The sequence below is a fragment of the Sphingomonas sp. SP1 genome (assembly GCF_058313395.1).
Genome location: NZ_JBZFLC010000001.1, coordinates 1,427,485 through 1,651,454, shown reverse-complemented (window position 1 = coordinate 1,651,454; position 223,970 = coordinate 1,427,485). Strand labels below are relative to the sequence as shown.

Sequence of the window (223,970 nt, the reverse complement as noted above, 5' to 3'; positions counted from 1 at the left end):
GAGAAGGAGCCGATCACCGTGATCCTGTCCCAGCGCGGCTGGATCCGGGCCATGCGCGGGCACGTCGCGCTGGACGACGCGGAGACGCTGAAGTTCCGCGAGGGCGATGGGCTGCACCTCATCATGCACGCGCAGACGACCGACAAGCTGCTGCTCGCCGGCGAGAATGGGCGGGTCTACACGCTGGGCGGCGACAAGCTGCCGGGCGGGCGCGGGTTCGGGGAGCCGGTGCGGCTTTCGATCGACCTGCCTGCGGAGGTGGAGATTGTGGCCCTGTTCGTGGTCCGGCCGGAGATGAAGCTGCTGGTCGCGTCGAGCGACGGGCGCGGGTTCGTCACCTCGGGCGAGGCGGTGCTGGCCGAGACGCGCAAGGGCAAGCAGCTGATGAACCTGCGCCCCGGGGCGAAGCTGGCGGCGTTGAAGCCGATCGGTGTCGAGGCGGACGCGGTGGCGGTGCTGGGCGAGAACCGCAAACTGCTGCTGTTCAACTTGTCCGAGCTGCCGGAAATGGGTCGCGGAGCGGGCGTGCAGCTGCAACGCTACCGCGACGGCGGGCTGGCCGATGTCACCGTGCTGAAGATGGCGGACGGCCTCAGCTGGAGCATGGGCGGCGAGAGCGGACGAACCCGGACGGAGGCGGACCTGACCCCCTGGCGTGCGATCCGCGGGGCGAGCGGGCGGATGGCGCCGATGGGCTTTCCCCGGAGCAATCGCTTCAGCTGACTTACTTGCATAAGACAGTTAACCGGTTAATCTCCCTGTGCGACTCGCTGGAGTCGAATGGGGAGACAATTTCATGCGCACCGCTGTTCTGCTCGGCGCCGCTGCCGCCGTCCTGTTGACTGGAACCGCCTTGGCCCAAACCGCTGCACCCGCCGTCCCGTTGATCCCGCGCGAGGCCCTGTTCGGCAACCCGAGCAAGACCGCCGGCCGAATCTCGCCGGACGGCAAGTGGCTCAGCTGGATCGCCCCGCGCGATGGCGTGCTCAACGTCTGGGTCGCCCCCGCCACCAACCCCTCCGCGGCGCGGCCGCTGACTACGGAAAAGGTGCGGCCGATCCGCAGCTATTTCTGGACACCCGACAGCAGCCAGCTGCTCTACATCAACGACAAGGGCGGGGATGAAAACTTCCTGCTGTACGGCGTGGACGTGGCAACCGGCCGTGAGCGGTTGCTGACACCGTTCGAAAAGGTGCGGGTGCAGGTGGTGGGCGTGTCACCCCTGGTAACGGACCGCATCCTGATCGGTCTCAATAACCGCGATCCCAAATGGCACGATCTTCACAGCCTCGACCTCAGGACCGGCAAGTTGACCCCCGTGCTGATGAACACTGCGAATGTGTCGAGCTTCCTGACGGACGCCCGGCTGGTCGTCCGGGGTGCGACCAAATCGCAGCCGGACGGAAGCTCGACCTTTCACCGGGTGGTGAACAATAAGGTCGAGGACGCGGCGTTGGAGACGATCGGGCTCGACGATGCGCTCAGCACCGCGCCCGCCGGCTACACGACCGATGGCAAGACGCTGTATTGGGTGGATAGCCGCGGACGGAATACGGCGGCGCTGGTCGCCCAGGATGTGGAGAGCGGGCGCAAGACGGTGTTGGCCCAGAACGCTCGCGCCGACATCGGTAGTGCGCTCAGCAATCCGCGCACGGGCGTGGTCGAAGCCTATGCGGTCAATTATCTCAAGAACGAATGGACTCCGCTGGGCGATGCGGTGGCGGCAGACCTCAGCTTTCTCAAAGGCCGCCTGCCGGGCGAATTGGCGGTAACCAGCCGGACGCTTGCGGACGACAAGTGGACGGTGGCGGTGACGAGTTCGACGCAGCCGACTTCGACCTACCTGTACGACCGCAAGGCGCGGACCGTGACGAAGCTGTTCGACAGCCGACCGGAACTGGCAGGGGCGCCGCTGGCGGCGATGCTGCCGGTCGAGATCAAGTCCCGCGACGGACTGACCCTCCCCTCCTACCTCACCCTCCCGCCCGGGTCGGATGCCGACGGCGACGGACGCCCCACCCGCCCGGCCCCGCTGGTGCTTCTGGTCCATGGGGGTCCGTGGTCGCGCGATGGCTATGGCTTCAACGGAATGCATCAATGGCTCGCCAACCGCGGCTATGCGGTGCTGTCCGTCAACTTCCGCGCCTCCACCGGCTTCGGCAAGCAGTTCCTGGCCGCCGGCAACCGGCAATGGGGACTGAAGATGCACGATGATCTGCTCGACGCCGCTGACTGGGCGGTGCGACAGGGCGTCACCACGGCGGACAAGGTCGCGATCATGGGCGGCAGCTATGGCGGCTACGCGACGCTGGCCGGCATGACTTTCACGCCCGACAAGTTCGCCTGCGGCGTCTCGATCGTCGGGCCGTCGAACCTTCAGACCTTGCTGAAAACGATCCCGGCCTATTGGGAGTCGATCAAGACGCAATTTTACCAGCGGATGGGCGATCCCACCACCGAGGAAGGCCGCAAGTTTCTCGACTCGATTTCGCCGCTCTACAAGGCCGGAGACATCAAAAAGCCGCTGTTGATCGGTCAGGGCGCCAACGACCCGCGAGTCAACAAGGCGGAAAGCGAGCAGATCGTCGATGCCATGCGGGGCAAGAATATCCCGGTCACCTACGTCGTCTTCCCGGACGAGGGCCACGGCTTCGCGCGGCCGGTGAACAGCATCGCGTTCAATGCCGTCGCCGAAAACTTCCTCGCCAAATGCCTCGGCGGACGAGCCGAACCGATCGGCGACACGGTCGCGCGGTCGACCGCCGAGGTGCCGCACGGCGCGGAATATGCACCCGGGTTGCAGGCGGCGCTGCAATCCAGACCGAGCGCAGGGGGCAAATAAGAATCAGGCTTCCGCGACTTTGGCGAGCAGCCATTCGCGGAAGCGCTTGATCTTGGGCAGATTGCGGCGCTCGGGCGGTATGACGAGAAAATAATGCCAGCCCGCCGTCGCCGTCAGCCCGAACGGCTGGATCAGGCGGCCGTCACGAAGGTCGTTGCGCCAGAATGCGGGGGTCAGCAGCACGAAGCCCAACCCGCCCATCGCCGCGTGTCCTTCGTCGGCCTGGCTGTCCAGCCGCAGTCCGGCCGTCCGGGCCCGGGAGGTGGCTTCGACCCCGGCAGCGTCGAACCAGATGTCCCACCATTCGTCCGACGGACTGACCAGCGGGAGGTCGGGCAGGTCGGCCGGCTCGAGCTTACGGCCGAGCCGTTCTTGCGTGCGTTGCAGGAACGACGGCGTGCACATCGGCGTGAAGTTCACCGGCAGCAACGGGGTCGCTTCGAGGCCCTCCCAAGGGCCGGTGCCTGCACGAATGCCGACATCAGCCTCGCCGCTGCGCAGGTCCACCAATCGATAATCGGTGACCAGCCGAACCGCGAGGCCGGGGTGCTCGATCTGAAAGGAGCCGAGCCGCCACGTGAGCCAGGTGTTGGCGAAGGTAAAGGTCGTGCTGATGGTCAACAGGCTCTCGTCTTCCTGGCGGGTGACGGCAAAGACCTGGGCGATACTGTCAAGCGCCCGGGTCAGGACCGGCTGCAACTGTTCTCCAAGGGGCGTCAGGCGGGCGCGGCCCCGCTCGCGCACGAACAAGGGTGCTCCGACCCGGTCCTCGAGGGACTTAACCTGATAGCTGACCGCCGCCTGGGTCATGCCGAGTTCGCTGGCAGCGGCCGTGAAATTCTGGTGGCGGGCGGCGGCTTCGAATACGCGCACGGCGCTTAACGGTGGCAGATTTCTCACCCGTCTTACTATAAGCCTGACTTATCGACTATGTCGAGCGTTCGATTGGCGTAACGATTTCGGGCAGCATAGATATTCGTCAGCGCCGGTGCCCCGCTCCCTCCTCAACCCTAAGGGGAACCGGCGCGTCAGACAGGGAAGGAACATCGTTATGGCTTATGGCCTCAGTCCCCGCTTGTTCATCGAAAACGGTCCCGAATTCATGTCGCGCCAGGCCCAGGCGCAGTCGAGCTCCCATGCCCATGGCGTCGTGTGGGGCAAGCTCAAGCCCGCCGAGCGGATCGATTTGATCAATCGCTTTCTGAAAGCGGCGTGAAGCCCCGTCGACAAGGAGAAGAACGATGCGTGATGAACTTTTCGATCGCGATTATCAGAACGGCCGGGCGGAACTGCACAACGGCGTCGACCGATTGATCCAATCGCTGGCCGACGGATTCAGCTTGCTTCACCGCCGCGCCTGGTCCGCTCCCTGGAGGAATGAGCGCGACTGCGCGATCCATTGATCGACCCGCTTCAATTGCGCGTCCAGCCGCCCTCGCTTATAGCGGCCCCGAACGCCCCGGCCCTTGCGTCGATTTGTCGACCCTTGCGGCCGGGGCGCCGTCTTTTTGAGCGCAAGGGAACATCGATCCATGGCTCGCCGCCGCCAAATCTACGAGGGCAAGGCTAAGATCCTCTATGAGGGTCCGGAGCCGGGCACGCTGATCCAGTATTTCAAGGACGACGCCACCGCATTCAACGCGCAGAAGCGTGGCACCATCAGCGGCAAGGGCGTCATCAATAATCGCATCAGCGAGCACATCTTCACCTCGCTGGCGACCATCGGGGTCCCGACCCACTTCATCCGTCGCCTGAACATGCGCGAGCAGTTGATCCGGCAATGCGAGATCATCCCGATCGAGGTGGTGGTGCGCAACGTTGCCGCGGGGAGCCTCAGCAAGCGGCTCGGGATCGAGGAAGGCACGCAGCTGCCGCGCACGATCATCGAATATTATTACAAGGATGACGCGCTAGGCGACCCAATGGTGGCCGACGAGCATATCGCCTGCTTCGGCTGGGCCAGCCAGGACGAGATGAACGACATCGCCGACATGGCGATCCGGGTGAACGACTTCATGGCCGGCCTGTTCGCTGCCATCGGCATCCGTCTGATCGACTTCAAGCTGGAATTCGGGCGGGTCTGGGAAAATGACTTCCCACGCGTCATCCTGGCCGATGAGATCAGCCCCGACGGCTGCCGCCTGTGGGACATGAAGTCGGGCGAGAAGCTGGACAAGGACCGGTTCCGCCAGTCTCTCGGTGGCGAAGCGGAGGCCTATCAGGAGGTCGCGCGCCGGCTCGGCCTGCTGCAGAGCGAGGAATTCGCGGTGCTCGACCTCGACAGCCACCGTAAGAAAAAAGGCCTGTAGAACCTTGGGCCACGCTTGAGCGTATGATGAGTGTGGCTCGAATTCTGAATATCGCATCCTGGGTGGCCCCGCTGCTGGGCTGGCTCGTTCTGGCGGCCGGCGCAGGTCCGCTGCTGACCGGCATCGTGCTGACCGGGGTCGTGCTTGCGGCCGTCCATCACGCGGAAACGGTAGCCCACAAGGTCGGCGAACCATTCGGTACCCTGATCCTGGCGGTCGCGGTCACGGTGATCGAGGTCGGGCTGATCCTGTCGCTGATGCTCGCCAATCCGGAGACGGCCTCGACCCTTGCGAGAGATACCGTCTTCGCGGCGGCGATGATCATCCTCAATTTCCTGCTGGGCCTATGCCTGCTGGTGGCCGGCCTGCGTCATTCGGACCAGCGCTTCACGCGGAGCGGCGTGACTGCGGCGCTTAGCACGCTTGCTACTCTCATCGTCTTGACGCTGATTTTGCCCAATTTCACCCTCGCGGTGCCGGGCCCGATCTATTCCGCGCTTCAGCTGAGCTTTGTAGCGACCTGTTCGCTGGTGCTCTACCTGACCTTCGTCTTCGTGCAGACCATCCGTCATCGGGCGTATTTCCTGCCGACCGGACCGGCGCGCGAGATGCCCGATGAGGAGGCCCCGCCGCCGAGCAAAGCCCGGACCTGGCTGGCGCTGGTGCTTCTGCTCGTCAGCCTTGGCGCCGTGGTGCTGCTGGCCAAATCGCTGTCCGCCCCGCTGGAGGAAGCGGTGCGTGCCGCCGGCCTCCCGCTCGCAGTGGTAGGTGTCGCCATCGCCGGTATCGTGCTGCTGCCGGAAAGCGTCGCGGCGGTGAGGGCGGCACGGGCCAAGCGGCTGCAAACCAGCCTCAACCTGGCGCTCGGGTCGGCACTGGCCACCATTGGCCTCACCATCCCGGCGGTGACTGTGGCCTCCTTCATGCTCGACCTGCCCTTGTCGCTGGGGCTCGGACCGTCGTCGATGACGCTGCTGGGCCTGACGCTCTTCATTTCCTCGCTGTCGCTGGCACGTGGGCGAACGACCGTGCTCCACGGTGCGGTTCACCTGGTGATCTTTGGCGCGTTCCTGCTCACCACCTTCGTTCCTTGAGCGGAATAGGACTGTCCTACACCGGCGTTGTTGTGCTGAAAGCCGCCCGGTGAACGACTGTTCTGCCCGCGCCCAATACCCAAGCTGTACCCTGCGCAAGGCGACGGGCGGGATGCCGTTCGAGACCCACCTACCTGTTACCTTTGTCACCTTATCTCGGTCATGAGCCTTCCTCGCGTCCGCGTCGTCACCCTGAACGCGGCCCTCGGCCCGCTCGATTACCGTGTGCCCGACGGTGCCGCCGTGGGACCGGGCAGCGTGGTGGTGGCGCCGCTGGGTCCACGGCAACTGATCGGAGTGGTATGGGAACCGGAACGGCTTCCAACCGAGGAGGTCGGCGATAACCGGCTGCGTCCGCTGCTTGGGGTTCTCCCGTCACCTCCGATCAAGCCCGAGCTCAGGCGGCTGGTCGAGTGGACCGCCGACTATTACCTTGCCCCTCTTCCCGCCGTGTTGCGGATGGTCCTGCCTTCTTCGTCCGCGTTGGAAGGATCGCGGCAGCTGACCGAGTATCGGCCGACCGGCGTGGTTCCGGACCGCCTGACTCCGCAGCGGCGTCAGGCGCTTGAGCGGCTGACGGACCGGCAGGGGACCATCCGCGAACTGGCCGACCTTGCCGAAGTCAGCGACACGGTCCTGCGAGGGCTGGTGAACGCCGGAGCGCTGGAGGCGGTGCAGGTGGAGGCTGACAGGCCGCTGCCCTGCCCAGACCCAGGCTTCGCGCCGCCCGATCTCAACGAGGAACAGCGGGCGGCGGCCGAAAGCCTGTGCGCGGCAGTGGGTCAGGGATTCGATCCGGTACTGCTCGACGGAGTGACTGGCTCGGGTAAGACCGAAGTCTATTTCGAAGCGATCGCCGAATGCGTACGGGCGGGCAAGCAGGCGCTGGTCCTGCTACCCGAGATCGCACTGACGGAACCGTTCCTGAAGCGGTTCGAGGCAAGGTTCGGCTGCGCTCCGGTTGCATGGCATTCGGGGCTGCGTTCGTCGCAGCGACGGCGGTCCTATCGGGCGATCGCGTCCGGGGAAGCCCAGGTGATCGTGGGCGCGCGATCGGCGCTGTTCCTGCCCTACGCGGCTCTCGGCCTGATCGTGGTGGACGAGGCGCATGAGCCCAGTTTCAAGCAGGAAGACGGGGTCCAGTATCACGCCCGCGACGTGGCAGTGATGCGGGGAAAGTTCGAGGATATTCCGGTTGTGCTGTCCTCCGCGACTCCCGCGATCGAAACCCGGCACATGGTGGAGATCGGCCGCTATCGCGAATTGAAGCTGACCGGCCGCTATGCCGGCGCGCAGTTGCCGGCGATGGACGCGATCGACCTCACCAAGGATCCTCCGCCGCGGGGCCGCTGGCTGGCGCCGACGCTCGTGCGGGAACTCGAAGCCAATCTGCAGGCGGGCGAACAAAGCCTGCTCTTCCTGAACCGCCGTGGCTTTGCACCGCTGACATTGTGCCGCACCTGCGGACACCGCTTCCAATGTCCCAATTGCACCGCCTGGATGGTCGAACACCGGCTGATGCATCGCCTCGCCTGCCACCATTGCGGCCATGTCATGCCGCCGCCGCGCCTTTGTCCCGAGTGTGGGGACGAAGACAGTCTCGTCGCCTGCGGACCAGGCGTGGAGCGGATCGCGGACGAGGTTGCGGCGCTATTCCCTGAGGCGCGAACGGCAATCGTCACCAGCGATACCATCTGGTCGCCGGCGAAAGCGGCGGAGTTCGTCGGGCAGATGGAGGAAGGCGCGATTGATATTGTCGTTGGAACGCAATTGGTCACGAAGGGCTACCACTTCCCCAACCTGACGTTGGTCGGAGTAGTGGACGCCGATCTCGGGTTGCAGGGCGGCGACCTGCGCGCGGCGGAACGAAGCTTCCAGCAGATCGCGCAGGTGGCGGGCCGGGCGGGCCGGGGCGGAAAGCCGGGCCGCGTATATGTCCAGACGCACGAACCGACGGCGCCGGTCATCGCGGCGCTGGTCAGCGGCGATGCGGAAGGCTTTGTCGCAGCCGAAACGGACGCCCGGCGCGAGGCGGCGATGCCTCCGTTCGGCCGCCTGGCTGCGCTCATAATATCGAGCGAGGACGGGGAGGAGGCGCTCGCGGTGGCACGGCGGATCGGCGACAAGGCGCCCCAGGTGGAAGGTATGGCGGTATTCGGCCCCGCCCCTGCCCCGCTCGCCATGCTGCGCGGACGGCATCGCCAGCGGTTGCTGGTCCATGCCGCGCGGAGCCTGGACGTTCAGGACGTCATCCGCGACTGGCTTGCCAGCGTGGATTGGAGCGCAAAAGTGCGGGTCGCAGTGGACGTCGACCCGTATAGCTTTCTTTAGGCGACGTTCCTCAGGCGACCACCCGCCCGTCGATATTTCCGGCGGGCGAGTAGTGGCAGACGAGATAATCGTTGTGCCGGGACGAGCGGATCGCGCAGCCGACCCGGGTCGTGGTCCGCCAGATCAGCTGACTATAATGACCGACATCGGCCCAGTTGCCGTTGCGGCTGACATAGGGGAAGACGCCGCGACGGAAGTGCCGGCGCTCGCTCAGCCAGCCGCCCACCATCTGCTCGGGCGAGAACGCGTTACGCGTGCCCATCCACAGGTTCTCACCCGCGCCGCCCCGCGCCGCGCGGTTGCTGTGGCCCCATCGCCCCGTCGCGGCCAACTGCGCTGCGTAACGGTCGGCCGACGCGGCCAGCCCTCGGTCCCATGCCAGCGGCGCAACGCCCCACGCTGCCCTCTCCCGGTTATGGGAGATCAGGATACGAACGTGATCCGGTACGATCAGGCGCGAGGTCGAATTGATCGGATAGGAATTGGCGCTGCCGGCCCCGGCTGTAGCAAGCAGGACGGCGCCTGCAGCCCAGATATTGCTCAATTTCATCAGCCCACCCCGGCTTTAAAGACAAACGCCCCCGCGCTCGCCAATCCACAAATAGCTATACGATGCCTGAAGTGCATGCACCTCCCGGGTTAACCGATTATCGATGAAACGAGCAGTGTTGCACCTTTGCAAGACTGGAGAATGCTCGATTTAATGACTGTTATAGCTGCTGGACACGCTCCACAGCGTCACTACCTTTGCCGTCGCTCGGCCTGCGTCGAAGGGATCCTGCGATGTTCATCAGGAAGTTAACTGTGGTCGCCGCATTGTCCGGGGCGGCCCTGACCAGCGCCGCGAACGCAGCCTGGACGGAGGCCCGATCGCGCCATTTCATCGTCTATTCCGAACAGAAGCCGGCCGAGCTGCAGCGCTATGCCGAGCAGCTGGAGCGGTTCGACGCTGCGGTCAGGAAGCTGCGCGGAATGTCCGACCCGGTGTTGAGTGATTCCGGCAAGATCACGATCTATGTCCTGCGCAATCAACGACAGGTCGCCGCCATGTCCGGCAAGGCCGGCAGCACCATTGCCGGCTTTTACATCGGACGGGTGTCGGGTCCCCTGGCCTTCGTGCATCGCGAAAGTAGCCGCGAGGATTGGGACCTGGATGGTCAGACCGTCTTTTTCCATGAGTATCTCCACCATCTGATGCTCAGCGAAACGGACGCAGCGCTGCCCGGCTGGTTCGTGGAAGGGTCCGCCGAGTTGTTTGCGACGGCGCAATTCCGCAAGGACGGCTCGATGGTGTTCGGCTATGCTCCGCAATACCGGAGCTACGGCCTGTTCAACCTCGACAGCCTGAGCACGCAGGACATGGTCGGCGCCACCAAGGCTCGCCTGACAGCCGAGCAAGTCGAGCAAGTCTATGGCCGCGGGTGGTTGCTGGCCCATTACCTGACCTTCGGTGCCAATGAGCGCCGAGGGCAGTTAAGTCGCTATATCGCGGGCATTCAGCAGGGCCGGACGGCCCTCGACAGCGCTCGCACTGCATTCGGCGATCTCGACCAGCTGGACAAGGAGCTGAAGCGTTATCTGACGGCCAGGCGACTTTCCGGGATCGAGGTCTCGGCAGCTCAGTTGGCCATCTCGCCGATCCGATTACGACCGCTAAATGCGGCTGAGGCCGCGATCCTTCCCGTCCGGATGCGGTCGGAACGGGGGGTGGGCCCGAAGGAGGCTAAAGCGCTTGTGGTCGAAGCCCGGCGGGTTGCCGAGCGCTTCGCCGCCGACCCCGAAGTGATGGCGTCTCTGGCGGAAGCCGAGCACGACTCCGGCAACAATGATGCGGCCGTTGCGGCCGCCGACCGTGCCCTTGCCGCGGCGCCCAGCCACCAGCGCGCCATGATCATGAAAAGCCGCGCCCTGCTGACTATTGGTGAGGCCAATCCGGAAAAGGCCGACTGGAAAGCGCTCAGAGCCCTTATCGGTCGCGCGAACCGGCTCGATCCCGACGACGCCGAGCCCCTCATGCTGTTCTATCGTACCTATCTGGCGCAGGGCGGGTCACCGACGAAGAATTCGGTGGATGGCCTGTTGTACGCCCAGGCGCTTGTGCCGCAGGACCGGACGCTGCGCATGATGGCGGTCCATCAGCTGGTGAGCGATAACAAGCTTCCGCAGGCCCGCAGAATGTTCGGCCCAATTGCCTATGACCCGCACGCCGGCAAAAACCGCGAGCAATTGATCAGCATCATGGAGGCACTCGGCAACGGCGATCCGAGGAAGGCCCGGGACATCCTCACCAAGGTCGAACAGGACGACGAGAAGGAGAACGGTGAAAAAAGCTAAAGAGTTGCTTCATCCAAAGCAGCGCCGGCCTGCATGATCAACTTGTCGGAATACCCTTTCGCCACGGCGTCGGCGGTCAGCCCGAATTGGTGAAGCGAATAGCGATGGCCCCGGTGAGCTTTGGCCGACGCCAGGTAGCGCTCCATTCGTCGGAGTAGCCCGGATGGGAGATCCCACCCTAGGAAGGCGTACACCTTTGCCATCGCCGCACGCCAATCCCGGCTGACTTCATCGTAATGAAGGTCCAATTGCGGCACCTCCGGGTGGGCATCGCGAAAGGCCGCGGTACGCTGCTCGCGCAGGACGGTCTTGCGCAGCCATTCCCGGCCGATCGCATGAGGGTCGACATGGTCGCTGTGGACACGCCGCTGCTGCCAGACCAGCGAGGCGGATGAACCGACGACCGCGACGGGATCGCGCTGCAGGAAGAGCATCCGCGCATCCGGAAAAGCATTCAGCACGCCTTCCGGGTCGGCGGTGAACTGCGGGCATTTCAGCAGCCAGCCCCGATCGGGGTTTGCTCGCTGGGCCCAGCTGTTAAGCTGGAGGAGGATGCGGAATTCCCGATAAACCGGACTGACATCGCGCGTTTCGGCCCAGGCGGCGAAGCGAGGCACGTTCCATTGCGCCTCCATCTGCGCGCCATGGAAGGAAAAGCTCAGGTGCCCGAATTCCTCCTCGGCTGCCGTCGGCGAGCTGGGATGGATGGCTTGCAGCGCCGGATTGGCGCGGCTCAGGAACGCTAACAGAGCTACCGATGCCGGAACCCGGCGATCAGGAGACCTGCCGAACGGCACCGGCTCCAAGGTCTCGAACAGGCGAGTATGAAGAAAACGGGGGTCGCAGGCGAGCAAGCGCTGCAGGCGCGTCGTGCCCGATCGCATCGGCCCCATGATAATCAGCGGCCTCGGCAGCCGTACCTGCCCGATTTCCGGATGGGAAGCGACCAGGCGCGCCGCCCTAGCGCGGGCGCGCAGCAGCTTGACGAGTTGCCCGTTGGCCATGACTCGCCCGAGCGGGCTGAGGCGCGCCGTCTGTTCAAGTTCCGCCACCAGCAGGCGGAACGGCTCTCGCCAATGCCGGCCCGGAATGCTGTCCACCTTTTCCTTGCGGGCCGCATATTCTTCGATGCGGTCGGGATGCAGCGTCGGCGGCTCCCACCGACCGTTTTCCCAAGCGGCGGCAATGGCGCGGTTGGCGGTAGCGAGGAGGGGCAGCGGCTCGGTCAAGTCGCGAATGACAAGGTCCCCTGCTCTGCCTGTATCTCCGATGCCAGGAGCTGGCGCTTGCGGTCGAGGCCGCCGGCATAGCCGCCAAGGCTGCCGTCGGAGCGAACCACGCGGTGGCACGGCACCAGCACTGCCACCGGGTTAGCACCGTTGGCACTGCCAACCGCCCTGACGGCGCCGGGCTGGCCGACCGCGGCGGCAATCTGTGCATAGCTGCGCGTTTCGCCCGCCGGGATTTTGCGAAGTTCCGCCCAGACCCGCTCCTGGAAAGCGGTCCCGGCCACATCGAGCGGCAGGTCCGGCATGGCGACTGGATTACGGATTGCCCCCACCACTTGCTGGACCAGCACTGCCATCGCTTCGCCACCCGCCTCGACAATTGCATTGGGGAAGCGGGTGCGCAGGGCATCGGCGCCCTCATCGAAGGTCAGGCGGCAGATGCCCCGCTCCGTGGCCGCAACGAGCATCGGACCGAGCGGCGTGTCGATTTCCGCATAACGGATGGTGACCCCGCGACCGCCGTCGCGCCATGCCGAGGGCGTCATCCCCAACCGCGCACCAGTCTCCGCATAGAAGCGGCTCGGCGCCTGGAAGCCGGCTTCGTAGATGGCATCCGTCACGGTATCGCTGATCTCCAGTCCTGCTTCCGCCCGGCGGGCACGGACCCCGCGGGCATAGGCGGCAGGCGAAACTCCGACCAGCCTTGTAAACAATCTTTGGAAATGGGTCGGCGTATAACCCACGGTCGCAGCAAGCGCCTCCAGTGCGATCGGCTTCTCAGTCTGCTCGATGATCGTCAAGGCACGCTCCACGGCCTCCGCATCCCGCGCCACCGCGTCGGGACGGCATCGCAAGCAGGGCCGGAAACCGGCCTCGCGGGCACCGGCTTCTTGCCAGTAGATCGCGACGTTTCCGCGCTTGGGCCTGCGTGCTGGACAGGACGGCCGGCAATAGATCCGTGTCGTAGTGACGGCCACGAAGAAGCGGCCGTCGAACGAGCGGTCGCGAGCCTCGAATGCTTGCCAGGCCTGTTGTTCGCTAATCATCAGCCGCGCCCTACCACAGCCGCGAAGCAGCGGTGCGTGACATTGCCGAACAGAGGCCCAAAGGATGATGCGTTAAGCCCGAGCTTTTTATGAGTCATGGACGCCACTTGCCATGCCCGAACGCCTGCTTCATCCCGAACCTTGCTTTCAAAGCGATCGTGTCGCGATCAAGCAGATAAATAAACGCCGCGGCTCGATTTTGCACCAAGCCTTAAACATGGTTAAGGCCGCACGATGCTGGATGGTGGTCAGACGAATGAATCGCTTCGCACCCCCGCCCTCCCTGCTGAAGCCCAGCACTTCGCGGCCGCATCGTCCGACATGCTGGCGGCGATCCTTGACCAGAGCCTCGATTGCATAAAGTTGATCGGACCTGGCGGGCAACTTGATTTCATGAACCGGAACGGTCTCTGCGCAATGGAGATCGAGGATTTCGCTCTCATTGCCGGGCGCAACTGGTGGGATATGTGGCCCGAAGACTCCTCCCATCTCGTCCGGGACGCTGTCGAACGTGCAAGGCGTGGCCACAGCCACAGATTCGAAGCCTATTGCCCGACGGCCAAGGGAACGCCGCGCTGGTGGGAAGTGTCCGTGTCGCCCCTGATGGGAGACGAGGACGAGCTTAGGGGCATCATTTCCGTGTCGCGCGATGTCACCGATCGGGTGCGTGCCCGCGAACTTCGGGAGACGGCGGCGGCCGAAATGCGTCACCGGTTGCAGAACGCCTATGCGCTGGTGAGCGCGATGGTCCATGCTACCGCCAAGGGCTCGCCGGAACGGGTTGCCTTCGGACAGGAGATCGCGATACGCCTCGAACGCCTCGGGGCCGCCCAGGCTTTGTTGATGAAGAGCGACGAAGTCGCAAGCCTTGATAGTCTTATCAAACGGCTGACCGAGCCCTTCAGTGCGCAGTGCGAGCTTCGCATCGGGCACCTGCCCGACGTGCTCCTGCGGGAAGACGATGTGCGAATGGTGGCTTTGGCGCTCGGCGAACTGAGCACCAACAGCAACAAATATGGGGCTCTTGGCCACGGCGGTAGCGTGTCGGTTGACGCGGTGATCAGCGATGGCGTGCTCGAATTGCGGTGGGTGGAGCGCTTTTCGGCGATGCCCGAGGCTCTCAATTCGGGAGGCAGCGGGTCAGGCCATCGGCTGGTGCAACGCGCACTCGCGGGGCAGGGTGGAGCCTTCGAACTTCAATGGGTCGACGGCGGCCTGGATGTTCGCATCCGACTGCCATACCGAATGTTTGAGGACGGTCCTCAGCACCCCAAAGGCTTGCGCGTCTGAACACCCCCTGCTAACGGCCCGGCAACTCGGCGGGGGCGAGCGGTCCGAAAGGCTGTTTTCGCCCCGCTTTGCATATCTTTGATGGAGCTTTGGGCGCGTGGAGACATCCGGCGGCATTCGGGCCAGCCTAGCGGGGCGTTATGCGTCTGCGCTATTCGATCTCGCTCGCGACGAGCGCCAGATCGAGGCCGTCGCGGCGAGCTTGGAGACCTTGAAGCGCGCCCTGGCTGAATCGAACGATCTCAAGGCGGTGATCGCCTCTCCCTTGATCGGCCGCGAAAATGCGGGAAAAGCGATCGCCGCTACCGCCGGCGCGCTGCAGCTTGATCGGACCACGGCGAATTTTCTGGGCGTAGTGGCCCGCAACGGCCGCCTTGGGCAGCTGCCGGAGATCGTCCGGCTGTTCGGGCGTCTGGCCGCCGACCATCGGGGCGAGACCAGCGCAGAAGTCATCAGCGCCCGGCCGCTCGACGATGACCAGATCGCCGCGCTGCGCAGCCGCCTTGGCGAGCGCGCAGGCAACAGCATCAACATCGACACCCGCGTCGATCCTTCCATTCTCGGCGGCATAGTCGTCCGGCTCGGCAGCCAGATGATCGATGCTTCCATCCGCACCAAACTCAACACGCTCGCCCAGGCGATGAAAGGCTAGTTCATGGACATCCGCGCCGCTGAAATCTCCCGCGTCATCCGCGACCAGATCGCGAATTTCGACGCCGACGCGCAGGTCTCCGAAGTCGGCCAGGTGCTGTCGGTCGGCGATGGCATCGCGCGCATCCACGGTCTCGATAACGTCCAGGCCGGCGAAATGGTCGAGTTCGAGAACGGCACCAAGGGCATGGCCCTGAACCTCGAGAGCGACAACGTCGGCGTCGTGATCTTCGGCTCGGACGCGGAGATCAAGGAAGGCGCGACGGCCAAGCGCACCGGCACCATCGTGGACGTGCCCGTCGGCAAGGGTCTGCTCGGCCGCGTCGTCGACGCGCTTGGCAATCCGATCGACGGCAAGGGCCCGATCGTGGCCGAGAAGCGCAGCCGCGTCGAGGTCAAGGCACCCGGCATCATCCCGCGCAAGTCTGTGCACGAGCCGGTGCAGACCGGTCTCAAGGCGCTCGACGCGCTGGTACCTGTCGGTCGCGGACAACGCGAGCTGATCATTGGCGATCGCCAGACGGGCAAGACGGCCGTAGCGCTCGACACCTTCATCAATCAGAAGGCCGCCAACCAGGGCGACGATGAGAGCCAGAAGCTTTATTGCATCTACGTTGCCGTCGGTCAGAAGCGCTCGACGGTTGCGCAGATTGTGCGCGCTCTCGAAGAAAATGGCGCGATGGAATATTCCATTGTCGTCGCCGCGACCGCCTCGGAGCCGGCCCCTCTCCAGTTTCTCGCGCCGTACACCGGCTGCGCAATGGGCGAATATTTCCGCGACAACGGCATGCACGCCGTGATCGTCTATGACGACCTGTCGAAGCAGGCTGTCGCCTACCGCCAGATGTCGCTGCTCCTGCGCCGTCCGCCGGGCCGTGAAGCTTATCCGGGCGACGTCTTCTATCTCCACAGCCGCCTGCTCGAGCGTGCGGCCAAGATGAACGACGCGAATGGCAATGGCTCGCTGACCGCGCTGCCGGTCATTGAGACGCAGGCGGGCGACGTGTCGGCCTACATCCCGACCAACGTCATCTCGATCACCGACGGCCAGATCTTCCTCGAGACAGATTTGTTCTACCAAGGCATTCGTCCGGCTATCAACGTCGGCCTTTCGGTCAGCCGCGTCGGCTCGGCCGCGCAGACCAAGGCGATGAAGAAGGTCGCCGGTTCGATCAAGCTGGAGCTGGCGCAGTATCGCGAGATGGCCGCGTTCGCGCAGTTCGGGTCGGACCTCGATGCCTCGACCCAGAAGCTGCTGGCCCGCGGCGCGCGGCTGACCGAACTGCTAAAGCAGCCGCAGTATCAGCCGATGCCGATCGAGGAGCAAGTCGCCTCCATCTATGCGGGGACGCAGGGCTTTCTCGACAGCGTCGAGACGCGCGACGTAACTCGGTACGAAGCTGCGATGCTGAGCTTCCTGCGCTCTGAGAAGCCGGACGTGTTGGCCAAGATCCGTGACACCAAGGCGCTCGATGACGAGACCGCCGCTGCGCTGAAGTCCGCCCTGACCGACTTCGGCAAGCAGTTCGCGTAAGCTCAAAGGCGACTAACCGACCATGGCGAGCCTCAAGGCCCTCAAGATCCGCATCGGCTCGGTGAAGTCGACGCAGAAGATCACCAAGGCGATGAAGATGGTCGCCGCAGCGAAGCTGCGCCGTGCGCAATCGAACGCCGAGTCCGGCCGCCCCTACTCGCAACGGCTGAGCGATGTCGTGGCCAGTCTCGCTTCGCGCGTCACCGTCGGTCCCCAGTCGCCGAAATTGATTGCCGGCACCGGTAGCGATCAGCGGCACCTTATCGTGGTCGCGTCGAGCGATCGTGGTCTGGCGGGCGCGTTCAACACCAATATCGTTCGGGCCGTACGCCGCCGGGCTGACGAACTGATCGGGCAGGGCAAGGAAGTCCGCTTCCTGATCGTCGGGCGCAAGAGCCGTCCTGTCCTCAACCGGTTCTTCCCCGGCCTGATCGCCGGGCAACACGACACGTCCGAAATGAAGAACCCGGCCTACAGCGACGCACAAGCGATCGCCGCCGAGGTTATGCGTCGGTTCGACGCGGGCGATTTCGACGTTGCCCATCTCGCATACTCGAACTTCAAGTCGGTCCTGGCGCAGGAGCCGACGGTCGAGCAGATCATTCCGGTCAAGCCCGCCGCTGCCAACGACGCGGGTTCGCCGGTCTCCGCCGCAGCAGTGGAATATGAGCCGGACGAGGAGGCGATCCTCGCCGAACTGCTACCCAAGAATGTGACGATCCAAATCTATCGCGCGCTGCTGGAGAATCAGGCTGGATTTTACGGCTCGCAAATGACCGCCATGGACAACGCCACCCGCAACGCGGGTGACATGATCAACCGGCTGTCAATCCAGTACAATCGCCAACGCCAGGCGGCGATCACCACCGAACTCGTTGAAATCATCTCGGGCGCCGAAGCGCTCTAAGAAACCAAGCAAGGCAAGGACAAGAACATGGCCACCGCCGCTGACACCATCGACCGCCCGGCCACGGGCACGACCAGCAACCTGACCGGCCGCGTCGCGCAGGTCATCGGCGCCGTCGTCGACGTTTCTTTCGACGGCGAGCTGCCTGCCATCCTCTCCGCGCTGGAGACGGACAATGGCGGCAACCGCCTGGTCCTGGAGGTTGCGCAGCATCTGGGCGAGAACGTGGTCCGCACGATCGCCATGGATTCAACGGACGGCCTGACCCGCGGCCAGTCGGTGCGTGCCACCGGATCGCAAATCCAGGTCCCGGTCGGACCCAAGACGCTCGGCCGGATCATGAACGTCATCGGTGAACCGATCGACGAGCGTGGCCCGATCGGCAGCGACATGATGGCGCCGATCCACGCCGAGGCTCCGGCCTTTGTCGACCAGTCGACCGAAGCGAGCATCCTCGTCACCGGCATCAAGGTCATCGACCTCCTCGCGCCCTACGCCAAGGGCGGCAAGATCGGCCTGTTCGGCGGCGCCGGCGTCGGCAAGACCGTGCTGATCCAGGAGTTGATCAACAACATCGCGAAGGGCCACGGCGGCGTGTCCGTCTTCGCCGGCGTCGGCGAGCGGACCCGTGAAGGCAACGACCTTTACCACGAGTTCCTTGACGCGGGCGTCATCGCCAAGGACGCCGACGGCAACCCGACCCCGGAAGGCTCCAAGGTGGCGCTGGTGTTCGGCCAGATGAACGAGCCGCCGGGAGCCCGCGCCCGCGTCGCCCTGTCCGGCCTGACCCAGGCCGAGTATTTCCGCGACCAGGAGGGCCAGGACGTGCTCTTCTTCGTCGACAACATCTTCCGCTTCACCCAGGCGGGTTCGGAAGTGTCCGCGCTGCTAGGCCGTATTCCTTCGGCCGTGGGTTACCAGCCGACGCTGTCGACCGACATGGGCCAGCTGCAGGAGCGGATCACCTCCACCAACAAGGGGTCGATCACTTCGGTGCAGGCGATCTACGTGCCGGCCGACGACTTGACCGACCCGGCTCCGGCAACCTCGTTCGCGCACCTTGACGCGACGACCACGCTGAGCCGCGCGATCTCCGAACTGGGCATCTACCCGGCGGTCGACCCGCTCGACTCCGTCAGCCGTGTTCTGACCCCGGCCGTCGTTGGCCAGGAGCACTACGAGACCGCCCGCGCGGTCCAGGAAGTGCTGCAGAAGTACAAGTCGCTGCAGGACATCATCGCCATCCTGGGCATGGACGAGCTGTCGGAAGAGGATAAGCTGGTCGTCTCGCGCGCTCGCAAGATCCAGCGTTTTTTGTCGCAGCCCTTCCACGTCGCCGAGGTCTTCACCGGCATTCCGGGCAAGTTCGTCCAGGTCGAGGACACGGTTCGCTCGTTCAAGGCGGTCGTCAGCGGCGAGTACGACCATCTGCCGGAATCGGCCTTCTACATGGTCGGCGGCATCGAGGAAGCGGTGGCCAAGGCCGAGAAGATGGCGGCCGACGCGGCCTGATCCTGCAATGGCGGACCATCCGCGCCGGGAAGATGCGATCAACGAGAGTTGCCCCTGGTCGGGCGAGCCGGTCAGTCCGGACTCGTTGATGATCTACAAGGGCGCGGTGGTCGGTTTCTGCAATCCCGGCTGCCGGGACAAGTTCGAGACGGCGACGCGAGCATTCGACGCCGCCCTGGAGATGAAGAATGGCTGAGCTGCGCTTTGAACTGGTCACGCCCGAACGGCAGGTCCTGTCCGCCGACGTCCACATGGTCGTCGTGCCCGGCGTCGAAGGCGAGTTCGGCGTCATGGCCGGCCACGCGCCCTTCATGACCACCCTGCGCGACGGCTATTTGTCGGTGTATCGCACGGCCGGTGCCCAGCCGGAGCGTATCCGGGTCAGCGGCGGGTTCGCGGAAGTCGGCGACAAGGGTCTGACTGTGCTGGCAGAAAGCGCCGAGGCGTAGGCCCTGGCTATTTCGCAGCGGGCCGGAAGGTCCAGCTCTGCTTCTGGGTGCCGTCTGCGAGACTGACTTCCGCCCGCAGTTCCGCTCCTTCACGCCAATAACGGATGCGCTGCGGATAATCGTGGGCGCGGTTTTCGAAGGTGATGCTGCGCTCGCCCTGCGCAGCAGCGACAAAGCAGCCACCTGCCTGCCCCTTGGGCAAGGCACATAGACGCAGCCCGGCCGTCGTGCGTTCGATCCGCATATGTTCAAAGAAGCCGAGCGTATCGCCCTTTCCGCGCCGGCCGGCGCCAAGCATAAGACCGGCGCGCGGTGGGCTCCACCACTCCTCGGTCCAGCCGTTCGCCGATGATTGAGTCCAAAAGCCGCTCAGCCAGTCGGGCATCACGATCGGATGAACCTGAAGCGTGGCCGTTGCCAGCAAGCTGATGATCACCAGAGACTCTCCCGTGTCAGTGGGCCCGCCCAAAGCTGGTTATCTTTTCAGTAAAGTTTGAGCCGTATTCACCATTGCCTGAAAACCGCGGGAACGGGTGGAAAAAGTCTGATGAACGCATTCGGCAAGCGCAGTGGCATGGGTGGCGGACAGCGTCCCGCCTTCGGCGTCGCGCGTCCGATGAAGGGCAGTGGTGCGCCGGAAACCAAGGAGCCCGAAGCACCGCCAGCCCTCGACGCGGCGACGCCAACCGACGCCCCCGCCGACGCCGTTAGCGCCATGGGCGCGATGGATCGGCTAAACCACCGCCAGAACCAGAGCGGCGATGCGGCCTCGTCCAAGGGCGAAGGCTTCGAAGCGTCCGTTCACCGTATCAAGGAACAGGTGCTGCCGCGGCTGCTGGAGCGGGTCGATCCCGAAGCCGCGGCAACGCTTGGCAAGGATGAATTGGCCGAGGAGTTCCGGCCAATCATCGGAGAAGTGCTGGCCGAACTGAAGATAACGCTAAACCGCCGTGAGCAGTTCGCGCTGGAAAAGGTGCTCGTCGACGAGCTTCTGGGTCTTGGGCCGCTGGAGGAGCTGCTGGCAGATCCGGCCGTGAGCGACATCATGGTGAACGGCCCCGAGCAGACCTTCATCGAACGCAAGGGCAAGCTGGAGCTGGCGCAGATCCAGTTCCGCGACGAAGAGCATCTGTTCCAGATCGCGCAGCGGATCGTGAACAAGGTCGGCCGCCGGGTCGATCAGACCACGCCGCTCGCCGACGCCCGATTGCAGGACGGCAGCCGCGTCAACGTCATCATCCCGCCGCTGTCGCTGCGCGGCACCGCCATCTCCATTCGTAAGTTCTCCGAAAAGCCGATCACGCTCGACATGATGCGCGGGTTCGGATCGATGTCGGAAAAGATGGCGACCGTACTGAAGATTGCCGGCGCCGCCCGAATGAACGTCATCATTTCCGGCGGTACGGGATCGGGCAAGACGACCATGCTCAACGCCCTGTCGAAGATGATCGACCCGGGCGAGCGCGTCATCACGATCGAGGACGCGGCCGAGCTTCGGCTGCAGCAGCCGCACTGGCTGCCGCTGGAAACCCGCCCGCCGAACCTGGAGGGCCAGGGCGCGATCACAATCCGCGACCTCGTCATCAACGCCCTGCGTATGCGTCCCGACCGGATCATCCTGGGCGAAATCCGTGGTCAGGAGTGTTTCGACCTCCTGGCCGCGATGAACACCGGCCACGACGGATCGATGGCGACGCTCCACTCTAACTCCCCGCGCGAATGCCTGGCGCGTATGGAGAACATGGTGATGATGGGCGACATCAAGATCCCGAAGGAGGCGATCAGTCGTCAGATCGCGGATTCGGTCGACCTGATCGTCCAGGTCAAGCGCCTCCGCGACGGTTCGCGCCGCACGACCAATATCACCGAAGTGATCGGCATGGAGGGCGAGGTCATCGTCACCCAGGAACTGTTCAAGTTCGAATATCTGGACGAAAGCAGCGACGGCAAGATCATCGGCGAATACCGCTCGATGGGCCTCAGGCCCTACACGCTGGAAAAGGCCAAGCAGTTCGGCTTCGATCAGCCGTACCTAGAGGCTTGCCTCTAGGTACCACGAGGGCGCCTGGAGGCTTGCCTCTAGGGATTTACTCCCATGACGGCCTGCGCCATGCAGCTTCGCAACACCCAGGGGAGCTTCATATGCCGATCCGCCGCCTTGCCGTCCTGCTCGCCTTCGCCGCCCTTCCCGCTTGTGCTGCGACCTCTGCCGACCAGACGCTGATCCCGTCACACGCAGCCGCTCTGCAGGCCGCGGTCGCCGCGCCAACCCGTACGCCGGCCAATGTCGCCCGCGACCGCTATCGCAACCCCGTTGCCACCCTTTCCTTCTTCGGCGTGAAGCCCAGCGACACGGTGGTCGAGATCTTTCCGGGACGCGGCTGGTACAGTGAAATCCTGGTCCCCTATGTCAGTCGGGGCGGTGGGACCTATTATGCAGCGGCGCCCGCCCGGGGCCTGGAAGCGTTCCGGACCTTCACGCAAACCAATTCGGCGCTTTACGGATCGGCACGAACCGGGGTCTTTCCCGTTCGCGCGGCCGGCGAGCAAGGCGTGCCGGCGGGCAGCGCCGACGTGGTGCTGACCTTCCGCAACGTCCATAACTGGGCGATGGGGGATGAGCCCTATGCCGATCTGGCGTTCAAGCAGATGTACGACATGCTGAAACCCGGCGGCACGCTGGGCATTGTCGATCATCGCCTGCCGGAGAATGCCGACGCCGCGCGTGAGAAGACCAGCGGCTATCTCAAGGTTTCGACCGTCCGCCGCCTGGCCGAGGCAGCCGGCTTCCGCTTTGTCGGTTCGAGCGAGATCAATGCCAACCCGCGCGACACGGCAGACCATCCAGAAGGCGTGTGGACCCTGCCGCCAACCCTTCGGCTGGGCGACACGGATCGCGCGAAATATCTGGCGATCGGCGAGAGCGATCGCATGACGCTGAAATTCGAGAAGCCACGGCGGTAAACGGATCCGTCGACCAACGTATCTTCATTCGGACCCTATTCTGAATTATCCCCTGGGATCTGACGAGCGGCGGGCGTGGACGCTGCTGCGTTTGAGATGGGAAATCGGTGGCCGACGTTTCCAGTATCCCTGGCGGAGTGCTGCACGAACTGCCGGTGGATTTCGCGGCGGCACTGGTCGCGCAACCCGCCGCGCTTGAAACCTGGCAGGATATCACCCCTCTCGCGCGGAATGAGTGGATCTGCTGGATTTGCTCAGCAAAGCAGACCGCGACCCGATCGAAGAGGATCGCATGGGGGATCGAAAGCCTGAGCGAAGGCAAGCGTCGTCCGTGCTGCTGGCCGGGGTGTCCGCATCGAACGAAGGGAAAAAGCGAGGGGTAGGCGGGACATGGTCACCGTCGTCGCTTTGACCGCTCAGTCTCTCCCGCCGCCGCCAGCCCGGTCCCGCCGGTAGAAACCGGGCGGCGGAAGAAACTGCTTGCGGATGCTGATGGAGACAGTCCGGCCCAGCGGGTCGAGCAGGTCGGGCTGATAATTCACCGGCACGTCGCGATCGATGTCGCGGACCCGCTGCTTGGCGTCGAAGATGTTCTGCACGCCGAGCCGCAACTGCGTCCCGCGGAGCCACGGGTGCTTGGCGACGAGTTCCCATCGTTCGCCCAGATTGGCGAACAGATTGAGATTAAATTTGGCTAGTGGCGCGAAGTCGAGCGTGCCCTCGCCGCTGCCAACCTCGCCGCCGTTCTGCCAATTCCCGGACAGCCGCGCGCCCAGGCCGTTGTTGAACCAGCCAAGGTCCCCTTCCAGCTTGTGACGCGGACGAAAACCGCCTTCGATCACATCGCCGCCCAGATAGTCGAGCGTCGGCAGATCGGGCGCGATGCGGACTTCGTCCTTGAGCGTCCATGTATGATAGAGCGAAAAGGTCAGTCGGCCGCCCTGCCGCCAATTGCCGCGGCCACCGCCGCGACGGCCGCCGAAGCCACCTGGCGGCGGTCCACCGGCACCGGGACGTGGACCGCCCTCACCCGCCTGCCCACCTGCCCCAGGCCTGCGCTGTCCGCCGAACTGGCCCCGCAGCTGGGCGAGCACCGATTGCGGCGGCCGGGCGGAGGTCAGCGGCTTGGTATAGTTGAAGCCCCAGCGCAGCTCATCGCGAGCTGAGCTGTCGAAATTGACCGGGCGGAGGTCGACACGGGTGAGGTTTCCGTCCGCATCGCGCCGGAAGCGGTCCGGGAAAGCGTCGGCGATCGCTTCCGTTATGGCCGGAAAGCCGCTGATCGGATTGGCGATGCGGGTGCGGACGTAATCCGCGCGAAGATTGAGGTCGACTTCCTCCAGCGGCTGCCATGAACCCCCAAGCTTCAGGACCCGGCGGCGATCGGCGAGCAGGTCTTCGTTGCCCCCGGTCCGGGCCTCCACCGATACCGTCTCACCACGGATGAAGTCGAAGACGCGGCTGCCCCGCGTCACCAGAACCGGATCGCCGAGCTGGTTGAGGCTGGGTGAGCCTTCCTCGCGGGTCCAGCTGGCAATGAGGTTGAGCCGTTCGACGGGAGACCAGAACAAGCCTGCGCCGACCGTGGTGAGGGTGCCGAAATCGCTGAGCTGTTCAACCTCGGCATTGGCGTTGAGGGTGAGATTGCCGATCGCGCCCAGGGGGCCATTGCGCTTGGCAACCGGCAGATCGACGTTCAGCGCAGCGCTGCCGCGATCCCGGCCGAGATCGGTTTCACGCACTCTCCCGTCGCGGCGAACGCGGCTGTCGAGATCGCGCATCTCCGCCCCAAGCCGCACAGTCGCGGTCGCCCGGCCCGCTGGCAGATCGAGCAACAGACCATTGAGAACCAGATCGAGATTGCCGTTCGACGAGACCGTGAGCGCCCGATCCTCGTACGCTGTCAGCAGCAGAACGTCCTCGCGATCAGTTTCCGTGATGGAACGCGCGAGATCGTAGCCGCCCGTAAGCGACCAGCGCCAACGTGCCTTCTGTCCGTTCAAGGCGATACCCAGCCGACCGGACAGGGTGTCGGTATCGCGCTGGAGTGGGTCGCGCGAGACCAGCAGGGACGGATCGAGCAAAGACCGGCCCACCGTCCGTTCTATCTGGGCATCGAAGGTCGAACTGACGTCACCGAACAAGGTGCGATTGTGGTTCGCGCCGAAGCGCGCAAGCCGGCGGGAGCCTTCCAGGGTCCGGAATGGCCGCGGGTCCGACCCACCAGCTGTGGCGTCGAACCGAATATCGCGCTCGTCCTCCGTCAGTGCAGTAGACCCTTCGGCGCGAGCGTTGAGCGTCGTCCGGCTGTTTTCGCCGATCGCCAGAACCGTATAGTCATATTCACCGCGCACGCTGCCGCCCGCTGTCGGAACGCGGCCCTCGACCCGGATGGTGGTGGAGCGGAAGCGCGGGCGCAGGACGATGTTCACCACCCGCTGGTCGGCCCGGTAGCCGTACTTCAGCGCCACTTCCTCCGGCAGGATGTCGAGCCGGAGAATGGCTTCCGGCGGCAAGTCGCGCACCTCTCGGAAGCCGGAGATACGGCGCCCGTTCAAAAGGACGACCGGCTGGCCACCCCCTCCCCGACCGCGACTGCTGCCAAGCTGGGGCGCCAGCGCATCCAGCAGTTCGGCCACCGAACTGGAGCCATAGGCCCGGATATCCCGTGAGCTGAGCTGGTTTTCCGGCGGAATGTCGCCGATTACGGCGGTGGGATCCCGCCGGGCGACCACCGTGATCTCCTCGATATCCTCCTCATCGACCCCTTCCGCAGGATCGGATGAAGCGCCTTCCGTCGGCTCGGGCGTGCCGCCTGGCTGCTGTTCCTGCGCGGAAGCTGGGGTAGCGAAGAAAAATGCGGCTGCGGAAAGGAGGTACGCGGTGCGACGGGTCATTCGGCGGCTGTTACCCCATCCGCCAGTGAACAGAAGATGAGCCGTCAGCGGATGGCCGGCGGAGTGGAGTCGGCCGGCGCATCGAGCACCGCGCGGATCTTGGTCGCCAACTGTGAGATAGTGAACGGCTTGGCGATGAGATCCACTCCGGCTGGCAGCCGCCCGTCGCGGCCGATCGCCCCGCGAGCGTAGCCGGTGGTGAACAGCAGGCGGATGTCCGGATAGCGTTCACGAATGACCGAGGCGAGTTCGGCCCCATCCATCTCGGGCATGACGATATCGGTGAAGACAAGCCGTACGCCCGAGTTGGCCTCTAGGTAGCGGAGGGCCGCCGCGCCATCGGACGCATGGACTACCGTGTATCCCAGATCGCGCAACGCGTCGACGCTCATCAAACGAACGTCCTCTTCGTCTTCCACGGCTAGGATCAGTTCGTCCGGGCGGCCCTTGGGCAGCGCCGCCGGCGTTTGCACCGACGGCTCCTGGTCGATGCCAGCGACACCTTCATGGCGCGGCAGATACAGCTTGATGGTCGTGCCGCGCCCCGGTTCCGAATAGATCGACAGGTGGCCACCCGACTGCTTCACGAAGCCGAAGACCTGACTGAGGCCAAGGCCGGTGCCCTTGCCGACTTCCTTGGTGGTGAAGAACGGCTCCAGCACCCGGGCGCGGACCTCGGGGCTCATGCCGACGCCCGTATCCGACACCGCGATCAGAACATAATCGCCGGGCGTCACGTCCTGGCGGGATCGGGCGTAAACCTCATCGAGTTCGCAATTGGCGGTTTCGATGGTCAGCCTGCCGCCGTCTTCCATCGCGTCGCGAGCGTTGACCGCGAGGTTGAGGATCGCGCTTTCCACCTGGGATGCGTCCGCGAAGATCGGCCACGCGTCGTCGACGAGCTCGGTATCGAAGCGGATTGCTCCGCCGATCGTGCGCCGGATCAGTTCCGACATGTCGGCGACCAGCGCGTTGGGGTCGATCACGGACGGAACGAGGTTCTGCCGTCGAGAAAAGGCGAGCAAACGATGGGTCAGCTCGGCCGCCTTGGTCGCGCCCTTCAGCGCCTGTTCGACCAGCCGCTTGATGCGCCCTGGATCGTCGACATGTCGAGCAAAGTCGAGGCTGCCGATCACGATCGCCAGCATGTTGTTGAAATCATGCGCGATGCCGCCTGTCAGCTGGCCAACCGCTTCCATCTTCTGAGCCTGATGCAATTGCGCTTCCGCCTCGCCACGGGCGGTGATTTCGTTACGAAGCCGGGCATTGGTGGCGGTCAGTTCCGCGGTCGCGCTGCGAACCCTATCCTCGATCTCCGCCACCTTGCGCTGCTGCTGCAATGCCAGAGCCGCCAGCAGGCATGTGATCAATGCGCCCAGCACGCCCACCAGCAGCGGCAGCGTCAAGGGCGACCCGCGCTCGAATGTGTCCGTGCTTGCCAGGCGTAGCGCCAATTGGCGCCCACCAACGGGCACCAGGATTTGCTTGGCATGGCGCGGCTCGGTCGGTGCCGGGCCATTGGCGTAAAGCTGGTTCCCACCGGCGTTTGGCCGATCGAAAACGGAAATGTACAAACCTGCGAATTCTGGCCGGTTGAAGATCGTTCCGAACAGATCGTAACCGCGCAACGGGCTGTAGACCCAACCGCGAAGCTCACCGTCCGCACCGCGCATCGGCATGTACAGCAGCACGCCGGGTTGTTTGTTGCGGTCGATTTCCTGGACCAGTCGGACCATCGCGGAAAGGGCCGGCTCGCCGCTATTCCATGCCCGAAGCATCGCTTCGCGGCGGGTCTGCTCGCTCAGCATGTCCACGCCCAATGCCGCGCGGTTTCGGGCATCCAGCGGATAAAGAAGGCGGATCGACGACGTTAGCCCGGCCGTCGTGGGTTGCTGACCGGCGATCGGTCTGCCCTCAACGCCAGCTTCGGCAAAGCCGACTCCGAGCACCCCCTCCTGCACCGTGGAGAGTCGAAGGCGCTCGCCATAGCGGCGAAACTCGTCCTCCGTCACTTCGCCCGATGCGGCGATCAGCCCTTCCAGCCCGCGCAAGGTCGCCAATTGCATCGCGACCTTGTTGGCGACAGCCGACTCCGCGCCCGCCGCGGCATTGTCGAAACGCAGCGCACTGCGCCGCTCCTCGGTCCGCGCCAGTTGCCAGGCGATCAGGATGGACGCGATGAGACCGACAGCCAGGATCAGGGCCGGCAAAAGGTAGCGGCGAGAATTCACTTGGCGAGTCAACCGAACAATGAGGGGAAAGGTTCAACGGAGATTGCGGCTCCCCTAGCGACTGCCGTGATTTTCGAAAGCCATGATTGCTGCGACCAGTTGCCTGCCCCGCCATTCCAAGGCGGTCGAACGGTCCTGGCGCCTATTTGAGCGGCCGCTTCTCCAGCTTCCGCGCCAGCGTCCGCCGATGGAGGCCGAGGCGGCGGGCGGTTTCGGAAATGTTGAAATTAGTGTCAGCCAACGTCTGGTTGATCCGTTCCCATTCCCAGGTCTTGAGCGAACTCGGCTGCCGGCTCACCGGCACGGCCGCGTCGCCTTCCGCGCGGCCAAACGCCGCCTCGATGTCGTCGGTATTGGAGGGCTTGGGAAGATAGTGCGAGGCACCCAATTTGATCGCCTCGATTGCGGTTGAAATGCTGGCATAGCCCGTCAGGACGACGATCCGCATATTCGGATTCTCTGCGTGGAGGCGCTGAACGCAGGGCAGGCCGGACTGAGTTTCCAGCTTGAGATCGACGACTGCGTAATCGGCATCGTCCTCGGCGAGCAGTCGGTCCAATTCAGCCGGATTGTGCGCGACCCGCACATCGTATCCGCGCCGCTCGAATGAACGCGCCAGGGTGCGGGCGAAGGACTGGTCGTCCTCCACAATCAGCAAGCGCTTGAGCTCGTCTTCAGCCATTGTTTCTCCGATTGGCGACGGACGTCAGGGGGAGCAGCAGGCGAACGACCGCTCCCCCACCAACGCGATTGCTGGCCTCCAGGGTGCCGCCGAGACGCCGCGCCACATTCGCGGCCAGGAACAGGCCAACGCCGTGGCCCGCGCCCTTGCTCGATTGATAGATGCGACCAACGTCCCGCAGTTGCTCAGGGGGAAAACCGGGTCCCCAATCGAGAACGGCAACCGCCAGGCGGTCGTCCTCGACTTCCGCACGCAGCTTACTTCCCACGGGTGAGACCTCGGCCGCGTTGTCGAGCATGTTGAAGATCGCCTGCCGCAAGGCCGGTTCCGCCGCGATCCGAATGCCGTCGATGGATATCGGTTCGTAGGCGAAGGCGACGGAGGGCTGCGACGACTGCCATTCTTCCGTGATTGCGCGCAGCAGTTGATCGGCGGGAGCGGAGGCCATCGCCTCGCCGCGATCGGTGCCGGCGGAGTGGAGGATGTTCGAGACGATGTCCTTGCATCGCGCAAGCTCCGCCTGCGCGTCGCGGAGTTCCTCCCGCATGGCCGGGTCGGCGGCGAACGCCGGATTCTTCATCCAGTCAGCGACCAGCACCGACAGGGTCGAAAGCGGCGTGCCGAGTTCATGCGCCGCGCCGCTGGCGAAAAGCCCCATCCTCACGATGCCGTCTTCCTCCAGCGTGCGCTGGCGGAGTTCCGTCACATAATCATCGCGGGCGCGAAGGTTGCGGCTGATGCGGCCCATGAACAAGGCCAGCAAAGTCGCCACCATCGCGAAGCTGATACCCTCGCCGATCAGCCTGAGATCGGCGGGCAGCGAGCCGATGCGGGGCGGAAGCCGCAGCGGGAGGTGGTTCTGCGAGATGAAGGCAAAGCAGGCGACCGCCACTGCGATCAGGATCCAGGCCATGCGCTGCGGCAGCAAGATCGCCCCCAGCACGACCTGCAATAGATAAAGCGAATAGAAGGGGTTGCCTGCGCCCCCACTGAGATAAAGCTGCGCAGTCAGCGCCGCCATGTCGAGCAGCAGCGCGAGGAAAAGCTCGCCCGGGACCACCCAATAACGCAGCGTGAGCGTGAAGAGCAGGTTGGCAAGCGCGAGCAGCGCAACCACCAGCATCATCGCACCCACGGGCAGCACGACGTTCAGACCGTAGCTGGCGAGCAGGATGGCGACCAGCTGGCCAGCGACCGCCAGCCAGCGCAGCTGGATCAGCTGCCGCATGTTCTCCGCCGCGGCTTCCTTTGGCGAGCGACCGGGAAGCCCCGCGGGCTGTCCGCGGGTCAAGGCAAGCAGCGGAGTATCCATTACGTCCGCTTATGAGGATTTTTCAGCAGCAGGACCAGACCGCCTAAAGACAGGGCGGCGAGCCCAAACCAGGTCAGCGCATAGATGAGGTGCGTATTGCGAAAGCGGATCACGGTCAGCCCGCCCACTGGGAAGCCGCCAGGATTCTGAGTGGCATCTGCATCGACGAAAAATGGTGCGACGTCTTCCAACCCCCGTCTGCGGGCGATCGCGCCGACATCACGCGAGAACCAGCGATCCATCGCCGGCTGGTTCGGGCGCAGGAACCGACCGTCCGGCTCCGACAGGCGCAAAAGCCCGATCACCTGACTTACGCGATTGCCTTGGGCAGCAGCACGGCTGGCGGCAGACCGGCGGTCGGTCGGTACGAAGCCCCGGTTAACGAGGACAGTGCCCCCGGGCGTCACCAGCGGGGTAATTACCCACGAACCCGCCCCGAGTTCGGTGAGCGCATCGACCAGCGTCTCACGATCATGGAGAAAACGGCCGCTCAGCCGAACGCGGCGATATTCGACATCCCTGGGATCGAGCGCTGCCCAGCTGCTTCGGGGCGGAACAGGCTGGGGCGGCGCGGTGACGCGGGCGTTCACCCGATCGATCAGATCGAGCTTCCACGCGCGCCGCTCGACCTGCCAGACCCCAAGCCCGGTAAAGAGGATCAGCCCCAGGCTGCACAGGGCGAGGAGGAAGAACCGCTTCCCCCTGCCCGTTCGCTCGCTCACGGAGTGGTGCTGACCGTGCCGGTCATCATGCCCGGCATCATGTTGGTGTTGAGGTGATACATGATCCACAGCGAGCCGGCGATGGTGATGAACAAAATTACCGCAGTGAAGACATAAGCCACCAGCGTCCAGCCGCCTTCACCCTGCGTGTTGACGTGCAGGAAGCAGACGGTGTGCACCAGGATTTGGGCCACCGCGAAGGCAACAATCAATGCGACCGTCCAGCCTGGACTGGCCAAGGGGGTCGCCATAACCAGCCAGAACGGGATGGCGGTCAGCACCACCGACAGCGCGAAGCCGACCAGATAGCTGCGCTTCGATCCATGCCCCATGGTGTCCCCGTGGCTGTGCAGTTCCGGATCGACATTGACGTCCGAGGAAGAGCTCATCGCACCATTCCCATAAGGTAGACAAAGGTGAAGACGCCGATCCAGATCACGTCGAGGAAGTGCCAGAACATCGACAGGCACATCAGGCGCCGCTTGTTTTCCAGGATCAGACCGCGCTTGGCGACCTGGATCATGGAAATAACGATCCACATCACGCCCACCGTGACGTGCAGTCCGTGGGTGCCGACCAGGGTCCACATCCCCGACCAATAGCCGCTGCGCTGCGGCACGGCACCCTCGTGGAAGAAGTGATTGAACTCGTAGAGCTCCACCCCGACGAAGGCCGCGCCGAGCAGGCCCGTGACGGCCAGCCACATCTGCACGGCTTTCTGCCGGCCCTCCTCCATCGCGATCATGCCCATCCCGTAGGTGATCGACGACACCAGCAGGATCGCGGTGTTCAGCGCCACCAGCTTCAGGTCGAACACGTCCCGCGGCGTGGGCCCGCCGGCGAAGCTGGTGCTCAGCACGCCAAAGGTCGCGAACAGGCTGGCGAAGATCAGCGCGTCGCTCATCAGGTAGATCCAGAAGCCCAGCATGGTCGGGCTTCCGCCGTGACCATGATGATCGTCCTGCTCGCCCAGATAGAAGGTTGGATTGGCGGCGGCTTCTTCGGCCATCTTCTTCTCGAACTTGTCGGCCACGTTACGCTCCCGCCGGCGTCGGCTGCGGCGTGAAGCGATCCGAGCGGAGCTCGAACCGTTCAACTTCGTCGGCCGGGATGTAATAGTCGCGATTGTAATCGAACGTGTGCCAGATGCTGTAGGCGACGAGCCCGAGGAAGCTCAAGGCAGCCAGCCACCACATGTACCAGATCATCCCGAAGCCAAGCGTCATGGCGAAGGCCGATATGATGATCCCGCTGGCGGTGTTCTTGGGCATGTGGATGGGTCGGAACCCGCCCTCAGGCCGCTGGAAACCCCGCTTCTTCATGTCGTACCAGGCGTCCAGATCGTGGACCACCGGCGTGAAGGCGAAGTTGTACGGTGGCGGAGGCGAGGTCGTCGACCATTCCAGCGTGCGTCCATCCCACGGATCGTTGCCGACCTTCAGCTGCTCGCGGTCCCTGATGCTGACGTAGATCTGCATCAGGAAGCCGGCGATGCCGATGGCAATGATCACCGCGCCGATCGCCGCAATGACGAACCATGGCTGCAGCGTCGGATCTTCGAGGTAGCGCGTCCGCCGCGTGGTGCCCATCAGCCCAACGATGTAGATCGGCGTCCAGGCCACCCAATAGCCGAGCACCCAGCCCCAGAAGTGCACCAGTCCCCACTTGTGGTTGAGCTTGAAGCCGAACGCCTTGGGCCACCAATATTCGATTCCTGCGAACAGGCCGAACACGACTCCGCCGATGATGACGTTATGAAAGTGCGCCACCAGGAACAGCGAGTTGTGGAGCACGAAGTCGGCCGGCGGGACTGCGAGGAGCACACCCGTCATGCCGCCGACCACGAAGGTCAGCATGAACGCGACCACCCACATCATCGGTAGCTCGAACCGGATCGAGCCTCGGTACATGGTGAATAGCCAGTTGAATATCTTCGCCCCGGTTGGGATGGAGATGACCATCGTGGCAATACCGAAGAAGCTGTTGACGCTGGCGCCGGACCCCATGGTGAAGAAGTGGTGGAGCCACACCAGGTAGGACAGGATGGTGATGACCACCGTCGCGTAGACCATCGACGAATAGCCGAACAGACGCTTGCCGGTGAAGGTGGAGGTGATCTCGGAATAGATGCCGAACACCGGCAGGATCAGGACGTAAACCTCCGGATGACCCCAGATCCAGACGAGGTTCCAGTACATCATCGGATTTCCACCAAGGTCGTTGGTAAAGAAATTCATGCCGAGATATCGGTCGAGCATCAGCATCGCAAAGGCGCCGGTGAGGACCGGGAAGATGGCGATCGCCAGCACCTGGCTGCATAGCGCCGTCCAGCAGAAGACCGGCATCTTCATCATGGTCATGCCAGGAGCGCGCATCTTGATGATGGTCGCCACCAGGTTGATCGCCGACAATGTCGTCCCGACCCCGGCTATCTGTAGGGCCCACAGATAATAGTCCGGCCCGACACCCGGACTGTTTTCCAGATTGGTGACCGGCACATAGTTGAGCCAGCCGCCGGTCGAAAATTCACCGATGAACAGCGAGGCCATGATCAGCATGGCGCCCGCCGCGGTCAGCCAGAAACTCAGCGAATTAAGGAACGGAAAGGCAACGTCCCGGGCGCCGATCTGCAGCGGCATCACGTAATTGATGACGCCAGCGATCAGCGGAATCGCGACGAAAAAGATCATGATCGTCCCGTGCGCGGTGAAGACCTGATCGAAGTGGTGCGCGTTGAGGTAACCCTCGTTCGCACCGAAAGCGATTGCCTGTTGAAGGCGCATCATGATCGCATCGGCGAAGCCGCGAACCAGCATCACCACCGCCAGGATGAAATACATGATGCCGATCTTCTTGTGATCGACGGTGGTGAACCACTCGCGCCACAGATAGCCCCACAGTTTGTACTTGGTGACGGCCGCCAGCGCGACCGCGCCAAGGAGGACAGTGCCAATGAACGCCCCGAGGACGATCGGGTCGTACAGCGGGAAGGACTCCCAGGTCAGCCGGCCGAAGATGATCTTGGCGATGGTCTCGATGGTCACGGGCAGTGCGCTCCGATCAGGCCCGGGCCGCCGCCGGCTTGAGCGGCGTTGGCAAGGGGCTGAGTTCAGTCATGTTGCGGTTTGCGGGGTCGCCGGGCTCGGTCGTGCCTTTGGCCTGGTTGGGATCGGTCGGCGCAGTGAAATGAGGTTGCGAGCCCTTCTCCTCCGGCGACTTGAAGACCGCGCCCTCCGGCTTGTCACCCGCCGGCGGGACCGAGCCGCGTCCCGGCGGCATTCCGGCCCCCGGACGAACGTCGTGCGGGTGACCTCCGCCATGTCCCATGTCGCGGCGCATCACGTCGCCCATGCAGGGGGTACCAGGCTTGACGCAGCGTTCGAGGACGCGGCGGAACAGGTCCGGACTGGCCGAGGCAAAGTGCATCGGCGGGACTTTCTCGCTCGGCTTCACCAGCGCCATGTAGGTCGGCAGGTCGAGATTGCGCGGAGAAGAGCGGACCTGGTTGACCCACTGATCGAAGCGGCCTTGCTCGACCCCGTACAGCTTGAACCGGTGGTTGGCGAAACCGGCGCCGGTGTACATGCCGGACAGGCCCTCGTCCGCAACCGGACGGTTGAGGATGCCGTGCAGCGTGCTTTGCATGCCGGGCATCGCGTAGATCATGCCCGCCATCGTCGGCGCGTAAAACGTGCTCATCATGTTGGTGGACGTGATGTCGAACCGCACCTGCCGACCGACCGGAAGCACCAGTTCGTTTACGGTCGCGATGCCCTGTTCGGGATAGATGAACAGCCACTTCCAGTCCATCGACACCACCTGAATCCGCATCGGCGGCTCACGCGGAGCATCAGCATCCTGCGCGAGCGCCGACGCGTCGAGCGGTCGAAAGGGATCGAGGAGGTGGGTGCTGGACCATGTCAGCGCGCCCAGCATGATGATGATCAGCAGCGGCGCCGACCAGATCACCAGTTCGAGGCTGGTCGAATGATCGAAGTCGGGATCGTAGGTGCCGCCGTTCCCCTTGCGATAGCGCCAGGCAAACAGGACGATCAGGATCATCACAGGGATGATGATCAGCAGCATCAGGCCCGTGGAGATGTAGATGATGTCCCGTTGCTGCCGCGCGACGTCGCCGGCCGGATTGAGCACGGCGCGGTCGCAAGCGGCGAGCGCCAGGACCGAGACGGTAAGGACCGCCGCCTTGAGGCCGTTTGCCGATAAAGGGAATCGCTGCAGCATGTGGGTCCACCTAGTGCGGGCGCAGTGTCGGTAACATTGGACATTTTGTCCAATGCACAGCAACCCAAATTTGCGGCAAAGGCGGAAAAATTGGCCCTTGCGCGCGTATCGCGAGCGGGGGAAGATAGCCCCTGTCCACCGGAGACAACCGCCGATGACCGCTCCTGCTTCCGCCTCCAGCTCGACCCCGCTCGAGCGTGATGCCCGGCTGGTCAACGCCCGCCACGGGCAGATCCGTCCGGGCGAGATCGCGATCGGGGTGATCATCGGCCGGACCAGCGAATTCTTCGACTTCTTCGTCTATGCGCTCGCCTCGGTGTTGGTGTTTCCGTCGCTGATCTTCCCGTTCGTCGATCCGCTGACGGGCACGCTTTATTCCTTCGCGCTGTTTTCGCTGGCCTTTATCGGACGGCCGATCGGCACCCTGATCTTCACTTGGGTCGACCAGAATTACGGGCGCGGCGTAAAGCTGACCATCGCGCTGTTCCTGCTGGGCGGGTCGACCATGGCGATCGCCCTGCTGCCAAGTTACGATCAGGTCGGCGCGGTCGTGATCTGGATCCTGGGCTTTTTCCGGCTTCTGCAGGGCGTGGCGCTGGGCGGGGCATGGGACGGCCTGCCATCGCTGCTGGCATTGAATGCACCGGAGGATCGCCGCGGCTGGTATTCGATGATCCCACAGCTGGGCGCGCCGCTTGGACTGCTCGTCGCCAGTGCGCTGTTTGCCTATTTCGTGTTCCTGCTGACGCCCGAGGACTTCATCCGCTGGGGCTGGCGCTATCCGTTCTTCGTCGCGCTGGCCATCAACGTCGTGGCGCTGTTCGCCCGCCTGCGATTGGTCGCGACGCCGGAATTTCTACGGTTGTTCGAAAGCCGCGAGCTGCAGCCTTCGCCGCCGTTCGAGACGCTGCGAGCACAGTGGCGAACGATCGCGCTTGGCGCCTTCGCCCCGCTGGCGAGCTTTGCGCTGTTTCACCTGGTGACGGTCTTTCCCCTGTCCTACGTCGAGTTGTTCACCGACGCCGACCCCGTCCGCTTCCTGCTGCTGACCGCCTTTGGATCGGCGATCTGCGTCGGCGCCATCGCTGCGTCGGGTATCGTCGCCGACAAGGTCGGCCGCCGGTCGGTGCTGGGTGTGTCCGCCGCGCTCATCGGCGCCTATAGTGGGTTCGCGCCGCAGCTGCTTTCGGCGGGGCCGATCGCGGAAGCCGTCTACATGATCGCCGGCTTCGTCTTGCTGGGGCTGGCATTCGGCCAGTCGGCAGGTGCGGTGAACGGAAACTTCCCGACCCAATACCGATACACGGGCGCGGCGATCGTCTCGAACTCAGCCTGGTTCATCGGCGCCGGCTTCGCTCCGCTCGTCGCCCTCTTCCTGGCGAGCCGGCTGGGGCTGTGGTCGGTGGGCCTCTACCTTCTGTCGGGGGTGATCTGCACGCTCGCCGCGCTGGCCATCAACCGCGAATGGGGCAAGCGGGAAGATTCATCGGGCGAGCCGCCAATCACGGCAGCAAGCCCGCAATCTTCAGCCGGGTAAGCTCGTCCACGTCGGTCGCAGCGGCGCCGCGGCGCCAATCGATGTCGAGGTCTTCCGGGCCGACGGATAACGCCTTCAATTCGATCAGCTTGTCCACCGGAAGGCGACCGAAACCGAGCCGTCGGAACCCGGCGATGTAATCGGGGGTGACGCCCAGCGCCTTGAGCTGAACCAGCTCGCCGGCGCTGAGACGAGAGTAGCCCAGCCGACCGAGCGATGCGACATAGGCCGGAGTGATATTGAGCGCCTTGAGCTGAACCAGGTCCTGCGCGGCAATTTTCCGCGACAAAACGCGATTGAAGCCGGCGGCATAGGCGGGCGTGATATCAAGCGCGCGGAACGCGATCAGATCAGATACCCGGGGCGGGCGATAGCCGCTACGGATAAGGCCGGCGATGTACGCCCGGTCGACGCCCAATTCCGCCAGTGCGGTAAGATCGTCGATCCGCGGTGTCTGGTAGCCGGCCTGGGTCAGCGCATCCAGCAATGAGCGCGTTGCACCGACCATGGTCAGGCCGAACGCCTGCCGTTCGGTGGGACGGCCGATACCGCGCCGCTCGAGGAGGTCCGCGAAGGCACGACTGGCGGTGAAGCGGCAGTCGCCCGCGGCTTCGTTTGCCTTGCCCATGCCGGCACAATCCAGGCGCCCGGCTTCCCGCACCAGTGCAAAGCCCACCGGCGCGGGGACAAAGCCATCGATCGCTGCCTGATCGAACCCGGAGAGCGCGCTCGCCGCAAGATCGATGCTGGAACGGTTCCGCCCCGGACCGTCGTCGCTGATGGCGACCTGTACCCGTCCGTGGCCCTGTCCGGTCAACTTGAAGCGAAGATCGCCCAACTGCGCAGCCAGGCCGGTGGTGGTGATGCTGAACGAGGTCAGCAGCAGCGCGAGGAGCAAAGCAGATGTGCGCTTCATGATACATCCTCCGTCAAATTCGCGAGGCAAACCCCACCATTCGCCCAGGCCGGGCGTGGTGCGAGCATTCCATGGGATTGGTTCGGTCGGTGTGCGGTTATTCGCTGCTGTCGTCGCCCGGATCCATATCCGGATCAGGGTCCGGATCGGGTGGTACCGGCGGTGCCGGCGCCCCTGGCGGGTGGGTCCCCAGCCAATTCGGAACGCCTGCGGGCTTTCCTCGCTTGATCGCCCGGACGTTCAGTCCTTGCGCCCGCAACTCGATGAGCCGTTCGGGCGACAGGTCGGAATAGCCATTGGCCTTCAGCCGACGGATGTAGGCACCGGACACGCCAAGGGCGCGCATGGCCGTGAGATCGTCAAGCGGAATGCCGCGATAACCCAATGCGCCAAGCTCCGCGACGAACGCCGGGCTCACACCGACTGCGCGGGCACCCGCCAGATCCCCAGCGTCTCGCGGAACATAACCGGCGCGGCGCATGTCCGCGAGCCATTCCGGGGTGACACCCGTGGCCTTGAGCGCGAGCAGGTCGCCGTCGTCGAGCCGCAGGCCCGGGGCCGCACCGCGGATTCGGGCTGCATAATCCGGGGTCACTCCAAGCGCCTTGCCGGCCACGGCGAGCTCCACGGCGTTATCGATGTCCGTGGCCTTTACGGCACGGACCCGCGACGGCCGGTCGGCAACCGCGTGCGGATGCACATAAGCGATACGGGTCTCGATGCGGCGTTCCAGCTCCTGCTCGAGCGCGGGCGTGACCGCGGGCTTTCCGGTCAGCGCAGCCGCAACGTGGGCCGAGACCACTTCGCCGGTCAGCGCAGTCGCGCCCGCCACGGACTCCGCCACGACCGATGGAAGGGATTCGCTCGGGAGGGGCGGGCTCAACAAGAACGGATCTTCTGCCGCGACCTGAACCTCAGGCGTAAGGGTGACGGCCGCGAGCGGAGCGGCTGCGGCGACAACGCCGAGGAACAGGCCGGCGCCAAAGCCACGGGCCACCGGGGTCCGCGGCAAGGTAGAATCGAGCACCCGCCGAACGCGGCGCGAAAGGCTGCCCTTGCCGGGAGCAACGCCATGCGCGCCGAGCAGCAAGCCCTTTGAATCGTGCCGGGCGACGCCGACCAGCAACTGGGCATAGTCGGTGCTGGCGACGTCGGCCGCGAGAACCGCATCGTCGGCGGTTTCCTCGCGCAGCTGGTGCGCTTCGCGTGACAGCATCCAGACCAGCGGATTGAACCAGAAGATGGCGGTCACGATCCGCGCCAGCAGCAGCTTGGCCCAGTCGAGCCCCCGGACGTGCGCAAGCTCATGCGCGATGATGGCCTCGGCCTCGTGCCGGGCGTCGAGCGCCTCGTCGTTCAGGAGGATCACCGGGCGAAGCACGCCCCAGCTGATCGGAGAGCGGAGCTCGCTGCTGGTGAGCAGCGCCGTGCCATGCTTGAAGTTCATCCGGCGCTGGGCATGGGCCAAGGCACTCAACCAGCTGGGCTCGACCAGTACCGACGCCTTGGCGCGCAAGGTGAGCAGCCGCAGCACGGCGAGCAGGGTTACGGCCAGCAGCAGGGCTGCCGGAAACCCGTAGAAGAGCGGCCACAGGGCCAGCGGATCGACGCCCGCGCTGGGTGCGGCGGAAACGGCGCCCGCACTTGCATCTGCAACCTCACTCGGAACGATTGCGGGCGCGATGGGCGTAGCGGCTTCCAGGGAGGGGACCCGAAGCGCAATCTGCGGCAGGAACATGCTGCCCACCGGAAGCAGCAGCAACGCCAACAGGCCGAGATGGGCAACCATGCTGCGTTCGGACGCCGAGCGGCCGCGCATCAGATACAGAAGGCCCATCGTCACTCCGGCGATCAGCAGCGACTTCAGGGCGAAGGTGATCAGCAACTCCACCTCAGCTCTCCTTCGCTTTGCGCGCTTCAGCGATCAGCTTCTCAAGCTCGTCCAATTCATCGGTGTCGATTCGGTCGGACATGCCGAGCAGCGCGCTTGCAGCGCTGGTCGGTGACCCGTTGAAGAATACCCGCACGACTTCGGACAGGGCGGACTTGCGGGCGGCCTGATCAGATAGTGCAGGACTGTAAATGTATCCGCGCTCGCTGTCGGTCCTGCGGACCGCGCCTTTTTCCTCCAGCCGGCGCAGCATCGTGCGGACGGCGGATCCACTGAGCGGCTGCGGCAGAGCTTCCGTAACCTCCGCTGCGGTCATCTCGCCGCCCTGATAGAGGAGGTCGACGATCTGGCGTTCCTTCGGCGGCAATCGGTTCAGCACGACTCACCTCTCAGCTACATTTGTAGCGTATGCTACATTTGTAGCGCAGGTGCAAGCCCTCCCGGCCTAGTCGTCGCTCGTCTGGTCCGACACATTCTGTTCAACCGCGATGTTGCGGTCGATCTGCCGGGCCCGGTTTTCGATTTCCTGGCTGGTGTCGTCATAGCGCTCGTCGAAGCTACGCCGGTCTCCGCAGCCCGGGAGGATCGCGAACAGAAGCAGAAGCACCGCGGACCGCATCAATAGGTCTTTCGATAGCGAACATTGACGTTGGTCCCGCCCTGCCCGCCCGCCTGGCTGAGGATCGACAAGCTGCGGCTCAAGGTCACTTCCAGCTGCGTAGCAGTGAAGCCGCGCGCATCCGTCACGACCTCCAGATAGATGTCGTCGCCGATATACTTGCCCGCCGCCAGCGCCGTACCGCGACCGCTGGTATCATCGGGACCGAGGATTCGGAGCCGGTCGATGCCCGCGACCTGCCGCAGCTTGCCGAGCGGGTTCAACCCACCGCCCGAGCCCCGCAAGGTGTTGAGCGAGGCGGCCAGCTGCACCGCCTGCAGGGCCGACAGCTGCCCGACCGAATTGCCGAACAGGATGCGCGAGACGATCTCGTCCTGCGGCAGTCCGGGAGAGCTGGAGAAGGTGATGCGTGGGTCGAGCGCGGCGCCCGACACGTTCACCGTCACGTCGACATCCTCGATCGTCTCCTCGGCGCGCAGGGCGACGGTGGCGTCGCTGGTCCCGCCGCCGGCGAAGCGCACGCGGCCTTCCCGCAACTCGAATGACCGCCCGGCAAAGCCAAGGGTGCCGCGCACGAGGTCGATGGTCCCGGCGATGCGCGGGTTCTGGCTGGTGCCGGTCACGCGCAGGTCGGCGCCCCATTCGGACTCCAGTCCCATGCCGGTGACGTAAAGCTCGTCGGCCGCCACGATATTAAGATCGAGCCGGACGTTGCCAAAGCTGGCCGCGGCGGACGCGGGCGGTGCATCGCCGGTGACCCGGGGACGGCCCCGCGGCGGCTTGAACCGGACACCGGTCAGTTCGGGTACCTGCGCCGCGCCTTGCCGCACGATCTGGTAGCGGGTGGACGGAAGTCGCACGGTCCCGGTCAGGACGGGCGCTTCGTTGGCGGCCTTGAGCAGGCGGACGTTGCCGGTCGCTGTGACCCGAAGGGCATCGCTGTTCGCGAGGCGGGCATTGTTGAGGGACAGGTCGAAATTGGCGGGGTAGCCACTTGCGGCCGCAAGGCTGACATAGCCGTTGCCAGTCACCGTGCCGCTGCCCGCCTGCGCGGACAGCTGATCGATCTGAAGCCGCTCACCGGTGAAGCGACCCTGCAACGCCAGGTTGGTCAAGCGGGTGCCGTAGGTCGCGTTCGCGTAGGTCAGATTGCGCCCGCGCACGACGCCCTGGAGCGTCGGACGCTCGACCCGACCCCCGAAATCGGCCGCGACACCGAGCGGGCCGCTAAGGCTCTGGTCCGCAAGGCCCGCCAGCGAGAAAAGGGCGTCGGCAGGTCCGACATAGCGGATGCCGCCACGCAGCGGCGCGCCGGCGATCCGTTGCGTCCAACTGCCCGATCCCAGTGGCTGGATGGCGGCCTGAACCCGGCCCACGACTGTCCCCCGGGTGCGCATCACGGCGTTGAGCGACCCGGTGCCCGGAGCAAGGCGGGCAAGGAGGTTGACGTCGAGCGGCCGGCTCACGGACGCAGCGGTCGTGCGCGTGAAGTTCCGGATCGCGAGGCTGGCGTCGAGGCGCGGAAAGGCGCTTCCGGCCTGAACGAAATCGAGGCTGCCGGTCGCCCGTCCGCCTATGCCAAGGCCCGGGGCGAAGACGTTGAGCAGGGTCATGTCGACGCCGTCGATCCGGCTCTGCAATCGGAGTTCGCGGCCGTAGCTTCCCGCCAGGCGAATGCTGCCCTGATCGAGCACCAGACGGGTGGGCAGCAATTCATAGGTGCCCCCGCGTGGGATGATCCGCGCCGGGCTGTCGGTGCGAACATCGATTCCGTTGACCCGGCCACGCAGGGCGGCGCGCCATAGGTCAGGCCGCAGCTCGCTATTGAAGGCGACCCGGAACGGCACGCCCGAGGTGCCCTCCGCCAGCCCTCGCGCAAAGCCCTGCCCGCCGCGATAGTTGATGATCGTGCGAAGCGCGGCGATGTCGGTTTCGCCGACCCAAGCCTGGGCGAGCTGCGCGTCCGCGATAATCTCCGGCTGATCGTACAGTATCACCCGCGCATCGACGATCGCCGCGCCGACTGCGATGTTCGCTGGGGCGGGCAGCACGGCATTGCGCGCGCGAAGATTGATTAGCGCCTGCTGGTAGCGACCGGCGGCCGCCAGCCGGACCACGCCGCCGATCCCCTGCCCGCGCGCGTTGAGTTGCCCGGCGAAAGGCCCGGCCGGGGTCTGCCTGACCCTTCCCTGCACGGTGATCCCGGCCAGGGTGGCACGGCGGATGTCGATGGTCAGTGGGCCAGTCGCGGTCTGCACCGCCACGTCGGCGGTGAAATCTCCATAGTCGCTGCGCCCCCGGGCCACGACGTTATACGCGTTGCCGGCGCTGCGGATTTCCGCCTGAAGGCCGGCGATGCCCAACCCGAATCCCGGCTGGCTGGCCGTAACGATCGCTCGGGGATTGCTGACGGTCCCGGCAACTTGGACCCCGACCGGGCCATATTGTCGCGACACGCCCGTGGCGCGGAGGTCGATGCGGCCATCGGGCGCGTAGCTGCCGCGGCCGTCAGTGACCCGCAGCTGGGGCGCCGTAAGCGTCAGCCTGGAGAAGCGGATCACACCGTCCGGGCCATAGGCGACGTCGCTCGATGCGACGAGATTGCCGCCAAGAAAGTTGCGGACGCCTTCGTTGAAAAGGCGCGTAGATTGCGCGCGGACCCGGCCGACAAGATTGAACCCGCCATCAGCCAGCGTCTTCACATCGGCCTGGGTATCGATGTTGAAGATGCCGACGCTGTCGATCCGGTAATTGTTGACCCGGCCGTCGATCGCCCCGGTGTAGAGGCCCCGCGCCACGTCGGCGAGCACGATCGCCTTGGCATCGATCCGGTCCGAGCGGATGCGGATATTGTCGGATACGATCCGCGGCCAGTCGACCGCGAGGTCGCCGTCCAGTCGGACGTTGGTGATTGTTCCACCGGCCGCGACGTCCAACCCGGTAATGGCGCGGGCAGTGGCGGCGATGGGGATGATCACCTGATCGTCGTCGAACCGCGCAATGCCCCGTGCGTCGAGGCCGCGCAGTCCCATGTCGTTGAAGGTCAGCGCGGCGGCCATGACCCGGTAATCCACCGTCGGCCGGCGCAAGTCGCCGTCCAGCGTCACCACCGCGCGAAGGTCGCGGCCGGCAAGGTTCGGCGCCAGCAGCTGCGGCTTCAAGAACCCGAAGTTCAGCCGCAGGTCGTCGAAGCGATTGCGCCCGAGATCGGCCACGCCGTTGGCGACCAGCGTGAACGCGTCGCTCGCGATCCGGGCATTGAGGTCGGCGCGGCGATTTTGCCAGGTCGACTGGAGCGCAACGTTGGTGATCGGGCCGAGCAGCGCCGCCGTGGGCCCTTCGACGAGCCGGGCGACCCGGGTCGGACCGCGGACGCCGAACGTCCCGTCGCGCGCGGTCAGGACTAGTCGGGCGAACGGCGCATTGTCGAGATCGGCAAGCAGTCGGCCATCCCAGCGGAGCCAGTCGCCGCTGCCCTGAAGCCGAACGCGCGCCGGTTCCGATATTCCTGCCAGCCGAGCGAACACGCCGTTCGCGGGGGCATTGAGGAAGGCGTTGAGCGCGAGCCGGTTTCGCTCGGGCACCGCGTCAAGCCGCAGTGTCAGCCGGTCGCCGCCGGCGCGGCCCTCGCCGCCGATCGCCGCGGCCTGCAGCGCGACCTGAGCCCGGCGATCGGCGATCCGCGCGCGGCCATCGATGAAGGCGACCCGCCGCTCGCCCGTGACCGGTCGTTCGATGACCAGCCGGTCGACCCTCAGCCGCCCGACCGAGATGTCGAGATCGGGCAAGAGCGGCGCGTCGCTCGGTGGGGTAGCACGGAATTCGGGCAGCCGTGCCAGCGTCGCCGTCGGCGCGACCAGACTGCGGATATCAAGATGATTGTCGAGATAATCGAACGGCCGCCAGTCCAGCCGCACCACCGGGGCGGAGAAAAAGACGCCCCGTGGGTCGGAGAGGGTGAGGCGCCGAATGGTCATTGCACCGTAGAGCGAGCCCTCGATCCGCCCGACCCCGATCTTCATTCCATTCGCGAACTCCAGGCTCTCAAGCCGGTCGGCGACAAACCGGCGGCCGGGGTCGGTGTTGATGCCGACGACGAGTAGCCCGGCGAGCAGGGCCAGGCCGACCAGCAGCCCTGCGAGCCATTTGGCAATCCGGACAGGCCAATTGATGTGGCGCCGAACGACGATCCGCTCTTGCTGCGGATGCGCGTCGGGCTGGGCAGCAATCTCGCTCATTTAGAACGCTTGGCCGATGGAGATGTAAATGTTGAAGCGGCTTTCGCCCGGCTGGCGGCCAAGCGGCGTCGCGACATCGACCCGCAACGGGCCAAAGCTGGTGTAATAGCGCGCGCCGACGCCGACGCCGGTCCGAAGCCCGCGGAAGTTGGGAACCCGGTCCTCATAGACCTGGCCCATGTCCACGAAGCCGACCACGCCATAGTCGCCGAAACGATACCGGACCTCCGCCGCGGCCTCCGTCAGGCTAAGCCCCCCGAGCGGCCGCCCGTCCGGGTCCTTTGGCCCAAGCTGCTGGAAGCCGAAGCCCCGCACCGAGCCACCGCCGCCGGCATAAAAGCGGCGCGATGGCGCAAGGTCGAAGCGGTCGATGCCAAGCGTGGTGCCGACGCGCGCCCGCCCGGCAACGACGATGCTGTCGCCCACCGGATAATAGGCGCTGCCGTCGAGCTGGCTGCGGAGATACGGTCGAAAGCCGTCACTAAGCGCGCCTTCGGGCTGGGCGAGGATCTGGGCCCGGAAGCCCTTGGTCGGATCGAGCAGGCTGTTCGTCCGGTCGAAGCCAAGCTGGCCGCTCAACCCGCCGATCAGGAATTTGCGCTTGGCCCGCCTGCCAGCGGCAAAGTCAAAGTCTTCCTCGACCGTGCCGAGCACTTCGGCGCCCAGCCCCCAGGTCAGCGTTTTGCGCCAGATTGGCGTGCTGTCGTAGCTCAACCGCGCAAAGATGCGACCGGTCAGCGCGTTGAAAGCCTCGTAGCGGCTGCGCAAGGCCTCTATGCCGGCCTGCAAGGTGCGGTCGCGCTTGCCCGCGTTTGAGCGGCGGAAGATAACGCTGGCGCCCTGTTCCTGCGTACCCGCCACCGCCGACGCGACCAGCGCGCCCTCGGGCGGAAACAGGTTGCGGTGGGTCCAGCTGCTCTCGACTCGGAAGCCCTGTCCCGTGCCATAGCCGGCACTCGCGGCCAGCGTGCGCGGCGGGCCGGCGTCCTGGGTCACCAGCATGGTGACGTTCTCCGTCCCATCCGGATTGACCTGGCCGGTGCGCTCCGGCTCCACCGCCACCGTGCTGAACAGACCGGTGGCGACCAGCGCCTGCCGGAGATCATCGACATCGCGGCTGTCGTACAGTTCCCCGCGATCGAACCGGGCAAGCACCTCCACATGCCGCGCGTCGAACGCCAGATCGCCGGTCGTTCGAAAGCCGCCGAAGCGCGCGCGCGGGCCGACGGTCACCGGCAGCGTATAATCGCCAAGGTAAGTTTCGGGGTCGAGCAGCACGTCGCGCTGGCCCACGGTCGCGAATGGATAGCCCTCTTGCGGCAGGACCACGGCGACATTGGCTTCCGCACCCTGGATGCGCTGAGCCACGATCGGCTCGCCGACCTGCAGGGCAAGGTTCTTGCCGATGAGTTCGGGCGGCGTGGTCGGGTCCGCCTGCACCGCGATGGTGCCGATGCGGTAGCGCTCGCCCGGCGACACCAGCAGCACGGCGGTCACCGGCTGGCCGTCCTCGGCCGTCGAGCGGTCGATCCGGGTCTGCACGGCCGCATCGTACCAGCCTTCCGCCTGGAGGATGCGCTGGACAAGTTTGCTGTCCTCGGCCAACCGCGCCGACAGCATGGCCTCGTTGGCCGCCTTGCCATCGCCCTCCTCGAGCGCCGACAGGTCGTTGAACTGGTCGAGCAGCGCGGTTTCGGTCGCGGCATCCGCGGCCTCGAGGCCTTCGACCCGGGTCGCGTAGCGCAGTTCGGCCACCGCTTCGGCGGGATCGGGTTGGGCCAGCTCGACTTCGCGCACATCGAACTGGTCGAGCGGCGGAAGCGGTTCGGCAAGCTCGGGATCGGCGGTCGGGGCGACGCCTGCCCCGGCGCCGTCCTGCTCGCGCAGACGCGCTTCGAAGTCGGCAACGCTTTCCAGCGGCTGGGACAAGGCGGGGTCGTCGGGCCCGAGCGGAGGGACCTCGCGCGCCAATTCGTCCTGGCAGACGATGGGCTCGACCTCCGGCAGGTCGGCGCCGGGCGGCGGCGGCGGCGCGACCGATGGGCCTTCGGGCGGACAGCTCGGCCGCTCAGGAGGAGGCGATGCGAGCTGGGCCGACGCCGGCTGGGCAAACGCCGCCAGCGCCAGAGTGGCACCACCGGCAAACAGCCAAGTACGCGGCAATGGAAACGCAACTGATTGCAAGATAAGCGCTTTCGACAGCGAACCTTGGGCCGCCCTTGGCCCATCTCGCGCCCTGAGTCACCCCTGCGGGTGCGCATCATACCTTGGTGAAGACTGATAATGAACCGCGTCGGTCCGGCGGAGCGACGCGCCGATCGGGCTAACTGGCAGCCATTTCATCCACTTGCCCGAGCTTCGCGGCAAGATCGTCGCGTCGAAACGGCTTGGTCAGCCGCGGCAGGTCGGGCGCGAGACCGTCGGCCTCCGCATAACCCGAAACGATCAGCGCCGGGAGATCGGGCAGCAGCTCGCGCGCTTCGCGAATCAGGTCCACACCGGTCATCCCCGGCATCAGATGATCGCTGACCAGCACATCGGGCCGGCTTCCCGCCCGAATCAGCGCCAAGGCCGCTTCCGCATTCTCTGCTTCCTGCACGCGATACCCAAGGTCGCTCAGCATGTCGGCGGTGCTGGCGCGCACGATCTCCTCATCATCGACCAGCAGGGCGATCCGTTTCTTGCCGTCGACCTCAGCCAGCCGCGGACGATCGACCACCTCGGCCGGCGCGGCGGGGCTGACCGGGAGCCATAGTTCGATATTGGTGCCGACACCCGGCTGGCTCTTGATCCGGAGTGTGCCGCCGAGTTGCGCCGCAAGGCCGTGCGCCATCGAAAGGCCAAGTCCCGTGCCCTTGCCGATACCCTTGGTCGAAAAAAACGGCTCGATCGCGCGGGCCAGCGTCGCTTCGTCCATGCCGGTGCCGGTATCGGCGACGGACAGCCGGACGTAATTGCCCGCCTTCAGCTCCCTGCCGGCAGCCCCTACCCGCTCCTCGGTGGCACTGATCCGCAAGGCCCCACCTTCCGGCATGGCGTCGCGCGCATTCACGCCCAGGTTCAGCAATGCCATTTCCAGCTGGTTCGGGTCGGCCTTGGCCGGCGGCAGGTCGGGGGCCACATCGACCGTCACCCGCACTTGGGGCCCGGTGGTGCTGGACAACAGGTCCGCCATCCCCTGCACCAGCCGGCCGACATCCACCGGCCGCGGCTGCAACGGTTGGCGACGAGCAAAGGCGAGCAGGCGCTGCACCAGCGTCTTGGCACGTTCCGCAGATTGCAGAGCGCCGTCGATCAAACGCTGCTCGCGCTCGCCACCCAGGCCGCGGCGCTGGAGCAGGTCGAGACTGCCGACAATCGGCGTCAGCAAATTGTTGAAGTCGTGGGCGACGCCGCCTGTCAACTGGCCCATCGCCTCCATCTTCTGGGCCTGGCGCAGCGCTTCCTGCGCCGTTTCCAGTTCGCGTGACGCTCGCCGTTCCTCGGTCACGTCCCGGCCGACCGCGTAGAATTGCTCGCCGCCCGGCACCAGCGTCCAGGAGATGGTCCGCCAGCTTCCGTCGGCGTGCAGCAGGCGGTCCTCGAACCGCTCGACCGAACGGCCCTGCTGCAGGTCGTCCATCACCTGCTCCACCGCCGGGTGGTCATCAGGGTGCACCTGTTCGCGGAACGGCATGGTCATCAATGATCGATGGTCGCGCCCAAGGGTCGCTTCCCAGGCCGGATTGATCGCTTTCAAATGACCATCGAAGCCCATGATCGCAAACAGGTCGCGGCTCATCTCCCAAACGCGATTGCGCTCACGGGTCTGCTCGACAACCGCAGCTTCCAGCTGCTCGCGCGAGCGGGTCAGGATTTCGCGCGCCTCGACAATCTCCTGAATATCCGTGGAGGTGCCGAACCAGCGCGTGATCCCGCCCGCCTTGTCGCGGACGCACTGGGCACGGCCCAGCACCCAGCGCCATTCCCCCGAACGGTGACGCAATCGAAATTCGGTTTCGTACGGCTCGCCGGTGGCGAGACTCCGCGTCCACTTGGCGATGGTACCTTCCCGATCGTCGGAATGGACGAACTCCATCCAGGTCTCGCCGACTGCGGTACCGTTCGGGACGCCGGTAAAATCGTACCAGCGTTGGTTGAAGTAATCGTGATATCCGTCCGGCCGGGTCGACCAGATCATCTGGTCGACCGAGTTGGCAATCGCGTGGAACTTGGCCTCCGACTCGCGCAGACGCGCTTCGGCGCTGACCCGCTCGACATGGGCCCAGCAACGCTCTGCGGCGGAGGCGATCAGGGATATCTCGTCGGCCTGCCAGTCGCGTGGAACGTTCTGGTGGACCGCCAACATCGCCAGCAGATGGCCGTCGCGCACCAGCGGGCAGCAGACGATCGCATTGATCCCGATCGACTGGAACATGTCCCGCCCCTCGTCCGGAGCCAGTTCCTCGCCGACATTGCGGACGACCAGCGTGTTACCGCTCCGCATGTCCGCCGCCGCGCGCGGTCCGAACAGGTCGAGGCTGTACGTCCCGGCGGATGTCGGCACCCCCGGTGCGCGCGCGTCGTCCCGGATCATGAAGCGATTGTCGTCGTCGTCGACATCCGCATAGGCGCAGCGCGACACCTCCAGTCGCCGAACCAGCAACTCAGCCGCCGCAAGCATGGCAGTCGGAGCGTCATCTGACGCGCGCAAGGCCTCGTCGAGTTCGCTCATTAAGCGAAGCCGACCTTCGCTTTCGCGCAACGCAAGCTCTGCCCGGCGCCGTTCGGTCACGTCCTGAAACAGCACCGCGACCTCGTTCCGGCTGGCAGGCTCGACCCGGAAGGCGGCAAGCTCCAGGTGGCGATCGGTCGCCTCCAGCATCCGTTCGAACCGGATCGGCTCGCCCGTCAGCAAGACCTCGCGGTACAGCGCGACCCAGCCGTCCGCCTCACCCGGAACCATCTCACGGACTTTTTGCCCGACGACGTTCGGGATGCCCGCGTGGCGCTCATAGGCGGCATTGGCCTGCACATGGACATAGTCGCTAAGCGGACCCTCGGGCCCGTCGAAGAATTCGATGATGCAGAAGCCCTCGTCCATCGTGTCGAACAGGGTCCGGAAACGGAGTTCGCTTTCGTGCAGTGCGATCAGCCTGGCCCGCGCCTCATATTGCCGCTTGCGCGCGCGCAGTGCGGAACGGGCAATGCTGACGAGCGTGGTGGGATGGAATGGCCGCTCGAGAAACGTGACATTGCCGAGCAAATCCAGGTAGCGGGCAGCCGTCGGATTGCGCTCCAGTCCGCCGCCCCTGCTGGTGAGCAGAATGAACGGCAGGTCCGACCATTCCTCCTGATCGTCGATCCAGTCGAACAACGGCTGAAGGTCAGCGGTGGCGATCGCCTCTTCGGTGACGACCACGAACGCCGCGCCGCGGTCCAGTTCGGCGATCAATTCCGGCAGGGATGCGCATGGATCGGCCTCCATCGCCGCTTCCCGCAGCATCCCGGTCGCGATGTTCGCATCGCGCCCGAGCGGCGCCAGCACCAGCGCCCGGCTTGAAACGGTGGTCCGCTTCAAGCGTCTTCGCGATTCAGCAGGTCGGCGTGATCCATCAGTTCGGGAACACCGCGCAGGATGCCCTGGAAGCCGATCAGCGGATCGCCCAGCGTAATCCCGCGTCCGCCGATCTGATATTCGCGGATGCTGTCTTCGTGAAAGCCGGTCCGCTTCTTGACGACCGAAATGGCCCGTCGCACCCGGCCGACCGCCTCGAAATAACGAAGCAGGATCACCGTATCGGCCAGATAGGTGACATCGACCGGGGACCGCATGTCGCCGACCAACCCGTGCTGCGCGACGGTCAGGAACGTCGTCGCGCCCTGCCGATTGAGATACTGCAGCAGCTCATGGAGGTGGAGCACCAACGCCTGTTCGCCGGGCATTGCCGCGTTGTAGCCGTTGAGGCTGTCCAGCATCACCGTCCTGGCGCCCTTCTCCTTGACGCAGGCGCGCACTCGGGATGAAAATTCGCCGGGCGACAGTTCCGCCGCGTCGATCTGTTCAAGGAGCAGATCCCCGCTGTCGATCATGGCCTGCAAATCGATGCCAAGGCCCATCGCCCGCTCGATCAGCAAACCGATTTCCTCGTCGAACACGAACATCGCCGCCTTCTCGCCGCGAGCGACCGCGTTCTCGATGAAGGTCAGCAGCAACAGGCTCTTGCCGGTGCCCGCCGGGCCCAGCACCAGCACGCTCGATCCACGCTCGATCCCGCCACCCAACAATTGGTTGAATTCGTCCGAGCCGGTGGCGACCACGTCCCGCGGGAAGTCCCTGCGGTGCTCGGCCGACACCAGTCGCGGATAGACATGGACGCCGCCGGTCTTGATCTGGAAATCGTGATAGCCGCCGCGCGTGCGCCGCCCCCGGTACTTGATGACCCGCATCCGGCGCCGCTCCGCGCCATATTCCGGCATCAGCTCTTCCAGGCGCAGCACTCCGTGTGCGACCGAATGCACCGTCCGGTCATCGACGTTGGTGGTAAGGTCGTCGAGCATCAATACGGTGGCGCGGCTTTTGGCAAAATAATGCTTCAATGCCAGGATCTGTCGCCGGTAGCGGAGCGACCCTTGAGCGAGCAGGCGAATTTCGGACAGGCTGTCGATCACCACCCGATCCGGCTGGATGCGTTCGAATGCTTCGAAGATCCTCCTGGTGGTTTCGCCAAGCTCAAGATCTGAGGAATACAGGAGGCTTTGTTGCTGCTCGTCGTTGAGCAGGTCCTCGGGCGGGATCAGTTCGAAGATCTCGATCCCGGCCACATCCATATTGTGAGAGGCCGCGGTTGCGCGCAATTCGTCGTCGGACTCGGACAAGGTGACATACAAGCAGCGCTCGCCCGCAGCCGCACCGGTGATCAGGAATTGCAGCGCGATGGTCGTCTTGCCGGTGCCGGGGTTTCCCTCCAGCAGGAACGTCCGGGCCCGATGCAACCCGCCGCCGAGAACCTCGTCCAGTCCTTCGATCCCAATTTGTGCATCATCTGAAATCGGATCGGCCAACGCTGCACTCCTCGAACATGCCCGCAACTGCCGGCGTTGGTCGCCTAGCACAGGTGGCGCGCTGGAATAAATGCCTGCCACCGTCACCCCGTCTGGCGGATGAACGGCCCTCTGCTAGAACCGAGCCATGTTGAACCGACGCATGGTCATCGGCAGCGCCGGCGCCTTCGCCGCAACTAGCCTGCTGCCCGGTTTTCCCGTGGAGGCGCGGCCAAGGCGCATGCCGCCCCGCCTCCGCGGCGGCGACATGGTCGGGCTGGTCGAACCGGCGGGCTTCAGCGATGACGCGGCCCAGATCGAGGCCGTGAAGGCCACCATTGCCGCCATGGGCTTGGTTCCCAGCATCGGGAGATATGTGGGTGCGCGTCACGGCTACCTGGCCGGAACCGACGCCCAGCGCGCGGCCGACCTGAACGAGATGTTCCGCGACGATCAGGTCCGCGCCATCTTCGCTATCCGTGGCGGCTGGGGATCGGCGCGGTTGCTTCCCCGGCTCGACTGGAAGACCATCCGCGCTAATCCGAAATTGCTGATCGGCTCGAGCGACATCACCGCGCTCCATCTGGCGATCGCGGCACGGGCAGACTTTCCGACGATCCACGCGCCCAATGCGGCCAGCAGTTGGCAGGAAACCAGCTGGAACAGCTTGCACAGCCTCGCCTTTGCCGGCGCTGCCCCAACCCTGGGCGGGCAAACCCTCCCCCTGGCCTCGGCGCCGGGTTCGCCACGGCTGCCGGTCACCACAATTCGGCCGGGCAAGGCTCGCGGCCGGCTGCTGGGCGGAAACCTGTCGGTGCTGACGACGCTGGTCGGGACCCCGTGGATGCCCGATTTCAAGGGCGCGATCCTGTTCCTGGAAGACGTTGGTGAAGCCGAATACCGGGTCGACCGAATGATCAATCAACTCGCCCTGTCCGGCATCCTGCGACAGGTTTCGGGAGTGGTCTTCGGCCAGTGCACCCGCTGCACGAGCGGGATCGATGGGTACATCGGCTTCACGCTCCCGCAACTCCTCCAGGACTATCTCCTTCCGCTGGGCGCGCCGGCCTTTTCCGGCGCCAATATCGGCCACGTGGCCAATCAATTGAGTTTGCCGGTCGGTGCGCGGGTCGAGATCGATGCGGGATTGGGCACAATTCGAGTGCTGGAGCCGATCGTCTCCTGACGAAAAGGGTGCCGCTTGCCCTGCGGGGTCTAAGGCCTTTGCTCTTTACCCATCGGCTGCGGGCGGATCGGGAACGCCTGCGCGCGCTTCTGGTTGTGAACTGACGAGCCCGACGTCGGGCCCGCAGTCAAATCAGCTTCCATACCCGCAGAGGTCATCTTGCCGCTCAGCGAACGCACCGCCGTCAGCCTGTCCGAACCGGAATTCCGCAGCGCGACCGACCGGCAGGCAGCGCTTGGGACGGACAGCGAATACGGGTTGCTGCGCGAGGTTCTTCTCGCATCGCCCCGCAACCTCAGCATCGTCCCCTGCAACCGGGTCAGCGAGGAAGCGCTGCGAGAGGGGCGCAGTTCGTGCAGCATCAGTGCCGGGCAGCAGCATCGTGCGCTGGCCGACCTGCTGGTCGCATTAGGTGTGCGGGTCCGGATGGTGCAGCCGGTCGCGGACCTCCCCGACCTGTCCTTCACTCGCGACACCAGCCTGATGACGCCATGGGGCCTAATCGGCCTTCGTCCCGGCGCCGAGCATCGGCGGGCCGAGGTCGACGCCGTGATGGCGACGGCCCGCGCCGCCGCCGTTCCCATTCTGGGCCGGGTCGGCCGGGGCCGTGTCGAAGGCGGCGACGTCTGCCTGCTGCGGCCCGGCCACCTGGTCATCGGCATCTCGGATGACCGCACCGACGAGGAAGGCGCCACCGCGCTCGGCAGCATCTTTACCCAGCGCGGCTGGACCGTGACGACAACCACGATCGATCCGAATCTTCTTCATCTGGACACGCATTTCTGCATCATCGATCGCAACGTCGCGCTGGCCTGCATGGACAAGCTCGAACCTGCATTCATCGCAGCGATCGAAGAGCTTGGGATCCGGATCGTTCCTGTGCGGGAGGACGAGATCGGCAGTCTTGGCGCCAATGTGCTGTCGCTGGGGCGCAAACGGATCATCTCCAGCGGGTCAGCGCCTCGGGTGGACCAAGAAGTGAAAAGACTGGGGTTCGAGGTTTACACCGTCGCGCTGTCCGAATTCACCCAATGTGGCGGAGGGGTCCACTGCCTGACAATGCCGCTCGCACGGCAGCCAGGGACCAGCTGACCAAACGCCGTCAGGCGCCTGAGTGTTTGATAAAAAGGGAAGAAATGGTGGGCGTGGCAAGGATTGAACTTGCGACCCCTGCGATGTCAACACAGTGCTCTACCACTGAGCTACACGCCCACGGTGAGGGCCTCTAGTCGGCATGAACGGCGGGCGCAACACCCGATTGCGTTCGCAGCGACGCGAGAAGCCGATGCTCAATCCGCCGAAGGGCGCACTGGCAAGTCTGCAACCTAATTTCAGGGAGACCGCGAAGACTCCGGCGGCGGAGCAGGTCCATCTGGCTTAGAGCCGGCCGTGTGCATCCTCGGTCTGGAAGATACGGTCGACCTCGGCCACCAGGTCCTTCAGGTGGAACGGCTTGCTCAGCAGCTTCGCCTCCGGCGCAGTCCGCCCGCTCTGGAGCGCAACTGCCGCGAAACCGGTGATGAACATCACCCGGATCGCCGGGTCGATCGCGGCCGCCTTCTGTGCCAGCTCGATTCCGTCCATCTCGGGCATGACGATGTCGGTCAGCAAGAGATCGAATTGTTCGGATTCGAGCAAAGGCATCGCCTCAGTCCCGCAGCCGACCGAGCTGACGTGATATCCCACCCGCGTCAGGGCACGAGCGAGATACTCCCGCATCGACGTGTCGTCCTCGGCAAGCAGAATCCGGTACATGGGAGCAAGCTTATGCGCCCAACGCTTAACATTTTCCATCCTGCGGAGCATCGTCCGGTCGCATCCGTTGATCGGGGACGCCGCCGGGCGTAGCAGGAGCGTCGCAGTGACCCGCATCCCACTCGTCCCGCCCCTGCTGTTACCGTCGACGGGCGGGCTGCCGGTGTTGCTCTCCATCCCCCACTCCGGGCGCGACTATCCTTCGTGGTTGATCCGGGAAGCGCGGCGCGGGTTGGCGGCGCTCGAGCCGCTGGAAGACCCGCTGGTCGACCGTCTCGCCTGGCGGGCCATTGGGCTCGGATTGCCGGCAGTGATCGCCCGGACCCCGCGCGCCGCGATCGACTGCAACCGGTCTCCGGACGAGATCGATCCTGCCACCGTCAGCATGGCCCCGGACGCCGACCCGGGTCCCCGCGCCCGCGGCGGCCTCGGCCTCATCCCTGGCCGGACGCCGCGCCATGGCGAGCTTTGGCGGCGCAAGCTGGCGATGGCGGAAGTCGAGCGGCGGAAGGCGGAAGCCTGGTTGCCCTATCAACAGGCGGTATCGTACGGTTTGCTGGCACTCCGCCGTCGGTTTGACGAGGTATTGCTGCTCGATTGCCATTCCATGCCGCCTCGTCCGGGCAAGCAGGCTCCGGTTGTGCTCGGCGATCGCCACGGACGAAGCTGCGGTCGCTGGCTCGGCGATCTGGCTCGCCGGACCGTGGAGGAGGCTGGGTTCGCGGTGACCCTCAACGATCCCTATGCCGGCGGCTGGATCGTCGAGCACCACGCTCAGCCGACGCAGGGCGTGCACGCGCTACAGGTCGAAATCGACCGCTCCACCTACCTCGACCGCAACCTCCGCCATCCTGGCGAGGGCTTCGATCGAATGGCGCGACTTCTGGAAACGGTTGCGCGGGTGCTGGGCGAGGCGCTGCTGGAGCGAACGGCGCTTCCTATCGCAGCGGAATGAAAAATGGCCGCCCCTCGCAATAAGGGACGGCCAGTTCAGGGAGGAACGCACTATCGGGAAAGTGCGTCGGACCAAGCCCGCGAAAGGGGGAGGAACGCGTGCCTGGCTTGACCACGAAGTGGGGTGAGCGCCCTTCCTTCGCAAGACCGCGCCGGAACGGTCCGGCGCGCTTGGCTCACGCCTCGACGGGGGTCGGCGCCTGCGGAGACGGGATCGGGCCCCGGCCCTGCTGCACCTGGCGGGCGAACACGTCGCGAATCTGACCAAGGCTGAACAGATGGGCGAAGATCAGCGGAAGCATGCCGTTCTGGTTCATCTTGCGCAGCTCGTCGCCACGCATTTCACGCAGCTTTTCCTCGTCGACCATCTGGAAGCCGCGATACACGAAGGGCTGCTCCGCGCCTTCCGGCTGAATCGCGACTTCACCGTCCATCAGCAGTCCCGACGTCTTCAATTCGGCCATGAACATCTGGGTGCGCTGGCCCGCGGTCTCGAATTGTTCGCAGAACTGCAGCACGGCGTTGGTCGCCTCGCTCGGCTGGTCGCCGTCGAACAGCGCCTGGCCGTCCTCGAACTCACCAATCGTGTTGGACGTCGGGTCGTAGCACAGCGACAGCTCATCCGAATCCGGCCGCAGCCGGGCGAGCAGGAAGGGGTAGCGGCGCAGATAAGCCGGCATGTAATTGCCCGGCTCGGTCGGCTTGCCGGCGGCGTCGACGAACGTGTTCACGCCCTCGTTGAGACCCATCAGCGCCAGCGGCACCGGATCATCGCCGACGGAGAAGATGATCGGATAGGTCCGCTGGACCATCGAGAATTCGTCCACCGTAACCGGGATGGCATGGGTCGAGGCCAGCGCCGGAAGAGCTTCCAGACCCTTGACCTTGAGCGAACCATGCTGCTGGCTGCTGAGTGGCTCCAGCTGATTGTAGAGAAGGGGCAACGCATTGGGCGCGGCAGTCGCCATCGACTTGAACTCCTGGGATGTGGCGCCATGATGACGCAGCGTGCGCCCGGCTTGCCGGACGCTCAGCGCGGTGCGCTCTAGGTCGGGGCACGCCGAGTTGCAAGCCCGCTTTCCCGCACAGGTTCACCCCCTGTTAAACGCCTGCTGTCCACCCCGTCGCCACGTTCCTCCCATCAGGGCCATCCCAGCTTGCTACTCCCCGCCTTGTCCCTGCTGTCCACGGTGCTCGGCCTGTTCGGGGTGGAAGCGGGTGGTCCCACCACAAGCCGCATGACCTTTCGCGACGAGACCGTGCTGAAGGTCCCGGTTGTGCGCCAGAGAATTGGCTGGCCCGTGCTTTGGGTGGAAAAGAAGGGACCCAAGTGCATCAAGGCGGACGCATTGGTCGCCGCCGCGCTGCACGATGAAAGCAGCATCGATTTTTTGCTGCGCGACCGTCGCCGCATCCGCGCGAAGATGAGCGACGAATGCACCGCGCTCGATTTTTACGGCGGCTTCTACCTGTCGCCCGAGGAAGGTGAGATTTGCGCCCGTCGGGACGAGATCCGCAATCGGATCGGCCAGAGCTGTGGCATCGACCGGTTTCGAACAATGGTGCCAACGGCGCCGAAATAGCGGCTTTCCTTGACTTCGCGCCCCTTGTGACGCAGGGCGCGGAGTGATGGCGAAGCCCATGTGGAGCCGCCCTTTTTTCGGACTTTCAACTGCATGACATTCGCCGATCTCGGCCTTTCCGATGAACTTCTGCGCGCCGTTGGGGATAGCGGCTATTCCGAGCCCACGCCGATCCAGCAAAAGGCCATCCCGCCCGTCCTGATGGGCAAGGATCTGGTCGGCATCGCGCAGACCGGCACCGGCAAGACCGCGGCCTTCGTGTTGCCGATGATCGATATTCTGGGTCATGGGCGCAGCCGGGCGCGGATGCCGCGCAGTCTGATCCTTGAACCAACCCGTGAGCTTGCCGCGCAGGTCGCCGAGAACTTCGACAAATACGGCAAGTACCATAAGCTTTCCATGGCCCTGCTGATCGGCGGTGTGCAGATGGGCGATCAGGTGAAGGCGCTCGAAAAGGGCGTCGACGTGCTGATTGCCACCCCCGGTCGGCTGATGGACCTGTTCACCCGCGGCAAGATCCTGCTCACGGGGTGCGAGCTGCTGGTTATCGACGAAGCGGACCGAATGCTCGACATGGGGTTCATCCCCGACATCGAGGAGATTTGCTCCAAGCTGCCGAGGTCGCGCCAGACCCTGCTGTTCTCCGCGACCATGCCGCCGCCGATCCAGAAGCTGGCGTCCAAGTTCCTGACAGACCCGAAGACCGTCGAGGTCGCACGCCCCGCGACAGCCAACATCAATATCGAGCAGCGGCTGGTCGAAACCCGCAGCGACAAGAAGCGTGACGTGCTGCGGGAGCTGCTGCGTCACGAAGAGGTCAAGAACGCCATCATCTTCGCCAACCGCAAGACCACGGTGCGCGATCTCTACACCTCCCTGAAGCGCAGCGGTTTCGCGGTCGGCCAGATCCACGGCGACATGGAGCAATCGGCCCGGATCGCCGAATTCGACCGGTTCAAGCAGGACGAGATCAACATCCTCGTCGCCTCCGACGTCGCGGCCCGCGGGCTGGACGTGAAGGGCGTGAGCCATGTCATCAATTTCGATGTTCCCTGGCAGCCCGACGATTACATCCATCGCATCGGCCGCACCGGCCGGGCGGGAGCAAAGGGCATTGCGATCAGCCTCGCCACGCGCGAGGATGCGGAAGCGGTCGCCGGGATCGAGAAGCTGACCGGCATCTCCATCCCTCGGGTCGCCAAAAGCGCGCCAGCAGCGAATGCGACGACTGAAGTTGCTGCTGCCGACGAGGCGGCGCCCGAAGAGAAGCCAAAGCGTGAGCGGCGGGAGCGCAAGGCCGAGCCCAAGCGGAAGCGGCAGGCCGCCGAAGCGCCTGCGCCGAGAGATCGCTCGCCCGAGCGTGAACCTGAGCGCGAACGCCAGCGGGAGCCAGAGATGGAGTCGGACCGGGAACCAGTGGAAGCCGGCGAGTGGAACGGTCCGCTGCCCAGCTTCCTTTCGGTCCGGCTCGGCTAGGCGTTACTCGCCTGCCAGGACATAGCCCGCCTGGCGTATATTCCGCACCAGTTCAACCTCGCCCTCCCCATTCAGCGCATGGCGCAGCCGCCGCATGCAGGTGCGAAGGTTCGCACCGTCGATCGGCCGGCCGTCCCACAGCTGCTGCTCCAGTTCGGCCTGGGTGAAGACATGATGCGGCCGCTCCAGCATGATCTGGAGCAGGCGTCGCTGCAGCGCTGACAGGGCGATCGTGCGGCCGTTGCGCCGGACCTTCACGGCATCGAGGTCCAGCACCAGTCCACCGAAACGCAGCACCGTGTCGGGACTTCCCGGCATCTCCCGCCGCCGCATATGCGCCCACAGGCGGACGACGTCGCTCCGCGACAAGATGGAACCATCTACCAGATCGGTCGCCCCCGCATCGATGGCGGCCCGATGATCGCCCGGCGCCTGGGTCCAGATGAATAACGGCGGCGCTCGCTCCCCCAGCATGGATCGGGCCGATCGGCACCACTGCAACGCCCAGTCGTCCAGCCTCCTGGTGGCGATCACTGCCGCATCATGATGCTGTTCGAGCGCCTGCAGACCGGCCGGAGCGCCGATGCAGCGTGTCCAGGACACCAACCTGTCGTCAAAAGGCCAGCGTTCGATGCGCGCGTCCTCCGTACAAAGGAGAATGCTGGTCGGGACGTCGAACACGTCCTCCGCCTCGCAATTTTTTGCCACCGTCCCGACCGCCATGCGGTGGAAAGAAGCAATTCCTTACGTCTTTTCGGCGACTGCAATATGTAGCATCAGTGACAACAGATAAGTCACTGAATTTTGACCTTCTGATTACTGTTATGCGGGACTGGAAGCCGTCCTCCTGTCCGTCGCCGGCCTTACTCTTCGGTACGGGCCTTGTGCGCGCGACACCGGTCGGAGCAGTACTTCACCTGCTCCCAATCCCGTTCCCACTTCTTGCGCCAGGTGAACGGCAAGCCGCAGGCCGCGCAGATCTTGCTTGGCAGATCCGACTTGCGGCGCATCTTCGGCACCTTAGCTGCGTCCGCGATAGCGATCGAGGAAAGCGGTCGCATGACTGTCCAGCCGCCCCTCGGCGATTGCGGAACGCAAGCCCTGCATGACCCGCTGGTAGAACCACAAATTATGCTCGGTCATCAGCATCGCACCGAGAATCTCACCCGAGCGCACCAGATGGTGAACATAGGCCCGGCTCCAGCCGGAGCAGGCCGGACAGGGACAGCCAGGTTCGAGCGCCTCCTGGTCCTCCGAAAACCGGGCGTTACGAATGTTGATCGGGCCGTCGGCGGTGAAGGCCTGGCCGGTCCGCCCGCTGCGGGTCGGCAAAACGCAATCGAACATATCGATTCCGCGCCGCACCGCCTCGACCAGGTCGTCGGGCTTGCCCACGCCCATCAGGTAGCGCGGCTTGTCGGCCGGCAGCTGGTCCGGCGCGAAGTCGAGGCAAGCGAGCATCGCCTCCTGCCCCTCGCCGACCGCCAGGCCGCCGACCGCATAACCGTCGAATCCGATCTCGACCAAGGCGTCGGCCGAAGCCTTGCGCAATCCTTCGTCCAGTGCGCCCTGCTGGATGCCGAACAGCGCCGCGCGCGCCGCATGCTCGCCGCCGCGGTCGAATTCTTCCCGCGACCGGCGCGCCCAGCGGATCGACCGCTCCATGGCCGCCGCCTGCTGGTCACGTGACGAGGTGGTCGGAACCAGCTGGTCGAACTGCATCACGATGTCCGACCCCAACAGGCGCTGGATCTCGATCGACCGTTCCGGGCTAAGCATGTGCCGCGCGCCGTCGAGGTGGCTGCGGAACGACACGCCTTCCTCCGTGACCTTGGTGAGATCGGACAGGCTCATGACCTGATACCCGCCGCTGTCGGTCAGGATCGGCCGTTCCCACCCCATGAAGCGATGCAGTCCGCCAAGTCGCGCGACCCGCTCGGCCCCCGGCCGCAACATCAGGTGATAGGTATTGCCGAGGATGATATCGGCCCCGGCGGCCCGCACGTCCCCAGGCTTGACCGCCTTCACGGTCGCCGCCGTGCCGACCGGCATGAAGGCGGGCGTGCGGATCTCGCCCCGGGCCATGCGGACGATGCCGGTGCGGGCCTTGCCGTCGGTGGCGGCGATGGAAAAGTCGAAACGCGTCATCTGGGGCGGCTCCTAGCCGCACTCGCCCGCCCTCGCTACAGCCGCGCGCGATGATCGAGCCCTGGGTTTATCCCGCCCTCACCGCAGTCGCCGTCCTGACCGGCTTCATCGACGCCATCGCCGGCGGCGGCGGCCTCATCATGATGCCGGCCCTGCTGTTCACCGGCATGCCTCCCCTCCAGGCGCTAGCCACCAACAAGCTGCAGAGCATGTTCGGAACCATGGTCGCAATGGCCAACTATGGCCGGACCGGGTTGATCGAGTGGCGCCGGAACCTGCCGACCGTGCTGGTGGTATTCGTAGGTGCGGCCGTCGGTTGCTGGGTCGTCCAGCAGGTCGAAACCCGCCTGCTGCAGCTCATCATTCCCTTGTTCCTGCTCGGCGTCGCACTGTACGTGCTCGTCAGCCCACGAATGACCGACGAAAACGCCCACCACCGCGTGACTAGCAACGGCTACGCTCCGATCGGCGGGGCCATCGGCTTCTATGACGGCTTCTTCGGTCCGGGCACTGGCAGCTTCTTCACGACCACGCTCGTTGCCCTGCGCGGCTATGGGCTGACCAAGGCGACTGCGCTTACCAAGCTGTTCAACTGGACCAGCAACATCGCTTCCGTCCTGCTGTTCGCATGGGGCGGCCATATCTGGTGGCTGCTGGGGGCCTGCATGGCGGCCGGGGCGATGCTGGGCGGCTGGCTCGGCAGCCATACGGCGATGAAGTTCGGAGCGCGGCTCATCCGGCCGCTGCTGGTCGCCGGATCGATCGCCATGACCGCACGCCTGCTTTGGTCCTATTTCGCCAACTGAAGCAAAGGCCTACATAGAGGTTTATGCTCAGCGAGGCACAACGGCGGCGGCAAACGCTCATCGGCCTTGGTCTCGCCGGCCTGATCATGGCGGCGTGGCTGGCGCTGCACGTCTATGGCGTCTTTTTCCACGATCTCCGAACAACGACAGGACGGTTTCTGGCACCCCCGCTGATAGCGCTGATCGTGTGGCTGAATGTCGGGCTTTTCATCGTCGCGCACGACGCGATGCACGGCAGCCTCGCCCCCGGGCGGCAGGCGGTGAACAAGTGGATGGGCCGGCTCGCGCTGGGCCTTTACGCAGGCTTCTCGATGGACCGGCTAGCCCCCAAGCATTTCGACCATCACCGCCATGTCGGGACCGAGCGCGACCCGGATTTTTCCGCCACGCACCCAACCCGTTTCTGGCCCTGGTACTACAGCTTCATGCGCCGCTACTTCGGGTGGCGGGAATTCGCGATCCTCAACGTGCCGGTTTGGACCTATGTGCTGGTGCTGGGCGCGGCCATCCCCAACCTGCTGCTGTTCTGGGCGCTGCCGGCCATGCTTTCGTCGCTGCAGCTGTTCTATTTCGGCACCTATCTGCCGCACCGCCACGATCACGCACCCTTCGCCGACGAGCATCGGGCGCGCAGCAACGAATATGGCTGGCTCGCCTCGCTCCTGACCTGCTTTCACTTCGGCTATCACCGCGAACACCATCAAAGCCCCGGCACCCCGTGGTGGGCGCTGCCTACCGAGAGACAACGGCGCAGAGGCTCGCTACAGGCCTGAGCCTGCATGGCCCATTTCGCGCTGATCTGCCCGCCCTTCGCGAGCCACATCCACTCGCTCGGCGTCCTCGGCGAGGAGTTGGAGCGGCGTGGCCATCGCGCGACCTTCGTGCTGAACGCAGGCGCTCAAGTTAGCAGCAGCACGTCCCTTCCGGTCCGGCGGGTGCCGGGACGCCCGACCGACCCACCGGTCGAGCGGGTGTTGCGAAACGCCACCAGCCCGGCGGGCCTCCTCGGCACTCTGCGCACGATCGCCGACAGCGCGGCGATGACCGACCAGCTGTGCGCCGGAGCACGCCCGATCCTGCGCGAGATCCAGGCCGACGCCATCGTCGCCGATCAATTGGAGCCGGCTGGCGGGCTGTTGGCGGCAGGGCTTGGGCTACCGTTCGCCAGCATCGCTGCCGCCTTGCCGATCAACAGCACGCCGGGCGTCCCGCTGCCCTTCCTCGACTGGCCTTACGACCCTACTCCCAAGGGCATCCAGCGGTTGCGCGCGGCGACCCGGATCGGCGACCTGCTTAGCCGCCGCCAACATCGGGTGATCGGTCAGTGGTCCGACCGGTTCGGTCTTGTTCCGCGCCGCCGCACCCTCGAAGATTGCCTCAGCCCCACGGCGCATATCGCGCAGGTCGTGCCCGGCTACGACTTCCCCCGCCCCGAACCACCTCCTTTCACCGGCGTCGGACCGCTTCGTCGTCCGGCGGAAGAGACGGGTGACGACCCGCTCCCGTTCGCTTTCGCCCCTGATCGACCGCTGGTTTTTGCCAGCTTCGGCACGCTTCAGGGCGGCCGGCTCGCTCTTTTCCGCTCTGTCGCCAAGGCCTGCCGGGACGCCGGCGCAGACCTGCTGGTAGCGCATGGCGGTCAGCTAAGGCCGGCGGAAGCGGACAGCATTGGCGCCACCTTCGTCGCCGATTTCGTACCCTATCGTGCCGTCCTGAAACGAGCAGCGCTCTGCATCACGCACGGTGGGAGCAATACGGTCCTTGATGCCCTCGCCTGCGGAGTGCCGTTGCTGGTTCGGCCAGTCGCGTTCGACCAGAAGGGGAACCTCGCCCGGATCCTCCACCACGGCCTTGGCGAGCGGCTGGCACGGCGCGATCTGGCACATCAGATCCGTCGGATGCTGGCCGACGAGGGCTTTCGCCAGCGCGTCAGGCCGATCGCGGCGGAGATTGCCGGGGCCGGAGGCCGCACCCGCGCCGCCGACATCGTCGAGGCCATTCTACCCGCGCGGTAGCAGCAGGCTGCCGTCGCCATAGCTGTAGAAGCGATAGCCTTGTCCCACCGCATGGGCATAGGCCTGCTGCATCCTATCCAGCCCCATCAGCGCGCTGACCAGCATGAACAGCGTCGATCTGGGCAGATGGAAGTTCGTCATCAGCCCGTCGACGGCCCGGAAGCGATAGCCCGGCGTGATGAAGATCGCGGTATCGCCTTCGAACGGCTCGATGCTGCCCGTTTCACTTGCCGCGCTTTCCAGCAGGCGAAGCGACGTCGTCCCGACCGCGATCAGCCGCCCACCAGCCGCCCGGGCCGCATTCAGCCGATCCGCCGTCGCAGCATCGATCCGGCCCCGTTCAGCGTGCATCCGATGGTCGGCCGTATCATCCACCTTCACCGGCAAGAAAGTGCCCGCGCCGACGTGCAGCGTCAGCGTCTCCCGTTTCACTCCGGCCGAATCCAGCGCGTCGATCAGCCGGTCGGTGAAATGCAGTGAAGCTGTCGGCGCAGCGACCGCCCCGTCCCTGGCGGCGAACATCGTCTGGTAGTCGGCGGCGTCCTGGGCGTCGATCGGCCGCTTGCTGGCGATATAGGGCGGAAGCGGCATGGTCCCCGCGCGGTGCAGCAGCACCTCGACCGTCTCCTCGCCGACGAAGCGCAACAGGATCGCTCCGTCCTCGCCCTTGGCCTCGACTGTCGCTTCGACTCCGCCACCGAACGTCACGATGTCGCCGATCTTCAGGCGTTTTGCGTTGCGGACAAAGGCCCACCAGCTGCGCAGATCCTCCCGCTTGTGCAGGGTCGCGCCGACTTTGGCCTCTCCCCGCCGGCCTTCCAGCTGCGCTGGGATCACCCGGGTATCATTGAACACCAGCACGTCACCGGCCCGCAGCAGCTTCGGCAAGTCGCGTATATTGTGATCCGACACCGCGTCGCCCGCGACCTGCAGCAGCCGGGCGGAATCACGCGGCCGCGCGGGCCGCAGAGCGATCAGCTCCTGTGGAAGGTCGAAATCGAACAGGTCAACGCGCATGGCCGTTCGTTAGCGGGCGCGGCCCGGGCTGCGCTAGCGCCTTATTGCTGAGGCTTCGGAGCGAGCTCGTCGGGCTGCGGCTGGGCTTCGGGCAATTGGTCGACGGTGCCCGGCCGGCTAGGCGTCGGAGCCTCGGCGGATGGCTGCGCGGCGCCGCCCAGACTGGCGCGCACGATCCGCGTCGGCTCGGCCGGCGGTTCGCCCTGGGCGATCTGGTCGACGAAAGGCATGCCCTGGATCACGCGTCCGAAGACCGTGTATTTCCCGTTCAGGCTGACCCGCGGCGTGAACATGATGTAGAACTGGCTGTTGGCGCTGTTCGGATCCTCGGCACGCGCCGCCGCCACACTTCCCCGCAAATGCGGCAGCGAATTGAACTCGGCCGGCAGATCCGGCAGCTGAGAGCCGCCCGACCCGTCTCCCTGCGGGTCGCCGCCCTGCGCCATGAAGCCGGGGATGACCCGGTGAAAGGTCAGCCCGTTGTAGAAACCGGCACTTGCCAGCGTCTTGATCCGCTGCACCATCTGCGGCGCCGCGTCGGGACGCATTTGAATCAGCACCCGGCCACCATTGGACAGCTCCAGCGTCAGCTGGTTGCTGGCGTCCGCTACCACTTCGGCCGGTGCGTTGATCGGAACAGTCTTCAGCGCCGGAGTGGCCGTTGCCGGCGCCTGGGTGGCAGCCGCGGCCGGCGGAGCGGCAGGCGCAGGTGCAGCCGTCTGGGCCGCGGCAACAGTGGCCAGCGTCGCAAGCGGCAAGGCGAACAAGGTCTTCAGCATCTTCACCCCTCAGGAACGGCCAAGCCGCGCAGCCACGTCGGCCGCGACGGCGGGCGTCACGAACTTTTCGATGGCGCCGCCGTAGCGCGCGATTTCTTTCACCAGCCTTGACGCAATCGGCTGCAGCGACACGTCCGCCATCAGGAAAACCGTTTCGATCCGGTCGTTCAATTGCTGGTTCATTCCGGCCATCTGATATTCGTATTCGAAGTCGGCGACCGCCCGCAGACCGCGCAGGATCATGCCTGCACTCTGGGCCTCGGCGAAGTCCATGAGCAGGCTGTCGAACTCGACCACGCTAACGTTGCTGACGTCCACCGTTTCACGTTCGACCATCGCAAGGCGCTCAGCGACCGAAAACATCGGCGCCTTCGACGGATTGGTGGTAACCCCAATCACCAGCCGGTCGACCAGCCGGCTGCCCCGTCGAATGATGTCCAAGTGCCCCAGCGTGATGGGATCGAACGTCCCTGGATAAACCGCGACTCGTTCCATCACCGATCCCGCTCAACCGCATAGCGCGCGATGGCGCGGAGAAGGTCGGCCTGCTCGCCATGATCGTGCAGATGCTCGATCGCCTGGTTGACCAGCATGTCCGCCTGGGCCCGCGCCCGCTCCTCGCCCATCAGCGAGACGAAGGTGGCCTTGCCGGCTTCGGCATCCTTCTGAAGCCGCTTGCCGGCCCTTGCCTCGTCGCCGGAGTGATCGAGCAAATCATCGGCGATCTGGAACGCCAGGCCGATATTGCGGGCATAGCCGCGCAGGGGCGTTCGGGCGTCGTGCGGCAGGCGGGCCATGATTGCCGCAGCTTCCACCGCATATTCGATCAACGCGCCGGTCTTGAGTTGCTGCAGCCGGGTGATCGCCGGCAGGTCCAGGGCCTCACCTTCGGCGGCCAGGTCCATCATCTGCCCTCCGGCCATGCCATCGGTGCCCGACGCCTTGGCCAGTTCGAGCACCAGTTCGGCACGCACGAACGGGTCCTCGTGGGTGGCCTCGTGCGCTAGGACTTCGAATGCCAGGGCATGGAAGCAATCGCCGGCCAGCACCGCGGTCGCTTCGTCGAACGCCTTGTGGACCGTCGGCTTCCCCCGGCGCAGGTCGTCGTCGTCCATGCACGGCAGATCGTCGTGGATCAACGAATAGACGTGGATCGCTTCCACTGCCGTTCCCGCCCGCAGCGCACGTTCCTCATCGATCGCGAACAGCCGTGCCGCCGCGACCGTCAGCAGCGGGCGGAGCCGCTTGCCGCCCCCGATCGCCGCATGACGCATCGCCGCGTACAGCCGATCGCGGCCGTCGCCCTTGCTGGCCAGCAGCGCGCCGAACAGTTCGTCGACGGCGCCCGCGACCATGCGGGCCTCCGCCATCAGGTCCACGGCCGGCGACGTCACTAGGCTAGCTGCCATCGAACGGAGCCATGCCCTTCGGACTCCCGTCGGGGCCAAGCGCGATCAGGTCGATCCGGGCCTGGGCGGATTTCAGGCGTTCTTCGCACAACCGCTTCAACCGGTCGCCCTCCTGATAAAGGTCGATCGACTGATCGAGCGGCGCCTCGCCCCGCTCCAGCAGCCGGACGATATCCTCCAACCGCGCAAGCGCGGCTTCGAAACTGAGCTGTTCGGGTTCGCCTTCCATCCCGCCTCAGGTGGCCGAACGGTCGAATCCGGTCAAGCGCGCTTGAACGGGTCGAGAATTCCCGGGACGATCTCGTTGGGGCCAAGGCCCTCTTCGGCCGCCAGCGCCGCCTCCGCATCGCGGGCATGCTGCTCGCGCTCGGCACGCAGCTGCTCGATCAGCGAGGCGCGGTCGCCTTCCAGGCGGGTATCCGTGCGCTCGGCCATGCCGGCTGCCTTCTGCGCCTTCGCCACCGCGGCATCCAGCTCACGCTGCGTGGTGAGGCCCAGCGTCACCGGGTCCTTCGGCTGGATATTGGCCAGGTTCCAATGGGTCCGGTCGCGGATCGCCGCGATGGTGGTGCGGGTCGTGCCGATCAGCTTGCCGATCGCTCCGTCGGTGACTTCCGGATGATTGCGAATGATCCAGGCGATGCCATCCGGCTTGTCCTGACGCTTGGACACCGGCGTATAACGCGGCCCCTTGGTCCGGGTGACTTGGTCCGGCACCTTTTGCATCTGCAAGCGGTAGTCGGAATTGGCCTGCCCGCGCTCGATCTCCTCGTGCGTCAGTTCGCCCGACCGAAGCGGGTCGCGCCCCGTCAGCTTGGTCGCCGCCGTGTCGTCCGCGATCGCCTGCACTTCCAGGATATGGAGGCCGCAGAAGTCCGCGATCTGCTCGAACGACAGGGACGTGTTGTCGACCAGCCAGGCGGCGGTCGCATGGGGCATCAGCGGGGTCGCTTGGGTGGCCTGGGCCATCACGGGTCTCCAAACATGAAAAGGGCCGCCCCTTCACGGAGCGGCCGACGTTGGTTGGCGCTTACGCTTGTTGCTCGCAGTGGGCAAGCCTGTCCCTCGTCCTGAGCGTAGCGGAGCGAAGTCGAAGGGCGCCCTTCGACTACGGCTCTAACGAGCCTCCGCTCAGGACGAGCGAGATATCACGTAACCAGCACAATCTTGCCCACATGCTCGCCGGCTTCCATTCGCGCGTGCGCCGCCGCGGCCTCGCCCAGCGGGAAGGTCCGGTCCATCACCGGACGCAGCTGCCCGCTTTCCACGAAGCCCCAGACTTCGCGCCGGATCTCCTCGGCAACGGCGGTCTTGAATTCGACCGGGCGCGGCCGAAGCGTCGAACCGGTCAGCACCAGCCGCCGTCGCATGACATCGACGATGTTGAGCTCGGCCGTCACGCCGCGCTGCGTTGCGATGGAGACATGCCGGCCGTCGTCCGCCAGGCAGCGAATGTTTCGCGGCAAGTAATCGCCACCGACCATGTCGAGCACCACCGCAACGCCCTTGCCGCCGGTCAGCCGCTGCACCTCAACCTCGAAATCCTGCGACTTGTAGTTGATCGCCGCGGCAGCGCCGATCTCCATCGCCCTTGCGCACTTTTCGTCGGACCCGCAGGTAACGATCGCCTTGACCCCGAACAGCCGGGCCAAGGTGATCGCGGTCGTGCCGATGCCGCTGGTCCCGCCATGAATCAGCGCCCACTCCCCTTCCGCCGCACCGCCGCGCTCGAACAGGTTGGTCCAGACGGTAAAAAGCGTCTCCGGCAGAGCCGCGGCTTCCTCCAGCGACAAACCCTCTGGCACGGGCAAACAGGTGCCGGCCGGTGCAAGTGCATACTCCGCATACCCGCCGCCCGCGATGAGGGCGCAGACCTGCTGCCCGATCATATGCGTCGCGCCCGCCCCCGCGGCGACCACGGTCCCCGCGACTTCCAGGCCCAGGATGTCCGAAGCACCCGGCGGCGGCGGATAGAAGCCCCGACGCTGCAGCACATCGGGGCGGTTCACCCCAGCCGCGGCCACCTTGATCAGCACTTCGCCAGCGCCCGCCTCCGGCACCGGCCGCACGATCGGCACCAGGACTTCCGGGCCACCAGCCTCCTGTGCCACGATTGCAACCATCTGGTCGGGGATATCGCTACTCATCCCGCGACTCATTGACAGGCCCGCCGGCCCGGTCAACGCTTGGCGACATGGATGACGATTTCTTCTCGTCCAAGCCCGATGACCCGCTGGTGCTGCTGGCGCGCCAGGACCTCGACCCCTTCTCACAGCATGAACTGGCGGAGCGGATCGACCTGCTGAAGGCGGAGATCGCCCGGGTCGAATCGCACATGGCCGCCGTCGACCGGCACCGAAGCCAGGCCGATGCGCTGTTCAAGCGCTGAACTCTCTCGACCAACGCCCTGCCGAGCCCTTGATGAGGGCTCAAACGCTTACGACATTAGCAGCAAGTCCGAAGGGCCTTTCGCCTTTCGGCCAAGGAGCCAGTAATGCCGAGTTTCGCTCGCGAACTAGAACAGACCCTGCACAATGCCCTCGGCGAGGCGAGCCGGCGGCGGCATGAATATGCCACCCTCGAACATCTGCTGATGGCGCTGATCGACGATGGCCACGCCTCCAAAGTGATGACCGCCTGCGGCGTCAACCGCGACGAGCTCAAGGCCACCGTCAAGCAATATCTCGACGGAGAGCTTGGCGCGCTTGTCGCGGACAGCGGGACCGATCCGACGCCGACCAGCGGTTTTCAGCGCGTCGTGCAGCGCGCGATCCTGCACGTCCAGTCGTCCGGGCGCGACGAGGTCACGGGCGGGAACGTGCTGGTTGCGCTCTTCTCCGAACGCGAAAGCTACGCTGTCTACTTCCTGCAGCAGCAGGACATGAGCCGCCTCGACGCGGTGACCTATATCTCGCACGGCGTCGGCAAGGGTGAGTCGACCGAACCGCAGGCACCGCAGGGCGCCGAGGAGCAGAAGGCCGAGCAAAAGGGCGACAAGAAGGAGTCCGCCCTCAAGCAGTTCACCGTCGACCTCAACGAGAAGGCCAAGATCGGCAAGGTCGATCCGCTCATCGGCCGGGTGGCGGAAGTCGACCGGACGGTTCAGATCCTCTGCCGGCGGTCCAAGAACAACCCGCTCTATGTAGGTGACCCGGGCGTCGGCAAGACCGCCATCGCCGAGGGACTTGCGCGCAAGATCATCGAGGGCGACGTCCCCGACGTGCTGAAGGAAGCCGTGATTTACGCCCTCGACATGGGCGCGCTGCTGGCCGGCACCCGCTATCGCGGCGATTTCGAAGAGCGGCTCAAAAGCGTCGTGTCGGAACTGGAGAAGATGCCGCACGCCATCCTCTTCATCGACGAAATCCACACGGTGATCGGCGCCGGCGCGACCAGCGGCGGGGCAATGGACGCGTCCAATCTGCTGAAGCCGGCGCTGTCGAGCGGTGCGATCCGTTGCATCGGCTCGACCACCTACAAGGAGTTCCGCAATCACTTCGAAAAGGACCGCGCCCTGCTCCGGCGCTTCCAGAAGATCGACGTCAACGAACCGACGGTTGAGGACACGATCAAGATCATCGCCGGGCTTCGCTCGTCGTTCGAGCAGCACCACTCGGTCCGCTACACGCCCGATGCGATCAAGTCGGCGGTGGAGCTTTCCGCACGCTACATCCACGACCGCAAGCTGCCGGACAAGGCGATCGACGTGATCGACGAGGTCGGCGCCATGCAGATGCTGGTGCCGCCCAACAAGCGCAAGAAAACCATCACGCCCAAGGAGATCGAGCAGGTCGTCGCGACCATGGCCCGAATCCCGCCCAAGAGCGTCAGCACCGACGACAAGAAGGTGCTCGAAAATCTCGAAGCGGACCTGAAGCGCGTGGTCTTCGGCCAGGACCTGGCGATCGAGAAGCTCGCCTCGGCGATCAAGCTCAGCCGGGCGGGCCTGCGCGACCCGGACAAGCCGATCGGCAACTACCTCTTCTCCGGCCCTACCGGCGTCGGCAAGACGGAGGTTGCGCGCCAGTTGGCGTCCGTGATGGGCATCCCGCTCCAGCGGTTCGACATGTCCGAATATATGGAGCGGCACTCGGTCAGCCGGCTGATCGGCGCGCCTCCGGGCTATGTCGGATACGATCAGGGCGGCCTGCTCACCGACGCGGTCGACCAGCAGCCGCACTCGGTGCTGCTGCTCGACGAGATCGAGAAGGCGCACCCGGACCTGTTCAACATCCTCTTGCAGGTGATGGACAACGGCAAGCTGACCGATCACCACGGAAAGACCGTCGACTTCCGCAACACCATCCTGATCATGACCACCAACGCCGGCGCGTCCGACATGGCGCGCGAGAGCATCGGCTTCGGGGCCATGAGCCGGGAGGACGTGCAGGAAGACGCGATCAAGAAGATGTTCACGCCCGAATTCCGCAACCGCCTCGATGCGGTGGTGCCGTTTGGCTACCTGCCGCCGGCCGTGGTCGCGCGGGTGGTGGACAAGTTCATCCTCCAGCTGGAACTGCAGCTGGCCGATCGCGGCGTGCATATCGACCTCGACGAGGAAGCGCGCGAGTGGCTGACGGGTCGCGGCTACGACAAGCTCTATGGTGCGCGTCCGATGGGCCGGCTCGTCCAGGAGAAGATCAAGCAACCGTTGGCCGAGGAGCTGTTGTTCGGCAAGCTGGTCCACGGCGGAGAGGTCAAGGTGCGCATCAAGGACAATGTTCCGGTGTTCGAGATCGCCCCCGCCCCGCCCAAGCCGGTCAAGCCCAAGAGCGCCAAGGGCCGCAAGCCGGCCGCGGCCAAGCCTTCGCCGGAGGATGCGGCGGAGTAAATCGGCTTTCGTTGGCCTGTTGAAGAGCCCGTCGCGACCCACGCGGCGGGCTTTTTTCTTGTTCCGCGCACATCCCGCCGAGTCGCAAGGTATCTGGCCGGTTGTGGGTTGGCCTCCTCGCGCAACCGTTTAAAGGAGCGCCAAGCGAACCGAAGCCTACGGGGAGACCTCGATGCGTCCTGTTGCGTTTGTGCCTGGCCTGATCCTGCTTGGCCTTGCCGCCTGCTCTCAACCGTCTTCCGATGCCGATAACCAGGCCACTGCCGCTGCGCCCGGCGCTGGCACGACCGCGACAGCCGGCGCCGCCACCTTGTGGGCCAATGGCGAAAAGCGTCCGCTCGATATCCAGTCCGCCCACCCGAACGGCGTCGTCCTGCAATTGACCTCCGTCCAGTCGCGGCCGACGGAGACGGCGGTCGGCGTTCGCGTCATCAACGGCCGCGACCGGGCCATCGACCTCAACCGCTTCAACAGCAATCGCGACGGCTATCTCGCGCTCGACACCGGCGAACGGCTTTACCTGTCGCCGCCGGGCAACAACAATCGCCTGACGGTCGAAGCCGGACAGACGCTGGAAGGCGAACTGGTCTTCCTTGGCAAGCTGCCCCAGTCGCAGAGCGCCGTCCTCATTCTTAATGAGAACAGCCAAACGGACAGCGAGTACACCACCACGCCGGGCTTCCGGGTCAACCTGCCGCTGGGCACCGTGGCCGGGGCCTCCGCGCAATGAGCCGGACGACCGTGCCGCGGTCGACAGGCTGGGTGCTTCTCCTCGGCGGCCTGATCCTTACCGGTTGCGATGGAGGCGGGCTGCTTGGCACCTCCGACGGCGCCTCCGTCGATGCGCAAATTGCCCATCCGAACGGAACGGTGCTGCAACTGTTGTCGATCAAGGCGGACGGCGATCGGACGCTGGTCATTGTGCGTATCATGAACGGGCGCGACCGGGAGATCAGTCTGAACTCGGGCTCGGACAACTCCTACATCCTGACCGACGGCGGAGAGAAATTGCTCCTGGTCCCTCCCGCCGGGAATCCTCGCCTGTCCGTGCCGGCCGGCCAGACCATGGACGGGGCACTGGTCTTTGCTGGAGCCTTGCCTCGATCCGAGCGCGCCACGCTGGTGCTGAACGAGAACGGTACAGCCGATGGGCAGTATAGCTCCTCGCCCCGCTACCAAGTCGCAATTCCGCTATCGGGCGCGTTCGGCGGGGGCGGCATTGCCGAGACTTCCGCGCTGTCCAATATGCGGCCCAATGCGGCCTCGTCGCTCAAGTTGGCGAGCGCGACCGGCTCGACCCTGGGCGCCGGCGGGCAGGCGACCAGCAGCTTGCAGGCGGTGGAAGCGTTGAAGAGCGAACTTGGCGCGACCCAGACCGACCGCGGCACCGTGGTCTCGCTGCCTGGCGACGTGACCTTCGATTTCGACAAGTCCACCATCCAGGCCGGCGCGCAGCAAACGCTGGATCGGCTTGCCCGGCTTATCCAGGCCTCGCCGGAGGGTCAGGTCACGATTGAAGGCCACACTGACGCGAAGGGCAACGACGACTATAACAAGCGCTTGTCGGAGGGTCGGGCCGACGCGGTGAAGGCCTATCTGGTCGGCAAGGGTATCGACCAACAGCGCCTTCGCACGATCGGTCTTGGCGAATTGCGCCCGATTGCTCCCAATGCGGCTTCGGACGGAGGTGATGACGAGCAAGGGCGGCAACGCAACCGCCGGGTCGAAGTCATTCTGCCAGACGCGGCGCCCCGGCCCAATCAAGGCTCAACCCGGTAGTAATTCCGTCTGACGCAGCGCTTCACCCAGCGCGAGCGCGGCCGACGTTGCAATATTCATCGAGCGGACCTCGGACCGCATTGGAATGCGTACCCGCGCATCGCAGGCTTCCGAGACCAGTGGCGGGACCCCGCCACTTTCCTTTCCGAAGAGCAGCACATCGTCGCTGCCGAAGCGAAAGTCATAAGCCGACTGCACGGCTTTGGTCGTGAAGAGAACGAGGCGCCGGCCTTCCATCGTCATCCGAAATGCATCGAAGCTTGGATGGCGCCGCACGTCCACATGGTCGATGTAATCCATCGCGGTCCGCCTGACGCGTCGGTCGTCCCATTCGAACCCCATCGGCTCGATCAGGTCCACCGCGACGCCAAGGCAAGCGCCCAGCCGCAGGACGGCGCCGACATTGCCGGCAATCTCCGGCTCGAACAGGGCGATGCGCATCCGGCCTGCTTGGCGCCAGGCAAAGGGCGGGGCAAGTCTCGCGATCAACCCTCGCCCTTTAACCGAACGGCTAACGCGCGTTTGCCGCCGACCGCTGAAACGAGCGCCGCTCGACCAGATCTGCCACCCGCAATTGCTGCTGCTCCTCGCCGCAGGCCTCGAGACGTCGGTTGAGCTCATGCAGCCGCTGCTCCCGCTCGGCTCCCTTAAGCTTGGCAATCAGCTGGAATTCGCTGCTCATCTGGCCGGCGCAATGCCGCATCGTGTCGCAGGCGATCTGGTCCAAATCCCTGTCGCCGGTCGATTTCACCGTCTTGCACCGGCTGCCCCCGGCATTGCCGGACATCTTGCCCCGCCAATTCTTGAGGCGCCTGGCCGTGACGACGATGTCCTGTTGCTTTGCCGCCGGCCCAACCACTTCAGCCTGCAGCATCAGGAACACAGCGACCAGCATACGAACCCTCCCTTACGCACGACAACGGATCAGGGATCGTAGGGAACGTCGCCACTCACGCAAGCGGCGGTTGAACGCTAGCCGCGCCTGGTCGGCCTAATCAGCCTTCCAGCTGGCGTGTCAGCAGTCGAATCGCGGCGTCGATCTCGGGATCGCTGGCCCGCAGCTTTTCGATCTGGCGGACCGCGTGGATCACCGTGGTGTGGTCACGCCCGCCAAAACGTCGCCCGATGTCCGGCAGCGACTTGGGCGTCAATTGCTTTGACAGGTACATGGCAACCTGCCTCGGGCGAGCCACTTCGCGGGCGCGTCGGGCGCTGGTCATCTCGGCCTTGCGGATGCGGTAATGCTCGGCGACCTGGGTCTGAATCTCGTCGATCGAAATGCGACGCTGGTTGGCGCGCAGCACGTTGGCCAGCACTTCTTCGACGAACGGAACGTCGATCTGGCGCCCGGTCATCATGGCATAGGCCGCGATGCGATTAAGCGCGCCTTCGAGCTCGCGGATCGAAGCGGTCAGCCGCTTGGCCAGAAAATGCACCACGTCCTGCGACATGGCGACGCCGGGCAACAGCGCGAGCTTCGCCAGGATGATGTTATAGCGCAGTTCCAGGTCGGCCTGGTTGATGTCCGCCACCAGACCCCAGCTCAGCCGCGACAGAATTCGTGGAGCGATCCCGTCCAGATCCTGAGGAGCACGATCGGACGTGATCACCAGCCGCTTACCGGCCGTGATGATCTCATTCATCGTGTGAAAGAATTCTTCCTGCGTCGATTCCTTGCCGGCGATGAACTGGACATCGTCGATCAGCAGCAGGTCGGCCGAGCGCAGGCGACCCTTGAACCCGATCGTATCGTTCTCGCGGATGGCGCGAACGAATTCGACCATGAACTTCTCGGCCGACATGGAAACCACCAGCGCCTGCGGGTTCAATTCCAGAAAGCGTTGGCCAAGAGCGTGCAACAGGTGGGTCTTGCCGCGCCCGGTGCCGCCATGGATGAACAGCGGGTTGAAGGTGACACTCGGCGCTTCGGCCAGCGTCCGGGCGGCGGTGGCGGCGACTTCGTTGGCCTTGCCGATCACGAAGCTGGCGAAGGTGTAGCGAGGATCGAAATTCGGTCGCGGATGGACTGACGCGGGAACCGCGCGCTCCGCAGGAAGCGGTTCTTCGTCCAGGATCAGCAGCGGGGCGGGTCGGGGACCGCCTTCGCACGCCACGATTCGGACCTCGCGAACGATCGGCAGCGTCGTCTTCCAGGCCAGCTGCAACCGCTCGCCGAAATGGCTGCGGACCCAATCGGCCATGAACTTGCTCGGCATGACGATCTCGAGACCGCCCGTGTCGGGCTCGAACGCGCCCAGTTCCGCTGGCTTCAACCAGCCGTCGAAGGTGCGCGCGCCGCAGTCACGGCGCAGGCCGGTGCGAATAGTGTCCCAGGCCGCATCCAGCGGCGTTGCGACCCCATCCATATCCAGCGCAACCGATGACTGCCCCTCTGTCACTCTTCTGCGCCTCCTCAAAATTTCTGCCGACGGGCAAAGCGGTACCGTTGCGCCCGACGCGAGTCGCGGCGCTCACCCTTTGTCCTGCGTGCATCCCCCCAGTGGAATCACTGCCGGAACGAGGGTTTTGGGCAGGTTCGCTTGGACCCGCAAGAGACCTTTTTTCATCCAGCTGAAATAAACCGGCTTGACAGCCGTTTCCCCTCGGTAAGGCCCATTACCATTGGAAATCCGCCAATTATGAAGCTCGGTTAACTTGCGACTATCGCGCGAATCGCGGGAAACGTTACGTTTTCGGGGCAAAACGAAAACGGCCGCCGAATCGCTCCGGCGGCCGTGTCTGGTAATGGCACAACCAGGCGCGCGGTCCGCGCCCAGCGCTCGCTTAACCGAGAGCCGAGACCCGCTTGGTCAGGCGAGAAAACTTCCGCGACGCGGTGTTCTTGTGGATGACGCCACGTGCCACGCCGCGCGCCAGTTCCGGCTGCGCCTTCTTCAGCGCATCGGCGGCAACCGTCTTGTCGCCTGATGCCAGCGCTGCTTCGACCGCCTTGATGAAGGTCCGGATGCGGCCGACACGCGCGCCGTTGACTTCGGCCCGACGGGTGTTGCGGCGGATGCGCTTCTTGGCTTGCGGCGTGTTCGCCATGCTGTTTTCAGTCCCTTGGATTGCAAAAGAAAAGCGGCGCGGAAGCCCGTTGGCCCGCACCGGCGTGGCGTTCCCCTACGCAAAAGCGCGATTCGGGTCAACGCTGACATTTCGGGCAATACCAGGTGGACCGCCCACCCTGCGCGAACCGTTTGACCTTGCCGCCACAGGCGCAGGGCTCCCCTTCGCGGTCGTACACCGCGAAATCCTTGGAAAAATAACCCAGCGCCCCATCTGGCTGCGCATAGTCGCGCAACGTCGATCCACCAGCCGCGATCGCTTCGTGCAGGACCTGTCGAATGGCCGGCACCAACCGCTCAAGCCGCGCTCTGCCGACCTTGCCGCCCGCGCGCTTCGGGCTGATCCCGGCCCGGTACAGTGCTTCGCAGACGTAGATGTTTCCCAGCCCGGCCACAATCCGCTGGTCCAGCAGCAGCAGCTTGATCGCCGCGCTCCGCCCAGCAAGCCGCCGCGCCAGATCTTCCGCCGTCAGGTCGAACGGCTCCGGTCCAAGCCCGGCGAAGCCTTCCCAGCTACTGAGCCCGTCCGTCCGAACCAAGTCGACGGAGCCGAACCGCCGCGGATCATTCAGGGCCAGGCGGTGGCCGTCGTCCGTATCGATCAGCAGGTGATCATGCTTGTCTGGCGCAACCGGATCGATCCGCCACCGCCCGCTCATCCCCAGATGAAAGATCAACGTGTCGCCGCGGTCGGTCCCGATCAGCCCGTATTTCGCCCGCCGGCCGAGCTCTGTCACCCGCGCGCCGGTCAGCCGCTGGCCAAGGTCGTCCGGAAAGGCCCGCCGCAAGTCCGCCCGCCGCGGCTCGACCCGCACGATTAGTCTTCCATCCAGCACCTGGGCCAGGCCGCGGACGGTGGTTTCGACTTCGGGAAGCTCGGGCACGAGAGGCCATATGGCGCGCCCCGCCCGTCCCGGCTAGAGCGCGGCCATGCCTAGCCAAGTCAACTTCGGCGACCAGCTCGTCACCCCGGAAGAAAAGACCCAGAAGGTCGGTGCGGTCTTCTCCTCAGTGGCCCGCCGCTACGACCTGATGAACGACCTCATGAGCGGCGGCATGCACCGCTTGTGGAAGGATCGCTTCGTCGCACGCGTGAAGCCACAGCCGGGCGAGCAGATCCTCGACATGGCGGGAGGTACCGGCGACATCGCCTTCCGCATGGCGAAGCGCGGCGCGTTGGTAACAGTATCCGACATCAACGCAGACATGCTGGCCGTCGGCATGGAGCGGGCGGAGCAGCGCGGGATTGAGGGCCTCAGCTGGTCGCAGCAAAACGCGGAAACGCTGACCTTTTCCGACCGTAGCTTCGATGCCTATACCATCGCCTTCGGCATCCGGAACGTCACCAACATTCCCGCTGCCCTTGCCGAAGCGCACCGCGTGCTGCGCTACGGCGGGCGCCTGTTCGTGCTGGAATTCTCGACCACCGACTGGCCTGGGTTCGGCGAACTCTACGAGCGCTATTCCGACATCGCCATTCCGCGCATCGGCAAGATCGTGGCCGACGACGAGGAAAGCTACCGCTACCTCGTCGAGTCCATCCGCCGCTTCCCCAAACCGGAATCATTCCGCGCCATGATCGCCGACGCCGGCTTCGTCCGCACCAGGGTCGAGACACTGCTCGGCGGCCTCGTCTGCATCTGGAGCGGGTGGAAGATTTGACCTCCGCTCCCGTCCATCTCTGGCGCCTCCTCAAGTGGGGCCGCACGCTGGCGAAACATGGCGCGCTGCAGGGGATCGAGCGCGATCCGCTCACCCCGCCCGCGGTCCGCCGCCTGGTCAAGCTGGCGCGCTTCGGCACTCGCCAGCCCAAGGAGCCCGACTATGCCCATGCGCTGCAGGCGATCGGCCCGGCCGCGATCAAGCTTGGCCAGGCCCTCGCCACCCGCCCCGATCTGGTCGGGGAAAAGGCCGCGCACAACCTGCTCCGCCTGCAGGACTCGCTCCCGCCCGCCCCCTTTCCACTGATCCGGGAGGCGGTGGAGAAAGCGCTCGAAGCGCCGCTGGAGAGCCTGTTCTCCGAATTTGACGAAACTGCAGTGGGCGCCGCGTCCATCGCCCAGGTCCACCGCGCGGTCACGACCGAGGGCCGGCAGGTCGCCGTCAAGGTCCTGCGCCCCGGCATCGAGGAAGAATTTGCCCGCGCGCTCGAAACCTACGAATGGGCCGCCGCGCATGTCGAAACCCTCGGCGGCGAGGCCGAGCGCCTCCGGCCGAAGATGGTCATCGCCCATTTCCGGCAATGGACCCGGCGCGAACTCGATCTCAACCGCGAGGCGGCGAGCGCGTCGGAGCTCAAGCAGAACATGGTCGCGGAGGCCGGCTTCTATGTCCCCAACATAGACTGGAAGCGTTCCGCCCGCCGCGTCATGACCCTTGAATGGCTGGACGGCATCAAGCTTTCCAAGCACGACCAGCTGATCGCGGCGGGGCATGACCTTCCCCAGCTTGCCCGCACCCTGGTCCGCGCGTTCTTGCGGCAGGCCGTGGTCGACGGCTTTTTCCACGCCGACCTTCACCAGGGAAATCTTTTCGCCCTGCCCGACGGCCGGGTCGCCGCCATCGACTTCGGCATCATGGGGCGGGTGGACCGCCGCGCCCGCTTGTGGCTCGCCGAAATCCTCTACGGACTCATCACCGGCAACTACCAGCGCGTCGCCGAAATCCACTTCGAAGCGCAGTACGTCCCTGCCCACCACAATGTCGCCGAGTTCACGACCGCGTTGCGCGCCGTCGGGGAGCCGATGCGCGGCCTGCCGGTCAAGGACATCAGCGTCGGTCGGATGCTCGAGGGCTTGTTCTCGATTACTCGCGACTTCGACATGCCGACCCAGCCGCACCTGCTGCTGTTGCAAAAAACGATGGTCATGGAAGAGGGGGTTGCGACCTATCTCGATCCCGACATCAACATGTGGGAAACGGCCGAGCCTTTCCTCAAGGACTGGATTCGCGGTGAGCTTGGACCCGAAGCCAAGCTCGCCGACCGCCTGCTGGAAACCAGCCGGGCATTCGCCAAGATTCCCAGCCTGATCGATCGCCTCGACCATTACTTCCCAGCGCCTGGCGCCGCCCCACCGGCCCTGCCGACCGCGCAGGTCGAGGTGACGCAGTTGCCCAAGGCAAGCTGGCGCGACATCCTGATCGCGTTGATCGCCGCCGCGGGTGGGGCTGGTGCCGTACTGCTGCTGACCTGATCCGACCGCGAAGTGACTCGCCTCGGTCTTGAATCGGAGTTAACGGGCGAGTGACCGTTTAACAGCGCCAAACAGGGAGTTCCCATGACCCAGCGTGCCACCGTCACCCTTACCGAGCTTCACTGCGACGCCCAGTCCGAGAACGGCGGCTGCGAACCTTATCTCTACACGGCGTTTTTCGCGCTCGGCGGCGATACGACCCAGTTGATCGCGCCGGAACATGACGATGTCCGCGGCGCCTTCGCCAACGATGTCACGTCCGGGCAGATGCTGCCCGTGCCGGCCGAGCTTGGTACCGCCAGCTTCGATCTTGGAAACGCCAGTAAGGTGGGCGTGGCGGCGCTCGTCATCGACGAGGACCTCGGCCGCGACGTATCGGTCGATAAGGGCCGCGAGGCCTTCGCCCGCGAGCTGGAGGCGCAGTTGCAGGCGGGCGAAACCGACGCAGCCCGGATCGAAGAGGCCGTCCTGCAAAAGGTCCGCGGCGCGATCCACGGCACCTACGATTATTCCGATCTGCACCGCGATCAGGACGATCATCTCGGCTTCGGTCTCGAGTTGCTCGAGCCGCAGGCCCGCGAGTTCGAGCTGCATCTCGGCGCGCTCGACGACCGCTTCCGGCTGAAGGGCCGGGTTTCGGTAGACTAGCCGACCGGTTCGGGCTTGGGGACGCGGTCGAAGTCGGCCGCGTCGTGCCGCTCGGGCAATTGCTCGTGCGGCTCACCATCCCGCCGATTGACGATGCGTCCGCGCTTCACCGCCGGGCGCTCGTCCAGCTGCTTCGCCCACCGCTGGACATGCTCATATTCGTGCGCCGACAGGAACAGATCCGCGTCAGGGTAGGTCCGGCCCAGAGCCACGCCGCCGTACCACGGCCACACTGCCATGTCGGCGATGCTGTATTCGTCGCCCGCAACGAATTCATGCTGGGCGAGCTGCCGGTTGAGGACATCGAGCTGCCGCTTCGCCTCCATCGCGTAGCGGTTGATCGCATATTCGATCTTGACCGGTGCGTAGGCGAAGAAGTGTCCGAACCCACCGCCCAGGAAGGGCGCTGATCCCATCTGCCACATCAGCCAGCTCAGCACCCGCGCCCGCTTTGGCCCGGACATCGGCAGGAAAGCCCCGAACTTCTCGGCGAGATAGATCAGGATCGCGCCGCTCTCGAACACCGGCACCGGCTCCGCGCCCGAACGGTCCACCAGTGCTGGGATCTTGCTGTTCGGATTGATCTCCACGAAGCCACTGCCGAATTGATCGCCTTCCATGATGTCGATCAGCCAGGCGTCATACTCCGCCCCGGCATGCCCGGCGGCGAGCAGCTCTTCCAGCATGATCGTCACCTTCTGCCCATTGGGTGTGCCGAGGGAATACAGCTGGAGCGGGTGACGACCGACCGGCAGCTCCCGGTCATGCGTCGGGCCGGCGATCGGCCGATTGACGCTGGCGAATTTGCCACCGCTCTCGCCTTCCCACGTCCAGACCCTGGGCGGCTGATAGTCCGTGTCGGCCATGCATTCTCTCCTGTCGCGTGGGCCGCAGGTAAGAAGCGCGTAAGTACTTTCAAAGTAGGATAACGCGTGCCACCGTTCCCGGCATGGCGCCATTCCGGCCAGAATCTCTCATCCTTCGCATCTCAAACCCTGCATGGGAGGCGAAGAATTGGGGGACGTCGTGTCCAACTTGTCCAAGTTGAACTTGTTTGTCGCCACTCGACTCAGGCCAGCGCGCCCGGCTAGGCGGCGCTGATATGGCGCGCATCCTCCTCATCGTCGGCGGCGGCATCGCGGCATTCAAGGCTGCCGAACTGATCCGCCTTGCCCGTCGCCACGATCACAGCGTCACCCCCGTGCTGACCGCCGGCGGGGCGCATTTCGTGACACCGATGACCCTTGCTGCGCTAGCGGAAAGCCCCGTTTACACCTCGCTTTGGGACCTCAAGGACGAGACGGAGATGGGCCACATCCAGCTCTCGCGGGCCGCCGACCTGGTGCTCGTCTGTCCGGCGACCGCCGACCTGCTGGCGAAGATGGCTGCCGGCATCGCCGACGATCTTGCCACGACGCTGCTGCTCGCCACCGACAAGCCGGTCGCCGTCGCCCCGGCCATGAACGTGCGGATGTGGCAGCACGCGGCGACCAGGGCCAATGTCGCGAGCTTGCGGCAGCGCGGCGTGCAGGTGATCGAACCGGTCGAAGGCGAGATGGCGTGCGGCGAATTTGGGCCAGGCAGATTGCCCGAACCCGCAGAGATTCTTGGCGCCGTTCCACTCGGCATCGCTATTCCGCTCGTACCGAGCCAAGGCGAGGTGCGCCGGAGTGAAGGTGCGGAAAGCGGAAGTTCCTCGAATGCGCTGGGGAAGAGCGCTTCGCTTGCCGGCAAACATGTCCTCGTTACCGCCGGTCCGACGCACGAGCCGATCGATCCCGTCCGGGTCATCGCCAATCGCAGCTCCGGCCGCCAGGGTTTTGCGCTTGCCGAGGCCGCCGCTCAGGCCGGGGCCCGCGTCACGCTGATTGCCGGGCCGGTTCACCTCCCGACGCCGGGCGGCGTTGCGCGGATCGACGTTGAGACCGCCGAGCAGATGATGGCAGCGGTCGAGGCCGCGCTGCCGGCGGACGTCGCCATCCTGGTGGCCGCCGTTGCGGACTGGAAGGTCCGCTCGAGTCCTTCCAAGCTCAAAAAGGATGACGGCCCGCCCGATCTCGTCCTGTCTCCCAATCCGGACATTCTGAAGTCGCTCGGCACCCACCCCCTCCGACCACGCCTGCTGGTCGGTTTCGCGGCCGAGACCAGCGAGCTGCTGGCCAATGCCGCCGCCAAGCGCGAGCGCAAGGGCGCCGACTGGATCATCGCCAACGATGTTTCCGGCGACGTCATGGGCGGCGCCAACAACCATGTCTTCGTGGTCAGCGCTGACGGCACGGACGATCTTGGCGAAGCGCCGAAGGAAGAGATCGCCCGCCGCCTGATCGCTCGCATCGCACAGGAAATCGCACCGAGATGATTCGTATCCAGATCAGCCGCCTGCCCCACGGGGAGGGCCTGCCCCTGCCCGCCTACGCCACCCACGGCGCTGCCGGACTCGACGTGGTCGCGGCCGAAGATCTCGATCTTCAGCCCGGCCAACGCCACGCCGTCGCGACTGGCTTCCGGGTCGCTATCCCCGAAGGCTATGAGATTCAGGTTCGCCCCCGCTCCGGACTCGCCTTCAAGCACGGCATCACCGTTCCCAACACGCCCGGCACCATCGACAGCGACTATCGCGGCGAGCTGAAGATTCTGCTGATCAACCACGGCGACGCGCCCTTCCCCGTTCGCCGCGGCGAGCGCATTGCCCAATTGGTCCCGGCGGTCGTTACGCCGGCCGCTCTCGACGAGGTCGACGAGCTGGACGACACCCATCGCGGTGCCGGCGGCTTCGGCAGCACAGGGCAATGACCCCCACCCCCGGCATTCCCGCGCAGGCAGGAATCCATTTCCCGGCCTCTGCGCTTGCCGGCGACATGGCAGATGGACTCCCGCCCGAGCGGGAGTTGCGAGATTGCTGACCGACGAAGAACTTACCCGCTACAGCCGCCAGATCGTCCTCCCCCAGTTCGGCGGCACGGGCCAGCAGCGGCTCAAAGCCGCGTCGGTCTGCGTAGTCGGAGCGGGCGGCATCGGCTGCGCGGTCGTGCCGGCGTTGGCCGGAGCGGGCATCGGGCGTTTGACGGTGATCGACGGCGACACGGTCGACCTGACCAACTTCCACCGCCAGCCACTTTATCGCTCGCGTGAGATCGGCGAACCCAAGGCCGCCCTCGCCGGCCAGTTCGTTCGTCGCCTCAATCCCTTCGTGGAGATCAGCCCGGTCGAGCGCCGGATCGACCGGGACAATGCGCCCGCGCTGCTCGCCGGCCACGATCTCATCATCGACGGCACCGACAATTTCGCCACTCGCTTGGTTGTCAGCGACACCGCCGTCGCGCTCGGCATTCCCCTGCTCTCAGCCGCCGCCGTTCGGTTCCAGGGCCAGGTCGGCCTGTTTCGCGGCAGGCCCTGCTACCGATGCTATGTGGGCGACGCGTTCGACAGCGACGATTGCGACAATTGCGCGGAACTCGGAGTCCTCGGCGCTCTCACAGGCACCGTCGGCAACTTCGCCGCGCTGATGGCGATCCGCCTGTTGGCGCAGACCGGCGACGACCCCGCGGGCGCGCTCCACCTGTTCGACGGCCTGACCGGCAGCTGGCGCCAGATGCGCCTCCCTGCCGACCCGGGCTGCCGAACCTGCGGCGAGGGCGCCTAGGCCTTTTTCTTGGTTGCTGCCTTCTTGGCCGGAGCCTTCTTGGCCGCGACCTTGCGCTTCGCCTTGCCCTTGGCGGGTGCCTTGGCGGGTGCCTTGGCGGCCTTGGCATCGATCAGCACCACCGCCTCGTCCAGGGTCACGGCCTTGGGATCCGCGCCCTTGGGCAGCGTGGCATGGGTGATTCCGTCAGTGACATAAGGCCCGAACCGCCCTTCCAGCACCTTCAGCTCCTTGGCCGTTTCCGGATGCGCGCCAAGCACCGCCAACGGCTCCCGGCTCGCACCGCGCTGCCGCCCGCCGCCGTTCGCTGCATCGGCCAGCTTGGCCACTGCCGCGTTCATGCCGGTTTCGAACACCTCGGAAGTGGAGGAGAGCCGGGCGTATTTGCCCTGGTGCTGCAGGTAAGGTCCGTAGCGTCCAATGCTGGCAACGATCGGCTCGCCCGTTTCGGGATGATTGCCGATGGTCCGAGGCAGGCTCAGCAGCTTCTGCGCCCATCCAAGATCGAGCTCGCCCAGCGGGACGTCCTTCGGCACCGACGCCCGCTTCTCGCCTTGCTCGACATAGGGCCCGAACCGCCCGCTTTTGAGGACAATGCCCTCGCCCAGCTCCTGCGGTTCGCCGCTGGCCGCCTCGGCCGCCCCGCCCTGCCCGAACTTGCGGGTGTATTTGCACTCGGGATAGTTGGAGCAGGCCACGAACGCCCCAAACTTGCCGCCGCGCAGCGCCAGTCGGCCGTTGCCGCAATTGGGGCAAATCCTCGGATCGGTGCCGTCCTCCCTTTCCGGGAAAAGGAAGGGCGACAGGAACTCGTCCAACGCCGCCGTCACTTCCGACGGCTTCTGCTCCATGACCTCGCCGGCTTTCGGCTTAAAGTCGCGCCAGAATGCCTCGAGCAGCTTCTGCCAGTCGAGCCGCCCGCCAGACACATCGTCCAGCTCATTCTCCAGCTCCGCCGTATAGTCGAAGCTGACGTACCTTTCGAAGAAGCGCTCCAGGAACGCCGTCACCAGCCGGCCACTTTCCTCGGGGATGAAGCGGTTCTTCTCCAGCCGGACATATTCGCGGTCCTTCAGCGTCTGCAGCGTCGCCGCGTAGGTCGATGGCCGCCCGATGCCGAGCTCCTCCAGCCGCTTGACCAGGCTCGCCTCGGAAAAGCGCGGCGGCGGCTGGGTGAAGCTCTGTACCGCATCCACCCCTGCCTTGTGGGGGACATCACCCCGAGCAAGATGCGGCATCCGCGCGGCCTCTTCGTCGTCCGATTTTTCGTCCCGCCCTTCTTCGTACAGCGCAAGGTAGCCGGGAAAGAGCACCACCTGTCCCGTCGCCCGCAGCGTCGCCCGCCCGGCGCCGTCCGACAGCTCGACCGTGGTTCGTTCCAACCGCGCACTCGCCATCTGGCTGGCCAGAGCGCGATTGTAGATCAGTTCGTACAGCCGGCCATGATCGCCGCTTGCGGCCTTGGCCCGCGCGAAATCCGTCGGCCGGATCGCCTCGTGGGCTTCCTGGGCGTTCTTCGCCTTGCTCGAATATTGCCGCGGCTTGTCGGGCAGGTAACCCGCATCATAGCGATCCGCGACCGCCTTGCGGGCCGCGCTGATCGCCTCGCCGGCCATCTGCACCCCGTCCGTCCGCATGTAGGTGATCGATCCGTCCTCATAGAGCCGCTGAGCCACCCGCATGGTGTGGCTGGCCGAAAACCCCAGCTTGCGCGCCGCCTCCTGCTGAAGAGTTGAGGTGGTAAACGGCGGGGGCGGATTACGGCTGAATGGCTTGGTCTCCACCGAATCAACGGTGAAACGGCCAGCCTCCACCACCGCCCGCGCCGCGTTGGCAGAACCCTCGTCCCCAATGGTCAGCCGGTCGATCTTTTTGCCGTCCAGCCCGACCAGCCGCGCGGTGAAGCGCTGTCCATCCTTCTCGAACTGGGCGCTGATCGTCCAATATTCCTGCGGCCGGAATAGCTCGATCTCGCGCTCCCGGTCGACGATCAGACGCAGGGCAACGGACTGGACGCGGCCCGCCGATTTCGCACCGGGCAGCTTGCGCCAGAGGATCGGCGACAGGGTGAAGCCGACCAGGTAATCGAGCGCCCGCCGGGCCCGGTAGGCGTCGATCAGATGCTCATCCAATTCCCTTGGGCGGCCCATGGCTTCGGTCACCGCCGTCTTGGTGATGGCGTTGAAGGTGACCCGCTCCACCTGATCCGGCAGGGCCCGCCGCTTCCTCAGCACTTCCTGCACGTGCCAGCTGATCGCCTCACCCTCCCGATCGGGGTCGGTTGCGAGGATCAGCGTGTCCGCCTTCTTGGCCTCGTCGGTGATCGCCTTCAGCTGTTTCGCCTTGTCGGGATAGGTTTCCCAATCCATCGCGAAACCTTCGTCCGGGTTTACCGAACCGTCCTTGGGCGGCAGGTCGCGCACATGCCCGAACGAGGCAAGCACCCGGTGCCCGGGTCCCAGATATTTCTCGATGGTCTTTGCCTTGGCAGGCGATTCGACGACAACCAGCTTCAATTCTTTTGCCCCTTACGCATACGCGCGATTCTCGATGGCTGACGAAAGGCCCGTCAAGCCGGTTGCAGACTGACCTTGCCACCCGCATGCCGATCAAGACGTCCAGCCAGGTCCAGCTCGAGCAGGACCAGCTGAACCGCTCCGCTCGGCAGACCGGACAAACGCACCACCTCGTCGACCGGAACCGGTGAGGGGCCGAGCAACGCTTCAATGGCCCGCCGTTCGTGCTCGTCCGGCTCGCGCACCGGCTCTGGAGGAACAGCATGCTCGAATGAAGCCCGCGACGAAGCGACCATTCCGCTGCCGATCGGTCGGATCAGTTCCAGCACATCTGCGGCACTCTGAATCAGTGTCGCACCTTCTCGGATGAGGCCGTTACAACCCTGCGCCCGCGGGTCGAGCGGAGAGCCCGGCACTGCCATGACCTCCCGCCCCATCTCGGCCGCGAGCCGCGCAGTGATCAGCGATCCCGACTTGGGCGCCGCTTCGACGACAATCGTGGCGACGCTAAGGCCCGCGATGATCCGATTGCGGTGCGGGAAGTGTCGTGCCCGCGGCTCGGTGCCGGGCGGCATCTCGGCGATGACCAACCCTCGCTCGAACAGCTGACGCTGCCGGGTCTCATTCTCTGGTGGGTAAAAGACGTCAAGCCCGCCGGCGATCACCCCGATCGTGCCGCTGTCGAAGGCGCCATCGTGGGCGGCCGTGTCGATCCCGCGCGCCAGGCCCGACACCACCATGACGCCTTCCTGCCCAAGATCATGGGCGAGCTGGCGGGCGAACCGGCAGGCGGCAGCGCTGGCGTTGCGCGCCCCCACCATCGCCACCAGCGGTCTTTCTAGCAATTGCTGATCGCCGACGACCGTCACGATCGGAGGCGCGTCGTCCAGCTCGGCAAGAGCGCTCGGATAAAGGCCTTGGCCGCGCACGAGATACCGCCCGCCCAGCTCTCTCACGCGGGCGATCTCTCGCCGGGCCTGCTCTTCGGAGAATAGCGTCAACGCCCGGCTGCCGCCCCTCCTTGCGAGGTCGGGAACGGCTTTCAGGGCGGCTTCCGCGCTGCCGAAGCGAGCGATCAGCTGGCGATAGGAGACAGGGCCGATACTCCCGCTGCGGATCAGCCGGAGACGCGCCAGGAAATCATCGCTCACTTAAGTACGCCCACCCACCCTAGGTTCGGTTCCGGCGCGGAGCCGGGCCAGGTTTTCGCGGTGTTTCCAGACAATCAGCAAGGCAAATCCGATCAGCATCGGCACAAGATCCATGCGCCCCAACACCGCCGCGCTGACCGGCGCGCTGAGAGCCGCGGCCATTCCCGCTACCGAACTGATCCGGACCAGCAGAAACAGCCCAATCCAAACCGCCGCATAGACGGCCGCCGCCTGCCACAGCAGCGGAAACAGTACGCCAAGCAGGGTCGCGACGCCCTTGCCGCCCCGGAAACCAAGCCAGATCGGATACAGGTGCCCGACCAGCGCACCAGCTGCCGCAAACCGTTCGGCACCAGGCCAGACCTGCTGCGCAATCATCACCGCGGCAGTGCCTTTCAGCGCATCCAGCAGCAGCGTGGCCGCGGCCAACCCCTTGCTCCCCGTCCGAAGCACGTTGGTCGCACCGATATTGCCGGATCCGACCTGGCGGATGTCCCCCCGGCCGGTCAGCCGCGTCAACAGCAGCCCGAACGGGACGGAGCCGAGCAGATAACCGACAAGCAGCGCAAGGATCGTGGTCTGGGACAGGTCCATCGCTCCGGCTGGTAGCAGATGGGGTGTTGGCTGCAACGCCGTCATGACGACGACAGCGACTCTTGGCGAAGCCGTTGCGAGAAGTGGATTGCGTCGAGCCTTTGCTCCCCGCAATGACGGCATTCGATGCAGGCTTCCGCACCTATCCTTTTCTTCGATTCCGGTGTGGGCGGCCTGTCCGTGCTTGCACCCACTCGCGCGCTGCTGCCGCGCGCGCCGATCGTCTATGCTGCCGACAGCGCAGCCTTTCCGTACGGCACCCGTACCGAGGAAGAGATCTCTGCGCGGGTTCCGGCCCTGCTTGGGCGCCTCGTCGAACGCTATCACCCGCGCCTTGCAGTGATTGCTTGCAACACCGCCTCGACGATTGCCCTGCGCCACGTCCGCTCCGCGCTCGATATCCCGGTGGTGGGCACCGTCCCGGCGATAAAGCCCGCCGCTGAGCAATCGCATAGCCGGGTCATTGGCGTGCTCGGCACGGAGGCGACCGTGCGGCAGCCTTACGTCAACGATCTTGCCGCGCGCTTCGCCGCGGATTGCGAGGTGCTGCGCCATGGCTCTGCCGAGCTGGTCGCGCTGGCCGAGGCCAAGCTGTCCGGGGCCAGGATCGATCCCGCCGCGGTCGCTGCAGCGGTTGAACCGTTGGCCCGCCGACCGGATATGGACGTGGTGGTTCTTGCCTGCACCCATTTCCCCTTGCTGGCAGAGGAACTTGCATCCGCGATGCCGAATGCGCGTCAGGTCGATGGCGGCCCGGGAATCGCCCGCCGGATCGCGCACCTCACGCAAGGCCAGCCGTGGCCGCTTAAGGGTGAGCCGGGGACCGCGCTATTCACCGGGCCGGGCCCGACTGCAGCACTTCAAGCGGGGCTGGCCGAATACGGGATCACCCGTATTGAACACCTCTAGATTTACTGCGAGTCGTTCGCATTGGAAAATCGGCGCTCTTCGCACTAAAGGCTGCGCAAACAACATTCGAGAAACCGTTGGACTACAACCGCATCTTCCAGGCCGCGATCGACCGGCTTCACGATGAAGGCCGTTACCGGGTGTTCATCGATATCCTGCGCAACAAGGGCAATTATCCCAATGCCCGCTGCTTTGCGGGGCACAACGGGCCAAAACCGATCACGGTCTGGTGCTCCAACGACTATCTCGGCATGGGCCAGCACCCGGCCGTGATCGCTGCGATGGAAGAAGCGCTGCACGATGTCGGTGCCGGTTCCGGCGGCACCCGGAATATCGGCGGCAATACGCACTACCACGTCGACCTGGAGGCCGAGCTGGCCGATCTCCACGCCAAGGAATCCGCCCTGCTGTTCACCAGTGGCTATGTTTCCAATGAGGCCACGCTTTCGACAATCGGCAAATTGCTGCCGGGCTGCGTCATTTTCTCGGACGAGCTCAATCACGCCTCGATGATCGCCGGCATCCGCAGCTCGGGTTGCGAAAAGCGCGTGTTCCGCCACAACGATCTCACCCATCTTGAAGAGCTGCTTTCGGCCGAAGATCCAGAGACGCCAAAGCTGATCGCCTTCGAAAGCGTCTATTCGATGGATGGGGACGTCGCGCCGATCGCCGCAATCTGTGATCTTGCCGACCGCTATGGGGCGCTGACCTACCTCGACGAAGTTCACGCTGTCGGCATGTATGGCGCGCGCGGCGGCGGCATTTCCGAGCGTGATGCAGTGGCCGACCGGCTGACCATCATTGAAGGCACGCTGGGCAAGGCATTCGGCGTGATGGGCGGCTACATCGCCGCCGACCGGAACATCGTCGACTGCATTCGCAGTTATGCGCCTGGCTTCATCTTCACGACTTCGCTCTCGCCCGTGCTGGTGGCCGGTGCGCTGGCCTCGGTCCGGCATCTCAAGGCGTCAGGGGACGAGCGGGCCGGACAGCAGGCTGCCGCCACCATGCTGAAGCGAAAGTTCGCCGACGCAGGCTTGCCGGTCATGGACAGCGTCACGCACATCGTGCCGTTGCTGGTCGGATGCCCAGTCAAGGCCAAGCGGATCAGCGACATCCTGCTCGCGGAATACGGCCTCTACGTTCAGCCGATCAATTTTCCGACCGTGCCGCGGGGCACCGAACGCCTCCGTTTCACGCCGGGTCCGTGGCATGACGAAGCCATGCAGGACGAACTTACCGGTGCGCTGGCCGAAATCTGGGACCGGCTTGAGATGAAGCTCGCGGCCTAGGGTTTACTTTCCGCTTTCTTCTGTCCTGCTATCTGGCAAGTGAATCACATGATTCGGGGAACAGGGGACTGAATTGCAGCTAAGCGCGGCATCGGTTCGGCCACCGGCGCGGCTTCGCGCCATGAACGACCGCCAGGCGTCGGGCCTGCGGTGGTTCTGGATGCTCCTGTTCGGCCTTGCCCTCATGATCGTGATCGGCGCCACCGCCTATTCGCTGCGGGCGACCTATCAATATATTCCGGCTTTCCAGCAGGTCGGCCTTGACCCCGACGTCACCGATGGCCTGGTCGACGTTCGTCCGTTGACCGACACGACCGACAATCCGTCGCCGCCGGCCCGGATCGTGGCCATCGATGGCCAGCGCGTATCACCCAATGCGGTGATCGCCGACCTTGCCAATCGACTGACGTCCGCGCCGGGCCAAAGCGTGGCCATCACCCTCCGCCAGGCCGATGGCCGCGAGCGGACCGTGCAGCAAGTGCGCCGCCCGCTGGAGATCAGCGCGGAAGACCGCCGCTCCGCCACCCTGCGGGTCTACACTCGCCTCGGCTTCGCACTGTTCGCCTGCTCCGTTCTGTTGCTGTGCAGCCTGTTGCTTGCCCTCCGCCGCCCGGACGATCCGGTCGCCATGCTGTTCGCCCTGATCTTCGCTATGATGGCAGCCTCCGTCGATCCCGCCCTGCAAATGTGGCAGTGGACCGGTCTTTCGATCGTCGATGAAATCATCGCCAGCGCGTGGTTCTACCTCTTGCTGATCGTGCTGGCCCTGTTCCCGGACGGGGTCTTTGTCCCCCGCTTCCTTCGCTGGATGGTCTATGCGGCCTTGCCGATCGCCATCTTAGCCAGTTTGCCCGGCGTCGATGCGACGATGCAGACGCTCGTAGCCATCGGCGTGCTGCTGGCCCTGCTATGGGGCCAAGTGATTCGTTTCCGCCGGTTACCGGCGGGCATCGAGCGGCAGCAGATCAAGTGGGCCGCCTTCGGTTTCGGCGCGGGCTTCATCCTGCTCGGCGGCGCCTTCGCGATGGTGCCGTTCATTCCCGACGATCCCACTCAGCAGAACCCGCTGTTCAACCTTGTGGTGCTGGTCCTGTTTTCGCTCGGTATCGCCTGTATTCCACTCGGCTTGCTGATCGCGCTCACGCGCTTCCGCCTTTGGGAAGCCGACACGGTGATCACCCGGTCCGCTGCCTATGCGGTGGTAACCCTGATCGTCGGCATGGTCTGGGCGGCGACCTCCGATCTTGCCAAGCTCATCATTACCGAGGTCATGGGCCGCGAAAGCGAGGCGGGCGCCACGGCCGTCAGCGCCATCATCGCAGCTGGCATCTTTTCGCCAACCCAGTCGGCGGTCCTCGGCTGGACCCGGCGCCACTTCGGGGGGCCGATGGACCGCATCAAGGGCGCAGCCGAGCGGCTCAAGAACTGGGGTCTGACCGAAACGCCGCCGGAACTGGCCAAGCGAGCCCTTGGCGTCATCGACGAAGCCGTTCACCCGCTCCGCTCGGCGATCGAGATTAATAGGGACGGTAACCCGGAGCTTCTGGCGTCCCGCAACGTGCGTTCGATTTCGGACACGCGCCTGCTGGACGCGCTGGAACTCGCCGATGAAGAGGGCACCGTCGGCACCCTTCGCCTCGGCCGCCGGTCCGACGGGAATCGTTACAATCGACAGGAACTGGAAGCGGTGCGACAGCTTGCTCCGCACATCGCCGATGCACTCAGGGTATCGATGCAGCGTTCCAGCCGTGAGGCGACCATGCAGCAGAAACTGGAAGAAATGGCCGCCCGACTCGCACAGCTGGAAGGCGGGACACCCAAACCCGCCTAACGTCCCCACCAGACTGTCAGCGCCAGCAGGATCCCGAGGCCGAATGACAAGGGCACCCGCAAGCGCATCCACCAGGCGGGGGTAAGTCCGCGACTGTGCAGAAGCGCGTCGACCAGCGGCGAGAGCAGGATCAAGGTTGCCAGGATCAGACCCGGGCGAAGCTCCGAGGCCCGCATGGGCAGCAGCGCCCACGCGGCCAGCGACGGCAATACCGCCAGCACCAGCAACCACCACTTGGGGCGCTGCTCGCGGGAAGCGAATGCCCACCAGCTTCCGCCAAGGAAAGAGAAGATCAGCGCCGAATAGACGAGGATGAACCCGGCCGCGGTCGAACCGAATCCGCCAATGTCGGCGAATGCGACGAATGCGCCGGCGAGCGGCGGCACAAGGCCGGCGGCGCCAAGCGCGGCGGCCGAGAGGGGAACGCGATTGTTCATCCCCGCACGGTGGCATTTCGCGTCTGCGAAGGCTAGATGAGCCTATGCGCATCGCCCTTGCCGCCGACCATGCCGGTTATCAACTGAAGGACGAGCTGGCCGCCTGGCTGGCAGAGGCGGGACACGAGGTTCTCGATCTTGGGACAAACGGCAGCGACAGCGTGGATTATCCCCGCTTCGGCGCGGCCCTGGCTGATGCGATCGCGGTGAACCGGGCCGATCGCGGCATCGCCGTGTGCGGGTCGGGCATCGGTATATCCATCAGCGTCAACCGTAATCCAGCGTGCCGCTGCGCGCGCGTCGATGATCCCCTGTCGGCAAGGCTGGCCCGCGAGCACAACGACGCCAACGTCGTGGCCCTCGGCGCACGGCTGATCGGCAGCGACATGGCGCGGGCCATTGTGACCGCCTTCCTCGACACCCATTTCGCCGGCGGGCGCCACCAGCGCCGCGTCGATATGCTTTCCCCTCAGCTTCAGGACAGCGACTGATGGCCACCGCCGCCAACCTCAACCATGTTCAGCCCGACGGCTTTTTCTCCCGCCAGCTGGCCGATGCCGACAGCGCAGTCGCGGAAGCGATCAAAGCCGAATTGATCCGCGAGCAGACGCAGATCGAACTGATCGCGTCGGAGAACATCGTTTCCCGTGCTGTGCTGGAGGCGCAGGGCAGCGTCCTCACCAATAAATATGCGGAAGGCTATCCTGGCCGCCGCTATTATCAGGGCTGCGCGCCATCGGACACGGTCGAGCAGCTTGCGATCGAACGCGCGAAGCAGCTGTTCGGTTGCGGCTTTGTCAACGTCCAGCCGCACTCCGGCGCTCAGGCCAACGGCGCGGTGATGCTGGCGCTGACCAGGCCGGGAGACACCATTCTGGGCATGAGCCTTGCTGCGGGCGGACACCTTACGCACGGCGCTCCGCCGGCACAGTCGGGCAAGTGGTTCAATGCGGTCCAGTATGGCGTTCGGCCGGACGACCACCTGGTCGATTTCGAAGAGGTTGCGCGCCTTGCCGAAGAGCATAAGCCGACTCTCATGATCGCTGGAGGCTCGGCCTACCCGCGCCACCTCGACTTCGCCAAATTTCGCGAGATTGCGGATAGCGTCGGTGCAATCCTGATGGTCGATATGGCGCACTTCGCCGGCCTGGTCGCGGCGGGCGAGCACCCGACGCCTTTCGGCCACGCGCATGTCGTGACCACCACCACCCACAAGACCCTGCGCGGTCCGCGCGGGGGCATGGTGCTGACCGACGACGAAGCGATCGCGAAGAAGATCAACTCTGCGGTCTTCCCCGGCTTGCAGGGCGGCCCGTTGATGCATGTGATCGCCGCCAAGGCCGTCGCGTTCGGCGAAGCCCTCCAACCCGGGTTCAAGACCTATGCAAAGGCGGTTATCCGCAACGCGCAGACCCTCGCCAATCGTTTGAAGGAGCGCGGCGCCGACCTCGTTGCCGGCGGGACCGACACCCACCTGGCGCTGGTCGACCTTCGTCCCCTCGGACTCACCGGGAAGGACGCGGATGAGAGCCTCGAGCGCGCCGGTATCACCTGCAACAAGAATGGCGTTCCGTTCGACCCCTTGCCGCCCCTCAAGACCAGCGGCATCCGCGTCGGTTCACCGGCCGGCACGACCCGCGGCTTCGGTGAAGCGGAGTTCCGCGACATCGCCGACATGGTCGCCGACGTTCTCGACGGCCTGCAGACAAACGGGCTTGAGGGCAATGGCGAGGTGGAGCGGCAGGTGAACGAGCGCGTCCGCGATCTTTGCGCCCGCTTCCCCATCTATAGCTGATGCGCTGCCCATTTTGCGGTGATCCCGACAGCCAGGTTAAGGACAGCCGCTCGTCCGAGGACGGAGCCGCCATCCGCCGGCGTCGGCAGTGCGAAGGCTGCGGCGCTCGCTTCACGACGTTCGAGCGGGTGCAGCTGCGCGACCTCACCGTGGTCAAGAAGGGCGGGAAGCGCGAGCCGTTCGACCGTCGGAAGCTCGAGCGCGCCGTCGCCCTCGCATGTCGAAAGCGCGACATTTCGCCCGAGCGCATCGAGCGGATCGTCAGCGGCATTCAGCGGCAACTCGAGACTCGCGGAGACGAGGTCGGCACCGCGGAAATCGGGGAGGCGGTCATGGCTGGCCTCAAGAACCTCGATCACGTCGCCTACATCCGCTTCGCCAGCATCTACAAGGATTTCAGCGAGGCCAGCGATTTCGCTGAGATCGCCGGGGAGGTGGTCGATGCGGATGAGCCGGAAAGTCCGCCCAAGCCCAGTTCCGACAAGCTGCTGTGACCGTTCCTCCCGTCATCGTTCTCGTCCGGCCCCAGCTGGGCCAGAACATCGGCAAGGCCGCGCGCGCGATGCTCAATTTCGGCCTCACCGAGTTGCGTCTCGTTGCGCCGCGCGACGGCTGGCCGAACCCGGAGGCGGGACCGGCGGCAAGTGGCGCCGACGTCGTGCTGCAAGGCGCGCCGCTGTTCGACACGGTGGCAGATGCGGTGGCCGACTGCTCGATGGTCTACGCGTCCACGGTGCGCCGCCGCGAGCTCGTCACTCCGGTCGTCCATCCTGAGGTGATGGCGCAGGAGATCACAGCCCTTCCCGCCCGGTCGGCCCTTCTGTTCGGCCCGGAACGCTCCGGCCTCGCCACGGAGGACGTGGCCCTCGCCAACAAGATCGTCACAGTTCCCATCAATCCGGAGTTCGGCAGCCTGAACCTGGCGCAGGCCGTCATCCTGTTGGCATATGAATGGTCGCGCCATCAGGCGCTGGCGCAGCCCACGGCCCGGGAAATGGAGCCGCCCGCCGCCCACCGGGAACTTGACGGCCTGATCGGCCAGCTTGAAACTGCACTCGACAGCACCGGCTATTTCTTTCCGCCCGAGCGAACCGAAGCGACGCGCAACACAATCCGTACGATCTTCACGAAGACCGGCTGGTCGTCGCGGGAGGTCAATGCCGTTCGTGGAATGCTTCGGTCACTGGTCGAACCGCGCCGCCGGGCCGGTTGACCTGGGTCCACGCGCCCACTAGTCGACCTGGTTTGTCCAGCGATTCAAGGAACTTGCCTCCATGTCCGCGTTGATCTTGTTTGCGTTGCTCGCGTCCGCCAATCCTGAAGTTCCCCAGTCATCGGCCCCCATGGTTGCCGAACAGAAGGAGGCAAAGCCGGAGCGCAAGATCTGCAAGCGCGAAAAAGTGACCAGCTCCCTTCACGGGTCCAAGCGGGTGTGCCTTACCTCCAGGGAATGGCGAATCCGTAATGGCCAGGCCGGCGGTGGCGAAGACATCGGGTCGGCGATCGGCAGCCGCGGCAATTAGCTCTCGCGATCTCGATACGTCCGGGCTTCGTCAAAACGACGCAGCTCATGCGCGATCGAGGTTTCGATCAAGTCCTCGTAGATGCGGCTCATCAGTGCCCGGTCCACGCCTGCCAGATCCGCCGCGGCGTCGACCTTGGCCTTGACGTCCGCTTTGCGCCATTCGTCACGAACCAGATGGCGTTCGGGCTTTATCCGGGCGGCCGCGTCCATATAGCCGAACCGGCGGGCGATCAGCGCCGTAATCTGCCGATCGACATCGTCCACTCCGGCACGAACTTCGGTCATGGTAGTGCAGTTCTCAGGGTCGAGCGGATCGGTCATGCAAGGCCCTTGCCCGCCCAACCTTGACCTCCGCAAGCCCCTCGGCTAGTCGCGCGCCACGCAATTGGCCCCGCACACCCGGTGAAGCGGTGGCCCTGCACTGACCTATGTCGGACGTAGCGCGGCTCCGGGCTGAACACATGCAACGCAATTGAAGGATGGAATATGTCGAAGCGCACCAGCGCCAAGTACAAGCTTGACCGCCGCATGGGCGAAAATGTCTTTGGTCGCCCGAAGAGCCCGGTCAACCGCCGCGAATATGGTCCGGGCCAACATGGTCAGCGCCGCAAGGGCAAGATGTCGGACTTCGGCATTCAGCTGCGCGCCAAGCAGAAGTTGAAGGGCTATTACGGCGACGTTACCGAAAAGCAGTTCAAGCGCACCTTCCAGGAAGCCAGCCGCATGAAGGGCGACGCTTCCCAGAACCTTATCGGCCTGCTCGAGCGTCGGCTCGACATGGTCGTGTATCGCGCCAAGTTCGCGCCGACCATCTGGGCCGCGCGTCAGCTGGTGAGCCACGGCCACATCCGGGTGAACGGCGGGAAGTGCAACATCGCCAGCCGCCGAGTGAACGTCGGCGACGTGATTGAGCTCGGCCCTAAGGCGCAGGAAATGGCGCTGGTCCTCGAAGCGCAGAGCCTCGCCGAGCGCGACATTCCGGAATATGTCGTCACCGAAGGCACGGCCAAGGCCACTTTCAACCGGGTTCCCACGCTGGACGAGGTTCCTTACCCCGTCCGCATGGAGCCGAACCTGGTCGTCGAGTTCTATTCGCGCTGATCCGATCGGACCCGCGTAGAAGAAACTGGGGCGGCCTTCGCAGCGAAGGTCGCCCCTCTTCGTTTCTGGAGCCGTGATGCATCCTCCCCTGCCCGAGTGGGCGCCCCATCAAGCCATGTGGATCGGTTTCCCAAGCGATCCCGAGTTATGGCTCGACGACCTGCTTCCCGCTCAACGCGAAGTCGCCGCCTTGGCCGACGCGCTTCATGCCGGAGGCAGGGGCGAGGAGATCATCCTGGTTGCAGCGAACGCGGATGCCGCCCAGGCCGCTGGCCGATTATCGCCATTTGCGACCATCCTCACCGAGCCTTTTGGCGATATCTGGCTTCGTGACACCGGGCCGATCGTGACGGGGTCGGGCGGGTCCCGCCACGCCCGGGGTTTCCGCTTCAATGGCTGGGGCGGCAAATATGACCTGCCCGGCGACGACAGCATCGGCGAGCGGCTCGCCGCGTCGGCCACCCTGCCCTATTCGCAGGCCGATTGGGTCCTGGAGGGCGGGGCAATCGACGGCGATGGGTCAGGCTGCTTCATCACGACAGAGCAGTGCTTGCTCAATCCGAACCGCAATCCGTCGCTGGATCGGCGCGCCATCGAGGATCGCCTCCGAGCGGACGTTGGCTGCACCCAGCTGATCTGGCTCGGTGAGGGGCTCCTCAACGACCATACCGACGGTCACGTCGACAACCTCGCGCGCTTCGTTGCGCCCGGCCGCGTCGCGATCCCCGCGCCCGCAGAGAACGATCCGAATTGCGCGGTCTTCAACGACGTGGCTCACCGGCTTAAGGAAACAAAGCTGGACATCGTGAACCTGCCGTCGCCGGGTCTGGTTGAGCGGGACGGTGAGATCTGTCCCGCCAGCTATATGAATTTTCTGATCGGCAATGCGGCGGTGGTCGTTCCGCTTTACGGGGCACCCAACGACGATGCTGCCGTCCACGCTGTCCAGGCGCTGTTCCCGGACCGCAAGGCAGTCGGCCTGCGGGCAGACCACATCCTGACTGGCGGCGGCAGTTTTCACTGCATCAGCCAGCAAATCCCGGCATAGGCACCGCAATGACAAAACTTACCGTTGCCGCGCTCCAACTCGCGTTCGGCGAAGATACCGCTGCTAACATCCGCGCCGTATCCGACCTCGTGCGGGAAGCTGCATCGAGGGGCGCACAGGTGGTGCTGCCGCCGGAGCTGTTCGAAGGCCCCTATTTCTGCCGGGAGGAAGACGAAAGTCTCTTTGCCAATGCGAAGGCAACCGCCGAGCACCCGTCCGTGTTGGCGATGCAGGCGCTTGCGGAGGAACTCAAGCTCTGGATTCCGACCAGTTTCTTCGAGCTCGACGGGCCGCACCATTATAATTCGCTGGCGATGATCAACCCGGATGGGAAAATCGCCGGCGTTTATCGCAAAAGCCACATCCCCGACGGCCCGGGCTATGAGGAAAAATTCTATTTCCGCCCCGGCAATACGGGCTTCAAGGTTTGGAAAGGACCGGATGCGAGCACGCTTGGCGTGGGCGTATGCTGGGACCAATGGTATCCCGAAACCGCGCGTGCGATGATGCTGATGGGGGCGGAGATCCTCTTCTATCCAACCGCCATCGGATCGGAACCGCACGACCCAGATCTCGACACCTCGCGTCTCTGGCGCCGGGCGATGATCGGGCATGCCGTCAGCAACGTGGTTCCGGTGGTCGCGGCCAACCGTATCGGCACCGAATGCGGCCAGCGCTTTTATGGACACAGTTTCATCTGCGACCAGCGCGGGGACCTACTGGCCGAATTCGGCGCTGAGGAAACGGGGGTGCTGGTGGCCACACTGGACCTCGCCGAAGCCCGCCGCCATCGCGCGGCCTTCGGATTTTTCCGGGACCGTCGGCCAGAACTCTACGGGCGCCTGGTGGAAGACATCTAGGCTACATCGCCAAGCGGTAATAGATGCTGTCGCACCACACGCCGCCGATGCACCAGGTGCGGGCGGCGTGGCCCGTTTCCTCGAAACCCAGTCGCTCCAGCAAACGCCGCGAGGCAGTGTTGCGCGGGTCGGCATCGGCGCGCAACTCGGTCGACCCCACCGTCCGCCGATGATCGATGAAGGCCCGGAGCGCCTCGGTCGCGTAACCATGGCCCCACCGATCGCGGCTGAGAAGATAACCGACCTCCGGTAGCTTCCAGGCGCCGGTTTTCCCGATCGGCTCTCCGCCCAGCGTGACGATGAAATCGTCACTCTCGGCGTGCGGAGGGGAAATCATGCTGCGCACCCAGTCCTCTGTCTGGGTGAGGGTGTCATGCGGCAGCGTGGACCAGTAGCGCATGGTGACAGGGTCACTCATGATCTTGTGCATGGCCTCGACGTCCGTCAGCCGCGCACGCCGCAGGACCAGCCGCTCGGTACGGAGTTCCTCAAGCATCACGAAGCCGGACCGCCCGCTGGAAGACGGCTTCGAACATCTCGGCATTCAACCGCCCGGTATTCTGATTGTAGCGGCTCGAGTGGTAGCTCGACAGCAGCGTGCGACCGTCCGCCAACCGCACCTCCGCGCCGTGGCCGAATTTCGCCTGGCTCGGCCGTAAGCCTACCGCTTTCACGGCCGCCGCATGGGCGATCGCGCCAAGCGCGACCAGCACCTTCAATCGCGGCAGGGCCGTCAGGCTTGCCTCGAAATAGCTCCGGCAGGTCGCGATCTCCCCGGGCTCGGGCTTGTTTGCCGGCGGCAGGCATTTCACCGCGTTGAGAATGACCGCGCCCGTAAGTTGCAGGCTGTCGGCCGGATCGGCGCGATACTCACCCTTCGCGAGGCCAAACTTTAGAAGCGTGGCATAAAGCAGGTCGCCGGCGAAATCGCCCGTGAACGGCCTGCCCGTTCGATTGGCGCCATGTTTGCCCGGCGCCATTCCAACCACCCCCAGCCACGCCTGCCGATCGCCCCAAGCCGGCACCGGTGCATTCCACCAATCGGGATGCTCGGCCCGGCATTGCTCGCGGAACGCGACCAGCCTCGGACAAAGCAAACAGTCTCTTGGCGCTTCCACCTCGGGCACGGGAGATACGACGGGAGGCGCGATCAACAGCATCGTCTGCCTTTAGCGCCGCTGTCGCGGCTGCCAAAGATCGTTTACCGGCCTTCGACAAGTCGGGCCCGAGCGCATACACGCGCGGCGGTGACGCATCTCTACGCAATCGCTCTCGGCTCGAACCGGCCGCACGGACGACATGGGAGGCCGCCGCAGGTGGTGCTTGCTGCCATTGCCGAACTTGATCGGCGCTTCGACCTGTACTCCGCTTCGTCGATCCTTCTGAACCCGGCGTTTGGCGGAGCCGGCCGCGATTTCGCGAATGCGGTGGCATTGGTAGAAACGTCTCTCACTCCCCGGGCGATGCTGGGGGAATTGAAGCAACTGGAAAGCCGCTTCGGTCGTCGCGCCTCCCGGCGTTGGGGAGCGCGGGTTCTCGACCTCGACCTGCTGCTCTGGAGCGGCGGTGCATATCGCTCGCGCTCGCTGCAGATACCTCACACCCGCCTGGCCGACCGATCCTTTGTTCTGCAGCCGCTGCTGTCGGTCGCGCCGCGCTGGCGCGTGATGGGAGCGCTGGAGGTTCGCCATCTCGCACACCGCCTTGCCCGCCGCCGTCCACGCGGCTAAGCGCCTTTCGCGTGGGCCGTTAGCTCAGTCGGTAGAGCAACTGACTTTTAATCAGTAGGTCGCTGGTTCGAGCCCAGCACGGCTCACCATACTCCAAGTAAGTCAGCGCCGGCGCGGCCTTGAGCGGAGTATGGTGTTGCGCCAGTTTCCGGGTCCGGCGGCTTAGGCGCCTGGGCGGACCTTCAAGTTTGAAAACGCGTCAGTCCCGTCACGCGATAGGCTGTGTCCCGACAAGCTGGTCGCGAAGCCATGTGCCGGCGGGGCCTAGCTTCACGTCGCGGCGATGGATCGCGAACAGGCCGTAGGTGACCTCAGGGTTCTCAGGCAGATCGAGCCGAAGCAGGGTACCGGTCAGCAGGTCGTTCTCGATCAATGGCAGGGGCATGTTTCCCCAGCCGATGCCTTCCCGAAGCAACTGGTGCTTGGCGCCAAGGTCTCCGAGGCGCCAGGTCCGGCTACTCTGAACCGCGAAGTCTTGTCCCTGCGTCAATGACGACCGATCGGTGAGAACCAACTGCACATGGCCCCGCGCCGCCCCGGGGGGCAGCGGCTGCAACTTGGCAAGCGGATGATCCGGTGCGGCCACGGGGACCAGCTTGACGGAACCTGCGCCGATCACCTCCAGCTGGTCGACCGGCCCGGTCAGCGGTCCGCTTAAGCCAAGTGTTGCACTGCCTTCGATCACCATCGCGGTGACCGCGCCCAGTGCTTCCACGTGCAACCGCAGCGCAACGGTCGGAAACTTGTCCTGGAATCCGCGAAGAAGCCTGCCGAGTTGCTGTGGCGGGAGCATCACGTCCACCGCCAGGCTGATCTCCGCTTCGAGGCCGTGCAACAATCCTCTTACCGTCGAGCGCAGGTCTTCGATATCGCGGGCCACGGCCCTGGCCTCCACCAATACTGCTCTGCCTTCCTGCGTGAGTTGAGGCTTGCGTGTACTCTCCCGCTCGAACAGCTTCACTCCCAGCTGCGCCTCGAGATTGGCGATGCCGTAGCTGACCGCCGACACGGCGCGATTCAGCTTGCGGGCAGCTCCCCCGAAGCTGCCGGCTTCAACCACCGTCACGAACAGGCGCAGCTGGTCAAGGGTCGGAGTGCCAGGCTCCATCATTCTACTTTCTCGAACGTTCTGATCAGATTTATCCCACTCACAAGTAGAGTGGGCAAGGCATAGATGGGGTTCAAGGAGACAATCGATGATCGAGTTGCGACCATTTGCATCGCTTGGCGGAGAGAACCACGGGTGGCTTGACGCCAAGCACCATTTCTCGTTCGCCAATTACCACGACCCGCGGCGGATGAACTGGGGCAGCCTGCGGGTCTGGAACGACGATACCATTGCGCCCCGCTCCGGCTTCCCGCCCCATCCGCACCGGGACATGGAGATCATCACCTACGTCCGGAGCGGCGCAATCACCCACAAGGACAATCAGGGGAACGAGGGACGCACCGAGGCTGGCGACGTTCAGGTCATGTCCGCGGGCTCCGGCATTGCCCATGCCGAGTATAATCTGGAGGATGAGACGACTCAGATTTTCCAGATCTGGATTCAGCCGTCCCAGCGCGGCGGCGAGCCAAGGTGGGGAGCACGGCCGTTTCCCAAGGACGGGCGGGCCGGCCGGTTTGTTCCGTTGGCTTCCGGGTTCGACGAAGACGGAGATGCCCTGAAGATCCGCACGGATGCCCGCGTACTGGGCGCGACCCTGAAGGCCGGAGAAAGCATCGAATACCCGCTCGGCGCGGATCGCAGGGCCTACCTCGTTCCCGCCACCGGCGCGGTCGAAATTGACGGAGTCCGGGTCAATGCCCGCGACGGCGCCGCCATCGCCGAGGTGGAGACCCTGACCGTCAAGGCGCTGGAGGACAGCGAGATCGTCCTCGTCGACGCCCGCTGATCAATCAAACTACCAACAGAGGAAATAGACATGAAGCGCACCAAATCGACCATGATCGCCGCACTATTTGCTTTCTCGCTGACCGGCGCTGCTGTGGCCCAGGGAGACGCCCTGACCAGCCAACCGGCACAGGTCCGCTCGGGCAGCTATGTCCTTGATCCCGCCCACGGCAAGATCAGCTGGAAGGTCAGCCATATGGGCTTCTCGACCTACATCGGGCAATTCACCGACGTTGCTGCCAACCTGCAGCTGAACAGCGCGAACCCCGCTGCCAGCCGCCTCGATGCGACCGTCCGGATGGACAGCGTCGGGACCTTCAGCGACGGCCTCGACAAGCATCTGAAGACGGCCGATTTCTTCGACACGGCCAAATACCCCACCGCCAGCTTCCGGGCGACCTCGCTACGTCGCGTTGACGCGGACTCGGCGAACATAACGGGCAATTTGACCCTTCGCGGTGTGACCCGCCCGATCGTCATTGCGGCCGAATTTAACCAGGCCGGCATAAATCCGGTCAACAAGCTTTACACGGTTGGGTTCGATGGCGAAGCCAAGATCAAGCGTTCGGACTTCGGTATCAACTATGGCCTGCCGCTGCTTGGCGACGAGGTGACGCTGCATATCGAGGCGGAATTCATCGCCAAGCCAGCCGCGCAGCCGAAGGCAGGCGCATAATGAACCGCCCTACCTTGTTGGGACTGTCGGGCAGCCTTCGCGCCGAAGCCCACTCCACCGCCATACTGCACTCGCTGGCCGAACGCATGCCGAGCGGTATCGTGCTGCAAATCCACGATTGTTCCGATCTGCCGCTCTATAACCAGGACATTGACGGAGCGGATGCCCCATTTGCCGTCAAGGCCCTGCGTGATGCGATCGGTCGGGCTGATGGCCTGGTGATCGTCACGCCCGAGTACAACTATGGCTTGCCCGGTGTCCTCAAGAACGCCCTCGACTGGGCGTCACGGCCCTACGGCGAAGGGTCGCTGACCGGAAAGCCAGTCGTGACCATGAGCAACTCGCCGGCGTTCACCGGGGGGGTGCGTGCGCTGTCGCAGCTGCACGAGACGTTGCTCGCCACCCAGTCGCTGATCGTTCCTCGCTTTCAGACCGTGATCGGCGAGGTCCACAAGAAGATCGAGAATGACCGCTTGATAGACGAACCATCGCTGGCGTTCGCGCTCTCGGCGATCGACGACCTTTGCGCGTTGATCGGGAAATCTGCGCGGTTGGCCGCCTGAGCGGGAAGCCTCAACAGATAAAGGAGCGAACGCATGGGCATGCTGGTGGACGGCAAATGGCACGATGTCTGGTACGACACCTCGTCGAGCGGCGGCCGCTTCGTTCGAAGCGATAGCCAGTTTCGCAACTGGGTCACGGCCGACGGCTCACCGGGGCCGAGCGGACGTGGCGGCTTCAAGGCCGAGGCCGGGCGTTACCACCTGTACGTCAGCCTCGCCTGCCCCTGGGCTCACCGCGCACTGATCCTTCGCGCGCTAAAGGGCCTCAATGAGATGATTTCCGTCTCGGTGGTGCACTGGCTGATGGCGGAGAACGGCTGGACCTTCGCGAACGGCCCGGGCGTCATTCCCGACCCGATCCACAATGCCCGCTTCCTGCATCAGGTCTACACCACCGCTCATCCGGACTACAGCGGCCGCGTCACGGTACCGGTGCTATGGGACAAGCAGCAGGGCACGATCGTCAGCAACGAGTCTTCGGAGATCATCCGCATGCTGACCCACGCCTTCGATGGGCTTGGCGCTCAGCCCGGCGATTATTACCCTGAAGAGCTTCGCGCCCAAATCGACGAGATCAATGCGCGGGTCTACGATGGCTGCAACAACGGCGTATACAAAGCTGGCTTCGCGACTTCGCAATCGGCCTATGATGAGGCCGTAACAGACGTGTTCGATACGCTGGACTGGATCGAGGAACGGCTTTCGCGTCGGCGCTACCTGACTGGAGACCGGTTGACCGAAGCGGACATCCGCCTGTTCACGACGCTCGTCCGGTTCGATGAGGTTTATCACGGGCATTTCAAGTGCAGCCGCCGCCGGGTCGTCGACTATCCGCACCTATGGGCCTTCACCCGCGAATTGTTCCAGCTGCCCGGCGTTGCCGCCACGGTGAACATGGAGCACATCAAGCGCCATTATTATGAGAGTCACAGGACCATCAATCCGACCGGCATCGTTCCGGTCGGACCGGCGCCCGACTTTGCCGCGCCGCACGGACGCGACGACCTTATATCGGCCGCGGCCGACACTCCGGCCCTTGTCGGATCTGCATAACGAGGGCTCAGACACCGGCGCTGTTCAGCAGGCACGATAGCCCGATCGATACTGATCGGAACGCCCTCGGTTCGTGCCCGGCAGGCCGACTGCTGTGGTCGTTTGGCTCCGTTTTGGATCACTTATAGTCAGGATGGATGATTTTAGACCCTTGCGGCCGCCGGGCCCTAACCATTGATAAACCTACGCTCCAATAAGCTGCCAATCGAACAAGCCGGCCGTGCGCCGGGGGGACGATTTTTGGAGCGCGCGTGTGGAGCATTTGCCGGTCGAGACGACCCTTTACTCGCTTAGCGACGAATGCCCGGCCGAGCCCGAACGCCGTCTTGCGGGCGACCGCCATCTGACACTGTTCCGGGTCGGAACCCTGCTGGTGGACGGCCGGCGGGAGCTCTGCCTTATCAAGAACATCTCTGCCGGTGGCATGATGCTGCGCGCGTATTGTGTATTGCTCCATGGCCAATCGGTGGCAATCGAGCTCAAGACCGGCCAGCCGATCGAAGGCTGCGTCAGTTGGGTCAGGGACGGCCAGGTGGGAATCGCCTTTGCCGAGCCGATCGACGTACTGTCGATCCTGGCGCAGAACGACAGTGGCCCGCGACCGCGCATGCCGCGCATCGAGACGTCGGCGTGGGCGACCCTGCGCGAAGGGGCCAACAGCTATCGACTTCGCGCGACGGACATCAGCCAGGGCGGAATGAAGCTCGAGGCGAATGTAGCGCTTCCGGTCGGGGCGGCCGTGGTGATGTCGCTGGTCGGCCTCGCGCCACAGCCGGGGGTCATCCGCTGGATCCACCAGGGCGCGGTCGGTGTGTCATTCAATCGCCTAATCCCGCTGGCGGAGCTTGTCGGCTGGCTGCAACAGCAACGGGACGCCGCCCGCGCCGCTTGACGGATCAGTCGCCTGGACGATCCAGGGCTGGACGCCAGTTGTTCCACTCCACCGCCGCTCGCCGCTCTTCCGTTGAGAGAGACCGCGGCGCCAGGCCGGGTCGGCGGAACTCGGGTTGCACGCGGGGCCGCGGCGTCGGGATATGGCGCAGGACCGTTTCCGGCGCCAATGGCTCCTTGAAGGACAGACCGCAGCGACCACCGCCAACCCATACGATCTTTGCCTGGACGCTCAACTCCTGGCGGCGGAAGACGACTTCCGCCCCTTCCACGGGCAACTTGTCGCCTTCGACCAAAGCACCGTCAGCCGACAGGTTACGCAGCTTGACCGGCAATGACGCGCCGGACAGCTCCAGCGCTGCCGCCATCAACACATTGGACCGCCGCTGCCGGCGGTTCTGTACGATAGGGGTCTGGTCCATCGTCGATTGACGTAGCCAAAAGGGGTAAAACTTCGTTTAACGGCTTATGCGTCCGATCCTTATTCTCTCGCTTTCGAGCCTGGTTCTCGTGTTTCTCGTCGCGGGACTGATTGGGGGAAAGGATTTCGCGCCAGACGGCAATCTGGTGGCGCACTTGGGTCTGTGGCGGATTAGTTCTCCGCCGCTTGCGTCCGCCTTGATCTTTCTGACACATCTTGGCGGCGGTTTCGTCCTGGTGCCCTTAGCGCTGATCGTCGGCGCCGCTCTCTGGCTGAACGGCAGACGTGCGAACGGCCTGCTGCTGATCGCGACCGCGCTTAGCGGGCGGGCCGCGATCGAGCTGATCAAAACGATGATCGATCGGCCCCGCCCCTCATTCGAGCCATTTCCGGTGTATGTCAGCAATCAAAGCTTCCCCAGCGGCCATGCCGGCAACAGCATGATCACCTATCTGGCCATTGCGCTGTTCGCCTTGCCGGAACGGTGGCGGACCAGGGGATTGATCGCTGGAGCCGCGCTCGCCATCGCCATCGGTGCGACTCGCCCGGCACTGGGCGTCCACTGGCCAACCGACGTGATCGCGGGCTGGTGCTTCGGCGCGCTGTGGGTCTGGTTGTGGTCAGCGATCAGCCGCCGCCGGCCTTTTCCCGCCTGAACAGGAGCATGCGGTTGTGGGCCGGCATGCGCCGCTGCTCGATCAGCACCAGGCCATGTTCGTCGGCGGTCTTCGCGAAAACGTCGATCTCACGCAGCCCCCAGCCCGGATCCCGCTCCTGCAATGACCGGTCGAACGCAACGTTGCTCGGCTCCAGGCTTTCCCCCGACTGCCGCCACGGGCCGTAAAGGATCAGCCGTCCGCCCACCGGCAACAGTCGCGCGGCATGACGAAGCAGCGCAAGGGACGCGGTCCACGGGCTGATGTGCACCAGATTGATGGCGAGCACGGCGTCGGCACGATCGATCGGCCAATCGTCGCGCAAGACATCCAATGGAATCGCTGGACGGAGGTTCGGCGGAGCTGTTTCGTCGCTCCATGCCTCGATCGAAGCAAGCGCCGTCGGGTCTGCATCGCTGGGCTGCCAAGAAAGATCGGGAAAGGCCCGGCTGAACGCCAACGCATGCTCGCCGGTGCCACTCGCAACCTCGAGCACCGTCCCGCTGGCCGGCAGCCATTCGGCGAGCACGGCCTTGATCGGCTCGACGTTGCGGGCAACCGCCGGCGACCTCAGCTTCATGCTTGGCGCGACCATCGTCCCCGGACCAGCAGCCAGAAAAACAATCCGATCGGGCCTGCGATGAAGGTCGCGAGCAGAAACGGCACTTGGATCAAGCGCCGGACGCCCTTGGCATCGGCATCGCGCGCGATCCACAGGCCGACAAACAGGTCGAACGCCAGATAATGGGTCCAGCCGATGACGATGCCGCCGTCGCTGCCAAACAGCGCGCGGATGCCTGGGATCGAATAATCGCCAAGGTTCGGCGGTGCGGCTCCCGCCACTCGCCCGGCATCGACCAAGCCGCCGAACAGCGCCACGAACATGCCCAGATAGGCCAGGCACAGCAGCCCGATGCCGGCATAAAGGGTTGCCGACAGCACCAGCGGACGCCGCGGCAGCAAAAGCAGTGCGGCCCAGCCGAGCACCGCGACGAGGTTGGTGATGCCGAACAGGGCTGCCCAAGTCACGGCTTGTTCCTCAGCAACGCCTTGGCGCGAAGATACATCTCGACCCGCGTGAAGACCACGATGCCGACGGCCAGCCCCATCAAGGCATCGGTCGCAATGACCGCCGCCATGATCGGATGCGGTTGGGTGGGATCGCCCCCCAGCCCACGCAGAACGATCAAGCGCAATAGCATCAGGCCAAGCAGCAGCAGCACGGCCAGCGGCGACACTTGCTGCATCAGGCCACCGTCCGGTTCGTGGTGGATCGCGTTCAGCTTTCCCCGATGCCAACCCAGCGCGGCCCCGACGACGATGCCGCCGGCCAGTGCCACCCAGCCAGACAGCGGCGGCGGCAACGTGAGAAACATCGCTCCCACGATCAGCGTCACCAGAGTTGGGGCAATCCACATTCGCCCAAGGTGCAGGGGGCGCACCCTACCCGCGCGACGCAATCGGACCGCGAAAACGATCGCAATGGTGAGCAGTGGGCCCCAGAATTGCCAGATCGCGGCCTGATCCACCTTCTATCGGTCCCCGATCTCCGACGGGTTCGGACGGTCGGCCCCGTCGGGTGCGGGTTGGTGATAGGCTACGATCGGCTTGCGCGCGGCGAGCGTCTCGTCCAGCCGCCGGCGCGGCCCATGAACGGGCGCGGCCTTCAGGCTTTCGTCCCCCGCTTTCGCTCGCTCCGCCACGGAGCGCAGGGCAGTGATGAACTGATCAAGCGCCGACTTGGACTCGGTTTCCGTCGGCTCGACCAGCATGGCGCCATGCACCACCAGCGGAAAATACATGGTCATCGGATGAAAGCCTTCGTCGATCAGCGCCTTGGCAAGATCCAGCGTGCTGAACCCATCGGCAAAGCCTTTGTCGGAGAAGATCGCCTCATGCATGCACGGCCCTGAATGAGCGAACGGCGCGTCGAGCACGTCCTCGAGGCTGCGAAGGAGGTAGTTCGCATTGAGCACGGCGTCTTCCGCGACTTGCTTCAGGCCGTCGGCGCCGTGACTGAGGATGTAGGTCAACGCCCGCGTGAACATACCCATCTGGCCGTGGAAGGCGGTCATCCGGCCAAAGCTCTGCAGCCTGCCGCCGAAATGCTCCCGACTGAACTCCTCCGCCTGCTCCTCCTCGACCAGGTGAACGACGCCATCCTTGGTTCGGGCGGTGTACGGCAGCGGCGCGAAGGGCGAGAGTGCCTCCGAAAGGACCACGGGTCCGGATCCGGGTCCACCGCCACCGTGCGGGGTGGAGAAGGTCTTGTGCAAATTGATGTGCATCGCATCCACGCCAAGGTCGCCGGGGCGCACCTTGCCGACGATCGCGTTGAAGTTTGCGCCGTCGCAATAGACGAAGCCGCCGGCGGCGTGGACCGCGTCGCTGATCTCCTTCATCTGCGGCTCGAACAGGCCGCAGGTATTGGGATTGGTGATCATCACCGCTGCGACGTCCGGGCCGAGCCTTGCCTTGAGCGCGTCCAGATCGACGCGGCCGGCGTCGGTCGCGGGAATGTTCTCGACCCGGTAGCCAGCAAAGGCAGCCGTCGCGGGATTGGTGCCGTGAGCGCTTTCGGGAACCAGCACGACCGAACGCGGATCGCCGCGGGCCTCGAGTGCGGCGCGAATGCAAAGAATACCGCACAACTCACCGTGAGCACCGGCCTTGGGGCTCATCGCAACGCCGTGCATGCCGGTCAGGTCGATCAGCCAGAACGCCAGCTCGTTGATCACCTCCAGCGCGCCCTGCACAGTCTCGCGCGGCTGCAACGGGTGGACGTCCGCGAAGCCCGGCAGCCTGGCGATCTTCTCGTTCAGGCGCGGATTATGCTTCATGGTGCACGAACCGAGCGGGAACAAGCCGAGGTCGATGCCGTAGTTCTGGCGTGACAGGCGAGTGTAGTGGCGCACGGCTTCCGGTTCGGTCAGGCCCGGCAAACCGATCCGCTCCGACCGCTCCAGCCCGCCAAGGCGCGACGCAAGCTGAGGGCGCTCGGGCAGGTCGACACCCGTGCTGTCGTCGCCGTCCAGCTCGAAGATCAACGGCTCTTCCAGCATCAAGGCGCGATTCCCGGTGACCGTTCCAGTGTCTCCTGGTCCCTGCACCGGCGACGAAGGCTTCCAGCCGCTCTGGTTGATGGTCACTTGGCTACCTCCTTCAGCGCGGCTTCCAGTGCGTCGATGTCCTCGTCGGTGGCGGTTTCCGTGACCGCGACGACCAGGCCGTTCCCGAGCGCCGCGGCGCCGGGGTAAAGGCGGCCGAGCGAAACCCCGCCAAGCACGCCTTTCTCAACCATCGCATGCACCGCCGGACGGGCCTCGACCGGCAGTTCCAGCGTGAATTCATTGAAAAAACTGTCATTGACCAACCGGATGCCCGGCAACGCGCCGAGTTGCTCGGCGACCTGCACGGCGCGGGCGTGGTTGAGCTCGGCCAGGCCGCGAAGCCCCTTCTCGCCCAGCAAGGTCATGTGGATGGAAAAGGCCAGCGCACACAGGCCAGAGTTGGTGCAGATATTGCTGGTCGCCTTTTCCCGGCGAATATGCTGCTCGCGAGTGGAGAGCGTCAGCACGAAGCCGCGCTTGCCCTCGGCATCGACCGTCTCGCCCGCGATCCGTCCCGGCATCTGACGAATGTGCTTCTCGCGGCAAGCGAACAGCCCGACGTAGGGACCGCCGAACTGCAGGCCGACCCCGATCGACTGGCCTTCGCCGACGACGATATCCGCACCCATCTCGCCCGGCGCCTTGAGCAATCCCAGTGCGACCGGCTCCGTCACCACCGCGATTAGGAGCGCGCCCTTGGCGTGGGCCGCATCGGCAATCGGCTGCAGGTCGGTGATGCGGCCGAGAATGTCGGGATATTGCACCACGACTGCGCTGGTTGCGTCATCGATGGCGGCGATCAGATGCTCGGCATCGGTTTGGGCGGCGAGCTCCGGCAGCCCGGTTTCCAGCAGGTCGCCGGTGAACTTCGCCATCGTCTGGCAGACCGAGACATAGTGCGGGTGAAGCCCGGAAGAGAGGATCGACTTGCTTTTGCGCGTGATCCGCCGGGCCATGCCGATGGCTTCCCAGCAAGCGGTCGACCCGTCGTACATCGACGCGTTCGCGACCTCACAGCCAAGCAGCCGCGCGACCTGGGTCTGGAATTCGAACAGCACCTGCAGCGTGCCTTGCGCGATTTCCGGCTGATAAGGCGTATAGGCGGTCAGGAACTCGCCGCGCTGGATCAGGTGATCGACGCTGGCGGGCACATGATGCTTGTAGGCGCCACAGCCGAGGAAGAAGGGCACCTCGCCCGCCGGAATATTCTTCGCGGACAGCGCCTTCATGTGCCGCTCGACCGCCATTTCCGGCGCATGCATGGGCAGCCCGTCGATCGGGCCATTCAGTCGAGCGGTTTCGGGCACGTCGCGGAACAGTTCATCGACCGAACTCGCGCCAATGACGCCGAGCATCTCGCTGCGATCGGCGTCGGACAGGGGGAGGTAGCGCATCAGGCAGGCTTTCTCATGATAAAGCGAAGTCGAACATAGTCGGCGATGTTGGTCTGGACTCGTGCGGCCACTGCCTCGGCAATCGCAGCGCGTTCCTCTTCAGGCACGCCGGCCGCGTCGAGCCAACCGGCCCGAAAGACCGTAACCCAGCCTTGCACGCCATGCTCCAGCCGGGTCGGGCGTTCGATCAGCTCGGCCTCGATATTGCGAAATCCGGCCTGCTCGTAGACGGCAGAAAACTGCTCCGGCGTCGGATACCAGTTACCCTGCTCGACCGGCGGACGATAACCACGCGCGACGAGCTCGGAGTCGAGTGCTTCGCGCAGCCGTCGAAGATTGCCTGCGCCGCCGAATTCACCGGCAAAGCGCCCGCCATTTTTCAGCGCGAACCAGATCGCCCGGGCCGCTCGTTCCTTGTCGAGGACCCAGTGCAGGGTTGCGTTGGAAAAGGCCGCATCGAACGCCTCGCTGAACCGGAGATCGGCAGCATCCATCAATCGCGCGTCGAGACCCTTGGCCTTGGCGGCCGCGGTCATCGACAGACTGCTGTCGATTCCGACCACGTCGGCGCCGCGTTCCTTGATCTGCAGGGTCAGCGTGCCATCGCCGCAACCAACGTCCAAAATCGCCTCGCCCGGCTGCGGGTCGAGCAGGTCCAGTGCGGCCGCGCCCAACGCCGGGACAAAGCCGCCGACCCGGGCGTAATCGCCCGCGTCCCACTTGCTGGTAGAGGCGATCGTTTCGATCAAAGCTTGGACGACCAGTCGCGATAGCTTGGCTCGTCCATCAGGCCTTCGACTTCCGACGGGTCGCTTAGCCGGACCTTGAAGAACCAGCCTTCGCCTTCCGGATCGGTGTTGATCAATGCCGGTTCGTCGGCAATCGCCTGGTTGGCTTCCAGCACTTCACCGGTGACTGGCGAAAAGACGTCGCTTGCCGCCTTGACGGATTCCACGACCGCCGCCTCGTCACCCTTTCGCAATTGCCGGCCCGGTTCCGGCGCTTCGGCGAACACGATGTCGCCGAGCGCGTGCTGCGCGTGATTGGAAATCCCGACCGTGGCGACGTCGCCCTCGACACGGATCCACTCATGTTCCTTGGTGAAATAGAGGCTCATGGATGCTCAGCCTTTCTTGCGATGATAGCTATGGGGAACGAACGGCGTGGGGACCACTTCGGCAGCGAAGAGCTTCCCGCGCTGCTCCAGGGTCAGGCGGGTGCCGAGGCCGGCCAGCGACGTCGCGACATAGCCCATGCCGATCGGCTGCTGGAGAGACGGCGAAAAACCGCCGCTCGTGACCTTGCCGACTTCCCGGCCCTCGGCATCGAGAATGCGGCCGCCTTCCCGGACAGGTTGACGCCCTTCGACCTTGAAGCCGATCCGCTTCTGCACCGGGCCATTCTCGATCTCGGCCAAAATCCGCTCCGCGCCGGGGAACCCACCCTCCGCCCGACGGCGCTTGCTGATCGCAAAGCCCAGGTCGGCCATCACCGGCGTGGTCTGTTCGTCCAGGTCATGCCCGTACAGCGGAAGCCCTGCCTCGAGCCGCAGCGAATCGCGTGCGCCGAGCCCGATCGGCCGCACCCGCTCGTCGGCCAGCAGCGCGTCGGCCAACCGCTCGACGCGGCTGTTAGGCACCGAAAGTTCAAAGCCGTCTTCGCCGGTGTAGCCCGACCGGCTGAAACCGACAGCTACGCCCTCCCACTCGCGCGACGTGCCCTGCATGAAACTCAATTCGTCCGGCACACCTGGAAACAGGTCGGCCACCACCTCATGCGCTTTCGGCCCCTGCAGGGCCAACAGGGCGCGGTCGTCGAGATGCTCCAGCCGAACCGACGCCGGCAGCTTCGATCTTAGATATTCGATGTCACCAAGCTTGGTCGCCCCATTGACCACCATGTAATAGGCCTCGCCGCCATCCTGCGAGACGTTGGTGACCATCAGATCGTCGACGATCCCACCCGCCTCGTTCAGCAGCAACGAATAGCGAAGCTTGCCAGGCTGCAGGCCTTTGATGTCACCTGGCAGCAGGGTCTCCAGAGCGTCGGCAACGCCTGCGCCGGTCAGCATCAGCTGACCCATGTGACTGACGTCGAACAAGCCGGCATTTTCCCGCGTCCAGAGGTGCTCGACCATGATGCCCTCGAACTGGACCGGCATTTCGTAGCCCGCGAAGGGCACCATTCGGCCGCCTTGCGCACGGTGCCAGCTATCCAGCGTAAGGGTCTGGGTGGGAATATTGGCGTCGGCCATCGATCAAGCGCTCCCGGCAAGTCCGTTGGAGGCGGCACAGCGCCCTCTCCATCGAACCCCCGTCTGTCGCTTTGGACCTGAGAGCTTTCCCCGCCGTCGCTCACGCTTTCGGCGGGTTACACCTTCGGCGGCATCAAGCGGTCGGCCCGATGCACTTTCCAGACTGTCTCGCCCCGCGCGGTCCGTGGTGCCTGAGAGATTCCGGGGGCGGTTGCTCCTTCGGCGGCGACGGTTGCCCGCCGCACTCTCCCGCGCTTGGCCTCTCGCCGTTACCGGCGGGAAGACGCGCTGAGCCTTGGCGGGGCCGTGCGCGGGAGTCAACGCGGAACCGTCGAATAACCGCCAGCGCCGCGCCGTCCGTCGCCGATAGGTCCGTGAAACCTAACGCGTGGCGTTGTAACGAAGCTGATCCGGCGAAAGCTGGAAGCCGACCAGATGCTCGAAGGTCGCCCGGGCCACCGCCTCGCGGATGCGCGGATCGGACAGCGGATCGATCGCGGCGTCGGCATCTCCGGGCTTGCGTTCGCGCTGCAGTTCGCGCCGGATATCGTCCGGCAGAGCCACAGCTCCGCGCGCCACGCGAACGGTCGACTGGCTGTTGGTCTGTGCCCGGATGCCGCCGGCCGGGAAGTTCAGCGCGACCGCGCCGACCTTCTTGGCCACGACCTGCGATCCGCCCTGCACGGCGACCGAATAGAAGGGCAGCACGACCTGCCGTGCTTCGCCCGCGTCGCGGCGTGTCGCGACCACATCGAACGTGGCGGTGGACACGACGTTGGCTGCGTCCTCCGAGCAATTCGCGCGAAGATTGGTGATCGTCGCAACCACATCGATCGCCGCCGCGTCGGTCCGACCGGCCGGGCTGAACGTCGTGATATCGCCCGTCGCGCCCGGAATCGCCACTTGCGGACAGCCGGAGCGGGTCAGATACACACCGCCCGGAACCAGCTGCCGCTCACGCGAGCAGGCGGAAAGCGTCAGTGCGAGAACGATCGGAACGAGAGCAAGCTTCACGGGTGGTTCCTTCCAGGCATTCGGCGCGTGTCATAGGAAGCGCCTTTCAACCCCGCAAGCGATGCCTTACATGGCCCCCATGCCGCAGACCCCCCCGCCGCTTCATGTCGTCATCGCCGCCCCGCGCGGTTTCTGTGCCGGCGTCGACCGTGCAATCAAGATCGTGGAACTGGCGATCGAGCGTTATGGCGCGCCCGTCTATGTCCGGCACGAGATCGTGCACAACCGCTTCGTCGTCGACCGCCTGCGCCAGCTGGGGGCCGTATTCGTAGAGGAACTGGACGAGGTGCCGAACGGTGTGCCGGTCGTCTTTTCCGCTCATGGCGTCCCGAAGTCGGTGCCCCTGGAGGCGCAGGATCGCGGGCTGGAATATCTCGACGCCACTTGCCCGCTGGTCAGCAAGGTCCATCGCCAGGCCCAGCGCCTGATCGAGGCGGGTCGCCACATCATCTTCATCGGCCATGCCGGTCATCCGGAGGTGATCGGCACCTTCGGACAGGTCCCCCACGGCGCGATGTCCCTGGTCGAGACCGTTGCCGACGTGGCCAGGATAAACCCGGTCGACCCCGAGAATCTTGCCTTTCTGACCCAGACCACCTTGTCGGTCGACGACACGGCCGCCGTCGTGGCTGCGCTGCAGGACCGCTTTCCGTCGATCAAGGGGCCGCGCGGCGAGGACATCTGCTACGCGACTTCCAATCGCCAAACCGCCGTCAAGCAGATCGCGCCCCGCTGCGACCGGATGCTGGTGATCGGCGCGCCCAACAGCAGCAACTCACTCCGTCTGGTCGAGGTATCGGAGCGTGAGGGAGTACCGGCCCGGCTGATCCAGCGGGCGACGGAGATCGATTGGGAGTGGCTCGGCAATCCGGCCTCGGTCGGCCTGACTGCAGGGGCCTCCGCTCCGGAGGTGCTGGTGCAGGAAGTGCTCGATGCGCTTGCCGGCCGGTTCACTATCTCGGTCGAGGAAGCGGCGCACATCCCGGAGGACCTGACCTTCAAATTGCCGCGCGAACTGGTCGCCTGACCCTTCCATGACCGAATTGCCGATGGTCGAAATGTTCACCGACGGCGCTTGCCGCGGAAACCCCGGGCCCGGCGGCTGGGGCGTGCTGATCCGTATGGGCGAGCGCGAGCGGGAATTGTCGGGGGGCGAAGCGCACACCACGAACAACCGCATGGAGCTGTTGGCCGCCATTCGCGGTCTCGAAGCGCTGACGCGACCGTGCCGAGTCGCGCTCCATACCGACAGCATGTACGTCCGGGACGGCATCACCAAATGGATCCACGGCTGGCGCCGCAACGGCTGGCGCACGTCCGACAAGAAGCCGGTCAAGAACGCGGAGCTCTGGCAGGAGCTTTGCACCGCCGCCGAACCGCACCGCGTCGAATGGAAATGGGTTCGCGGCCACGCCGGGCATTCAGAGAACGAGCGGGTCGACCAGCTTGCCTGCCTCGCCGCGGACGCCCAGCGCGCAGCCTAGTCGAACCGGCCCGGGCTGAAGACACTCGGGTCAAGACCCGGTGCCTCTCCCCTGATGAGTGCTGCGCATAGCTCGGCGGCGGCCGGCGCCGTCTGGATGCCGAACCCGCCCTGCCCCGCGCACCAGAAGAACGTGCGCTCGGCCGGATCGAAGCCAAATGCCGGCACCCGGTCCGGAGTGAAGCTGCGCAATCCGGCCCAGCTTCGTTCCACCCGCTCGACCGGCCAGTCCACGACCCGTTCGAACCGGTCGATCGCGATGGCGATGTCGATCTCCTCGGGTGCCGCATCGCACGGGTCGGTATCGATCTCGTCATGCGGGCTGAGCCAGATGCTGCGATCCCCTTCGCCCTTGAAATAGAAATCGCCGGCCGCCCCGATCACCAGCGGCAAGCGCGCCAGCCCCGCCCGGCCGACGCGAAGCTGCACCATGGTGCGGCGCTTCGGCCGGATACCAAGAGGCCGCATCCCGCAGGCTGCCGCCACCTCGTCGGCCCATGCCCCCGCGGCATTGACGATCAGCCCGGCGGAGATCGGCTCACCCTGCTCGAGGCGAACCGCCCATCCCCCGCCATGCCGTTCCGCCTGCCGCAGCTTCGCGCCGGTGCGCAGCGCTCCGCCGGCCCTGCGCAGGCCCGCCAGATAATCCCCGTGCAACCGGGCGACGTCGATGTCCGCCAGGGCCGGCTCCCATAGCCCACGAATCCAGCGCGGCCGAAGCCCCGGCAGGCGGCGCTCCAAGGCAACCCGGTCGAGCGGCTCGACCTCGCATCCTTCGACGATATCGAAGCGATCGCCGGCAGCGCCAAGATGAATGGCGCCCCGCGGCGTCAGATACCCCCCGTTCTCCAGATACGGTCGGCTGGCCCGGCTCAACGGTGCCACCAGCGGTCCGCCATAGCCCTCGTGCCAGAATGCGGCCGAGCGTCCGGTCGAATGGAATCCCGGCTGCTCTTCGGCCTCGGCGACCAGCACCGTCATGCGACCGGCCAGCGCTGCTCCGAGGCTCGCTCCGGCGATTCCGCCGCCGATGATCAGCACGTCCACATATTGGGTCACGGGGACAGCGGTTACGGTTTGATAAGGCGCGTCGTCTAGAGCCGTTGTTCATGATGAACGCCGAATTCACCGCATGGGCACTGATGGCCCTGCTGGCCGTCCTGCTGGTCAGGGTGGTGATCACCGATATTCGGTCCCGCACCATCTCCAACCGGCTCAACCTCGCCATCGCGGCGCTCGCCTTGCCCTATTGGTGGGCCGTCGGCTTGCCGTTGTGGCCGGGTGCCGCGGTGCAGGTGGGTCTGGCGCTGGGCGTGTTCGCCCTGTTCGCGCTGTTCTTCCATTTCGGCATGATGGGCGGCGGCGACGTCAAGCTGGCCGCGGCGCTCGCCCTCTGGTTTTCGCCGGCGGACATGGCCCGGCTGGTGGTCATCATGTCTCTGGTCGGCGGAGTCCTGACCTTGGTCGTCCTGTGGCTGCATCGTCGCCGAAAGGCGGAGGGCCGGGCGCAGGTGCCGTACGGGGTCGCCATCGCCGCCGGGGCCTGGGCAATTCTCGCCCAACGATATCTTAACCATTTTGCCGGATTTCTCGGATGATTGAGGAAATCCTCACAGGGGAGGCGGTTACGCCATGGATGTGAAGAAGATCGCGCTTCTGGTCGGAGCGTTGCTCGTCGCGGTGGTGACCGCCGTGATGGCCAAGAACATGTTCACCGGCGCGTCCGCGCCTGAAGCTCAGGCTGCCGCGGCGCCGCAGGGTCCCAAGATCCTGGTGGCCAAGAAGGCGCTGCCGGTCGGCACCATCGTCGACCAGGAAAGCTTCACCATGCAGCCCTGGCCGAAGGATCTCATCCAGAACGCCTATTACCAGGAAGGCCAGCCGGACACCGATATGTCGAAGCTGCTCGGCACCGTGGTCCGCAATCCGGTGACCGCCGGCCAGCCGCTCACTCGCGGAACGCTAGTCGGGCCAGAGGATCGCGGCTTCCTTGCCGCGGCGCTCGGCCCGGGCATGCGCGCCGTCACCATCCCGATGCCGGACCGCACGGCAGGTGTCGCGGGCTTCATCTTCCCGGGCGACCGCGTCGATGTCGTCCTGACGCAGGAAGTCGCCGGCGGCGGCGACGGTCCGCCGCTCAAGGTGTCCGAAACGATCGTCCGCAATCTCCGCGTGCTCGCGCTCGACCAGCGGGTCAGCGACAAGGACAAGGACGGCAAGATCCAGATCGTGAAGCCGGACACCGTGACGGTGGAAGCGACCCCGCGCATCGCGGAAAAGATCGCGGTCTCGCAGACCCTTGGAACGCTCTCCTTCTCGCTCCGCTCCCTGGCCGACACCACGGCCGAGCTCGAGCGTGCGGTCGCCAGCGGCCAGATCAAGCTGCCGGAGGGGACCACCCCGGCCGAAGAGCGCAAAATGCTCCTCGCGATCGCCGCGCAGCCGATGGACAGCGGTTCGACCTACACGACCGGCGGCGACGTGTCCCGCTTCCAGCGCCGCACCGTTCCCGCCAAGCCCGGCAATGCCGGAGGCACCGTCGTCGCTGTCGCCCAGGCGCCGGCTTCATCGGGCGCGATCGTCGGCGGCTCGACCGGACCCACGGTCCGGGTGTCGCGCGGCAACAGTGTCAGCATCGTTCCAGTGGGGGCTCGTTAAGATGACCAACAGCAAGATCCGTCGCCAGTCGCGTCTCGGCACTGCCGCAGCCGCCCTGGCCCTGGCGATCGGAACGGTCGGATCGGCCGCTCCCGCCCTCGCCCAGTCGAGCGCCTCGCGGCCGTCGGAAACCCTCAACCTGTCGCAGGGTACCGGTACGCTGGTCCGCCTGTCGGCCCCGATGAGCGACCTGTTCATTTCCAATGACTCGGTCGCCGATGTGCAGGTCCGCTCCGCGAACCAGCTGTACATCTTCGGCAAGGCACGGGGCGAGACCACGGTCTATGCCACCAACAAGGCGGGCCGCGTCGTTTACGCCGCGAACGTCCAGGTCGGCACCAACCTCGGCTCCGTCGATCAGATGCTGCGGATGGCGATGCCGGAAGCACAGATCCAGGCGACGCCGATGAACAATCTGGTGCTGCTGACCGGCACCGTGTCCTCACCCGACGACGCCGCGGAGGCCGCACGCCTCACCCAGGCCTATGTCGGCGAAGGCACCCAGGTGGTCAGCCGCCTGCGCTCGGCCACGCCGCTGCAGGTGAACCTGAAGGTCAAGATCGCCGAGATCAACCGCAGCGCGTTGAAGAATATTGGCATCAACCTTCTCGGTATCGGCAACAATTTCTCCATCTCCAACGGATCGGGAATCTTCCTTCCGGAAGTGGGATCGGGCAGCAATGTCGACGCTGGGAAGATCATCCGCAGCGCGACTGGCACGACAATCGGCGGCGTTGGAAGCCTGTTCGGCCTTGATCTGACGGCGTCAATCGACCTCGCCGCCAAGGACGGCTTGGTCAGCGTGCTGGCTGAGCCAAATCTTACCGCTCTGTCCGGCGAAACCGCCAGCTTCCTCGCCGGCGGCGAATTCCCGATCCCGGTATCGCAGGCCCAGGGCGCGGTCACCGTCGAGTTCAAGCAATACGGCGTTGGCCTCGCCTTCACGCCGATCGTGCTGGCCGACGGCCGCATCTCGATGCGGGTCCGGCCAGAGGTCAGCGAGCTCAGCACCGAGGGTTCGGTCAAGATTGGTGAGTTCACCATTCCCGCGCTCACCACCCGCCGGGCCGAAACCACCGTGGAGCTCGGCTCGGGCCAGTCGTTCATGCTGGCCGGTCTGCTTCGCAACACGACGACCAACGACATCAACAAAGCGCCGTTCCTTGGCGACCTGCCGATCCTCGGCACCCTGTTCCGCTCGACCCAGTTCCGGCGGCAGGAAACGGAGCTGGTCATTATCGTCACGCCGTACCTGGTTCGCCCGATTTCCGGGCAGCTCGCGGCGCCGACCGATGGCTACCGCGCGCCGACCGATCCCGAGCTCAACCTCGAAGGCCAGATCTTCCGCGGCGTTTCCGGTCCCCGGCCGTCCGCGCGGGCTGTGCCCGCGCCGGGCATGAGCGTCGGCGCCACCGGCGCTGCCGCTCCTGCCGCTGCCGCCAACCCCGGCTTCAAGCTGTGAACCGCTTCGGAAAAAAGGAACGCACCATGCGCACCAAGCTTGCTTTCCTGGCCCTTGCCGCCGTGTCGGTCGGTGCCTGCCAGTATACGCCGGGCGAACCGGCCCCGCAGCGGGGCGTCGCTGCGGTGAACGTGCCGGTGGTCAGCCGGGCCGACTATAGCTTCGACCTTGCAGCACCGGGCGGCTCGCTGCCCCCATCCGAAGAGGCCCGGCTCGACGGCTGGTTCCGCGGGCTCGAGCTCGGCTACGGCGACAGCATCTACGTCGATGGCCCGATGGCCGGCATGGCCGCCGCGGACGTCGCCCGGGTGGCCGGACGCTACGGCATCCTCGTCTCCGGCGGCGCTCCCGTCACGGTCGGCGCGATCCCGGACGGTTCGGTCCGAGTGGTGGTCAGCCGGACCCGTGCCAGCGTGCCGGGCTGCCCGAATTGGAGCGAGGCCGCCGCGCCCAACTACAACAACCGCATAATCTCCAACTTCGGTTGTGCGGTGAACGGGAACCTGGCCGCGATGGTCGCGAACCCGCAGGACCTGGTCTACGGCCGCGACAACGTCGGCGTCGGTGATCCGACCACGGCCACGCGCGCCATCGATCTCTACCGGACCGCTCCCCCGACCGGCAAGGGCGGGCTGGAGAAGGTCTCGACCACCAGCGGAGGCAAGTAATGAACGCTCCTTTCAATCAGCGTGCTGGTATCCGCGATCCGTTCCAGGCGTTCGTCTGCGACGATGCGACGGCCGAAATGCTGCGTCCGATCGCGGTCGAGCATGGCTGGAGCCCGGAAAAGGTCAACAAGGGCGGTCTTCGTAACGCCGTTCAATCGCTGTCGGTCTCGGCTAGCCCGAACATCCTGTTCGTGGACCTGTCCGAATCCGCCGACCCGTTGAACGATATCAACGCGCTGGCCGAAGTCTGCGAACCGGGCACGATCGTGATCGCGTCTGGGCAGGTCAACGATGTCCGCCTCTACCGCGATCTCGTGGCGAGCGGCATTCACGACTATCTGCTGAAGCCGTTTAGCGTCGATCAGCTGCGCGACTGTTTCGCTCATGCCCAGTCGATCCTGTCCGGCCCGCGCGGTGAAGCGCAAGTCGACAAGCCGCATGTCATGGCGACGGTCGTTGGTGTTCGCGGGGGCGTCGGGGCTTCGACCATCGCAACCTCGCTCGCCTGGTTGCTGGGCGACAAGGCGCACCGGTCGACCGCCCTGCTCGATCTCGACATCCATTTCGGCACCGGCGCGCTGGCGCTGGACCTGGAGCCGGGCCGCGGCCTGACCGACGCGATCGAGAACCCCAGCCGCATCGACGGCTTGTTCATCGAACGCGCCATGGTGCGGGCGAACGAGCGGCTGTCTGTCCTGTCGGCGGAGGCGCCGATCACCAGCCCGCTGATCACGGATGGCACGGCCTTTTTCGCGCTTCAGGAAGAAATGCGGAATGCGTTCGAGTCGACCGTGCTCGACCTACCGCGCCACATGCTGATCCAATATCCGCACATGGTGCACGACGCTCATGTCGCGGTGGTCGTCAGCGAACTGACGCTGGCGGCGACGCGCGACACGATCCGCATCCTCGCCTGGCTCAAGTCCAATGCTCCGCAGACCAAGGTGATCGTGGTTGCCAACCGCGTTCCATCCGGCGGCGCGCTGGAGATCAGCCGCAAGGACTTCGAGCAATCGATCGAACGTCCGGTCGATGTCCTGATCGGCGAAGACGGCAAGATCGCCGCACAGGCGGCCAAGCTCGGCAAGCCGGTTGCGGAGGTCGCCAGCGGCAAGGCGACGGCGCCCTATCTTTCCTTGTGCAACATGGTGCTGAGCCACGCCACCGAAGATGGCGGGGCGGCCGAGACCAAGGGCGCCGGGACCGGCGGCAAGTCGCTGGTCGACGGGATCCTGTCGAAACTGTCCAAGCCGAAGGTGGCGGCCTGACAATGATGTTCCGGGGGACCGGCCTGATCGGCGTCCCCGGCATTGGGCCGACGACTGCAACATGCAACAAGCTGAAGGCGCGCTGAAATGATGATGCTGCTGATGATGGCCGGGGCGGGAGCGATGACGCTGCTGCTGCTGGCGCTCGCCTTCTCCGGACCGTCGGCCAGCAAGGCCTACAAGCGGCGCATGGAGCTGATCAAGGAACGGCACGGCGCTAGCGTCCTTCAGGCCAGCGCGAACGCACAGATCCGCAAGCTTTTCGCCCAGCGCGAAAGCCGGGTGGAAAGCTTCGCGTCCACGTTCATGCCCAAGCCCGCCCTGCTCCGCCGTCGGCTGGAGCAGACGGGCCGCAGCTGGACGCTTGGTCAATATGGCATGGTCACGGTCGGGCTGTTCGTGCTCGCCACCGGCGCCCTGTTCAGCCAGGGCATGCCGGTCGTGCTCGCGATCATGCTCGCCGTGATGGTCTCGGTCGGCCTGCCGCACTTCGTCATCGGCTTCCTGATCGGCAAGCGCCTCAAGCAATTCAATTCGAACTTTCCCGACGCCATCGAACTGATGGTCCGCGGCCTTCGCTCGGGTCTTCCGATCACCGAAACCCTCGGCATCGTTTCCAGCGAAATTCCCGGCCCGGTCGGGATCGAGTTCCGCGCGGTGGCCGACCGGATGAAGATCGGCCGGACCATGGACGCGGCGCTGCAGGAAACGGCCGAGCGTCTCGGCACCGCCGAATTCCAGTTCTTCGTGATCACGCTCAACATTCAGCGTGAAACGGGCGGCAACCTTGCCGAAACGCTGTCCAACCTGGCCGACGTCCTGCGCAAGCGTGCCCAGATGAAGCTGAAAATCCGCGCGATGAGCTCGGAATCCAAGGCTTCGGCAATCATCGTCGGCGCCCTGCCCTTCATCGTCTTCTCAATGGTTTACATGATGAACCCGGGATACATGAGCGGCTTTTTCACGGACGATCGCCTGATTGTCGCCGGCCTTGGCGCCATGGTCTGGATGGGCATCGGTGTGTTCATCATGGCCAAGATGGTCAATTTCGAGATTTAAGGGGGTTCGAAGACCATGCAGCCCGTATCCGGACCATCCCTTCTCGGCTTCGACGTCGTCTGGATCGCGACGATCCTGTCGGGCGTCGCGACCATGGCGGTGCTGACCGCCATCTACGCGGCCACGACCGTTCGCGACCCCATGGCTCGCCGCGTCAAGGCTCTCAACGAGCGCCGTGAGCAGCTGAAAGCGGGCATCGTCGCATCGACCAACAAGCGCAAGAAGCTCAACAACAAGAACGCCGCCGCCGACCGCGTCCGCGGGTTGCTCGCCAGCTTCAAGATGCTGCAGGACGACCAGCTCAAGATCACCCAGCAGAAGCTGATGCAGGCCGGCATCCGGACCAAGGACCTCGCGTTCTTCGTTATCCTTGCGCGCTTCGTCATGCCGGTCGTGCTGGGAACGGTCGCCGTCCTGATGGTCTATGTGTTCGACAGCTTTCCAACCTGGGGGGCGTTCAAGAAATACGGCCTGGTCGCCGGCACGCTGGTGCTCAGCTACAAGGCCCCCGACCTGTGGCTCGGCAACAAAATCAAGAAGCGCAGCGACGCGGTCCGCAAAGGTCTGCCCGATGCGCTCGACCTGTTGGTGATATGTGCCGAAGCCGGCCTGACCGTCGATGCCGCGTTCGGCCGCGTCGCCAAGGAACTCGGCAAGGCTTATCCCGAATTGGGCGACGAGTTCGGCCTGACCGCGATTGAGCTGGGCTTCTTGTCCGAACGGCGGCAGGCATTCGAGAACCTCGCCAGCCGCGTCGATCTGGAAGCCGTGCGCGGCGTGGTGACCACCATGATCCAAACGGAGAAATACGGTACTCCGCTGGCCTCCGCACTGCGCGTTTTGTCAGCCGAATTCCGCAACGAACGCATGATGCGCGCGGAGGAAAAGGCTGCGCGCCTGCCCGCGATCATGACCATCCCGCTCATTCTGTTCATTCTGCCCGTGCTGTTCGTCGTGATCCTCGGCCCGGCAGCCTGCTCGATCAGCGACAACTTCATCAACCGGGCCAACTGATCGACCCCTAATGTCTCGCGAGGCGCTCTTCCCGGCGTCTCGCGGGAACCTTAGCCCACTCGTCGCGCTTTAATCGTTACGGACGTGCGACGAGGAGCAACAGGGCATGACGACTTTCACCCCGGACCAGTGGATCATTCTTGGACTAGTGTTCGTGCTGGGCCTGCTGGTCGGAATGTGGATGACCAGCGGCGGCCGCCGCAAATGGAAAGGCCGCTACAATGAAGAAGTCGAGCGCCGTCGTGCGCTGGAGCGGACCCACAATGAGCGCGAAGCCCATTGGACCGCGCGCGAGAAGGAATGGCGTGAGCAGGACAGCCTGCGCGGCGCCGCCGCTCGTGACAACCGCGGATCCTTCGTCGATCGCGACGGTGACGGCTACCGGGATCGCCCGCTGCATGACCGGGATGGCGACGGCTACCGCGACCGGCCCTTGATGGAAGGCGATCGCCGCCCCGGCGACGTCGATGGCGACGGCGTACCAAACCGGGCCGATCCTCATCCGGCGGATCGGCGCAGGTAAGCCCATCCGTCATTGCGAGCCGAAGGCGAAGCAATCCAGGAAGGACCCGCTGGATTGCTTCGCAACATTCGCAACGACGGAAAGGCGGACTACCCCTCGATTTTCGAGAAATCCGCCACCCGATGCACCGCATCGCGGAAGCGGGCGAGAAGATTCAGCCGACGCGCGCGGACTGCCGGTTCGGGAGCGTTGACGGTAACTTGATCGAAGAAAAGATCGATCGGCTGACGGAGTGAGGCGAGCGCCGACATGGCCGCACCGAAATCTTCCGCTTCGATCCCCGCGGCAGCCCGCGGCTCCGCCTGATCGAGCGCGGCGATCAAGGCCCGCTCCTCCTCCGGAGCGTCGGCGGGTAGCGCCGACCCTTGCGCCATTTCCGCCACCGCCTGCGCAATGGCTGGCTCCTCGACCAGGCTAAGCGGGTCTTCCTCGCCCGTCTGCGGAATCGCCTGCTCGCCGGGCCCGGCCATCACCCGTGGCAGGTCCCAATTCTCTTTCCGGAGAATATTCGCGGCGCGCTTGTACCCAGCCAGGAGGTTCGTGCCGTCTTCGGTCTCGACAAAGGTCTGCAGCGCCTGAACCCGCGCGAGCAGGCGGACGAGGTCGTCTTCCGTGCTATTGGTGAAGACGGCATCGACGATGTCGTGCCGCACCCCGGCGTCTCGCTGCTGAACCTTGAGACGATCAACCGCGAAGCTCATGAATTCCGTGCCAGCGCCGTGCACAAATGATCCAAGCTGCGTTTCGAGGATGCGATGCAGCGGCAATCGAAGCGAGTTTTCAAGCGTGATGGCAATCACGCCCAACATCGACCGTCGTAAGGCGAACGGGTCCTTTGAGCCGGTCGGCGCCATGCCCTCGGCGAAAAAGCGGATCAAGCTGTCCAGCTTGTCCGCCAGCGCCACCGCAACCGTCAGCGCCGCAGTCGGTACATCATCCCCCTGCCCCACCGGCTTGTAGTGATCGCGCACCGCCTCCGCGACGGCCTTGGGCTCGCCCTGCGCCTCCGCCAGATAGCCGCCGATCAACCCCTGCAGTTCCGGAAATTCGCCGACCATGCCGGTGACAAGATCGGCCTTGGAAAGGCGTGCGGCGCGTTCGGCCATGTCGGCGAGCTCCGCAACACCTTCGTCATTGCCGCGAAGGCGGGAATCCATCTCAGCACCATCCGGCTGCGGACCGGCCGGGAGATGGACCCCCGCCTTCGCGGGGGTGACAGAGCTACTCGCGGGCTGAACCACACCCTCTTTCACCAGCCATTCGGCCAGCGTCGCCACCCGCTTTACCTTGTCCGCGACGGTGCCGAGCTTTTCGTGGAAGACGATTTGCGACAGCTTGTCCGCCTGTTCCTTCAGCGGAACCTTGAGGTCCTGCTCCCAGAAGAAACGCGCATCGCTCAACCGCGCCGCCAAGACCCGCTGGTTGCCCGCGACAATCGCCGCGCCACCGTCGTTGGCCACGATGTTCGCCGTGCAGATGAAGGCGTTGGCGAGCGCCCCTTCCGCTCCGCGCAGCACAAAATATTTCTGATTGGTCCGCGCGGTCAGCTGGATGACCTCGGGCGGCACATCGAGATAATCCGGATCGAAGCGGCCCAGCAGCGGGACCGGCCACTCGGTCAGCCCGGCGTTCTCGGCCACCAACCCCTCATCCTCGACCAGCGTCAGCCCGGCCTCCGCCGCCAGCGCAAGCGCCCCGTCACGGATGATCGCTGCCCGCTCCTCCTGATCGACGATCACATGGCAGGCGCGCAGCTTCTCGGCATAGTCCGACGCCCCGCCGAGCGTGATCGGGCCCGGATGGTGAAACCGGTGTCCGACCGTCGTCGCCCCGCTCACCACGCCATCGACATCGACCGGCACGATCTCATCGCCCAGCAACGCAACGATGCCGTGCAGCGGCCGGACCCAGCGCAAGCTTGCCGTCGAGGAAGACGCGCCGCCCCAGCGCATCGACTTGGGCCAGGGAAAGCCGCGCACGATCCGCTCGACCGCCGGCCCGAGCACGGCGGAAGTCCCCTGGCCATCCCGTTCGATCACCGCGAAGAACACACCATCGCGCTCAACCAGCTGTTCCCGTGCAAGCCCCGTCTTGCGCAGGAAGCCGTCCAGCGCCTGCGGCGGCGCCGACGACCGCGGGCCCTTGATCTCCTCGCGCACTGCCGCCGTCGCCAGCGGCAGCCCCCGCGCGATCAGCGCCAGCCGCCGCGGCGTCGCGAACGTCTCGATCGCTGCGGCCTGCAGCCCAGCCTTGTCCAATTCCTCGGCGAACATCCGCGCCAGGTCGTTGCGCGCCCGCGCCTGCATCCGTGCCGGGATTTCCTCGGACAACAGCTCCAGCAGGAAGTCAGCGGAAGCCGTCACGCCGCATGCCCCTTATATTCCATCCATGCCGCACAGGCGCCCTTGGCCAGATCGCGCACTCGGCCGATGTACGCCTGCCGCTCCGCCACGGAGATCACCCCGCGCGCCTGCAACGTGTTGAAGATGTGGCTGGCCTTGATCGCCTGCTCATATGCAGCAATCGGCAATTTGGCGCCCAGCGAGTTCTCCGCCTCCGCCGCCGCTTTCCTGAACAGGTCAAACAGCGCGTCGGTATCCGCCACCTCGAAGTGCCAGGCGCTCATCTGCTTTTCATTGTCCAGGAACACGTCACCATAGCTGACGCCCGCATCATTGAAGCGAAGGTCGAACACATTGTCGACGCCCTGGATGTACATCGCCAGCCGCTCCAGCCCGTAGGTCAGCTCGCCCGCGACTGGTTTGCAGTCGAACCCGCCGACCTGCTGGAAGTAAGTGAACTGGGTCACCTCCATCCCGTCGCACCACACTTCCCAGCCGAGGCCCCAGGCGCCTAGCGTGGGGCTCTCCCAATCGTCCTCGACAAAGCGGATGTCGTGCTTCAGCGGATCGATCCCGATAGCGTCCAGTGACCCCAGGTATAGCGCCTGCAAGTCCGACGGGCTCGGCTTCAGCATCACCTGATACTGATAATAATGGCCAAGCCGATTGGGGTTCTCGCCATAGCGTCCGTCCGTCGGCCGCCGACACGGCTGAACATAGGCCGCTTTCCAAGGATCGGGTCCAAGCGCGCGCAAAACGGTCGCCGGGTGGAAGGTGCCCGCGCCCATTTCCATGTCGTAGGGCTGCAGGATCACGCAGCCCTGATCGGACCAATAGCGGTGCAGGGTCAGGATCAGGTCCTGAAAGCTCAAGGTGGCGCTGTTCACGGGCGCGGGCAATGGCAGGAGCTTGGGGAACGGGCAAGGCTCGCCTACATCATCCGTTAAGCGGCGCCCGTGATAAACAGCGGCGTCACAGGAGATAGCATGAGACTGATCGACCTTGCCAAGCGCGGGCTTGCCGCCCTGGGGATCGCCACCGCCGCCGCCGGCTGCACCTCGGCCGCGACGACGGCGGCCGCCAACGCCCCCACGCCCAAGCCAGCTTTGTGGCAGGTCGCCGATCAGGACACGACCATCTACCTGTTCGGCACCATCCACCTGCTGCCCGACAATTATCAGTGGCGCACACCACGGATCGATCAGGCCGTCGCCAACTCGAACGGACTGGTGGTCGAAACCATCATCAACACGGAAAACCCGATGGAGCTCGCCGGGGTGATGATGCGCCTTGGCCTCAGCCCCAACCTGCCGCCGCTCAGCGCGCGCGTCCCGGCGGACCGCCGGGCGGCCCTCGATGCAGCGATCAAGGCGAGCGGGGTTCCGGCGGCGGCCTTCGACCGTATGGAGACCTGGGCCGCGGCCTTCACCCTGATCGGGACGCAGTTCAAGTCGCTCGGACTGCAAGTCGACGATGGGGTCGAGATGAACCTGAAGTCGAGCTTCCGTTCCGCCGGCAAGCCGATCGGCCAGCTGGAAACCAATGCGGAGCAGCTCGGCTTCTTCGACGCGCTCCCCGAAAACGCGCAGCGCGAACTCCTGATCGGCGCGATCGACCAGCCGGCGACCGCCAAGACCCAGTTCGATGCGATGCTGGCGGCCTGGACGCGCGGCGACGTCGAGGCGATCGCCCGCACCTTCAATACCGACATGGCCGGCTCGCCCGAGCTGATGGATGCGCTGCTGAAGCGGCGCAATGCCAATTGGGCCCGTTGGATAGAAAGCCGGATGGGTCAGCCAGGGACGGTGATGGTCGCGGTCGGCGCGGGTCACCTGGCGGGCGATGCCTCCGTCCAGGAACTGCTCAAGCGCCGTGGCCTCAAGGTCACTCGAGTTCAATAATTCACCCCCGCATTTCAGCCGATTGACAGCCGCCCGCGAGTGACAAACACTCGGGCCTTCAACGAGCGGCTGGGGGGTCGCGACATGACTGAGGGCCTTGAATTCCTTCGGCGTCTTGGCGTCCGGAGAATGGTCAACCGTGGCCGGCGATGGAGAGCCGGACTTGCCGTGGCTGCCGCCGCAATCGTCGGCGCTCCGGCCGCCGCGTCTGACGCGTCAGGCCCCTTTTCCTGGCCTGAACCGGTCGCGCGGCCCGCGCTGTGGGTTGTGTCGGATCATGACACCATCATCTATCTGTTCGGCACCTTCCATGCGCATGACGGAAAGAGCCGCTGGTTCACCGACGCGGTGAAGAACGCGTTCGACGGATCGGAGGAATTGGTCCTTGAGACCGTGCTGCCCGGCAGCCCGGAGGAATTGAAGGAGATCATCGCGCGCCACCGTGCCGGCCGGGGGTCCGAAAGCGATGCGCCGGCGGGCGACGGCCTGGTTGTCGCCAAGGGCGCGATGACCGCGGCCCGGTCGGCCGGCATGTCGGTCGACAAGGGTGCCGACACGGTGCTGTTCCGTGCCGCCACTGCCGTTGGCAAGCCGGTGGACGGGCTGGAAAGCTTCGCCTCGCAATTGCAGATGTACGACCGGTTGCCATCCGCCAGGCGCCCTGAACCACCCGCATCGTCTGGTGGGGGTACGACAGGCCCAGCGGCTGCAAGCCCGGCGACGGCCGCCGCGATGCGCCAGATGATGCTTGCCTGGGACCGCGGAGATCAGGCGACCTTCGAAGCCGTCGTCGGGACCATCCAGACCCGTTCGCCCGACGCTTATCGAATGATGTTCCAACAGCGCAATTTCGAGTGGGCTGGCTGGATCGCCCGCCGGTTGCGAGAGCCGGGAACCGTATTTGTCGCCGTAGGGACGGGCCACCTCGTCGGCTATCACAGCGTCCAGGCGCAATTGGCCTTGAGAGGCATCAAAAGCGCACGAGTGAATTGAGCCCGCCCCGGCCCCCTCTGTCAGCCGACCACGACACAATGTCATGGACGCTTGACATCATAAGACGAATCAAACATGTAATGCACACCTGACATATGGTCAGGTATGTATGACAGGCAATTCGATGTATCGCACCCGCTGGCAGCCCGACCAACATTTCACTTTCCAGCCGAACACGCTCCGGTGGCTCACCCTTGCGGCGCTCGGCGGCTACCCGGCTGCGGCGCTGCTTGCGCTGGTTTCGGCCGATGGCACCGCGGCGAACCTCATCGGTCAGCTGGTCGCACCGCTTACAGTCTTCCTCGGCTTGCTTGCGCTCACCTCACAGGCCTATCGGATCGTCCACGCCAGGCCGTCCCAATTGGACGAGTTCGAGCTTCAGTTGCGTCACCGCGCAATGAGCAAGGCCTATAGCGTGCTGACAGCCTTGATGCTCACGGTGGCTTTCTACCTGAGCGAGGCGTCGGACCGGGGATGGTGGCTGCCCAGCACGAGGGATCATTGGCGGGGGTTGCTCTGGGGCGCGATCCTGTTTTCCTTCCTGCTGCCGACCGCAACTTTGGTCTGGTCGCGCGACTACGGCGGCACTGACCTCGAAGAGGACAACGAGGTGGCGGCATGACCCCTCGCGTCCGCCTTGCCCTGGTCCTGCTGATCCCCGCGCTCGCACTCGGAGGTCATCTGTCGGATCGGCCCCTCGAGCTGCCCTTTTCGGCACCCACCGTTGGCGCCGGCCGGCCGCTGGTGGCGATGGCCACGGCAAGTCTGCGGCCATGAACAACCGACTCCGCGTCCTTCGGGCCGAGCACGGCTGGAGCCAGGCGCAGCTTGGCGAGCAGATCGGCGTCTCCCGCCAGGCGGTGAACGCCATCGAGACCGGCAAGTACGACCCTTCCCTGCCGCTCGCCTTCAAGCTGGCGCGGCTGTTCGATCTCAGGATTGAGGAGATTTTCGATGATGGCCAAGATGGCGGACAACCCAATGACTGATCGCGAGGAACCGCAAGGCAGCCCGGTGTGGCGGGTCGCGCGCATCGCCGGGCTCGGACTGTTCGCAGTCATGCTTCTGGGCGCGGTGGTCGGCTTCGTCGGAGCCCACCTGAACGAAGGTGGCGGCATGGAGTTGAGCTTCGTCCTCATCCTCGCAGCCATTCTCTTGCTCGCCGTCGGAACCGCCTGGCTGCTTCAACGGGAATTGCGGAATGCGCGGCCGCAGGAGCCGCTTACCACCAAGGAGCGTCTCAACCGCAACCTGCTGGTCGCGTCCGGCGCCATCGGTGGAGTGATCGGTCTGACACTGGCTTTGGCGAGTGGCTTCGATGAACCGAGTTTCGCGCTGGCATCACGCGATCCGCTGCCTGCCTGGCTTGCCGCGATACTGGTGGCCTCGCTCGGCGTGCTGATGCCGATCATCGCCTACTACTGGCACCGCTATGCCGTCGATGAGCAGGAGGCCGACGCTTACCGCACCGGCGCACTGGCCGCCCTCTACCTGTACATGATCGGCGCGCCGGTCTGGTGGTTCGCCTGGCGCGGCGGTTTCGCGCCGGAACCCGACGGCGTGGTCATCTACCTCGTGACCGTGACCGTCGTCGGCGTCGTCTGGCTCTGGAAAAAGTATCGATAGGCAACCGATCAGGTCGCTGGTCGAGGCGGCCTTTATCAAGATCAATCAACCTGAAATCAACGTCTTACCACAAGGGGAAAATCACCATGCGTTCGTTGAAGCTGCTTATTCTGGCGTCCACCGCCATGCTGTCCGCGCCCGCCATCGCGCAGGGCAAGAAGGTCATCAACACCGCCGCCGACCTGCCTCGCGTGCAGGTCCAGCTGCCCACCAAGCCGAGCGAGCTGGCGATCAACGGCGGTCCACAGCTCGAAGCGCTCGAAACCCAGCTGGAGGCCTATGTCCGCGATCTCCTGACCAACTACGACATCAAGGACCGGGCCACGCGCCAGAGCCTGCTGTCACTGCAGGCGCAGGACGCGATGGCCGACAACCGCTGGGACGAATATCTGAAGCTCGCCGACGAGATTGCGGCGCTCGAGGACAAGCCGGCGCAGCGCGCCACGTCCGGCCTGCTTGGCAAGGCCTACGCCCGCGCCGCAAAGGCAGTCGGCGAGGATAGCCCGCAATTCGGCGATCGGTTCGAAGCGGAACTTCGTACCGCGGTGCAGGCGCTCGACTGGTCGCTCGTGGCGGACTCGATCCAGGCGCAGCGCGGCAGCTATCAGACGATGAGCCGCGACCTCGTCCTCGGCAGCCTGCAGGGCGGACTCGACACCGCCGCTGCAGCGCAGGGGAACAAGCTCGACATCGGCGTCGTCTCGGCGCTGGTCGGCGCGCACCGCACACTGACCGAAATCCTGCCGCTCAAGGACCGGATCTTCCGCGTCTACGACGCCCGCGTAAAGTCGGAGAGCAAGGAAAAGGTCGATCGCTGGAGCGAGCGGTTGGTCGAGCTGACCCCCGCCCAGGCGCGCACGCCCGTGGTGGTGGCCGTCTGGGATGGTGGTTTCGACCCCGGCGTCTTCAACAGTGCCAACCTGTGGCGCAATCCCAAGGAACAGCCGAACGGCCGCGACGATGACGGGAATGGCTTCGTCGACGATATCCATGGCATCGCCTTCACGCCCGAATGGACCCCGGCCACCGGCGACCTTCGCCCCATGCCGGCCGAGGACACCGCCAACCTCCCGTCCCTGCTGAAGCTGGTGAAGGGCTCGCTCGATCAACAGGCGGCGGTCGATTCGGCGGAGGCGGCCGCGATGCGGCAGAAGCTCTCGACGCTGAAGCCCAACGAAGTGCTGCCCTTCTCCCTGCAATCGGCCCGCGTCGGCCTCTACCTCCACGGCACCGCGACCGGCTGGACCAGCAGCGTCGGCAATCCTGCCGCGCGCCTGCTCAACACCCGCTTCGACTATGAGATCGCGGCGGTGCCGAAGCCGATGGACGAAAAGATGGCCGAGAACTTCGCCGACCACGTCGCTCGCGCGATCGCCTACTACAAGGCGAACAACGTGCGCGTCGTAAACATGAGCTGGCGGATCACCGAGCCGCAGATCGAGGCGATGTTCGCCGCGCACGAGCCCGACCTTGCCAAGCGCAAGGCGCGGACCAAGGCGGTGTTCGACCGGATGAACGGCGCGCTGGAGGCGGGCTTCCGCTCGGCGCCCGACATCCTGTTCATCGCTGGCGCGGGCAACGAGAACGAGGACGTCGATTTCGTCCGCAGCTTCCCGGCGGGCATCAACCTGCCCAATCTCATCACCGTCGGGGCGGTCGACGTGGCGCTGCAGCCGGCCGGCTTCACCAGCTACGGCAAGTCGATCGACCTTTATGCCAATGGCTTCGAAGTGCCGTCCAAGGCGCCGACCGGCATCCCCATCAACATCTCGGGCACGTCGCTGGCCGCCCCGCAGGTGACCAACCTCGCGGGCAAGCTGTTCGCCGTGAACCCCAGGCTGACGGCGGCGCAGGTCCGCACGATCATGGAGCAAACCGCCACAATGGAAGGCGACAAGAAGCTGCGGGTCATCAACCCCAAGGCGGCCCTCGCCCGCGCGCGCTAGGGCCGGCATTTGCCAGCGGGCGCGCCTTTCGCTAAGGCGCGCCCGCTCCTCATGGTCATCCCTGGAGGCGTGAGGGAGCGCAACCGAACTTTTTTTGACAAGGAATTGCACGCATGAGCGAACAGCTGACGCTGCCCGCCGAGACGCGCGACCGGGCTGGCAAGGGAGCCTCCCGGGCGCTTCGTCGTGATGGACGGGTGCCCGCCGTGGTCTACGGCAACAATCAGGAGCCGCTTGGCATCCATGTCGAGGAAAAGCTCCTCGCCAAGATGCTCTCGACCGGTCACTTCATGAACACCGTCGTCATGATCGACGCCGGTGGCAAGACCACCCGCACCCTCCCGAAGGACGTGCAGTTCCACCCGGTGAGCAGCCGGCCGATCCACGTCGACTTCCTGCGCATCAGCGAGCATGCCAAGGTCACCGTCGGCGTTCCGGTCCGCTTCATCAATGAAGAGCAGAGCCCGGGCCTGAAGCGCGGCGGCGTGCTCAATGTCGTCCGCCACGACCTGGAACTGGTCTGCGACGCGGCCGAGATCCCCGACGAGATCGTCATCGACCTCGACGGCCTCGACGTCGGCGACAGCATCCACATTTCGGCAATCGACCTGCCGAAGGGTACGGAGAGCGCGATCACCGACCGCGACTTCACCATTGCCACCGTGGTTGCCCCGTCGGCGCTGAAGAGCGAAGAAGGCGACAACGAGACCGAGACCGGCGCGGCCCCTGCGGCGGCCGAAGCCGAGGAAGATGAAGGCGGCGAGGAAGAAGCCTAAGGCTTTCCTCTCCAGGAACATGGAACCGTCCACCTTCGGGTGGGCGGTTTCTTTTTGCCCACGCGACCCGCTAGGAATTGGCCATGCAGATCTGGACCGGTCTCGGAAACCCGGGCGCCCAATATGCGCTGCACCGGCACAATGTCGGGTTCATGGCGGCCGACACCATCGCGGCGGTCCATCGGTTCGGCCCGTGGCAGAAGAAATTCCGTAGCCTGGTCGCCGAAGGCCGGATCGGCCGCAACCGGATCATCCTCTTGAAGCCGCAGACCTTCATGAACGACAGCGGCGACGCGGTTCAACAGGCGCTCCGCTTCTTCAAGCTCGACGAAGAGGCTCTCACCGTTTTCCACGATGAGCTGGATCTCGCTCCCTTCAAGGTCAAGGTTCGCGTCGGCGGCGGCTTGGCAGGCCACAACGGCCTCCGCTCCATCAACGCATCGCTCGGTCCCGATTTTCGGCGGGTCCGGATCGGCATCGGGCACCCCGGACACAAGGACAGGGTCACGCCCCATGTTCTGGGCAATTACGCGAAGTCGGAGATGGAGCGGCTGTCCGACCTCCTTGCCGCCATTGCCGCGGAGGCGGAATGGCTCGCCGACGGGGACGATGCGCGTTTCATGAGTGATGTCGCCCTGCGCCTGCAACAGAGCTCGTAACGGCAAAGCAATCCCTGCGCTCTTCACCGCATTTTCACTCCCGAAGCCTATGTCGCGGGAATGATCGCAATCGCGGCAAATGCCTGGACCCTGCCGGTCGCTCAGCCTCGCCTTTCCGCGTCGCTGATTGCGCTCGGCATGATCATCCTCGCTGCATGTATTCAGTCCCTCTGGATCCCGGTCGATTCCGACGTCTCATGGCTCATCACGGTCAGCGAAGCGGTGTTGTCGGGCCAGCGCCTTTACATCGACCTGATCGAGGTCAATCCGCCCGCTTCCGTCTGGCTTTATCTGCCATGGGTATGGCTCGCCGCCCTGCTCGACCTACGGCCCGAGCCGGTGGTCATCGCAGCCGCGCTCGGCGGCGCATGGGCTTCGCTTCACGTCACCCGGCGCATCGTGCGCACGCTTCGCGATCCGCCAGCTTCGGTCCTGCTGACTGCAATTGCAGCCTTCGCGCTGTTTGTCTTGCCAGGCGGACTGTTTGCGCAGCGCGAGCATATCGCGCTGATGCTTGCACTCCCGCTCGTCGCTCAGCTTGCCGCGATGTCCGAACCGGGAAGGCTGACTTTTTCAGCAGCTGTCCTGGCCGGACTGGCGTCTGGCGCGCTGGTTATCATTAAGCCGCACTTCGCCGCCGCGCTCGCCTTGCCCGCCGCGTGGGTTGCGTTCCGGCTTCGCGATGTGCGCCCGCTCCTGCTGCCTGCCTTGATCGCCGCGATTACGGTGGCAGCCTACGCCGCCGCGGTCGTGCTGTTCGCGCCGGCCTACCTCAAACTTCTGCCGATGCTGGCCGACACCTATCTTCCGATGCGGGACCGGCCGCTCAACTTCCTGATCGGACCGCTACTACTGGTCCCGGCCATCTTGTTCATCCTGAGCCGCCTGGCGACCGATGCCGGGCAACGAATGCTTCCGACCCTGCTGTTCCTGGCCGCGGCCGGGTTCGTCGTGGCCGGGCTGGTTCAGGGGAAGAATTATCTCAACCACGCCCTGCCCGGAATAGCGCTCGCCCTTATCGCTCTCGTCCTGACAATAGCGGACGACCGCTCGCCCGCTCGCCGCCGGGCGGTCATGCTCGCCGCGGCAGCGATTGTCGCTCTTCAGCTTCATGCCACCTTTTCGATTCTTCCGCCGCAGGGCCTCGCCGCGGCGCTGCGCCATGCAGTGCCGGCGGGATCAACCGTGATGACGTTGGGAACGGAGCTTGGCACGGGTCACCCCGCGACCCGTCTTGCCGAACTCAGGTGGATCGGTTCGCGGCCGTCGCTCTTCACCGCGGCCGGCGCGCGCTATGTTGGCCTAAGCAACCCGAAGATGAGGCGCTGGTACCAACGCGATCTCGCCGCCTTCGCCGCCGACGTGAGGCGCCATCGCCCGACAGTTTTGCTGGTGGAAGACCGGTCGCGCCGCTGGCTGTTGAAGGAGCCGCTGATCCGCCAGGCCGTCAACGACTACCGGCCGGTCGCAAGGGCGGGTTCGATCGAGGTCTGGCGGCGGCGCTGACGCGGCTCTAGGGTCGATCGATGCTCCGCGACTTGTTCGTCACCCGCCTGTACGAAACCGAATTGAAGGATGGCGAGTTGCTCGCCGAACTCGGTCAGTCGGTCCGCACTCTGGCGTCCGACGACCGCGCCGGTCAGGCCTGGTGCCGGGAAAAGGGTTACAAGGGCTATACCAGCTACGCCTCGCTCGACGACCTGCCGCGTCGTGATCCGGTCATCGCCGATCTCGCTCGCCAGATTACCCGTCATGCTGCAATCTTCGCCGATCAGCTCTCCTTCGACCTGCCTCGCCGCCTTCAGGTGGACAGCCTGTGGGTCAATCTCCTGAAGGGCGGCGGCGCCCATTCGGCGCACATCCATCCCCATTCGGCGATCTCGGGCACCTTCTACGTCGAGGTGCCGCCGGGTAGCGGGGTAATTCGGTTCGAAGATCCGCGCCTGCCCATGATGATGGCGGCCCCGATGCGCCGCGAAGACGCGCCCGAGACAGCCCGTACATTCGTCACCGTTGCGCCGCGGCCTGGCCTTTTACTGCTCTGGGAAAGCTGGCTGCGGCACGAGGTGCTGCCCTCGACCGGGCGCGGCGAACGACTGTCGATCAGTTTCAACCTCGCCTGAAACCCGCTCGCGCGCTGCTCAAGCGGCCAGCGCCAACTGATCCCGGCCGCGCTCCTTGGCCATATACAATGCCGCGTCGGCAACCTTGAGCGCCTCCCCCAGCCCGTCTGCGGCGATCGCAGCCACGCCGCCGCTGACCGTTATTTGGACCGAGCCCAACTCGGTGTCGATCAACGTCGTGGCGCACAGCCGACGAAGCCGCTCGCAGATCGCCATGGCCTGGTCGCGACTGGTGTCTGGGAACAGGATCACAAACTCTTCACCGCCCAGCCGGGCGGCAAGATCGCCGGTGCGCAAGGCGCTCTGCATCAATTGCGCGAAGGACTTGAGAACGACGTCCCCGATATGGTGACCGTACATGTCGTTGATGCTTTTGAAATGGTCGATGTCGATGATCGCCAGACTATCTGCTCCCGCATCTTCTGTCCGGCGCCGCTCCCGCTCCGCTACCTTGGCGACGAAGGCGCGGCGGTTTGGCAGGCCCGTCAGGCTATCGCTGAACGCCGCCGCGGCCAGCCTCTCTTCGCGCTCCTTCACGCCTGTGATGTCCCGCGCCATCGAAAGCACGCCGTCGAATTCGCCTTCGTCGTCGATCAGGGCTCGGCTGTGGGTCTCGAACCAGCGGCGGGATCCGTCGGCCATGATCCCCTGATATTCGAAGCGGCAGGTCCGCCCCGGCTCATTCAGCGCGCTCCAATGCTCCCGCCGCACATGGTCCAGATGCTCCGGCGCGATCAGCAACGCGCTGGCCGTCCCGATCAGCGCTTCCGGATCATGGCCGCCGATCTGGCGCATCGACGGCGACACGTACAGAAAGGTGCCGTCAGGGGCGATGTGCATCAGCAGATCGGAACTATGCTCCGCCATCATGCGAAACCGCTCCTCACTGGTCCGCACGCGGGTCAGGAGGTGCTTGCGGTGATTGAGGTCCGCGCTCACCGGCAGCACCGTCAGCACCGTCGCTGCGAGGTAGAATTGGAAGAATTGCATCCGGCTGCCCAGATCGCCCGGTCCCATCAGCTGGATCGGGCCATATCCCAGGCTCGTGAACGCCCCGCCGGCCAGGGCCAGGATGGCCACCGCGATCGCCGCGCCCACCCGTCCCAGGCGGAAGGTCGCCAGGATGATCGCCATCACCGGCAGGAACAACAGCGGCAGGTGCGACTGGGCGAACACCGCCACTACCGTCGCCAGCACCAGGATCAGGACGCCCGCTGCGTCGCCTTTGCGCTTGGCCAGCATGCGCACCGTTTCCCGCCGGGCATGTCGTCCGGTCAGCAGCAGAGCAAGCGGCGTGAAGGTGAGATTCCCAAGCGCATGGCCGAAGAAGTAATGCAGCATCGAATCGGCGCTCGGACGACCCATGGCCGCCAGCACCACTCCTGCCAGCAGCGACGCCAGCAACGGGGCCGCCACCCCCACCGCGACCACATAGCGGACGAACCAGCCCAGGGAATTCAGCGGCTCGCCGGGCTGTTGCCAACGCCGCAGCAACATCACCGCAACCAGCGCTTCCGACAGGTTGATCAGCGCGAACGGCAGGGCAGCGACCCAGCCGAGGCCAAGGAGACCGGTGTTGAGCACGCTCGCCCCGCCGCACAGCGCAAGCAACATCGGCCACCGCCGGGACGAGGTTCGCATCAGCGCCGCGATCAGCACTGCCGTCGCGACCCACAGGAAAGCAACGCCGCCGTCGTAACGGGTGAAACTCACCGCCATCGCCGCCGCAGCGCCATAGGTGGCCACCACTGGCAGCACATTAAGCAAACTAAGCCCCCGCATGATCCTGGACTACAGCTTCAGGCTTAGCAGGAGCCTACTTACTTATCCGTTTCGGATGAAAACTGGCGGAAGGCGTCCCGCCTCGCTAAGGCCCGGACCAATTCTCCACCTTTTTCGGATACAAGCATCATGGGTTTTCGCTGCGGCATCGTGGGCCTGCCGAACGTCGGCAAGTCCACTCTCTTCAACGCGCTGACGGAAACGCAGGCGGCGCAGGCGGCAAACTACCCGTTCTGCACGATCGAACCGAACGTCGGCCAGGTCGCTGTCCCCGACCCGCGCCTCGATAAACTGGCGGCGATCGCCGAGTCGGCCAAGATCATCGCCACGCAGCTTGGCTTCGTCGACATCGCCGGGCTGGTGAAAGGGGCCAGCCAGGGTGAGGGCCTCGGCAACCAGTTCCTCGGCAACATCCGCGAGGTCGACGCCATCGTCCACGTCCTGCGCTGCTTCGAGGACGACGACATCCAGCATGTCGCTAACAAGGTCGATCCGCTCGCCGACGCGGAAACGGTCGAAACCGAATTGCTGCTGGCCGACCTGGACAGTCTGGAGAAGCGCGTTCCGAACCTCGTCAAGCGCGGCCAGCAAGGCGACAAGGAATCAAAGGTCGCCGCCTCGGTTCTCGGCCAGGCGCTCGAACTGCTGCGTGAAGGCAAGCCGGCGCGCCTGACGCAGCCCAGGGACGAGGAAGAGACGCGGCTCTTTTCCCAGGCGCAGCTGATCACCGCCAAGCCGATCCTCTATGTGTGCAACGTCAACGAGGAGGATGCCGCCAACGGCAACGCGCTCTCCGAACAGGTCTTCGCCAAGGCCAAGGCGGAAGGCGCCAACGCCGTCGTTGTTTCCGCCGCGATCGAGGCGGAGCTGGTCGGCATGGAGATGGAGGAGCGGCTTGCCTTCCTCGAGGAAATGGGTCTTCACGAAACCGGCCTCGCCCGCGTCATTCGCGCCGGCTACGATCTCCTCCACCTCATCACCTTCTTCACCGTTGGGCCCAAGGAGGCGCGGGCCTGGACCGTCGAGAAGGGCGCCAAGGCTCCGCAGGCGGCCGGCGTGATTCACTCCGATTTCGAGCGCGGCTTCATCCGCGCCGAGACGATCGCCTACGACGACTATCTCGCCCTGAATGGCGAAGCCGGCGCGCGTGACGCGGGCAAGCTGCGCCAGGAAGGCAAGGAATATGTCGTCCAGGATGGTGACGTGTTGCACTTCAAATTCAACGTGTGAGGCCTGTGTGATCTACTTCGAAGACCTTGAGGTTGGGCGGACGACCGAATTCGGGTCGGTCGAGGTGACGCGCGAAGAAGTGCTCGCCTTTGCGCGGCGCTATGATCCGCAGCCGTTTCACCTGTCAGACGAAGCTGCCGCCCAGACCCATTTTGGACGCATCGCGGCGAGCGGTTGGCACACCTGCGCCATGACCATGGGGGTCATCGTCGCCCACATGAAGGAGCATCCGCAAGCCGGCCTGGGCTCTCCCGGCGTCGACGATCTCAGGTGGAAGCGACCCGTTTATCCTGGCGACACGCTTACCGTCACGGGCACGGTGCTCGAAAAGACCCCGAGCCGGTCCAAACCGGACCTGGGCAGCTTCCGGACACAAACGGTGGTGACCAATCAGGACGGGGTCAAAGTGCTGACCTTCACCAGCATCGTGCTCATACGGCGGCAGCCAAGCAGCTGACAGCGTCGCCAACCCTTCGAAATTTCCGAACTTTCCCCGGTGACGTATGCTTCGCGTTCCGTTGCTGCCGCACAGGTTTCACGACAGATTCAAGACGGTTTTGAAGCCGCCGGGAGTAGCCGGGATTGAGTGCCTTTCAGGTCCGTGTGGGCGCCGCCGTCACCATCGGCGGTGAAGCGGACCGTCACTTCAACGGTGCGGCCGCAGAGCTCCACCGGCCAGACCTCCGTCCACGAGCCGCTGTATCGAACTCCATAAACGTCAGCACCCAATCCCGGCTCTTCCTTCTCAACGCGCGTCATGCCCAGCGTGGCGCCCTGCGGGTCGCACTCCAAGCCATGGCGCTTGACCGTGGCGCTGGCCTGAAGGAGCGCAAGCGGCCAGGTGTCACTGATCAGCGACTCGTTCGCCAGGGAGTGCCCGCGATTGGTGCGGATCGTGCTGAGCACACCGGCACTGTCCTCAGTCATGGTATAGCGAACCGAGGTCGCATCGCAATTCGGATGGCGAGCGGTCACGGTCCAGCCATTCCTCAGCTGACCAGCCAGGATACCCTGAAAGATGAATCGCGCACTCGTAGCCGGGACCACTTTATCGATGATCGCGCCGGTGGGGACACAGCCGCCTGAGCGCTTCTGCGCCGCCACGGCTGATTTCAGCACCTGCTCCTCGATCGTCATTCCCGCTGGCTGCGGTGCCGCGGCGTTCCACGCGGTCAAGCGCTGGAGAATGAGCGAATGTTGAGCATGCGCACCGGTGGCTACCGTGACGACACTGGCGACCAGAAGAATGAGGCGAGAACGCAGTTGCATGGCGGTTCTTCTCGCAACACGCGGCAGCATCCGCAAGCCCTCTGGCGTGGCAATCCCGTTACAACTCAATGGCCTGCGAACATGAGTAAGCTGATCGTCTCGATCTCCTCGTCACGCAGGGCCGCACCGCCGCCGAGGTCGGGAAGGTCGATCACGAATCTCGCGCCAGCGATGACGCCGCCGGCGCGCTTTACCAGCCTCGCCGCCGCCAACGCGGTGCCGCCCGTCGCCAGCAGGTCGTCGACGATCAGCACGCGGGCTCCCGGCGTGCAGGCATCGACATGCATGGCGAGCCGGTCGGAGCCATATTCCAGCGCATAATCCTCGGCGATGGTTTGTCCCGGCAGCTTCCCGTCCTTCCGGATCAACAGGAGGCCGCAGCCGAGTTCGGCCGCCAGCGCGGCCCCGATGGCAAAGCCTCGCGCTTCGATCCCGGCGACGAGATCGGGCGGCTCATCCACCGTGGCGCCGAGCCTGGAGACCGTCTCGCCAAAGCCCCACGGATCGAGCAGCAGAGTGGTGATATCGCGGAACTGTATGCCGGGCTTCGGGAAATCCGGCACCGTTCGCACCAGCCGCTTCAGATCGTCGTGCTCGCTCACCGATGCCTCCCGAAAACAGAAAAGCCCGGCAACCGCTCGGTCACCGGGCTTTCGTGATCACTAACTATCGAATTGATGTCAGCCGGCGATTCCGCGCTCGGCCTTCTGCTCTTCCACCCGTTCGCGGAAGGCCGGCTCCAGCGGGCCCCGGATCGACACCTGACGCTTCGCAGACGCCCAGATGTTGCGATAGGCGAAGTAGGCCAGGACCGTCGCGACAGCCAGGAACAGGATGACCGCCCAGCCCGCGCGATGGCGGTTTTCCAGGTTCGGTTCGGCGGTCCAGACCATGAAGGCCGACACGTCCTTGGCCATCTGGTCCACACTCGCCCGGGTCCCATCCGCATAGGTGACCTGACCGTCAGATACGAGCGGCGCCGGCATCGCGATGTTGAGGTTGGCGAAATAGGGATTGAAATGCAGCCCGGTGCCCGGACGGTTCTCGGCCGGCAGCGCCTCACCCTCGGCATTGCGGTAGGTGGCCGGGTTCGCATAGCCCGTCAGCAGCGAATAGACATAGGCCGCACCGTCATGACGCGCCTCCGTCATCAGGCTGAGGTCGGGCGGGAGCGCATTGTTGTTCGCCGCGCGCGCCGCCGTCTCGTTGGCATAGGGGCTCGGGAAACGGTCGGAGATCAGCGCCTTGCGCGTCGCGGCCTCGCCCGTGTCCGGGTTCACCGTCGGTACCTCGATCGCCCATTGATTGGCGATCGCCTTCACTTCGGCCTCGTTATAGCCGAGCCCTTCCAGCTGGTAGAAGCTGACATACTTCAGGCTGTGGCAGGCGGCGCAGACCTCCTTGTACACCTGGAAGCCGCGTTGCAGCTGCGCTCGGTCGAACTTGCCGAGCGGCCCGTCGGACGTGAACTTCACGTCTTTCGGGACGAGATGAAAAGCGTGCTCCACCGTCTCTTCGGGCGGGTTCTGGAAATAATCCAGCGCGTTGACGATCAGCGAGATGGTCAGGACGCCGACGAAGCCGAGCCCGACCAGAAAACCAATGATGCGGACCATGTGTCCCTGTTCCCTTATTCAGCGGCCGCGACGGCGGGCGTCGTCTTGGCGAGCCCGAACGGTGCACTTTCTTGGCGTTCGCCATGCAGCACCGATTCCGAAATCGAGTTCGGCAGCGGCAGCGGCTTCTCGAACTTGGATACGAGCGGCAGGATGATCAGGAAGTGCGCGAAGTAATAGGCCGCGGCAACCTGGCTCAGCGCGACCCATGGTTGCTCTGCCGGCATCACTCCGCACAGGCCAAGCAGCAGGACGTCGGCCACCAGCACCCAGAAGAAGATCTTGTAGACCGGACGATAGCTGGTCGAACGGATCGGCGAGCGATCGAGCCAGGTCAGGAAGAACAGCAGCAGGATCGAGCTGAACATTGCCAGCACGCCCCACAGCTTCGCGGGGAGGATGAAGTCCACCGTGAAGGCGCGCAGGATGGCGTAGAAGGGCCAGAAATACCATTCGGGCACGATGTGCGCCGGTGTCACCAGCGGGTTCGCCTCGATATAGTTATCGGGGTGGCCCAGGCTGTACGGCAGGAAGAAGACGAAGATCGCAAAGATGATCAGCGCGACCCCGATGCCGAAACCGTCCTTGGCGGTGTAGAACGGGTGGAAGGGCAGCGTGTCCTTCTCGTCCTTCACATCGACGCCGGTGGGATTGCTAGATCCGGGAATGTGCAGCGCCCAGATTTTCAGGATCGTGACCGCGGCGATGATGAACGGCAGGAGGTAGTGGAGTGAGAAGAAACGGGTCAGCGCGGCTTGGTCCGGCGCGTATCCGCCCAGCAGGAAGATGCGCAGTGGCTCGCCCACGACCGGGATGGCCGAGAAGAAGCCGGTGATGACCTGCGCGCCCCAATAGCTCATCTGGCCCCACGGCAGGACATAGCCCATGAAGGCGGTCGCCATCATCAGCAGGTAGATGACGACGCCCAGCATCCAGACCAGCTCGCGCGGCGCCTTGTAGGAGCCGTAATAAAGGCCCCGGAAGATGTGGATGTAGATGACGGCGAAGAAGAAGCTTGCGCCGTTCTGGTGGACGTAGCGCAGGACCCAGCCCGCGTTGACGTCGCGCATGATCCGCTCGACGCTGTCGAACGCCCCGCCGGCATAGCTGTAATAATGCATCGCCAGCACAATGCCGGTGATGATCTGGATCATCAGCGCAAGGCCGGCCAGAACGCCGAAGTTCCAGAAATAGTTGAGGTTGCGCGGCACGGGATAACCGCCGCCGATCGCACCGTAGACCAGCCGTGGGAGCGGCAGGCGCTGATCCAGCCACTTGGTGAAGCCGGACGTGGGTTCGTAGGGCTTGGCCCAGGCAAAGCTCATGGCTGTCTAGTTCCTCAACCGATCTGGATCACGGTGTCCGACGCGAAGGCGTATTCCGGCACCACCAGGTTCAGCGGTGCCGGACCCTTGCGGATGCGGCCCGCCGTGTCGTAGTGCGAGCCGTGGCACGGGCAGAAATAGCCCCCATACTCGCCCTTGTTCTCGCCCTCGCCGATACCAAGCGGCACGCAGCCGAGATGGGTGCAGACGCCCAGCGTCACCAGCCAGTTCTGCTTGCCCGGCTTGGTCCGGTCGGCCAGCGACTGGGGGTCGCGAAGAGACGCGACATCGACGGCATTGGCCGCCTGGATGTCCTGCGGCGTCAGGTTGCGAATGAAGATAGGCTGCTTGCGCCAGACCGTCTTGATCCCCTGACCCGGCTGGATCTTGGAAATGTCGACCTCGGTCGACGACAGCGCCCGGACGTCGGCCGAAGGGCTCATCTGAATGACCAGCGGAGCAATGGCCGCGACTGCTCCGACCCCGGCGAAGCTGACTGCTGCAACGTTGATGAAGTCGCGGCGGCGAACGCCATCGTGCGCTTCGGCAACCGGTTCTCCCGGCATCATCGGCTGGGAGGCTTGATCCACTGTGGCCATTCGTAACCCTTGGAGCGCTTATATTCTGCATCGGCACTTCAACAATGCGAAGTGCCTTGAAACGACAGCCGCCCCGGGCACGGGCCCAAGAGCGGATGGCCGCGCTGATAGCCTTGCCAAGTCCGCTTTGCCAACTGTCATTTTGGTAAGGTTCAGCTTCCTGTTGCCCCTTGGACATAATGTCCGATTGGAAAGGGCATGGCGGTGCCGCTAAGCGGACCGGATGAAGCCGCTCGACGATCAGCAAGCCGCCGCCCGCACATGGTTCGAATCCCTTCGCGACCGAATCTGTGCCGCCTTTGAGCAGATCGAGCGCGAGGCTGGCTCCGACGCGTCCTTCGAATATCTACCTTGGGACCGGACCGACCATGGCGGCGCTCCGGGAGGCGGGGGCGTGCGCGGCCTGATGAAGGGGAAGGTATTCGAAAAGGTCGGGGTAAACGTCTCCACCGTCGGTGGCGAATTCAGTCCGGAATTCGCAGCCTCCATCCCTGGCACCGAGCAGGACCCCAGCTTCTTTGCCACTGGCATCAGCCTGGTTGCCCATATGGCCAATCCCCACGTGCCGGCGGTTCACATGAACACGCGCTTCCTGACCACGGGCAGGCGCTGGTTCGGCGGCGGTGCCGACCTTAATCCGGCGATCCCCTACGAGCAGGACACCCGCGATTTCCATGCCGAGCTCGCCGCCGCCTGCAATGCGCACGGGTCCGACTATTACGAACGATACGCAAAATGGGCGGAAGAATATTTCTGGCTCCCCCACCGCAATGTCGCGCGCGGCGTCGGCGGCATCTTCTACGACAGGCTGGAAGGCGACTTCGACGCCAACTTTGCCTTTACCCAAGCCGTCGGCGAAGCCTTCCTGGCGGCGTTCCCGCCAATCGTGCGGCGGCGCATGAGTACGCAGTTCGACGATTCCGACATGGACCGCCTGCTCGACTTCCGCGGCCGCTACGTCGAGTTCAACCTCCTCTACGACCGCGGCACCCTCTTCGGCCTGAAGACCGGGGGGAACACCGATGCGATCCTGATGAGCCTGCCGCCGCTGGCCCGCTGGAGCTAATGATCGTCTAGGGCGCGTTCGGGACGCTGACGGGGGCTTCATCGGCGTTGACCGACTGGAGATACAGCCGCGTCAGGATGACCGTCAGCAGGACGGTGATCGCCGCGGCCACCAATTGACTGACCAGCGCGATGATCAAGGCGCCGACACTCAATCGCTCCGGTTCGCCGCCGATCAACCCCACGACCGTGCCCAGGGCCGCCGTGACTGCCCCAAGCAGGATCAGGGCCGCGGCCATATACACGATCAGAAACCCGAATAGCCGCCACCAATTGCCGGCCGTAAGTTCCCAGCTGCGCTTGAGGATACCCAGTCCGCTGCGCCCCTCCGCGACGGCAATCGGCGCCGAAAGGACCAATCGGACAGCGAAGAACAGGAACACGAGGCTGATCAGAAGAACGGCCAGCGTGGGACCCGGGGGCGGCTCCGTCGGGTTCGCCTGAAGCTGCAAGGCGAATGGCGAAACGGCCAGGACAAAGGGCAATAGCCAGATCAAGGTGGCTAGAAGGAAAGCCGGGCTTCTCCGCGCACCATGGGCGATCGCCTCGCCCACCGACTGGCGGCGACCGAGCGCGATGGTGGAAACGGTCAGCTGGCCGAGAATGCTCACCAACAGCACAGCGACGCCGACCAGGGACCAGCCAAACCCGGGCGAAGTGCCGGGCGCCCCCGGAGGGACGACCAGCTCGCCGATGGTTCCGGGAAGCACCAGCAGCGCCAGCGCCACGGCCGCGATCGGACCCCGATCCTGTGCAAGCACCGCCTTCGCCTCGTCCCACGCCCGGCTGATCGAAAGTCGTTGCACCGCACTCACCTCGTCCACATGATCGATGATGCGCGCTTATGCACAGGCCGCTCCGCACGTGGCAATCGCCTTGCGGACCCGCGCCGACGACGCCATTTCCTCCCCCGTGATCGACAACGAAATCGAATGGAAGATCAGCGACGGTCTGATTCCTTACCCGCAAGCACTGGCCTTCATGGAGCAGCGGGCGGCGGCGATCCGGCAAGGCACCGCTCGCGAATGCATCTGGCTCTTGGAACACCCGCCCCTGTTCACTGCGGGAACCAGCGCCGACCCGACCGAGCTTTTCAATCCTGAAGGCTTCCCGGTGTTCGAAGCCGGACGCGGCGGCCGCTACACCTACCACGGTCCTGGCCAGCGAGTGGGCTATCTGATGCTGGACCTCCAGAAGCGGGGCAAGGACATCCGCTGCTTCGTCCATGCGCTGGAAGGCTGGATGATCCGCTCGCTCGCCGATTTGGGCGTCGAGGCCCACCGGTCGGAAGGGCGAATCGGCATCTGGGTCGGCGATGGCTCTTCCGAAGCGAAGATCGGCGCGCTTGGCGTTCGAGTGCGCCGTTGGATCACGTTGCACGGCTTCTCCATCAATATCGACCCGAATCTGACACATTTCGGCGGCATTGTGCCGTGTGGCATCGCCGATTTCGGGGTCACCAGCCTTCGCGCGCTCGGAAATCAGGCGGGAACAGCCGACCTTGACGAGGCGTTGAAGCGCAACTGCCTTGTTTTTCTTGAGGAATTGTCGGGCAGAAACATGCCCCTTGAGGGCGGATGATCCTCTCACTATTGTGCGCGCGATTTGCGATGCGGGAAAACCGTGCCAGATCCACATATCCAAAGGGAGTCTTGAATGCGTGCTCTGATCCTGGTCGCCGGTGCGGCCCTCGCGGTTTCTGCTTGCAGCAGCAACGAAGCCGCCAACAACACCGCCGTCGATGAGAACCTGATGGCGACCGACCTTAACGCCACCGACATGAACATGATGGACATGAACACCATGGACGCCAACATGACCATGAACGGCATGGACGCCAACATGGCTTCCAACACCACCATGAATTCCATGGAAATGAACGACATGACCACCAACACGCCGGACACCAACGTCGCCAACGGCATGTAATGGTTGTCATCACCCCATTTCAGGGGTGATGGTCTTCAAGGAGGCTGCCGGCGCAACACCGGCAGCCTCTTTCATTTTAGAAGAAGGTCCGCTCATGCGACTCAAACTCGTCATCGCCACTGCCGCGACGCTTGGCCTTGCTGCTTGTGGGGACAAGGAGAGTTCGGCCGGCAATGCCGTGGTCGTCGACCAGGGCTTCTCTACGGAAAATACCGCGGCCAATGATCTCACGGCGATCGATGCTGCTACCGCCGACGCATCGGGCATGGCCGCTGACGCCGAAGCCAACTTGATGCTTGAGGAGGTCGGCAATGAAGTGGACGGCAACCTGCCGGCCAATGTCACGCGCGACGAGGATTGATCACGGCAGTCCAACCAGTTTGTGGGCCTGGAGGCTGAGCCGCCATTTCGGCCGCTCCATGGCCAAGACGATCGCCGCTTGAATCGCCGCCGCTCGATCGGCCCCGTCCATCGGCTGGACGAGGAAATGCGAGAAATCCCACCGTTCGATTTCGTTGAGGTCGAGCCCGTCCTGCGGCCAAACCAGCTTCAATTCATCGCCTGACCGCTGCACGATCTCAGTCCCGGCCTTGGGACTGATGCACAGCCAGTCGAGTTCCGCCACCGCTGGCAGGGTTCCATTGCTTTCTGCCGCCACTCGAAAGCCACGGGCGTGTAGCGCGCCGACCAACCCATCGTCCAGCTGAAGCATGGGCTCGCCACCGGTGACGACGACCAGTCGCCCCTCTGGCCCTGATCCCCAAATGTTCGTCACATGGTCGGCGAGCACCTCCGCATTCGTGAACTTGCCGCCGCCCGGTCCATCCGTGCCGACAAAATCGGTATCGCAGAAGCGGCACTGCGCCGCGGCCCGGTCCTGCTCGCGGCCACTCCACAGGTTGCAGCCGGCGAAGCGCAGGAAGACCGCTCGACTACCCGATTGCGCGCCTTCCCCCTGCAGGGTGAGAAAGCATTCCTTGACTGCGTAAGTCATCCTTGGCCGTCTCGGGAAGACGCATAGCGGGTTGGGTCGGCCAGTCCGGCTTCCTCGAACCCCTTCGCACGAAGACGGCACGCGTCGCACAGGCCGCAGGCCCCGCCATCGGAGGCGGGGTCGTAGCAACTATGGCTCATGCCAGCGTCGAGGCCCAGCTGTGCGGCTTCACGGGCAATGTCGGCCTTGGTCATAAATTGCAGCGGCGCGTGCACCGTAAGCCCCTGCCCTTCCACACCTGCCCGGGTCGCTTGATTGGCTAACGCTTCGAAGGCGGCGATGAATTCAGGCCGGCAATCGGGATAGCCGGAATAATCCAGAGCGTTCACGCCGACGAACAGATCGCGGGCGCCCGCCGCTTCCGCCCAGCCCAGCGCCAGGCTGAGGAAGATCGTGTTACGCGCCGGGACATAAGTCACCGGAATGCCTACGCCGACACCTTCCTTCGGAACCGCCGTATCGCTGGTCAACGCCGACCCGCCGAACGCGCGGAGGTCCAGCGGAAGCATGATATGCTCGTCCGCCAGATCGGCAGCGATCCGCTCGGCCGCCGCGAGTTCGACCCGGTGCCGCTGATTGTAATCCACGGTCAGCGCAAGGACTCGAAAACCCTGCTCGCGCGCCAGCGCGGCGCAGACCATGGAGTCGAGCCCGCCCGACAGGAGAACAACGGCAGCAGCCTTGGACGTCATGGTTCAGCCCGCTAGCGAAAGCGACGTTCAAAAAGAAGGGCCGCTCCGGCATTGCCGTCGCGGCCCAGTTCTCGGGGCAGGCCCGATAGGGAGGAAAGCGTGCCCCGGATCACGGAAGCACCCAAGCCCTATAAGCGAGCGGGGTTAAACCGGGCCTTAATGAAATCAACAATTGCCCGCCCGGCGAGCATAAAGTTTGTATTGGAACGGTTCGCCCCGGTGGATGCCCGTCGTTTCGATCCGAAGGCTGCGCGGAGTGACCACGCTGATCTTCGACCGACCAAAATCACCCGCCGGCGGACAGGTGTAATGCACCACCATTTCACCGGGTTTGTCGGACAGGATCACGCGAGTGCAAGGCGCACCGCGGTGCTCCCATTGGGACAGGGTCGCAGGGTCCGCGATGCAAAGCTGTGCCGCGCCCGCGCCGGTGGCGCTGCGGCTTACCTGCCATTGACCGCCGGCAACGCCCCGGAGCGCAGCGGGGACGGCCGCCAAGACCGCCCCGGCCAGCGGCAAAAGGAGTATTGGCATGAACCGAGCAGTCATGGCTTTGCGTTTACCACCTTCCAGTTAACTCTCCGTAACCCGCCCGATCAAGCCGATTCGAACCGAAGCGGAAAGCTGGTGGAGCAGAACTCACAGTTCACGCGTATCACGCCGTCCTCGTCCGCCATTTCAGCCCGCTCTTCTTCCGGGAAGCGAGCAATGACCGAGCGGACATAATCGGGATTGCAGCGACAGCCCTTCACCAGCGGCACGGCGGCCAGCGTCCGCACCTCCGGCTCCTCATGAAACAGACGCCAGGTGAGATCCTCCAAGCTGAGAGCCGGATCGACCAGTTCCTCGCCCCTGATCGACCCTGCAAGCGCAGCGACATGATCCCAATCCGGGTGATGGAGCCGGGTGTGCAACCGTTCACGTCCGACCTCGCCTTCGGGCAGATGCTGGAACAGGATGCCGCCGCCGATCCACTTGCCGTCCGTATCCTTGCTGGCCGCTAGCCGGACAATGCTGGGGATCTGCTCGGATTGGCCGAAATAGCTTTGCGCCGCGTCGGCCAGGCTCTCACCCTCGAGCGGCACGATGCCCTGATAACGCTCGTCGGTCGCTGGTTGGTCGAGGGTGATGGCGAGGTAACCATGACCAAACAAGCTGCCTAGGCTGGGCTCACGGGCCGAGTCTGCCAGCAAGGCCGGGTCGTGCCGCAGGTAGCCGCGGAGTTCGCCGGCCAGATAGTCGCATACGAGGAGGTCGACGATCCCTTCCTTGGTTTGAGCCTGTACCGTCAGCTGTCCGCCCGGGTCCTTTAGCAATGCGCCAAGCAACGCGGTCAGCACTAACGCCTCGGCCAACAGCTTCTCCAGAACCGGCGGGTAATTGTGCTGACCGAGTATCGCGTCGAGCGATGGTCCCAGTCGCGCAACGCGTCCGCGCGCGGAACGGGTCGGAATAGTGACGCCAAGCGCCACGTCGAGATGCTGAATGTCGGGGGTCATCGGAGACGAGATAGGATCGGTGCGAGGGAGCGGCAACCGTCAGCCTAGATCGGGCCGGGCATGTCTGCTTTGGGAGGAAAACGGACAGTCCGAGATCTTCCCTCCTGAATGTCCGCCATGGACGGTTCGGCGAAACCGCCGCGCTTAATGTTCCGGCCAGCCGAGTTCGCGACGGCGAGCGTTGGCTTCGGCCTTGGGTAGCCGGGCGAACAGTATGGGATAGGTGTGGAAGCCGTGCGCGACATTGTCGCGAGTCCAGTAGCCCCAGTCGCTTACCTCGCTGAGCGGAACTGTCACGCGATCGCCGTGCTGATGCACGCTACGAAGCGGTTTCATGGCCAGAGTGCCCGTCAGGTTGTCGCCGTCACGTACAAGATTCTCGACCCAAACATGTTCGGTCGGGGTGAGCGCGAAGCGGACCTGATAGCCGCCAGTGTCGGGCGAGCGTTTGTCCAGGACCGCGAGGAAGTCGGGTAGCGTCGCGCGAGCCTTGATGCGGGCGGCGGCCAGTTCGTGATCGTCGCTCTGAGTGAAGGTTGCGATGGGCTCGCCAGTCGAATTTGCGGAGGCGGCGGCAAGGAAGAAGGCGAGGGCGAGCTCCATGGGCAGGAAGGTTACCGTCGGAAGGGAGGAAGGCAAGACGCCGTTCAATGTCCGCTTTGGCTCGTAAGCAGACCTTACTGATTACGCCGTGGACTTTGCCTAAGCGGCAACCGCCGGCATCTCGTAATCGGACGCTGCGGCGCTTAGGCCGTCGACGAATTCGCGAATGTGCGCCTCGTCGATGATCAGCGGCGGCAGCACGCGCACGACATTGTCGCCGGCCGCTACCGTCAGAATGCCGCGAGTGCGCAAATATCCGACGAAGGCGCGGCTGTCGGTCTTCATCTTGACGCCGAGCATCAGGCCCAGCCCGCGTACGCCTTCGAACAAATGATCATGGTTTGGAATCATTTGCTCCAGTGCCGCGCGCAACCGCTCGCCGGTCGTTCGCACCTGCTCCAAGAAGTCTGGCGTGGCTACGACATCCAGTACCGCTTCACCCGCGGCCATGGCCAGCGGATTGCCGCCGTAGGTGGACCCGTGGGTACCGATCACCATCCCGCTCGCCGCCTTCTCGGTCGCCAGGCAAGCGCCCAATGGGAAACCACCGCCGATGCCCTTGGCCGAGGCCATGATGTCTGGCGTGATCCCATAATGCTCATAGGCATAGAGATGGCCGGTGCGTGCAACGCCGCACTGAACCTCGTCCAGGACCAGCATCAGGTCGTGCTCGTCGCAAATGTCCCGCAAGCCGCGCATGAATTCCTGGGATGCCGGGCGAATGCCGCCCTCGCCCTGGATCGGCTCGACGAGGAAACCGGCGGTGTTCGGGCGCACTGCCGCGCGGGCTGCGTCGAGGTCGTCGAACTGGACGACCGTGAAGCCTTCCAGCAGCGGCGCGAAGCCGTCGCGCAGCTTGACCTGGTCGGTGGCGCTGATGGTCGCCATGGTCCGGCCATGAAAGGCGTTGCTGAAGGTGATCAGCTCATTCTTGTGCGGATTGCCCTTGGCATGATGATAGCGGCGCGCAGTCTTGATGGCGCATTCAACGGCCTCGGCGCCGGAATTGGTGAAGAACACCGTATCGGCAAAGGTCAGCTCGGTCAGCCGACGGGCGAGGCTTTCGCCCTGCGGCGACCCGTATAGGTTCGACACGTGCATCAAGGTTTCGGCCTGCTTCTGGATCGCGCCGATCAGGTGCGGGTGGCTGTGGCCGAGCAGATTGACCGCGATGCCGCTGGCGAAGTCCAGATAACGCTCGCCGCCCTCGCCGATCAGGTACACGCCATCGCCCTTGACCGGTCGCACCTCGCAGCGCGGGTAAACGGGCATAAGCGGCGTGATGGCCATGGAAAAGCTCCTGCTAGCAAGGGTTGCGCGGCCCCCCGCCGCGGCTGGTCGCGATATAGAAAAGGCGCTCCGAAAGGGCAAACCGAAAGGGCACAAGAAAAGGCGCCGAGGTTTCCCCCAGCGCCTTCCTTGCCTGTCGCGATCACTTAGCCGGGGTAGCGGCCGCGATCGTCTTCGTAGCGGTCGTCACGGCCATCGCGGTCGCGGTCGCGCCAGCTTCCGTCGGGATAGCGGCCGCGATCATCCTCGTAGCGGTCGTTGCGCCCATCGCGATCGCGGTCGCGCCAGCCGTCATTCCCGTAGGAACCGTAGCCCGGCCGCCCGTTGCCGTCACGGATATCGATCCGCAGGCGCTGCTCAAGCCGACCGATCCGGATATCAAGCTCACGCCGTTCGCGGTGATTGATTCCGCTGGAGCTCAGGCGGCGGACGCGCTCGCGCAGCCAACGCGCCTCGGCTCGAAGACTACGGGCCTCGCGCTCGCTGATCCGGTCGCGGCTATCGTTCCGCTCGATTGCCCGCTGCACCCGGGCGACGCGCGCATCGTAGACGCGAATAAGCTGCCACTTGTTCTGGCCGTAGTTATAGCCTTGGCCGTAGTAGGGCTGACGCACCGGCGCGGGGTAATATTGGGCGGCGGCCGGAGCAGCCGCGCTGAGCGCCGTGGTGGCAACCGCGGCGGCAACAAGAAACTTACGCATGTGACACTCTCCTCATCGAGCGTTGATGCAGTGCTTCTACGCGCTGGCGCTTGGTTGGTGCCTGAACGCACTCGTTATCGATCGTTCAACATCCTTAACGACCTCAACCCGTTGGTCCGGCTCAATTCTTGATTTTCCAGCCGGTTCTGAGCAGCCAGTAACAGGCTCCGCAAAGGATGATATTCAGGATCAGAAGCCCCGCTGCTCCCACCCAGATCGGCGAATCGGCCTCACTAAGGAAGCCGTAGCGAAACCCGCTGATGACATAAAAGAACGGGTTGGCGTGACTGATGGCGCGGAAGGTCGGCGCCAGGCTTTCGACCGAATAAAAGGTTCCGCTCAGCAGAGATAATGGCGCGACCACGAAATTCGTGATCGCCGCGGCATGATCGAATTTTTCGGCCCAGATGCTGGTCAGCAGCCCCAGGAAGCTGAGCATCAGCGATCCCATCAGCCCGAACCACACCGCCGCCAGAGGGTGCTTCAGTCCGACGTGCACGCCGGGCCACAGCGCCATTGCCAGCCAGACCGCCCCACCGACCAGGAAGGCCCGGGTCACCGACGCTGCGACCAACCCCAGGATCAGCTCGCCGGTCGACAGCGGAGGCATCAGATAGTCGACGATGGTGCCCTGAATTTTGCCGACCAGCAGCGAAAAGCTGGAATTGGCGAAGGCGTTCTGGACCATGGCCATCACGATCAGCCCGGGGGCAATGAAGTCGGCGAAGGGAACGCCCAATACCTGGCGTTTGACCCCGCCCAGCGCCACGGTGAAGATGACGAGGAACAGCAGGGTCGTGACCGCGGGCGCCCAGACCGTTTGGGTCTGCACCTTGAAGAAGCGCCGCACTTCCTTGATATAGAGCGTCTTCAAGCCGCCAGTATTGATCCCCTGGAGGCGGGCCACGCCGGGCTCGCTGCGGACCCAGGCGGATGTTGTGGCTGGCTGGTCATTCACGCTGTCAGCGCCTAGGGGCTGCGGCGGCGGAAACAAAGGGTTTTTGAAAGCATGTCCTGGACGGAAGAGCGGATCGAGCGATTGAAGATGCGGTGGGCCGAAGGCGCCACTGCGAGCGAGATCGCGACCGAGCTGGGTGGCGTCAGCCGGAACGCCGTGATCGGCAAGGCCCATCGTCTGGGTCTCGAAGCGCGCCCGTCCCCGGTCAAGCCCGGCGAAGACAAGCCGGCTGCCGCGAAACCGGCAGCGGCCACGCCGGCTCCGGCTCCGAAGCAAACAGCCAAGTTGATTGAGCCGGCGCCCTCGTCGCCAACCCGGGTCAAGGACAAGCCGGCGATCGCCGCCGTGCTGGAGGCCGCGGCACCGATGCCGCCGGCCGCTCCCGCTCCGCAACCGCAGCCGCCGCGCGGCCTTGATCCGAACATGCAATATCGCTCGGTCGGACCTGGCGGCTTCATCCGGCAGGGCCCGGGCGAAACCCAGGCCCCCATTCCGCCGGCCCCGCCGCGCCGCCTGGTTCCGGCCAAGCCGAGTCCGGAGGTTGCCGACAAGACGGGCCTGCTCGACCTCAACGACCGCATCTGCAAATGGCCGATCGGTCATCCCGGCGAACCGGACTTCCACTTTTGCGGTCAAGCTGCGAACCCCGGCTTCCCTTATTGCGTGCAGCATTGCGGTGTCGCTTATCAGGCGCAGCTGCCGCGCCGCGACCGGCGCCCACCGCCGCCGCTGCCCTATGGCGGGCCGCGCGTCCGCTAGGTCGCTTCCGCCAACCGCGCCTCCGGGCGCGCGGCGGAGGAGCGCAAGAACCGCCGGGTTTCATTCACGAACGTCCGGAAGGCCGGCTCGCCATCCAGCAAGATGTGGTTGGCGCTATCCAGCGGTACGAACCGCGCGTTCGGAATCTTCGCGCCCAGCAGCTCGCCTTCGCTGAATGGGATGGCGGCGTCGGACCGGGCGTGCAGGACCAGTGTTGGGTGGGTCACCTGGTCGAGCAGGTGGCGAACATCCAGTCGCGACAATTCCCGCATCAGTCGGACCGCATTGTCCGGCGATGCCGAGCGCCGCTGCAGCTCATTGAACCAGGCCGACTGCTCGCTATCGGCGCCCGGGATATAGAAGCTGGTGAACATCTGGCGATAGGCCGGGTTGTCCTTGCCCCAGCCCAACTCGGTCAGCGTGAGCATCGCCTCGCGCCGGCTCACTTCCTCATTGTCGCCGCGCGCCCGCCACCCGGCGGCATAACCACCCAGCAGCACCATGCGACGAACCCGTTCGGGATGTGCGATCGAATAAGCGATCGCGACCGGTGCGCCCTGGCTGATCGCCAGCAGATCGAACTGCTCCAGTCCCGCTTCGTCGACAACGCAGGCAAGGTCGTCGACAAAGGCGCTAAGGCTCATCTCCGGCGTGTCCCAGTCGCTCAGGCCATTGCCCCGCTCGTCGTAGCGGATCAGTCGGAAGTCGCGGGTGAATTCGCGCAGCCAGCCGCGCCACAGCGGGCTCTCGCAGTCGAAGTCGAGATGATTGAGCCAGTTGGCGGTCTTCACCAATGGCGGCCCCTCGCCAAGCGCCGACCAGGCCAACCGCGTCCCGTCGTGAGCGGTGGCGTAGCGCACTTCTTGCTCGAAACTGGCCGAGCATGACTGCGCCACATCCTGTGCCAGCGCCTGCCGTTTCCAGGCGGCAGGCGGCAGGCCATATTCCCGCTTGAACGCCCGGTTGAACGCCGCCTCGCTATTGAAGCCTACCGCGTAAGCGACGTTGGCGGTGTTGTCCTTGCCGTGACGCAGCAGGTCGGCTGCCTTGCGCATCCGCCAGCGTGCGCAATAGCGCATCGGCGGATCCCCAAGCAGCTCCACGAAGCGCTCGCCCAGAACGGATCGCGACACTCCGGCTTCGCGCGCGAGCTGCTCGATCTCAAGCTCCTCCGCGTAATGCGCATGAATGAAGGCGAGCGCCCGGGCGACGGCCGGATCGCGCAATCCCGCAAGCCAGCCACCCTCCCCCGGCGGAAGGTCGTCAACATAGGCCCGAATGGCTTCCGCGAAGAGCAGCTCGGCGATGCGGGCGACAACCTCCGGTTCCTGCCGGTCGCGGGTCAGATAGTTGAGGTTGCCTTCCAGCCAAGCCTCCTGCGCTTCGCTGATGTCGTCGATCTTCAGGAGTGGCGGGAGGCACTCGAGCAGCGGATGCTCGCCCGATTCCACGCCAAGAAAGCCGCAAAAGAATTCGACTGGCTCGCCTGATCCCTGGATGGTGAAGCGCGCCAATCCACGTTCGGTCGCGCCGACGATGAAGTCGTGGGAATCGATCGGTTCCGGTCGGTCGCTCGTAAACAGCCGGTGCTGATCATTGCGGGGAAACATCAGGATCGACCCCTCGCCCGCCGAGACCGGCTTCTGCCCCTCGACCTGCGCCCACAGGCGGCCGTGCTTCACATAATGATAGGCAATGACCGGGCCGCCCGCTGGAAACAGCTCGGCCACGTCCTCCGGTCGCATCTGGGAATAGACGCACCACTCACCTGACGCCGACCCTTCCAGGATGACGCCTCCAGTCAGGCGCAACGACTCCAGAATGTCGCCGACGACATCCATCCGCACGAGTCCCCTTCGGCGGTGTTTCGGTCAAATCATCCGGCAAGTCGATCATTTTGGCAAATCGTCGGCTCAGGTAGAAGTCTGACAGCCAACAGAGACAATAGCGTTCAAGTCGGAAGTTTGTCGCTTTCGATATCTCTGGAGCTCATTCAGTGGAGTAGGGGAAGAAGATCAATGGACGACCTGTTCAACGTGCTGCGCGTTCGCGCGCTGATCGTACTCACTTGTGCCTTTGCCTGCGGCGGTTTCACCTCTGCCTTGGCCTTGGCGCCTTTTATCTTTGGCTAAATCCAGTGGCCCGGTGGGAGACCCAAAGTGTATCATGACTTCAACTATCAGCAGACACTGGCCGCCTCCCTGCGCGGCCAGTGGGAGCTGGATGATGTCCTGCGCGAAGATCAGGAACTCGACTTTTCGCTGAATTTCATGCCGGAAAGCCTCGCTCGCACGGCGGCGCTGACGCAACTGACCGCGAACGAGCAAAAGCTGCTCAATCAGATTGCCGCGCATGAATATCTGGCGATGTTCGGGATCGTCGAGGAATTCATCCTCCCCTTCCTGATGGATCACGCCCGTCCCCACCTGAACGAGGACGACTGGCGGGTTCGAGCGCTGCTCAATTTCGCCTCGGAAGAGGCCAAGCACATCCACCTGTTCAAACGGTTCGCCGCCGCGTTCGAACGTGGATTTCCGGTCAAGCCGCAGTTGATCGGCCCGTCCGCTGCGATCGGCGCGGAAGTCTTGCGCCACGACCCGCTTAGCGTCGCCCTCGTCATCCTGATGATCGAATGGATGACCCAGCAGCATTATCTGGGCTCAATCCGCGACGACGGGCGGATCGATCCTCTCTTCAAGAGCCTGATGCGGCACCACTGGATCGAGGAAGCGCAGCACGCGAAGCTCGACACGTTGATCGTCGACGCCCTGGCCGAGGGGCGTAGCGAAACTGGCATCGACGAAGCGGTCGATGGTTTTCTGGAGATCGGCGCCTTCCTGGATGACGGGCTGAAGACGCAGGCCGGTTTCAACCTCGATGCGCTGGAGAAGGTGATCGGCCGAAAGCTGCCAGGTCGAGAAGCGATCCACGCGCAGCAGCATCAGGCGGGCCGCTGGACCTTCCTTGGCTCTGGCCTGGTGCACCCGCGCTTCGTCGCCACCCTGCAGCGCATTTCGCCACGGGCAGCCGCCCGCATCGCGGCAGCCGCACCGCTGTTCGCCTGACTTCACGACAAGGAGAAAAAGCAATGCTCGACACTGTGAAGAGCCCAACCGTCAACGGCATCGACCTCGCCCTGCTCGGCAAAGTGGTGGAAGACGTCGAACGCGACCCCGCAAATGGGGTGCTGGCGTTCCAGGTCACGAGCCGGTGGAAGGGGGGCACCCGCACCGAAGCCGAAATCGGGCCAGTAACGTTCGGCCGCGAAGTCATCGCCCGTGATTTCACCATCGCTGCCGACGAGCCGATCGAGATCGGCGGCACGAACAGCGCCGCCAATCCGCAGGAACTGCTCATGGCTGCATTCAATGCCTGCATCTCGGTCGGCTATGTTGCCGGCGCGGCGATGAAGGGCATCAAACTCGACAAGCTTGAGATCCGCACCAGCGGCCAACTCGACCTGCGCGGCTTCTTCGGACTCTCCGACCAGGTGGCGCCCGGCTATGAAGAATTGAGCTACGAGGTAACCATCGCGGGCGACGGCTCCGCCGAGGATTTCGCGGCGATCCACGATCAGGTAATGAAGACCTCGCCCAACTACTTCAATCTCGCTCGACCAATCCGCCTGAACGGCCGGCTCAACGTCGCCTGATTGGGACGAGGGCCTCGGCGGGGGCAGGACCGCCGGGGCCCGTATCTGCGTCAAACAAAAGGAACTTGATATGGGCGACACCGCGACGCTGACCAGCAATCCGAACCAGGCCCTGTGGGAGAAAGGCGATTTCACCCGCATCGCCGACACCATGCGCGCCAGCGGCGAAGCCCTGGTCGAGACGCTCGGCATCGCGCCGGGCATGAAGGTCCTTGACCTTGGCTGCGGGGACGGCACCACCGCCTTGCCGATCGCGCAGCGAGGCGCGACTGTTCTCGGCGTCGACATTGCCCACAATCTCGTCGACGCCGGCAACGCTCGAGCCCGAGCCGCCAATCTGTCGAACCTTCGTTTCCAGCAGGGGGACGCGTGCGACCTTCACGATCTCTTGGATGACGGCTTCGATCTGGTGGTCAGCATCTTCGGCGCCATGTTCGCCCCGCGTCCCTTCGATGCCGCACGAGAGATGGTGCGTGTCACAAGGCCCGGAGGGCGGATCGTCATGGGCAACTGGATTCCCGGTGACCCCACGCTGGTCGCGCAGATCCTGAAGATCAGCGCCGCCTTTACGGCACCCCCGCCCGACGGCTTCGTCAGCCCCGTCACTTGGGGCGATCCCGATCAGGTGCGCGAACGTTTCACCGCCGCCGGCATTTCAGCCGAAAACATCGCCAGCGAACGGTCGGACTGGACCTTCCGCATGGACGCCCCGCCCGCCAGCCTGCTCGACCTCTTCCGCCGCTATTATGGGCCGACCATGAACGCGTTCGAGGCCGCCGAGCGCAATGGCCGGGCGGATGAGCTGGCCCGCGAATTGACCGCCTTGTTCGAGCAACAGAACAGCGCCGGTCCGACCGCCACTGCAATCACAGCGACTTACCTCAAAATCACGGTACGCAAGCCCTAGCGAGCGGTTGCGCCGGGCTTTCGCCGGAGCCCGGAACTGCTATCCCGGCTCGCAATGCAGCCGGGCGGATCCGATTTCACAGGGCTAAGCGCCTTTTTGGTCGCCACTGAGCCCGGCCAGCCGTCATATCATGAGGTCGTCGTTCGGGCTCTTCGGGAGAAGGGCTACGAACTCCTGCTCGAATTGACGGTCGAGCCCACCAATCGCCCCGCGGTCGAAGGCTGGCTGGCTGCCACCGGCCAGGGCCCGATATCGGCAGCGATGGAAAGCATTGTCTTCGCCCATGACCTGTTGCCGATCGCGCCGGCGACCGACCAGCTTCAGGAGCGGCCCGGCTGCGACAACTCGCGTCCGTTCGCCATCCGCGCCGCCTTAGGAACCGAGCTCCGACGGACTGGCAGCGACTTGCCTCATGGGGTATTTTCCTTTTCCGCCAATAGCCAAGAGGCTGGGGCACTGCTGCTTGCCCTGGCAGCAGACAAGGCACCCTGGATCAGCAAGGTCATGTCAGACCGCGCCGCCGCCTTCGCAAGCGGACCGGCGATCCGCAATCTCAGTGGTTACGCCTGCCGAGCCAAGGTGGAACTGGTCGATTGGAACGGCCGGCTTGCCGTTCGCAAGACATTCCGGCCGGGCGCCGAACGCTTCCTTCAGCGGGAGCTTGAAGTGTTCGCTAAGCTCGGCCCGATCAGCCCGGCAATCCCCGCCCTGATTGATTCCGGTCCTCACCACCTCCTCATGGAATATGTTCGGCCGGAAGACCGGCTGCCACCGTCTTCGGGGAGAGTTCTTCCGCTCGATCAGGTGCGCCAATTGGCCGGGTTCGTGCGCACCTGCCTTCTTACCGGCTTCGATCCGGTCGACTTCAAGCCCGACGGCAACGCGATCTTCACGCGGAATGGTCTGAAGGTGATCGATTACGAGTTCTGGCGTCGCTGCGATCCGGCAACCGAGCCCGAGCAGAGCCTGTGCATTGCCGGCTTGCCGAAAAACGATCGCGGCGACCGGCCCTGGGGCTTGAAGTTTCCCTTCTCGCCCTACCGCGACAAATGGATCGAACGCACCGGGCTTAGTCCACAAAGCTTGTTTCGCGATCCGCCCGCTGCTCAGCAAGCGAAGCGTGCGCTGTGGCGGCTGCGGACGGTGGCCCGTGGCGTAGTGACTCGCGCTGCCGCCGCCTCGCGGAGCGGTGATGAACCAGCCACCGCAGGCGATAGGTCAGACGCCAATAGGCCTTGAGCATCCCGACCGAGGCGAACGGTAGCATCAAGTGCTGGACGCGCTCCAGGCGGCTCAGCGCCTTGTAGGGCCGTTCGGGATGGTGGCGCTGGAACAACCGCCGCAATTCGCGCACGAAGCTGTCTTGCAGCACGAGCGGAATGCGCTGGTGGCGAAGCAGTACGGTGGTGCAATGCCGGACCATCAGCTGCGCAAGGGCATTATGGATCGTGCGGCTTTCATCCGACAACGCCAGCGCACGCTCCATCGCTCGCTCCCATTGCCCCAACACCTCGAAATGCCGGGCGCTCGCCGACCGGGTGATCGCCCCCTCCCGCTGTCGGTAATTCAGCAATGGCCTGGGAAGCGCCGAGATCGATGCCGTGCCGACCAGCAGGGGATAGCTGAACGGTGTGTCCTCATACCATCCGTCGACGAAGCGGAGCTCAAGCCGGTCCAGCGCCGCGCGCTCGATCAGCTTGTTGCATGCGATCTGCAACAGCTGGAGGATTTGTGGATAATCGCGCACAGTAAATCGTTCCGGCGCGTCGGCCAGTATGTCCGTCCGTCCGCCCCGGAGCACCCGCCCGTCCGGATAGATTCGCCGGTAATCGAAAATCACGATCTCCGCGCCCGTTTCCTGTGCCCGGCCTACCGCCGCGCCGATCGCCCCGGGCTCGATCCAATCGTCGGAATCAACGAACCAAATCCACTGGCCGATCGCTTCCGCTATGCCGGCATTGCGCGCCGCGCCCAGACCCTGGTTCACCGGCAGGTCGATGATTTTCAGCCGTTCGTCCTGCGCGGCATATTCGCGAAGAATGGAAGGACTGCCGTCCGGAGACGCGTCGTTGACCGCGATGACTTCAAACGACGGATGGTCCTGCGCCAGGATCGAATCCAAGCATTCGCGAAGTTGCCCTTCGACCAGGTACACCGGTACGATGACGCTTACGTCGACCATGGTCGCCCTGTTCGACCTCCGCCACAAAGCTTGAGCGGTCATTGCAGCCTCACTGCCTGCGTCCTGACATAGCCTTTCGGCCATTGACGAGCCACCGGTAAACGCGGGGTAAATGTGTTCGAATTAGTCGCTGCCGCAGAGCGCGGCGTATCGCCGGATCGGTGCAGCCCACGCCTTGCAGGTAGCGGTAGAGCCAGCGATAAAATCGCCGCCTCGCTTTCGCCAGCACCGGCGTATCCAGCGCCGCCTGCACACACGACCCGGGATGCTGGCGATATCGATCGAAACATTCGCCCGATATGAAGATCGGCCCTGCGAGATAGGCCTTGATGCGAAATGCCTGGTCCTCGAACAGGCCCCGGAATTCCCGCTCGAAACCGCCGACCCTCTCCATCAGCGATCGGCGCATCATCATGCCTGACATCGACGGCGTCACGCCGACCCCCAGCGGATAAAGCAAGGTCATCAATTCGGGCGGACGATAGAGTCGGTCCTGATCCAGGACATTGCTGAGGCCGTCAACGCGGCGATGAACAGCCCCGGTTTGCACAATCCGGTCCTGGCCCGAGCCCACCTCCCACTCCTGCCAATAGCAGGTCGCCCCGCATACAAGCTGCGCGTCCGGATTGGCGGCAAACAGTTCAAGTTGCCGCTCCAGCTTTGCCGGGAGCCAGCAATCGTCCCCATCCAGGAAGGCGACGAACTCGCCCCGGGCATGGGCCAGCCCAAGGTTGCGGGTCGCGCTCATCCCCTCATTCTTGTGCCCGGGGTGAGACAGGTAACGGACCTGCCCGGGCCGAAGTCGAGCAAACTCTTGCGCTAGCCCCGTGCTCGCATCGCGCGAACCATCGTCGACCAGCAGCAGCTCCCAATGCTCATGGGTCTGCGCGAACACGCTTTCCACCGCTTCCTTCAGGAAGCGTTCCTCGTCCTTGAAAATGATGATTGCGCTGACAAGCGGCCGCGTGGCGCCATTCACTGGTGATACCCTGCCATCCGGAAGTTGTTGACCCGCGGTTCGAACAGGCGCTCCGTACGCGCTCCCGGATTAAAAGAGGTTATCAAACAACTCGGCAACCGATCTTTTTTCGTCGAGCTGTCCGCAAAAAATAACTTTCCCTTAATGCGCTTGCGGCAGCGTCTCCGTGCAGCGCCTTTGGTTGCGTTCTGGGGGAGTGTTCGACGTGCCTATCAAGCTGATTTCCGCGCCGTTGAGCGCTGACGACCGCTACAACCTGTCCGAGACGTCGGCCACCGGAACGCTGGTTTTCAACGTTCGCGCTAACGACGGGAAAAATAGCGGCAAGACGCTTTACTCACTCGACAACGGCCAATCCGCCGATCTCGCGAACGCCGATCAAATTGGACCCGCCAACGACCGCAGCACGCTTGGCGCGACAATATGGATCAACGCCAACGGCACGGTTTCCTACAGCGCCGACAGCATCCAGTCGCGCATCGACGCGCTTGCTCCGGGCCAAGTATTGGAGGACAGTTTCGTCTACGCGCTCCAGACCTCCGGCAACAACGGCCAGTGGTCGACGGTTCGAATCACCTTCACCGGCACCAACGATACCCCCATCGCGATGGCCGACGTCGCAGCCGCGACCGAGGGAAGCGTCATCAGCGGCAATGTCGGCAGCAACGACCGCGATGTCGATAACGGCGCGACCCTTTCCTTTGCTGTAACGGGATCGAACGTACCGGCCGGCTTTTCGATGGGGACGAACGGCGCCTGGACGCTCGACGCCAACCACCCCGCCTATCAGCAGATGGCCGCCGGAGACGTGAAAGCTTATACGGTCGATTACCGCGTGACGGACCAGTTCGGTGCCAGCACCAATTCGACCCTGACCTTCACCCTTACCGGCACCAACGACGCACCCGTGGCAACTGCGTCTGTGGCCAGCGTCGGTGAGGATGGCGGGGCTAGCGGACGCCTTAGTGCCACGGATGCCGATGGCGGCGCGGTCCTGACTTACTCGCTGGTCGACGAAGCGCCAGCGGGTTTGACTCTTGCCGCCGATGGAAGCTGGCAATTTGATGCCTCCGGCCCGAAGTGGCAGGCCCTGCGCGAAGGTGAAGCGCAGACCGTCACCATTCCGTTTCGCGTCACGGACGGTGAAGGTGGAGTTTCGACTTCGGTCCTCACGCTCACCGTCACTGGCGGCGACGATGCGACCGTGGTGACCGGCACGACTGTGATCGCCTTGAGCGAAGACGATGTCTACGGTTCGGCGACGGTCCAGATTGACGACGCTGACGCCGGCGAGGCTGGATTGGCGGACTATTCGTACATCGAGGGCACTTACGGCTTCGGTTTCTTCGGTCCCGCCCAATCCGGCGAGGATGGCGGAGCGCGCTGGAGCTATGAGGTCAAGGACGACGCCGCCGTGCAGGCCCTGGCCGCCGGCGAAACCGTGACCGACAGCTTTACGGTGCCCACGGCGGGCGGGGTCCCGGTTACCTTCACCGTCGTGATGACCGGCGCCAACGACGCACCGATCGCGCAGGATGCCGAAGTAACCGTTGCCGAGGATGGGTCGATCGCCGGCCAACTCGTCGCGAGCGATATCGATCGGGGCGCAGTCCTGACATACGCGATCTCCGGCGACGCTCCGGCCGGCTTCAGCCTGTTGTCCGACGGCAGCTGGACGCTGGACGCGAGCCATCCCGATTACCAGTCGCTCGGCGCCGGTGAGGCGCGGGCACTATCCGTCTCCTACCTGGCGACGGACGAGCACGGAGCCAGCAGCCCTGCAACGCTTACGCTTACCGTGACGGGCCTCAACGATGGACCGGCGCTCGGCGATCAGGCCGGCGCGCTTCCGGCCGGGGCCGAAGACAGCAGCTATGTCGTAACTTCGGAGCAGCTGCTTGCCGGCTGGGGTGATGCCGACGGTGACGCTCTCATCATCAGCGAACTCACCGCCACTAACGCGACTGTCGTGACGAACGCCGACGGCAGCTTCACCGTAACCCCCGCAGCCGATTGGAACGGGACGCTGCAGCTCACTTACCATGTATCGGACGGCACGCAGACGGTGGAGACCTCTCGCTCGCTATCGATCCTGTCGGTGAACGATCCGGCCACCATCGGGGGCACGCGCACCGGCAGCGTTACCGAGGCCGCGCTCGGCAGTGCCGGGGCGCCGACCGCGAGCGGGCAGCTGACGATTGCCGACCGTGACTCCGACGCGACCTTCCAGGCCGTCACCGGGCAGCAGAGCCTGTCCGGCTGCGGCATGGTGACACTGACGGCAGCCGGCGCCTGGACCTACACGCTAAATAACGCCGCGCTCGACGTGCAGCGGCTCGCAACCGGCCAGACCATGACCGACAGCTTCTGGGCGGTGGCGGCCGATGGCACGCACTCGCTGGTGACCGTCACGATCCGTGGCGCCAACGACTTCACCGGACCCGTCGCCAACGGTTCCGGATGGGGCGATCCCAACGACTTCGAGGATGTCGAGGGTGGCTGGGGCTATGCCGGTCAGGTCATCTTCGGAACCGAGGGCGCCGACCGCATCGTCGCCAACGACGGCAATGATCGCATCTATTTGAAGGGTGGCGACGACGTCGCCTACGGATGGGTCGGTGACGACTTGATCATGGGCGATGGCGGCAACGACACGCTCTACGGTCAACTCGGCAGCGACCAGTTGATTGGCGGAGACGGTGCCGACACGCTCTACTTCGGTTCCGGAAACGACATCGGTTCGGGCAGTGCCGGCAACGACACCATGTACGGCGGCAGCGGCTGGGACGATTTCAGCGGCAACGACGGGGACGATGTTCTGATCGGCGGCTGGGGACGCGATTACACCCAGGGCGGCGCAGGCGCCGACCGCTTCGTCTATCTCGACCTGCGCGACACCAACGATATCCTGGAAGACTTTGTGTTCGGGGTCGATCGCCTCGACTTCTCGGCACTCGATGCGAACGCCGCGGCAATCGGCAACCAGGATTTTGCCTGGGGCGGGCTCGACCCGGTCGCGCATGGGCTGTGGATGACCAAGGTTGGGTCAACCGTGACGTTTTACGCCGATACGGACGGAGACACTGCAACTGCCGAGTTCATGGTGGTGCTTTCCGGCACCGTCCTCAGCAGCCCTGAGCAGGCCTTTGGCAGCCTGATCCTGTAGCCCGCCGGACTAGGCGACCGGTTCCCGCGGCTTGGCGCCCGATGCCGGCTCGCCGGTCGCGCGCTCGACCGCCAGGCTGGCGGTGAAGCCGTGAACCACCGTGGACAACAGGATTGTGAACGCGACCACCGCCCACAATTCGGCCTCGTTGGTCAGTTCGGCGTGAGAGCCGGCGTAGGCAAGATAGTAGATCGAGCCGACGCCGCGCACGCCATAGAATGCGACGGCCGCCCGTTCCCGTCTGGACTCAAAGGTGCCGAGTAGCGACAGCCAGCCCACCAATGGGCGCAGAAACAGGATCAGTGCCACGCCGATGGCCGCCCCTGTCCAGGTGAGGTGGGGCAACAGCGCTGGCAGCGCCGCACCCAGCGCGATCAGCAACAGCGATGTCAGCGCGTGTTCGATCGCTTCGCTGAAGTCGTGGAGGTTGGTGTGGAACTCGTGCTCCGATTCCTGCCGGCGCAGAACCAGACCTGCGACAAAGGCGGCGATGAAGCCATATCCCTCCACCAGTTCGGTCAGACCATAGACCGCGAGCAATCCCGCCAGTGCGATCACCCCCGAATTGGTATTGGCAAGTGCGTTGTTTCGAGGCCATTCGAACAGCAACTTCCCAAGCAGCCATCCCAGCGCGGCACCTGCCAGCGTGCCGATGACGATGCGATAGGCGACGTCCTTCCAGAGCCATTCCGTTACGATATCGGCTGTGAACCCGCCGGCGACCGCGACTGCGAGCGCAAGATATACGAATGGAAAAGCCAGCCCGTCGTTGAGGCCAGCCTCCGTGGTCAGCGAAAAGCGCACCGGATGCTCGCCGCCTTCCAGCGGCGGACCGACCTGGACGTCCCCGGCAAGAACCGGGTCGGTGGGCGCCAGCACCGCGCCGAGCAGCAGGGCGCCGGCGATCGTCATGCCACCAAGCAGCCAGCCGCCTAGCCAGATTGCGCCGATCGTCAGCGGCATCGCAAGGGCCAGAAGGCGCACCGTCGGAATCCACAATTGGCGCGAGGCGAGCCGATCGATCCGCAGGCCGACGCCGAACAGCCCTGCGACGACGCACAATTCACTGATCACCTCCCACGGCTTGGGCAAGGCAATGGGATCGATCGCGTCGGGCATCCCTGGGATCCAGCCGAAGCCGAGGAAGCCCAGGCCGATCAGCAGCGCGGACGCAGGCGGTTCGCTTCGCGACACCAGGCGCGGCGTCCAATAAGCCAGGATGATGATCAGCCCGATCGCGGCGAGCAGGATGTGATAACCGGAAAATTCGTACATCTATCTGCCACTATTAGGGATCGGCGAAGGCAGAAACCGGGCAAGTGCGCCGCTGGTTGCAGCCTCCGCCCCTTCGCGCCAAAAGAAAACCCCGGAAGCGAGGCGCTTCCGGGGTTCTTCTTCTAGCGTCAGCCTGACGGTCAGGCGTGTTCGCTTGCACGCTCCTCGGCGCTGGCCTCGATCGTCGGCTGTTGCTGGGGAGGGCTCTCGCCCGCGCCGCCTCCAATCTCGATCTTGCGCGGCTTCATCGCCTCGGGAATCTCCCGCACCAGCTCCAGGCTGAGCATGCCGTCATGCAGATCGGCGCCGGTCACCTGGATGTGGTCCGCCAACGCGAAGCGCCGCTCGAACGAGCGCGTGGCGATGCCGCGGTGGACGTAGTTGTTGCCGTTCTCCTCGCCCTTCTGTCCGCGGATGATCAGGACGTTCTCATGAGACGTGATGTCGATCTCGCCGCGCCGGAAGCCGGCCACAGCGATCTCGATCCGATACTTGTTCTCGTCGACCTTGATCAGGTCGAATGGCGGGTAGTTCTCCTGCGCGCTCGAAGCGGCGCTGTTCTCCAGCATGTCGAACAGGCGGTCGAAACCAACAGCCGACCGGCGGAAAGGTGAAAAGTCGAAAGCGCTACGCATTGTCTGTCCTCCTTTTTGAGCAACAGGCGGACTGCGGGGCCCCGATCGGGCTCCCCTGCAGCCCGTCGCCGGACTTCCCATGGGACGTCCGGCGAAGAGCATGTGGTAAATTTGTCACTCGGTTCAAGAGGGCATGGCGGAGGCCCGGCAGCGCGCTATACATTAGAACAAATGACGGACCTTTTCGGCTCTTCCGCACCCCAATCGCCCGGCGAAGCTTACGACGCATCGGCCATCGAAGTTCTTGAAGGACTGGAGCCGGTCCGTCGTCGACCCGGCATGTACATCGGCGGGACGGACGAGCGGGCGCTGCACCATCTTGCCGCCGAAGTGATCGACAATTCGATGGACGAAGCGGTCGCCGGCCACGCCTCCCGGATCGAGGTGACGCTGGAGCCCGGCAACCGGCTGACGGTCAGCGACAACGGCCGCGGTATCCCGGTCGACCCGCATCCCAAATATCCCGGCAAGTCCGCGCTTGAGGTGATCCTCACCACGCTCCACTCGGGCGGCAAGTTCGAGGGCAAGGCCTATTCGACGTCCGGCGGACTGCACGGCGTCGGCGTGTCCGTGGTCAACGCACTGTCGACCGAAACCGTGGTGGAGGTCGCCCGCGAGAAGAAGCTGTTCCGCCAGCGCTTCGCCAAGGGCATCGCGACCGGCAAGCTGGAGGAGGTCGGCGCTGCCCCCAACCGCCGCGGTACGACCGTCAGCTTCCATCCCGACCCCGAAATCTTCGGCGATCTGCAGTTCGACCCCGCCCGTCTCTACCGACTGGCACGCTCCAAGGCCTATCTCTTCGCGGGCGTGGAGATTCGCTGGCGCTGCAATCCGTCGCTGGCCAGCGAGGCGGTACCGGAAAGCGCCACCTTCCAGTTCGAGAATGGCCTGCTCGACCATCTCACCGAACAGTTGGGCGACCGGCCATGCGTCACGAATTCGCCATTCGCCGGCAAGCAGGATTTCCCGAACGACCAGGGCAGTGCCGAATGGGCTGTAGCCTGGCCGCTCTATTCGGACGGCGCGGAAAGCTACTACTGCAACACCATCCCGACGCCCGATGGCGGCACCCATGAGGCGGGCCTGCGCGCCGCACTGACCAAGGGCATCCGCGCGTTCGGCGAGTTGGTCGGCAACAAGCGTGCCAAGGACATCACGGCCGACGACGTGTTCAACGGCGTCGAGTTGATGCTCAGCGTCTTCATTCGCAATCCGCACTTCCAAAGCCAGACCAAGGACCGGCTCACCAGCCTGGAGGCCGCGCGCTTCGTCGAGGCGGCCGTGCGCGATCATTTCGACCATTATCTCGCCGACAACATGGATCGCGGCCGCGCGCTGCTCGGCTCCATCGTCGAACGAATGGAGGAGCGGCTGAAGCGCCGCGCCGAGCGCGAAGTGAAGCGGAAGACGGCCACCAGCGCCCGAAAACTTCGCCTTCCGGGCAAGCTCACAGACTGCTCGTCGGACGATCCCGAGGGCACCGAGCTATTCATCGTCGAAGGCGACAGCGCCGGTGGGTCGGCCAAACAGGCCCGCGACCGCAAGACCCAGGCGATCCTGCCGATCCGGGGCAAGATCCTGAACGTCGCGTCCGCCACCGCCGACAAGATCCGCGCAAACAGCGAGATTGCGGACCTTCAGCTCGCGCTCGGTTGCGGCATTCGCGACAAGTGGGACGAGGCGGCGCTGCGCTACGAGCGGATCATCATCATGACCGACGCCGACGTCGATGGCGCCCATATCGCGACCCTGCTGATGACCTTCTTCTTCCAGGAGATGCCGGAGCTCGTGCGTCGCGGCCATCTGTTCCTCGCCCAGCCACCGCTCTATCGGCTGACCAGCGGTTCCAGATCGGCTTACGCCCGCGATGACGCGCACCGGGCGGAATTGGAAGCGACCGAGTTCAAGGGCAAGAGGGTCGAAGTCTCCCGCTTCAAGGGGCTGGGCGAGATGAACCCCAATCAGCTCAAGGAAACCACCATGGACCCGGCCTCGCGCTCGCTGCTGCGCGTAACGCTGCCGAGCCAATATGAGGACCGCCAGCCGATCAAGGATCTGGTCGAGCGGTTGATGGGCAAAAATCCGGAACACCGTTTTCAGTTCATCCAGAACCGCGCCGCGGCGGTCGAGGATGACGCGATCGACGCCTGACGCCGAGGGCGCGGGCCACTAACAGCTCTTGACCGGCTTGCCCTTTACGTTGGTGATCCCGAGCTCGTCACGTTCGCGCACGTTGAAGGCCGCTTCGTAACGGATCTCGCGGTTGGGAATGATGCCGGTGAAGATCATCGGCTCATAATCATAGACGACTTCCGCATGGATGACGGCGGTGCCCGGCTGTGCGGCGATCCGCCGGCCGGGAGGCCCAAGGCCGTTCTTCAGTTCGTCGTCCGATTTGCCCTTGCCTTCACGACCCCAGCGCGGCGCTTTCGTGGCCTTGGCCCCGTCACAGCGCTGCCAGCGGATCGTCTGGCCATTGGCTGCGCCCTTCTTCCCATTATCCTCCACCGAAGAGACGATGATGCGCCCCTTGTTCTTGAGGTCGATGGATTCTCCTTGAATCTCGGCGCCCTCGAAGATCTGACCAAGCTCGAACTCGTCCATCTGAACGCGCACGCGGGAGGCGTTGTCGGCCATCGTCTCCGCTGTGCGATTCAACTTCAGGTGGGTGAGCGCGAGGTTGGTAACCTCCATCCCGCCGGTCAGCAGCAGAACGAACAGCGGCAGAGTTACCGCGAATTCGATCATCGTCGCCCCCCGCTCGTCCGAACGGATACGCGTCAGTAATTGGTTGGTCAGCATAGGATCACCGGTACCCGCTGGGTGGCATAGGGTTGCGTCCGGACGAGGGTCGACGCGTTGGCGTTGAAGCTCCCGTCCTCGTCGAAGACGACGGACACCGGAAACAGGTGCGGAGCGAGCAGATCGATATCGTAGACGACGACATCGTCGGCCCCGCCAACGCCGCTGCGCCCGCCGTTCAGGTCAAAAGTGCCATTGGGATTGCTGTCCTCCCAGCAATCGCCCGAATCATATTTGCCGTTCTTGTTCTTGTCGTTGGTCAGCGCCTCGGGCTGGTCGACGGCCGCGAAATTCTTGAAGTTGCGGATGCTGAGATCATAGTCGCCGCCGGTCACCAGCTTTTCCATGCGCCGTTCGACCTCGGCATTGATCCTTTCTTCCAGCGTACCCGTCCCGATGATGTCGGGCGTTTCCACCACCGCGCTGCGGGCCACGTCGTTGAGCGTCGCCTGAAGGTTGGCGCGGACATAGCTTTGCCAGCCGAGCTCTCCGAACCCCATCACCACCATCAGCAGCGGCACCAGGATGAGCCCGAACTCAACCGCGGCGACGCCATCGGCGGATCGGCCGAGCGAAAAAAGCGGGCGCCGTGTCATGCCGTCAGCCTCAACCGGCCGATGCCCTTGCCGATCTGCTGGAAGACCTTTTCGTAATCTTCGGCCTTGTTGGTTGTCACCGGGAAGTATCGGTCGCTACCCGATGCGCAGGCCTGTACGTCCGCCGAAGCACCCTTCTCGATCGCGATCACCCAGATGGTTGCCCCCATCTGCTGCGCGCGGCTGCACGCGTTCTTGAACCGGTTGATATGCTTCTGCACCAGCGATCCCGTGCCGGTAAGGCGCATATCGCGCGCGGTTATGCCGTAAGCATTGTAGTTGTTGGAATCGGCGGTCATCGTGCCGTCGGTCAGGAAAATGATGTGTTTGGCGACTGGCACTTGGTCAACCACCGTCAAATTTTCCGTCGAAAACATGCCCGTCGAAGACAGGAAGCGCATGCCCCACATGATCCCGAGGTCATGATTGGTGTAACCGCCCACCTTGGCAAGACTGCTATTCACCGCGGACTGGAAAGCGCTCTCACTATCGTACGACTTGAGTTTGTTCGCGGCAGCCGGGCAGAATGCCGCCAGATTGGCGTAGGCACCTGTCTCGCCCACCGTCGCGGTCTCGTCATACGGCGCCCATTTGAGTGACGTGGAGCTTGTGCTGACCGTGTCGATGTCGGCCTGCGCGACATCGCTCGAGATAAGGATCGGGTTGCCGGTTCCCTGCGAGATGGTGGAGCGCTCCTCCAAGCACCCGGACCAGCTCAGATTGAACCAGGTGGTCGAATGGTTGGTCGACACCTGCGACCAGTTGTTGCCGGACTTTACCCAGTAACTGGCCGGGTTGCGCAGCCATGCGCGCTGCAGGCTGCCACCCACATTGACGGTCATCGAATAGGGCATGAAGCCATAGCGTGTGCGAACGCCCCTGGCGTCCTTGAGCACCCGGTACAGCGCCGCCGTTGCGGTCCGCAGCCGGGCGACGCGGGCATTGCTCTGCTCGGTGGCGGCATATTCGCAGTTCGTTCCGGCCGTGCAGTTCATCGAGCCTGTGACATCCAGCACCAGCATGATGTCGTTGTTCACGTAGTCCTGGTCGGCGCTGCATTCGACCGACACGGGCAGGTCTTCGACTCCGAACAGGGACATGATGGTGGTCGGCACGGTGGTCGAGGCATTGATGTCGACGGTCGAGACGTCGTCGGGATCGGGTTCGATCACCAGATCGACCGGCGCGGCCTCCATGGTGCCTTCGGGAAAGTTGAAATCGAAGAAGCGCTCGCCCTCGGTGCGGGCGGCGTCATCGAGCGTGCTGCTAGCCATCGCCCGCCGCGCGGCGAGCGATCCGGCATCGCATGCGGTCTGCAGGCGGGACTTGACCAAATAGGCGCGGCTGAGGTCGAGGCCAGAGCCGATGAGGCCAAGGATCGGCAGCAGCGAGGCCGCCATGATGACGGCCGCGTTCCCACGATCGTCTGCCCACAGGCGGGATAGGCTTCGGTAAGCAGCGCGCATGACGGTCGACTTCCTGCTCCGTTGCTGGGCAAGCCGACACCTTATGAGATGGACTGATTACGCGTTCGTACCGAAAAATGGATACTGCGCCGTTAAGGCGTTGTGTTTATAGGTCTTTATTTAAAACCTGCAATCTTGCGACGCCGCCGTGCGGGAGGAAATGCTCCAGCAGGGGCGAGTGCGGTATTTGCGTGTTTATTTGAAGTTTGAACGGCCCCATAGAAAGCGCGTGACGCTTCCGACCTCCATTTGCCGGTGACCAGCCGCTACCTCACGCCGCGTCGTGACGAGGGGCAGCAATGGCGCACCCTGCGCGACCCCGAGTATCTTTTTCTTCGCCGTCGGCCGACCCTCAGCAATTGGGCGCAATTCTTCATCCGGATGGGTATCGCCTTCGGTCTGCTGGCGCTGATCATCGGCTTTCACTGGTTCGAGCGTGAGAGCCTCCGGGACAATATCGACGGGCACATCAGCTTCGCCGATGTCATCTATTTCACCATGATCAGTGCCACCACCACCGGCTATGGCGACATCGTTCCGGTGACCGAGCGGGCCCGATTGTTCGATGCGCTGATCGTCACCCCGATCCGGATTTTCTTCCTGCTCATTCTGGCCGGCACCGCCTACACCTTTGTCATCAAGCGCCTGTGGAGCAAATGGCTCATGCAACGCCTCCAACACACTCTTACCGACCACATCATCGTCGCCGGCTTCGGGACCAGCGGGTCGGAGGCCGCGAACGAGCTGATCGCCCGCGGGACCAAGCCGTCGGAGATCGTCGTCGTCGACTGCGATCCCCTGGCCTTAGAACAGGCGGAGGCCATCGGCTGCACCGTGCTGCAGGGCGATGCCACGCGGGACGCCACCCTCCAGGCGGTCCGCGCCGGCTCGGCCCGCTGCCTGATCGTGTCGACCGGTCGCGACGATACGTCGATCCTGGTGGCCCTGACCGCGCGCCACCTGGCGTCGGCCCTGCCGATCACGGTGTCGGTGAAGAACACCGACAATGAGCTCCCCGCGCGTGCGGCAGGCGCAACCACGGTCATAAACCCGATCAGCTTCGCGGGCCTGTTGATGGCCGGCTCGGCCCAGGGCTCGGGGATCGCCGACTATATGGCCGACCTCGCGTCGCATGCCGGACAGGTTCAGCTGCGCGAACGGGTGGTGCCGACCGAAGAAGGGGTCCACCCGGCCGGCCCGTTCAACCGAGGGCTGGTCCTCGGCATCAAGCGGGGCGATCGGAACATCAACTTCTGGGAAAAGGACGCCAGCGTCCTTCAGCCCGGCGACCGGGTGATCGAGATCGTCCCCAAGCACGGTTAGTCGCGCCAAGCCTCGATTTCGCCACGACTTTCGGCTAAGGGCCGCGCCTCCCATGGCTACCGTACTCCCCACTCCGCCGCGCGTCGGCATGGTTTCGCTCGGCTGTCCCAAGAACTTGGTCGACAGCGAGCGCATCCTTTCGCGCCTTCGTTCGGACGGCTACCAGATGTCGCCCGACTATGCCGGCACCGACGTCGTGCTGGTCAACACCTGCGGCTTCCTCGACAGCGCCAAGGCCGAGAGCCTAGAAGCCATCGGCGAGGCGATTGCGGAGAACGGCCGGGTCATCGTCACCGGCTGCATGGGCCGCGAGGCGGAGGTCATTCGCGACCGCTTTCCGCAGGTGCTCGCGATCAGCGGCGCACAGCAATATGAAGAGGTGGTGGCGGCGGTCCATGAGGCTGCCCCGACTGCGCCCTCGCCCTACCTCGACCTCGTGCCGCAGGCTCGTCCGGACGAATTCGGGCTGAAGCTGACCCCGCGGCACTACAGCTATCTCAAGATTTCCGAGGGCTGCAATCATCGCTGCGCCTTTTGCATCATTCCGCAAATCCGCGGCGACCTCGTCTCGCGTCGACCTGACGCCATATTGCGCGAAGCCGAAAAACTGCTCGAAGCGGGCACGCGCGAACTGCTGGTCATCAGCCAGGATACCAGCGCCTACGGCCTCGACCTGAAGCACGCCGCTTACCCGTGGAAAGGCGGCGAGGTCCGGGCGCACATGACCGATCTGGCGCGTGCGCTTGGCGAACTTGGCGCGGAGCGAGATCGGCCGTGGGTCAGGCTCCACTATGTATATCCCTACCCCCACGTCGACCGGATCATGCCGCTGATGGCCGAGGGACTCGTCCTTCCCTATCTCGACATCCCGTTCCAGCATGCGAGCCCCACCGTACTCAAGGCGATGCGCCGCCCGGCCAATGAGGCGCGGGTGCTGGAGCGGCTTGGTCAGTGGCGCGCACAGGTGCCGGACATCGCCATCCGCTCCTCCTTCGTCGTCGGCTTTCCCGGCGAAACGGAGCAGGACTTTGAATATCTGCTCGAATGGCTGGCTGAGGCTCGGCTCGACCGCGTCGGCGCATTTCGCTTCGAACCGGTTGCCGGTGCCCCGGCCAACGACTTGCCGGGCCATGTTCCGCCCGAGGTGAAGGAAGAACGCTACGCCCGGGTGATGGAACTGACCGCCCGCATCAGCGCGGAAAAGCTTGCCGCCAAGGTCGGGCAGACCGTCGACACGATCATCGACCTGGTCGATCCGGAAACCGGCGGCGCCACCGGCCGCTCCAAGGCCGACGCACCGGAGATCGACGGCGAGGTCCATCTGCGCGACGCTGGTCACTTCAAACCCGGCGACATCATCCGGGTCGTCGTCGAGGAGAGCGACGAGCACGACCTGTTCGGCGTTCCGGAGCGAGTGGCAAGCGAACAAGCGGCCTGATCGTCACCCCTTCTGGAAAGCCGCCGGTCGCGCTACCTGCGGCGGCATGACCGACTTTGCCGCACTGCTCCAGCCGGACCGGGGGGAGCCCGCTTGCCCCATCCATCTCGTCGACAAGAACAGCTTCGGCGACTGGGTAAAGCGCCGTCCTGCAGCCGACCGCGCTCTGCTCGAGGCGCACCGCTTCGATGGCAAGACCGGCTACGCCTTTGCGCTGCTGCCGCGCGGCGGCGGCTTCGAAGTGGTCAGCGCGGTCGCCAACGTCGGCTCGCTGTCGCCTTGGTGCCTGGCAAAATTGGGAGAAGTCCTGCCAGCCGGCAGCTACCGGCTGGCCGACAACCTCCGGCCCGGCCTGGCAGCACTCGGCTGGCTGCTCGCCCAGCATCGCTTCGATACGTACAAGAGCAAGCCGGACGAGCCGCGCGGCGGACGCGTGCTTCTTTCGGGCGAGGCCGCCCGCGTCGATGAATGGGTTCGGCAGGCGGAGGCCACGGCCCTCGTCCGGGATCTCGTGGACACGCCGGCGGCGGACCTGGGACCGTCCGAACTCGAAGCAGCGGTTCGCGATTGGGCTGGTGGCTGCGGCGCGGAGGTGACCGTCACCTTGGGCGCGGCGCTGGAACGCGACTTTCCGATGGTGGCGGCGGTGGGCGGAGCGGCCATCGCCGCCCGTGCGCCGCGCATGATCGAAGCCACATGGGGCAACCCCGCGCATCCCCGCATCGCGGTCATCGGCAAGGGCGTGGTGTTCGACAGCGGCGGCCTCGACCTCAAGCCTGCCTCGGGGATGCGCCTGATGAAAAAGGACATGGGCGGCGCGGCTCATGCTCTGGCGCTGGCCCGGCTGATCGGCAGCGCACGCCTGCCGGTCCGGCTGCATCTCCTGATCCCGGCGGTCGAGAATGCCGTCGCGGGAGGCGCCTTTCGTCCCGGTGACGTGCTCATCAGCCGGGCCGGCAAGCGAGTCGAAATCGACAACACGGACGCCGAGGGGCGGCTCATCCTCGCCGATGCGCTGACCCGCGCCGGCGAAGAAAAGCCGGAGCTTGTCGTCGACTTCGCCACCCTGACCGGCGCCGCGCGGGTCGCACTCGGTCCCGACCTTCCCGCAACCTTCGTCAATGATGACCAGCTTGCGACCGACCTGTTGGCCGCTTCGGAAACCGCCGGTGACCCGTTGTGGCGCATGCCGCTGTGGGACGCCTATGACGAAATGCTCAAATCGGACCTCGCCGACATGAGCAACAGTGCAGACTCCCCATTTGCGGGTTCGGTCACCGCCGCGCTGTTCCTGCGTCGGTTCGCGCCGGAGGGCGCGCTGTGGGCCCACCTCGACACCTTTGCCTGGCGCCCGGGGCCCAAGCCGGGCCGTCCGAAGGGGGGTGAGGCACTTGGCTTAAGGGCCGTATGGACAACACTACAGACCCGTTATTCAACGCCCTGAAGCGTCTGCTCTCCGACTTTTTCCTCCTAAGTCGTAAGAGATACGCAACATTTCCCTCTCTCACCGGTTAACGGGACAAGTCTGAGGTAGGGAGTTTCCAATCCAATGAGCGAGGTCTCGCTAAGCGGGTGGATGCGTGCATTGGTCGGCTATGTCCGGTCGGGGGAGCCTGACCTGACCAATCGGCAAATGGCTCTGCTGATGATCGTGTACCTGACTCCGGGGCCGCATACGGTCCGTGGACTGGCCAGAATCCTTGGCGTGTCGAAGCCGGTGGTCACCCGCGCCTTGAACACCCTTGGGGCACTCGGCTATCTGCGCCGCGAACGTGATCAAGACGACCGCCGCAACGTGTTCGTCGTGCGCACCAGCAGCGGGGCAGATTTCCTTGAAGGTTTCAAGCGCAACATCGGAAAGTCCGAGCGGGGCGAGGGCGACGCCGGTCGGCGACCAGCGCTCAGTCAGCTCGCCCACGCACGCTGATCCCGCGCCCGGAAGCGTCGCTCGGGCCGCCCCCCCACCTGGCGGCTATCCCCTTCTCGGGCCATCCAATCTTCCCGATCCGCGCACCCACGCCTACCGCGCCGACCTCGCCGATGCGGCGCTCGCCGGCCGGGTAATCGCCAGCCACTACGCCGACCCGCTCGAGCGAGTTCTGGGCGTCGCGACCAGCCTCCGGGCCGCGCCGGATGATGCGGCCGACATCATTGCCCAGCTTCCGACTGGCGCCAGCATTCACATGCTGGACAACAGCCGCGGTTGGGCATGGGGCTATGCCGGGCAGCAGCGCCTCGTCGGCTATGTCCGGAGCGACGCTATCGACCGCCGCTAACCCCGGCTTTCATCATGAGCCGCTTATCAGGGTAATGGTTTTCGTTGCCCGGGATTGCCGCGGCCCCGCCCCTAGCCGACGGGCCGAAAATTCGGGTCCTTCAGGATCAGCATATATTGCACGAGGTCGTCCACCTTGGTCGGGTCAAGCTCGAACTGCATCTCATTGGGATAATTGTGCGCATCCCGCAGCCATGGTGACAGTGTTGCGGCCGTCAGTCCTTCCTTGTTGACGATGGCGGCGAAGGAAGGTGCTTGCGGATTGGGCGACGAGATGGAGCCCCGTTCGATCGCATGACATGTGGCACACGCCGTCTTGGCAAATTCGTGGCCACGGATCTGGCTTCCCGAAGCCGCCCCGGTCACTAGCAACGGCTGTTGTTGCTGTTGACAAGCGCCGAGCAGCAAGGCGCTGCCGAACAGGAGCAATTGTTTCAAAGCCGTTCCCCTCGAGAACGTCGATGCTAACTGCATGGCAGACGGCAATCAAATCCGAAGGACGTGGCCCGCCACGAAGTCGGGTCAATCAAACAACGGAATTCGACCGGGCGGATGTCAGATCTCGCCCCGCGCTTTCCTAATGGCCCGCCACTTCACCACGTTGGCGTTATGCTCGGCTAGGGTCTTGGCGAAGACATGGCCGCCTGTTCCGTCGGCGACAAAATAAACGAACTCATGCTGCTCCGGATCGAGGACAGCGGCGATGCTGTCGCGGCCAGGGTTGGCGATCGGCCCCGCTGGCAGGCCCGCGCGGCGATAGGTGTTGTAGCCGTTGTCCGCATTCAACTCCGAACGGAGGATCCGGCGCCCGAGCGGCTTGCCCTTGGTCACCGGGTAGATGACGGTGGGATCGGCATCGAGCTTCATGCCGATACGCAGGCGGTTGCAGTAGACACCGGCCACTGTGCGCCGCTCCGACGGTTTGCCGGTTTCCTTCTCCACGATGGCAGCGAGGTTGACGGCCTCCTCCTTGGTGGAAACGGGGCAGTTGCCCTTGCGAGCCCCCCACAGCCGCTCCAGTTCCCGCGTCATGGCCGCCTGCATGCGCCCGATCACCGCCGCCCGCGGCTCGCCCCGGGCAAAGCTGTAGCTGTTCGGCAGCACCGATCCCTCGGCCGGCAGCGGCGCGTTGCCGGTGAGATAGGGCACGGCTGCCACCTTTTCCTGCACGATGACGGAGGGCGTGCCCTCCGCGATGGTGATCAGCCGCTGGACCGGCTGCCCGTGCTGCAACAGGTCGAGCAACGCCGCGCCGCCCGTTCCTGCAGGCACCTCGAACTCTCCGGCCTGGATGCCGTCGCTCGATCCGAACAGGCGGGCCATCGCGCGGTAGGTGGTGCACGTACCGGGAATGAGGTTCTTGGCCGCGAGCCCCGGACAAAGACTCGTCAGCGTGGCACCCTCCTCCACGACGATGGTTTCCGCCTTGGCCGAACCGCCGCCCCACCACAGCATATAGGCCCCGGCCGCGCCGACCAGCAGGCCAGCGGCGACGGTAATCAGGATCAGGCGCTTCAGCATGGCCCGGACCCGGTCAGTCGACCGCTTTCATCACCAGCGACGCGTTCGTCCCGCCGAAGCCGAAGCTATTGTTCAGCGCCGCGCGGACCTTCCGCTCCTTGGCCTTGTGCGGCACCAGGTCGACCCCGGCGCAGCCCTCGGAGGGATTGTCGAGGTTCAACGTGGGCGGCACGATCTGGTCGCGGATCGACAGGATGCAGAAGATGCTCTCCACTGCACCCGCGCCTCCCAACAGGTGGCCGATCGCCGATTTGGTCGAGCTCATCGACATTTCGCCCAGATGATTGCCGAACAGCTTGCGCACCGCGCCCAGCTCCAGCTCGTCGCCCAGCGGCGTCGAAGTGCCATGGGCATTGATGTAGTCGATGTCGCCAAGGTCCAGCCCCGACTTCTTCATCGCCATCTGCATTGACCGGTAGGCGCCCGACCCTTCCGGATGCGGGGCGGTGACGTGATAGGCATCGCCCGACAGGCCGTAGCCGACGACCTCGGCGTAGATCTTCGCGCCCCGCCGCTTGGCGTGCTCATATTCCTCCAGCACCACCACGCCCGCGCCCTCGCCCATGACGAAGCCGTCGCGGTCCTTGTCATAGGGACGCGACGCCTTTTCGGGCTGATCGTTGAATGCCGTCGACAGGGCGCGAGCCTGCGCGAACCCGGCGATCCCGATCGGGCAGATCGTCGCTTCGGCTCCGCCGGCCAGCATGATGTCCGCATCGTCGTCACGGATCATCCGCGCCGCGTCGCCGATCGAGTGAGCTCCCGTCGAGCAGGCCGTCACGACCGCGTGGTTCGGACCCATCAGCCCATATTTGATCGAAACCTGGCCCGAGATGAGGTTGATCAGGCGCCCGTGGACGAAGTGTGGGCTGACCCGTCCCGGGCCCTTTTCGTGCAGGACCAGGCTTTCGCTTTCGATTCCCGGAAGTCCCCCGATGCCGCTGCCGATCGACACGCCGGCGCGCAGCTTCATCTCCTCGGGCATGTCGGTCAGGCCCGCGTCCTCGATGGCCTGGCCGGCGGCGTCGATGCCGAAGACGATGAAGGGATCGACCTGCCGCTGCACCTTGTGGTCGACGCGCAGCGAGGGGTCGAAACCATATTCATGGCCGGCCGGCTTCACCTCGCAGGCGATATGGCACTTCTGGTCGGACGCGTCGAACCTGGTGATCTTCGCCGCGCCGCTTCGGCTGGCGAGGATGTTTTTCCAGCTCGTCTCCACGTCTCCGCCCAGCGGAGTAACGAGACCAAGGCCAGTGACCACGACACGACGCATCAATATGTCTCCAATAGCACAACAGGCTCATACCCGGGCGGGCTGAGCCTGTCGAAGCTCCGCCTGCAAAGCAGCAGGCGGAATATGATCAGACCCGAGCCTCAGCCCTGGTTCTGGTCGATATAGTCGATCGCGTCCTTGACCGTGGTGATCTTCTCGGCCGCGTCGTCGGGGATTTCCACGCCGAACTCTTCCTCGAAGGCCATCACCAGCTCGACGATGTCGAGGCTGTCGGCGCCCAGATCGTCGATGAAGCTCGCTTCTTCCGTCACCTTCTCGGCTTCGACACCCAGATGTTCGACAACGATCTTCTTCACGCGCTCGGCGGTCTCGCTCATGTTGGTCTTTCCTTCCCTGATAAGCTTTGCCCGCTGCCCTAGCGGCGTCCCCGGCACGCGGCAAGCCTTCCGCTTGGCTTGCGCGGACACGGCCCCTACGTCCACCGCATGACAGTCTCGCGTCCACTCTCGCCGGGCGAAATCGCCATGGCTCGTTCGGTCTTCGGCGAGGCGATCGACTATGATCGCGTCAATCTCGTGCGGCGAAAATGGTGGCCGTTTCAGCCGCGCGGGATCGTGATGGCGCCGACCGGCAACATCCACTTCCACCCCAAGGACCCCAATTGGTCCGAGGATTTCAGCAAGGCTCAATCCAGCCTGCAAGGGCTCTTCATCCATGAGATGACGCACGTCTGGCAGGCGCAGACCCGCGGCCGCTTCTACCTGCCGCTGATGCGGCACCCCTTCTGCCGCTACGCCTACCAATTCGTGCCCGGCAAGCCGTTCGACGCGTATGGGCTTGAACAACAGGCGGAAATCGTGCGCCACGCCTTCCTTCAGGCGCGCGGATTCAAGCTGGCAGGCATGGCCGATCCGGGGATCCTGCCATTCGCAGAGCGCGGATAACCGCCGAATTTCGGCTGTTACCTACCTGCAACAATGATTCGCCGAATCCATGTAGGCATTTCGGTCAGTCTAGGCATTGCAACGGATTAGCGTAGGCTTCTCGCATCATAAGCAAAGGGGGCATCCGATGCGACTGAAGATCACCGCGCTGCGTAGCCTGTTGGCTGGAACCGCCGCTCTCGCCGCCGCCATGCCGGCGACGGCCCAGACCACTCCCGAGGAACAGGCCCAAACCGTCAACCCACCCGAAAGCGCGACGCCGGCGCCCGATACCCGCGGGCCGACAGAAATCATCGTCACTGCGACCAAGCGCGCATCGACGGTGCAGGACGTTCCCTTCTCGATCAACGCGCAGACCGAAGCGGACATTCAGCGCGCCAACGCCCAGACCATCGAGGATTTGAGCCGCAACGTCGCCGGCCTTACCGTCCAGAATCTTGGGCCGGGCCAAAGCCAGGTTTCCGTCCGCGGCGTGTCTGCCGGCCAAATCGTCCGCGACCAGCCGGGCGTCAAGGAACAGGTCGGCGTCTATCTCGACGAAAGCGTCATCTCGCTGTCGCTCTTCACCCCCGACTTCGACCTGTTTGACCTCAATCGCGTGGAAACGCTGCGCGGTCCGCAGGGCACGCTGTTCGGTTCCGGCAGCGTCGGCGGCACGATCCGCTACATCACCAACCAGCCGCGGCTGGGTGTCACCGAAGGCCTCATCGAGGCCAATGTGAACACCGTCGATGAAAGCGACATCGGCTATCATCTGAAGGGCGCGATCAACGTGCCGCTGGGCGACACCGCCGCGCTGCGGGTGGTCGGCTACGGCACACACTACGCCGGTTTCATCGACGCCATCGGCCCGGCCGGCGGCAAGAACATCAACGACGGCAACCGCCTCGGCACCCGCATCTCCCTGCTGTGGGAGCCGGCGCCGGGCATCAAGCTGACCCCACGCGTGGTCTATCAGAAGGTCACCGCAGACGGCTTCAACCGGGAAGAGCGCTACCACCTCTACGACAACCAGTTCACGACCGGCGGGTCGGTCGGAAACCCGGGCAAGCGCAAGCAGTATTTGCTGCTCCGCGAAGAATTCAAGGACAAGACCCTGCTGGCCGACCTAACCGCCAGCGCGGACCTGGGCGGCGTCGAGCTCACCAGCATCACCAGCTATATCAACCGCGATATCCTGGTTTCCCGCGACGCCTCCGCGCTGACCGGGTCCGTCTATGTCTCCTTCTCGGGCGCCGACCCGGCGATCGCGCCGGGCGCCTTCCTTCCGTCCAATCTTCGGGACACGACCGATCTCAAGCAATGGACCCAGGAACTGCGGCTCGCCTCGACCGGCGACGGGCCGTTCCAATGGGTGGTCGGTGGCTTCTACTCCAAGGTCGATCGCAAGTATGAGCAGCGCCTGCCGACTCCGGGCGCGGACGTGTTCAGCCAGCTGTTCCTGAATGCTCTGTGCGTCCCGGACGATCCTTTGACTCCGGACGTCAACGAAGGATCCAGCTGCCTCGATCCGGTGCTCGGCACCCCGGTTCCGGTCGCGTTGACCCGCAACGGCTTCCCGGCCGACTCGCCTTACAATGCGGACCTGCCGTACGACATTCGCCAGTCCGCGATCTTCGGCGAGGCGAGTTACGACTTCGGCCAATTCAAGCTGACCGGCGGCGGCCGCTACTATCGCTTCAAGGAAGAGCGCGACTTCATTTCGGGCGGCATCTTCTCCAACGGCGACAACCGGATCGGCGACAAGACGAAATCCAGCGGCTTCAGTCCCCGCGTGATCGCGACCTGGGAGCCGACCAACAACCTCAGCGTCAACGTCCAGGCCGCCAAGGGCTTCCGCCTCGGCGGCGTGAACGATCCACTCAACCTTCCGCTGTGCAGCGACGCCGACGAACTGGTCTATGGCCCGTTCACCGCCGCCGAATATGACGATGAGACGCTGTGGAACTACGAAGCGGGCGTGAAATATTCCCGCGGTCCGGTGACGTTCAACGCGGCGGTGTTCCACACCAAGATCAGGGACCTGCAGGTCACCGTCGACGCGGGCAGCTGCTCATCGCGGATCGTCCTCAATGTCGACAAGGCCCATACCACCGGTCTCGAAGCCGAAATCTCCCTGCGTCCGCTGGAGGGATTTGACCTGTCGTTCGCCGGCAGCCTGACCAGCGCCGAGTTCGACACGACGGTCGACAATGCGGTTCTGGCGTCCCGCACCGGTATTCGGGACGGCAATCGCTTGCCGACGGTTCCGAAATATCAGTTCGCCGCCACCGCCGGCTACACCCACCGGATGAGTGACACCGCCGAATGGTTCGCCAATGCCAGCGTCCAGCGGATCGGTAGCCGCTTCACGCAGCCCGGTGATCAGGAACCCGGCGCCGATCTCTTCGTCGACGGTGTCAACGGGTCGCTGTTCGCGGATCCGCTGACGGGCGAAATCGGCAGTCGCAGCACGGCGTTCGGCTCGTACCGGCTGCCCGCGTACACGCTGGTCAATTTGACCACCGGTCTGGCCTTCGACAGCGGCTTGGAGCTGCAGCTCTATGTCAACAATCTGTTCGACAAGAACCCGAAGCTGTCGCTGGATCGGGAGCGCGGTGGCCGGGCCCGGATTGGCTACAATGTCGGTACGCCGCGAACGATCGGCCTGACCGCCCGGTACAAGTTCCGGTCCGAACCGGTCGCCGCACCGTTGCCGCCGCCGCCTCCTCCGCCGCCACCGCCACCGCCGGCCCCCACGCAGACCTGCGCGGATGGATCGGTGATCCTGGCGACGGACAGCTGCCCGCTTCCGCCGCCTCCACCACCGCCGCCGCCGCCGGCGCCAGAGCGCGGCTAAGCAGCCGGGCATGGTACAGGTATCGCGCCGCTCGCTCCTCCTCGGGGCGGGCGGCGCTGCCGTTTCTACCCCGGCAATCGTCACGGCACAGGGGTCTCGCCCGCACACGGCGGTGGTCGGCGCGGGCGTATTCGGCAGTTGGACCGCCGAACATCTTCGCCGCTCCGGGCATCGCGTCACGCTGATCGATCCGTGGGGACCCGCTCACAGCCGAGCCTCGTCGGGCGGAGAAAGTCGGATGACGCGGGCGGGCTACGGCAAGGATGCCATCTATGCCCGCATGGCTCGCGACAGTCTGGTTGAATGGAAGACGCTAAGCGACGCCTTGGGCCTCCCGATCCTCGCACCCCACGGCGTGCTGTTCTTTTTTCAGGGGCAGAATGCGTACCTGTCCGACAGTCTCGCCGTGCACCGACAGATCGGCCTGCCGACCCAATATCTGACTGGAGCGGAGATGACGCGCCGCTTTCCCATGATCGACTTTTCGGGCGTCACCGCGGGCATGTTTGAGCCGCAATTCGGCGCCCTCATGGCCCGCCGCGCGGTGCAGACACTGGTGCAAAGGTTTGTCCGGGCGGGGGGCGAATACCGCCATGCCGCCGTCGAACCCCCGACCGGCACCGCGCTGTCCGGGCTGCGTCTGTCGAACGGCGAGCGTCTGACCGCAGATCATTATGTCTTCGCCTGCGGACCGTGGCTCCCAAAGCTTTTCCCAGCCCTGCTCGGCAAGCGTATCCAGGCGACCCGGCAAGAAGTTTTCTACTTCGCCCCGCCGGCTGGCGACCCACTCTATCTGCCGGGCCGGATGCCAGGCTGGGCGGACTTCACCGGAGGTGATGTTTTCTACGGCTTCCCCGATCTCGAAGCACGCGGCGTCAAGTTCGCGCACGACCGGCATGGTGCCGCCGTCGACCCGGACACGCACAGCCGTCGCCCGAGCGAAGAGGCCATCGGCGAGATCGTCGCGTTCCGCGATCGCCGCTTTCCCGGCCTTCGCGGTGCGCCCCTGATCGGCGCCGAGGTTTGTCAGTACGAGAATAGCGGCAACGGCGACTTCCTGATCGACCGCCACCCGCAATGGAAGAATGTCGTCCTGGTCGGCGCGGGCTCCGGTCACGGTTTCAAACATGGTCCGGAAGTCGGTCGCCTGGCGGCCGGTCTGGTGCGCGGAGAGCTTTCGGTCGAACCGCGGTTCAGTCTTGCCACCAAGGGCGAAGTCCAGCGCCGCGAGGTGATCTGAGCGGGAGCACTCGCGCGCCCCGGTGCGTTCGAACGCCATGGGCTCACCCGAATCCTCCGCCGAGCAGCGCACAGCCTATGCCGAGGACCGAACGGTATTGGCGAGCGAGCGGACCTTCGCCGGATGGCTGCGCACCGGCTATGCAGCGGTCGGCATCGCTCTCGCCTTCAACGCCTTGTTCGGCCGCTTGCAGCCGTTGTGGGTGGCGAAAGCGATCGCGACCGCCTTCCTGCTGCTTGCGGTCCTGATCTTTCTGGCCGCCGAAAATCGCGAGATCATCATCCGTCAGCGGCTCTCGACCAATCGGGTCAAAGCCGCGAAACGCTGGTGGATCCGATTGATCAGCTTCGCCTCCGTGGCTTGCAGTGTCGCTTTGGCGGCAGCGATCTGGCTATTGCCGATTCAACCCGCTTAGCTGTCTCCCCACCGCGCCAGTTCATCGCCCCTGATCGGGTCCTGGATGACGGCCCGTTCGATCGATACGGCTATCGCGCAGTCGGGCCGCCCCCCGGCAGCCGGGACACAGTCGATCACCGGCCCTTCTCGCGCAGCGCCGATCCGACCAGAGAGAACGAATTCCAACCCTTCGCGAGGGACCGCGTCCGCCTCCATCCGCTTGGTGACGCGAAATTGGGCCGGCAGCCGTTCCGCCCGTGAATCGTCGTCGCCATATTCCTGCACCAGGCGCACCTGCCCGTCGCCGGGCGCGGTCCCCCTGGCGGCCGCGCTGGCCGGGCAGGCGGATTGCAGCACCCACGGCTGCTCCACTGTGAAGACAGCGCGTTGCGCTGCTGCATCACCTTCCTTGGCATCGACGCTGCGCGGCGCCGGGTCGAAGCGGATCCGCAGCACTTCTTCCTCTGGGTCGTAGGACCAACCTCGTGGATCGTCTTCCGACGGTCCGCCGCAACCGAAGCGAAAACGAAAGACGAAGTTCTTTCCGGCAAGCTCGGTCTGCGACACGTCCGCGCCGGCCCCGAGTGCCGAGGCACTGGCTGCCCGCATCGCAGCGATCATAAGCTGTTCCCGCCCGATCGGTGGTACCGGCACGGGGAATGACGGCAAACCGGTTCGCTCCCCCCTTGGCTCGACGGTGGCCTGAGCCGGCTCCGGCCTGCTGTCCTTGGGCTCCTCCCTCCCGCAGCCGGACAGGAACGTCACTGTTGCCATTGCCAGCGATGCCGGAAGCATGAACAAGCATCGTCGTATCATGTTGTCACCGTGCCAGAACTGACGCGCGAGGGCGAGTGCAGGGGATCTAAAGTGAGGCGACAGGCCGGATGCTGAGTTTCGACCAGCTCGTCACCTTGCTGGTGCTGGTCGCCGTGATCGCCGCTCTCGTTGCCGACAAGGCCCGGGCCGACGTGGTCGCGCTCAGCGGAGCGGCGGTCCTGCTGATGAGCGGCGCCGTCCGTCCGGTCGAACTTCAGGGCGCATTCGCAAGCCCCGCCATCGTCGCGCTCGCGGCGCTGTTCGTGATCGCCTATGCGATGGAACTGAGCGGCCTACTGGACGCGGCCATCCGACGGGGGGTGGCGCTGTGCCAGCGGATCGGCTCGGCCGGTATCTGGGTCCTGATCGCCATCTCGGGGGCCGCCTCGGCCTTTCTCAACAACACGCCGATCGTCGTGCTGGGCGCGCCCGTCATCCGGGACGTCGCCTTGGCGATGGAACGCTCGCCCAAGCGGTACCTGATCCCCCTGTCCTATGCCGCAGTGCTTGGCGGCTGCATGACGCTGATCGGCACCTCGACCAACCTGCTGGTCAGCGACATGGCGGCAGTGTCGGGCCAGCCGCGCTTCGGCATCTTCGAGATCACGCCCGTCGGGCTGATCGTCGCTGTTGCCGGCGGCATTTATCTGTTCCTCTTTTCCGGCCGACTGATCCGAACGGAAGAGGGTCGGAAGGTGGTCGGCGCCCAGCAGGCTGTCGAGGCTGCCGCCGCCGAGCCTCCGGGCCTCGGCAGCGCGCAGCTCGGCTCCCCCCTGGCGTTCAGCGAGGAACGGCCGCTACAGCCGGGCAAGGCCATCCTGTCGGCGCTGATTTTTGTCGCGGTGGTCGGACTGGCGGCTTTGAATGTCGCGCCCATCGCCGCCTGCGCGTTCGCCGGCGCGGTTCTACTGATCCTGTTGAAAGTCATCACGGCGGACCAGGCCTATCAGGGCCTCAGGCCCGACATCCTGATGCTGATCGCCGGCATGGTCGTGCTCGGCATTGCGCTGGAAGAAACCGGATTGGCCGGTGCCGCCACCAAAGCGATCGTCGGATCGCTGGACGGCCTGTCGCCCTTGCTAGCTCTAGCCTGCCTTTACCTCGCGACGATGATCCTGACCGAGTTGCTGTCCAACGCGACGGTGGCAGTGTTGATCACACCCCTCGCGGTGGCGCTGGCCGAGGCACTCGGCGTCAGTGCCCGGCCGTTCCTGGTCGCGGTGATGATGGCGGGCAGCGCCGCTTTCGCAACGCCCTTCGGCTATCAGACGAATGTCCTGGTCTATCAGCTTGGCGGCTACAGTTACGGCGACTTCCTGCGCGTCGGGGTGCCGCTGAACCTGGTGACGGCGGCGGTTGCGATCGCCGCCATCCCGGTCTTCTTTCCGTTCTGACGCGGCTCAGCCGGCCTTCGCAACCCCAACCAGCGCCGGTCGCAGCAACCGGTCCTTCAGCATATAGCCCGCCTGCATTTCCTCGATGACCGTGCCTGGCTCGGCATCCGCCGACGGGATTTCGATCATCGCCTGATGCTTGTTGGGATCCAGCAACTGGCCCTTGGCCTCGATCCGCGCGATTCCGTTGCGCGCGAACACGGCGTCGAGCTCACGCAAAGTCGCCTGGATGCCCTCGACAAACTTGGTCGTGGTATCGTCGCCGCCCTCGGGGGCATGGCTCAGCGCCCGTTCCAGATGGTCGCGCACCGCCAGCATGTCGCGGGCAAAGCCGGTATTGGCGTAGGCCGCGGCCTGCACCTTTTCCTGCTCCAGCCGCCGCCGGACGTTCTGCACCTCGGCGGCCGCATAAAGCGCTTTGGACTGCGCCTCTTCCAGCTGCTTCTGCAGCTCGGCCAGCTGGTCATGTTCCTGCAGTTCGGGGGCCTCGGCGGCCGTTTCCTCGCGGATTTCCTCCGCTTCCTCGTGAAGCTTGTCGTTCATTTATCCCATCAATCTTGTGAGTGCTTGCGCCGTGTAATCCACCATGGGCACCACGCGCGCATAGTTCAACCGCGTCGGCCCGATGACTCCCACAACGCCGAGCACCTGGCCCTGGCTCCCGCGATAAGGCGCGGCGATCACGCTGGAACCCGACAGGGCGAACATCCGGTTCTCCGAGCCGATGAAGATGCGACAGCCCTGCCCGTCGCGCGCGCCTTCCAGCAGCCGCACGATTTCCTGCCGGTCCTCCAGTTCGTCCAGCAGTCGGCGAATCCGGTCGAGGTCGGCCGCAGCGCTCTCGTCGATGAGGTTGGCCTGCCCGCGCACGATCAAAACCGGGCGGGCGCGCGCATCCTCGCGCCATTCCGCAAGGCCCGACGCGACCAGCTCCGCTGCCGCCGCGTCCAGCGCCTCGCGCCGCTCATGGATTTCGGTGCGCAGCCGGGTCTCCGCTTCCGCCAGGGTCAGCCCCGACAGGCGGGCGCTGACATAATTGGCGACCTCGGCCAGTGCCGGCGCCGTTGTGCCAGGCGGGAGGACGACAACACGATTTTCGACGCTCCCATCGATTCCGACCAGCACTGCCAGCGCCTGGCCTGCCCCCAATGGCACGAACGACAATTGCTTCAGCCGCGGCTCGAGCTTCGGCGCGACAACGACCCCGGCGCAGGCCGAGATTCCCGACAGAGCCGCTGTTGCATTCGCCAGCGCCTCCTCGATCGGCCGGTCGCGCAGCTGCGCTTCGATCGCGGCACGTTCCTGTCGGCCCGGCAGATGCGCCTGCATGATCCCATCGACGAACAGGCGAAGCCCGGTTTCCGTCGGGATTCGGCCCGCCGACGTATGGGGGTGCGTCAGCAGTCCCCGCTCCTCCAGTTCCTGCATGACGGAGCGGATCGAGGCAGGGGACAGGTTGACGCTTCCGGTCAGGGTTTTGGACCCGACCGGCTGCCCACGTTCCAGGTAGGCCTCGACCACCAGCCCGAAGATCGAGCGCATGCGATCGGTCAGTTCGGTGATTGGCGGGGCCATATTTACCGTCATTGCGAGGAACGAAGAGCTGAAGCAATCCAGTCTTGAGTCGCAATATGGATTGCTTCGCTGCGCTCGCAATGACGGACGAGGGAAGCTAAGGCCCACGGCGAACCACTATCAGGAGATCCCCATGCGCCCTTCCGGCCGCGCGCCCGACCAGATGCGTGCCTTGTCCTTCGAACCCGGCTTCACTCGTCATGCGGAGGGCAGCTGCCTTGTCAGCTTCGGCGACACGCGCGTGCTGGTCACGGCTTCGGTCGAGGAAAAGGTGCCGCCGTTCCTGCGGGGCAAGGGACAGGGCTGGGTCACCGCCGAATATGGCATGTTGCCTCGCGCCACCCATACCCGCGGTACGCGCGAAGCGGCCAAGGGCAAGCAGTCGGGGCGCACCCAGGAAATCCAACGCCTCATTGGTCGTTCGCTCCGCGCGGTGACTGACCTGCCGAAGCTCGGCGAACGGCAGATCGTCCTCGATTGCGACGTCATCCAGGCCGACGGCGGCACTCGTACGGCAGCAATCTCGGGCGCGTGGGTTGCACTGCGGTTAGCGGTCGACGGACTGAAGCTGGCAACGGACCCGATCACGACCCAGGTGGCGGCCGTTTCCTGCGGCTTCCACCAGGGAACGGCGGTGCTCGACCTCGATTATATCGAGGATTCGAACGCCGGCTGTGACGGAAACTTCGTGCTGACGGCAGATGGCGGTATTTGCGAGGCGCAGGTGACTGCCGAAGGCGAATGCTATGACGAGGAAGGCCTGCTGCGTCTGCTGCGGCTCGCACGAATGGGCTGTAACGAGATTTTCGCGGCGCAGTTGAAGGCGGTCGGCCGGTGAGGAAGCTTGGTCCCAAACTGGTCATTGCGACCCACAACAGCGGCAAGCTTCGCGAAATCCGCGACCTCATGCTCCCGTTCGGAATCGAGTGCGTCGGCGCGGCGGAGCTCGATCTGCCGGAGCCGGAAGAGACCGGGACCACGTTCGTCGATAATGCCGACCTGAAGGCGCGTCAGGCCGCGGACCTTTCCGGTCTGCCCGCCCTCGCCGACGACAGCGGCCTCGTGGTGGAGGCCCTCGGCGGCCGTCCCGGCATCCATTCCGCGCGTTGGGCCGAGGACGCGTCCGGCAACCGAGACTGGGATCGGGCCATGCAGCGAGTCTGGGACGAGGTTCAGGCAGTCGGTCCCGACGCCAGCCACGATGCGCACTTCGTCTGTGCGCTCGCGCTGGCCTGGCCTGACGACGGCCAGGCCGAAAGTTTCGAAGGAAAGGTCCACGGCACCCTGGTTTGGCCGCCGCGCGGCAGCCAGGGCTTCGGCTACGATCCGATGTTCGTACCGGCGGGCTACGACCTCAGCTTCGGCGAGATGGAGCCCAGCCAGAAGCATTCGATCAGCCACCGGGCGGCAGCGTTCGAGAAGCTGGTGGCTTGGGTGGGAACGACCAGGCGGCGCTGACGACATGGCCGCGTGACGGTGCGCGCAGTCAGTCGCGTCCCCCGGCCATCTGCACTCCGCTGGCGTTCGGCACCAGCGCGACACCGTCCTTGTTGCCGGTCGGCGCGTAGCGGCACACCAGGTAATCGGTGCTGGCGCTGGACGCCACGGCACAGCCAATTTCCGTCGTCGTCGGCCAGATGATCTGCGTATAGTGCGCAACGGTGTGCCATGCACCATTGCGGGCGTTGTTGGGAAAAACGCCCGGCACGAAATGCTCGACTTCGTCCACCATCAACCCGATCATCACGTCGTAGCTGAACATGCCCCGCTGACCCCGCCATAGATTCTCGCCCATCTTGGCGCGCCGCCCGGCGGTCGTGTCATGGCCATAGACGCCGGTCGCCGCCATCTTCTGGGCATAGGCCCGCGCCTCGGCCGCGAGCATCGGGCTCCAGCTGACCGGCGGCACTCCGAACCGGCCGCGGGCATGGTTATGGAGGCGTAGCGCCGTACTCTGCAGCAGCGCATCCCCGCGGTCCGCGGGTGCAGGCCAGTTGGGGCTCGGCATTGACGGCGTCACGGCCGACCCAGCGGCGGTAGCCAGAGACGCAAACACGAAAGCGGCGACGAGGGTCTTCATGACCCAATTCTGCACCGCCCATGGTTAAGGCTTCGTCGCCGCCATGCCGTTGAATTTCTGTCCTACAATGGAGCATTTCGGCTAAGGAGCGCCTCGTCATGGATCGCCCTGTCTCCCTTTCCACCTCGACCGAAGCGCCCGGCGGATCGTGCCGGGGGCCCATCCATGGGGGACGTAATGTCCAGGTTGTCCAAGTTGAAACGCCGCCGCGTGCTGATCCCGATGCACTCGCTCTGTATGTCCATTGGCCGTTTTGCGTCAGCAAATGCCCCTATTGCGACTTCAACAGCCATGTCCGCGACAGCATCGACCAGTCGATCTGGCGCGACGCGCTGCTGCGCGACCTTGCCCATGAAGCAGCACTCCTGTCCGGGCGGCGCCTGACCAGCATCTTCTTTGGTGGAGGCACGCCCTCGCTGATGGATCCGGCGATCGTCGAGGCCGTGATCGAAGCCGCCACCAACAGCTGGCTCGCCGCGCCGGACCTGGAAATCACGCTGGAAGCGAATCCCAGCTCCGTGGAAGCGGCGCGGTTCGCGGACCTGGCGCTCGCCGGCGTCAACCGGGTCAGCCTCGGCATTCAGTCGTTCGACGATCAACAGCTGCGTTTCCTCGGGCGGACCCATTCCGCCGCCGAAGGCCTTGCCGCGCTGGATACGGCCCAGGGACATTTCGACCGGGTGAGCTTCGATCTCATCTATGCCCTGCCGGGCCAATCGCCAGACCAATGGGTCGGGACGCTTGGCAAGGCGCTGGCGCTGGGCACAGGCCACTTGTCCCTGTACCAGCTTACCATCGAACCGGGGACGCGCTTCGCAGCCTTGCATGCGGCTGGCAAGTTCGAGCCGCTCGATACCGACCAGGCGGCCGACCTGTTCGAGTTGACGGATGCCGTGACCGAGGCCGCCGGGCTGCCCGGCTACGAGACCAGCAATCATGCCCGACCGGGGGAGGAAAGCCGGCACAACCTCGCCTACTGGTGTTATGGCGAATATGCCGGGATCGGACCCGGCGCCCATGGCCGTCGCCTGGGCATGCGTACAGCGCGCCATCGCAAGCCGGAAAACTTCCTGTCGGCCATTGCCCGCAACGGTCATGGCCTGGCCGAAGAGGAGCTCCTCAGCTCCGCAGAGGCCGCCTCGGAAGCCCTTGTGATGGGGCTGCGGTTACGGGACGGAATCGATCCGGACGCGCTTGCCCGCCGATTCTCCCGTCCCTTGGTGGACGACGCGGCGGTTGCTCGCCTTGAGGCTTTGGGGCTCCTCAAGCGTGAACCAGGCCTCCTTCGCCTGGAGCCGGGCGGCCGCCTGTTGCTCGACCGCATTCTGGTCGAGATCGCCGCCTAATTACTATTGCGCGCGGCGTAATTCCCGCGCGCGGTCTCGATAAAATCGTCGATGGTGAACTGCGCCCCTTCCGCCGCAGACCTGCGGCTGGCGCCGTTCTTGATGTCGAAGGCGATCATGGCCGACTTCAAGGCTTCTTCCTGGGCGGTGCACCGTCCCTTGGCATAGGCGGCAAACCCGTCCACCGGCACCTCCGGCGGCTTGGCCGTGCTGGCCGCTTCCCGCAGGCAGCCGACGAAGGCCGAACGAGACGAATCGATCGCTCCCGCCGTCGGCGCGGCAGCAAGCGCGATGACGAATAATGAGAACATGCCCCAGTCCTCCCGATGAAAGGCTGCAGCATGACTCGTTACGGGTCCGTTGGGAAGAGGCCTACTGCGCTGCGGCCGGTGCGGTCCACTGGTCCATCCAGCGCTGGACCTCGGCGTACCATTGGATGGAGTTGTTCGGCTTCAGCACCCAGTGGTTTTCATCCGGGAAGCGCAGCAGGCGGCTCGGCACGCCTCGCCGCTGCAGCGCAGTGAAGGCGCCGATCCCTTGGGTATAGGGCACGCGGTAATCGCGATCGCCGATCACGATCAGGTTCGGCGTTTTCCAGTTCCCGATATGATTGAGCGGGTTCCAGCGCTCATATTCCTGAGGCACCTGGTACGGAGGCCCGCCATTTTCCCATTCGGTGAACCACAATTCCTCGGTCATGTAGCCCATCGATCGGGTGTCGAAGATGCCGTTGTGAGTGACCAGGCACTTGAACGCATCCGGCCAGCGGCCTGCAATCCAGTTGGTCATGTAACCGCCGTAGCTGCCGCCCAGCGCGCAGGCGCGATTGCCGTCCAATTGCGCGTCGCGGCTGAGCGCGAAGGCCCAGCCCTTCTGCAGGTCTTCCAGCGGCTTGCCGCCCCAGTCCTTGTTGATGCTATCGGTAAAGGCCTGCCCATATCCGGTAGAGCCATGGAAATCGACGCTGACCACCGCATAGCCCGGGCCCGCGAAGACCCGCGGGTTCCAGCGGTAGGACCAGCTGTTGTTGAAGCTGCCTTGCGGACCTCCGTGGATGATGAACGCCACCGGCAGCCGCGCCGCGGCGGTGGCGGGGCCTGCAGGCTTCAAGGTATAGCCCCAGACCTGGTCGTTGTTGGCGCCGGCAAAGCTCCATTTGGCGAACGCCACCGCATCGAGTTCGGCCAACCGCGCGACGTTGACGTTGGTCAACTGGGTCGTGCGGCCGCGTCTATCCAGCCGGTACAGATCGTCTGGCTTCTGCACGGAATTCATTGCGAACAGGATGCTCCCGTCGCGAAGCGGCCGGGCGTTATGCGCGGTCCCCTCACGGGTCAGCCGGGTCACCCGCCCGCTCGCCACATCCACGCGGAACAGCGGGTTTTCCAGTGTGTCCTGCGCATCGACAATGATGCTACGGCCATCCGGGGCCCAAGCGATGGATGCGACCGACCGGTCCCACCCCTGCGTCAGCGCTCGGGTCCGGCCCGTGGCGATATCGCGCAGCATCAACACCTGCCGATCCGCCTCGTAGGTCGGGCGCGCCATGGCCACGTAGGCCAGCGTGTGGCCATCCGGTGAGACGGTGGGCAGGTTATCGACCGCATCGTTCGCATCGGTCAGGTTGGTCGGCGGCGCGGAACCGTCGGCAGGAACGGAGAAGATGTCGAAGTTGGTCGACGTAGGCTCGATCCGTCCCGCCTCGCGAAGGGCGAAGAAGATCGTTCGCCCATCCTTGCTCCAGTCGATCTCCTCGCCGCCGCCGAACGGCTTGGAAGGCGTATCGCCAACCAGCTGGCCGGTGAGGCGAACCTCCGGCCCGCTGATCCGGCCGTTGGCCAGCGGAAAACTGTAGATGCGCGAACGTGTGCCCGGCTCGGCCCACGTATCCCAGTGTCGCACGAACAACTGGTCGAACACCTGGCCTGTCCCCGGGCCCTTGGCCGCAAAGGTGGTCGCGGCGCAGACGAGGTCGGGGCAGTCCGGCCGGTCCGCCCAGATGATCACTCGGTCGCCGGTCGGAGAGATTTTGAAGCCGGAGATGTCGACCGGAAAGTCGCTGACCTTCTCGGGCGCGCCGCCGATCGCCATGCGGTGAAGCTGATCGCGTTCACCGGCCTTCATCATGAACCAGACTGCACCGTCCGGTCCCCACACCGCACTATTGGCGTTGGTGTTGGCGAGCGCGGCCACCGGCTGTGGCTGGGCGCCGCGCCTGGTGAGGTCCAGAGTGTAGAGGGGATTGATGCGCCGATTGGCGGCAAGATCGCTCTGGGAGATGGTGAACAGGGCTGTCCGTCCATCGGCCGAGACTTCCGCCGCGCCCAGGCGGCGCATCGACTGCAGGTCGGTCGCGGTCATCGGCCGGGCTTCGACCGTTGCAGGGATAGCGAGTGCGGCAAGGGCCACGGCGGCGAGCAAGCGGGTGTGGATCATGGCAAGGAGGGGTAGCAGCGCCGCGCCGGTGCGCAAGAGGCTACCTCCTGCGCGCGGCCTCGTCAGAAACCCTGGCCAGTTATCCGGCTGATTTCCCGCTTCACATGCTCATCGACTATGGCCGGCAGGTTCTGGTCCAGCCAGTCTTTCAGAACCGGGCGAAGCATTTCCCGGACCATCGCTTCAAGCGGGTTCGGCTGCGGCGGCGGAGCAGTGGCGGCTACCTGCTGCAAGGTGACCAGCTTCTCCCGTGCGATCTCGGCAGCGTCGGAGGAAACCAGCGGGGGGCCGAGGTCGACTTCCGGCAAAGCCATCTCGACCTCTTCCTCCGCGACCAGTTCGTCGAGCTCCAGCACCTCGTCGGTTGGGGTTTCTGCCCCCTCCGCCTCCGCCTCTCTCCGCCGTACCGGAGTGACGCGCAGATCCTTTTCCTCCTGGATCACTTTCTTGATCGAGGCGAGGATGTCTTCCATCGATGGGTCTTGGCGGTCCTGCATGGACACGATCTTATGCTTATCGCGGGGGCTGGGCCACCCCCGCCGGCGGGCTCGCCGGCAGTTCGGACGCCGTTGGAGTGCGGGTGGACGCAGGATCACGCGGGCGTTCGCCCGACCAATCGCTCCAGGATCCGGAGACCCGGCGATAATTGCCGGTGGGATCGTACAGCGCTCCCCCCTCCAAGCCGAGGTCATCGGCCTCGGCCTGCCCCATGGAGTTCAGCAGCTGGAACCCGGCGACATACGCATCCCGCCTAGCGGTCACGAGTTGGACCTGCGCGTTCAGCAACTCCTGCTCGGCGTTCAGCACTTCCAGCACCGTGCGTGTGCCCACCGTACGTTCCGCGCGCGCGCCTTCCAGCGCCAGTTCATTGGCCGATACAGCAACCTGGTTGGACGCAATCGCCCGCTGCGCCGCGTCATATGCCGCAAAAGCCGAGCGGACGTTGGCGACCACCGCGCGCTCAGTACCGATGGTCTGCTCCAGCAGCTGGCTCTGCACCGCTTGCGCCTGCCGGATGCGAGCCGCCGGAGCGCCACCCTGGTAAAGCGGAATGCGAGTGTTGAGGCCGATACTGGTTTCGGTACCTGCCCGAGGCAGGCTCCGTCCCGTCGTGAAGTCGGTGCCTACGTCGCCGGAGATGGTGTTCACGTAGGTGCCGGACACGACCCCCGATACGGTCGGGAGACGATCGGCACGAGCGACCCGGACGTCCAGCCCCGCGGCCTGCGCCTGCCGAACCGTGGCAATGATGTCGGGGTTTTGCACCAGCGCGATGCGGACCGCCTCATCGGCAGTTGCCGGAAACGGCGGCAGCGGCGGCGGCGGGGCAAGCGCGTCGGGTCGGCGACCGACGACCCGACGATAATTCTCCTCGCTTGCGGCAAGCCGCGACTGGGCGGTGGCAAGCTGCGACCGCTGCAGGCTCAGGCGTGCTTCCGACTGAGCGACATCGGTGCGAGTGACGTCTCCGATCTCGAACCGGTCGCGGGTTGCTTCGAGGTTGGTGGTGAGAACGCGGATCTGGTTTTCGTTCAGTTCCACGATGGCGCGGTCGCGAATAACGTCCATGTAGGCGGCGACCGCTTCGGTGAAGATGTCACCCTCCACCGCGCGCAGCGTGGCGCGACCGGCCTCCACCCGCGTCTGCGCCGCCCGGACCGAATTGCGCACCCGCCCGCCCTGGAACAGCGGCAGGCTGAGGTCCACGCCGCCCGAAAGCTGCGGGCCCTTGCTGCTCCCGTTGTCGAGGATCCCGGAGCGGGTGAGATCACGGTTGACCCCAACCGACGCTGCAACCTGGGGACGGCCGGCCGCCCGCGCGATAGCGACGGTGGTGTCCGTTGCCCGGAGGGATTCACGCTGCGCGTTGAGGGTCGGATTGGCGCGGTAGGTCGCCACCAGCGCCTCCCGTAGCGTGTCGGCACTCGCCGGCGCCGGCACGACCAGGGCGCCAAGCGCCACGGTGGCAAGAAGATGCTTCACTGGGACAGGCTCCTAGAAGGTGAAAACCGGCGGGCGGGAGAATCCGGGCAGCGGAGCCGCCGAGGCATCGGCGATCGACCTGACGCCGAATCCGGCCCCTGCGCTGCGGCCGATGACCAGTCGCTGAACCCCGTTCTCGATCAGGCAGGCCCCAAGCCGTCCACCCTCGCTGAGCTGCGCGACGATGGCGTCGGGGATGAATTCGACTGCGCCGTCGATGACGATGACATCATACGGACCACCGCCCGCCAGGCCCTGGGTGAGGTCGCCCTCATCCACCAGGCGGACATTAAGGCCCATCTGCGCCAACACCGCGGCGGCATAGGCGGCAGCAGGCCCGATCACCAGCGCGCGCTCACCCGGTCGGGCCTCGATTTCCGTCAGCATCCGCCCGAGCGTGGCGGGCGGATTGAGGAACTTTCCCTCCCCCAGCGGCACCGGCCGGTCCATGTAGGCGATGGGCCGTGCGTCTTCGGGAACAAAGCGCTCGCGCGGGACGCTCGCCATCGCGGCGATCACCAGCGGGTCGCTGACCGCCTCCGGCCGCAACTGGCTGTCGATCATCGCTCGGCGGGCCTTCTCGTAATCCATTCTCATCCTCTGTCAGTAGCTGTCTTATTTCAGTAGCACAGCCGCTTGGCAATCGTCCTTACACGGGGGTGGGGGCAAGCCTCAAGCGAACGAATGTTCGTTGGTCGAAGGCCAGGCCAGCTGTGTCGAGAATCGTTGACAGATGCGCGCGGCGCGGCCACTGCGCCCTCCCGCACGGCCCGATGGCGGAGTGGTTACGCAGAGGACTGCAAATCCTTGCACGCCGGTTCGATTCCGGCTCGGGCCTCCATCTTTCCGCACAAGCCCCCCCTCGACAGGTCGAGCGACGACGCCTTGGCGCTGGCAGGCTAAACGGCCTGGTAAGGACTTCTGGCTAGACCCTCCGGATACGCAACCGGAGTTGTCCACATGTTCCGCTGTCTCCTTGCCATCGCGCTGGTGCAATCGTCGGTTTGCGCTGCGACGGTGTTCGACGCGGACGACCGGGTGCCGGTTCGGACCGGATCCTTGCACTCGGGTACCATCGGAACGGGCGTTTACGCCGACCGGCAGACGACCGTTTTCCTGGTCGATGCCTGCTATGCCGTGACGGCCCAGCACCTGATCAGCGCCAATTCCGATCCGATCGGCCAACAGGCCCAGCTTTTGCTTGGGAACGATCGGGTGAACGCTCGCGCCGTTCGGGCCGGCCACATGGAGCGGCGTCAGAACCCGGCGGACTTTTCCAGCGACTGGCTGTTGCTGCGTCTCGACCGCTGCCTCGACGATGCCCCGGTGGTCCAGCTGGCAGCCGATCCGTTAAGCGACCCAGGGGCAATTCTTCAGGCGGGCGGCAAGCTGGCTGCGGTCGGTTTCCCAAGCGACGTGCGCCGGCTGATGGTCGACCCCGACTGCCGCATCCGCGCCGTCGCGGCAAACGGATGGCTGAACGATTGCGCGGCCCATCCGGGGTCGTCCGGCAGCCCGTTGTTCATCGAGAAGAACGGGCAGCCGATGGTATTCGCCATCCAGGCGGCCGGCTTCGTTTCGAACGTGCCGGAAGCGTTCACCGCCGAACGCGCGAACGTTGCGACATCCGTCTTCGCCGTCCGGCAGGCCTTGCTGTCGGAAAAGGCCCGCGCCGCGTATCCCAGGCTGGCCATGCGGACCAAGCGCCGCTGGTTCTGGTGACCGCCGGCCCCGCCTGATCCCTGCCCTTGGAGCGGCCCTTCGGTTGCTCTAGTGGTTCCTGAGTTGGGTTTTCCATTCGCAGGTGATCATGGCCGAAGCTTACATCGTCGCTGCCGCCCGAACTGCCGGAGGCAAGCGCGGCGGCGCGCTCAAGGACTGGCATCCCGCCGACCTCGGCGCGCAGGTGCTCAATGCATTGGTCGACCGTACGGGCGTGGACCCCGCGGCCATCGAGGACGTCATCGCCGGCTGCGTGGGACAGGTCGGCGAGCAAAGCTTTCACATCGGGCGCAACATGGTGATGGCCTCGAAACTGCCCGACAGCGTTCCGGCCGTCTCCATCGATCGCCAGTGCGGGTCATCCCAGCAATCGCTCCATTTCGCCGCCCAGGCGGTGATGAGCGGCACCCAGGACGTGGTGATCGCGGCTGGGGTCGAGAGCATGACGCGCGTGCCGATGGGCCTGCCCGTGCTCCTTCCGATGCAGGCCGGGATCGGCATCGGTCCTTGGCCTCAGTCGATCAAGGACCGCTACGGCGTTAACGAATTCAGCCAGTTCACCGGCGCGGAGATGATCGCCCGAAATTACCGGATGACCCGCGAGGAGCTCGACGGCTTTGCGCTGGAAAGCCACCGTCGCGCAGCCGCAGCCGCCGGACGCGGTGACTTCGATGATGAGATCGTTGCGCTGGAAATCACCGATTCCGAGGGGAACAGGGTGCGGCATAGCCGCGACGAGGGAGTTCGGACCGACGCCTCGCTGGAAGGGCTCGCCGGCCTGAAGACGCTCACGCCTGACGGCGTCATCACCGCCGGTAACGCCAGCCAGATCTGCGACGGCGCCTCGGGCGTCATGGTGGTGAGCGAGCGGGCGCTGAAGGACCACGGTCTGACCCCGCTTGCCCGGGTCGATCAGTTGACCGTCACCGCCGGCGACCCGGTCATCATGCTGATGGAGCCGATCCCGGCCACCCGGCGCGCGCTGGAACGGTCCGGGCGGAAGATAGAGGACATCGACCTTTATGAAGTGAACGAGGCCTTTGCCCCCGTTCCCCTCGCCTGGTTGCGGGAGATCGGCGGCGATCCGGAGCGATTGAACGTCAACGGCGGCGCCATTGCGCTTGGCCACCCGCTGGGCGCCAGCGGCACCAAGCTGATGACGACCCTGCTTCATGCCCTGAAGAAGCGCGGCAAGCGCTTCGGTCTTCAGACAATGTGCGAAGGCGGGGGGATCGCCAATGTGACCATCGTCGAGGCGCTCGGCTGACCATGCCGTCGATCGCGGTTACGACGCGGGACGGACGGACGAGGCAACTGACCGGTCAAAGCGGTCGGTCGCTGATGGAGAATCTGCGCGGCGGCGGGATCGAGGAAGTCCTTGCGCTGTGCGGCGGCTGTTGCTCGTGCGGGACCTGCCACGTCTATGTCGATGACAAATGGCTGGCCGCACTGGCGCCGATGCGACCGAACGAGGATGAGCTGCTCGACATGAGCGACGTTCGGCAGCCCGGCAGTCGCCTGTCGTGCCAGATCATACTCGACGACACGCTCGACGGCATTGCGGTCACGGTCGCACCCGAAGACTGAGGAGGTGCGGCGGGCGCTCTACCTCGCCGCGGGCGGCCTGTTCCTGGCGGTTGGTACGATCGGGATGGTGGTGCCTTTGCTGCCTACCGTCGTATTCTGGATCATTGCCGCCTGGTGCTTCGGCCGGTCGGATCCGCGGCTGGAAGCCTGGCTTCTCCGCCACCCGACCGTCGGACCGCATATCTGCAGCTGGCGTCAGCGGGGAGCGATCAGCCGCCCCGGAAAGTGGGCGGCATCCCTGGCGCTTGCCGCGAGCGTCGCGGTAAGCACATGGCTCCTGCCCTTGCCGCTGCTATTGGTGCCGGTGGCGATCTGTTCGATGGCAGCTGCCTTCATCTGGACCCGGCCGGACTAGCCCCCTAGATAGCGCCGATCATGCGTTTCATCCTTCTCGCCGCCGCTGCTGTGGCGTTCGCGGTTCCAGCTGTCGCACAGGCGCCCACGTTCCACGTCGGTGGCTGGGCGCGGGCAACCATTGCTGGCCAGGCCGGGTCGGTGGCTTATCTGTCGATCCACAATGCGGGTCCCGGCGCCGACCGGCTGCTGGCGGTCTTGAGCCCCGTCGCGGCCCGCGCGACCCTTCACGCGACCAGCACCGCGGGTGGCGTCATGCGAATGCGCGCCGCGCATGCCCAGCCGATCGCACAGGACGGCATGATCCAGATGAAGCCTGGCGGCCTCCACATCATGCTGACGGGTCTCCGCGCGCAATTGAAGCCAGGCAGCCGCTTGCCGCTGACCCTCCGCTTTCAGCGCGCGGGCCTCGTTGAGACCTCCATTGCAATTCAGATGAGTGCCCCCAATGCCGGACACGCCCGTCATTAATCCGCCGCGGACGACCCTGCAAAAGGTCCGCCTGGCGATCTGGGCGTTGGTGGCGCTCGGCGCAGTGGCGCTTGCCTTTCTGCTGCTCCGCCCGGAGCCACAGCTGGGCCAGACGACCCTGACCCGGGCCGAACCCGGAATGCCTGGCTTTACCCTTGGCGGACCGTTCACCCTGACCGGGGCCGACGGTCGGCCGTTCAACAGCGCCGAAGCGCTTGCGGGCAAGCCTTACGCGCTGTTCTTCGGCTTCACCAATTGCCCGGACGTCTGCCCCAACACGCTCGGCCGCTTGGCGCAGTTGCGACAGCGCCTGGGCAAGGGAGATGGCGCCTTCCAGATCGTATTCGTCTCGGTCGACCCCGAGCGAGACACGCCCGAGGACGTCGGCAAATACGCCCAGCTGTTCGACACGCCGATCATCGGCCTGACCGGCACCCGCGAGCAGATCGACCGGGTGGCGAAGCAGCATGCCATCTACCAGGCCAGGGTGAAGGACGAAGACGCTCCGGACGGCTACACGGTCGACCATGGCGCATCGGTCCTGCTGTTCGGACGCGACGGCAAGTTCGTTGGTACGATCGCCCAGGAAGAGGGCATGGAGCCGGCGCTCGACAAGCTGCGCCGGATCAGCGCCTAGCCAGCACCCGCTCGAGCAATCGGTCGAGCGCCTGAAGCGATTCGGGCTCGTCGAAGCTAGGCGCGTGCCCAACGTCGGCGATCGTCACCAGCTCTGCTTCGTCGCCCAGCTCTCCGATCATCCGCTCGGCGACATCGGCCGCGAACAGATCGCTGGTCGCGCCTCGCAGGACCGTGACCGGCTTGCCGCCGAGGCCGGCCAGCAGCGGCCACAGATTGGGCTGCGTACCTTCATTGGCTTCGCCGAATGGCTTGGCGATCGCCATGTCGTAATCGAGGAAGACCGTGCCGTCTTCCTCCCGGCAGGTCCGCCGGGCAAATCGCTTCCACTCTGCTTCGCCCCATCGCGGATAAACGTCGCCCATTCGCTCGGCGAAGTTGCTGGCGGCGTCGGAGAAGCTGTTCCACGTCGCCGGCTTGCCGACATAAGTCCGGATGCGCTCGATTCCCCGCGGGTCGACCTCCGGGCCGATGTCGTTGATGAGCGCGCCCGCGATCCGCTCCTCGTCGGTCGCGGCCAGCAACATGGTGACCAGCCCGCCCAGCGAGGTGCCGATGAAAAGCGCGTCCGCAATGCCGAGCTGATCGAGCAATTTCAGCACGTCGGACACATAGGTCTTGGGGTGATAGCGCATGGGATCGGGGTCGGGATCGCTCATCCCACGGCCGCGGAAATCGAGTGCGATCAGCCGCCACCTGCCGCCGACATGCTCGGCGATCGGCTCGAAATCGCGCCCGTTCCGGGTCAGGCCGGGCAGGCACAGGATCGGCGGCTGATCGGCCGAGCCGCCTTGATAATCGCGATAATGGAGCCGAACGCCGTCAGCGCTGTTGAAGAAGCGATCCTCGTACGCTGCCACGCGTATTTCCCCTGTTGTGACCAGCCCCCTATCAGGACCAGATGCCCCAAGCGCAAGCCTATCGACCCGATCCGGCGATTTTACAGCTCGGGCCCGCGTTCTTCGACCCAGTGAAGCCGGCCGAGTTTCCGGCGGCCGTCCCTCGCTTCCTCAATCGGCGCGCCGCCGAGACGGTGGGCTTGGGCGAGGTCGACTGGGCGGCGCACTTTCATCGGTTCGAGCCGCTTCCCGACAACCTGCCGGAACCATTGGCGCTGCGCTATCATGGGCATCAGTTCCGCTCCTATAATCCCGAGATCGGCGATGGCCGCGGCTTTCTCTTCGCTCAGTTGCGGGGAGGCGACGGTCGCCTGCTGGACCTTGGCACGAAGGGGTCGGGCCAGACGCCCTACAGCCGCTTCGGCGACGGACGCCTCACCCTGAAAGGCGCGGTCCGGGAGGTGCTGGCGACGGAGATGCTGGAGGCGCTTGGCGTCAACACCAGCAAGAGCTTTGCCGTATTCGAAACGGGCGAGGCGCTTAGTCGCGGCGACGAGCCCTCCCCAACCCGGTCGGCGGTGCTGACCCGCCTCAGCCACAGCCATATCCGGATCGGCACCTTCCAGCGCCTCGCCTATTTCGAGGAAGTGGCCGATCTTGCGCAGCTGACGCGCTACTGCCTTGCGCAGCTTTATGATGAACAGCCGAGCGGCGACGACGCCGCGGACGCACTCCGATTGTTCGATCTGGTTGCCGCCGCGACGGCCGGCCTAGCCGCGAGCTATCTGGCGGCGGGTTTCGTCCATGGAGTACTCAACAGCGACAACATCAATATCACCGGTGAAAGCTTCGATTATGGCCCGTGGCGCTTTACGCCCGAATGGGACACGGGCTTCACCGCCGCCTATTTCGACCAGAGCGGCCTGTATGCGTTCGGTCGTCAGCCCGAGGCGATCCAGTGGGACGTCGCGCAGTTGGCCGGCTGCCTCGCGTTGATCGCCGACCCACCGGCGTTGAGCGCGATCCTTGAAGACTGGGCCGACCGCTTCCATCGCGCGCTCGCTGCTGCCCTGCTGCGGCGGCTGGGCGTTTGCCAGGCGGACGGCGACGGCGATCGGACGCTTGCTCGAACCATCATTCAGGCTCTGGCCCTGCGAACGGCCACGATCGATCGCTTCTTCTTCGACTGGCGCGGCGGCCGAGTTCCTGAGCGCGCCGAATATGAAGGCGAAGTGTTTCGGTCGCTGGCGCAGCAGCTGGAGGGCCGGGAGCAGCCGGCCGGCCACCCTTACTGGTCGGACGATCGGCCCTGTTCCATGCACATCGAAGAGGTCGAGGCGATCTGGGAGCGCATCGCCACTGACGACGACTGGTCGCCATTCGAGCAGAAAATCGCCGCCATCCGCCGCATGGGCGATGCTTATCGCGCCGACGCCCCGGGCCGCCCTTGACCTTGCCCGCGCCCCATGCTCGGAGACGGCGCGACAGGGAGGGCGGATGAGCGAACTGCTAGTTTCGTACGAGCCGGCGACTGGCGCGGAGCTATGGTCCGGCCCGGTGGGCGATGCCGCCGCCGAGGTCGCTGCCGCCCGCGCCGCATGGCCAGGTTGGGCGGCGCAATCGGTGTCCTTCCGGATGGAGGCGGTGCGCCGCTTCGCCAATGTCGTCCGCGCCCGCGAGGCGCAATTCGCCGACCTCATCGCGCGCGAGACGGGCAAGCCTTTGTGGGAAGCCACGACCGAAGTCGGCGCCGTCATCAACAAAGTCGACATCTCGATCAACGCTTATTCGGAGAGAACGCCGACACGTCGGCTCGAAGGGGCGCTGGGGAGCAAGGTTGCGGTTCGGCACAAGCCACATGGCGTCCTGGCAGTGCTGGGGCCGTATAATTTCCCTGCCCACCTGCCGAACGGACACATCATCCCGGCGCTGATCGCCGGCAACGCGGTGGTCTTCAAGCCATCGGAAAAGACCCCGGCGACCGGCGCCCTGCTGGTCGACTGCCTGCACGAGGCGGGCATTCCCGAGGGTGTCGTGCGCCTTCTGATCGGAGGGCCCGATGAGGGTCGGGCGCTGGCGGGACAGGATGGGATCGACGGTCTGCTATTCACCGGCTCCGCCCGCGCCGGCATGGCCCTGCACCGGCAATTCGCCGAGACACCGCACAAGATTCTCGCGCTTGAGCTTGGCGGCAACAATCCGCTGGTGGTCTGGAACGCCAAGGACGTCGAGGCGGCCGCAGTCATCGCAGTGCAATCGGCCTATCTGTCGGCCGGACAGCGGTGCACTGCCGCCCGCCGCCTGATCGTGCAGGAAAGCGAAGCCGACGACCTGGTCGCTTCCATCCTGAAGCTGCTCGACCGGATCATCGTCGGACAACCCCACGGCGACCCGCAGCCCTTCATGGGTCCGGTCATCGACGTGGCCGCGGCCGATCACTTGCAGGAGCAGTTCCTGGACCTGATGATCCGTGGCGGCCGGGTGATCCGTCGCCTGGACCGGCCGGACGAGCGCACTGCGTTCCTTACCCCTGCGCTGATCGATGTGACCGGCATCGAGAATCTGCCGGACGAAGAATTGTTCGGACCGGTGCTTCAGCTGATCAGGGTGGCGGAGTTCGATACCGCCATCGACGAGGCGAACAACACGCGGTTCGGCCTGGCCGCCAGCCTGATCGGCGGATCCCCCCAGCTTTACGACAAATTCTGGGCGAACGTCCGCGCGGGTGTGATCAACTGGAACAAGCCGACCAATGGCGCCCCGTCGAACGCGCCCTTCGGCGGCGTCGGCCTGTCGGGCAATCACCGGCCAAGCGCCTTCTATGCCGCGGATTATTGCGCCTATCCAGTCACCAGCAGCGAAGCGGAGATTGCGCGCGCCAGCATTGGCGAGGGGTTAAAGGACCCCAACATGCTGGAAGACTGAGCTTCCAACTAACGACGGGCGTTCGCGAATTCTGCAGGCTTGCAGCCGTAAGTTTTTAATCGCTCCACGACGAAACGACATGGGCGGGCCGGCGCTTGCGGTACGCCGACCCGCCCGTCCCCGCCCCCGGGAACCCTCAGCCGCCGCGCATCTCGGGCAGGTAGGCTTCGTCGGCCAGATCGCTGAAGCGGGTGACCTCGGCGTCGAATTTCAGCTTCACCTTGCCCGTCGCGCCGTGGCGCTGTTTCGCGACGATCACCTCGGCCAGGCCGTAGACCCGCTCGACGTCCAGGCGCCACTGATCGTGCGCCTCGAACACCTTCGGGTCGTCGCCCTCCATCGGACGCTTCGGCTCCTTGGCCATGACGTAATAATCCTCGCGGAACACGAACCACACCATGTCCGCGTCCTGCTCGATCGAGCCGGATTCGCGCAGGTCGCTCAATTGCGGCCGCTTGTCCTCGCGCTGCTCCACCGCACGGCTGAGCTGCGACAGTGCCAGCACCGGCAAGTCGAGTTCCTTGGCCAACTGCTTGAGGCCGCGGCTGATCTCGGAGATTTCCTGAACGCGGTTGCCGTCGGACGACTTGCCGGTACCCTGCAGCAGCTGAAGATAGTCGACGACGATGAAGCCGATCCCCTTCTGCCGCTTCAACCGGCGCGCGCGTGCCCGCAGCCCGGCGATGGTCAGGCCGGGCGTGTCGTCGATGTACAGCGGGAGGGCCTGAAGTTCCGATGCAGCCCGCGCGAGGTTGCGGAACTCGGCCTGGCTGATCTTGCCCATGCGCAGGTTCTCGGACGAGATGTTCGACTGCTCCGCCAGGATACGGGTGGCAAGCTGGTCGGCGCTCATTTCCAGGCTGAAGAAGGCGGTCGGTGCGCCGGCCGACTTGGCCGGCTCGATCCCGTCTTCCTGGTCGCGCAGGAAACGCTGGGCGGCGGCAAAGGCGATGTTGGTGGCGAGCGAGGTCTTGCCCATGCCGGGGCGGCCGGCGAGAATCATCAGGTCAGACCGGTGCATGCCGCCGATCTTGCCGTTCATGCTGTCGAAGCCGGTGGTGATGCCGCTGAGGTGACCGCCCGAATTGAGCGCCTTCTCGGCCGTCTCCAGCGCCACGCGGGTGGCTTCGGCGAAGGCCTTGACCTTGCCTTCGCCGCCGCCCTGCTCGGCGACCTTGTAGAGCTCGGTTTCGGCGCGCTCGATCTGGTCGAGCGGCAGCACGTCTTCCGACGTGTCCAGCGCCCCTTCCACCATATCGCGCCCGACCTGCACCAGGCTTCGCAACAAGGCGAGGTCGTAGATCTGCTGGGCAAAGTCCCGCGCGCCGATGATCGCCGCGCCCGATCCGGTCAGTTGAGCAAGATAGGCCGGACCGCCGACCACCTTCATGGCCTCGTCGGCCTCGAACAAGGGTCGCAGCGTCACCGGATTGGCGATCATGTTGCGATCGGTCATCCGCAACAGGGCATCGTAGATGCGGCCGTGGAGCGGTTCGAAGAAGTGATCCGATCGCAACTTCAGCTGCACGTCCTCGACCAGCCGGTTGTCCAGCATCAACGCGCCCAGCAATGCAGCCTCGGCCTCGATGTTCGAGGGCAGCGTGGGCGCTTCGGGAGGCTCGCTGGCAGCACCGGGGTGACGAAGGATTTCGGCCATGCTGCAACTTCTACCCGTCCGTGCTCCCGCGTGAAGACCGGCTCGCCCCTTTTCCGTGGAAGCTTTGTGGATAAGTGCGGGAAGCGCCGGAAAACTCCGTCGATGGATGCGACCAACGGTTGGCCGCACCGCTGCCAGTCGCTACGCCACACCCATGAGCATCCTATCCGACCGCTGGATCCGCGAGCAGGCCCAGAGCCACGGCATGATCGAACCGTTCGTCGAGGCGCAGCGGCGGGACGGGTGCATCAGCTACGGCCTGTCGTCCTACGGCTACGACGCGCGCGTGGCGGACGAGTTCAAGATCTTCACCAACGTCGATTCGGCGATCGTCGACCCCAAGGACTTCGCCGCCAACAGCTTCGTCGACCGCAAGACCGACTGCTGCATCATCCCGCCCAACAGCTTCGCGCTGGCCCGGACGGTGGAATATTTCCGCGTGCCCCGCGACGTGCTGGTCATCTGCCTCGGCAAATCGACCTATGCGCGCTGCGGGATCATCGTGAACGTGACGCCGCTGGAGCCCGGCTGGGAGGGGCATGTAACGCTGGAGTTCAGCAACACCACGCCCCTGCCCGCCAAGATCTACGCCAACGAAGGCGCCTGCCAGTTCCTGTTCCTGAAGGGCAATGAGCCGTGCGAGGTCAGCTATGCCGACCGCGCGGGCAAGTATCAGGGCCAGCAGGGCGTGACGCTGCCGAAGTTGTAAGTGTTATTGCGAGCGCAGCGAAGCAATTCAGTCCGCTCGCGGCGAGGTGGTTTGCGTCGTCGCTCCGCTCCTTGCAATGACGATCAGGCCAACGCCGCCCGGCCGGCGTGGATGAGGTCGACCCAGCAGGCAAAGGCCTGGCCGAGCGACTTCAGCAGCTTGGCCAGGCCTTCGTCCGTGACCGAGCCGTCCGGCCCGAACTTCTCGTCCGCCACGCCGCCGAGATAGGCTTCGGGCTGCTGCATGGTCGGCATGTCGAGGAACACGCAGCATTGGCGCAGGTGATGGTTGCAGCCGAAGCCGCCGAGCGCGCCGGGTGAGGCGGTGACGATGGCGGCCGGCTTCTTGCTGAATACGCTCTTGCCATAGGGGCGCGAGCCGACGTCGATGGCGTTCTTGAGCGCGCCGGGAATTGAGCGGTTGTATTCGGGGGTCACGAACAGCACGCCGTCACATTCGGCGATCTCGCGGCGGAAGCGCTGCCAGGCCTCGGGCTGGGGATCGTCGTCGAGGTCGGGGTCGTAGAGCGGCAGGTCGGCAATCTCGACGATCCGGCATTCCAGGCTCTCCGGAACCGAGCCGCAGATGGCATGGGCAACCTTGCGGTTGAGCGAACCTTCCCTGATCGAACCGACGATGATGGCGATCTTGTGCTGAGCCAAATCTTCTCTCCCTATCGTTTGCTTCGGCCCTGGTGCCGGATGTTGGCCGGGCGCCCGCGCTTGCCCATCGGTGGGCGTCGGGTGCGGTCGCCGCGCGATGCCCGGGCTTCACCGCCGCCGAAGCGGCCTTCCGGCAACTGGAAACGCAGCGCACCGCTGATCGGGCTCGCCTCGACCAACCGAAGTTTCAGGCGTTGGCCGACGCGGTAGGTTTCGTCACTCTCCTCGCCCACCAGCAGGCGGGCCTTCTCGTCGTAGCGGAAATATTCGTTGCCGAGTTCCTTGGCGAGCACCAGCCCATCCCCGCCGAGGCCCTCCACCGTGGCGAAGAAGCCGAACGGCTGCACGCCGGTGATTCGCGCGTCGACCAGCTCGCCGACATGATCGGCGAGGTAGGCGGCGACATAGCGGTCGACCGTCTCGCGCTCCGCCTCCATCGCGCGGCGCTCGAGCTGGGAGATGCTCTCGCCGATCTCGGTGAAGCGAGTGACGTCCTCCGGAGGCAACCCGCCGTCGCCGAGCCGGTAGGCGCTGACCAGCGCTCGGTGGACGAGGAGGTCGGCGTAGCGGCGGATGGGCGAGGTGAAATGGGCATAGCTGGCGAGTGCCAGCCCGAAGTGGCCGAGCGGATCGGGCGAGTAGCGGGCCTGGGTCTGGGTGCGCAGCAGTTGCTCCATGATCTCCGGCCTCGCATCGCTGTCGCCGACCCGGTCGATGATCCGGTTGAAGGTGGATGGCTTCACCACCTGGCCGAGCGCGAATTCCAGGTCGAAGGTGGCGAGATAATCCTTCAATGCGACCAGCTTCTCGCGGCCCGGCGCTTCATGGTCGCGGTACATGACCGGCGCCTTCTTCGCCTCCAGCGCTTTGGCCGCCGCAACGTTGGCAGCGATCATATAATCCTCGACCAGCCGGTGCGCGTCGAGCCGCTCGCGCGGGGCCACAGACAGGATGCGGCCCTTCTCGTCGAGGCTGATCTGGCGCTCGGGCAGGTCGAGCTCCAGCGGCTCGCGCCGGTTGCGGGCGGCGAGCAGGGCGGCCCAGCAGGACCACAGAGGCTTGAGCGCGGTTTGGACGAGTTCGGGGGAGACGGGCGGCGGTGCGGGCTCGATCTCGGGCATGGAACAGGGTGAGGAGGAAACCTCAGTCACATCTCCGTTCGTGTCGAGCGAAGTCGAGACACGTTCTCCCGCGTCAACGTCCCTCGACTGCGCTCGGGACGAACGAGAAGATTGTGCCCGATCGAGATCAATTGCCGCCTGCGCGTCCTCATAGGCGATATTGGCTGCGACCCGGATCACGGCGCGGGTGAAGCGCCAGCTTTTGAGCGTGCCGTCTTCGGCGATCACGAGGTGGCAGGCCAGCGCCGCGCGGTCCTGCCCTTGCTTCAGCGAACAGATGTCGGACGACAGTTCATGCGGCAACATCGGGACGACGCGGTCGGGGAAATAGACGCTGTTCCCGCGGCGGCGGGCCTCCCGGTCGAGGCTGCTGTTGGGGCGGACGTAGTAGCTGACGTCGGCGATGGCGACGATCGCGTTCCAGCCGCCATCCTCGCGGGGCTCGGCCCAGATGGCATCGTCGTGGTCGCGGGCGTCGGCGGGATCGATGGCGACGATCGGCAGGTGTCGCAGGTCCTCGCGGTCCCCGCCAAGCAGCAGTTTGGAGACGCGCCGGGCCTCCTCGACCGTCTCGTCCTTGAACTCATGCGGCAGGCCATGCTTGTGGATGGCGATCAGGCTGAAGCTGCGTGGAGCGAAGGGGTCGCCGAGCACCGCATCGACCCGCGCCGACACCCGCGGCGGTCGGCCGGACGGCTCAGCCAGCACCAGGTCGCCGACCTGCGCCTCGCCAAGGTCGCTGATCGGGAATTCGCGGCGCTCGCGCTTGTCGACGGGCTTCAACCACAAACGCCCGCCCTCACCTTCCTGGTGAACAACGCCCAACACCAGCTCGGTCGACTTGGCCAGCTTCTTCATCAGGTGGGCGACATGCCCCTTTCCGCGCTCCTCCGTGCGAGCGAGGATGCGGTCGTTGAGCGTCAGCGCTGAGCGCCGCCCCTTCTCGATCACCCGCAGCTTGGGCGGGGGCCCCTCGCCCTGCCAGTTGTCGGGCACCGCGACCGCGCCCTCCTCCACCTCGACGACGCGCAGCACGGTGACCTTGGGCACCCCGCCGGCCTTGTGGAAAGCGCGCCCGGGCGAGGCGTCGATCAGCCCCTCGTCAGCCATGTCCTTGAGCAGCGCCTTGAGCATGATCTTGTCATGCCCGTGCAGGCCGAAGGCGCGCGCAATCTCACGCTTGCCGGCGGGCTGGCCGGACTGCTGGATGAAGTCGAGGATCTGCTGGCGGGAGGGCAGGCCGGATGGCACGGGTTTGCGAGGCATGATTGCTCAATGGTCGTCATGCCGGACTTGATCCGGCATCCGCCTTTCTTTCCGGGGCTGCAATGAAGGAAGGCGGACCCCGGCTCAAGGCCGGGGTGACGAGTCACCTAAGCTGGCTATCCTTGCTGCCACGGCGGTTGATGGCGGAGTGCTGCACGGCCTTGTCGCGTTCCGACTGGCAGGCGATGCAGGTGCGGACGCCCGGCAGCGCGTCGCGGCGTTTCTTGGGGATGGTCTCGCCGCAATCGTCGCACTCGCTCGCGCTCTCCCCCGCCGGCGTCAGGGCGCGAGCGCGCAGCACGGCGTCCTTCACCGTGTCGTCGATCTGATCCTGCACCGCGCCATCGCGCGTCCAGCCGCCGGCCATGAGAGTTCCTTCCGGAACAAGAACGACCGTCATGCCGAACTTGTTTCACCTCGCATCTTCCCGCTCGTCCTGAGCGGAGCGCAGCGAAGTCGAAGGGCGTCGTCTCGTGCCAACGCCCTTCGACTACGAGCCTGCGGCTCTCCGCTCAGGACGAGCGAAATGAATGCGGCTTACTGCCCCGCCGGCGCAGGCGGAGGGGCGACATAGGGCTTGAACGCGCCGCCGGGGACAGCCGAAGCGACGGGGCTTTCGAAGCCGTCTTTGCTGACGGAGGAAACGCCGAATACCCAGTCGTCGACGCGAACCCTTGGCAAGGTGGCACTCATGCTCACCTGCTCAACTGCGGTGGCCCCCGCTGGCGTCGCCGGCAGTATCCGCCGGGCCCGGGCGACCAAGGCGTTGTCGATCTCGAAAGGCTGCTGCTGCTGCCACTGGTTCTGATCGGTTCGGCGCCACCGAATAACATAGCGCGCAGAGCCGCTCACGGAATTCCAACTGACCTTGGTGTCCGTACTGACTGCGCCCTCAACCGTCGGCTCCGGAGGCGGAGGCGCGCTCGCCAGGGCGGCCAGTGCTGCAACATTCAGCCTCACAACCTTGGTCAGATAGGGGAAGTCCATCTTGTCGATGGTGTCGCCATATTCGACGCCGCCCTCGGTCCTCAGGTCCTGATGCTGGTGGTTGTAATTCTCCACCGCCACCGAAAAGCGCACCGCTGGATAGCCGACGTTAAGGAACTCCGTATGGTCTCCGCCCCGGCCGAAGCGGTCGTTGCGCCAGATCGGCATGACGTCGAGGCCGATCGCCGGCAGCCGCTCGGCCAGCGTATCGAGGAAGCGAGACAGATTGCGCGAGGGCGAATCATTCTCTCCGCCCAGGCTGCGCTGCCGGGCGGCAAGTTCCTCCCGCCCCTGCCAGCGTGGCCCTTCGGAGAAGATCCGCACGGCATTGGCGTTGCAGACCCCGTCGGAGCCGCAGCTATTGCCGATGATGTCATTGTTGAGGTTGGCGACCACGTTCCAGCCCTGCGCCTTGGCATAGTCGGCCAGCACTTTGCCGCCGTAAAGCCCCTGCTCCTCCCCGCTGAGCGCCGCATAGACGATGGTGCCGGGGAATTTGCGCCTGGACAGCACCCGCGCCGCCTCCAGCACCGCGGCGGTGCCGGAGCCGTCGTCGTTGGCGCCCGGTGCATCCTTGGTGAAATCCATCACGTCGGTGACCCGCGAATCGATGTGGCCGGTGATGATCACCACGTCGTTCGGCCGCTCGGTGCCGCGCTGGATGGCGACGGCGTTGCACAGGCGGGTGGGCGCGGGGATGCGGCGGCCGCTGACCGTCTCGCAGGTCTGAAGGGTCTGGAGGCCGAGCTTCTTCATCTCCGCCTCGGCCCAGCGCACGGACGCCCCGATGCCGCGCTTAGGGTCCGTCTGCGAGGACAGGGTATGGCGCGTGCCGAAGCTGACGAGCTTCTGAATGTCCCGATACAGCCGCTGCTGCTGCACTTGCGACGCAACCTGATTGAGCAGGACTTCGGGCCTTGGCGGCTGCTGCGCCTGGGCGGCGGTAGTGGACAGCAGAAGGGCGGGCAGGAACGCGAACTGGCGCATCGGGCAATCTCCTCGGCTGGCACAACTGGCATTCGCGGACGCCGGTGGCTAGAGCGCGCGAGAATAGACTTGAGGCAGGACAAGAGACATGCGGCAGATCGACCATTTCATCGGCGGCGGCAGCTTCACGAGCGGCGAACGCTCGGCCGACGTGTTCAACCCCAGCGAAGGCGCGGTTCAGGCCAGCGTCCGCCTCGGCACCTCCGCCGACCTGCAGCGCGCGGTGGATGCGGCTAAGGCTGCACAGCCCGCCTGGGCCGCGACCAACCCGCAGCGCCGGGCCCGGGTCATGTTCAAATACAAGGAACTGATCGAGCAGCACATGGACGAGCTCGCGGAGATCCTGTCGGCCGAGCATGGCAAGGTGATCGCCGACGCCAAGGGCGACATCCAGCGCGGGCTGGAGGTGATCGAATATACCTGCGGCATCCCGCAGGCGCTTAAGGGCGAATATACCCAGGGCGCCGGCCCCGGCATCGACGTTTACTCCATGCGTCAGCCGCTCGGCATCGGCGCGGGCATCACGCCGTTCAACTTTCCGGCGATGATCCCGATGTGGATGTTCGGCATGGCCATCGCCTGCGGCAATGCTTTCATCCTGAAGCCCTCGGAGCGCGACCCGACTGTCCCGGTGCGCCTGGCCGAACTGATGAAGGAAGCGGGCCTGCCCGACGGCATTCTCAATGTCGTTCACGGCGACAAGGAGATGGTCGACGCGATCCTCGACCACCGCGACATCGCCGCGATCAGCTTCGTCGGCTCATCCGACATCGCGCAGTACATCTACTCGCGCGGCACGGCGAATGGGAAGCGCGTGCAGGCGTTCGGCGGGGCCAAGAACCACGGCATCGTCATGCCGGACGCCGACCTCGACCAGGTGGTCAACGACCTCGCCGGCGCGGCCTTCGGCTCGGCGGGCGAGCGCTGCATGGCGCTGCCGGTGGTCGTGCCGGTCGGCGAGGAAACCGCCGATCGCCTGCGCGAAAAGCTGATCCCGGCCATCCAGGCGCTACGCGTCGGCGTCTCGACCGACCCGGATGCGCATTACGGTCCCGTAGTTACCCAGGCCCACAAAGAGCGGGTCGAGGGCTATATTCAGATGTGCATCGACGAAGGCAGCGAACTGGTCGTCGACGGCCGCGGCTTCACGCTGCAGGGCAGCGAGAAAGGCTTCTTCATCGGCCCGACGTTTTTCGACCGAGTTACGCCCGACATGCGCTCTTACAAGGAAGAGATCTTCGGACCCGTCCTGCAGATGGTGCGCGCCCGCGACTTCGAGGAAGCGGTGCGGCTGCCGAGCGAGCACGATTACGGCAACGGCGTCGCCATCTTCACCCGCAACGGTCATGCGGCGCGCGAATTCGTCAGCCGGGTGAATGTCGGCATGGTCGGCGTCAACGTGCCGATCCCGGTGCCGGTCAGCTATCACAGCTTCGGCGGGTGGAAGCGTTCGGGCTTCGGCGACATCGGCCAGTACGGGCAGGAGGGCTTGCGCTTCTGGACCAAGACCAAGGTCGTGACCCAGCGCTGGCCCGACGGCGGCGTCGGCGATGCGGCGAATGCGTTCGTCATCCCGACGATGGGCTAGACGTTGCGAGACGGACACAAGGTTAGGAAATCAGCCACTTATCCGACCCCTGTCGATTGACAGACTCGCATCCCGGAGGTTTTTCGCCTCACCGGCCATCTCGTGCCGGTATGGGGTGGGGAAAGACATCATGAATCGTAAGTTTGTGCGTTCGGCCGCTACGCTGGCGGCCGCTAGCTTTATCGCACTTGCTGCTGCTTCGGGCGCGGCGGCGCAACCGGCACCGGAAAACAGGGACACGCCCGAAGAGATCGCGAAGGACGCAGCCCGCGACCTGAAGGACAACCGCTTTTATAACAAGCCGGGCGCCACCCGTGCGCAGTATGACGCGGACTGGCAGGAATGCCGCCTGATCGCGCGCGGATCCAAGATCATCAGCGGTAGCTCGACCTACTACAATCCAGCGCTCTACAACCCGTCGATCTCGCCGCTGGCGGCCGGCATCGGTGGCGGCCTGGGAGCGGCAATCGGGGCCGCCATCGCGGAGGGCATCCAGCGGCGCGAGAACCGCAAGCGCTGTCTGCTCTTCAAGGGTTGGCGGATGGTTCGCCTCCCGGCGGATCAGGCCGCGGCAGTCGGCAAGATGGCGGATGCCGACAAGCAGGCATATTTCAACCGCATCGTCGGCGCGCCGACCGTGCAGGGCGAGGTGGAGGACCACAATATTTTCGCCCAGCCCAACGATCCGGCTCTGAAGATCTCGCCCGTTCTGGCCGGCGCGCCGACGCTGTTCCTGCACAAGGACCCGGCCAAGGCCGTGCTGCCGCGGTTGGAACCCGGCCAGGGCGCGATCGTGATGGCATTCCGCCGCAACGGCGGTGCCGCCTCGGGCCGGTCGGGCATGGTTCAGCTGTTCCGCTACAACCGCGCGGAGGGCGATCTCTTCTACCAACCTCGCGACTGGAAGAAGAAAGGCGACAAGACGACCTACGTCGTCGGCGTTTCAAGCGGCGACAAGAAGGCGGTTTATGAGCTGCGCGTCATTCCCGTCACTGCCGGCGATTATGTGCTCAACGGCGCCAACGTCGGCCCCAACGTGCCGCTGACCAGCAGCAACTGCTTCGGCGCGCCGATGATTCGGGTCGAGGCCGGTCAATATGCCTATCTCGGCGACGCCACTCCCTTCATGGGTGAGCGCCTGGCGGACGGCAGCAAGCATCACGGGATGGTCTTCAGCCGACACTTCGATGTTGCGAAGCAGGCCATGGCCAAGTTGCGGCCGGAAGTCGCGAGCCAGATGGTCGAGGCGCCCATTCACAACCGCGCGACCTACAGCTGCGCGGCGGTGACCATGTCCCGCTTCGATTGGGACGGCATGGCGGACCTTCCGCCGGTCGCACCGGCGTCCTAACTTTGCATGAATGTCGACAGGAGAGGTCATGAAGCGGCACGCCTTCGGGACCTCTCCTTTCGAACCGGGCTATGGGTTCGCTCGCGCTGTTCGTGTCGGCGATCGCATCCTTGTTTCGGGGACTGCACCGGTCGAAGACGACGGAAGCTCCACGCCCGGCGATGCGGCGGCGCAAGCGCGGCGTTGCTTTGCCATCATTCTGAAGGCGATCGACGAACTCGGCGGTGGGGCGGCCGATGTCGTGCGGACCCGCATGTTTATCGTCGATCCGGCCGATGCCGATGCGGTCGGCGCTGCGCACGGGGAGCTGTTTCGGGACATTCGACCGGCGGCCACCATGGTCGTCGTAAGCGCGCTGCTGCGGGACGAGTGGCGGGTCGAAATCGAAGCGGAGGCGTTGGTGGGGGCATGAAGAAGACGTTTGCCCCCCTCATCCTGCTCGCGGCACTGTCCGCCTGCCAGGCGCCCGCGACTTTTTCGGACGGACCTGCCCCGTCGACGACCGCTACCGCCGGCCCCTTCGAGGCGACCATGCCCCCTCTCCTTCATGGGCAGTGGCGCCAGAACGATCTCGGACGATCGCCAACGCGGGAAGATTGCAACCAGACGTCCTCGACCAATCGCAACTTCGGCAAGGTGCTGACCGTCATTGCGAGCGGATACAGGCTGTTCGAGGAAGGGGGCCGGATCATCGAGGTTCACCAGCGCAGTGACCAGATGATCGATGCGACCTTCGATACCACCTATGCGGATACGCCCACCCGGGCTCGCAAGGCCTTTGCGCTGCAGCCAAACGGATCGCTGGCCGTCAACGACGATGACGGCGACGGCCAACGCTCCGTGACCGAATATCTTCGCTGCCCCTAACATGAGTGCAATTGCGCGATCCCTCAGCCGAAACGGTCGCGGCCGCTCGCTGCGGGACGAGTGGCGGGTCGAATTTCAAGCGGAAGCGTTGGTCGTTGATGCGTAGTCTTTTTCCATTGCTTATCTCCGCGGCGACCCTTGCCGCCTGCAGTCCCGCGAGCGACCGGGCCGACCGCTCGGAGGCATTGGCAGAGGGCGGCGCTCCGGGTCCGGCCCCTCAGCGGAGCGGCAGGAACCCGGTTGCGCGCGGGGCCGAAAACGTCGTTCTGCCACCGGTGGAAAACATCACCGATACGCCGCCGTCGACAGAAAATGAGACGGAGTCCGCCGATACCCCGGTGACGAATGACGCCGCGCCGGCCCCCCAGCCGGAAGCGCGACCCGCCAATGTCATCCCGGCCCAGTATCGAGGCCGCTGGGGAATGGTGCCCGCCGACTGCACCTCGACCCGGGGCGACGCCAAGGGCCTCATCACCGTCGATGCGACCAGCATCCGCTTCTACGAATCGGTCGGTCGGCTCGCCGAGGTGCGGCCGGCCATCGCCACCAGCTTCTCCGGCCTGTTTCGCTTCACCGGCGAAGGCATGAACTGGACCAAGGTCCAGACGCTCACCCGCACCGGCGACACGCTGACGCGGGCCGAGGAAGAAGGCCGCTTCCGCTACAGCCGCTGCGCCTGACCCACTGGAAACGCCCGCGCGCTGTCTGCTAGGGCGCCGCCATGCACCAGTTCGAGCTCACCGACGACCAGCTTCAGATCCAGGAGATGGCCCGCCAGTTCACCGCCGCCGAGATCACGCCCAACGCCGGCGAGTGGGACGAGAAGCACATCTTTCCCCGCGACACGATCCGGAAGGCGGCGGAACTGGGCTTCGGCGCAATCTACGTCAGCGAGGAAAGCGGCGGGATCGGGCTTGGCCGGCTCGAAGCTGCGCTGATCATGGAGGCGATGGCTTACGGCTGTCCGTCGACGAGCGCGTTCATCTCCATTCACAACATGGCCGCGTGGATGATCGACCGCTTCGGTTCGCGTGAGGTCAAGGAGAAGTATCTTCCCTCCATGATCCCCATGGACCGGATCGGCAGCTATTGCCTGACCGAGCCTGGTTCAGGCTCCGACGCAGCGGCGCTCAAGACGCGGGCAGTGCTGGACGGCGATCATTACGTCGTCAGCGGCTCCAAGGCCTTTATCTCGGGCGGCGGCGAGAACGAGATTTACGTCACCATGGTTCGCACCGGCGAGGACGGGCCGAAGGGCATTAGCTGCCTGGTGATCGAAAAGGACATGCCCGGCGTCAGCTTCGGCGCTCAGGAGAAGAAGCTTGGTTGGCATTCGCAGCCAACGGCGCAGGTCAACTTCGACGAGGTTCGCGTGCCGGTGGCCAATCGGGTCGGCGGCGAAGGCGAAGGTTTTCGCATCGCGATGATGGGGCTGGACGGCGGAAGACTCAACATCGGCGCTTGCTCGCTCGGCGGAGCGCAGCGCTGCCTGGACGAAGCGGTCACCTATACCAAGGAACGCAAGCAGTTTGGTACGGCTATTGCCGACTTTCAGAACACCCAGTTCATGCTGGCCGACATGGCGACCGATCTCGAAGCGGCGCGCTATCTGCTCTACGTCGCGGCGGCGAAGGTCACGGCCAATACGCCCGACAAGACCCGCTTCGCGGCGATGGCCAAGAGGCTGGCGACGGACAATGGCTCGTCCATCGTCGATCGCGCGCTGCAGCTCCACGGCGGATACGGCTACCTGCAGGATTATCCGATCGAGCGGTTCTGGCGCGACCTGCGCGTGCATTCCATCCTGGAAGGCACCAACCAGGTGATGCGGATGATCACCGCCCGGGAAATGTTGCGCCAGTAATCAGTTGAAGGTCCGCTCGTGTCGAGCGCGGTCGAGACAGCCTTTTTCTCGCGTTCGCGACTTCGCTCCGGATGAACGGAAGATTTTCAAACCATGACGACCAAACCCACCCTGCCCTTTGATCCGCTGGCCATCGCCCAGACGACCGGCGAACTCGCACTCGGCCTCGCCGCGCGGCCCGCCGACCTGCTGCAGGTGCAGATGGACGCGGCCCGTCAGTGGGGCGAATTCTGGACGGGGGCGCTGTCGGGCAAGCCGAGCGAAAAGCCGCGTGACCGCCGGTTCTCCTCGGCCAAGTGGCAGGACGACCCGTATTTCCGCTCAATCCGCGACGCCTATCTGCTCGCCTCGCAGCAGATGCGCGAACTCATCTCACTTGGGGGCCAGGACGGCAGCCAGCAAGCCATGGCCCGGTTCCTGCTCGATCAATATCTGAACGCGGTCGCCCCGACCAACTTCGTCGCCACCAATCCCGACGTGCTGGAGCGGGTGCGTGAGACCGGCGGCGCGAACCTCGTCCAGGGTTTCGCCAATCTCATCGAGGACGTCTCGTCCGGCAAAGGCATCGTCCAGCGCCGCACCGACCCGACCGCGTTCGAAAAGGGCAAGACCATTGCCGCCACGCCGGGCGAGGTCGTGTTCCAGAACGAACTGTTCCAACTGATTCAGTACACACCCACCACCGATAAGGTGGCGGCCGAGCCGCTGCTCTATGTCCCGCCGCTGGTGAACCGCTTCTACATGATCGACCTCGTGCCCCGGCAGAGCATGGTGAAGTGGCTGGTCAACGAAGGGCGCACCGTCTTCGTGATCAGCTGGGTCAATCCGACCGAGCAGCATAAGGACAAGGGCGTCGGCGACTATGTGCTGGAGGGCATCGTTACCGCTATCGAACAGGTGCGCGGGCGGACCGGCGCCTCGCCTGACCTCTTCTCCTTCTGCCTGGGCGGAACGCTGGTGGCGATTGCGCTCGCGTGGCTCGCGGCCAAGGGCCGCGCAGACGAGGTGAACAGCGCCACGCTGATCGGCAGCCTCGTCGATTTCGCCGACATGCGTGACTGGTCGGCCTTCGTCCACGAAGGCCATCTCGCGGCGCTCGAAGACCATCTGGAGGCGCAGGGCTTCATCGACAGCCTGGAGTTGCAGCGCCTCTTCGCCGCGATGCGCGCCAACGACCTCATCTGGTCCTCGGTCGTGCAGCACTACCTGCTCGACAAGCCGGCGCCGCCCAGCGACCTGCTCTACTGGTTCGAGGACGGAGCGCGCATTCCGGCGGCGTTCCTCAAAAGCTACAACCGCGACTTGCTGCTCAACAACCGGCTCCAGGACCCGGCAGGGTTCGAGGTCGACGGAACCCCGATCGAGCTTGCCGCGATCGACACGCCGATGCTGGTGATCGCGCTGAAGGACGATCATGTCTCCGCCTGGGAGGCCGTGTATCGCGGTGCGCGCGACCTCGGCGCCGACTTCCTGCTCGGCGGCTCGGGTCACAACGCGGGCGTGATCAATCCGCCCGCCGCCAACAAGCACGGCTTCTGGACCAATGACGAACAGCCCGCTGACGCCAAGGCCTGGCTGGCGTCTGCTACCCGGCACGAGGGCAGCTGGTGGCCGCACTGGACCGGGTGGCTGGACCGCAAGGGCGACGGCAGGAAGGTCGACGCCCGCAACATCACGGACGGGATCGAGCCCGCTCCGGGCAGCTACGCAAAGGCAAGCTAAGACAGCCATGAACGCGATGACCGATCTTCAGACCGCCGAAGTCCTGACGCTCAAGGAAGGGCTGGCCGGGCGCATCCGGCTCAACCGGCCAAGGGCGCTGCACAGCCTCAACCGCCGGATGGTGCAGGGGATGGCCGATGCGCTGATCGCATGGCGCGACGACCCGGAGGTGCGCATCATCCTGATCGATCATGCGGAAGGGCGAGGCTTCTGCGCCGGCGGTGACGTGGTCGACATCAGCCAGAATGTCGAAGGCCATGAAGCCGCCGCGCGCGCCTTCTTCTTCGACGAATATCGGTTGAACCACCTCGAATACACCTATCCCAAGCCCGGGGTCGCCTTCATGGACGGCGTCACCATGGGCGGCGGCGTCGGCATCGCCTGTCCGTGCCGCTACCGTGTCGCGACCGAGCGGACGCTGCTGGCCATGCCGGAAACGACAATCGGCATTTTCCCGGACGTCGGTGGCGGCCGCTACCTCTCGCGCCTTCGCGGCCGCCTCGCGCAGTTCCTTGCCCTGACCGGTGCGCGCCTCGACGGCGCCGAGTGCCTGAAGCTGCGCCTCGCGACCCACTACATCCCGTCCGAGCGGCTTGAGGACGCCAAGCAGCGGATCATCGAGCAACCCTTCCGGGTCCAGGCGATCCTCGACGAGCTCAGCGAGGAGGACGTGCCGACCGCTCGGATCATGGGCAATCTCAAGAAGATCGACCGCTACTTTGCGTCGGACCGGCTGGAGGACATCATCGCCGCACTCGACGCTGGCGCTGCCGAGGGCGACGAGTGGGCGGCCAAGGAAGCGGCCACCATCCGCGCCAAGTCGCCGATGGCCTGCAAGGTCAGCCTGAAGCTGCTGCAGGAGAGCCCCTACCAGCTGCACTTCGTGGACGAGATGCGGATGGAATATGGCCTCATGGTGCGCCTGATCCGCCATCCCGACTTCAAGGAGGGCGTGCGCGCTTTGCTGATCGACAAGGACAACCGGCCGCGCTGGTCGCCGGCTTCGCCCGAGGCCATCAGCGATGCGGAGGTCGCCGCCTTCTTCGAGCCGCTGCCTGACGACCAGCAGTGGACGCCGTTCGAGTTTTAGGGAGCAAGCATGTCGTACAACAGCATATTGGTGGAACAGCGCGGCGCGGTGACGCTGGTCACGCTGAACCGTCCGCAGGCGCTCAACGCGCTCAACAGCGAAGTGCTGCGCGAGCTCATCACCGCTTTTGCCGCGTATGACGCAGACGACAGCCAGCGCTGCCTGGTCCTCACGGGCTCCGAAAAGGCGTTCGCCGCCGGCGCCGACATCAAGGAGATGTCGAGCCAGGGCTTCGCCGACATGTATGCGTCCAACTTCTTCGCCGGCTGGGAACAGGTCACCGCGACCCGCAAGCCGTGGATCGCCGCGGTGAGCGGCTTTGCGCTGGGCGGCGGCTGCGAAGTCGCGATGATGGCCGACTTCATCATCGCCGGTGACAATGCGAAATTCGGCCAGCCGGAGATCAAGCTGGGCGTCACCCCCGGAATGGGCGGCTCGCAGCGGCTGCTCCATGCCGTCGGCAAGGCCAAGGCAATGGAGATGTGCTTGACCGGCCGGATGATGGGCGCCGAGGAAGCGGAGCGCGCGGGTCTTGTCGCGAAGGTTGTTCCCGTCGCCTCGCTCGTTGAGGAAGCGCTGAAAACCGCCACCGAGATTGCGGGGATGGCACCGCTAGCCGCGATCGCGACCAAGGAAATGGTGAACGCGGGGTTCGAAATGCCGCTCGCACAGGGCATCCGCTTCGAACGGCGCTTGTTCCACGGACTGTTCGGGACCGAGGACCAGAAGGAAGGCATGGCCGCTTTTGTCGAAAAGCGGCCGGGCAAGTGGACGGGGCGATAGGAGCAGCAGCATGGCACGCGTAGCATTCATCGGGCTCGGCAACATGGGGGGCGGCATGGCCGCCAATCTGGCCAAGGCAGGCCATGAGGTCCGCGCCTTCGACCTGTCGGAAGAGGCGCTTGCCCGGGCTGAAAACCACGGCTGCAGCCGTGCTTCGTCCAGTGAAGAAGCGGTCGCGGATGCCGAAGCCGTCATCACCATGCTGCCGGCGGGCAAGCATGTCGCCGAGGTGTTTCGGTCGGCGGTATTCGGCAAGGCTCCGACGAATGCGATCCTGATCGACTGTTCGACCATTGACGTCGACACCGCGAAAGCCGTTGAGAAAGAGGCAGAAGCCGCTGGATACACCATGGTTGATGCACCGGTATCTGGCGGCATAGCGGCGGCCGAAAGCGGCACGCTGACCTTCATGGTCGGCGGCTCTGCCGATGGGTTTCAGCGCGCGCAGCCCTTCCTCGATCAGATGGGCAAGGCCGTGATCCATGCCGGCGACGCAGGAGCAGGCCAGGCCGCGAAAATCTGCAACAACATGCTGCTCGGCGCGACCATGGTGGCGACTTGCGAGGCGTTCGCGCTGGCGCAGAAGCTGGGCCTCGATCTCCAGACCTTTTACGACATCAGTTCCAAGGCGTCGGGCCAAAGCTGGTCGATGACGAGCTATTGTCCCGTCCCCGGGGTCGGGCCGGAAACGCCGGCCGACCGCGGCTACCAGGGCGGCTTCGCGACGGCCCTGATGCTCAAGGACCTGCGGCTGGCCATGGAAGCCGCAAAGTCGGCCGGTGCCTATACGCCGATGGGCGGCGAAGCGGAGGAACTCTACACCCGTTTCGCCGACCGCGGCGGGGCCGGGCTCGACTTTTCTGCGATCATCAAGATGATCGACGATAGCTGGACGCCGCCGGCCTGAATTGACCCCTCCTTCGAGGGCGATGCAGCCCGGCAACGGGTAAGTGGCTCTCGTTCACATGCTCTTCGCGATCGTAGTGACGCGCTGCATCATGGCTGCCGTCCCTGCGCTCGGCACTTGATCGATCAGGCGAGGAAGGCCACATCGCGCCCATGCTGATCGAGACCGAAGTCACGCCCAATCCGGCGACCCGCAAGTTCCTGCCCGGTGTTCCGGTGATGGAGGCTGGCAGTCGCGACTTCCCGACTGCGGACAGCGCCGAAGCATCGCCGCTCGCCCAGGCACTGTTTGCGACTGGCGAGGTCGAAGGGGTCTTCTTCGGCCGTGACTTCGTGTCGGTGACTGCCCAGCCGGACGCGGACTGGCGCGGTCTGGAGGTCGATGTGCTGCAGATCCTGCTCGATCACTTCGTCTCCGGTGCACCGCTGTTCCGGCCGGGCACCGCGGCGGGAATCCATATCGACGATGTACCGGCGTTCGACGAGGACCCGGCGGACGCCGACATCGTCGACCAGATCAAGGAATTGCTCGACACCCGGGTACGGCCGGCGGTTGCCCAGGACGGCGGTGACATCGTCTATCGAGGCTACAAGGACGGCACACTTTATCTTGCGATGCAGGGCGCCTGTTCTGGCTGCCCGTCCTCCGCGATCACGCTGAAACGCGGGGTCGAAAACCTCATCCGCCATTATGTGCCCGAGGTGGAGACGGTCGAGGCCGTCTGATCCGGGTACTTGCCCGCGCGGCAAAGC

At 65.0% G+C, this 223,970-nt stretch carries 224 protein-coding genes, 3 tRNA genes and 1 riboswitch (1 of these 228 running past the window's edge); of the genes, 123 read left to right on the top strand and 104 right to left on the bottom strand.

Features of this window, described 5'->3' with window-relative positions:
- Both parC and AC4GYS_RS08355 read left to right on the top strand, forming a co-directional pair.
- Window positions 1-723, top strand: partial view of a DNA topoisomerase IV subunit A gene (parC, locus tag AC4GYS_RS08360; protein ID WP_491108627.1) — the 3' portion only. The gene continues 1,500 nt to the left of window position 1, outside the view; 723 of the gene's 2,223 nt are visible here — the last part of the coding sequence; its start codon lies beyond the left edge, outside the window; its stop codon occupies window positions 721-723.
- Between the two features lie 73 nt (window positions 724-796).
- Window positions 797-2,842: a S9 family peptidase gene (locus AC4GYS_RS08355; protein WP_491108626.1), complete on the top strand. Its 2,046-nt coding sequence runs from the start codon at window positions 797-799 to the stop codon at window positions 2,840-2,842.
- Window positions 2,843-2,845: 3 nt separating this feature from the next.
- Here the strand turns inward: AC4GYS_RS08355 and AC4GYS_RS08350 are convergent, their stop codons facing one another.
- Entirely contained in the window at window positions 2,846-3,715 is an 870-nt protein-coding gene (locus AC4GYS_RS08350; RefSeq protein WP_491108625.1) for a LysR substrate-binding domain-containing protein, read from the bottom strand.
- Window positions 3,716-3,893: 178 nt separating this feature from the next.
- On the opposite strand from AC4GYS_RS08350, the gene AC4GYS_RS08345 reads away from it, so the two are divergent.
- From AC4GYS_RS08345 to AC4GYS_RS08325, 5 genes are all read left to right on the top strand, one after another.
- On the top strand, window positions 3,894-4,058 hold the full coding sequence (locus tag AC4GYS_RS08345; protein WP_491108624.1) for a hypothetical protein: 165 nt from the start codon (window positions 3,894-3,896) through the stop codon (window positions 4,056-4,058).
- Window positions 4,059-4,083: 25 nt separating this feature from the next.
- Window positions 4,084-4,245 carry a hypothetical protein gene (locus AC4GYS_RS08340; RefSeq protein ID WP_491108623.1) on the top strand — a complete coding sequence of 54 codons (162 nt, stop codon included), beginning with the start codon at window positions 4,084-4,086 and terminating at the stop codon, window positions 4,243-4,245.
- 129 nt (window positions 4,246-4,374) lie between these two features.
- A complete protein-coding gene (gene purC / locus AC4GYS_RS08335; RefSeq protein WP_491108622.1) occupies window positions 4,375-5,151 on the top strand; it encodes a phosphoribosylaminoimidazolesuccinocarboxamide synthase in 777 nt (258 codons plus the stop codon).
- A 26-nt stretch (window positions 5,152-5,177) separates the two neighbouring features.
- Complete coding sequence (locus AC4GYS_RS08330; protein WP_491108621.1) at window positions 5,178-6,245, top strand: calcium:cation antiporter; 1,068 nt, start codon at window positions 5,178-5,180, stop codon at window positions 6,243-6,245.
- 162 nt (window positions 6,246-6,407) lie between these two features.
- On the top strand, window positions 6,408-8,576 hold the full coding sequence (locus AC4GYS_RS08325; protein WP_491108620.1) for a primosomal protein N': 2,169 nt from the start codon (window positions 6,408-6,410) through the stop codon (window positions 8,574-8,576).
- Between the two features lie 10 nt (window positions 8,577-8,586).
- Here AC4GYS_RS08325 and AC4GYS_RS08320 read toward each other — a convergent pair whose 3' ends face one another.
- The gene (locus AC4GYS_RS08320; protein WP_491108619.1) at window positions 8,587-9,126 is read right to left on the bottom strand and encodes a CAP domain-containing protein; all 540 of its coding nucleotides are present in this window, start codon (window positions 9,124-9,126) and stop codon (window positions 8,587-8,589) included.
- Between the two features lie 233 nt (window positions 9,127-9,359).
- Here AC4GYS_RS08320 and AC4GYS_RS08315 point away from each other — a divergent pair, with 233 nt between their 5' ends.
- Window positions 9,360-10,910 (top strand): hypothetical protein, encoded by a 1,551-nt coding sequence (locus AC4GYS_RS08315; RefSeq protein WP_491108618.1) that lies wholly within the window; start codon window positions 9,360-9,362, stop codon window positions 10,908-10,910.
- On the opposite strand, the gene AC4GYS_RS08310 is transcribed toward AC4GYS_RS08315, so the two are convergent.
- Both AC4GYS_RS08310 and ada read right to left on the bottom strand, forming a co-directional pair.
- A complete protein-coding gene (locus AC4GYS_RS08310; RefSeq protein WP_491108617.1) occupies window positions 10,907-12,139 on the bottom strand; it encodes a sulfotransferase family protein in 1,233 nt (410 codons plus the stop codon). The genes AC4GYS_RS08315 and AC4GYS_RS08310 overlap by 4 nt on opposite strands.
- Complete coding sequence (gene ada, locus AC4GYS_RS08305; protein ID WP_491108616.1) at window positions 12,136-13,185, bottom strand: bifunctional DNA-binding transcriptional regulator/O6-methylguanine-DNA methyltransferase Ada; 1,050 nt, start codon at window positions 13,183-13,185, stop codon at window positions 12,136-12,138. Before ada ends, AC4GYS_RS08310 begins: the two co-directional genes overlap by 4 nt.
- A 234-nt stretch (window positions 13,186-13,419) precedes the next feature.
- Between ada and AC4GYS_RS08300 the strand changes: the two genes are divergently transcribed.
- From AC4GYS_RS08300 to AC4GYS_RS08270, 7 genes are all read left to right on the top strand, one after another.
- Window positions 13,420-14,475 (top strand): PAS domain-containing protein, encoded by a 1,056-nt coding sequence (locus tag AC4GYS_RS08300; RefSeq protein ID WP_491108615.1) that lies wholly within the window; start codon window positions 13,420-13,422, stop codon window positions 14,473-14,475.
- A 97-nt stretch (window positions 14,476-14,572) separates the two neighbouring features.
- The gene (locus AC4GYS_RS08295) at window positions 14,573-15,127 is read left to right on the top strand and encodes a F0F1 ATP synthase subunit delta (protein WP_491108614.1); all 555 of its coding nucleotides are present in this window, start codon (window positions 14,573-14,575) and stop codon (window positions 15,125-15,127) included.
- A 3-nt stretch (window positions 15,128-15,130) separates the two neighbouring features.
- The gene (gene atpA / locus AC4GYS_RS08290; protein ID WP_491108613.1) at window positions 15,131-16,660 is read left to right on the top strand and encodes a F0F1 ATP synthase subunit alpha; all 1,530 of its coding nucleotides are present in this window, start codon (window positions 15,131-15,133) and stop codon (window positions 16,658-16,660) included.
- Window positions 16,661-16,682: 22 nt separating this feature from the next.
- Entirely contained in the window at window positions 16,683-17,567 is an 885-nt protein-coding gene (locus AC4GYS_RS08285; RefSeq protein WP_491108612.1) for a F0F1 ATP synthase subunit gamma, read from the top strand.
- Window positions 17,568-17,594: 27 nt separating this feature from the next.
- A complete protein-coding gene (gene atpD, locus AC4GYS_RS08280; RefSeq protein WP_491108611.1) occupies window positions 17,595-19,079 on the top strand; it encodes a F0F1 ATP synthase subunit beta in 1,485 nt (494 codons plus the stop codon).
- Between the two features lie 7 nt (window positions 19,080-19,086).
- Window positions 19,087-19,275: a glutathione S-transferase gene (locus tag AC4GYS_RS08275; protein WP_491108610.1), complete on the top strand. Its 189-nt coding sequence runs from the start codon at window positions 19,087-19,089 to the stop codon at window positions 19,273-19,275.
- Window positions 19,268-19,528: an ATP synthase F1 subunit epsilon gene (locus AC4GYS_RS08270; RefSeq protein WP_491108609.1), complete on the top strand. Its 261-nt coding sequence runs from the start codon at window positions 19,268-19,270 to the stop codon at window positions 19,526-19,528. Before AC4GYS_RS08275 ends, AC4GYS_RS08270 begins: the two co-directional genes overlap by 8 nt.
- A gap of 7 nt (window positions 19,529-19,535) precedes the next feature.
- Here AC4GYS_RS08270 and AC4GYS_RS08265 read toward each other — a convergent pair whose 3' ends face one another.
- A complete protein-coding gene (locus AC4GYS_RS08265; protein ID WP_491108608.1) occupies window positions 19,536-19,964 on the bottom strand; it encodes a DUF6265 family protein in 429 nt (142 codons plus the stop codon).
- A gap of 111 nt (window positions 19,965-20,075) precedes the next feature.
- Between AC4GYS_RS08265 and AC4GYS_RS08260 the strand changes: the two genes are divergently transcribed.
- The 3 genes from AC4GYS_RS08260 to AC4GYS_RS08250 all read left to right on the top strand — a co-directional run bounded on the left by AC4GYS_RS08260 (window position 20,076) and on the right by AC4GYS_RS08250 (window position 22,875).
- Window positions 20,076-21,578, top strand: a complete 1,503-nt coding sequence (locus tag AC4GYS_RS08260; RefSeq protein WP_491108607.1) for a TadA family conjugal transfer-associated ATPase — start codon at window positions 20,076-20,078, stop codon at window positions 21,576-21,578.
- 92 nt (window positions 21,579-21,670) lie between these two features.
- A complete protein-coding gene (locus AC4GYS_RS08255) occupies window positions 21,671-22,492 on the top strand; it encodes a class I SAM-dependent methyltransferase (RefSeq protein ID WP_491108606.1) in 822 nt (273 codons plus the stop codon).
- Between the two features lie 107 nt (window positions 22,493-22,599).
- On the top strand, window positions 22,600-22,875 hold the full coding sequence (locus AC4GYS_RS08250; protein WP_491108605.1) for a YdeI/OmpD-associated family protein: 276 nt from the start codon (window positions 22,600-22,602) through the stop codon (window positions 22,873-22,875).
- Window positions 22,876-22,908: 33 nt separating this feature from the next.
- Here AC4GYS_RS08250 and AC4GYS_RS08245 read toward each other — a convergent pair whose 3' ends face one another.
- The 9 genes from AC4GYS_RS08245 to cyoA form a co-directional block, all read right to left on the bottom strand.
- Window positions 22,909-25,389, bottom strand: coding sequence for a TonB-dependent receptor (locus AC4GYS_RS08245; protein WP_491108604.1), 2,481 nt, complete (start codon window positions 25,387-25,389; stop codon window positions 22,909-22,911).
- Between the two features lie 44 nt (window positions 25,390-25,433).
- The gene (locus tag AC4GYS_RS08240; RefSeq protein ID WP_491108603.1) at window positions 25,434-27,620 is read right to left on the bottom strand and encodes a CHASE domain-containing protein; all 2,187 of its coding nucleotides are present in this window, start codon (window positions 27,618-27,620) and stop codon (window positions 25,434-25,436) included.
- Window positions 27,621-27,762: 142 nt separating this feature from the next.
- Window positions 27,763-28,302 (bottom strand): response regulator transcription factor, encoded by a 540-nt coding sequence (locus AC4GYS_RS08235; RefSeq protein ID WP_491108602.1) that lies wholly within the window; start codon window positions 28,300-28,302, stop codon window positions 27,763-27,765.
- Window positions 28,295-29,614 (bottom strand): ATP-binding protein, encoded by a 1,320-nt coding sequence (locus AC4GYS_RS08230; protein ID WP_491108601.1) that lies wholly within the window; start codon window positions 29,612-29,614, stop codon window positions 28,295-28,297. Before AC4GYS_RS08230 ends, AC4GYS_RS08235 begins: the two co-directional genes overlap by 8 nt.
- Window positions 29,614-30,336, bottom strand: coding sequence for an SURF1 family protein (locus tag AC4GYS_RS08225; protein ID WP_491108600.1), 723 nt, complete (start codon window positions 30,334-30,336; stop codon window positions 29,614-29,616). The genes AC4GYS_RS08230 and AC4GYS_RS08225 overlap by 1 nt, the downstream gene beginning before the upstream one ends.
- Window positions 30,333-30,725: a cytochrome o ubiquinol oxidase subunit IV gene (gene cyoD, locus AC4GYS_RS08220; RefSeq protein ID WP_491108599.1), complete on the bottom strand. Its 393-nt coding sequence runs from the start codon at window positions 30,723-30,725 to the stop codon at window positions 30,333-30,335. Before cyoD ends, AC4GYS_RS08225 begins: the two co-directional genes overlap by 4 nt.
- Window positions 30,722-31,345, bottom strand: a complete 624-nt coding sequence (gene cyoC / locus AC4GYS_RS08215; RefSeq protein WP_491109385.1) for a cytochrome o ubiquinol oxidase subunit III — start codon at window positions 31,343-31,345, stop codon at window positions 30,722-30,724. Before cyoC ends, cyoD begins: the two co-directional genes overlap by 4 nt.
- A 25-nt stretch (window positions 31,346-31,370) precedes the next feature.
- Entirely contained in the window at window positions 31,371-33,380 is a 2,010-nt protein-coding gene (gene cyoB, locus AC4GYS_RS08210; RefSeq protein ID WP_491108598.1) for a cytochrome o ubiquinol oxidase subunit I, read from the bottom strand.
- Window positions 33,381-33,396: 16 nt separating this feature from the next.
- Window positions 33,397-34,578, bottom strand: a complete 1,182-nt coding sequence (cyoA, locus tag AC4GYS_RS08205; protein WP_491108597.1) for a ubiquinol oxidase subunit II — start codon at window positions 34,576-34,578, stop codon at window positions 33,397-33,399.
- Between the two features lie 154 nt (window positions 34,579-34,732).
- Between cyoA and AC4GYS_RS08200 the strand changes: the two genes are divergently transcribed.
- Window positions 34,733-36,115: an MFS transporter gene (locus AC4GYS_RS08200; RefSeq protein WP_491108596.1), complete on the top strand. Its 1,383-nt coding sequence runs from the start codon at window positions 34,733-34,735 to the stop codon at window positions 36,113-36,115.
- On the opposite strand, the gene AC4GYS_RS08195 is transcribed toward AC4GYS_RS08200, so the two are convergent.
- The 8 genes from AC4GYS_RS08195 to AC4GYS_RS08160 form a co-directional block, all read right to left on the bottom strand.
- On the bottom strand, window positions 36,081-37,031 hold the full coding sequence (locus AC4GYS_RS08195) for a hypothetical protein (RefSeq protein WP_491108595.1): 951 nt from the start codon (window positions 37,029-37,031) through the stop codon (window positions 36,081-36,083). The two genes, AC4GYS_RS08200 and AC4GYS_RS08195, sit on opposite strands and share 35 nt — an antisense overlap.
- Window positions 37,032-37,128: 97 nt before the next feature.
- Complete coding sequence (locus AC4GYS_RS08190; RefSeq protein ID WP_491108594.1) at window positions 37,129-38,922, bottom strand: M56 family metallopeptidase; 1,794 nt, start codon at window positions 38,920-38,922, stop codon at window positions 37,129-37,131.
- Between the two features lies 1 nt (window position 38,923).
- Entirely contained in the window at window positions 38,924-39,301 is a 378-nt protein-coding gene (locus AC4GYS_RS08185; protein ID WP_491108593.1) for a BlaI/MecI/CopY family transcriptional regulator, read from the bottom strand.
- A 66-nt stretch (window positions 39,302-39,367) separates the two neighbouring features.
- Window positions 39,368-39,541 (bottom strand): hypothetical protein, encoded by a 174-nt coding sequence (locus tag AC4GYS_RS08180; protein ID WP_491108592.1) that lies wholly within the window; start codon window positions 39,539-39,541, stop codon window positions 39,368-39,370.
- Window positions 39,541-43,779, bottom strand: coding sequence for a translocation/assembly module TamB domain-containing protein (locus AC4GYS_RS08175; protein WP_491108591.1), 4,239 nt, complete (start codon window positions 43,777-43,779; stop codon window positions 39,541-39,543). The genes AC4GYS_RS08180 and AC4GYS_RS08175 overlap by 1 nt, the downstream gene beginning before the upstream one ends.
- The gene (locus AC4GYS_RS08170) at window positions 43,780-45,942 is read right to left on the bottom strand and encodes an autotransporter assembly complex protein TamA (protein ID WP_491108590.1); all 2,163 of its coding nucleotides are present in this window, start codon (window positions 45,940-45,942) and stop codon (window positions 43,780-43,782) included.
- 160 nt (window positions 45,943-46,102) lie between these two features.
- Window positions 46,103-49,264: a PAS domain S-box protein gene (locus tag AC4GYS_RS08165; protein WP_491109384.1), complete on the bottom strand. Its 3,162-nt coding sequence runs from the start codon at window positions 49,262-49,264 to the stop codon at window positions 46,103-46,105.
- Window positions 49,265-49,335: 71 nt separating this feature from the next.
- The gene (locus tag AC4GYS_RS08160) at window positions 49,336-50,823 is read right to left on the bottom strand and encodes an ATPase domain-containing protein (RefSeq protein ID WP_491108589.1); all 1,488 of its coding nucleotides are present in this window, start codon (window positions 50,821-50,823) and stop codon (window positions 49,336-49,338) included.
- 127 nt (window positions 50,824-50,950) lie between these two features.
- On the opposite strand from AC4GYS_RS08160, the gene AC4GYS_RS08155 reads away from it, so the two are divergent.
- Window positions 50,951-51,988 (top strand): S66 peptidase family protein, encoded by a 1,038-nt coding sequence (locus AC4GYS_RS08155; RefSeq protein ID WP_491108588.1) that lies wholly within the window; start codon window positions 50,951-50,953, stop codon window positions 51,986-51,988.
- A gap of 159 nt (window positions 51,989-52,147) precedes the next feature.
- A complete protein-coding gene (locus AC4GYS_RS08150; protein ID WP_491108587.1) occupies window positions 52,148-53,080 on the top strand; it encodes a dimethylarginine dimethylaminohydrolase family protein in 933 nt (310 codons plus the stop codon).
- 45 nt (window positions 53,081-53,125) lie between these two features.
- On the opposite strand, the gene AC4GYS_RS08145 is transcribed toward AC4GYS_RS08150, so the two are convergent.
- Both AC4GYS_RS08145 and cpdR read right to left on the bottom strand, forming a co-directional pair.
- Window positions 53,126-53,200 (bottom strand) — tRNA-Val (locus tag AC4GYS_RS08145).
- Between the two features lie 165 nt (window positions 53,201-53,365).
- Complete coding sequence (gene cpdR / locus AC4GYS_RS08140) at window positions 53,366-53,743, bottom strand: cell cycle two-component system response regulator CpdR (protein ID WP_491108586.1); 378 nt, start codon at window positions 53,741-53,743, stop codon at window positions 53,366-53,368.
- 106 nt (window positions 53,744-53,849) lie between these two features.
- Here cpdR and AC4GYS_RS08135 point away from each other — a divergent pair, with 106 nt between their 5' ends.
- Window positions 53,850-54,698: an N-formylglutamate amidohydrolase gene (locus AC4GYS_RS08135; RefSeq protein ID WP_491108585.1), complete on the top strand. Its 849-nt coding sequence runs from the start codon at window positions 53,850-53,852 to the stop codon at window positions 54,696-54,698.
- A 175-nt stretch (window positions 54,699-54,873) separates the two neighbouring features.
- On the opposite strand, the gene AC4GYS_RS08130 is transcribed toward AC4GYS_RS08135, so the two are convergent.
- Complete coding sequence (locus AC4GYS_RS08130) at window positions 54,874-55,665, bottom strand: SapC family protein (protein WP_491108584.1); 792 nt, start codon at window positions 55,663-55,665, stop codon at window positions 54,874-54,876.
- Between the two features lie 204 nt (window positions 55,666-55,869).
- Between AC4GYS_RS08130 and AC4GYS_RS08125 the strand changes: the two genes are divergently transcribed.
- Window positions 55,870-56,280, top strand: coding sequence for a hypothetical protein (locus AC4GYS_RS08125; protein ID WP_491108583.1), 411 nt, complete (start codon window positions 55,870-55,872; stop codon window positions 56,278-56,280).
- A gap of 93 nt (window positions 56,281-56,373) precedes the next feature.
- Window positions 56,374-57,756, top strand: coding sequence for a DEAD/DEAH box helicase (locus AC4GYS_RS08120; protein WP_491108582.1), 1,383 nt, complete (start codon window positions 56,374-56,376; stop codon window positions 57,754-57,756).
- Between the two features lie 3 nt (window positions 57,757-57,759).
- Here the strand turns inward: AC4GYS_RS08120 and AC4GYS_RS08115 are convergent, their stop codons facing one another.
- From AC4GYS_RS08115 to tgt, 3 genes are all read right to left on the bottom strand, one after another.
- Window positions 57,760-58,479 (bottom strand): winged helix-turn-helix domain-containing protein, encoded by a 720-nt coding sequence (locus tag AC4GYS_RS08115; RefSeq protein WP_491108581.1) that lies wholly within the window; start codon window positions 58,477-58,479, stop codon window positions 57,760-57,762.
- A gap of 140 nt (window positions 58,480-58,619) precedes the next feature.
- Complete coding sequence (locus AC4GYS_RS08110; protein WP_491108580.1) at window positions 58,620-58,766, bottom strand: DUF2256 domain-containing protein; 147 nt, start codon at window positions 58,764-58,766, stop codon at window positions 58,620-58,622.
- Between the two features lie 10 nt (window positions 58,767-58,776).
- Window positions 58,777-59,904 carry a tRNA guanosine(34) transglycosylase Tgt gene (gene tgt / locus AC4GYS_RS08105; protein ID WP_491108579.1) on the bottom strand — a complete coding sequence of 376 codons (1,128 nt, stop codon included), beginning with the start codon at window positions 59,902-59,904 and terminating at the stop codon, window positions 58,777-58,779.
- A 50-nt stretch (window positions 59,905-59,954) separates the two neighbouring features.
- Here tgt and AC4GYS_RS08100 point away from each other — a divergent pair, with 50 nt between their 5' ends.
- From AC4GYS_RS08100 to AC4GYS_RS08090, 3 genes are read left to right on the top strand one after another with little or no spacing between them, the layout of a single operon-like run.
- Entirely contained in the window at window positions 59,955-60,710 is a 756-nt protein-coding gene (locus AC4GYS_RS08100) for a TSUP family transporter (protein ID WP_491108578.1), read from the top strand.
- Between the two features lie 23 nt (window positions 60,711-60,733).
- Complete coding sequence (locus AC4GYS_RS08095) at window positions 60,734-61,483, top strand: fatty acid desaturase (RefSeq protein ID WP_491108577.1); 750 nt, start codon at window positions 60,734-60,736, stop codon at window positions 61,481-61,483.
- A gap of 6 nt (window positions 61,484-61,489) precedes the next feature.
- A complete protein-coding gene (locus tag AC4GYS_RS08090; protein WP_491108576.1) occupies window positions 61,490-62,725 on the top strand; it encodes a nucleotide disphospho-sugar-binding domain-containing protein in 1,236 nt (411 codons plus the stop codon).
- Here AC4GYS_RS08090 and queA read toward each other — a convergent pair.
- From queA to AC4GYS_RS08055, 7 genes are all read right to left on the bottom strand, one after another.
- On the bottom strand, window positions 62,711-63,742 hold the full coding sequence (gene queA / locus AC4GYS_RS08085; RefSeq protein WP_491108574.1) for a tRNA preQ1(34) S-adenosylmethionine ribosyltransferase-isomerase QueA: 1,032 nt from the start codon (window positions 63,740-63,742) through the stop codon (window positions 62,711-62,713). The genes AC4GYS_RS08090 and queA overlap by 15 nt on opposite strands.
- A 41-nt stretch (window positions 63,743-63,783) precedes the next feature.
- Window positions 63,784-64,521, bottom strand: a complete 738-nt coding sequence (locus AC4GYS_RS08080) for a peptidylprolyl isomerase (RefSeq protein WP_491108573.1) — start codon at window positions 64,519-64,521, stop codon at window positions 63,784-63,786.
- 9 nt (window positions 64,522-64,530) lie between these two features.
- Window positions 64,531-65,016 carry a pantetheine-phosphate adenylyltransferase gene (coaD, locus tag AC4GYS_RS08075; RefSeq protein ID WP_491108572.1) on the bottom strand — a complete coding sequence of 162 codons (486 nt, stop codon included), beginning with the start codon at window positions 65,014-65,016 and terminating at the stop codon, window positions 64,531-64,533.
- Window positions 65,016-65,930, bottom strand: coding sequence for a polyprenyl synthetase family protein (locus tag AC4GYS_RS08070; RefSeq protein ID WP_491108571.1), 915 nt, complete (start codon window positions 65,928-65,930; stop codon window positions 65,016-65,018). Before AC4GYS_RS08070 ends, coaD begins: the two co-directional genes overlap by 1 nt.
- Window positions 65,920-66,159, bottom strand: a complete 240-nt coding sequence (locus tag AC4GYS_RS08065; RefSeq protein WP_491108570.1) for an exodeoxyribonuclease VII small subunit — start codon at window positions 66,157-66,159, stop codon at window positions 65,920-65,922. The genes AC4GYS_RS08070 and AC4GYS_RS08065 overlap by 11 nt, the downstream gene beginning before the upstream one ends.
- A 32-nt stretch (window positions 66,160-66,191) precedes the next feature.
- Entirely contained in the window at window positions 66,192-66,869 is a 678-nt protein-coding gene (locus AC4GYS_RS08060; protein ID WP_491109383.1) for a cell cycle transcriptional regulator TrcR, read from the bottom strand.
- A gap of 209 nt (window positions 66,870-67,078) precedes the next feature.
- The gene (locus AC4GYS_RS08055) at window positions 67,079-68,077 is read right to left on the bottom strand and encodes an NAD(P)H-quinone oxidoreductase (protein ID WP_491108569.1); all 999 of its coding nucleotides are present in this window, start codon (window positions 68,075-68,077) and stop codon (window positions 67,079-67,081) included.
- Between the two features lie 47 nt (window positions 68,078-68,124).
- On the opposite strand from AC4GYS_RS08055, the gene AC4GYS_RS08050 reads away from it, so the two are divergent.
- The 4 genes from AC4GYS_RS08050 (at window position 68,125) to AC4GYS_RS08035 (ending at window position 72,540) form a co-directional block, all read left to right on the top strand.
- Complete coding sequence (locus AC4GYS_RS08050) at window positions 68,125-68,319, top strand: DUF1192 domain-containing protein (RefSeq protein WP_491108568.1); 195 nt, start codon at window positions 68,125-68,127, stop codon at window positions 68,317-68,319.
- 105 nt (window positions 68,320-68,424) lie between these two features.
- Window positions 68,425-70,761 (top strand): ATP-dependent Clp protease ATP-binding subunit ClpA, encoded by a 2,337-nt coding sequence (clpA, locus tag AC4GYS_RS08045; protein WP_491108567.1) that lies wholly within the window; start codon window positions 68,425-68,427, stop codon window positions 70,759-70,761.
- 172 nt (window positions 70,762-70,933) lie between these two features.
- Window positions 70,934-71,491 carry a hypothetical protein gene (locus AC4GYS_RS08040; RefSeq protein ID WP_491108566.1) on the top strand — a complete coding sequence of 186 codons (558 nt, stop codon included), beginning with the start codon at window positions 70,934-70,936 and terminating at the stop codon, window positions 71,489-71,491.
- A complete protein-coding gene (locus AC4GYS_RS08035) occupies window positions 71,488-72,540 on the top strand; it encodes an OmpA family protein (RefSeq protein WP_491108565.1) in 1,053 nt (350 codons plus the stop codon). Before AC4GYS_RS08040 ends, AC4GYS_RS08035 begins: the two co-directional genes overlap by 4 nt.
- Here AC4GYS_RS08035 and AC4GYS_RS08030 read toward each other — a convergent pair.
- The 5 genes from AC4GYS_RS08030 to mutM all read right to left on the bottom strand — a co-directional run bounded on the left by AC4GYS_RS08030 (window position 72,529) and on the right by mutM (window position 76,492).
- Window positions 72,529-72,981: a tRNA (cytidine(34)-2'-O)-methyltransferase gene (locus AC4GYS_RS08030; protein ID WP_491108564.1), complete on the bottom strand. Its 453-nt coding sequence runs from the start codon at window positions 72,979-72,981 to the stop codon at window positions 72,529-72,531. The genes AC4GYS_RS08035 and AC4GYS_RS08030 overlap by 12 nt on opposite strands.
- A 70-nt stretch (window positions 72,982-73,051) precedes the next feature.
- Window positions 73,052-73,435, bottom strand: coding sequence for a hypothetical protein (locus tag AC4GYS_RS08025; RefSeq protein WP_491108563.1), 384 nt, complete (start codon window positions 73,433-73,435; stop codon window positions 73,052-73,054).
- A 100-nt stretch (window positions 73,436-73,535) separates the two neighbouring features.
- Window positions 73,536-74,906 (bottom strand): chromosomal replication initiator protein DnaA, encoded by a 1,371-nt coding sequence (dnaA, locus tag AC4GYS_RS08020; RefSeq protein ID WP_491109382.1) that lies wholly within the window; start codon window positions 74,904-74,906, stop codon window positions 73,536-73,538.
- A gap of 418 nt (window positions 74,907-75,324) precedes the next feature.
- A complete protein-coding gene (rpsT, locus tag AC4GYS_RS08015; RefSeq protein WP_491108562.1) occupies window positions 75,325-75,588 on the bottom strand; it encodes a 30S ribosomal protein S20 in 264 nt (87 codons plus the stop codon).
- Window positions 75,589-75,685: 97 nt separating this feature from the next.
- Window positions 75,686-76,492 carry a bifunctional DNA-formamidopyrimidine glycosylase/DNA-(apurinic or apyrimidinic site) lyase gene (gene mutM, locus AC4GYS_RS08010; protein WP_491108561.1) on the bottom strand — a complete coding sequence of 269 codons (807 nt, stop codon included), beginning with the start codon at window positions 76,490-76,492 and terminating at the stop codon, window positions 75,686-75,688.
- A 46-nt stretch (window positions 76,493-76,538) separates the two neighbouring features.
- On the opposite strand from mutM, the gene AC4GYS_RS08005 reads away from it, so the two are divergent.
- The 3 genes from AC4GYS_RS08005 (at window position 76,539) to AC4GYS_RS07995 (ending at window position 79,450) form a co-directional block, all read left to right on the top strand.
- Entirely contained in the window at window positions 76,539-77,270 is a 732-nt protein-coding gene (locus AC4GYS_RS08005) for a class I SAM-dependent methyltransferase (protein ID WP_491108560.1), read from the top strand.
- The gene (ubiB, locus tag AC4GYS_RS08000) at window positions 77,267-78,802 is read left to right on the top strand and encodes a 2-polyprenylphenol 6-hydroxylase (protein ID WP_491109381.1); all 1,536 of its coding nucleotides are present in this window, start codon (window positions 77,267-77,269) and stop codon (window positions 78,800-78,802) included. The genes AC4GYS_RS08005 and ubiB overlap by 4 nt, the downstream gene beginning before the upstream one ends.
- Window positions 78,803-78,886: 84 nt before the next feature.
- Window positions 78,887-79,450, top strand: coding sequence for a hypothetical protein (locus tag AC4GYS_RS07995; RefSeq protein WP_491108559.1), 564 nt, complete (start codon window positions 78,887-78,889; stop codon window positions 79,448-79,450).
- Here the strand turns inward: AC4GYS_RS07995 and yghU are convergent.
- A complete protein-coding gene (yghU, locus tag AC4GYS_RS07990; protein WP_491108558.1) occupies window positions 79,447-80,316 on the bottom strand; it encodes a glutathione-dependent disulfide-bond oxidoreductase in 870 nt (289 codons plus the stop codon). The two genes, AC4GYS_RS07995 and yghU, sit on opposite strands and share 4 nt — an antisense overlap.
- A 236-nt stretch (window positions 80,317-80,552) precedes the next feature.
- Between yghU and AC4GYS_RS07985 the strand changes: the two genes are divergently transcribed.
- The 3 genes from AC4GYS_RS07985 to AC4GYS_RS07975 all read left to right on the top strand — a co-directional run bounded on the left by AC4GYS_RS07985 (window position 80,553) and on the right by AC4GYS_RS07975 (window position 83,093).
- A complete protein-coding gene (locus AC4GYS_RS07985) occupies window positions 80,553-81,809 on the top strand; it encodes a bifunctional phosphopantothenoylcysteine decarboxylase/phosphopantothenate synthase (RefSeq protein ID WP_491108557.1) in 1,257 nt (418 codons plus the stop codon).
- On the top strand, window positions 81,806-82,243 hold the full coding sequence (gene dut, locus AC4GYS_RS07980) for a dUTP diphosphatase (RefSeq protein WP_491108556.1): 438 nt from the start codon (window positions 81,806-81,808) through the stop codon (window positions 82,241-82,243). The genes AC4GYS_RS07985 and dut overlap by 4 nt, the downstream gene beginning before the upstream one ends.
- Before the next feature lie 103 nt (window positions 82,244-82,346).
- Window positions 82,347-83,093 carry a HesA/MoeB/ThiF family protein gene (locus AC4GYS_RS07975; RefSeq protein WP_491108555.1) on the top strand — a complete coding sequence of 249 codons (747 nt, stop codon included), beginning with the start codon at window positions 82,347-82,349 and terminating at the stop codon, window positions 83,091-83,093.
- Here the strand turns inward: AC4GYS_RS07975 and topA are convergent.
- From topA to plsY, 3 genes are read right to left on the bottom strand one after another with little or no spacing between them, the layout of a single operon-like run.
- Complete coding sequence (gene topA, locus AC4GYS_RS07970) at window positions 83,090-85,609, bottom strand: type I DNA topoisomerase (protein ID WP_491108554.1); 2,520 nt, start codon at window positions 85,607-85,609, stop codon at window positions 83,090-83,092. The genes AC4GYS_RS07975 and topA overlap by 4 nt on opposite strands.
- Window positions 85,610-85,662: 53 nt before the next feature.
- A complete protein-coding gene (dprA, locus tag AC4GYS_RS07965) occupies window positions 85,663-86,760 on the bottom strand; it encodes a DNA-processing protein DprA (protein WP_491108553.1) in 1,098 nt (365 codons plus the stop codon).
- Window positions 86,761-87,354 (bottom strand): glycerol-3-phosphate 1-O-acyltransferase PlsY, encoded by a 594-nt coding sequence (gene plsY / locus AC4GYS_RS07960; RefSeq protein WP_491109380.1) that lies wholly within the window; start codon window positions 87,352-87,354, stop codon window positions 86,761-86,763.
- Window positions 87,355-87,480: 126 nt separating this feature from the next.
- On the opposite strand from plsY, the gene murI reads away from it, so the two are divergent.
- The 3 genes from murI to AC4GYS_RS07945 all read left to right on the top strand — a co-directional run bounded on the left by murI (window position 87,481) and on the right by AC4GYS_RS07945 (window position 91,386).
- Window positions 87,481-88,263, top strand: a complete 783-nt coding sequence (murI, locus tag AC4GYS_RS07955) for a glutamate racemase (RefSeq protein WP_491108552.1) — start codon at window positions 87,481-87,483, stop codon at window positions 88,261-88,263.
- 77 nt (window positions 88,264-88,340) lie between these two features.
- On the top strand, window positions 88,341-89,555 hold the full coding sequence (gene hemA / locus AC4GYS_RS07950) for a 5-aminolevulinate synthase (RefSeq protein WP_491108551.1): 1,215 nt from the start codon (window positions 88,341-88,343) through the stop codon (window positions 89,553-89,555).
- 121 nt (window positions 89,556-89,676) lie between these two features.
- Window positions 89,677-91,386: a PDZ domain-containing protein gene (locus AC4GYS_RS07945; protein ID WP_491108550.1), complete on the top strand. Its 1,710-nt coding sequence runs from the start codon at window positions 89,677-89,679 to the stop codon at window positions 91,384-91,386.
- On the opposite strand, the gene AC4GYS_RS07940 is transcribed toward AC4GYS_RS07945, so the two are convergent.
- Entirely contained in the window at window positions 91,383-91,823 is a 441-nt protein-coding gene (locus tag AC4GYS_RS07940; protein WP_491108549.1) for a DUF3429 domain-containing protein, read from the bottom strand. The genes AC4GYS_RS07945 and AC4GYS_RS07940 overlap by 4 nt on opposite strands.
- Window positions 91,824-91,867: 44 nt before the next feature.
- Between AC4GYS_RS07940 and rpiB the strand changes: the two genes are divergently transcribed.
- The 5 genes from rpiB to AC4GYS_RS07915 all read left to right on the top strand — a co-directional run bounded on the left by rpiB (window position 91,868) and on the right by AC4GYS_RS07915 (window position 95,141).
- A complete protein-coding gene (gene rpiB, locus AC4GYS_RS07935; RefSeq protein ID WP_491108548.1) occupies window positions 91,868-92,314 on the top strand; it encodes a ribose 5-phosphate isomerase B in 447 nt (148 codons plus the stop codon).
- A complete protein-coding gene (locus tag AC4GYS_RS07930; protein ID WP_491108547.1) occupies window positions 92,314-93,618 on the top strand; it encodes a serine hydroxymethyltransferase in 1,305 nt (434 codons plus the stop codon). Before rpiB ends, AC4GYS_RS07930 begins: the two co-directional genes overlap by 1 nt.
- On the top strand, window positions 93,618-94,112 hold the full coding sequence (gene nrdR, locus AC4GYS_RS07925; RefSeq protein ID WP_491108546.1) for a transcriptional regulator NrdR: 495 nt from the start codon (window positions 93,618-93,620) through the stop codon (window positions 94,110-94,112). Before AC4GYS_RS07930 ends, nrdR begins: the two co-directional genes overlap by 1 nt.
- Window positions 94,109-94,831 carry an RNA methyltransferase gene (locus AC4GYS_RS07920; protein WP_491108545.1) on the top strand — a complete coding sequence of 241 codons (723 nt, stop codon included), beginning with the start codon at window positions 94,109-94,111 and terminating at the stop codon, window positions 94,829-94,831. Before nrdR ends, AC4GYS_RS07920 begins: the two co-directional genes overlap by 4 nt.
- 61 nt (window positions 94,832-94,892) lie before the next feature.
- On the top strand, window positions 94,893-95,141 hold the full coding sequence (locus AC4GYS_RS07915) for a hypothetical protein (RefSeq protein WP_491108544.1): 249 nt from the start codon (window positions 94,893-94,895) through the stop codon (window positions 95,139-95,141).
- Here AC4GYS_RS07915 and AC4GYS_RS07910 read toward each other — a convergent pair.
- Window positions 95,138-95,464, bottom strand: coding sequence for a chorismate mutase (locus AC4GYS_RS07910; RefSeq protein WP_491108543.1), 327 nt, complete (start codon window positions 95,462-95,464; stop codon window positions 95,138-95,140). The two genes, AC4GYS_RS07915 and AC4GYS_RS07910, sit on opposite strands and share 4 nt — an antisense overlap.
- Before the next feature lie 165 nt (window positions 95,465-95,629).
- Between AC4GYS_RS07910 and rpsD the strand changes: the two genes are divergently transcribed.
- The 3 genes from rpsD to aguB all read left to right on the top strand — a co-directional run bounded on the left by rpsD (window position 95,630) and on the right by aguB (window position 98,152).
- A complete protein-coding gene (gene rpsD, locus AC4GYS_RS07905) occupies window positions 95,630-96,244 on the top strand; it encodes a 30S ribosomal protein S4 (protein ID WP_491108542.1) in 615 nt (204 codons plus the stop codon).
- Between the two features lie 76 nt (window positions 96,245-96,320).
- Window positions 96,321-97,292, top strand: a complete 972-nt coding sequence (locus AC4GYS_RS07900; protein ID WP_491108541.1) for an agmatine deiminase family protein — start codon at window positions 96,321-96,323, stop codon at window positions 97,290-97,292.
- A gap of 8 nt (window positions 97,293-97,300) precedes the next feature.
- Window positions 97,301-98,152: an N-carbamoylputrescine amidase gene (aguB, locus tag AC4GYS_RS07895; protein WP_491108540.1), complete on the top strand. Its 852-nt coding sequence runs from the start codon at window positions 97,301-97,303 to the stop codon at window positions 98,150-98,152.
- A gap of 1 nt (window position 98,153) precedes the next feature.
- Here aguB and AC4GYS_RS07890 read toward each other — a convergent pair whose 3' ends face one another.
- Entirely contained in the window at window positions 98,154-98,648 is a 495-nt protein-coding gene (locus AC4GYS_RS07890; RefSeq protein WP_491108539.1) for a GNAT family N-acetyltransferase, read from the bottom strand.
- Window positions 98,641-99,312: a uracil-DNA glycosylase gene (locus AC4GYS_RS07885; protein WP_491108538.1), complete on the bottom strand. Its 672-nt coding sequence runs from the start codon at window positions 99,310-99,312 to the stop codon at window positions 98,641-98,643. Before AC4GYS_RS07885 ends, AC4GYS_RS07890 begins: the two co-directional genes overlap by 8 nt.
- Window positions 99,313-99,399: 87 nt before the next feature.
- On the opposite strand from AC4GYS_RS07885, the gene folK reads away from it, so the two are divergent.
- Window positions 99,400-99,882, top strand: a complete 483-nt coding sequence (folK, locus tag AC4GYS_RS07880) for a 2-amino-4-hydroxy-6-hydroxymethyldihydropteridine diphosphokinase (RefSeq protein ID WP_491108537.1) — start codon at window positions 99,400-99,402, stop codon at window positions 99,880-99,882.
- Between the two features lie 13 nt (window positions 99,883-99,895).
- Window positions 99,896-99,971 (top strand) — tRNA-Lys (locus AC4GYS_RS07875).
- Window positions 99,972-100,090: 119 nt separating this feature from the next.
- Here AC4GYS_RS07875 and AC4GYS_RS07870 read toward each other — a convergent pair.
- A complete protein-coding gene (locus AC4GYS_RS07870) occupies window positions 100,091-100,993 on the bottom strand; it encodes a LysR family transcriptional regulator (RefSeq protein WP_491108536.1) in 903 nt (300 codons plus the stop codon).
- 85 nt (window positions 100,994-101,078) lie between these two features.
- Here AC4GYS_RS07870 and AC4GYS_RS07865 point away from each other — a divergent pair, with 85 nt between their 5' ends.
- From AC4GYS_RS07865 to AC4GYS_RS07845, 5 genes are all read left to right on the top strand, one after another.
- The gene (locus tag AC4GYS_RS07865; protein WP_491108535.1) at window positions 101,079-101,777 is read left to right on the top strand and encodes a pirin family protein; all 699 of its coding nucleotides are present in this window, start codon (window positions 101,079-101,081) and stop codon (window positions 101,775-101,777) included.
- A gap of 30 nt (window positions 101,778-101,807) precedes the next feature.
- Window positions 101,808-102,452 (top strand): YceI family protein, encoded by a 645-nt coding sequence (locus tag AC4GYS_RS07860; protein WP_491108534.1) that lies wholly within the window; start codon window positions 101,808-101,810, stop codon window positions 102,450-102,452.
- Window positions 102,452-103,015 carry an NADPH-dependent FMN reductase gene (locus tag AC4GYS_RS07855; RefSeq protein WP_491108533.1) on the top strand — a complete coding sequence of 188 codons (564 nt, stop codon included), beginning with the start codon at window positions 102,452-102,454 and terminating at the stop codon, window positions 103,013-103,015. Before AC4GYS_RS07860 ends, AC4GYS_RS07855 begins: the two co-directional genes overlap by 1 nt.
- A gap of 33 nt (window positions 103,016-103,048) precedes the next feature.
- Window positions 103,049-104,068 carry a glutathione S-transferase family protein gene (locus AC4GYS_RS07850; RefSeq protein ID WP_491108532.1) on the top strand — a complete coding sequence of 340 codons (1,020 nt, stop codon included), beginning with the start codon at window positions 103,049-103,051 and terminating at the stop codon, window positions 104,066-104,068.
- A gap of 253 nt (window positions 104,069-104,321) precedes the next feature.
- On the top strand, window positions 104,322-104,960 hold the full coding sequence (locus tag AC4GYS_RS07845) for a PilZ domain-containing protein (RefSeq protein ID WP_491108531.1): 639 nt from the start codon (window positions 104,322-104,324) through the stop codon (window positions 104,958-104,960).
- Window positions 104,961-104,964: 4 nt separating this feature from the next.
- Here the strand turns inward: AC4GYS_RS07845 and AC4GYS_RS07840 are convergent, their stop codons facing one another.
- Window positions 104,965-105,381: a PilZ domain-containing protein gene (locus AC4GYS_RS07840; RefSeq protein WP_491108530.1), complete on the bottom strand. Its 417-nt coding sequence runs from the start codon at window positions 105,379-105,381 to the stop codon at window positions 104,965-104,967.
- A 46-nt stretch (window positions 105,382-105,427) separates the two neighbouring features.
- Here AC4GYS_RS07840 and AC4GYS_RS07835 point away from each other — a divergent pair, with 46 nt between their 5' ends.
- Entirely contained in the window at window positions 105,428-106,036 is a 609-nt protein-coding gene (locus tag AC4GYS_RS07835) for a phosphatase PAP2 family protein (RefSeq protein WP_491108529.1), read from the top strand.
- Here the strand turns inward: AC4GYS_RS07835 and AC4GYS_RS07830 are convergent.
- The 9 genes from AC4GYS_RS07830 to AC4GYS_RS07790 form a co-directional block, all read right to left on the bottom strand.
- A complete protein-coding gene (locus tag AC4GYS_RS07830; RefSeq protein ID WP_491108528.1) occupies window positions 106,008-106,616 on the bottom strand; it encodes a DUF938 domain-containing protein in 609 nt (202 codons plus the stop codon). The two genes, AC4GYS_RS07835 and AC4GYS_RS07830, sit on opposite strands and share 29 nt — an antisense overlap.
- Window positions 106,613-107,065, bottom strand: a complete 453-nt coding sequence (locus tag AC4GYS_RS07825) for an abscisic acid-deficient protein Aba4 family protein (protein ID WP_491108527.1) — start codon at window positions 107,063-107,065, stop codon at window positions 106,613-106,615. Before AC4GYS_RS07825 ends, AC4GYS_RS07830 begins: the two co-directional genes overlap by 4 nt.
- Window positions 107,062-107,565 carry a CcdC protein domain-containing protein gene (locus AC4GYS_RS07820; protein ID WP_491108526.1) on the bottom strand — a complete coding sequence of 168 codons (504 nt, stop codon included), beginning with the start codon at window positions 107,563-107,565 and terminating at the stop codon, window positions 107,062-107,064. The genes AC4GYS_RS07825 and AC4GYS_RS07820 overlap by 4 nt, the downstream gene beginning before the upstream one ends.
- A 3-nt stretch (window positions 107,566-107,568) precedes the next feature.
- Window positions 107,569-109,179: an aminomethyl-transferring glycine dehydrogenase subunit GcvPB gene (gene gcvPB, locus AC4GYS_RS07815; RefSeq protein ID WP_491109379.1), complete on the bottom strand. Its 1,611-nt coding sequence runs from the start codon at window positions 109,177-109,179 to the stop codon at window positions 107,569-107,571.
- Window positions 109,180-109,181: 2 nt separating this feature from the next.
- Window positions 109,182-110,540, bottom strand: coding sequence for an aminomethyl-transferring glycine dehydrogenase subunit GcvPA (gene gcvPA / locus AC4GYS_RS07810; protein ID WP_491108525.1), 1,359 nt, complete (start codon window positions 110,538-110,540; stop codon window positions 109,182-109,184).
- A complete protein-coding gene (locus AC4GYS_RS07805; RefSeq protein WP_491108524.1) occupies window positions 110,540-111,289 on the bottom strand; it encodes a class I SAM-dependent methyltransferase in 750 nt (249 codons plus the stop codon). Before AC4GYS_RS07805 ends, gcvPA begins: the two co-directional genes overlap by 1 nt.
- Complete coding sequence (gcvH, locus tag AC4GYS_RS07800; protein ID WP_491108523.1) at window positions 111,286-111,657, bottom strand: glycine cleavage system protein GcvH; 372 nt, start codon at window positions 111,655-111,657, stop codon at window positions 111,286-111,288. The genes AC4GYS_RS07805 and gcvH overlap by 4 nt, the downstream gene beginning before the upstream one ends.
- A 6-nt stretch (window positions 111,658-111,663) precedes the next feature.
- Window positions 111,664-112,794, bottom strand: coding sequence for a glycine cleavage system aminomethyltransferase GcvT (gcvT, locus tag AC4GYS_RS07795; protein ID WP_491108522.1), 1,131 nt, complete (start codon window positions 112,792-112,794; stop codon window positions 111,664-111,666).
- Between the two features lie 168 nt (window positions 112,795-112,962).
- Window positions 112,963-113,056, bottom strand: a riboswitch (glycine riboswitch).
- Between the two features lie 119 nt (window positions 113,057-113,175).
- Complete coding sequence (locus AC4GYS_RS07790) at window positions 113,176-113,808, bottom strand: hypothetical protein (protein ID WP_491108521.1); 633 nt, start codon at window positions 113,806-113,808, stop codon at window positions 113,176-113,178.
- 70 nt (window positions 113,809-113,878) lie between these two features.
- Here AC4GYS_RS07790 and ispH point away from each other — a divergent pair, with 70 nt between their 5' ends.
- Both ispH and rnhA read left to right on the top strand, forming a co-directional pair.
- Complete coding sequence (gene ispH, locus AC4GYS_RS07785) at window positions 113,879-114,835, top strand: 4-hydroxy-3-methylbut-2-enyl diphosphate reductase (protein ID WP_491109378.1); 957 nt, start codon at window positions 113,879-113,881, stop codon at window positions 114,833-114,835.
- A 7-nt stretch (window positions 114,836-114,842) separates the two neighbouring features.
- Window positions 114,843-115,292 (top strand): ribonuclease HI, encoded by a 450-nt coding sequence (rnhA, locus tag AC4GYS_RS07780; RefSeq protein WP_491108520.1) that lies wholly within the window; start codon window positions 114,843-114,845, stop codon window positions 115,290-115,292.
- On the opposite strand, the gene AC4GYS_RS07775 is transcribed toward rnhA, so the two are convergent.
- Window positions 115,289-116,350, bottom strand: a complete 1,062-nt coding sequence (locus AC4GYS_RS07775; protein ID WP_491108519.1) for an NAD(P)/FAD-dependent oxidoreductase — start codon at window positions 116,348-116,350, stop codon at window positions 115,289-115,291. The genes rnhA and AC4GYS_RS07775 overlap by 4 nt on opposite strands.
- A gap of 50 nt (window positions 116,351-116,400) precedes the next feature.
- Between AC4GYS_RS07775 and AC4GYS_RS07770 the strand changes: the two genes are divergently transcribed.
- The 8 genes from AC4GYS_RS07770 to AC4GYS_RS07735 all read left to right on the top strand — a co-directional run bounded on the left by AC4GYS_RS07770 (window position 116,401) and on the right by AC4GYS_RS07735 (window position 123,943).
- A complete protein-coding gene (locus AC4GYS_RS07770; RefSeq protein WP_491108518.1) occupies window positions 116,401-116,889 on the top strand; it encodes an A24 family peptidase in 489 nt (162 codons plus the stop codon).
- A 34-nt stretch (window positions 116,890-116,923) separates the two neighbouring features.
- Entirely contained in the window at window positions 116,924-117,949 is a 1,026-nt protein-coding gene (gene cpaB / locus AC4GYS_RS07765) for a Flp pilus assembly protein CpaB (protein WP_491108517.1), read from the top strand.
- 1 nt (window position 117,950) lies between these two features.
- Window positions 117,951-119,411: a type II and III secretion system protein family protein gene (locus tag AC4GYS_RS07760; protein WP_491108516.1), complete on the top strand. Its 1,461-nt coding sequence runs from the start codon at window positions 117,951-117,953 to the stop codon at window positions 119,409-119,411.
- Between the two features lie 26 nt (window positions 119,412-119,437).
- On the top strand, window positions 119,438-120,079 hold the full coding sequence (locus tag AC4GYS_RS07755; RefSeq protein WP_491108515.1) for a CpaD family pilus assembly protein: 642 nt from the start codon (window positions 119,438-119,440) through the stop codon (window positions 120,077-120,079).
- The gene (locus tag AC4GYS_RS07750; RefSeq protein ID WP_491108514.1) at window positions 120,079-121,347 is read left to right on the top strand and encodes a CpaE/TadZ family protein; all 1,269 of its coding nucleotides are present in this window, start codon (window positions 120,079-120,081) and stop codon (window positions 121,345-121,347) included. The genes AC4GYS_RS07755 and AC4GYS_RS07750 overlap by 1 nt, the downstream gene beginning before the upstream one ends.
- An 87-nt stretch (window positions 121,348-121,434) precedes the next feature.
- Complete coding sequence (locus tag AC4GYS_RS07745) at window positions 121,435-122,406, top strand: type II secretion system F family protein (RefSeq protein ID WP_491108513.1); 972 nt, start codon at window positions 121,435-121,437, stop codon at window positions 122,404-122,406.
- 15 nt (window positions 122,407-122,421) lie between these two features.
- Entirely contained in the window at window positions 122,422-123,420 is a 999-nt protein-coding gene (locus AC4GYS_RS07740) for a type II secretion system F family protein (protein WP_491108512.1), read from the top strand.
- Between the two features lie 106 nt (window positions 123,421-123,526).
- Window positions 123,527-123,943 (top strand): hypothetical protein, encoded by a 417-nt coding sequence (locus tag AC4GYS_RS07735; RefSeq protein WP_491108511.1) that lies wholly within the window; start codon window positions 123,527-123,529, stop codon window positions 123,941-123,943.
- Between the two features lie 89 nt (window positions 123,944-124,032).
- Here AC4GYS_RS07735 and glyS read toward each other — a convergent pair whose 3' ends face one another.
- Both glyS and AC4GYS_RS07725 read right to left on the bottom strand, forming a co-directional pair.
- Window positions 124,033-126,306 (bottom strand): glycine--tRNA ligase subunit beta, encoded by a 2,274-nt coding sequence (gene glyS, locus AC4GYS_RS07730; protein ID WP_491108510.1) that lies wholly within the window; start codon window positions 126,304-126,306, stop codon window positions 124,033-124,035.
- Entirely contained in the window at window positions 126,303-127,172 is an 870-nt protein-coding gene (locus AC4GYS_RS07725) for a glycine--tRNA ligase subunit alpha (protein WP_491108509.1), read from the bottom strand. Before AC4GYS_RS07725 ends, glyS begins: the two co-directional genes overlap by 4 nt.
- A gap of 99 nt (window positions 127,173-127,271) precedes the next feature.
- On the opposite strand from AC4GYS_RS07725, the gene AC4GYS_RS07720 reads away from it, so the two are divergent.
- From AC4GYS_RS07720 to AC4GYS_RS07670, 11 genes are all read left to right on the top strand, one after another.
- Window positions 127,272-128,186 (top strand): TraB/GumN family protein, encoded by a 915-nt coding sequence (locus AC4GYS_RS07720; RefSeq protein WP_491108508.1) that lies wholly within the window; start codon window positions 127,272-127,274, stop codon window positions 128,184-128,186.
- A 168-nt stretch (window positions 128,187-128,354) separates the two neighbouring features.
- Window positions 128,355-129,179, top strand: a complete 825-nt coding sequence (locus AC4GYS_RS07715; protein ID WP_491108507.1) for a TraB/GumN family protein — start codon at window positions 128,355-128,357, stop codon at window positions 129,177-129,179.
- A 124-nt stretch (window positions 129,180-129,303) separates the two neighbouring features.
- Entirely contained in the window at window positions 129,304-129,801 is a 498-nt protein-coding gene (locus tag AC4GYS_RS07710; RefSeq protein WP_491108506.1) for a hypothetical protein, read from the top strand.
- Window positions 129,798-129,956 (top strand): hypothetical protein, encoded by a 159-nt coding sequence (locus AC4GYS_RS07705; protein WP_491108505.1) that lies wholly within the window; start codon window positions 129,798-129,800, stop codon window positions 129,954-129,956. Before AC4GYS_RS07710 ends, AC4GYS_RS07705 begins: the two co-directional genes overlap by 4 nt.
- Window positions 129,953-130,168, top strand: coding sequence for a helix-turn-helix transcriptional regulator (locus tag AC4GYS_RS07700; RefSeq protein WP_491108504.1), 216 nt, complete (start codon window positions 129,953-129,955; stop codon window positions 130,166-130,168). Before AC4GYS_RS07705 ends, AC4GYS_RS07700 begins: the two co-directional genes overlap by 4 nt.
- On the top strand, window positions 130,161-130,805 hold the full coding sequence (locus AC4GYS_RS07695; protein WP_491108503.1) for a hypothetical protein: 645 nt from the start codon (window positions 130,161-130,163) through the stop codon (window positions 130,803-130,805). Before AC4GYS_RS07700 ends, AC4GYS_RS07695 begins: the two co-directional genes overlap by 8 nt.
- An 86-nt stretch (window positions 130,806-130,891) precedes the next feature.
- Window positions 130,892-132,751, top strand: coding sequence for a S8 family serine peptidase (locus AC4GYS_RS07690; RefSeq protein WP_491108502.1), 1,860 nt, complete (start codon window positions 130,892-130,894; stop codon window positions 132,749-132,751).
- A 113-nt stretch (window positions 132,752-132,864) separates the two neighbouring features.
- A complete protein-coding gene (locus tag AC4GYS_RS07685) occupies window positions 132,865-133,527 on the top strand; it encodes a 50S ribosomal protein L25/general stress protein Ctc (RefSeq protein WP_491108501.1) in 663 nt (220 codons plus the stop codon).
- Between the two features lie 83 nt (window positions 133,528-133,610).
- Complete coding sequence (gene pth / locus AC4GYS_RS07680; protein WP_491108500.1) at window positions 133,611-134,186, top strand: aminoacyl-tRNA hydrolase; 576 nt, start codon at window positions 133,611-133,613, stop codon at window positions 134,184-134,186.
- Between the two features lie 60 nt (window positions 134,187-134,246).
- A complete protein-coding gene (locus AC4GYS_RS07675; RefSeq protein ID WP_491108499.1) occupies window positions 134,247-135,692 on the top strand; it encodes a hypothetical protein in 1,446 nt (481 codons plus the stop codon).
- Between the two features lie 20 nt (window positions 135,693-135,712).
- The gene (locus AC4GYS_RS07670; protein ID WP_491108498.1) at window positions 135,713-136,309 is read left to right on the top strand and encodes a TIGR02466 family protein; all 597 of its coding nucleotides are present in this window, start codon (window positions 135,713-135,715) and stop codon (window positions 136,307-136,309) included.
- Window positions 136,310-136,327: 18 nt separating this feature from the next.
- On the opposite strand, the gene AC4GYS_RS07665 is transcribed toward AC4GYS_RS07670, so the two are convergent.
- Entirely contained in the window at window positions 136,328-138,091 is a 1,764-nt protein-coding gene (locus AC4GYS_RS07665; protein ID WP_491108497.1) for a sensor domain-containing diguanylate cyclase, read from the bottom strand.
- 129 nt (window positions 138,092-138,220) lie between these two features.
- Between AC4GYS_RS07665 and ychF the strand changes: the two genes are divergently transcribed.
- Both ychF and AC4GYS_RS07655 read left to right on the top strand, forming a co-directional pair.
- Window positions 138,221-139,321: a redox-regulated ATPase YchF gene (gene ychF, locus AC4GYS_RS07660; protein ID WP_491108496.1), complete on the top strand. Its 1,101-nt coding sequence runs from the start codon at window positions 138,221-138,223 to the stop codon at window positions 139,319-139,321.
- A gap of 7 nt (window positions 139,322-139,328) precedes the next feature.
- The gene (locus AC4GYS_RS07655) at window positions 139,329-139,778 is read left to right on the top strand and encodes a MaoC family dehydratase (RefSeq protein WP_491108495.1); all 450 of its coding nucleotides are present in this window, start codon (window positions 139,329-139,331) and stop codon (window positions 139,776-139,778) included.
- 89 nt (window positions 139,779-139,867) lie between these two features.
- On the opposite strand, the gene AC4GYS_RS07650 is transcribed toward AC4GYS_RS07655, so the two are convergent.
- The 5 genes from AC4GYS_RS07650 to petA all read right to left on the bottom strand — a co-directional run bounded on the left by AC4GYS_RS07650 (window position 139,868) and on the right by petA (window position 144,130).
- The gene (locus AC4GYS_RS07650; protein WP_491108494.1) at window positions 139,868-140,590 is read right to left on the bottom strand and encodes a hypothetical protein; all 723 of its coding nucleotides are present in this window, start codon (window positions 140,588-140,590) and stop codon (window positions 139,868-139,870) included.
- A 65-nt stretch (window positions 140,591-140,655) separates the two neighbouring features.
- Window positions 140,656-141,192, bottom strand: a complete 537-nt coding sequence (locus AC4GYS_RS07645; RefSeq protein ID WP_491108493.1) for an adenine phosphoribosyltransferase — start codon at window positions 141,190-141,192, stop codon at window positions 140,656-140,658.
- Window positions 141,193-141,270: 78 nt separating this feature from the next.
- The gene (locus AC4GYS_RS07640; RefSeq protein WP_491108492.1) at window positions 141,271-142,206 is read right to left on the bottom strand and encodes a cytochrome c1; all 936 of its coding nucleotides are present in this window, start codon (window positions 142,204-142,206) and stop codon (window positions 141,271-141,273) included.
- Between the two features lie 14 nt (window positions 142,207-142,220).
- Window positions 142,221-143,531, bottom strand: coding sequence for a cytochrome b (locus AC4GYS_RS07635; protein ID WP_491108491.1), 1,311 nt, complete (start codon window positions 143,529-143,531; stop codon window positions 142,221-142,223).
- Between the two features lie 14 nt (window positions 143,532-143,545).
- Window positions 143,546-144,130 carry a ubiquinol-cytochrome c reductase iron-sulfur subunit gene (gene petA, locus AC4GYS_RS07630; RefSeq protein WP_491108490.1) on the bottom strand — a complete coding sequence of 195 codons (585 nt, stop codon included), beginning with the start codon at window positions 144,128-144,130 and terminating at the stop codon, window positions 143,546-143,548.
- Between the two features lie 223 nt (window positions 144,131-144,353).
- Between petA and hemF the strand changes: the two genes are divergently transcribed.
- Window positions 144,354-145,196, top strand: a complete 843-nt coding sequence (gene hemF, locus AC4GYS_RS07625; RefSeq protein WP_491108489.1) for an oxygen-dependent coproporphyrinogen oxidase — start codon at window positions 144,354-144,356, stop codon at window positions 145,194-145,196.
- Between the two features lie 7 nt (window positions 145,197-145,203).
- On the opposite strand, the gene AC4GYS_RS07620 is transcribed toward hemF, so the two are convergent.
- Entirely contained in the window at window positions 145,204-146,001 is a 798-nt protein-coding gene (locus tag AC4GYS_RS07620; RefSeq protein WP_491108488.1) for a glycerophosphoryl diester phosphodiesterase membrane domain-containing protein, read from the bottom strand.
- A gap of 94 nt (window positions 146,002-146,095) precedes the next feature.
- On the opposite strand from AC4GYS_RS07620, the gene lipB reads away from it, so the two are divergent.
- The 3 genes from lipB (at window position 146,096) to AC4GYS_RS07605 (ending at window position 147,485) form a co-directional block, all read left to right on the top strand.
- Entirely contained in the window at window positions 146,096-146,776 is a 681-nt protein-coding gene (gene lipB, locus AC4GYS_RS07615) for a lipoyl(octanoyl) transferase LipB (protein WP_491109377.1), read from the top strand.
- Between the two features lie 75 nt (window positions 146,777-146,851).
- Window positions 146,852-147,124, top strand: a complete 273-nt coding sequence (locus AC4GYS_RS07610) for a hypothetical protein (protein WP_491108487.1) — start codon at window positions 146,852-146,854, stop codon at window positions 147,122-147,124.
- A gap of 25 nt (window positions 147,125-147,149) precedes the next feature.
- A complete protein-coding gene (locus tag AC4GYS_RS07605; protein WP_491108486.1) occupies window positions 147,150-147,485 on the top strand; it encodes a hypothetical protein in 336 nt (111 codons plus the stop codon).
- On the opposite strand, the gene queE is transcribed toward AC4GYS_RS07605, so the two are convergent.
- From queE to AC4GYS_RS07565, 8 genes are all read right to left on the bottom strand, one after another.
- Complete coding sequence (gene queE, locus AC4GYS_RS07600; RefSeq protein ID WP_491108485.1) at window positions 147,486-148,118, bottom strand: 7-carboxy-7-deazaguanine synthase; 633 nt, start codon at window positions 148,116-148,118, stop codon at window positions 147,486-147,488.
- A complete protein-coding gene (gene queC, locus AC4GYS_RS07595; protein ID WP_491108484.1) occupies window positions 148,115-148,810 on the bottom strand; it encodes a 7-cyano-7-deazaguanine synthase QueC in 696 nt (231 codons plus the stop codon). The genes queE and queC overlap by 4 nt, the downstream gene beginning before the upstream one ends.
- 165 nt (window positions 148,811-148,975) lie before the next feature.
- Window positions 148,976-149,344: a DUF3617 domain-containing protein gene (locus AC4GYS_RS07590; RefSeq protein WP_491108483.1), complete on the bottom strand. Its 369-nt coding sequence runs from the start codon at window positions 149,342-149,344 to the stop codon at window positions 148,976-148,978.
- A 62-nt stretch (window positions 149,345-149,406) separates the two neighbouring features.
- Complete coding sequence (hslO, locus tag AC4GYS_RS07585; RefSeq protein WP_491108482.1) at window positions 149,407-150,309, bottom strand: Hsp33 family molecular chaperone HslO; 903 nt, start codon at window positions 150,307-150,309, stop codon at window positions 149,407-149,409.
- 144 nt (window positions 150,310-150,453) lie between these two features.
- Window positions 150,454-150,912, bottom strand: coding sequence for a DUF2314 domain-containing protein (locus tag AC4GYS_RS07580; protein ID WP_491108481.1), 459 nt, complete (start codon window positions 150,910-150,912; stop codon window positions 150,454-150,456).
- Window positions 150,913-151,011: 99 nt separating this feature from the next.
- On the bottom strand, window positions 151,012-152,202 hold the full coding sequence (locus AC4GYS_RS07575; protein ID WP_491108480.1) for an aspartate aminotransferase family protein: 1,191 nt from the start codon (window positions 152,200-152,202) through the stop codon (window positions 151,012-151,014).
- Window positions 152,203-152,348: 146 nt separating this feature from the next.
- The gene (locus tag AC4GYS_RS07570) at window positions 152,349-152,903 is read right to left on the bottom strand and encodes a hypothetical protein (RefSeq protein WP_491108479.1); all 555 of its coding nucleotides are present in this window, start codon (window positions 152,901-152,903) and stop codon (window positions 152,349-152,351) included.
- Between the two features lie 121 nt (window positions 152,904-153,024).
- Window positions 153,025-153,861 (bottom strand): ABC transporter permease, encoded by an 837-nt coding sequence (locus AC4GYS_RS07565; RefSeq protein ID WP_491108478.1) that lies wholly within the window; start codon window positions 153,859-153,861, stop codon window positions 153,025-153,027.
- A gap of 51 nt (window positions 153,862-153,912) precedes the next feature.
- Here AC4GYS_RS07565 and AC4GYS_RS07560 point away from each other — a divergent pair, with 51 nt between their 5' ends.
- Window positions 153,913-154,620, top strand: coding sequence for a GcrA family cell cycle regulator (locus AC4GYS_RS07560; RefSeq protein ID WP_491108477.1), 708 nt, complete (start codon window positions 153,913-153,915; stop codon window positions 154,618-154,620).
- On the opposite strand, the gene AC4GYS_RS07555 is transcribed toward AC4GYS_RS07560, so the two are convergent.
- Entirely contained in the window at window positions 154,617-156,461 is a 1,845-nt protein-coding gene (locus tag AC4GYS_RS07555; RefSeq protein ID WP_491108476.1) for an alpha/beta fold hydrolase, read from the bottom strand. The genes AC4GYS_RS07560 and AC4GYS_RS07555 overlap by 4 nt on opposite strands.
- Window positions 156,462-156,779: 318 nt before the next feature.
- Between AC4GYS_RS07555 and AC4GYS_RS07550 the strand changes: the two genes are divergently transcribed.
- The 3 genes from AC4GYS_RS07550 (at window position 156,780) to AC4GYS_RS07540 (ending at window position 159,179) form a co-directional block, all read left to right on the top strand.
- Window positions 156,780-157,685, top strand: coding sequence for a diiron oxygenase (locus AC4GYS_RS07550; RefSeq protein WP_491108475.1), 906 nt, complete (start codon window positions 156,780-156,782; stop codon window positions 157,683-157,685).
- Between the two features lie 23 nt (window positions 157,686-157,708).
- Complete coding sequence (locus AC4GYS_RS07545) at window positions 157,709-158,272, top strand: OsmC family protein (protein WP_491108474.1); 564 nt, start codon at window positions 157,709-157,711, stop codon at window positions 158,270-158,272.
- 70 nt (window positions 158,273-158,342) lie between these two features.
- Window positions 158,343-159,179, top strand: a complete 837-nt coding sequence (locus AC4GYS_RS07540) for a class I SAM-dependent methyltransferase (protein WP_491108473.1) — start codon at window positions 158,343-158,345, stop codon at window positions 159,177-159,179.
- 1,069 nt (window positions 159,180-160,248) lie between these two features.
- Here AC4GYS_RS07540 and AC4GYS_RS07535 read toward each other — a convergent pair.
- Window positions 160,249-161,403, bottom strand: coding sequence for a glycosyltransferase family 2 protein (locus tag AC4GYS_RS07535; protein WP_491108472.1), 1,155 nt, complete (start codon window positions 161,401-161,403; stop codon window positions 160,249-160,251).
- 7 nt (window positions 161,404-161,410) lie between these two features.
- The gene (locus AC4GYS_RS07530) at window positions 161,411-162,340 is read right to left on the bottom strand and encodes a glycosyltransferase family 2 protein (protein ID WP_491108471.1); all 930 of its coding nucleotides are present in this window, start codon (window positions 162,338-162,340) and stop codon (window positions 161,411-161,413) included.
- A gap of 205 nt (window positions 162,341-162,545) precedes the next feature.
- Between AC4GYS_RS07530 and AC4GYS_RS07525 the strand changes: the two genes are divergently transcribed.
- Window positions 162,546-165,506 (top strand): VCBS domain-containing protein, encoded by a 2,961-nt coding sequence (locus AC4GYS_RS07525; RefSeq protein ID WP_491108470.1) that lies wholly within the window; start codon window positions 162,546-162,548, stop codon window positions 165,504-165,506.
- Between the two features lie 9 nt (window positions 165,507-165,515).
- Here AC4GYS_RS07525 and AC4GYS_RS07520 read toward each other — a convergent pair whose 3' ends face one another.
- Window positions 165,516-166,781, bottom strand: a complete 1,266-nt coding sequence (locus AC4GYS_RS07520; RefSeq protein ID WP_491108469.1) for a cation:proton antiporter — start codon at window positions 166,779-166,781, stop codon at window positions 165,516-165,518.
- A gap of 140 nt (window positions 166,782-166,921) precedes the next feature.
- Complete coding sequence (locus AC4GYS_RS07515; RefSeq protein ID WP_491108468.1) at window positions 166,922-167,416, bottom strand: Hsp20 family protein; 495 nt, start codon at window positions 167,414-167,416, stop codon at window positions 166,922-166,924.
- Window positions 167,417-167,587: 171 nt separating this feature from the next.
- Here AC4GYS_RS07515 and parE point away from each other — a divergent pair, with 171 nt between their 5' ends.
- Window positions 167,588-169,567 carry a DNA topoisomerase IV subunit B gene (parE, locus tag AC4GYS_RS07510; protein ID WP_491108467.1) on the top strand — a complete coding sequence of 660 codons (1,980 nt, stop codon included), beginning with the start codon at window positions 167,588-167,590 and terminating at the stop codon, window positions 169,565-169,567.
- An 18-nt stretch (window positions 169,568-169,585) separates the two neighbouring features.
- Here the strand turns inward: parE and AC4GYS_RS07505 are convergent, their stop codons facing one another.
- The 3 genes from AC4GYS_RS07505 to AC4GYS_RS07495 are packed head-to-tail and all read right to left on the bottom strand — an operon-like array spanning window position 169,586 to window position 172,280.
- Window positions 169,586-170,218, bottom strand: coding sequence for a TadE/TadG family type IV pilus assembly protein (locus tag AC4GYS_RS07505; protein WP_491108466.1), 633 nt, complete (start codon window positions 170,216-170,218; stop codon window positions 169,586-169,588).
- A complete protein-coding gene (locus tag AC4GYS_RS07500; RefSeq protein WP_491108465.1) occupies window positions 170,212-170,814 on the bottom strand; it encodes a TadE/TadG family type IV pilus assembly protein in 603 nt (200 codons plus the stop codon). The genes AC4GYS_RS07505 and AC4GYS_RS07500 overlap by 7 nt, the downstream gene beginning before the upstream one ends.
- A complete protein-coding gene (locus AC4GYS_RS07495; RefSeq protein WP_491108464.1) occupies window positions 170,811-172,280 on the bottom strand; it encodes a TadE/TadG family type IV pilus assembly protein in 1,470 nt (489 codons plus the stop codon). The genes AC4GYS_RS07500 and AC4GYS_RS07495 overlap by 4 nt, the downstream gene beginning before the upstream one ends.
- Window positions 172,281-172,535: 255 nt before the next feature.
- Here AC4GYS_RS07495 and AC4GYS_RS07490 point away from each other — a divergent pair, with 255 nt between their 5' ends.
- From AC4GYS_RS07490 to AC4GYS_RS07470, 5 genes are all read left to right on the top strand, one after another.
- Window positions 172,536-173,603, top strand: coding sequence for a potassium channel family protein (locus AC4GYS_RS07490; protein WP_491108463.1), 1,068 nt, complete (start codon window positions 172,536-172,538; stop codon window positions 173,601-173,603).
- Window positions 173,604-173,655: 52 nt separating this feature from the next.
- Window positions 173,656-175,041 (top strand): 30S ribosomal protein S12 methylthiotransferase RimO, encoded by a 1,386-nt coding sequence (gene rimO / locus AC4GYS_RS07485; RefSeq protein WP_491108462.1) that lies wholly within the window; start codon window positions 173,656-173,658, stop codon window positions 175,039-175,041.
- Window positions 175,042-175,087: 46 nt separating this feature from the next.
- A complete protein-coding gene (locus AC4GYS_RS07480; RefSeq protein ID WP_491108461.1) occupies window positions 175,088-176,485 on the top strand; it encodes a leucyl aminopeptidase family protein in 1,398 nt (465 codons plus the stop codon).
- A gap of 132 nt (window positions 176,486-176,617) precedes the next feature.
- Window positions 176,618-176,968 (top strand): MarR family transcriptional regulator, encoded by a 351-nt coding sequence (locus tag AC4GYS_RS07475; RefSeq protein WP_491109376.1) that lies wholly within the window; start codon window positions 176,618-176,620, stop codon window positions 176,966-176,968.
- The gene (locus AC4GYS_RS07470) at window positions 176,874-177,317 is read left to right on the top strand and encodes a hypothetical protein (RefSeq protein WP_491108460.1); all 444 of its coding nucleotides are present in this window, start codon (window positions 176,874-176,876) and stop codon (window positions 177,315-177,317) included. Before AC4GYS_RS07475 ends, AC4GYS_RS07470 begins: the two co-directional genes overlap by 95 nt.
- Window positions 177,318-177,388: 71 nt before the next feature.
- On the opposite strand, the gene AC4GYS_RS07465 is transcribed toward AC4GYS_RS07470, so the two are convergent.
- The 4 genes from AC4GYS_RS07465 to AC4GYS_RS07450 form a co-directional block, all read right to left on the bottom strand.
- Window positions 177,389-177,754, bottom strand: coding sequence for a c-type cytochrome (locus tag AC4GYS_RS07465; RefSeq protein ID WP_491108459.1), 366 nt, complete (start codon window positions 177,752-177,754; stop codon window positions 177,389-177,391).
- A gap of 117 nt (window positions 177,755-177,871) precedes the next feature.
- Window positions 177,872-178,837: an endolytic transglycosylase MltG gene (gene mltG, locus AC4GYS_RS07460; RefSeq protein ID WP_491108458.1), complete on the bottom strand. Its 966-nt coding sequence runs from the start codon at window positions 178,835-178,837 to the stop codon at window positions 177,872-177,874.
- Between the two features lie 13 nt (window positions 178,838-178,850).
- On the bottom strand, window positions 178,851-180,113 hold the full coding sequence (gene fabF, locus AC4GYS_RS07455; protein ID WP_491108457.1) for a beta-ketoacyl-ACP synthase II: 1,263 nt from the start codon (window positions 180,111-180,113) through the stop codon (window positions 178,851-178,853).
- Window positions 180,114-180,214: 101 nt separating this feature from the next.
- Window positions 180,215-180,451, bottom strand: a complete 237-nt coding sequence (locus AC4GYS_RS07450) for an acyl carrier protein (protein WP_192586890.1) — start codon at window positions 180,449-180,451, stop codon at window positions 180,215-180,217.
- 108 nt (window positions 180,452-180,559) lie between these two features.
- On the opposite strand from AC4GYS_RS07450, the gene AC4GYS_RS07445 reads away from it, so the two are divergent.
- The 4 genes from AC4GYS_RS07445 (at window position 180,560) to AC4GYS_RS07430 (ending at window position 185,512) form a co-directional block, all read left to right on the top strand.
- Window positions 180,560-181,018: a vgr related protein gene (locus AC4GYS_RS07445; protein WP_491108456.1), complete on the top strand. Its 459-nt coding sequence runs from the start codon at window positions 180,560-180,562 to the stop codon at window positions 181,016-181,018.
- A gap of 127 nt (window positions 181,019-181,145) precedes the next feature.
- Window positions 181,146-183,857: a TonB-dependent receptor gene (locus tag AC4GYS_RS07440; RefSeq protein WP_491108455.1), complete on the top strand. Its 2,712-nt coding sequence runs from the start codon at window positions 181,146-181,148 to the stop codon at window positions 183,855-183,857.
- Between the two features lie 10 nt (window positions 183,858-183,867).
- On the top strand, window positions 183,868-185,097 hold the full coding sequence (locus AC4GYS_RS07435; protein ID WP_491108454.1) for an FAD-dependent oxidoreductase: 1,230 nt from the start codon (window positions 183,868-183,870) through the stop codon (window positions 185,095-185,097).
- 37 nt (window positions 185,098-185,134) lie between these two features.
- Window positions 185,135-185,512 (top strand): YidH family protein, encoded by a 378-nt coding sequence (locus AC4GYS_RS07430; RefSeq protein ID WP_491108453.1) that lies wholly within the window; start codon window positions 185,135-185,137, stop codon window positions 185,510-185,512.
- Here AC4GYS_RS07430 and AC4GYS_RS07425 read toward each other — a convergent pair.
- Window positions 185,509-186,258 carry a hypothetical protein gene (locus AC4GYS_RS07425; protein ID WP_491108452.1) on the bottom strand — a complete coding sequence of 250 codons (750 nt, stop codon included), beginning with the start codon at window positions 186,256-186,258 and terminating at the stop codon, window positions 185,509-185,511. The two genes, AC4GYS_RS07430 and AC4GYS_RS07425, sit on opposite strands and share 4 nt — an antisense overlap.
- 122 nt (window positions 186,259-186,380) lie before the next feature.
- Here AC4GYS_RS07425 and AC4GYS_RS07420 point away from each other — a divergent pair, with 122 nt between their 5' ends.
- Window positions 186,381-187,703, top strand: coding sequence for an SLC13 family permease (locus tag AC4GYS_RS07420; RefSeq protein ID WP_491109375.1), 1,323 nt, complete (start codon window positions 186,381-186,383; stop codon window positions 187,701-187,703).
- A 6-nt stretch (window positions 187,704-187,709) separates the two neighbouring features.
- On the opposite strand, the gene grpE is transcribed toward AC4GYS_RS07420, so the two are convergent.
- A complete protein-coding gene (gene grpE, locus AC4GYS_RS07415) occupies window positions 187,710-188,246 on the bottom strand; it encodes a nucleotide exchange factor GrpE (RefSeq protein ID WP_491108451.1) in 537 nt (178 codons plus the stop codon).
- Window positions 188,247-189,278, bottom strand: a complete 1,032-nt coding sequence (hrcA, locus tag AC4GYS_RS07410; protein WP_491108450.1) for a heat-inducible transcriptional repressor HrcA — start codon at window positions 189,276-189,278, stop codon at window positions 188,247-188,249.
- A gap of 133 nt (window positions 189,279-189,411) precedes the next feature.
- Between hrcA and rph the strand changes: the two genes are divergently transcribed.
- Both rph and rdgB read left to right on the top strand, forming a co-directional pair.
- Window positions 189,412-190,116, top strand: coding sequence for a ribonuclease PH (gene rph, locus AC4GYS_RS07405; RefSeq protein WP_491108449.1), 705 nt, complete (start codon window positions 189,412-189,414; stop codon window positions 190,114-190,116).
- On the top strand, window positions 190,113-190,736 hold the full coding sequence (gene rdgB / locus AC4GYS_RS07400) for an RdgB/HAM1 family non-canonical purine NTP pyrophosphatase (RefSeq protein ID WP_491108448.1): 624 nt from the start codon (window positions 190,113-190,115) through the stop codon (window positions 190,734-190,736). The genes rph and rdgB overlap by 4 nt, the downstream gene beginning before the upstream one ends.
- A 28-nt stretch (window positions 190,737-190,764) precedes the next feature.
- Here rdgB and AC4GYS_RS07395 read toward each other — a convergent pair whose 3' ends face one another.
- A complete protein-coding gene (locus AC4GYS_RS07395) occupies window positions 190,765-191,286 on the bottom strand; it encodes a CAP domain-containing protein (protein WP_491108447.1) in 522 nt (173 codons plus the stop codon).
- A gap of 170 nt (window positions 191,287-191,456) precedes the next feature.
- Here AC4GYS_RS07395 and hemW point away from each other — a divergent pair, with 170 nt between their 5' ends.
- Window positions 191,457-192,704, top strand: a complete 1,248-nt coding sequence (gene hemW, locus AC4GYS_RS07390) for a radical SAM family heme chaperone HemW (protein WP_491108446.1) — start codon at window positions 191,457-191,459, stop codon at window positions 192,702-192,704.
- On the opposite strand, the gene AC4GYS_RS07385 is transcribed toward hemW, so the two are convergent.
- The 5 genes from AC4GYS_RS07385 to AC4GYS_RS07365 all read right to left on the bottom strand — a co-directional run bounded on the left by AC4GYS_RS07385 (window position 192,701) and on the right by AC4GYS_RS07365 (window position 197,714).
- Window positions 192,701-193,015: a hypothetical protein gene (locus tag AC4GYS_RS07385; RefSeq protein ID WP_491108445.1), complete on the bottom strand. Its 315-nt coding sequence runs from the start codon at window positions 193,013-193,015 to the stop codon at window positions 192,701-192,703. The genes hemW and AC4GYS_RS07385 overlap by 4 nt on opposite strands.
- 61 nt (window positions 193,016-193,076) lie before the next feature.
- Complete coding sequence (locus AC4GYS_RS07380) at window positions 193,077-195,140, bottom strand: S9 family peptidase (RefSeq protein WP_491108444.1); 2,064 nt, start codon at window positions 195,138-195,140, stop codon at window positions 193,077-193,079.
- A gap of 62 nt (window positions 195,141-195,202) precedes the next feature.
- Window positions 195,203-195,637 carry a DUF2497 domain-containing protein gene (locus AC4GYS_RS07375; protein WP_491108443.1) on the bottom strand — a complete coding sequence of 145 codons (435 nt, stop codon included), beginning with the start codon at window positions 195,635-195,637 and terminating at the stop codon, window positions 195,203-195,205.
- Between the two features lie 16 nt (window positions 195,638-195,653).
- On the bottom strand, window positions 195,654-197,123 hold the full coding sequence (locus AC4GYS_RS07370) for a TolC family outer membrane protein (RefSeq protein ID WP_491108442.1): 1,470 nt from the start codon (window positions 197,121-197,123) through the stop codon (window positions 195,654-195,656).
- 12 nt (window positions 197,124-197,135) lie between these two features.
- Window positions 197,136-197,714 carry a protein-L-isoaspartate O-methyltransferase family protein gene (locus tag AC4GYS_RS07365; RefSeq protein ID WP_491108441.1) on the bottom strand — a complete coding sequence of 193 codons (579 nt, stop codon included), beginning with the start codon at window positions 197,712-197,714 and terminating at the stop codon, window positions 197,136-197,138.
- A gap of 176 nt (window positions 197,715-197,890) precedes the next feature.
- On the opposite strand from AC4GYS_RS07365, the gene AC4GYS_RS07360 reads away from it, so the two are divergent.
- The 7 genes from AC4GYS_RS07360 (at window position 197,891) to AC4GYS_RS07330 (ending at window position 201,894) form a co-directional block, all read left to right on the top strand.
- A tRNA-Cys gene (locus AC4GYS_RS07360) sits at window positions 197,891-197,964 on the top strand.
- A 119-nt stretch (window positions 197,965-198,083) separates the two neighbouring features.
- Entirely contained in the window at window positions 198,084-198,845 is a 762-nt protein-coding gene (locus tag AC4GYS_RS07355; protein ID WP_491108440.1) for a trypsin-like peptidase domain-containing protein, read from the top strand.
- An 88-nt stretch (window positions 198,846-198,933) separates the two neighbouring features.
- Entirely contained in the window at window positions 198,934-200,112 is a 1,179-nt protein-coding gene (locus tag AC4GYS_RS07350) for an acetyl-CoA C-acetyltransferase (RefSeq protein ID WP_491108439.1), read from the top strand.
- 2 nt (window positions 200,113-200,114) lie between these two features.
- Complete coding sequence (locus AC4GYS_RS07345; RefSeq protein WP_491108438.1) at window positions 200,115-200,432, top strand: 2Fe-2S iron-sulfur cluster-binding protein; 318 nt, start codon at window positions 200,115-200,117, stop codon at window positions 200,430-200,432.
- 4 nt (window positions 200,433-200,436) lie between these two features.
- Window positions 200,437-200,787 (top strand): YbaN family protein, encoded by a 351-nt coding sequence (locus tag AC4GYS_RS07340; RefSeq protein WP_491108437.1) that lies wholly within the window; start codon window positions 200,437-200,439, stop codon window positions 200,785-200,787.
- 20 nt (window positions 200,788-200,807) lie between these two features.
- A complete protein-coding gene (locus AC4GYS_RS07335) occupies window positions 200,808-201,257 on the top strand; it encodes a copper chaperone PCu(A)C (RefSeq protein ID WP_491108436.1) in 450 nt (149 codons plus the stop codon).
- Entirely contained in the window at window positions 201,235-201,894 is a 660-nt protein-coding gene (locus AC4GYS_RS07330) for an SCO family protein (RefSeq protein ID WP_491108435.1), read from the top strand. Before AC4GYS_RS07335 ends, AC4GYS_RS07330 begins: the two co-directional genes overlap by 23 nt.
- Here AC4GYS_RS07330 and AC4GYS_RS07325 read toward each other — a convergent pair.
- Window positions 201,884-202,753, bottom strand: coding sequence for an alpha/beta fold hydrolase (locus AC4GYS_RS07325; RefSeq protein ID WP_491108434.1), 870 nt, complete (start codon window positions 202,751-202,753; stop codon window positions 201,884-201,886). The two genes, AC4GYS_RS07330 and AC4GYS_RS07325, sit on opposite strands and share 11 nt — an antisense overlap.
- A 41-nt stretch (window positions 202,754-202,794) precedes the next feature.
- Between AC4GYS_RS07325 and AC4GYS_RS07320 the strand changes: the two genes are divergently transcribed.
- Both AC4GYS_RS07320 and astD read left to right on the top strand, forming a co-directional pair.
- Window positions 202,795-204,183 carry a protein adenylyltransferase SelO family protein gene (locus tag AC4GYS_RS07320; protein ID WP_491108433.1) on the top strand — a complete coding sequence of 463 codons (1,389 nt, stop codon included), beginning with the start codon at window positions 202,795-202,797 and terminating at the stop codon, window positions 204,181-204,183.
- Between the two features lie 46 nt (window positions 204,184-204,229).
- The gene (gene astD, locus AC4GYS_RS07315; protein ID WP_491108432.1) at window positions 204,230-205,657 is read left to right on the top strand and encodes a succinylglutamate-semialdehyde dehydrogenase; all 1,428 of its coding nucleotides are present in this window, start codon (window positions 204,230-204,232) and stop codon (window positions 205,655-205,657) included.
- Window positions 205,658-205,793: 136 nt separating this feature from the next.
- Here the strand turns inward: astD and AC4GYS_RS07310 are convergent, their stop codons facing one another.
- The gene (locus tag AC4GYS_RS07310; RefSeq protein WP_491108431.1) at window positions 205,794-207,314 is read right to left on the bottom strand and encodes a replicative DNA helicase; all 1,521 of its coding nucleotides are present in this window, start codon (window positions 207,312-207,314) and stop codon (window positions 205,794-205,796) included.
- Between the two features lie 154 nt (window positions 207,315-207,468).
- Here AC4GYS_RS07310 and dcd point away from each other — a divergent pair, with 154 nt between their 5' ends.
- Window positions 207,469-208,023 (top strand): dCTP deaminase, encoded by a 555-nt coding sequence (gene dcd / locus AC4GYS_RS07305; protein ID WP_491108430.1) that lies wholly within the window; start codon window positions 207,469-207,471, stop codon window positions 208,021-208,023.
- 83 nt (window positions 208,024-208,106) lie between these two features.
- On the opposite strand, the gene AC4GYS_RS07300 is transcribed toward dcd, so the two are convergent.
- From AC4GYS_RS07300 to AC4GYS_RS07285, 4 genes are all read right to left on the bottom strand, one after another.
- Entirely contained in the window at window positions 208,107-208,685 is a 579-nt protein-coding gene (locus AC4GYS_RS07300) for an NADPH-dependent FMN reductase (protein ID WP_491108429.1), read from the bottom strand.
- Between the two features lie 11 nt (window positions 208,686-208,696).
- Window positions 208,697-211,072, bottom strand: a complete 2,376-nt coding sequence (locus AC4GYS_RS07295) for a ribonuclease R family protein (protein WP_491108428.1) — start codon at window positions 211,070-211,072, stop codon at window positions 208,697-208,699.
- A gap of 103 nt (window positions 211,073-211,175) precedes the next feature.
- Window positions 211,176-211,439, bottom strand: a complete 264-nt coding sequence (locus tag AC4GYS_RS07290; RefSeq protein WP_491109374.1) for a DksA/TraR family C4-type zinc finger protein — start codon at window positions 211,437-211,439, stop codon at window positions 211,176-211,178.
- Between the two features lie 170 nt (window positions 211,440-211,609).
- On the bottom strand, window positions 211,610-213,046 hold the full coding sequence (locus AC4GYS_RS07285) for a M20/M25/M40 family metallo-hydrolase (protein ID WP_491108427.1): 1,437 nt from the start codon (window positions 213,044-213,046) through the stop codon (window positions 211,610-211,612).
- An 88-nt stretch (window positions 213,047-213,134) separates the two neighbouring features.
- On the opposite strand from AC4GYS_RS07285, the gene AC4GYS_RS07280 reads away from it, so the two are divergent.
- The 11 genes from AC4GYS_RS07280 to AC4GYS_RS07230 all read left to right on the top strand — a co-directional run bounded on the left by AC4GYS_RS07280 (window position 213,135) and on the right by AC4GYS_RS07230 (window position 223,943).
- Window positions 213,135-214,634, top strand: coding sequence for a CoA-acylating methylmalonate-semialdehyde dehydrogenase (locus tag AC4GYS_RS07280; RefSeq protein ID WP_491108426.1), 1,500 nt, complete (start codon window positions 213,135-213,137; stop codon window positions 214,632-214,634).
- A 130-nt stretch (window positions 214,635-214,764) separates the two neighbouring features.
- A complete protein-coding gene (locus tag AC4GYS_RS07275; RefSeq protein ID WP_491108425.1) occupies window positions 214,765-215,985 on the top strand; it encodes a hypothetical protein in 1,221 nt (406 codons plus the stop codon).
- A 28-nt stretch (window positions 215,986-216,013) separates the two neighbouring features.
- Entirely contained in the window at window positions 216,014-216,397 is a 384-nt protein-coding gene (locus AC4GYS_RS07270) for a RidA family protein (RefSeq protein WP_491108424.1), read from the top strand.
- Window positions 216,394-216,852, top strand: coding sequence for a hypothetical protein (locus tag AC4GYS_RS07265; protein WP_491108423.1), 459 nt, complete (start codon window positions 216,394-216,396; stop codon window positions 216,850-216,852). The genes AC4GYS_RS07270 and AC4GYS_RS07265 overlap by 4 nt, the downstream gene beginning before the upstream one ends.
- Window positions 216,853-216,950: 98 nt before the next feature.
- The gene (locus AC4GYS_RS07260) at window positions 216,951-217,532 is read left to right on the top strand and encodes a hypothetical protein (RefSeq protein WP_491108422.1); all 582 of its coding nucleotides are present in this window, start codon (window positions 216,951-216,953) and stop codon (window positions 217,530-217,532) included.
- Between the two features lie 41 nt (window positions 217,533-217,573).
- Window positions 217,574-218,716, top strand: coding sequence for an acyl-CoA dehydrogenase family protein (locus AC4GYS_RS07255; RefSeq protein WP_491108421.1), 1,143 nt, complete (start codon window positions 217,574-217,576; stop codon window positions 218,714-218,716).
- Between the two features lie 93 nt (window positions 218,717-218,809).
- On the top strand, window positions 218,810-220,438 hold the full coding sequence (locus AC4GYS_RS07250; protein WP_491108420.1) for a PHA/PHB synthase family protein: 1,629 nt from the start codon (window positions 218,810-218,812) through the stop codon (window positions 220,436-220,438).
- A gap of 7 nt (window positions 220,439-220,445) precedes the next feature.
- On the top strand, window positions 220,446-221,528 hold the full coding sequence (locus AC4GYS_RS07245) for an enoyl-CoA hydratase/isomerase family protein (protein WP_491108419.1): 1,083 nt from the start codon (window positions 220,446-220,448) through the stop codon (window positions 221,526-221,528).
- Between the two features lie 9 nt (window positions 221,529-221,537).
- Window positions 221,538-222,311 carry an enoyl-CoA hydratase gene (locus tag AC4GYS_RS07240; RefSeq protein ID WP_491108418.1) on the top strand — a complete coding sequence of 258 codons (774 nt, stop codon included), beginning with the start codon at window positions 221,538-221,540 and terminating at the stop codon, window positions 222,309-222,311.
- Window positions 222,312-222,321: 10 nt separating this feature from the next.
- Window positions 222,322-223,218 carry a 3-hydroxyisobutyrate dehydrogenase gene (gene mmsB, locus AC4GYS_RS07235; RefSeq protein ID WP_491108417.1) on the top strand — a complete coding sequence of 299 codons (897 nt, stop codon included), beginning with the start codon at window positions 222,322-222,324 and terminating at the stop codon, window positions 223,216-223,218.
- 152 nt (window positions 223,219-223,370) lie between these two features.
- Window positions 223,371-223,943: a NifU family protein gene (locus tag AC4GYS_RS07230; protein WP_491108416.1), complete on the top strand. Its 573-nt coding sequence runs from the start codon at window positions 223,371-223,373 to the stop codon at window positions 223,941-223,943.
- Window positions 223,944-223,970 lie beyond the last annotated feature (27 nt).

Excerpts from the sequence above, each read along its gene's own strand:
- AC4GYS_RS08355 (WP_491108626.1), top strand. The coding sequence starts at position 797 with ATGCGCACCGCTGTTCTGCTCGGCGCCGCTGCCGCCGTCCTGTTGACT.
- AC4GYS_RS08345 (WP_491108624.1), top strand. The coding sequence starts at position 3,894 with ATGGCTTATGGCCTCAGTCCCCGCTTGTTCATCGAAAACGGTCCCGAA.
- AC4GYS_RS08340 (WP_491108623.1), top strand. The coding sequence starts at position 4,084 with ATGCGTGATGAACTTTTCGATCGCGATTATCAGAACGGCCGGGCGGAA.
- purC (WP_491108622.1), top strand. The coding sequence starts at position 4,375 with ATGGCTCGCCGCCGCCAAATCTACGAGGGCAAGGCTAAGATCCTCTAT.
- AC4GYS_RS08330 (WP_491108621.1), top strand. The coding sequence starts at position 5,178 with ATGAGTGTGGCTCGAATTCTGAATATCGCATCCTGGGTGGCCCCGCTG.
- AC4GYS_RS08325 (WP_491108620.1), top strand. The coding sequence starts at position 6,408 with ATGAGCCTTCCTCGCGTCCGCGTCGTCACCCTGAACGCGGCCCTCGGC.
- AC4GYS_RS08320 (WP_491108619.1), bottom strand. The coding sequence starts at position 9,126 with ATGAAATTGAGCAATATCTGGGCTGCAGGCGCCGTCCTGCTTGCTACA.
- AC4GYS_RS08315 (WP_491108618.1), top strand. The coding sequence starts at position 9,360 with ATGTTCATCAGGAAGTTAACTGTGGTCGCCGCATTGTCCGGGGCGGCC.
- ada (WP_491108616.1), bottom strand. The coding sequence starts at position 13,185 with ATGATTAGCGAACAACAGGCCTGGCAAGCATTCGAGGCTCGCGACCGC.
- AC4GYS_RS08300 (WP_491108615.1), top strand. The coding sequence starts at position 13,420 with ATGCTGGATGGTGGTCAGACGAATGAATCGCTTCGCACCCCCGCCCTC.
- atpA (WP_491108613.1), top strand. The coding sequence starts at position 15,131 with ATGGACATCCGCGCCGCTGAAATCTCCCGCGTCATCCGCGACCAGATC.
- AC4GYS_RS08285 (WP_491108612.1), top strand. The coding sequence starts at position 16,683 with ATGGCGAGCCTCAAGGCCCTCAAGATCCGCATCGGCTCGGTGAAGTCG.
- atpD (WP_491108611.1), top strand. The coding sequence starts at position 17,595 with ATGGCCACCGCCGCTGACACCATCGACCGCCCGGCCACGGGCACGACC.
- AC4GYS_RS08275 (WP_491108610.1), top strand. The coding sequence starts at position 19,087 with ATGGCGGACCATCCGCGCCGGGAAGATGCGATCAACGAGAGTTGCCCC.
- AC4GYS_RS08270 (WP_491108609.1), top strand. The coding sequence starts at position 19,268 with ATGGCTGAGCTGCGCTTTGAACTGGTCACGCCCGAACGGCAGGTCCTG.
- AC4GYS_RS08260 (WP_491108607.1), top strand. The coding sequence starts at position 20,076 with ATGAACGCATTCGGCAAGCGCAGTGGCATGGGTGGCGGACAGCGTCCC.
- AC4GYS_RS08255 (WP_491108606.1), top strand. The coding sequence starts at position 21,671 with ATGCCGATCCGCCGCCTTGCCGTCCTGCTCGCCTTCGCCGCCCTTCCC.
- AC4GYS_RS08245 (WP_491108604.1), bottom strand. The coding sequence starts at position 25,389 with ATGACCCGTCGCACCGCGTACCTCCTTTCCGCAGCCGCATTTTTCTTC.
- AC4GYS_RS08235 (WP_491108602.1), bottom strand. The coding sequence starts at position 28,302 with ATGGCTGAAGACGAGCTCAAGCGCTTGCTGATTGTGGAGGACGACCAG.
- AC4GYS_RS08230 (WP_491108601.1), bottom strand. The coding sequence starts at position 29,614 with ATGGATACTCCGCTGCTTGCCTTGACCCGCGGACAGCCCGCGGGGCTT.
- cyoD (WP_491108599.1), bottom strand. The coding sequence starts at position 30,725 with ATGAGCTCTTCCTCGGACGTCAATGTCGATCCGGAACTGCACAGCCAC.
- cyoC (WP_491109385.1), bottom strand. The coding sequence starts at position 31,345 with ATGGCCGAAGAAGCCGCCGCCAATCCAACCTTCTATCTGGGCGAGCAG.
- cyoA (WP_491108597.1), bottom strand. The coding sequence starts at position 34,578 with ATGCTGCAGCGATTCCCTTTATCGGCAAACGGCCTCAAGGCGGCGGTC.
- AC4GYS_RS08200 (WP_491108596.1), top strand. The coding sequence starts at position 34,733 with ATGACCGCTCCTGCTTCCGCCTCCAGCTCGACCCCGCTCGAGCGTGAT.
- AC4GYS_RS08195 (WP_491108595.1), bottom strand. The coding sequence starts at position 37,031 with ATGAAGCGCACATCTGCTTTGCTCCTCGCGCTGCTGCTGACCTCGTTC.
- AC4GYS_RS08180 (WP_491108592.1), bottom strand. The coding sequence starts at position 39,541 with ATGCGGTCCGCGGTGCTTCTGCTTCTGTTCGCGATCCTCCCGGGCTGC.
- AC4GYS_RS08175 (WP_491108591.1), bottom strand. The coding sequence starts at position 43,779 with ATGAGCGAGATTGCTGCCCAGCCCGACGCGCATCCGCAGCAAGAGCGG.
- AC4GYS_RS08165 (WP_491109384.1), bottom strand. The coding sequence starts at position 49,264 with ATGCTGCGGGAAGCGGCGATGGAGGCCGATCCATGCGCATCCCTGCCG.
- AC4GYS_RS08155 (WP_491108588.1), top strand. The coding sequence starts at position 50,951 with ATGTTGAACCGACGCATGGTCATCGGCAGCGCCGGCGCCTTCGCCGCA.
- cpdR (WP_491108586.1), bottom strand. The coding sequence starts at position 53,743 with ATGTACCGGATTCTGCTTGCCGAGGACGACACGTCGATGCGGGAGTAT.
- AC4GYS_RS08130 (WP_491108584.1), bottom strand. The coding sequence starts at position 55,665 with ATGGCGACTGCCGCGCCCAATGCGTTGCCCCTTCTCTACAATCAGCTG.
- AC4GYS_RS08120 (WP_491108582.1), top strand. The coding sequence starts at position 56,374 with ATGACATTCGCCGATCTCGGCCTTTCCGATGAACTTCTGCGCGCCGTT.
- AC4GYS_RS08115 (WP_491108581.1), bottom strand. The coding sequence starts at position 58,479 with ATGGCGGTCGGGACGGTGGCAAAAAATTGCGAGGCGGAGGACGTGTTC.
- AC4GYS_RS08110 (WP_491108580.1), bottom strand. The coding sequence starts at position 58,766 with ATGCGCCGCAAGTCGGATCTGCCAAGCAAGATCTGCGCGGCCTGCGGC.
- tgt (WP_491108579.1), bottom strand. The coding sequence starts at position 59,904 with ATGACGCGTTTCGACTTTTCCATCGCCGCCACCGACGGCAAGGCCCGC.
- AC4GYS_RS08100 (WP_491108578.1), top strand. The coding sequence starts at position 59,955 with ATGATCGAGCCCTGGGTTTATCCCGCCCTCACCGCAGTCGCCGTCCTG.
- AC4GYS_RS08095 (WP_491108577.1), top strand. The coding sequence starts at position 60,734 with ATGCTCAGCGAGGCACAACGGCGGCGGCAAACGCTCATCGGCCTTGGT.
- AC4GYS_RS08090 (WP_491108576.1), top strand. The coding sequence starts at position 61,490 with ATGGCCCATTTCGCGCTGATCTGCCCGCCCTTCGCGAGCCACATCCAC.
- queA (WP_491108574.1), bottom strand. The coding sequence starts at position 63,742 with ATGCGCGTTGACCTGTTCGATTTCGACCTTCCACAGGAGCTGATCGCT.
- AC4GYS_RS08080 (WP_491108573.1), bottom strand. The coding sequence starts at position 64,521 with ATGCTGAAGACCTTGTTCGCCTTGCCGCTTGCGACGCTGGCCACTGTT.
- coaD (WP_491108572.1), bottom strand. The coding sequence starts at position 65,016 with ATGGAACGAGTCGCGGTTTATCCAGGGACGTTCGATCCCATCACGCTG.
- AC4GYS_RS08070 (WP_491108571.1), bottom strand. The coding sequence starts at position 65,930 with ATGGCAGCTAGCCTAGTGACGTCGCCGGCCGTGGACCTGATGGCGGAG.
- AC4GYS_RS08065 (WP_491108570.1), bottom strand. The coding sequence starts at position 66,159 with ATGGAAGGCGAACCCGAACAGCTCAGTTTCGAAGCCGCGCTTGCGCGG.
- AC4GYS_RS08060 (WP_491109383.1), bottom strand. The coding sequence starts at position 66,869 with ATGCCCCATGCGACCGCCGCCTGGCTGGTCGACAACACGTCCCTGTCG.
- AC4GYS_RS08055 (WP_491108569.1), bottom strand. The coding sequence starts at position 68,077 with ATGAGTAGCGATATCCCCGACCAGATGGTTGCAATCGTGGCACAGGAG.
- AC4GYS_RS08050 (WP_491108568.1), top strand. The coding sequence starts at position 68,125 with ATGGATGACGATTTCTTCTCGTCCAAGCCCGATGACCCGCTGGTGCTG.
- clpA (WP_491108567.1), top strand. The coding sequence starts at position 68,425 with ATGCCGAGTTTCGCTCGCGAACTAGAACAGACCCTGCACAATGCCCTC.
- AC4GYS_RS08040 (WP_491108566.1), top strand. The coding sequence starts at position 70,934 with ATGCGTCCTGTTGCGTTTGTGCCTGGCCTGATCCTGCTTGGCCTTGCC.
- AC4GYS_RS08035 (WP_491108565.1), top strand. The coding sequence starts at position 71,488 with ATGAGCCGGACGACCGTGCCGCGGTCGACAGGCTGGGTGCTTCTCCTC.
- AC4GYS_RS08030 (WP_491108564.1), bottom strand. The coding sequence starts at position 72,981 with ATGCGCATCGCCCTGTTCGAGCCGGAGATTGCCGGCAATGTCGGCGCC.
- AC4GYS_RS08025 (WP_491108563.1), bottom strand. The coding sequence starts at position 73,435 with ATGCTGGTCGCTGTGTTCCTGATGCTGCAGGCTGAAGTGGTTGGGCCG.
- dnaA (WP_491109382.1), bottom strand. The coding sequence starts at position 74,906 with ATGGATGGGGTCGCAACGCCGCTGGATGCGGCCTGGGACACTATTCGC.
- rpsT (WP_491108562.1), bottom strand. The coding sequence starts at position 75,588 with ATGGCGAACACGCCGCAAGCCAAGAAGCGCATCCGCCGCAACACCCGT.
- AC4GYS_RS08005 (WP_491108560.1), top strand. The coding sequence starts at position 76,539 with ATGCCTAGCCAAGTCAACTTCGGCGACCAGCTCGTCACCCCGGAAGAA.
- AC4GYS_RS07995 (WP_491108559.1), top strand. The coding sequence starts at position 78,887 with ATGACCCAGCGTGCCACCGTCACCCTTACCGAGCTTCACTGCGACGCC.
- yghU (WP_491108558.1), bottom strand. The coding sequence starts at position 80,316 with ATGGCCGACACGGACTATCAGCCGCCCAGGGTCTGGACGTGGGAAGGC.
- AC4GYS_RS07985 (WP_491108557.1), top strand. The coding sequence starts at position 80,553 with ATGGCGCGCATCCTCCTCATCGTCGGCGGCGGCATCGCGGCATTCAAG.
- dut (WP_491108556.1), top strand. The coding sequence starts at position 81,806 with ATGATTCGTATCCAGATCAGCCGCCTGCCCCACGGGGAGGGCCTGCCC.
- plsY (WP_491109380.1), bottom strand. The coding sequence starts at position 87,354 with ATGGACCTGTCCCAGACCACGATCCTTGCGCTGCTTGTCGGTTATCTG.
- murI (WP_491108552.1), top strand. The coding sequence starts at position 87,481 with ATGCAGGCTTCCGCACCTATCCTTTTCTTCGATTCCGGTGTGGGCGGC.
- AC4GYS_RS07945 (WP_491108550.1), top strand. The coding sequence starts at position 89,677 with ATGAACGACCGCCAGGCGTCGGGCCTGCGGTGGTTCTGGATGCTCCTG.
- AC4GYS_RS07940 (WP_491108549.1), bottom strand. The coding sequence starts at position 91,823 with ATGAACAATCGCGTTCCCCTCTCGGCCGCCGCGCTTGGCGCCGCCGGC.
- rpiB (WP_491108548.1), top strand. The coding sequence starts at position 91,868 with ATGCGCATCGCCCTTGCCGCCGACCATGCCGGTTATCAACTGAAGGAC.
- AC4GYS_RS07930 (WP_491108547.1), top strand. The coding sequence starts at position 92,314 with ATGGCCACCGCCGCCAACCTCAACCATGTTCAGCCCGACGGCTTTTTC.
- nrdR (WP_491108546.1), top strand. The coding sequence starts at position 93,618 with ATGCGCTGCCCATTTTGCGGTGATCCCGACAGCCAGGTTAAGGACAGC.
- AC4GYS_RS07915 (WP_491108544.1), top strand. The coding sequence starts at position 94,893 with ATGTCCGCGTTGATCTTGTTTGCGTTGCTCGCGTCCGCCAATCCTGAA.
- AC4GYS_RS07910 (WP_491108543.1), bottom strand. The coding sequence starts at position 95,464 with ATGACCGATCCGCTCGACCCTGAGAACTGCACTACCATGACCGAAGTT.
- rpsD (WP_491108542.1), top strand. The coding sequence starts at position 95,630 with ATGTCGAAGCGCACCAGCGCCAAGTACAAGCTTGACCGCCGCATGGGC.
- AC4GYS_RS07900 (WP_491108541.1), top strand. The coding sequence starts at position 96,321 with ATGCATCCTCCCCTGCCCGAGTGGGCGCCCCATCAAGCCATGTGGATC.
- aguB (WP_491108540.1), top strand. The coding sequence starts at position 97,301 with ATGACAAAACTTACCGTTGCCGCGCTCCAACTCGCGTTCGGCGAAGAT.
- AC4GYS_RS07890 (WP_491108539.1), bottom strand. The coding sequence starts at position 98,648 with ATGCTTGAGGAACTCCGTACCGAGCGGCTGGTCCTGCGGCGTGCGCGG.
- AC4GYS_RS07885 (WP_491108538.1), bottom strand. The coding sequence starts at position 99,312 with ATGCTGTTGATCGCGCCTCCCGTCGTATCTCCCGTGCCCGAGGTGGAA.
- AC4GYS_RS07870 (WP_491108536.1), bottom strand. The coding sequence starts at position 100,993 with ATGATGGAGCCTGGCACTCCGACCCTTGACCAGCTGCGCCTGTTCGTG.
- AC4GYS_RS07865 (WP_491108535.1), top strand. The coding sequence starts at position 101,079 with ATGATCGAGTTGCGACCATTTGCATCGCTTGGCGGAGAGAACCACGGG.
- AC4GYS_RS07860 (WP_491108534.1), top strand. The coding sequence starts at position 101,808 with ATGAAGCGCACCAAATCGACCATGATCGCCGCACTATTTGCTTTCTCG.
- AC4GYS_RS07855 (WP_491108533.1), top strand. The coding sequence starts at position 102,452 with ATGAACCGCCCTACCTTGTTGGGACTGTCGGGCAGCCTTCGCGCCGAA.
- AC4GYS_RS07850 (WP_491108532.1), top strand. The coding sequence starts at position 103,049 with ATGGGCATGCTGGTGGACGGCAAATGGCACGATGTCTGGTACGACACC.
- AC4GYS_RS07840 (WP_491108530.1), bottom strand. The coding sequence starts at position 105,381 with ATGGACCAGACCCCTATCGTACAGAACCGCCGGCAGCGGCGGTCCAAT.
- AC4GYS_RS07835 (WP_491108529.1), top strand. The coding sequence starts at position 105,428 with ATGCGTCCGATCCTTATTCTCTCGCTTTCGAGCCTGGTTCTCGTGTTT.
- AC4GYS_RS07830 (WP_491108528.1), bottom strand. The coding sequence starts at position 106,616 with ATGAAGCTGAGGTCGCCGGCGGTTGCCCGCAACGTCGAGCCGATCAAG.
- gcvPA (WP_491108525.1), bottom strand. The coding sequence starts at position 110,540 with ATGCGCTACCTCCCCCTGTCCGACGCCGATCGCAGCGAGATGCTCGGC.
- gcvH (WP_491108523.1), bottom strand. The coding sequence starts at position 111,657 with ATGAGCCTCTATTTCACCAAGGAACATGAGTGGATCCGTGTCGAGGGC.
- gcvT (WP_491108522.1), bottom strand. The coding sequence starts at position 112,794 with ATGGCCGACGCCAATATTCCCACCCAGACCCTTACGCTGGATAGCTGG.
- ispH (WP_491109378.1), top strand. The coding sequence starts at position 113,879 with ATGGCCCCCATGCCGCAGACCCCCCCGCCGCTTCATGTCGTCATCGCC.
- rnhA (WP_491108520.1), top strand. The coding sequence starts at position 114,843 with ATGACCGAATTGCCGATGGTCGAAATGTTCACCGACGGCGCTTGCCGC.
- AC4GYS_RS07770 (WP_491108518.1), top strand. The coding sequence starts at position 116,401 with ATGATGAACGCCGAATTCACCGCATGGGCACTGATGGCCCTGCTGGCC.
- cpaB (WP_491108517.1), top strand. The coding sequence starts at position 116,924 with ATGGATGTGAAGAAGATCGCGCTTCTGGTCGGAGCGTTGCTCGTCGCG.
- AC4GYS_RS07760 (WP_491108516.1), top strand. The coding sequence starts at position 117,951 with ATGACCAACAGCAAGATCCGTCGCCAGTCGCGTCTCGGCACTGCCGCA.
- AC4GYS_RS07755 (WP_491108515.1), top strand. The coding sequence starts at position 119,438 with ATGCGCACCAAGCTTGCTTTCCTGGCCCTTGCCGCCGTGTCGGTCGGT.
- AC4GYS_RS07750 (WP_491108514.1), top strand. The coding sequence starts at position 120,079 with ATGAACGCTCCTTTCAATCAGCGTGCTGGTATCCGCGATCCGTTCCAG.
- AC4GYS_RS07745 (WP_491108513.1), top strand. The coding sequence starts at position 121,435 with ATGATGATGCTGCTGATGATGGCCGGGGCGGGAGCGATGACGCTGCTG.
- AC4GYS_RS07740 (WP_491108512.1), top strand. The coding sequence starts at position 122,422 with ATGCAGCCCGTATCCGGACCATCCCTTCTCGGCTTCGACGTCGTCTGG.
- AC4GYS_RS07735 (WP_491108511.1), top strand. The coding sequence starts at position 123,527 with ATGACGACTTTCACCCCGGACCAGTGGATCATTCTTGGACTAGTGTTC.
- AC4GYS_RS07720 (WP_491108508.1), top strand. The coding sequence starts at position 127,272 with ATGAGACTGATCGACCTTGCCAAGCGCGGGCTTGCCGCCCTGGGGATC.
- AC4GYS_RS07710 (WP_491108506.1), top strand. The coding sequence starts at position 129,304 with ATGTATCGCACCCGCTGGCAGCCCGACCAACATTTCACTTTCCAGCCG.
- AC4GYS_RS07705 (WP_491108505.1), top strand. The coding sequence starts at position 129,798 with ATGACCCCTCGCGTCCGCCTTGCCCTGGTCCTGCTGATCCCCGCGCTC.
- AC4GYS_RS07700 (WP_491108504.1), top strand. The coding sequence starts at position 129,953 with ATGAACAACCGACTCCGCGTCCTTCGGGCCGAGCACGGCTGGAGCCAG.
- AC4GYS_RS07695 (WP_491108503.1), top strand. The coding sequence starts at position 130,161 with ATGACTGATCGCGAGGAACCGCAAGGCAGCCCGGTGTGGCGGGTCGCG.
- AC4GYS_RS07690 (WP_491108502.1), top strand. The coding sequence starts at position 130,892 with ATGCGTTCGTTGAAGCTGCTTATTCTGGCGTCCACCGCCATGCTGTCC.
- AC4GYS_RS07685 (WP_491108501.1), top strand. The coding sequence starts at position 132,865 with ATGAGCGAACAGCTGACGCTGCCCGCCGAGACGCGCGACCGGGCTGGC.
- pth (WP_491108500.1), top strand. The coding sequence starts at position 133,611 with ATGCAGATCTGGACCGGTCTCGGAAACCCGGGCGCCCAATATGCGCTG.
- AC4GYS_RS07675 (WP_491108499.1), top strand. The coding sequence starts at position 134,247 with ATGATCGCAATCGCGGCAAATGCCTGGACCCTGCCGGTCGCTCAGCCT.
- AC4GYS_RS07670 (WP_491108498.1), top strand. The coding sequence starts at position 135,713 with ATGCTCCGCGACTTGTTCGTCACCCGCCTGTACGAAACCGAATTGAAG.
- AC4GYS_RS07665 (WP_491108497.1), bottom strand. The coding sequence starts at position 138,091 with ATGCGGGGGCTTAGTTTGCTTAATGTGCTGCCAGTGGTGGCCACCTAT.
- ychF (WP_491108496.1), top strand. The coding sequence starts at position 138,221 with ATGGGTTTTCGCTGCGGCATCGTGGGCCTGCCGAACGTCGGCAAGTCC.
- AC4GYS_RS07650 (WP_491108494.1), bottom strand. The coding sequence starts at position 140,590 with ATGCAACTGCGTTCTCGCCTCATTCTTCTGGTCGCCAGTGTCGTCACG.
- AC4GYS_RS07640 (WP_491108492.1), bottom strand. The coding sequence starts at position 142,206 with ATGGTCCGCATCATTGGTTTTCTGGTCGGGCTCGGCTTCGTCGGCGTC.
- AC4GYS_RS07635 (WP_491108491.1), bottom strand. The coding sequence starts at position 143,531 with ATGAGCTTTGCCTGGGCCAAGCCCTACGAACCCACGTCCGGCTTCACC.
- petA (WP_491108490.1), bottom strand. The coding sequence starts at position 144,130 with ATGGCCACAGTGGATCAAGCCTCCCAGCCGATGATGCCGGGAGAACCG.
- hemF (WP_491108489.1), top strand. The coding sequence starts at position 144,354 with ATGAAGCCGCTCGACGATCAGCAAGCCGCCGCCCGCACATGGTTCGAA.
- AC4GYS_RS07610 (WP_491108487.1), top strand. The coding sequence starts at position 146,852 with ATGCGTGCTCTGATCCTGGTCGCCGGTGCGGCCCTCGCGGTTTCTGCT.
- queE (WP_491108485.1), bottom strand. The coding sequence starts at position 148,118 with ATGACTTACGCAGTCAAGGAATGCTTTCTCACCCTGCAGGGGGAAGGC.
- queC (WP_491108484.1), bottom strand. The coding sequence starts at position 148,810 with ATGACGTCCAAGGCTGCTGCCGTTGTTCTCCTGTCGGGCGGGCTCGAC.
- AC4GYS_RS07590 (WP_491108483.1), bottom strand. The coding sequence starts at position 149,344 with ATGCCAATACTCCTTTTGCCGCTGGCCGGGGCGGTCTTGGCGGCCGTC.
- hslO (WP_491108482.1), bottom strand. The coding sequence starts at position 150,309 with ATGACCCCCGACATTCAGCATCTCGACGTGGCGCTTGGCGTCACTATT.
- AC4GYS_RS07580 (WP_491108481.1), bottom strand. The coding sequence starts at position 150,912 with ATGGAGCTCGCCCTCGCCTTCTTCCTTGCCGCCGCCTCCGCAAATTCG.
- AC4GYS_RS07575 (WP_491108480.1), bottom strand. The coding sequence starts at position 152,202 with ATGGCCATCACGCCGCTTATGCCCGTTTACCCGCGCTGCGAGGTGCGA.
- AC4GYS_RS07570 (WP_491108479.1), bottom strand. The coding sequence starts at position 152,903 with ATGCGTAAGTTTCTTGTTGCCGCCGCGGTTGCCACCACGGCGCTCAGC.
- AC4GYS_RS07560 (WP_491108477.1), top strand. The coding sequence starts at position 153,913 with ATGTCCTGGACGGAAGAGCGGATCGAGCGATTGAAGATGCGGTGGGCC.
- AC4GYS_RS07555 (WP_491108476.1), bottom strand. The coding sequence starts at position 156,461 with ATGGATGTCGTCGGCGACATTCTGGAGTCGTTGCGCCTGACTGGAGGC.
- AC4GYS_RS07545 (WP_491108474.1), top strand. The coding sequence starts at position 157,709 with ATGCTCGACACTGTGAAGAGCCCAACCGTCAACGGCATCGACCTCGCC.
- AC4GYS_RS07540 (WP_491108473.1), top strand. The coding sequence starts at position 158,343 with ATGGGCGACACCGCGACGCTGACCAGCAATCCGAACCAGGCCCTGTGG.
- AC4GYS_RS07535 (WP_491108472.1), bottom strand. The coding sequence starts at position 161,403 with ATGACCGCTCAAGCTTTGTGGCGGAGGTCGAACAGGGCGACCATGGTC.
- AC4GYS_RS07520 (WP_491108469.1), bottom strand. The coding sequence starts at position 166,781 with ATGTACGAATTTTCCGGTTATCACATCCTGCTCGCCGCGATCGGGCTG.
- AC4GYS_RS07515 (WP_491108468.1), bottom strand. The coding sequence starts at position 167,416 with ATGCGTAGCGCTTTCGACTTTTCACCTTTCCGCCGGTCGGCTGTTGGT.
- parE (WP_491108467.1), top strand. The coding sequence starts at position 167,588 with ATGACGGACCTTTTCGGCTCTTCCGCACCCCAATCGCCCGGCGAAGCT.
- AC4GYS_RS07505 (WP_491108466.1), bottom strand. The coding sequence starts at position 170,218 with ATGCTGACCAACCAATTACTGACGCGTATCCGTTCGGACGAGCGGGGG.
- AC4GYS_RS07500 (WP_491108465.1), bottom strand. The coding sequence starts at position 170,814 with ATGACACGGCGCCCGCTTTTTTCGCTCGGCCGATCCGCCGATGGCGTC.
- AC4GYS_RS07495 (WP_491108464.1), bottom strand. The coding sequence starts at position 172,280 with ATGCGCGCTGCTTACCGAAGCCTATCCCGCCTGTGGGCAGACGATCGT.
- rimO (WP_491108462.1), top strand. The coding sequence starts at position 173,656 with ATGGCTACCGTACTCCCCACTCCGCCGCGCGTCGGCATGGTTTCGCTC.
- AC4GYS_RS07480 (WP_491108461.1), top strand. The coding sequence starts at position 175,088 with ATGACCGACTTTGCCGCACTGCTCCAGCCGGACCGGGGGGAGCCCGCT.
- AC4GYS_RS07475 (WP_491109376.1), top strand. The coding sequence starts at position 176,618 with ATGCGTGCATTGGTCGGCTATGTCCGGTCGGGGGAGCCTGACCTGACC.
- mltG (WP_491108458.1), bottom strand. The coding sequence starts at position 178,837 with ATGCTGAAGCGCCTGATCCTGATTACCGTCGCCGCTGGCCTGCTGGTC.
- fabF (WP_491108457.1), bottom strand. The coding sequence starts at position 180,113 with ATGCGTCGTGTCGTGGTCACTGGCCTTGGTCTCGTTACTCCGCTGGGC.
- AC4GYS_RS07450 (WP_192586890.1), bottom strand. The coding sequence starts at position 180,451 with ATGAGCGAGACCGCCGAGCGCGTGAAGAAGATCGTTGTCGAACATCTG.
- AC4GYS_RS07445 (WP_491108456.1), top strand. The coding sequence starts at position 180,560 with ATGACAGTCTCGCGTCCACTCTCGCCGGGCGAAATCGCCATGGCTCGT.
- AC4GYS_RS07440 (WP_491108455.1), top strand. The coding sequence starts at position 181,146 with ATGCGACTGAAGATCACCGCGCTGCGTAGCCTGTTGGCTGGAACCGCC.
- AC4GYS_RS07435 (WP_491108454.1), top strand. The coding sequence starts at position 183,868 with ATGGTACAGGTATCGCGCCGCTCGCTCCTCCTCGGGGCGGGCGGCGCT.
- AC4GYS_RS07430 (WP_491108453.1), top strand. The coding sequence starts at position 185,135 with ATGGGCTCACCCGAATCCTCCGCCGAGCAGCGCACAGCCTATGCCGAG.
- grpE (WP_491108451.1), bottom strand. The coding sequence starts at position 188,246 with ATGAACGACAAGCTTCACGAGGAAGCGGAGGAAATCCGCGAGGAAACG.
- hrcA (WP_491108450.1), bottom strand. The coding sequence starts at position 189,278 with ATGGCCCCGCCAATCACCGAACTGACCGATCGCATGCGCTCGATCTTC.
- rph (WP_491108449.1), top strand. The coding sequence starts at position 189,412 with ATGCGCCCTTCCGGCCGCGCGCCCGACCAGATGCGTGCCTTGTCCTTC.
- AC4GYS_RS07395 (WP_491108447.1), bottom strand. The coding sequence starts at position 191,286 with ATGCCGAGCCCCAACTGGCCTGCACCCGCGGACCGCGGGGATGCGCTG.
- hemW (WP_491108446.1), top strand. The coding sequence starts at position 191,457 with ATGGATCGCCCTGTCTCCCTTTCCACCTCGACCGAAGCGCCCGGCGGA.
- AC4GYS_RS07385 (WP_491108445.1), bottom strand. The coding sequence starts at position 193,015 with ATGTTCTCATTATTCGTCATCGCGCTTGCTGCCGCGCCGACGGCGGGA.
- AC4GYS_RS07380 (WP_491108444.1), bottom strand. The coding sequence starts at position 195,140 with ATGATCCACACCCGCTTGCTCGCCGCCGTGGCCCTTGCCGCACTCGCT.
- AC4GYS_RS07375 (WP_491108443.1), bottom strand. The coding sequence starts at position 195,637 with ATGCAGGACCGCCAAGACCCATCGATGGAAGACATCCTCGCCTCGATC.
- AC4GYS_RS07365 (WP_491108441.1), bottom strand. The coding sequence starts at position 197,714 with ATGGATTACGAGAAGGCCCGCCGAGCGATGATCGACAGCCAGTTGCGG.
- AC4GYS_RS07355 (WP_491108440.1), top strand. The coding sequence starts at position 198,084 with ATGTTCCGCTGTCTCCTTGCCATCGCGCTGGTGCAATCGTCGGTTTGC.
- AC4GYS_RS07350 (WP_491108439.1), top strand. The coding sequence starts at position 198,934 with ATGGCCGAAGCTTACATCGTCGCTGCCGCCCGAACTGCCGGAGGCAAG.
- AC4GYS_RS07345 (WP_491108438.1), top strand. The coding sequence starts at position 200,115 with ATGCCGTCGATCGCGGTTACGACGCGGGACGGACGGACGAGGCAACTG.
- AC4GYS_RS07335 (WP_491108436.1), top strand. The coding sequence starts at position 200,808 with ATGCGTTTCATCCTTCTCGCCGCCGCTGCTGTGGCGTTCGCGGTTCCA.
- AC4GYS_RS07330 (WP_491108435.1), top strand. The coding sequence starts at position 201,235 with ATGCCGGACACGCCCGTCATTAATCCGCCGCGGACGACCCTGCAAAAG.
- AC4GYS_RS07320 (WP_491108433.1), top strand. The coding sequence starts at position 202,795 with ATGCCCCAAGCGCAAGCCTATCGACCCGATCCGGCGATTTTACAGCTC.
- astD (WP_491108432.1), top strand. The coding sequence starts at position 204,230 with ATGAGCGAACTGCTAGTTTCGTACGAGCCGGCGACTGGCGCGGAGCTA.
- AC4GYS_RS07310 (WP_491108431.1), bottom strand. The coding sequence starts at position 207,314 with ATGGCCGAAATCCTTCGTCACCCCGGTGCTGCCAGCGAGCCTCCCGAA.
- dcd (WP_491108430.1), top strand. The coding sequence starts at position 207,469 with ATGAGCATCCTATCCGACCGCTGGATCCGCGAGCAGGCCCAGAGCCAC.
- AC4GYS_RS07295 (WP_491108428.1), bottom strand. The coding sequence starts at position 211,072 with ATGCCTCGCAAACCCGTGCCATCCGGCCTGCCCTCCCGCCAGCAGATC.
- AC4GYS_RS07290 (WP_491109374.1), bottom strand. The coding sequence starts at position 211,439 with ATGGCCGGCGGCTGGACGCGCGATGGCGCGGTGCAGGATCAGATCGAC.
- AC4GYS_RS07285 (WP_491108427.1), bottom strand. The coding sequence starts at position 213,046 with ATGCGCCAGTTCGCGTTCCTGCCCGCCCTTCTGCTGTCCACTACCGCC.
- AC4GYS_RS07280 (WP_491108426.1), top strand. The coding sequence starts at position 213,135 with ATGCGGCAGATCGACCATTTCATCGGCGGCGGCAGCTTCACGAGCGGC.
- AC4GYS_RS07275 (WP_491108425.1), top strand. The coding sequence starts at position 214,765 with ATGAATCGTAAGTTTGTGCGTTCGGCCGCTACGCTGGCGGCCGCTAGC.
- AC4GYS_RS07270 (WP_491108424.1), top strand. The coding sequence starts at position 216,014 with ATGAAGCGGCACGCCTTCGGGACCTCTCCTTTCGAACCGGGCTATGGG.
- AC4GYS_RS07265 (WP_491108423.1), top strand. The coding sequence starts at position 216,394 with ATGAAGAAGACGTTTGCCCCCCTCATCCTGCTCGCGGCACTGTCCGCC.
- AC4GYS_RS07260 (WP_491108422.1), top strand. The coding sequence starts at position 216,951 with ATGCGTAGTCTTTTTCCATTGCTTATCTCCGCGGCGACCCTTGCCGCC.
- AC4GYS_RS07255 (WP_491108421.1), top strand. The coding sequence starts at position 217,574 with ATGCACCAGTTCGAGCTCACCGACGACCAGCTTCAGATCCAGGAGATG.
- AC4GYS_RS07250 (WP_491108420.1), top strand. The coding sequence starts at position 218,810 with ATGACGACCAAACCCACCCTGCCCTTTGATCCGCTGGCCATCGCCCAG.
- AC4GYS_RS07245 (WP_491108419.1), top strand. The coding sequence starts at position 220,446 with ATGAACGCGATGACCGATCTTCAGACCGCCGAAGTCCTGACGCTCAAG.
- AC4GYS_RS07240 (WP_491108418.1), top strand. The coding sequence starts at position 221,538 with ATGTCGTACAACAGCATATTGGTGGAACAGCGCGGCGCGGTGACGCTG.
- mmsB (WP_491108417.1), top strand. The coding sequence starts at position 222,322 with ATGGCACGCGTAGCATTCATCGGGCTCGGCAACATGGGGGGCGGCATG.
- AC4GYS_RS07230 (WP_491108416.1), top strand. The coding sequence starts at position 223,371 with ATGCTGATCGAGACCGAAGTCACGCCCAATCCGGCGACCCGCAAGTTC.